The sequence below is a fragment of the Flavobacterium sp. UMI-01 genome, from assembly GCF_019656315.1.
GTDB lineage: Bacteria > Bacteroidota > Bacteroidia > Flavobacteriales > Flavobacteriaceae > Flavobacterium.
On record NZ_BPLU01000003.1, the window covers coordinates 57672 to 243482 of the forward strand.

The following is a 185811-nucleotide window of genomic DNA, read 5'->3' on the forward strand; positions in this document are numbered from 1 at the left end:
AGCGACAATGGATGCAATTATGAACAAAACCGTTCCTAAAGGGGATGTGCTGGAAGTAGCGAGAACTGCGGGACTTTTTGCGGTGAAAAACACTTCTAATTCTATTCCTGATTGTCATCCGATGCCTATAGAATACACGGGAATTGAATATGAATTCTTAGATGATTCTATTTTGATAAAAGTAACGGTAAAAGCCATTTATAGAACAGGTGTGGAGGTTGAAGCCATGCATGGGGCTTCGATTGTGGCGCTGACCATGTACGATATGTTGAAACCTATTGACAAGCAAGTGGAAATTTCGAGTATCAAATTACTACATAAAAAAGGTGGAAAATCAGATTTTGGGAAAAATGACGTGCCTGATTTGGGCGTGTCTGTAATAGTGTGTTCGGATAGCGTGTCCAGTGGTAAAAAAGAAGATAGAGCAGGAAAGGTGATTCGGGAAAAAATTAAAAATCTGGGATTGCGAGTAGCTAATTATACAGTAATTCCTGATGAGGTTTTAGATATTCAAGCTACGATTTCAAATTTGTGCGAATTGAAAATAGATTTAATTATATTGACTGGAGGAACTGGTTTGTCTAACCGTGATGTAACGCCTGAAGCGGTTATCCCAATGTTGGATCGTCGCATTCCTGGAATTGAAGAGGCGATTCGTTCTTACGGACAAGACCGTACACCTTATGCGATGTTGTCGCGATCTGTAGTTGGGTTCAAAGGCAATACGTTGATTATGGCGTTGCCAGGCTCTACGGCAGGTGCTACAGAATCGATGGATGCTGTTTTTCCTTCTATTTTACATTTATTCAAAATACTTAACGGATTCAATCATGGGGCATAACCAATTCATGCAGGACAAACACGGTCGTACGCACAACTATTTGCGTATCTCGATTACAGAGCACTGTAATTTGAGATGTACCTATTGTATGCCTGCTGAAGGAATTGCCTTAACGCCCAAAAGTCATTTAATGACTGCCGATGAAATTGTGAGTATCGCCCAAACCTTTGTGCAATTAGGTGTTAACAAAATAAGGTTAACTGGTGGTGAGCCATTGGTGCGTAAAGATGCCAAAGATATCATTAACCGTTTAGGGAAATTAGGGGTTGAATTGACCTTGACTACAAACGGGATTTTGGTTCATGATTTTATCGATACATTTAAAGAAGCAGGTATTACCAGCCTAAATGTAAGTATTGATAGCTTGCAAAAAGAAAAGTTTAACCTCATTACCCGACGCAATTATTTTGATCAATTTTGGAATAATTTGGCATTACTTGATGAAAATGGTTTCCAGTTAAAACTAAATGTGGTGGTAATGAAAGGGTTTAATGATAACGAAATTGTTGATTTTATCAATCTGACCAAAGACCGCAATCTGATGATTCGGTTTATTGAATTTATGCCTTTTGATGGGAATAAATGGAATAAAGACAAACTGGTTTCGTATGCTGATATCATGAATCAGGTGCACGACCACTACGGAATTACCGCGACCGAAAGATTAGTGGACAAACCTAATGATACGGCTAAAAACCATAAAATTAAAGGTTATCAAGGGAGTTTTTCGGTAATTAGTTCTGTGACAAATCCGTTTTGTAGTACCTGCAACCGCATTCGTTTGACTGCTGATGGGAAGTTGAAAAACTGTTTGTTTTCGGACTCGGAAACCTCCTTGCTGGACACTTTGAGATCGGGAGAATCGATTGAATCCCTTATTTTTCAAAACATTCAATCCAAACATGCCATGCGTGGCGGAATGGATGATGATGCTAAATTTCAGAATCCGGTATTATTTTCTAAAAACCGAAGCATGATTAAGATTGGGGGGTAGAATGTAAAATTCTTTTAGTAATAAATTTACAGACAGACTTTTTTTTCAATTTGAAAGAAGAGTCTTTTTTGTTTTAATCTTGGATAATTCTAGAATATGAATTAGACTTTGTAACTTTGGGTGGTAAATAATAACCTATCAATTCTGATTGTATGAGTCATGAAATAAGAAACCTTGAACCACAAGCCTTGTGGAATAAATTTGCTGATTTGAATGCGGTGCCACGTCCTTCCAAAAAAGAAGACCGAGTGATTGCCTTTATGAAAGATTTTGGGAACCAACTCGGTTTAGAAACTTTTGAAGATGAGATTCGAAATGTAATTATTCGTAAACCAGCAACTCCTGGAATGGAAAATCGCAAGACAGTTGTTTTACAAGGGCATTTGGATATGGTACACCAAAAAAACAACGATACGGTTTTTGATTTTGACAATCAAGGAATCGATATGTATGTTGATGGCGATTGGGTACGCGCTCGCGGCACCACACTAGGGGCTGATAATGGATTAGGAGTTGCTGCGATTATGGCTGTTCTTGAAAGTAAGGACATTGCACATCCTGCTATTGAAGCTTTGTTTACCATTGATGAAGAAACAGGAATGACAGGTGCATTTCATTTGAAAGAGGGGGTTTTAAAAGGAGAGATTTTGTTGAATCTGGATACCGAAGAAGATGACGAAATAGGCATAGGTTGTGCGGGTGGATTGGATGTAACAGCGGTTGCAGAGTACGATGAAGAGGAAACACCTGAAGGATCTGTAGGATACACTATTACGGTAAAAGGACTAAAAGGCGGACATTCTGGTATGGATATACATCGCGGTTTAGGGAATGCTAACAAAATCATGAACCGTATCTTATTTGATACTTTTGATGATTTTGGTTTACAGATTGCCTCCATCAAAGGAGGTAGTTTACGTAATGCCATTCCAAGAGAAAGCGTCGCTGAGGTGATTATCGCTGCGGTTTATGACGAAGCTTTTGTGTTTGATATGCAGCAGGTGGTAAACGAAATCAAAAACGAATACAAAACTACAGAACCCAATTTAGAAGTGGTTTTTGAAAAATTAAAAACCGCTCCCAAAAAAGTAATGCCTTCGATGGCACAGCATTATTTTGTGCGTTCGATGCATGCAGCTCCAAACGGGGTACATCGTATGAGTGCCGATTTTGATAATTTGGTCGAAACTTCTAATAATATTGCAATTTTGGAAGTGGGAGCTGGAAAATTAGCGGTAAAATGTTTAACACGTTCTTCGGTGGAGTCGGCTAAATACGATTTGGCTACTTCGGTGCAATCGGCTTTCGAATTGATGGGATGTGAGGTAGAGTTTGGCGGTGCTTATCCAGGATGGACTCCTAATCCAAAATCAGAGATACTGAAAGTATTGTTGCCTATTTATGAAAAACAAAATGGAACTTCACCGAGAGTTGCTGCTTGTCATGCTGGTTTGGAATGTGGTATATTAGGAATTAATTACCCTGATATGGATATGATTTCTTTTGGGCCAACGATACACGGAGCACATTCTCCTGACGAAAGGGCTAGCATTTCTTCTTCTCAAAAATTTTGGAAGTTTTTGGTAGAAGTTCTGGCCAATATTCCGATGAGGAGTTAGTGAAAATAAATAATTTTGATTACCATTTATTACAATATTATTGAATCGTTAGAAGTTATAAAGAAAAACTCGCTGTAACAGGCGAGTTTTTTGTAGGAATTAATAGTGAATTCGTACTTTTGAGTTTATTCGTAAAAAGATAGTATATGAAAAAAGTAATTGTATTGAGTTTTGTGTTGTGTCTTTTGTTTTCTTGTAAAGAGGAGGCCTCTAAAAATTTAAAAATTGAAAAGGCTTTTTATTTTTGGAAAGGCAATAGTGCTTTACAGCAAGAAGGCGCCAATGGATTGAATAAACTAGGAGTCAAAAAACTTTACGTCAAACTCTTTGAAGTAGATTATAATGAAGTTCAAGGCAATTTTCCTTATGAAAAAAACAGGTTGAGTACTTACGAATTAGAAAAATTAGATTCGGTTCAAGTTGTTCCTACAGTATTTATAAGAAACGGAATTTTTTCATATAATGATAAAAAATCATTAGACAAACTAGCTGATAATATTGTCTTTTTGATTGACAAATACCACAAAGAAGATTATGGAAATAAAATCATTTATGATTATAATGAAATTCAAATAGATTGTGATTGGACAAAATCTACTAAAGAAAACTATTTCTATTTGTTAAAAAAAATAAAGGAGTTATCAGGGAAACAACTTAGTTGCACCTTGCGATTGTATCCGTACAAATATCCTGACATTATGGGAGTTCCACCTGTAGATAAAGCGATGTTGATGTGTTACAATTTGATACAGCCATTGACAAACAAAGGTCAAAATTCGATTCTTGATATTTCAGAATTGAAAAAATATTTGAACGAAAGAACCACTTATCCTGTGCATTTAGATGTAGCATTACCCGTTTTTTATTGGTCACAATGGTATCAAAATAACCGATTTGAACAATTAGTGCCTTTGACTGAAAAAGAAGTACAAGGCTTTGCCAAAAACATCAAACCATTGTGGTATCAGGTAATAAAGGATACTTCTATCAATTACAATGTGTATCTTAAAGCTGGTGACCAAATTAAATGCGAAACCATTACGATGCCTATGTTACAAGAAGCAATGGAGATTATTAGAAAAAATGTGGTTTTAGACGGCACAACCACCCTTAGTTTTTTTGATCTTAATGAAGGAACTTTTAAACAATTTAGCTATGAAGAATATACTAGTTTGTACGAGTCTTTTACTAAGTAGCATTTGGACAGCGTTAGGATGTGGTTACTCACCGTATGGGGAGGATATTCGCTATTCATTATTTTTGCCTGGGTACTTTAATTACCAAGACTTTACGGTTTTTAATTACAATGCCAATCTTTTTGGTTTTGATGTTCAGCCCAATCAACATTACGAATCAAACGTTTATGATTGGTATCATTTTACCAATAAAAAAGTATCGATTGCAGCCGTTGAGGAGTTTTTAAATCATTTGAAATTAACGGATATTCATACCGATTCAAAGAATGAATTTGTGGCTTATTTGTACCAAAACAAACTGGAATCGGTGCTACATTATATGAAGATTGCTAAAAAGAGCGAAGTGGTGAATGCTTTGGAGCATTCCGACCCTTGGGAACGAGATGAGCAAGCAATAGAGGTGAACCGAACAGTTTTTTTGAAAAAAATAGTAGCGGCTTTCAATGCGGAAAAGAACGATTATTTGAAACGAAAATATGCTTTTTTAGCGATAAGAACAGCGTATTATGCTAAGGATAAAGAAACGATAAACAAGCTGTTTGAAGAGGTTTTTAAAAATGGCAAAAAGGACTATCTCTACTATTGGAGTATGTATTTTGACAGTTTTAATAATCCTAAGTCGGACATGAATGTGGCTAGGATTATGAATTATTCCCCCGAAAAAAGAAATGCTTGTTATTATTATTTTCACCAAGATTTTGATTTAGATAAAGCATTAAGTCAGGTTGAAAATCAGGAAGATATTGCCAGTGCTTATGTGTATGCTTCGGTGCAAAAATTGGATAAAAGTTTGCCTTATCTACAAGAAATTTACCGTCATAACGCCAAGTCTAGAGCTTTAAGTTTTTTACTTCTTAGGGAAATCAATAAATTGGAAGATTGGGTATATACACCCTATTATACTAATTATTTGCCATCGATTGAGCCTTGGTATGATAACACGGAAGTGGTTACAACGCATACCCTCAGAGAACGTGCTGAAAAAGATAGAGCTTATGCTGGGGAATTGTTAGATTTTATCAGTACTGTATCTTTTTCATCGGTTGAAAATCCAATGTTGTGGAAAGCTTCTAAAATTCAGTTGTTGTTTATTGCTAAAAAGTTCGATGCTTGTTTAGAAAAAATTGCCGCATTTGAAAAAAACTATCCTAACGAAAAGGTTAAAGAGCAAATTGAAAAAATAAAAGCCCTTTGTTTGGTTTCTAATCGGGCTATTTTGTCCCATGAAGTACGAGAAATTGTGTTGAAAAACAGGGCAGATAGTCATTTTTTATTTGCTTTGGGAAGGGAATTAGAATACCGAGGAAATCTCGCAGACGGGATTGCTTTATTGTCGCTCGCAGATCATAATAATGACTATTACTATGATGAAAATAATGTGGAATGGCAAGGCAATCGACTAAGAACATCGGGAAATTTGGCGGTTTTTTACAATTATTTTGACTATTTGGATTTTGTTTATGATGCAAAACAGCTGCAACAAATTGTCACACGATTAAACCAACCAATGAGTGCTGATTTTGAAAAAGAAATTTATAAATTTTTACTTCGAGATAAAAAGTATTTAACGGATTTGTTAGGGACAAAATATTTCAGAGAAAATGATTTAACCAAGGCGTATCGCACGTTTCATTCAATAGGAGCTACTTATTGGCAAGACAATTACAATGCTTGGGAGCGTGATAAGTTTGGTTCCGAGTATGGTTTTTATAGTAATCCTTTTTATGATTTTGATTATACTCCTAGTTTTATCCCTCATAAAGAACATTTTTTGGTGACCAAATTATCGGTTACCCAACATTTAATTCAATATTTGAATCGGGCTAGCAATCCAAAGGAAAAGGATAGGGATTACTATTATTTTCTCGTAGCCAATTGTTATTTTAATATGACACAAGAGGGTAATTCTTGGATGATGAGAAGATTTCGAAGCATCACAGATTATTATTCCGATGCGGGTGAAGAATCGTATATAGATGAAAGAGAATACATTCAAGCAAAATTGGCGCAGTATTATTATCAAAAAGCCTATGAAGTGGCCAAAACCAATCAATTCAAAGCCTTGTGTTTGCGAATGAAAGACTACGCAAAATCCAATTATCCCAATCGTTTTGAAAGTGTAAAAATACAGTACCCCATGTATAGCGGTGCACTGTCAAATTGTGAAAATTTGGAGAATTTTTTTCAAGCAAGGAGATAGGTGTGTTTAGAGCTTTTTAATCAAAAAAAGCTACGAAATTTGTGGCTATTAAAGAAAACGTATTTTTTAAAAGTTCATTTAGTCTTACAATCATAAAAAAACTATTGTAAGACTAAATGCTATTTGGGAATTTATAACCAGTTATGATGTGGGTAAACAGATTATTTTCCATCCACATAATCTTGTAAATAACTAAAACGGGGTGTTAATTTTCCTTGTTGTGCAATTTTTGCTCTTTGCAATATGCCATCTTTGTCATGGTTAAAAAAAGCTGGAATTACATGTTCTGTAAACATTTCGCCAAAACCAATACTGGCATCTCTAGGAAGTTCGCTCGGTAAATTATCTACCGCCATTACCACTATGGCTGCAGGGTGAAAAACATCGACCTCTTTATTTTCAGAGGGTAGATAACCATATAAAGGCTCCTCTATGGTCGAAGAACGCAAAGTACAAGCAATTGGACCATCAACATCACAGGAAATATCAGCAACAATTTTAAGTTTGCAATCTTTTGATTGCAACATTTCACGGGTAAGAATAGCTGGTGAACCCACACTATAAAAATGTCCCGAAATGTAAATCTCACTTACTTTTGTAAATTTCTCAAAATCGGATTCGTATGCTGAAGGGTTTGATTTGAAATGTTCAAAATCAAATGGATGGTCGTCTTTTCTTTTGTAATAATCCGCAACGCCTAATTGCGTATAGACCGATTGTGTGTAGTTTTTGGTCAGAAAATGAGCGGCAGAGACTTCTTTTATTTTTAAGGCATTGAGAATTTCTTGTGCACCTTTGCCTACCTTTCCTTTTCCTGTAATAACAAATTTAAGTGGAGGTAAAACCAATCGTTTTAAGTATCGGATGAGATCTTCTTTTCCATTGAGGCTTGAAGCTTTTGGAAGTTTGAACAATTCAAATTTCAATCCAAATGCTCTAATGCTATTGTACACTCCCACATAACCAGCGTATTTACCAAAACCAATTAGTCTTTTATTGTTGGCATCTACAATAGTCTCATGGTCATACAACTCAATGTTTTTTTCTAAAATTGTTTGTAACAAAACACGATTGTGAACTTGCTTTTTGATAGTATGAGAAAAAAAGAAATAGGTTTTGTTTGGTATCAATTCAGAAACTGGAATTTCTTTCACACTTATCAAGACATCGCAATCACTCAAATCGTTTTTGACTTCAATTCCCGCTGATTGGTATTCTTCATCTTTAAATATTCTGTCAGGCGAATGCTCTACCACAACTGAAAATTCAGGATATGTTTTTTGTAGAGCTACCAAAGCTTCAGGTGAAAAAACGACTCTTCGATCAGGTGGATTCTTTCTTTCTTTTAAAATTCCAAATTTCATTATCAAAAACTATTGTATAAATTTAAATTACTCTTTTTTTTATTCTCTTTTATCAGGCAAGTTGCTATCGGGATATTTTTACAAATAAATATATTTCTAAAAAGGAATCCTTTTTACCAAGGAATTAAATTTAATTCCTGAACGACTGAACCTCAAAATGATAAAAAAATCAATCCATGAAACCTAAAAAAAATATGCGAATTGCTCCCAAAATAATTGTCATAAAAGAGATTGATTCTATATATTTGTTTTATAAGCACCACAATGATGATTTCAATAAAAAATACAAATATACCACAATTACTACTGCTCTTATTCCTTTTAACGTCCTGCAAAGGAAATAATAATTCTGAATCAGAAGTCCTAGAGTCCAAAAAGAACAAAACCTATGCATTAAAAGCAGGTCCTAAACCCTCTGTAAGTTTTATCAATTCCAAAAAAAATGCGATCGATCATTTTTATAAAAAAAATTGGCCCAATAACAGTTTGAATGGTGGTTTTCTGGTTGCCAAAGACGGTCATATTATTTATGAAAAATATGAGGGATATGCCAATTATAAAAATAAAACTGAGATGACAAGTGAAAGTGCACTTCATATTGCATCGGTTTCAAAAGTCATGACAGCTACAGCCGTTTTGAAGTTGATTGACCAAAAAAAAATAGATTTAGACCAAAAAATCACCACCCTAATCAAAGGATTTCCTTATCCGGATGTAACTATTAAAATGTTACTAAATCACCGAAGTGGTATCAGGAATTACTCGTATTTCACAGATAAAAAAGAAATCTGGGACCGTCATAAAATCCTCAAAAACCAGGATTTGGTACCCTTGATGATTAACAAGAAAATCAATTTAGAATTTAGAACCGACAGCCGTTTTAGTTATTGCAATACCAATTATGCCATTTTGGCCCTGATTATTGAAAAAGTGACAGGACAAAACTATAAAGAGGCCATGAAAACAATTATTTTCAAACCTTTGGGAATGACAAATACCTATGTATTTGATTATGATAAGGACAGGCAAACAGCTAATCCATCGTATAGAGGTAATTTTTCGCTTTATTATTGGGATTATTTGGACGCTATCTACGGTGATAAAAATATTTATTCAACTCCTAGAGACTTACTTAAGTTTGATATGGGACGCAATGACCCTGAGTTTTTTAAAACGGAACTACTTAAAAAATCATTTATCCCCTATAGCAATGAATACAAAGGTCAAAATAATTATGGTTTAGGTATTCGAATGATAAATTGGGAAACGGGACAAAATTTTTATTTCCACAATGGGTGGTGGCATGGTAATACTTCGGCTTATATCACCTTGCCAGAAGAGAAAGTAACTATAATTGCATTGTCTAATAAATTCAATCGCATGACCTATAAAGTGCGCAATTTAGCTGCTTTATTTGGAGATTATCCTTTTAAATTAGATGACAATGGAATCTCGGAATGATTTTTGAAGGAAATTAACCAGTTGCTAAGGATATTTTGAACAAAAAGAATATCTTTGCACACTCAATTTTAAAGTACTTATTTGGGGTCGACTGGTTTTGACAGCAAGTCGAATTGAAAAGTAAGCAGGCCGAGCATTGAGACCTTGCTCGCAAATATAAGATCTCAAACTTTTAAACGGCGAAAATAATTACGCTTTAGCTGCATAATCCGAATCATAGTACGATTACGCCACGTTCCTACAAGGTAGGAAAGCTGGATTCTCCTTGAAAGCCTTGGTTTATGGCGTTCAGTTCAGGGGAACCGTAAAAGTAAACCTAGATTTTCATCTGCTTCGAGTGGATTTCGAAATTAAAGAAGCTAAGTAGTTTGTGGCTGTTTCTGGCCTAGCAACCTATCGAAAATTCAATCAGGAAATAAGCCTGTAGAAAGCCTTTTAGTTGCTTGTTTGGACCCGAGTTCGATTCTCGGCGACTCCACAAAAACAAATTCAAATTGGTTCAAAAGCCTGTAAATCCTATGATATACAGGCTTTTTTTTGGTTCTTATAAATTTTTTTAAATTCCTAAAAGTTAAGATTCCTGTAAAAACCACATTAAGATTGATTGCTAGTAAAATTATCTCAAGATAGAGTGAAAGGTCAAGCAATACATCTCTTGCTCGCTATGGTTATCAACTGCAATTGTACTTAATTTCTGTACTTGAATTACGGCTAACTATCTGTTTAGTAGCGGATTGGTTAATCTTAACTTTATCTTAATTCAAGAATTCTAGACCTCAATTCAATAACATATACTTTTGTATTTAGCATTTGTATATGAAAAATAATTCTATAAATATTTCAAATGAAAAACTTCAAATCCTTTTAAAAAAAGGGGATGAGGATGCTTTTAATGAAATTTATAATCGCTTTTGGGATTCCTTGTACCGTTATGCTTACCGAATTTTTAATGATGAACTCATCTGTGAAGATATTGTACAGGAAGTTTTTATTAATTTATGGGAAAAAGCCACGACTGTTGAAATTCAAAATATTGAAGCTTACTTATTTCGAGCCATTAAATATCGAGTGGCCACCCATATTAGAGATTTAAAATTTACGACTACTCATTTAGAAATACTCGAAAATATTCCTCAAATAGAATCGACGGAAAGAGTTATCGAATACCAAGAATTTGAAAACAATGTTTTCTTAGAAATTGAAAAACTAAGTCCTAAATGCAAAACGGTTTTTCAATTAAGTCGATTTGACCATTTATCCAATAACGAGATTGCATTAAAACTTAATATTTCTGTTCGTACGGTAGAAAAGCATATTAGTGATGCTATCAAATCCCTAAAAAACTCCTTGAATTTTACGGTAATTTCCTTTTGGATTACCACAACATTTTTTTAATGTAAAGGAATGCTATTTGTTTTTAACAAATCGTTAATCTGTCATTTTTCACTACGTGTTCCCTATCTAAATTGCGACTTGTAATAAAACGAGAACATTTTGAAGAAAGAACAATTTATAGAATTAGCTGAAAAATATGCTAATGGCACTGCTACTGAAGAAGAAATGAATACTGTAGAATCTTTTTATACAGCAGTTCAAGAAAAACAAAAAAACCTTCCGATACAATTAGGGGAAAATAAAAAAAACAAAATATACGATTCAATCGCAGCAACGATTTTTAAGAAGAAATCATCCTATTTCAATTCGAAAAGAGTTCTTACTATGGCTGCTTCTTTTTTACTAGTAATGGGAATAGGGTATGCTTATTTGCAGACACAGAGTCCAACTATCATTACAGTTACATCAGCAAAGGGGGAAAGAAAAGAAATTCAACTTGCAGATAGTAGTAAAGTGTTTTTGAATGCCAATAGTAGCATTAGTTATGCCGATAATTTTAAAGAAAACAGGCATCTTTCATTAAACGGTGAAGCATTTTTTAGTGTCACCAAAAATCCAAATAAACCCTTTACAGTTGCGGCTAATAATTTAACTACTCGTGTATTAGGTACTTCGTTCAACATAAAATCAACGTCAAAGGAAAAGACTATCGTCAGTGTCAATACAGGTAAAGTGTTAGTGACTTCATTGTCTAATCCAAATGCTCGATTTTATTTAATCAAAAATCAGCAGGTTACTATGACCGAAAATACTCATGCTCAACTTACCTATCACAACAGTGAAGATTTAATGGCATGGACTAAAAATATTATTTTCTTAGATAATGAAACGCTTGCCAATACGGCTACAATATTAGAAAATTGGTACGATGTTAAAATTGATTTTGAAAATCAAAGTTTTACCTCGGAGACACTTTCTGGAAAATTTAAAGAAGAACAACTGCCCCATATCTTGAGTAGCATCGCCTTACTTAAAAATTTAGAAATAGAATATTTAACCCCTAAACATATCCTTATAAGAAAAAAAAAGAGTCATTAAAGTAAAAACCCATTTCTGCTGGAACAAAAATGGGTATAATCTAAAAAATACATTAAAATCAATTAACGCTAATTAATTAAAATGAAGACCAAAATACACATTTTTAAAAAAATATTATCATTTAAAATTATTTATTTGCTTTGCTTTCTTTTGCCTACAATAAATACAGTGGCAAAACCAATAAGCAATATTCAAAATATAGAAGACATTAACATCAGTTTGAACCTTGAAAATGCTCCTATTACTAAGGTGTTTTCAGTTATTGAACAGCAAACCAATTACACTTTTATATTTGATAACAACATTTTACATTCTGAACAACGATTTACTTTCAGACAAGCTAAACAAAGTTTAAAAAGTGTTTTAGCTAAACTTTCGGAGCGTAGTGGATTTGAGTTTAAAGCTATAAATAATACCATAACAGTAATAAAATCGCCTAGTCAATCCGTTTTCAAAGGGAAAGTAGTTGATAAAGAAGGTTTTCCATTACCGGGCGCGAGTGTGATGGAAAAAGGAACACAAAATAGTGCCACTACGGATTTAAACGGCAATTTTACTTTAACATTGTCCAGTACAAATGCCTCATTAGTAGTTTCTTATATGGGGTACGTTACTAAAACGATCGGTGTAGGGTCAGGAGCTTTTCAACAAATTGTTTTACAAGAAGATGTAAATGATTTGAATGAAGTGGTGGTTACGGCATTAGGAATTAAGCGTGAGGAGAAAAAATTAGGTTTCTCGCAAGCTACTATTGGAAAAGAAACCTTAGCTCAAACCATGCCTAACAATTGGTCTTCTGGATTACAAGGAAAAGTGGCTGGTTTAAATATTGTATCATCAGGTTCGGGACCACTAAATTCACAACAAATTACCTTAAGAGGAAATAATTCATTAAATGCCAATGGTAATAATGCTTTAATTGTGGTGGATGGTGTTCCTGTAAATAGTGAAATGACTACTTCTGGTTCTTCTAGCTCTTATATAGGTGAAGATTCTCCGATAGATTACGGTAACGGAATTTCTGATTTAAATTTAGAAGATATAGAAAGTGTAACGGTATTAAAAGGACCAGGTGCCACCGCTCTTTATGGAAGTAGAGCGGCCAATGGAGCTTTAATAATCACTACAAAATCAGGTTCGAAATCAAATGGATTAGGTATTACATACAACTCAAGTATGAATTTTGATGTCATACAGCGTTGGCCTGATTGGCAATACAAATACGGACAAGGAACAGGAAAAAGTTTTGACAAACAAGGAGTTCCTTATTATTCTTATGGTGCTTCGGCGGATGGAAGTAATACGGGGAGTACCAGTAGTGCTTGGGGACCTGAATTTAAAAACCAATCGTTTTTTCAATACGACCCTACAATCGAAGCACAGTCAACTGAGCGTCAATTATGGCAACCTTACTCAGATAATCGTAAAGATTTTTGGAGAACTGGAATTACCATCAACAACAATGTGACGATTCAAGGAGGTAATGATAAGGGGAATATGCGTCTTTCTTTAGGACATTCTAAAAACGAATGGATTATGCCTAATACAGGGTACGAAAGATTGACAGCCTCTGTAAATGCTAATTATGAAGTATCCAAAAATGTAAAAATAGGTTCTGTTATCAACTATAATAATAGGAATAGTGATAATTTACCAAGTACTGGGTATAATAATGGTTCGATTGCTTATTTCATGATTTTTCAAAATCCTAATGTTAATTTGGATTGGTACCGTAACATCTGGAAACAAGGACAAAACCAAATTCAGCAAATCCAACCTTTTAGCTCTTTTATTGACAATCCTTACTTAATTGCGTATGAAGCGACCAATGCTTTGGCGAGCAATCAAATAGTAGGGAATGTGTTTACAAACATAAAATTTTCTCCAAAAGTAGGCTTGATGTTGCGTACTTCCATAAATAGCTATTATCAAGAAAGAGATCAAAAAAGACCTTATAGCATCAATCGTTACAAGCAAGGTTTTTTTGAAACGCAAGACGTTTGGAAACAAGAAGTGAATACTGATTTTTTGTTGAATTATGATGATAAAATTAGTAAAACAATCTCGTTTTCGACATCGGTTGGAGGAAATGCTATGGATTATCAGTATCGTAGAACAGATGCTTATGTAACGGGTTTAGTTGTGCCAGGCGTATATAAATTGGCTAACGGTATCAACAGTCCTATTGTACAAACGTACGATAAGAATAAAAAAGTAAATAGTTTGTATGGATTATTCTCTATGTCATTTGATAATAAAGTTTTTTTAGATCTTACAGGTAGAAATGATTGGTCTAGTAGTTTACCTATCAAGAACAACTCGTTCTTTTATCCTTCAGCGAATGCGAGTTTTATCCTTTCGGAAATTTTCAAAATGCCTGAAGCATTAAGTTACATGAAATACCGTTTTTCTTATGCGCAAGTGGGGAATGACACAGATCCTTATAAAACCAACAAATATTATAATCAAAGTGCTTTTCCTAGTTCGGCTTCGGTACCTACTAATCTATACAATGCCAATTTTAAACCTGAAATTACCACCAGTTACGAAACAGGAGTTGAGGGACGTTTCTTTAAAAACCGTATAAACTTTGATGCAACGGTGTATGAAACCAATACTAAAAACCAAATTATCTCGGTTCCTTTAGATATTACAACAGGGTATAATTCAGGGGTATTAAATTCTGGAGAAGTGCGTAACCGAGGTATTGAAGTGACTTTAGGTGGAAAAATTATTAAAAACAATAATTTTAATTGGACGACTACCTTGACCTGGTCCAAAAACTGGAACAGAGTTATGAAACTCGCAGACGGTCTTAGCGGACAACAAGAAATAGGTTCCGGTGGAAATGCTACATTATTGGCCAAAGTAGGAGGGACAACTACTGCGATTTATGGATTTGGATTTGAAAGATCCCCAGAAGGTAAAATCGTATATAATAGCGCTGGATTGCCAGTTAATCCTACTGAAATTCAATACATAGGTGATGCTAATCCAGATTGGAAAGCAGGATTGAATAATAGTTTCCGTTTTGGAAATGTCACTTTTAATTTCGTTATCGACGGGCAATACGGTGGAATTATTTATTCACAAACGCATCACAAAAGTATGGAGCAAGGAAAGTTAACATCAACTTACATGGGACGTGAAGAAGGATTTATTATTGGGGATGGTGTGGTTAAAAATGCCGATGGTTCCTATTCTCCTAATACGAACAAAGCCCTAACTCCTGATTGGTATGCCAGTTACTACCGTCGTGCGAATGTAGAATCAAATTCGTTTGATGCTTCATTTGTAAAGTTAAGAGAAGTGAGTATCCAATATGAATTTCCTAAACGTTTATTGAAAAACACAGGTATCAAGGGGGTTAACGTATCGGTATTTGGACGAAACTTAGCTATAATTTCTGATTTTCCTATTTATGACCCTGAAACAGCTGCTTTGAATGGTGATACAATCTTGCCAGGTATTGAAATGGGGCAAATGCCTTCTCCAGCTACTTATGGTTTTAACTTAAAAGTAAATTTATAATATTAAAAAAATGAAAAAATTAAAATATTTTGTTTGTACGCTGCTTTGTCTAAATATGCTTCAGTCTTGTACAGGTAATTTTGAAGAAATTAATGAAGACCCTAATCGAATTGCAGAAATAAGTCCTGGCACACTCATTAATCCTATTATTTATGGAATAGCCACGCATAATGCAACGAGTAGTGCCAATATTACTTTTGATTTAATGCAAGTATCAGTGCCATTTCCAAGTGTTTCAGGTGGTTTACACCGTTATGATGTAACTCAGAATATTGGGAATTCATCATGGAATAATTATTACAAATGGTTAAATAACATTAAAGAAATGCGTTTGGCTGCGATTAAAGCAAATGATAAAAATTACGAAGCCATTGCTCTAACGTTAAATGCTTGGTTGTACGCTAATTTGACTGATATGTTCGGGCCTGTACCTATGTCTGAAGCAATCAAAGGAGATGAAGGGATTTTTTATCCGGCATTTGATTCGCAACAATTTATTTATGAAACCATCCTAGCCGACCTTGAAAAAGCAAACACTATGTATGACACCAAAAAGGCCATGCCGTATGCCAGCGATATTCTTTTTAATAATGATGTAAAAAAATGGCAAAAATTCACCAATTCGCTACACCTAAGACTCTTATTGCGTATTTCGAATAGGCCAGAAACCAATGCTTTTCAAAAGCTGACCACAATGGTCAACAATCCTACCACTTATCCTGTATTTACGACTACTGCCGAATCGGCTATATTGCAGGTGACAGGAGTTTCACCTAATGTATCGCCATGGGGAAGACCACAAGATTTCCGATTGAATGTTAAAATGGCTTCCTTTTTTATTGACAATTTAAACAATGTTCAAGACCCAAGATTGCCCTTTATTGCTACCACTGCTAAAGACCCTAACAATGTGGATTTAGGATATAAAGGAATACCAAGTGCGTATAGCGGTCCTGAATCCCAATTTGCTTATGATGCTTCTACTTTCAATATTGTGCAGGTCGAAAATCCAATGCAAATTTTCCTTTTGACTTATGCTGAAGTAGCTTTTATAAAAGCCGAATTAGCACAACGTGGCTATATTACCAACGCTGAGACGCATTATAAAAATGGAGTAAAAGCAGCCATAGAACAATTGAAAGCGGTGATGCCTACCACTTATTTTGATAATCCTAATGCCGCTTACAATGGTACTTTGGACCAAATTATGCTTCAAAAATATTATGCCCTCTATTTTGTGGATTACCAACAATGGTTTGAGTACCGACGTACTGGTTTGCCTGCTTTGCCTACCACAGATGCGATGTTGAATGATAAAAAAATGCCTGCTCGTTTCTTTTATCCAACGGATGTTCAAATAGGTAACGCAGTGAATTATAAAAAAGCAGTCGAATTGTTGGGCGGACCAGATAGCATCAACACTACAGTGTGGTGGGATAATTAAAATCAAATCAAGATGAAAAAAACATTTTTATATGTAAGTGCGCTCTTTTTTACCCTTAGTATTTCAGCGCAAAATAAAGTGTCAGGCTATGTGTATAATGACCTCAATAAAAACAATAAAAAAGATAAGAACGAACCTGGTATAATCCAAGTAGCGGTAACCAATGGGGAACAAGTTGTTTTGACTGATAAATCGGGAAAATACGAACTTCCATTGGGTAGTGATAATATCATTTCGGTTATAAAACCTTCAGGATATGGTGTAGCTACAGACGCAAACAACTTACCACAATTTTTTTATAATTATAAGCCTAATGGTTCTCCAGATTTAAAATTTAAAGGCGTGTCACCAACAGGAAAATTACCTAATTCAGTAGATTTTGGGTTAATACCCCAAAAAGAAACAGAGGAATTTACAACCCTTGTTTTTGGAGACCCACAGCCATACACCTTGGAAGAAGTAGCTTATTTTAAAAAAGGAATTGTATCAGAAGTTGAAGCCATACAAAACGTATCTTTTGGGTTGAGTTTGGGGGATTTGGTAGGAAACGATTTAAGTTTGTTTACGCCTTATATTGAAGCAGTAAAAGCGGTGGGAATTCCGTGGTATAATGTAATAGGAAATCACGATTTAAACTTTGATGTAAAAACAGATGTTTTAAGTGATGAAACCTACGAAGCTCATTTTGGGCCAGCAAATTATGCTTTCAATTATGGAAAAGTTCATTTCATCGTTTTGGATGATATTTTATACCCAGATCCTAGAGATGGAGAAGGCTACTGGGGCGGATTCCGTGAAGACCAATTAAATTTTGTTGCCAATGATTTAAAATATGTTCCTAAGGATTATTTGATTGTATTGGCTTTTCACATTCCATTGAGTGAACCAGAACAGGATACTTATAGAGATGAGGACAGAAATGCGTTATTCAAATTGCTTAAGGATTTTCCAAATACGTTATCTCTTTCAGCACATACGCACATTCAACGTCAAGATTTTTTTGGTAAAGAGGAAGGTTGGCTTCGAGAAAAACCCCATCATGAGTATAATGTAGGAACCACCTCGGGAGATTGGTATTCAGGAAAATTAAATGAAAATGGCGTTCCAGTTGCTACGATGCGTGATGGTACCCCAAAAGGATATGCTTTTATCCATTTTAAAGGAAATACTTATACTATCGATTACAAGGTGGCTACCAAGCCCAAAGAATATCAAATGGAGATATTTGCTCCAAAAGTAGTAGCAAAAGGGCGTAGAACACAAGCAGGAATTTATGCTAATTTCTTCATGGGAACTTCCAAAGATACAGTAATGTGTCGTATTGATGGAGGGAAATGGCAAGCGATGACGTATGTAAAAGAGCATGACCCATCGTATGTGAATTTGGTTAATGAATGGGATACAACAACGGAGTTGATGCCAGGACGACGTTCTTCAAATCCAATTATTAGCAATCATTTATGGCAAATAGCCATACCTACAAAGCTAGATGTAGGAACTCATACCATTGAAGTAAAAGCAACAGATATGTTCGGGAAGGAATTTATAGCCAAAAGTTCCTATCGAATAGATAATCCTAAATAAAAAACAACAATAAGCTTGTTTGACCCTTAAAAGTTAAACAAGCTTTTTTAATTCATTATACAATGAAAATTCATAAAATTTTAATAGGTACAGCCATAATTACAATGACGAGTTGTAAATCCCCAAATACAATCTCTGAACCCAGAGCACACCACATCCAAGTACAAGGTCATCGAGGCGAGCGAGGTAATTTGCCTGAGAATACTATAGAAGCTTTTTTAGGAGCAATTCATAAAGGGGTAGCTGTCATCGAACTGGATGTGGTGATTTCAAAAGATAGAAAAGTAGTCGTTTCTCATGAACCGTACATGTCCTCATTGTATATGTCAACTCCATCAGGTCAGGCTATTAGCAAGAGTCAGGAAAAGGAATTTAACTTATATCAAATGGATTACCAAAGCATTAAAGAATTTGATAGTGGTTCCCGAGGTAATGAAAATTTTCCTAATCAGAAGAAAATCAAAACGTACAAGCCGCTTTTAAGCGAAGTTTTTGATAAGGTCGAACAAGAATTAGAAGCGAAGAAACTTCCTTTGGTAAAATACAATATCGAAATCAAATCAGTTAAGGCTGAATATGGCATTTCCCAACCACAACCTGAAGATTTTATTGCGTTGGTTATGGAAGTCATTAAAATGAAAAAAATGCAGAATCGAATTAATATTCAATCTTTTGATCCTTCCATTTTAACTATTTTACACCAAAAACATCCTGAAATCGAAATCGCTTATTTGGTATCCAAAGGCAGTATTCAAGAAAATTTAAAACTATTAAATTTTAAACCTCAAATCTACAGCCCTCATTTTGCATTAATTCAAAATAAGGCTACAGTTGATAGTGTCAAAGGATTACAAATGAAATTGATTCCTTGGACAGTCAACGAACCAAAAGATATCAGCCGAATGATACAACTTCAGGTGGACGGAATTATTACAGATTATCCCGAAAGAATAGTACCGAATGCTAGTAAAAAATAAGTATGAAAATAAAATTAATTGTTAGTTTGACAATAGGTATCCTATTGCAAAGTTGTTCAGAGCATGTAGTTGAATCCAATAACATACAAGAGCAAAATTTAACCTTTTCCAATAATGAAGCAGCAAAATCAGTAGCGACCACAGCAATCACCGTAAGTGGTTTTATAGATACGAGTACTTATCTGAACAATGGCTTCGCTTTTTTGAATCCCAGCGAAATCAACAAGAACCGACAAGCCATTGGAGGTAGCTCCTACACCGAGGTATATGGTTTTAATGTTCCAGAAGAAAATAGGGCTAGAGGAATTCGATGGAATAGTGATGACGAAACTACGAATTTATGGAAACCCCAAGGGATAGCTGGATTTACCAAAAATGGCATTAGGTATTTACTAGTGACGTGGTATGCTACTAATGATGCAGATTACAAAGGTTCTCGTATCACTTTAATCGATATCAGTCCTAGCTCGACTACATACCTTATGTACCGTCATATATTGTTGGTGCAACCTACAATTCCAACTACTGTGACAGGGTACACACAATACAATACCTTTGCACCACTGAATATTCATGCGGGGGGAGTGGCTTATTTTAATGACAAATTGTATGTAGCGAGTACTAATCTTGGTATTCGAGTATTTGACCTTAACAAAATAATTGAGGTGACTACTGGTGAGGAAACAACCAGTCTTTGTGGTAAGCACAGTAATGGTACCTTATACGCCTTTAATTACAGGTATATTTTACCTCAAACAGGCTATTATGATATTAATGGAGGTGCCAATCCTTTTTCGACAATTCAAGTAAATGCTGAGGGAACAGAATTGTGGACAGCTCAATATCATGCCGGAAGTGTAGATGCCTCCATCGTACCCAAGATTTATGGTTTTCCTATTAATTCCAGTGGAACTGTATTGAATTCAGGGATTCAATATGTGATTCCAAAAAACAGTCTTTTTGCCGATAATCACGCTCATGGAATGCAAGGCGTTTTTAGAAAAGGTACAACAACATGGCTTTCTTGTACAGGTTCGCCTTCCAATTCCTATGGTTCAAATGCCAGATTAGCAAGATACAAAGATGGGGATACAGATACAGTACGATACCGCTGGCCTTACGGAGCAGAGGCACTATATTATGAAGCCCAATACGATTATTTATGGAGTCTTACCGAACATGAGCCTAACAGCGGTGCTTCTAATGGGAGTCAGGTAAATCGTTGTATTTTTGCTGTTAAGTTTGCTAATTATGAATAAGTTATAAGTATTGATGAAAGTAAAATTTTAACTATACTTGATTGAAGTAGAATACAACAACTTGTTTCAAGATGGTTAAGAAATAAAAGTCCAAGAAAAAATCTTGGACTTTTTTATGTATTAATGTTGGTATTTTTTTCTTTTTAAAATATCCGAAGCCGTTTGATAGTAGGCTATGGTTTCGTTGATTAAATCCGTTCGAGGTGTGGTTAACGGTTTTTGATCATAATAAATTTGAAATTCTGTAGCAACTCCTTCTTTGGGTTTAAGTTTCAAATTGAACTGTTTCACTTGTTGTTTTGGAGAAATGATAGTCAAAATATTGTCTTTTATTAGGCCTAAATCTTGGTAAGTGGCAATGAGCGCTCGAGGGTGGTAAGAAGAATCAAAAACGTCCTGTCCGTAAAATTTTGATTCATAATCAAAATGTAATAAACCAAATAAAGTAGGCATGAGATCAATTTGAGACATCAATTGTGGATAATGTTGAGGTTTTATAAAACCGGGACTATAAATCATGGCGGGAATGCGATATTTGTCAACAGGTAACTCGGTTTTACCAGCACTAGAAGCACAGTGGTCGGCTACAATGACAAAAACAGTATTTTGGAACCAAGGCTGTTTTTGCGCTTTTTCAAAGAATTTTTTTATTGCATAATCAGTGTATTTCACACCCCCTTCACGAGATTTAGCATCACCTGGGATGTCAATTTTACCATTGGGATAGGTAAAAGGACGGTGATTACTTACGGTCATCCAATGATTAAAAAAGGGCTTTCCTTTTTGCGCTTCCATATTCATCGTACTAATCGCTTTATTTACCATATCTTCATCGCAAACTCCCCAAACGTTAGCAAAGGTAATATTCTCAGGATTAAAGGTTTTTTTGTCAACAATATCGTAGCCGTTTCCTGTAAAGAAATCTTCCATATTGTCAAAAAAAGCATCGCCACCATAAAGGTATTTGACAAGATATCCTTTGTCTTTAAAAACACTTCCTGTGGTAAACTTATTCTTGTTATCCTTACGCTTTACAACACTTTCTCCAGCTGTAGGAGGCAAGCAAAGGGTTACAGCTTCGAGCCCTCTCACTGTTCGATTTCCTGAAGCGTAAAAATTACTAAAGACCAAACTTTGTTGTGCTAAGCTATCTAAAAAAGGGGTTATGTTTTGATCATTTCCATACATTTTCATGAAATTAGCGCTGTAACTCTCTATGGTTATCAACACAACATTTTTATGAATTTCAGTACCATCAGAATCAATACTTCTTGTGGTTGAGTACCCTCGTATATGTGGGAGTTGTTTTTCTAATAAAGCATAAGCTTCGTCTTTGGGTAAAGTTTTATAGAATTTAAAATAATCCAATTCACTATTCATAAATGCTAGATAAAAGCGATACATACCGTTAGCTTGCAATTCATTGGTAAATACATTGGTTGCATTTTCAGTTTTAGCAAGTTTTGGAATGCTCCAAAGTGCTATCCCAAACATTGATAAGTAAACTATCGAAAGTTTAATTTTTTCAGAAACAGAAGGGATTTTTTCAATATAAATTTTGGATTTTTGGATAACAAAATATGAAATGATTCCCGTTACAAGAAACAAAGTGCCAAAGATTGGAATCACGGGATATGACTCCATAATGTTTCCAATTACTTCATTGGTGTAAACCAAATAATTCACGGCTATAAAGTTATATTTTACACCAAATTCATTCCAGAAAAAATATTCACTAATAGCATTTTGAAGTATTAAAAGGACATATAGGAACATAACAAAGGCAAATAGCCAAAATCTAATGGATGCTCTTTTTTTGGGTACAAAAAGAAACAAACCAAATAATAAAGTTTTAATGCCTACGAATACTAGTCCTATTGTAGGTAATGCTCCTCCGTACTCGGTCAAAATGGATTTGCCTGATAAAATATAAAGAAACAAGGCAATGAGTAAACTAAAAAGGGTATAACCAAATGGCTTTTGGTACTTTTTATTGGAAATAAAAATGAGATACAACCACAAAAACCCACTAGCCAAACAAAAAACCAAAATATCAGAAAGGATTCCTATTGAGAATATTTTTAAGGTATCCAAAAAACTAAAGGATGATTGTGTGATGGGGTGAAATAGCAATACAAGTCTGAGTATAAGACTAGTAATTACATAAAAAAAGGTTAGGGTATAAAATGGGGCTAGTTTTTTTATAAAAGTCATAGTACTTTTTTTATTGACAAAAGTAATGCTTTTTGATAAAATTACGTATTATTAAATAAAAACCTTAAAAAACATATTTTTTGATTTTTAATAGGGTATTCTGATGATCGTATTGTAAAAATTCCTAACAATGATTAGCGTTTTCTTTTTCTGGAAGTAATATAATTTTCGATTGCTTCTTTGCTTGTGTACCAATCTCGTCCTTTTTTGTAGATGTCAATTTCACTAATTCGAGCAAAGCTCTTGAGTCAATGATTAAAAATGGAGTAAGTGCTTGAATTTGAAGAAAAATAAAGTTGAGTAGATTTCTATTACGGAATTTGGGTTTAATGTGCTGTTTTGATTTCCCCAAAAAAAACATCCCAAAAGTAGGATGTTTAATTTACTATGAGAGACGAGGATTATTCTATTGTCATGGCTTTTAATTTACTTCGATACGCTTCTAAAGCTTCTGATTTAGAGATGAATCCAAAATATTTTTCATCTTTAATCACGGGTAAATAGGTTTTTCGTGTTTTTTCGAACTTATTCATCACGGTTTCCATGTTATGAAATGGATAAATAATGTCAACTGGTGGTTTCATAATTTCTTTTACCAAAGTGTATTTAACACGGTATTTGTTAAAAATAACTTCTCTGATTTCGTTAAAATGAACAACACCTAATAAATGTTGTTCTTTGTCAACTACAGCAAATACGGTTTGAGATGAATGTGAAATTAAATCAACTAGTTTCTCCAGGTTATCTTCTGGTGAAAGTGTTAAATAATCCGTATGAATGATAGAATTTGTACTTAATGTAGAGAGTACATTGTGGTCCTTGTTACTAGTAAAAGCATGACCTTTTCGTGCGAGTTCTTTAACATCCATGGAGTGTTTTTCAAAACGCTTGGAAATGGCATAACTTATAGAGGCTACAATCATCAACGGAAGCATTAAGCTATACCCACTGGTAATTTCGGCAATAAGGAAAATTGCGGTAAGAGGTGCGTGAAATAGCCCGCTAAGAATTCCTGCCATCCCAACCATTGTAAAATTACTAATAGGTAAATGGGTTAGTCCTGTTAAATTAATGGCTTTTGAAAATACATAACCAATGTATGAGCCTACAAAAAGTGAAGGGGCAAAGTTACCTCCGTTTCCGCCGGAACCCAAAGTAATGGAAGTGGCAAAAACTTTAATCATCATGGTAGCTGCCACAAAAAACAATACCACCCAATTGTTGTTTCGAAATCGGCTAAACAAAGTATTTTCAACTAATTCCTTCGCATCATTATTGGCCAATGTTCGGATGCTTTCATAACCTTCTCCAAAAAGAGTTGGAAATAGAAAGATTAAAACCGCTAAGAGTGAAGCACCTAAAATTGCTTTTTTATAAGGATTCATTCTTAAATGCGAGAAAAAATGCTCCGTTTTTTGAAAATTACGAGTGTAATAAATAGAAATAAAACCAGTGACGATTCCGAGTAGAACATAAAAAGGAATGTTATGGTAGTTAAATTCGGGTTGATGTTTTACATTTAATAATATTTCTTCATCAAGTGTAATTACCGAAACCAAAGCCCCAGTTGCAGCTGCAATCATAATGGGGGTAAAAGCAGAAATGCTTACATCAACTAATAAAAATTCGATAGCAAATAATACTCCAGCAATCGGTGCATTAAAAGCGGCGCCTATTCCCGCTGCTACACCACAACCTATTAATAAGGTGCGGTCTTTGTAGCTTAACTTATAATTTTGGGCAAAATTAGAACCAAAAGCAGCTCCTGTAACCACAATGGGACTTTCAAGACCAGCTGAACCTCCCAAACCTACCGTCAAGGAACTCGTTACAATATGAGCGTACATTTGTTTTCGCGGAATAATACTGGCTTTTTTGGCTACAGCATAAAGTATTTGAGAGGTTCCTTTTTCAATAGTTCCACCTAGCAATCTTTTGATAACAAAAACAGTCAGTACTAAACCTGCAATAGGTAAAATACTATTGATAAAACTCAACTTTAAAATTCCATTGATATAAGTTGCAAATTTAAATACCCAGTGTGCAAATGATTTTAGCACAATTACTGCAAAAGCTGAACTGATTCCAACTAATACACTCGAAAGGAAAATAAACTGTTTTTCGCTTAATAAGGACTGCGATAAAGCAATGATACTTTCTAATTTTGAAATATATTTTTTGAACATGCTGGCTACTTTATTTGATAAGGCTAAAATACTATTAATTTAAGCAACAGGTAAATTTTTAAGGGCTTCTTTTCTGCTTAAAGGTTTTAAACTTGCGTGGGCTACAAATTTTCTCACTGCTTCGGGTTGGTGCTTGGCGTATTCTCTTAACGCCCATCCAATTGCCTTTTGGATAAAAAACTCATTACTGTTTTTATGCTTCAAACATAATTGTTGTAGCAACTCAAAATTGGTTTTGGATTGGTAACCCAATTGAAATAAAAGTGTACTTCTGTTGAGCCAAAAGTTGTTGTCGTGTGTGAAATCGGTAATGGTTTCATCGATACATTCTGGAAATTGAAGTAAATAATTACCTAAAATGTGTTTTGAAATTGTGTCAACAGTATCCCACCAAGAATGGGTCGTAAGTAGTTTTTTTATCAGTGATAAGTCTTCTTTTTGATAATTGTTTTTCAATTCAGTCATCAAGATTTCGATGGCACAATAATGGAATTCTCTTTCTTTTTTTTCAAACAAATCCAATACAATAGTTCGAGTATTTGATTGAATTTCAGTTTGGTACTTATTACGAAGTGTTTTCAAAATGATACGCCTTGGTGTGGTTTTGATACCAAAAAACACAAATTTGTTTTTCATGTATTTGGCCATTGCTAAAGCCTCTGTCGTATCACTTGAGGTATCTAATTTTTTTTGAAGGTCACTTATAAAAGACATGGTTTACAATTCATTTAATTTTTCTTGGGCATGATTTTGAAGGTCTTTGAAGAAACTAGTAAACTCTTGTTCAAATGCTTCGTAATGCAATTGCAGTTCTTCGGAGGCAAAACGCATATTGGATTTGTTTTTGGTACGTGAATCCATTTGGGTCAGGATGTTGTGAATGCCTTCAATAGATTGATAGCTTAGAAGCCAATTTTGCTTTTTCATGTAGGGCATCAAATGGAGCGTCCTTTCGGTCAATATAGCGCTGTTTTTTTCTAAAGAAAGATAAAAACGATGCGTAAAATCCTCTAGTTTTTCATCGGAATACTGCCACCAGTTTTTAGCTAAAAAGTGGTCGTAAAAAACATCTACAATTACACCCGAATAATGGTGGTAACGGCTATGAAGTCTTTTGGTGCTTTTTCTAAAAACAGGATGACTATCAGTAAAACTGTCAATGGCCCGATGCAAAATAATGCCCTTTTGTACATCAAAAGGATAATTTTCAAAATGTTTTCCTCTGATTCCATCTGCCATAAAATTACCAATTTTAACCAATTCGTTATTTCCTGAAAGATAGATGTGTGCTAAAAAATTCATACGCCTAAATTATGAATTCTAAATGATTTATTTCGTGCTTCAATTATTATATTTGCGAAAACTAAATCAAAAATAATTTTAAAAATAAAAGAATGACATTAATAAAATCAATTTCAGGCATTCGAGGAACTATAGGGGGAAAAGTAGGAGACAACCTAACGCCTGTTGACGCTGTAAAATTTGCATCGGCTTATGGAACGTGGTTGAAAAACTATAGCGGTAAAGATAAATTAACAGTAGTGGTAGGACGTGATGCACGTATTTCAGGGCCTATGATTCATAATTTGGTCGTTAATACGCTGATTGGACTTGGAATTGATGTGGTTGATTTAGGTTTGTCCACGACTCCTACTGTAGAAGTGGCTGTTCCACTTGAAAAAGCAGATGGTGGAATTATTTTGACCGCTTCCCACAATCCAAAACAATGGAATGCTTTAAAATTATTGAATGAAAGAGGAGAATTTTTAAATGGCGTTGAAGGGGAAAAAATTCTTCAAATTGCAGACGAAGAGGCCTTTGATTTTTCTGATGTGGATAATTTAGGAAAGGTGACGATTAACGACGCATATATGGATATTCATATCGACGAAGTACTTAATTTGCCATTGGTTGATGTTGAAGCAGTCAAAGCGGCAAATTTAAAAGTAGTAGTAGATGGTGTGAATTCATCAGGTGGTATTATCGTTCCTAAGTTATTGGAGCAAATGGGAGTGGAAGTGGTGAAATTGTATTGCGAACCAAATGGTCATTTTCCACACAATCCAGAACCATTAAAAGAACATCTTTCGGATATCTGTGAATTAGTGGTAAAAGAAAAAGCGCATCTAGGAATTGTAGTAGATCCAGATGTGGATCGTTTGGCTTTTATTTCAGAAGATGGAGAAATGTTTGGTGAAGAATACACCTTAGTAGCATGTGCTGATTATGTGTTGAGTAAAACTCCAGGGAATACTGTATCTAATATGTCTTCTTCACGTGCTTTACGCGATGTAACTCGTGCTCATGGTGGAAACTACGAAGCTAGTGCAGTAGGTGAGGTGAATGTAGTTGAATTGATGAAAAAGAACAAGGCAATTATTGGTGGTGAAGGTAATGGAGGAATTATTTACCCAGAATCACATTACGGACGTGATAGTATGGTAGGTATCGCTTTGTTTTTAACACATTTGGCTAATAAAAACATTTCAGTTTCTGCGTTGAGAGCTTCTTATCCAGAGTATTATATGAGCAAAAATAAAATTGAATTGACTCCCCAAATTGATGTTGATGCGATTTTAGTTGCCATGACTGAAAAATATAAAAATGAAGACATCACGACTATTGATGGTGTCAAAATTGATTTTGCTGACGAATGGGCGCATTTGAGAAAATCAAATACAGAGCCTATCATTCGTATTTATACAGAAGCACCGTCACAAGCTCAAGCAGATGCATTAGCTTTGCGGGTTATTGAGGAAATCAAAGTAATTGCAGGAATTTAACGATTCGTTATTGCACTAATAATACGAGGACATTTAAACGTGTTTAAATGTCCTCATTTTTTTTTATAATAATATTTTAATGGGATTGTGTTTCACGGTGTTTCCATCGTTTGTGTGTCCAAAAATAATATTCGGGTGCTTCTAGGATTTGTTTCTCTACTTCGTGTATGAAATCGTGCGTAATTTTAAATTCAGGTTCTGATTTTGGGTCATCTGAAATAGGAACAAATGTAGCTTCATAAAAGCCTCGTTTTACTTTTTTTACTTTTACAAATACAACACTTAAATCGTATTTTCGAGCCAGCATTTCAGCACCCGTATGTACAGGAACATTGACTCCCATAAATTCATGCCAATGAAAAATTCGGTCTAATCGTGGCGATTGGTCACTTGCTAATCCATACATGCACATTTTTTGCTCTCTTTGGTTCTTGGCTATTAGCGGAATAGTATCTCGAGTTACAACCAATTCGGTACCGTATTTTGAACGAATGTTTCGAACCAATTCGTCAAAGTATTTGTTGCTTACTCTTTTGTAGGTGGCTATACAATTGAATGTAGTTTTGGCATTCACAGTCATCAACCATTCCCAACTAGCATAATGAGAAGCTAGAATAATAATGCTTTTTCCTTTTTTTTCATATTCTTTTAGTACTTCTAGATTTTTTACTACAAATCGTTTGTCCATTTCCCTGGCAGAAATAGTCATGGTTTTGACCATTTCAAGAAACATATCGCACAAATGATGGTAGGATTTTTTTTCAATACGCAAGCGTTCAGCAGTGCTTAGGTGTGGAAGTGCAAGGGCTATATTGGCTCTTACAGTTTGTTTTCGATAGCCTATGATGTAATAAACAATGAGGTAAATACAGTCAGATAAAAAATAAAATAAAGGAAAAGGAAGTATTGAAATTAACCAAAGTAATGGGTAAGCCAATATAAAAACAAAAAACTGCATGCGGTATCTTTTAAGGCAAATATAAGTTAAAAATTGTATCACTTATAAAATTTTAAGACTTACCGTATGGGTTGGGAAGATTTACTACATTTACAATTCACAATAATAAAATAAGATGAATAGTTTTTTGATTGCTATAATACTGGCGAATGTTTTGATGAGTTATAAAGGATTTAATGATACCCATTTTTTTAGAAAATATGAGTTTTATATGGGGCGTGTTCGCTCTGGGGAATACATCCGAATTCTTTCTTCGGCTTTCTTGCACGCTGATATTGGACATCTTATTTTTAATATGCTCACCTTGTATTTTTTTGCGCCTGTAGTTATTCATTATTTAGGGAATTGGTATTTTGTGTTGATTTATTTAGGGAGTTTGATTTTTGGTGGACTATTGACTGTCTATTTTCACAAAAAAGAATACCATTATAGAGCTATTGGTGCATCTGGAGCAGTAACTGGAATTTTGTACTCGGCTATCATTTTAAGACCCGATATGATGTTAGGCTTGTTTTTTATTGTGCCTATTCCAGCCTATATTTTTGGGATTGTGTATTTGTTGTATTCTATTTACGGAATGAAAGCAAAAAATGACAACATAGGGCACACTGCGCATTTTGGCGGAGCAATAGGAGGTTATTTGCTTACTTTGTTGATTATGCCTCAATTGCTCTTTGAACATGCTTTAATGGTTGCTTTATTGACCCTTCCAATAGTAGTTCTTTTTGGAATGGCTAAAATGGGGAAACTATAATGGCATAACTTTTGGAATGAGAAATTCAAAAAAATAATAAAATTAAAAATGCTATGAAAAAATTAATACTAGCTCTAACGATTTTTATGGTAACGCTAACTTATGGACAAGAAGTAAAGCCTGTACCTCAAATTAATGTTTCAGGAGAAGGAAAAGTGAAAGTGGTGCCTGACCAAGCTGTAATAAGTGCCACTGTTGAAACCAAAGGAACCAATGCTAAAGATGTAAAAAAGCAAAATGACCAACAAGTAGAAGCGGTTTTAAAGGTGATTAAAAAAATGATTTTAAACCCTGCTGATTACAAAACAGAACGTGTTTCTTTGAATCCACAATACGATTACGAAAAAAAGAAGCATACGTATAATGCAAAACAAACTATTGAAATTGTAGTGAAAGATTTAGCTATTTATGATGAGCTTATGGAAGCGATAGTTAATAATGGAATTAATAGAATTGACAATGTTATTTTTCAATCCTCAAAAATGGAACAATACCAATCAGAAGCACGAAAATTAGCCATGAAAAATGCCAAACATAAAGCAGAGGATTATGTTTCAGTTTTAGGCCAAAAAGTTGGAAAAGCCATTACCATTACTGATAACTCTCAAACGTACCATCCGCAACCTGTATATGCTCGAATGAAGGTGATGGCGATGAGTGACGAAGCAGCACCACGTGAAACCTTAGCTGCTGGCGAAATCGAAATTATTGCGAATGTAAATGTGAATTTTAGTTTAGAGTAAAAAACAATTTTTTGACATACAACCTTCTAAATTCGTTTTAATAATTTAGAAGGTTTTTTTTATAAGTGTTGTTGTTGATTAATTAAAATACTTAAAAATCAAGGATTTTAATTCATTAGAATTAATAGGTTTTGTTATGCAATCATTGCAACCAGATTCAATAATACGTTCTTTGTCACCTATCAAGGCATAAGCCGTCTGAGCAATTATGATAGTATTTTGATTAAATTTTCTGATTTCTCTAGTTGCTTCATGTCCATTCATTTCAGGCATTTGAATGTCCATCATAATTAAATCGATATCAGGGTGTTTATACATAGCTTCAACGGCTTCTTTACCGTTTCTGGCTTTGATAATTTCTCGTGAAAATTCTTTAACTAATTTGGTTAAAAGCAATTCAGACATCTTGTCGTCTTCAGCTATTAGAATTTTTAATTTGTTTGTCAAAGTTTTGTTTGGTGTTGAAGTTAGAGTCATTTCGGCTGGTTCGTTTGTTATAACGGTATGAAAAGGAATAGTGAAGTAAAAAATACTCCCTTTTCCTAATTCTGATTCAACCCAAATATTTCCACCTAACATTTCTACATACGCTTTAGAAATTGACAATCCTAAACCAGCACCCTGAATAGCCTTTTTATTTTTAAGATCAGCTTGAATAAATCGCTTAAATATTGCATCATGTCTATCTCTTGCTATACCTATTCCAGTATCTTTTACTGAGAATTCAATGAAGTTGTTTTTTTTATAACAAGATATTTCAACTTTACCTTTTTCAGTATGTTTGATGGCATTGTTTACTAAGTTTGTTATTATGGCGAGAAGTTTTTCACGGTCAGTATGGATGTGAATTTCCTTTGTTTCTAAAGAATTTTTAAGAATTAATTCAATAGATGCATTTTGAGCAATTGGCTTAAAAAAATTATAAACAAACTCTACTTTTTGATTGATATTGGTAGGCTGTAAATGAATTTCCATTAAACCTGCTTCAATTTTGGATATATTGATAATATCATTAATGATATTAAGCATGCGTTCCCCACTTTTTTGAATAATTTCGAAGTATTTTTTTTGTAGTTCTCCTTCAAGATTAGGTTCTTGTAATAATTTAGAAAAACCTAAGATACCATTCATTGGAGTGCGTATTTCGTGACTCAAGTTGGTTAAAAAAGCTGTTTTTAAACGGTCTGATTCTTCAGCTTTTTCTTTTGATTTTTGAAGCTCAATTTCCATCAATTTTCGCTCGCTTATATCAATTTCAATTCCATCCCAACAGATAACATTATTAATGATTCTAGGTTTAGAAGTGTAATAAGACCACCTAATTGTCCCATTGGGATTGATGACCCTCACTTCGGCATTAAAAACGGTCATGTTCTTTAGCGCTTCTTTTTCTTTTTCTATAAGAACATTAATGTCCTCTGGATGAATTTTATTGTATAGTAAATTGGCATCTTTTTTGGCTTCTTCTACTGTACAATCATAAAATTTTAAAACGGTATCACTTACATAGTTGAATTTTCTATTGTTTTCATCAGTCATGGTAATTTGATAAATCATACCATTGGAAAAATTATTTGCAATAGATTTTAATTGTTCTTCTCTTTCTTCAGCTTTTTCTTTGGCTATGGATAATTCTTTTGTTTTGTTTTTTACTGATTTTCGTAATAAAAGAACAAAAAATAACGCTATGACTAGGGAAGCAATAAAGGCAACTATTAACCATTTGATGTAATTTGGAATAGAGGGTTTGATATTGCGATCTAACCAATGAAAGAGTGTTTTATAATAGACAGAATCCGAATCGTTTTTTAAATCGGAAATGTTTTTGTCAAAAAGATCAATTAATTCTTTTTTTTCATTTTTTTTAAAAGCAAAATGCAAAGTTGATGAATTAATGATGATTCCACTACGGTTAATGTTTTTATCGTACAATTTAGAAAAAGCGAAAAAGCGATCAGTAAGAATAACATCAATTTTTCCTTTTTTTAACGCACCAACGAAATCAATATACGTATTGAATGGAACTATTTGAAAATCAAATATTGAATCTTTATGTAAAATTTTGACAATATATTTTTCTTGTAATGAGCCTTTAATTACTCCAATTTTTTTGTTTTTTAAATCGGATAAGGTTTTTAATTCCAAACTTTTTCTAGAAAATATTTCAACCCATGAATTTAATATTTCAATTTTATTGAATTTGAAAATGGTATTTCTTTCTACATCATAAGTAGTGCCTGGTAAGATGTCGATTTTGCCATTCTCTAATTTGTTCAATAGATTTGCCCAACTGTCATAGTGATATTCAAATACCAAATTTTCATTAGTACCAATATCTTTTAAGATATCTATAAAAATTCCTTCCGGTTCTTTGTTATCATTTAAAAAAATTTTCGGGGGACTATCATAAACCCCTACTTTTAGTATTCTGGTATTAGTATTTTGTGAATATATTGGTGAAGGGATGAAATTTAATACAATAATTAATAATAGAAGAAGTTTGTTTATGTGCAATTTAAGAAAACTCATTTAAGGTTTGGCTTTTGTATTAACGGGATTCAGATAAAAATTGATGAATTGTGGCTAAAATAATTCTTTAAATGAGAAATAATTTAAAAGATTGTAACTTTTCGTTGAATTGCATTATTAGTAGTTGTTTTTATAAGATTATACGTTTTAAAATATAATAATATTTGAATTTGATCCCTTTTGAACTTGATTGGATAGATTATAAAAGTTCCTTTAAAATTAAAAAAGACGCCCTTGTTCTAAAGTCGGTTTGGGGTTATCGTTAAAATCAAAACGGTCAATTATTTCAAACTGTTTTTTTGTGGGGTTAAAAAGTCGTAACGCGATATTATCACAGACAAATTGTATAGCAATCGGATTAGAAAAAAGGCGGTAAGCAATGACAATATGTTCTGGTTTCAACTGGCGACCAATTGTCAAATGCGGTTCGCTGTTTTTGAATAGCGTTTTTACTTTGAAGGACTGATTGAACTGTTTGAAAATGTGTTTCAAGTTGGTTTTCGAGACTTCATCAGGTGCTAGAAAAAAAGCACCGTTGGAAAAAGTGTCAAAATGGTCTAAGGAAACCGTTTTAGGCTGGATGGCGTCGCAAATGTTGTAAAGTTGTTTTTTGATGCTTTCGATTTTATTTTCGGTAGCCATAAATTCGTTAATCGTAATGTGTGCAAGCGAATTTTTACTGTGAAACCAACCTATTTCTTTTGCCAGAGCTTCCTTCATGGATTTTACCAACGCAATAATTTCTTCCGGTGGGCTAATTACAATTGAATAACGATTTTGCATGTGTTTTTTTGAACTAAAGAATTAAGCGATTACCCAACAAAGTTACGGAAATCAGTTTCGAGTTTCTGTCGTTTGTAGTCTCAGACAGCGTTCGGTTCCTAAATACTGAGGGTTCCCGTATTTTTCCGACCAAAAACCGTCTAGTATATCTTTGGTAATGCAACGATAAACTGCCACTCCTTTGAATTTTACTCCCGCTTCACCTGTGTAGTAAAAATTGATTACCAAAATATTGTCTTTGAAAAAACCATGTCCAAATTGTTCTTGATTTTCTCCAATAATCCAATGCGCAACCACGCGATTGTTCTCATCCAATGACAAATGCAGTTTACCACGGTAAGCGATTCTATTCGTTTCGTCTTGATTACTGCCTTCGATGGCGTAACTACCTACTAATTCGTGTACGGTCATGGGGTGTTTTTGGATGTTAGGTTTGTTTAAAACGTATAACTTTATTGCTACTTCCCCGATACAATATTTGAAGTTGTTAGTATTCATAAGGGTTTGCAAATTATGGGCAACAAATAGGCATCAATTAATTATAGTATTTAGTAAAACAAACACTAAATAAAGGAAAGTTGATTCATTTAAAGATAAAAAAAAATCGCTACAATGAGCGACTTAATTTTAAGTGAATTATTAAATATTTATCCACTAGACTCATTTATATTTTTTACAAATTTATTAGGAATAGTTTTCGTAGGAATTTCTATAAACAAAGCTATAAATACTTCTTTTTTACGGAATCTTTTACTCAATTATAATGTTTTATTTCTAAATTTTAAATAACATGCTTTAATAAATTCAACTTTTATTATAGTCATTTAATAAGTCTAGCCCTTTAATGGAAACCAATCTATGTAAGAATAACGAATTTAAAAAGGTAATTGTTTGTTTATTATTTGTTATTGAATTACTTAAGAAACCGTTAAAAAAAAGCTTTTTAGAGAATTCAGTAAACGATTCTGATATTTCTACTATGTTTAAATCAGATTTATATACACCTTCTTGTTTTCCTCTACTAATGTTGTTTAAAAGAAAAGCCATTACATGTGTATTTATATTTTTAATTTCGATTATAAAAACTGCTGTATGGTACTTTTTTAATTCTTTACCAAAAGAGGCAGAGATTTTGAAAGCGAGTTGATTGATATATTCAAAAAAGTAGATTAATTCTACTAATGCATTTTCACATTCTTTATTGTTTTTGAGTAGTACATCTTGGAATTTTGCTAATTGTAAAGTAATGATTTGTTGCAGTAATTCGTCTTTATTTTCAAAATATTTATAAATTGTTTTTTTAGAGACACCTGTTTTTGTAGCAATATCATCCATTGTAATGCGCTGAATACCGTATGCAAAAAAAAGATGGGTTGCGTTTTTTAATATTCTATTTTCACTATTACTTTTCATGAATAAATTTTAATATGGCTAAACTGAACAATAACTACATCTTATTAAATTTTCTAAAACACCTCTACTTCCATAACCAATTATGTTATAAAACTAGTTTAATTGACCAATAGTTTTTTTGTAATTAGCTTCATTAATTCTATAACTTGCTTTAGCATCTATTACATTAGAATAGGCCTCTTGCCATAGTACTTGTGCCTCTAATACATCTTTTCCTGTTACAGTTCCTGCTGTAAATCGGTCTTGGTTTAACCTTAAATTTTCGTCAGCTTGTTGTAATGATTTCTCGTTAATTTGTACCCTTTGTTTTGCTTGTTGAAGTTCTAAATAGGCATTTTCGATTTGAATTAGTAGTAATTCTTTGGTTTCATCTAATTCTAATTTTTGAACTTGCGCTTTATATTCTTGTTCTTTAACTTTTTGTTTTCGGCTACCCCAATCAAATATTGGAATGTTTACATTGAGTACTCCGTAATACGATGAAAAATCATTACTACCATCAGTAAAATTTATTTGTTTGCCATTAGCATACACACCACTAACATTTAAACTAATAGTTGGTTTTCGGTCTGCAGATAAGACCTTGGTTTTAAGTTCTTCAATTTCAACTGCATTTTCAAGTATTTTTATTTCTGGTCGGGTTGCAACAGCCTCAAGATTTGCAGCATCGGCAACTAATGCAACTGTATTATCCATTGATGTTTCTATATAAAAATTTGTGTTTGGTAAACCTGTTAACTGTGCCATTTGAAGCTTTAATAATTTAAGGGCATCTGTTGCTTTGGTTAAGTCTAATTCTGCTTGATTTAATTGCACCTGTACTCTTAAAACATCATTTTTATAAATGATACCTGCATTGTATGAATTGGTTAAATCTCTTAACAACTCGGTTAGCAATGATTTATACTTATTAGCAAGGTCAATTTTACTTTTTACAGTTACTATTTGCCAATAGGTGGTTTCAACATCTAATAAAACTTCACTATTAGTTAGCTCTTTTTGTGATGTATATAAATCTACCGCAGTGGTGCTTATTTTTTTTACTGTATTTATTTTACCCCCTGCAAATACCACTTGTGAAACGCCTATAGATGCATTAGCGAAATTTTCTGGCAACAAACTATTTAAAGGATCACCTACGTGAATGCCCATACCACTTGCATCTACAAAAGGTTTGTTAGATGCATATGAAGATGCTTTCGCTGCATTAGCGGCATCAATATTTTTACTAGCTTTAATCATTTTTTTGTTATTGGTTGTTGCCATAGTTTTTGCTTCTTGTAATGTCAACAACTTATCTTGAGCAATAGTTTGGTTATACATTGCGAAAACCAACATAAAAACTACTGAAAGCTTATATTTTTTTGTACTCATAATGTTTTACTTTTTAAAAGAGCTTATAGTGGCTACTGTTTTATAAATAATTTAATTATTGCAATTAATCTTTAAACAGTAGCTCTATAGTTTATTTTTTATTTTTTTAACTGTTTTTTAAATTTATGCTTCATCACTTCTAATTTACGAAGTGCTCTATTCTTATTTTTTGGCTTATAAAGTATGGTTTCGAACTCTTGTGCATGATCATGTGGATGGATTGCATCAGGTTTTGGATTAATAAATTTGTAGTATAGAATTGGTACAATAAAAAGCGTTAGTACCATTGATACCATTAATCCAACAGCTAGTACACTTCCTAAAGGTGCCCAAAGAGGTGATTTTCCTAAAATCATAGGTAATACACCTATTGCAGCTGCTGATGAGGTTAAGAAAATTGGTCTCATCCGTCTTTTTCCTGCTGCTATTGCAGCCTTTCTTACAGAATAACCATGGTCTAGTACAAGTTCGTCTGCATAATCAACGAGAATAATACCATTTCTAACTACAATACCAATAAGACTAATTATTCCCATAAAAGCTGTAAAACCAATTGGATTTCCTGTGATTAATAACCCTAAAAAAGCACCTAATAAACTCAACGGAAACGTTGCTAACACAATAATTACTTTTGCAAAGTTTTTAAACTGAAATAAAAGTGTTAAAAATATAAGTATGATGCTTATACCTAATGAGGCCAACATATGTGGAGCTGTTTCATTAGTGCTCTCATATTCACCGCCATAGTCAATAGAGATGCCTTCTGGTAATTTTAAAGCTTCAATTTTAGGCATAATTTCATTTTGAATTGTTGCTGCTTTTATACCATATTGCGTTTCGGTCATAACTGTAAGTGTTCTTAGACCATTTCTGTGCGTAATAGCACCTGTGTGCCATTCTGGTGCAATATCTGCTACATCTTTTAACGAAACTTTGGTGCCAAATGCTGTAGCAATATTTAGGGCTCCTAAATCGTTAAAATTTGTTCTATTTTTAGCATCTAATCTCAATAAAATATCGATTGCTTTATCGCCTTCATATACCGTAGATACGGGATAGCCTTTTAAACCAGCCCCTAAAGTTTGTGTAACCATAGCGTTTGTTACACCTAAACGATTTGCTTTGTCGTCATTAAGATTCACTTTTACGCCATAGTAATCGTCTTGATAGGTTGTTCTTATCCAATTAGTTCCTTGGGTGTTTTCTAATATCTCTTTAACTTGATTTGCGACCAGTTGCTGATCTCTTAAATTATCACCAATAATTCTAACTTCTACAGGTGCTGGTGATTCTTTCATAGATAACTGCCTTACACGTATGTATCCATCAGGAATAAAACCTTCAAATTGTTTTATGTATTTTTGGGCTAATTCTTCCGTAGCTTCTTTTCCTGTTGTGGTTACAAAAATTTGAGCAAAGTTTTTTCTTGGAAATTCTGGTGCATAAGTAGAGTGAAATCTTGGTGAGCTTGTACCAATAAAACTAGCTACTTCAAGTACTTTTTCATCTTTTTTTATTAGGTTTTCAACTCTTGCTACAACGTCTTCTGTTTGTTTTAAATTACCACCGTTTGGTAGCCAAACTTCTATATTAAATTGATTTCTTTCTGCAGTAGGGAATAACTCTTGCTCTAATCCGTTTGCAACCAATAAGGCTAAACCCACTGTTGAAAAACCTATAATTAAGGTTGTATTAGGACGTTTAAAACTAAACTCTAATGCATTATTAAACCAATCTTGTATTTTATCTAAAACACTTTTTTTATTAGTATCATTTTCTTTATGTTTCAATCCTTTTTTAATGGATAAATAACACATATAGGGTGTTAATAATAATGCCACTAGTAATGACGAAAATAACGCTACCGCTACAGCAATAGGTAATGCCTGAATAAATTCTTTAGCTAACCCGTTTAAGAAAAAAGCTAAGGGTAAAAAGGCAAAAATAATAGCCATAGTAGCTGTAAAAACTGGCACCATTAATTGTGTGGCACTTTGCCACGCAGCAGTCCAAGTATCTACACCTTCATCTAGTTTTTCTATATAATTATCTACCACCACAATAGCATCATCTACCACCATACCTAAAACGATAATTAAACCTGCCAAGGTAACTTGATGGATTTCAATGCCCATTGTGTTTAAAACACCAAAAGTGATCATTATAACTATAGGACAGGCAATTGCAGATACTAAAGCTACCCTAAAAGGCAACAATAGAATTACAACCACAATAACTGCTATTATTGCAATTATAAATTCTAACATAAAGTGGCCAACACTATCTTTAACAACCGCAGGTTGATCTACAATAGTATTAATTTGTACATCTTGAGGTAATTGTTTTTTTACTTCATCAATTTTTAAAGCAACCTCCTCTCCAAACTGGACTATATTATTACCAGGTTGCATTTCAACCGTAAGCATCATTACTTTTTGGTTATCTACCTTTATGTAACTTGATGTTTCTTCGTATTTTCGTTCTATTGAAGCGACGTCTTTTAAACGAACTACTTTTCCGTCTGGACTACTATATATAATTTGGTTTCCTAAATCGGTTTCATTTTTATATTGATTTTTAGTAAAAACAGAGACTTCAGAATTTTCTAAAGTAATTCCACCAGAGTATCCGGTGTTATTCTGCATTTGAATGGTTTGTGCTATTGTTGAAAAATCGAAACCATATTGTTTCATTTTTTCATCCTTTAAAGTAACGTAGATTTGTTGTTTTTGACCTCCATAACGCTTTATTTTAGAGGTTTCATTAATGGTTTTAATGCCATCTTCTAAAGCATCTAAATACGTTTCAATTTCAGCATAACTTCTGCCAGGTGCGGATACGGTAATCATTTGCGCTACTACATCGCCAAAATCACTATTAACCATTGGCCCAATCATACCTTGTGGTAGGGTGTAATTTTGCTTAAACGTAGTATTTAAACCGTGTTGTAAGGTTGCCCAAAAAGCATCGGTATCTACCACATTTTCATTTAATTCAACCGTAACCACTACTTGACCTTCTTTGGTTTCTGAAATTGTTTTTTCTTTTCTAACCTCTTCAAAACCAAATAAAAACTGTTCTAATTGATTGGTTATTTGTTGCTCTACCTGTAATTCATCTGCACCAGGAAATGCTGCTACAACTAAACCTTTACGAACTGTAATTTGTGGATCTTCACTTCTAGCCATTGTCGCTAAAGAATAAACACCCAATATCATTAATAAAACCGTAAGTACAATGGTTACCTGACGGTACTTCATTGCAGCTTCTATAAAGTTTATTTTTACTCTTTTCATGGTATTAATTTATTCTAGTTATAGAGCTACCGTTTGCCCATCTTTTATATCTTTATTTCCAGCGGTAACCAATAAATCGCCTACTGACAACCCATCTGTAACTATGACTTCATTACCTTTAAAACTACCTACAGAAACTCTTTTTTTAATAGCCCTATTATTTTTTACTACATATACATATAGAATGTTATTTGCATCTCTAACAATACTTTCTGAAGGAATTGTAATTACATTTACAGTTTTGTTTGTATTTATTTTTATAGTACTAATCATGCCTGGTAATAATGTATCATCATTATTATCTAGACGTACTTTTACATTAAAGGTTCTTGTTAATGGATCAGCACTAGGGTTTACTATGGCAACCTTACCATAGAAAGATTTGTTTATGGATTCAATATCTACAGAAGCTTCGGTTCCAATTTTAAGTTTTGCTATTTCAGATTCAGCAATTGAAGCTTTTGCATAAACTTTATCAGTTTTCATAATAGTAAAAGCAGGTACACTTGGAGCTGCAGTTGCACCTATTTCTGTTAGTTTTGCTGTGATGATACCTGAAAATGGGGCATAAAGTTTGGTGTCTGCTAAATTTTTAGCTGCTAGATTTTTATTAGCATTTGCTTGTGCTACCGCTACCTTAACTGCTATAAAATCACGTTCTGGCAAACTGTTTTTTTCGTACAAACTTTGTAGTCTTTTAAAGTTATCGTTAGCTTGTTCTAAACCTGCATTTGCAATATCAAATGCGTTTTTGTAATTTATTTGTTCAATTGAAGCTAATAATTGTCCTTTTTTTACTTTTTGTCCTTCTTGAACATTAACTATTGAAATTCTACCAGCAACAGAAAAACCTAAGGACACAGTATTATCTGCTTCAATAGTACCGCTATAATTTAAAACCTCAGGTTCAGTATTTGTATCTATTTTTTTTACAGTAACCTTAGGAATTATGGTTTGTTCGACAGTTTCATTTTCCTTTTTTTCTGAACAACTAACCAATAGGAATACCAGCGTTGTTAAGGTGATCATTTTCTTCATATCTCTTGTTGTATTTTATAATAATTTGTTGGGTACAAAATTCAAATTATCGTTGGAATTACAACAGGTCTATAAAAGGCAGGAATTGGTCTAAATTGATTTTGTTTACTGTAAAAAATAATTTATTAGAGAAAAAAAGAGATTTTATTGGTCTGAATTTGATTTTTCAAATGCAGTTTCTCTATATTTTGAAGGTGAGAATCCGGTATGTTTTTTAAAATATTTACCAAAAAAGGATTGATCGCTAAATTGTAATTCAGTTGCAACTTCTAGAATCGAAAGCGTTTGGTTTTGTAGCAGTAATTTAGCTTCCATAATTACAGCTTCATCAATTAACTGACTTGCATTTTTTTGTGACAAAGATTTTAAAACTTTGGACAAATATCCAGGTGTTACACACAAAATATCTGCATAAAACTGTACCGATCTTTCTTGTTTTATGTTTTCATTTAATAGTTTAATGAAGCGAAGGGCTAATTTTTCTTGCCTTGTTAAATGAACTTCTAGTGTTGGATATTTCGTTTTTAATAATGATCCATAATAATATATCAATAGTTTAAACCCATGTTTAATAATTTCAATATTAAAAGGTTTGGTATTTCCTATAGTGTTGTGGGTTTCTATAATTTTTGAAATATCAATAAAAGTTTTCAAATCAAATTCAGATAACTTTATTTTGGGTATGCTTCTAGCCGTAAAAAAATCTATAGAGTCTAATTCATTTTTATTGATAGCGTTTTTTAAAATATAATCAATATTAAAAGAGATATTTAAAATTTCTAGGTTTTTGCTAATTTCCTGTATATGAATAACAGTTTGCGGATTTATTGCAATAATTTCTAATGCATTAATAGTATAATTAAGCAAATTTAATTGTACCCTTATGTGACCTTTAATCACTAATATAAAAGAAAAAGCATTGGCTCTAAAAGGATATCCTATAGGAATTTCTTTAAATCTACTTTTTGAAAAATGAATGTGTAAACCATTTTCTTCTTGAGGGTTATCTCCAATAATTTCTACCAAATCAGTTAGAGATAGGTTTTTTATCGAAGGATCTGAATTCATTTTTTATATTGTTTTTTTATAGTCAAATATACATTATTAATTAAAAATGAATATTTTGGTAGTTTTTGTTTTTTAGAAAATTAATTGGTATTTATAACTTCACATATACAAAAAAAATGCATTTAACGTGTGTCTTTAGAATCATAATTGGATAAACATACATTGTAACTTACAATTTGAACCAGTAGAATTGAGAAAGACCATTGGCAATAATTGAGTATAGCTTCTTAAATATACATTAACAATTAAACCTTATGATGTTTAATAATGTAATTAATTATAATATTAAGTAGTACTATTTCTTCGCTTTGTATTATGAGAGCTTTTGGGTAAAAAAAAAAAAAAATAAGAAATTGAAAACAATTATATAACCTACATAATAAAAAAGTTATTTGATAATAAATAAAAGAAGTGTAATTACTTTCCGATACAGAAATTAGCAAAAATATTCCCCAATAATTCATCATTAGTAACTTGACCGGTTATCATTCCAAAATGATACAACGCTTCCTTGATGTCAATCGCCATTAGGTCGCTGGAAAGTCCTGTTTCCAGTCCGTATTTTACTTTTGATATTTCGTCCAGTGCTTTAAGTAAAGAGTCGTAATGTCTTGTATTGGTTACGATTGTTTCATTATTACGCAAAGCACCAGTGTTGACAAAAGATAGTAGGGTGTTTTTTAATTCCTCTATACCTGTTTTCTGTTTGGCGGAAATGGTTTCGAGTTGTAGCTTTAAAGTTTCAAGTTGGTTGCGTATGATTTCGACATCTTCAGGAGTAAGTAAATCTACTTTATTGATGATAACGATGAGTGGTTTTTGAGGAAATTTATTCTTAATTTTTTCAATTTCAACTTGAAACTTGAAACCTGAAACCTGTAATTCTTTGGCATCAAGCAAAAGGATTATGAGTTGCGCTTGTTCAATTTTTTCAAATGTTTTTTTGATTCCAATGCTTTCCACTACATCTTTGGTTTCGCGAATTCCAGCCGTATCAATAAATCGGAAACCAATTCCGTTAATTACTAATTCGTCCTCGATAGTATCACGAGTCGTTCCTGCAATGTCTGAAACAATAGCACGTTCCTCGTTCAACAAAGCGTTTAAGAGCGTTGATTTTCCTACGTTAGGCTCACCAACAATCGCTACTGGAATTCCATTTTTGATAACGTTCCCCACGGCAAAGGAATCGATGAGTCGTTTAAGGACAAACTCAATTCGGTTCAAGAGTTCATGAAACTGCGTTCTGTCTGCAAATTCTACATCTTCCTCTGCAAAGTCCAATTCGAGTTCGATAAGCGAAGCAAAGTTTAACAGCTCCTCACGCAGTTTAGCAATTTCGTTCGAGAAACCACCACGCATTTGCTGCATAGCAATTTGGTGACTGGCTTCGTTGTCTGACGAAATCAAATCAGCTACAGCTTCGGCCTGTGAAAGGTCTAGTTTTCCGTTCAAGAAGGCGCGCAAGGTAAATTCTCCCGCATCGGCCATACGACAGCCTTTTCGTAGCAATAATTGGATAATTTGTTGTTGGATATAGGTAGAGCCATGACACGAAATTTCAATCGTATTTTCTCCTGTGTAAGAATTAGGCCCTTTGAAAATAGAGACCAAAACCTCGTCTAATACTTTGGCGCCGTCAACAATATGGCCCAGGTGTAAGGTGTGTGATTTTTGTTTTAGTAAATCTTTCTCTTTAATAGATTTAAAAACAGAATTACCAATATGAATTGCGTCCTGACCTGAAATTCGGATGACGGCAATGGCGCCCGCACCTGACGGGGTAGCTAGTGCCACTATTGAATCGTTGTTAAGCATTTTTATCTGAATTGGTTGCAAAGGTAGTAAAACTATAGTTGTGTTGTAGAATAGAAAATATTTTTCAATTAATTCATTGGTAATTAACGGGTTAAAATTTGTATCTTTATAGGGAGTAAGTGTTTAATTTGTAAAGTTTTTTAAAATGAAACGCATTCTATTTCCCACTGATTTTTCTGAAGTAGCCACGAATGCTTTTGTGCATGCATTGGAATTTGCACATGCTGTAAATGGTGAAATTATAGTATTGCATTCTTACGATTTACCGCCTATTGACGATCAATTTTTTCCTGAAAATTTTAATGAAGTTTATGATACTATGGAGTTGGCTCATTTTGATTTATTTAAAGAAGAAATTCCAAAACTCCGAACATTGATGGAAGAACACCATTATGATACGATAAAAATGACCCACAGATTAATGGAGGGAAATTTGGCAGTTAATATTAAAAAAGCGGTTCAGGATGATGCTATTGATTTGGTTATTATGGGAACTTCAAGTGCTGCGGAATGGGAAGCTGTTTTTGCAGGCTCTAATTCTGGTGCGGTTATTTTGAATTTGAATGTGCCTATGTTGTGTGTGCCGGCTGGAGTTAAATATAAAAAAATACACACTATTGGATTTGTAACTCATTATCGAACTGAAGATTGTAAGGCGTTACAGACTACTATGTCCATTGCCTCCTTGTTAGATGCGAAAGTGAAATGTTTGTATATTAAGAACCATACGACGTTAGTGACATCAGAAGTCATTAGTACTTGGGATAATGAATTCAAAGATGCTCCAGTGACTTTTTTTACTATTCAAAGTGACCAAATCAAACAAGTAACACTTGATTTTATTGCCAATCATCAAATCGATGTTTTGTCGATGTTAACGTATAAAAGTAATTTTTTTGAGGCTATGTTTGTGCCAAGTTATGCTGAAAAAACGCCTTCAGATATCCAAATTCCAGTTTTAGCTTTACATGCTTAATAAAAATACAAAGTATAACTGGGGATTATAGGTAAAAAATCTTATTTTTAAGTTCTATTAATAAATAGTTCACCTTAAAAACAACTGTAGTATGAAACGTATTTTATTTCCAACTGATTTTTCTGATGTGGCCAATAATGCTTTTGTTCACGCATTGGAATTGGCTAAAACTTTGCAAGGGGAGTTGATTGTATTGCATAGTTTTGAGTTGCCTGTTGTGGACAATCAGTTTTTTCCTGAAAATTATATGGTGATTTATGAATCGTTAGAATTGGCGCAATTTGATATGTTCAAAGATGAAATTCCTAAACTCCGTGCGATTGCTCAAGAACGTCAATTGGATAAAATTAAAATGACCCACCGATTGATGGACGGTGATTTGACTTTTAATATTAAAAAAGCCATTATAGAAGATAAAATTGATTTTGTAGTTATGGGAACTTCTGGGGCTAGTGGTTGGCAATCGTTTTTTATGGGAACTAATTCAGGTAATGTAATTACAGAAACTAGTGTGCCTATGCTATGTGTGCCTCATGATGTTCCTTTTAAAAAAGTTCAAACGATAGGCTTTACGACGCGCTTTAGGCCTAAGGATAAAAAAGCCTTAAAGAGTGTAGTGAAAATTGCTCATAAAATGAAGGCGCAAATCAAATGTTTGTATGTTAAAACCAATGAGTCAGATGTAGCTCAAGACACAGTAAAAGAATGGGAATCAGAGTTTGAAAAAGAACCTATAACTTTTTCAGTAATCCCTTCAAACGAAGTTAAGGAAACAATTCTTGATTTTATTTTACAAAAAGACATTGATATGTTAACGATGTTGACGTACAAAAGAGGTTTTTTTGAAAATTTATTTCATTCCAGTTTAACTAAAAAAATTGCAACAGAATATTCTATCCCAGTGCTCGCGATTCCTATTGAATAAGATTTTTTTAAGTGGTATGTTCTCTCTAAAAATAGTATTTATAAAAAAGTGAAATCAAATGATTTTTTTGATGACTCGGAGTTTGTGTGTGTGTCTATTGGTCTCGGGATTGTAAATTCCTAAATGGTCTAAACGGTCGATGCGTACTTTTCCGCTAGCATGAATGATATAATTGTTTTCCATGATGATTCCTACATGAATAATAGTTCCTTCTTCATTATCAAAAAACGCTAAATCACCTGGTTCGCTTTCTTCAATAAAACTTAACGGCTCTCCTTGTGTGGCTTGTTGAGAAGCATCCCTAAGGAGTGAATATCCGTTGAGTTTATACACCATTTGGGTAAAACCTGAACAGTCCACGCCAAAAGGGGTTTTACCACCCCATAAATAAGGAGCATTCAAATACAAATAAGCAGTGTTGATAAGGTTGGTTTTGGATTTGACACCATTTACTTTGGTACCTTCAAATTCATAATTTGCGGTGTTTATTTCGTTGTGATAAAGAAATGAAATAGAAGCTCCTAAGGGAATCGGAATAAGTAAGTTAGTGGGTGTGGTGATGTATTCAATCAAATCGGCGTTCAGAATGATAGTGTCGTTTGAAAGTTGGTTGTAATTGGCTTCCGAAATAAGTTGGCATTGTTTTGAGTCAATCCAGCCTTCGTATTTGTCATATTGTAATTGAATGCGGTACCATTGTTTTTGTTGTTCTAAGACTTTAAAATGTTCTCCAAATAGAACTTGGGAAACAATTTCACTTCTGTCCGACGGTTCAAACCGAAGGGGGATTATAGCCAGATTACAAATTCCGAACATGTATTGTATTTTATAAGTTGAATTCTAAATTTAAATTTGGGCTTGCCACATTAAAATTTAGAAATGATTTTTTATTTATGCTTTTTCAATAATCATTGCCGATGCACCACCGCCACCATTGCAAATGGCAGCAGCGCCTATTTTTCCTTGGTTTTGTTCTAAAACATAGATTAATGTGACCAATATGCGTGCCCCTGAACAACCTAACGGATGACCTAATGAAACCGCGCCACCATTAACATTTATCCTGTCAGGGTTTATAGAAAGGAGTTTAGCATTCGCTAAGGCTACTACTGAAAATGCTTCATTGAATTCAAAATAATCGACCTCTTTTATGGATATGCCTGCTTTGTTCAACGCTTTGGGTAAGGCTTTTGCTGGACTTGTGGTAAACCATTTGGGTTCTTGGGCAGCGTCAGCATAACCTTTGATATAGGCTAGGGGAGTTAATCCTAAATCTGTTGCTTTGGCTTCACTCATCAAAATTAAAGCAGCAGCACCGTCGTTGATGGTTGAAGCATTGGCCGCAGTTACTGTGCCATCAGTTGTAAAAACAGCTCTCAATGTGGGTATTTTATCTAAAATAACGTTTGAGAACTCTTCGTCTTTATCTACAATGATAGGATTTCCTTTCCGTTGGGGAACTGTAACAGGAACGATTTCAGTTTTAAATTTCCCGTTTTCCCATGCCTTTGCAGAGCGAGTATAGGAAGCAATAGCATAAGCATCCTGTTCTTCCCTTGTGATTTGATATTCTGTAGCGCATAAATCGGCACAAACTCCCATAGCTTGCTGATCAAAGGCATCAGTAAGACCATCTTTTTGCAAACCATCAATTAATGTAGCGGGGCCAAATTTAGTTCCGCTACGCAAATGAGTATAATGCGGAATGGCACTCATATTTTCCATACCGCCTGCTACGACAATTTCGGCGTCTCCACAAGCGATGGCTTGCGCTGCCATCATTACGGCTTTCATGCCTGAAGCACACACTTTATTGATTGTGGTACAAGGAATGGTGTTAGGTAAACCAGCAAGTAAGGCTGCTTGTCTAGCAGGGGCTTGTCCTGTTCCTGCTTGCACTACTTGTCCCATATACACTTCGTTAACTAAAGTGGCGTCTAATTGTATTTTGTCCAAAGCACCTTTGATAGCGATTGCACCAAGTTCAGGAGCTGGAATCGTAGAAAGCCCTCCCATAAAACTTCCAATTGGAGTTCTTACAGCAGAAACAATGACAATTTTTGAGTTCATGGCAGTTGATTGTATGGGTTAGCTAAGCAAATTTAATCTTTTTTAGATAATTTTTTGATTTTGATTTAACGATTGTATTATTAAGAAATTTATTTATATTGAAAAAAAGTTCTATATCTTTGATTGTTAATGTGTTTAGCGCGTTTGTAAAAAAAACTATAAAAAAAAGCATCCAAATAGTTGTGAGTATTGCTATGATGTGTTACATTTGCAACCGCAAAACAAGACACGTTCTTTGAGTTTGGAGAGGTGCCAGAGTGGTAATGGAGCAGATTGCTAATCTGTCGACGAGCAATCGTCGCCAGGGTTCGAGTCCCTGTCTCTCCGCATAATTTTAAATTTATTTTGAAATTAGTGTTTTGTTAATTGCTACGGGGTGTAGCGTAGCCCGGTTATCGCGCCTGCTTTGGGAGCAGGAGGCCGCAGGTTCGAATCCTGCCACCCCGACAAATGTGTCTCTGTTTTTAAGCAGGTGACTAAATTGAAATACTGGACGCATAGCTCAGCTGGATAGAGCACCTGCCTTCTAAGCAGGCGGTCGAAGGTTCGAATCCTTCTGCGTTCACAAAAAGCCTTGTAATCTGATGATTATGAGGTTTTTTTGTTTTTAGCTACAATTGAAAATCCATAAAATTTTAATGAGGTTTTGGGTTTTATGCCTAATAAAAAAGAGCTTGACTATAGAAAAGTCAAGCTCTTGGTGTACTTATTTAGTGCTATTTAGAAACTATTTGCTGATTGTATTGTTTTCGAGTAACCAGTTTCTAAAATCATAAAAATTTTGTGGCGCAACACCATGTCCTACGGGATATTCTTTATAAGTGGACTGAATGTTGAGGTTTTTTAAAAATGGGGCTGTTTTACGTGCCCATTCCACTGGAATTACCTGGTCAACTGTTCCGTGTGAATGAAAAATTCTTAGTTGGCTAAAATCGTTTGTTTGATAATTGGGAACTGCGATGTCTTCGTTGGCATATCCACTAAGTGCAATGACATTTTTAATTTTCTCTGGATAGGAAAGTGCAATAGCATAACTCAAAATTGCACCTTGGCTAAAGCCTAATAAACTGATATTATTTGAGTCGATTGCGTAATTCGTTACCAATTCATCAATAAACCGAACAATCACATCTCGTGATTCACGAGCTTGATCCAAGTCTGAAAATTTATTTTCATCTGCATCAAAGTTAATCGCATACCAAGCATAACTCCCGTATTGTAAATCATACGGAGCTTGGGCTGAAACAATATAATATTCTTCTGGAAGTTCTGCTGCAAACGAAAATAAATCGGCTTGATTGCTGCCGTATCCGTGTAACAACAGCAACAAAGGATTTTTATCTGATTTTATTTTGGGTTCTTTGATGAGGTATTCTAGTGATAAGTTCATGGGGATTTTTGGTGTTTTATGTTCAGAATCAATATTTAGTGAGTAGTTGGTGCAATGAATAGTGTTGGTTTGTTTACGTTTTACTTATTACAAAACCTCAATCGCTTTTAATTTTCATTCATTAAATATTTTTGAATATTTTTTGAAATTGTTCTCCAAGTATAGGAATGCATTTCGTTTCACCTTGTAACGCTCCGATAAATCCATATATCCAAAGAATAAAATAGAACAAATAAAAGGCTGATGAAATGGTCCAGCTGTCAAAATAACCAATAAAATACCCGATGAAAAAAAAGGATAAAAAGATACCTAGGGCTTGACGAATATGAAAAGCAGCAAAGGCACTTTTTTTATCGTTATTCATAAAAAGTGCAATTACAGCTCCAATAATGGTAAAGTAACTAATGATGGCTATGTTTTTGCCTTCTTTATCTGAATTTGTCATGTTTACTCATTTATAATTAATTGTCCTTGATTGAAAATTCCGTATGCTTTGCCTTTCATTTTCATTCCTAAAAAAGCAGAGTTTTTGGATTTTGATAAAATTGTTGTGGTTGTAAATGTGCTTTTTCCTTCTGGGGTAAACAAACTCAAGTTTGCTTTTGCACCTACTTCAATTGGAGTGTTTTCGATTCCAAAAGTGTTTTTTCCAGCGGTTAATTTTTCGATTACTACTTCTAGGGGCAATACTGTCAATAAAGCACCAAAGGCACTTTCCAGTCCAATAGTACCGTTTTTAGCCAAATCAAATTCCATTTTTTTATGTTCAATATCGATAGGGTTATGGTCGGAGGTAATCATGTCGATGGTACCGTCTAAAACCCCTTCTAATAATGCTTTTCGATCCATATCAGTACGCAAAGGAGGACTTACTTTAGAGCGACTATCAAATTCTTCTAGTTTTTCGTCAGTAAAGACTAAATGATGAACCGTAACGCTGGCGGTAACCTGCAATCCTTTGGCTTTAGCTTCGCGTATCATTTGTACGGATTTGGCTGTAGAAACCGTAGGAATATGCATTTTTCCACCTGTATAATCTAATAAAAATAAATTACGAGCTATTTGTAGTTCTTCGGCAAGGTTAGGAATACCTTTTAGCCCTAATCGAGTGGAAACGACTCCTTCATTGACTACACCATTCCCTTTAATTTTTTCATCTTGAGGAAAGGCTATTACCAATCCATCAAAATCTTGTACATACTGTAACGCAATTTTTAACATATTAGCATTGTCTTGGCTTTTGTTGTAATCACCAAAAGCAATTGCCCCAGCATTTTTCATATCGTATAATTCAGCTAAATCTTTTCCTTCACTTCCTTTTGTCAATGCACCAATTGGGAAAACTGCTGTTGCATGTCCTAGCGCTTTATTTTTTACAAATAAAATTTGAGATTGATTGTCAATAACGGGAAAAGTATTAGGTTGTAAGGCAATGGCTGTAAAACCACTTTTGGCTGCAACGGTAAGTCCGTTACTTATGGTTTCTCTATCTTCAAAACCAGGCTCTCCAAGAGAAACACTCGAATCAAACCAGCCTTGAGAGAGATGAAGGTTTTCTAATTTTACTTCGCTATAATTATTAGGATTAGAGAGAGCTGTTCCTATTGCCGTGATAGTACCATCTTCGATAATAAGGTCTACTGTTTGGGAATCATAACTACTTTTTGAATCAATAATTTTTGCGTTTCGAATGATTAGTTGCATAGGTGCTGTTTGTTTTATTTCAAAAATCGAATAATTGCCATTTCAGCCAACAGAAAAAGCAGTGCAAAGATAACAAACCATTTCCATATTTGATTGTCACTTCGGTCGGTTTGTAATTGGTTTATCAAAGCCGAAACGGATTCGATAGTTTGGTATTCTGTCAAAAGATTTTTGTTGGGCTGACTGTTTTTACTTTCTGTTCGGTCGTAATTAAAACTAATATTTTCAACGGCAATGGATTTGTTGTTTATTTCAAAATTCCCAGCTTTTTCAGGATAATCATTAAAAAAGAGCAATACATTGTTGTTTTGTGCTTGCTGAACTGGAATAAATTCTTCGTCTTTGTTTTTAACTTTCAAAACGGCATCTTTAGATAGCGTAGTTGCTATCGGATAGGGCTCATTGTCGCCAATAATCCGCGCATGAATCCCATTGTTTTTGTGCCAAGTGGCCATTTTGTAAAAAACAGGCACGATTAATGGAGATTGTTGGAAATTAGTATTTGTTGTGTTTAAAGCTGCCGCAAAAAAGGAAATGGAACCTGTGGGATTGTCAATTGATGTCAAAAAACTACTTCCATCTGAATAATATAAAGCTACAGAATGGTTGTCTTGGATTGTAAAATTGGATTTGGTCCTTGGGAATTGAAAATTAGTAACTTGATTTTCAAAAACCACCGAGAAAATAGGATGAGAAAAATTAATTTTGGTAATTTGTTTTTCTGCATTTTCGATTGATTCTAACTGAATTTTTCCAAGAGTTCTTAAGAAATCATTTAACTGCGGAAATGAAGCCGTTTGAGAAGGTATAATAATCAAATTACCCCCTTTTCCAACAAAAGATTTTAGAGTCGTTTGAAGAGCCGTTGGGATAGTTTCTAGTTCGTTTAAAACGATAGCATCTTGTTGTTCGAGGGTGTTGTAATTGAGTGCGGTTAATGAAAAATTATAGTAATCAAATTCTTCTTGGGTATAAATTCGACTTAAGAATTGGCTTTTCTCGGGAGTTCCAATGCTTATGACACGCAGTTTTTTGGGTTTTAGGATGCTAAAGTAGTAATCATTGTCAAAAGCTAGTCCGTTGTCTTCAACCGAAACTTTACCGTGAAAGGCTTGCTTAGGAATCGTAAAAGGGATGATTTTATGATGTTTGTCCAATTGTACTACCGTTTTAGCAATCAATTTAGCGTCGTTATAAATGGCTATAGAACTGCTTTGATTGTCGTCCCCTTCACTAGAAACGGCGACATTTATTTCGTAAAAATTTTCTAAAGTCTCCTGGATATAAACGCTGTCAACGGCAATGTTGTTTTTTTGTTCTGCTTTAGGAATAACGAAATAGGTATTGTCTTTTGTAGCAATGGATTGCAATTGTTTTTTTTGTAAACCAACAGCATCAGTGATAACAACAAGGTCTTTTTGAAAAGGGGGGTTATGTGATTGTACTTGACTTAAAAGGGCTTCTATTTGAAACGGTACCCCACTGTAACGAATATTTTGTAAGTCCGATTGGATTTCTTTTTTTGTAGTGTTCCAATAAGTTTCGGAATTGGTTAATAAGGAAAACGTAGTTGCTTCTGGTAGTTGTTCCAAAAGATCTTGCACAGCCCGCTTGAGTAGTTCTCCCTTTTGCCCTTTGGCTTGCATACTCAAAGAATTGTCAAGGATAATATATAGGGCATTGCTACTGTTTTTACTATCCTTAGCCTCAAAAAAAGGTTGTGAAAATGCTAAAATTAGAAAAGTGAATAGGAGTAAACGACAACTAAGGAGCAACCATTTTTTGAGTTTAGAACTTTTACGAGTTTGAATCGTTAGCGCTTTTAAAAACCGAACATTGGTGAAATACTCTTTTTTAAAACGTCTTAATTGAAACAAATGAACCAAAATAGGAACAATCAATAAAAACAGAAAGTATAGTAATTCAGGATGTTTAAAGTGCATTTATATCGTGCGTTTACTGTATTGAAATTGGAATGCAAACAGAAATTGATTTCCCAAAAATACAAATTTGTAAGCAGTTTTGAATAGTGAGTGTACTTTTTTGAGAGGATTTTTGATTGTAAAAATAATTTTGTGTAAAACAGCTGTATAAAGTTCAAAAGTGTTTTTTTAAACCATTTAAAATCCCTTCAATGTTGCTTAATGTATTTTTTATAGAATAGCAGTTTTAACTGAAATCGAGCAGTAAAATTCGCAAAAAAATGAAATATTTCATTAAATTAGGGTGTTTACTAAATTTTTTTTGAAGAAAGTAGAATGGGCTGATTTTTGCGTCAGTGCAAACAAAGCTCTAGAGAAATGGTTCAAACTGGAGTAAATACCTGAATTTGAATCGAAATAATGTGAAGTAGATTTTAGCTATGTAATTTGGGGTTAAGTTTAGATTCTGTATTTTTAGCTTTTCTAAAAATATTTAATGATGAAAGCTAAAGGTACAATTCTCTTATTTTTTATGTGTTTGTTTTTTGCTCAAGCACAAAACACCAAACACAACTTACTAATCGGGACTTTTACGAATAAATGCGAAAGCAACGGGGTATATGTGTATGAATTTGATTCTCAAACAGCTGAATTTAAGTTAAAAAGTGAATCCGAAAAAATTGTGAGTCCAGGGTATTTGACGGTTTCTCCTGATAATCAATATGTTTATACGGTGAATTCAGATGGTGCCAATAGTTCGGTTTCAGCTTTTGGGTATGTCGCTGATTCGGGAAAATTGAATTTATTGAACCAAGAAAAAACGACTAGCGAGAACCCTTGTTATATCATCAATGATAACAAAAACGTTATTACAGCCAATTATGGAGGCGGAAGTGTGACTGTTTTTGGCAAAAATAAAAACGGAAGTGTTGGAGCACTCAAACAATTGGTACAACATTCAGGTACAGGGCCTAATAGCAAGCGTCAGGAAAAAGCGCATTTGCACATGGTACAATTTGCTCCTGACCATAAAATGGTATTAGGAACAGATTTAGGAAGTGATAAAGTATATGTTTATGCTTATGCTCCTGATGCTGATAAGCCGTTGACCTTAAAGCAAACTATTGCTGTCAAAGCGGGTAGTGGACCAAGGCATTTTACATTTAGTAATGATGGAAAAAAACTGTATTTATTAGGTGAATTAAATGGTGTCATTAGTGTTTTTAACTATAAAAAAGGAAAGGTTAGTTTGCTTCAAGAGCAATCAGTTGTAGCACCTGATTTCAAAGCTAGCTTTACCGCTGCAGATATTCATATTTCACCAGATGAAAAGTTCTTGTACGCTACTAATAGGGCGGAAGCGAATGATATTAGTTGTTTCAAAATTTTGAAGAACGGTACATTGGAATTTGTTGAACGCGTAGCGACTAGGGGAAATGGTCCCCGTAATTTCGCAATTGACCCTACTGGAAACTTTCTGTTGATAGGGCATCAATTTTCAAATGAAGTAGTAATTTTTAAAAGAGATAAAAACACGGGAAAATTGACTTATTCAGGGCAAAGAATTCCATTGTGTTCTCCTGTTTGTTTGGTATTCACTAAAAACAAATAAAAATTTTAGCAAACAATAGCAGCACAACTAAGAACATTAAGAAAACCAGATAAGGTATGCGTAATGCTACTTCAGGTTTTCTTAATGAGTTTAAAAGTCGAATTATTTTGTGAAACAAGGGCAAACTAATAATTATTTTTTCTTCTTTTTTGCAGCTCTTTGTTTCAACATGTTTCTATTTACTGAACCATGCGTTTTTTTCTTAGTTTTAGATGGACCACCAAGATTAATTTTTTGATTCTTTTTGGCTTTATCATGAAAAGCACCATCGCCATCGGGTTTCTTTTTTTTATTAAAAAGTTTGATAACAGGACGTTCTTTTTCAGGTTCGATTAGTTTGGTTGAAATTTCAACTTCTTCTGGAAAAGCTTCAATTTCAAGTTCAGTGTTCATCAAAATTTCAATAGCTACTTTTACTTCTTCTTCTCGAGGAGCAATAAAACTGATAGCAGTTCCGGTTGCATCTGCACGACCCGTACGACCAATACGGTGCATGTATAACTCCCCAAATTCAGGCATTTCAAAGTTGATAACATGGGTAATATTTGAAATATCTAAACCTCTAGCCATAATATCAGTAGTTATCAATCCACGAAGATTTCCTTCTTGAAATTCAGCCATCGTAGTCAATCGGTAATTTTGTGATTTATTGGAGTGAATAACACCAAATTGTCCTTCAAAATCTTCTTCAATTCGGTCAAAAACCATATCTGAAATCTTCTTATTGTTCACAAAAACAAGAACACGACTCATTTCTTCATTAGTAGCTAATAAGTGCTTTAATAAGTTGATTTTGGTGTTGAAATTGGGAACATTATAAGTGATTTGTTTGATTTTTTCTAAGGGTGTTCCTGATGGTGATAGGGTTACTTCTTCTGGGAAATCAAAATAATCATTTAATACCGCATCGACTTCATCCGTCATTGTAGCTGAGAATAAAATGTTCTGACGTTTTTTAGGCATCATGGCCAAAAGAGCTGTCAATTGGGTACGGAAACCTAAGTTTAGCATTTCGTCAAATTCATCTATAACGAGTTTTTGCATTTCTTCAAAACGCACTACATTGTCTAACGCTAAATCCATGGTTCTTCCAGGAGTTCCTACTAAAATATCGGTACCTTCATACACATTTTTTCTCTGTGTATTGATGTTGACGCCTCCGTAAATTCCAATGGTTCGAACCGACATATATTTGGTCAGTTTTTCAATTTCATCAACCACTTGCACAACTAATTCTCGAGTAGGAACGAGGATTACAATTTTAGGAGTATGTGTCGTGTTGAATTTGTACAGTTTTAATAAAGGCAATAAATAAGCAAAAGTTTTACCTGTTCCTGTTTGTGCAATTCCCATCATATCACGTCCAGACATGATTACGGAAAAGGATTTTTCTTGGATAGGAGTAGGGGTTGTAAATCCTAAATCATCAATAGCTTTTTGTACTGATTTAGGAAGGTTGAATTGCTCAAAAGTGCTCATAAAACGGATATTTTGTGCAAAGATACGCTTTTTATAAGGATACTAGCATCGACAAGACAAAGTGTTTAGAAACAACTGCTGGTCAATGGTTGATTCAGAAGCCTGTGCTTTTTGAAAAGTAATTTGGGTTTAAAGGAGAATTTAATAAAATACTACTTTTAGATTAAATAAGTTTTTAGCAAAATTTTTTTATCGAACCATTAAAATTAAGGTTCATTTAGCTTAATGATTCTTAATTTTAATGGTTTAAACGAAATAGAAAAAATAGATTATTGGGTATTTATAGCTCCCAACTCCCAAAGTTTTACTTAAATCTCATGTCCCAAGACAGTGTAAAGGAATAAATCCAAAAATAGTTTCCTGGGTCAAAGCTAATTTCTTGATGAGTGAGATCAAATTGTGCTCCCCAAGCATTTTTGTTTTTATGAGTTGTAAAAAAATAGCCTAAGTTAAGTCGTTGCGATTGAAGGTTGATGATGGTGTTTTGGTTGTTTTCAACTTTAAACTGATAAATTTCAGGTGAAAATCCCATACTAAATGAAGCAGACCAATAATTATCCGCATTAGCACGGTAACGACGGTAATTGACAAGTCCCGAGGTGCTTAAACCGCCTTCTCCAGGTGTTAAATAAGGGCGGATTGCCCAATAATTATTTCCAGTGTACCAACCAAGTGAACCAGTATAAATCATTGTTGTACTGTCAAACTGTAAGGCTCTAAATCCTGCTGAAAATTCCAAGCTATACGGCAATGATTTGTACAATTCCACACCATAACGTAGGTCTGGGAATAAAAAGGAATTGGCTACACCAAAGTTGACGTAGGCATACAACCCTTTGGCTATTTTAGGATACAAATCAACCTCAAATTGGGTTCCGTTTTCTTTGAAACGTCTATTGAAATTTACTTTCGCAATAACAGTTCCGTACTTCGTTAGATGACTAAGACTAAGCGTATGCAATTGCATAGGGTCAAACACTTCAGAATATAAATCTACCGCCGAACGCAAGCCAATAGCGCTTTTACGGAGAGATTGATTGAGACTCGATTTAAATTCAATCGCTTTCGTATTATTGGGATTTTTTTCAATTATTCCTTCTACGATTTGTAAGGCTTCTAGCGGTTTTTTAGTGTTTTCTAATGCACTCGCTTTTAATAGTAAAATTTCGTCATCGTTAGGAAATAATTTCAAGGCGTCATCAGCCATTTTTATGGCCTCATAGTAAGAATTACTCCAAGACTCATTCTTGATGGCAGCTACCCAATTTTCCTTATTATTGGAGTCTTTTTCCATTACATAAGCAAATTCTTTACGTGCTTTTTTATAGTCACCGTCCCACGAATAAGTTGTGGCAAGAAAGGTACGAATGTCACTGTAATTAGGATATTTAGTTAATATATGAAGCAGCGTGTCTTGTGCTTGTTTGCGTTGGTCGTTAAAAGCAAGTTTGCGAGCCGTTTCAAATGAAGAATCAGGATTTCCATTATAGGGTTTTACCTGTCCTTGTGCTTGTAAAGTTGCCAGTAATACTAATGCGCCTGAAAATTTAGTTAGCTTTTTTAACATCATTTTACAATGTTTTTTTGATTTTAATCAATTCTTTATTGGCTGGATTCTTTTGGATGACACTATCTATGACCGCCATAGCCATAGTGGCATTGTTTTCTCTTTTATATGCTTGTGCTAACTTGATTCCCAGTTCGGGGGTGTTTACTTTGTTTTTTAATCCTTTTTTGGCAATCGAAATTCCTTTGTTGTCTTGGTTAGACCACCAATACAAATCCATCAAGGCTAGATAGCTGTCGTTGTAATAAGGTGTTCTTTTGACTACTTCAAGTAATTCAGTTTCTGCTTTCTGATATTGTTTGTCCCATGCTAATGTACGTCCTTTGAGGGTGCGTACATCAGCATAGTTAGGATATTCGTTAAGAATGTAATTGCATAACAAACGTGCTTTTTCACTTTCTTTATTAAAAGCGAAATCTCTAGCGAGAAAAAAAGTTTCATCAAAGGTCAGTCCTTTAGTTAGTTTTTTAATCGTTGCCAAATCTTCCTTGGAAAATTGAAATGCAGGTTTGGTATAGGTATTAATGGAGTTCGGAATAATTTTGTTTTTCTTGGTCAAATAGGCATTGAGTTTTTTGGCTTCATTAAGACTATCTTTCATTAATTGTCGCATTTCGCTATCATTAATAGAAGTCAATTCAAAATCCTCATCTATCTTGAACAAGTTTCCATCCGAAATCAAATAGTCTTTGTAAATCATTTCGTTAATACTTCCTTTGTTTTGCATAATCGGAATTTTGTGAATATTACGAAATTGTCGGACAGTATCCAATCCTGAACTCATCCAGGCGGTTTTTTCCATTTTATTCATTTTGTAATTATTCATTAAAAACGAAATCAAACTAGGCGTAATATCCCAATGTGAAGAGACTGATTTGAACGTTTGTGGTTTTTTTAGCAACGGACTATGTAGGTACAATGGTACATGAAAACGACACAATTTATCTTTTTGAGCTATTGGTATTAAACGATGGTCTCCCGTAATGACAAAGATGGTGTTTTTGTAATCAGGTCTTTTAGCGTATTCGGTGATGAATTTTTTTATAGAATGGTCAGTATATAACAAACAAGCAAAAATATCTTTATAAGAAGCCACTTCAGATTTAGAAACTTGTAATCGTCTATTGGTAGCTACAATACTATCCACTTTTCTCAAATATTCTTTTTTGGCAGGAAAATCAAATGGTTCGTGATTGGTCAAGGTCATAATGATGTCCAAACGAGGTCCTTTTTTGGCATCCAACTCCGAAAGTGTTTTTTTGAAAATTTCCCCGTCAGGATAGCCCCATGAAAAACCACCTTCGTTTGCTTGGGTTTTTTGATAACCTGGTCCAAATTTGTTAATGTCTATTACGTGGTCAATTCCGTTATATTCTAAAAAATTTATTTTTCGGTCAAAACTAGATTCGTCACCACAGTAAAATGAGGTGGTATATTCATTTGCTTTCAAGATACTTACCAATGAAATATTGGAGGGCAACGGATTCATTTCTAAAAAACCTTTTTCGCCATAGGGCAGTGAACCTAGAATAGAAGGCAATGCTCCAAAAGTACGGCCGGCATTACTAACGAAATTTTCCCAGTACAGTGATTTAGGAATTAAGGCATCCAAGTAAGGGGTGAAGCCACTATACTGGTTTTTACCGATAAATTCAGTTCCTAAGCCTTCCACAATAATCATTACAATATTGGGTTTTTCTTCTTTTATTTCAAAAAATGGAGCCAAAACATCTGGAGTAGCTTCAAAGGGTTGTACCAATGGATACTCTTTTTTATAAGTAAGGTCTTCAATGTTGAAAGCGTTTTTATCAGTTTGAAAACGAATGATATCTGTGGTGAAATAAGCAAGTTTGTTTTGGTAATCAGAATCTGAAAATGGTGTTACCGTTGCTTTTAATATACAAGATAGAACTAGCAAGCTCAGTAGGAATACTTTAGTAAATTGTTTGATTTCTTTTTTGGAAATCGCATTGTACAAAACCAAAAAAAGCGTAGGAAATACAATAAACGGAACGAAATACAATAAAGATAACGATTCAGAGGCGGTTACCGTCGTAAACATATCGTCTAAAGAATAGCCTAAAAAATCAGCTCCTAAATTAACGAGTGTAGTAAGATGGTATTTTGTTAACGCAAATTGCCCAATTGCAATTAGACAAAAAAGTACTTTGATTACAATCGTATTCCACGATTTAATTATTAACCCAAATATTAAATAGATAGGCAAGAAAAGGAGTGAAAGTAAAAAAACCGTCCAATAGTCATTAAGAAATTTATACGTTGTAAAAGTAAGAACGTTCGAAAGGACAATTCCGTTTGCAAGTTTCGAAAAGATTTCAAAAAGACTTATGAGCCAAAAAGTAAAGGTTAGTGCAAGGCTTAAAAAAAGATAGGTTCTTAGTTGGTCCTTAATTCTCATATTTAAAATATTATTTTTTTGCAATTTAGTCAATTGTCATTCCTTTTCGGGTCATTTCGCCCCATTTTATTTTTTTGTTAAAATAATAATCGAAGTTCCCTTTAATGGCTGCATATAATACAAAAGGATGGTTGATGAAAGGCTCTAAGAAAGCAGCTTTAAGTAATTGATATCCAGTTCCTTTTTTCTTGTATTGATGATAGGTATGTTCCTCAGTAATAATGGTTACGATTGAAAAGAAAACGGTAAATAGATAGGCTACAATTATAAAAGCCAAGGCATAATCCCATTTGACACTATTCATAGCAATGAGGTAAATCATATAAAATAAGCCTACTACCTCTACCAGTGGAGCGATTCTTTCAAAAATAAGCCAATAAGGATAACTTATGGTTCCTAATGAGTTATAATCAGCATTGAAGGCTATTTTTTTGTGTTTTTTAAGCGTTTCGATTGTGCCACGTGTCCAACGATTTCTTTGAGAAATAAACACTTTATACGTATTAGGCGCTTCTGTCCAACAAAGAGGGTCAGGTATATAAGCGACTTTGTATTTTACTTTTTGTTCTTCCATATATCGTCGCATTCGCACTATGATTTCCATATCCTCTCCAACAGTATGGGTATCATAACCTCCTACTTCAATTGCTGTTTTTTTGTCAAACATACCAAATGCCCCAGAGATAACTAATAATCCATTTAGCCTACTCCATGCCATCCTACCTAATAAAAAGGCTCTTAAATATTCTAAAATTTGCCCTTTTACAATAGCGTTTTTAGGAAGATTCACATCCAAAAGTTTTCCATCTTTAATCACACAAGAGTTGGCAATTCGGATAACACCACCTGCAGCAATTACTTTACTTTCCGTTGATTCTAAAAATGGTTTGATCATTTTTTGTAAAGCATCTTCAAGCAACAAACAATCTACATCAATACAAGCTACATACTTATTAGTGCTTATATTAAGACCTGTATTTAAAGCATCGGCTTTTCCTCCATTTTGCTTATCGACAACAATCAATCTTTCAAATGCAGGGTTAGTTGATTTAAAAACACCTTCTCTTAGAGGTTGAGTTGGAATTTGTTGGTTGATTGGATAATCTACTTTGACCAAGTCGTAAGCCTTTATCAGTTTTTCAAGACTATCATCTTTACTACCATCATTCACTATAATAACATCGTAATTTGCATAGTGGCAGGATAATAAGGAACGCACATTTTCAACTATATTTAATGTTTCGTTATAGGCAGGTGCTATGATTGATATGGAAGGCGAAATTGAGGATGACAAAATTTCTTTGTAATTAACAAAGCTGTTTTTTTTCATGTAATTGACAGTCTCAACTCCAGAAATAAAAGCAAGTATGATATAAGATAGAACCGCTAAGAAGGCAAAACTAAAGAATATGAATTCTAAAATTAAAGCGATTAATTCAGGGGTAGTGTAGTTCATGGTTAACTGGCTTTAGTTAAACGTTCATCTTCTAAATTGTCATTTTTAATAGGTTGTACGACAATCGAATTAGCGATTTGGATATCAATTAATTTGATAATGTTTTTTGCTGACATTCGAATTTCAAAATTCTCATGTTGAATAAAGGCCATCATAAAGTCAGCATCTACAGTCATTAATAAGCTTTCATCTATTTTAAAAAAGGCGATTTGTTCTTCTAGACTTCTTTCGCTGATACAATCTTTAAGTACTGCTACAGCTTCAAAAATTCCTAAATGCGAAACAATTTCGGTGGCTTGAATTCGAATCGCTACGATAGGATGATGCAATAAAGCGATAATTTCCTCTTGCGCTTCAAATTGATTGTAAATTTTAGCTAGTTTCAAAGCGAAAGAGATGACTGAATCATTTGATGATTGTAGCCAATTCGAAATATCAGGTAATTTTTGATTTCCAGATTTTTGAAGAATCTCTAATAATTGAATTTGATCCCATTCAGATAATTTTTTATCATAGTTATCCAAAAAATGAAGCCCTTCAAAATTAAATAACTTTACAAGATAAAATTGAATTTCTCTTCGTACTTCTTGTTTAGGATGATTAAGGTACAAAATGATTTCGTCATGCACTTCTTTAATACCAAATGCCCCTAATTCTCTAATAGCTCTCGCAACTACGTCCCAACGTTTGCTTTTTAATTTGGTAGAAGCCTGGGTGATAAATCCAGTTTCATAGTATAATTGCTGAATCGCATCAGCTGTTTCTCCAGATATTTCGTTACGTAGTTTGAGTAAGGTATCAATAATAATCTTTCTTTTTAATCCACTTCCTAAAGCGCTAGTCGAACATTTGTGAAGATATGTAATGATTTTTTGTTGTTCAGCAGTGATTGTACCGCTATCATCCCCAGAATACAAATATTCTATTAAATCGGCTTCATACTTTTTTTGATAAGTACGTATAATACGTTCTTTATTTCTTAGTCGAGTTCTTAAATGCTTTAAATACACGATTAAAACAGCTATTGTCACTATAAAAGCGCCACTAGTTGCCCATGATATTTGTATTATGGATGGTGCATGACTTAAGTAGTCAACAAGATGTTGATAGGTATTTACCATAAAAAAGTAGCGTTAAGGATTAACGTAATAACCTTTTTGTTCTAATGATTAATTCATTGGGACTAAATGGTTTACTCATGAAATCAGTGGCCCCCAGGTTAAAAGCATTGACAACCATTTCTTCTTGTCCTGCAGATGAAAATACTACGATAGGGGTATTCGAAGCCAGTTTATTTCTTACATGACTAATTACTTCTAAACCACTTACAAAGGGCATCATGATGTCAGTCAAAATCATATCGGGGTTGTGTTCTTCGATAAGATTGATGGCTTCTTTTCCGTTTCCTGCAATTAATAGATCATAACCCTCTTTTTCTAATTTGAATTTAAGTAATAATGAAAGAATGGAGTTATCTTCAGCTAAAACAATTTTTTTAGTTGTATTCATTAATAGGTTAAGTTATTAGTTTATAATTTGAGTGATTGGGTAGTTCAAATATAGTATAAACTTTTTAATTTTATCGATTAAATGTAAAAAAATATCGATTAAGTGCATAAAATCATTAAATTGAAGTCTTAATACTACAATTTTAAAAATGAACACCATTAAAAACTATTAAAAACTATTAAAATGCATTAAAAGAAATACGTTAAAAAAAGTTGCTTACTTCAATTTCAGGAAGTTGAATTTTTAAAATCCTTCGAAAACACCCAATCCAAAAAGTGCAAAATCATATTTTACAGGGTCTGTTGGGTCAAGTTCACGCAAGCGTTTGTCTAATTCGGCAAGGGTTTTAGCATCATTTTGTTTTCTGGTGATTAAACCTAGTTTTCGGGCTACATTGCCTGTATGCACATCCAATGGACAAGAAAGAGTACTTGGGGCGATAGTTTTCCAAATTCCTAAATCGACTCCTTTGGTGTCTTGCCGACACATCCAGCGCAAATACATATTGATGCGTTTCGCTGCAGAATTGTTTAGTGGATCCGAAATATGTTTTTGTGTCCTAGGAAGGTGTGGTATTTCAAAAAATATTTTTTTGAATTCCGAAATACTCCTTTGCATCGAATGAGATTCTTGGTTTTTAGCAAAAACTGCTTCGAGACCGCCGTAATTGGAATAGATGTTTTGTAAAGATTTTATAAAACCAATAAAATCTTGACCGTTGAAAGTGCGATGAACAAATGTTTCGAGTCGTTCTAAGTTGGTTTCTGAATGAGACATGACAAAATCATAAGGCGTATTTCCCATCAAATTCATCATCCGATGACTGTTTTTGATAATCATCGTTCGATTGCCCCAAGCTATGGTAGCGCTCAAAAAACCTGCAATTTCAATATCTTCCTTTTGTGTAAATAAATGAGGGATTTGCACAGGATCGGTTTCAATAAAATCTAAGGTGTTGTACTGAATGACTTTTTCGTCAAGGAAATCTTTGAGTTCCGATTTTGTCATTTTCAAGGTAGGAGTTAGGGTTTAGAGTTTAGAATTTAGGAGCTATAAGCTCTACGTATCTTAGAGTCTTAGCCTCTTAGTTTCTCAACTCTATTAAGAACTAATCTGTCCATCTACCATCACCAATTTTCTATCGGCCATGTTAGCTAATTCTTCGTTATGAGTTACAATTACAAAGGTTTGTCCAAATTCATCACGCAATTTGAAAAAAAGTTGGTGTAAATTTTCCGCTGAATGGGTGTCTAAATTTCCGGAAGGTTCATCAGCAAAGATGATAGCGGGTTTGTTTATCAAGGCTCTGGCAACCGCCACACGTTGTTGTTCCCCTCCTGAAAGTTCATTGGGTTTATGGTTGATTCGGTGTCCTAGTCCAAGGTATTCCAATAAACGTTTGGCTTCGGTTTCCGTTTCATTTTTAGGTTTGTTTGCGATATACGCAGGTATGCATACATTTTCTAGTGCAGAAAATTCAGGCAATAATTGATGAAATTGAAAAATAAAACCCAAATTCAAATTGCGAAATTTAGACAAGTTCTTGTCATTCATCGATAAGATGTTTTCTTGATTGATTTTAAGTTCAACACCTTGGTTAGCAGCAGGATGGTCTAAGGTACCTAGGATTTGTAAAAGTGTTGTTTTTCCTGCTCCTGAAGCTCCTACTATCGAAACAATTTCGCCTTTTTGGATGTGTAAATCAACTCCTTTTAAAACATGAAGTTGATCGTAATATTTATGTAAATTTTTTGCTTGAATCATTTAAACCAATTTTAGCAAAGAAACAAAGAATTTGCTAATTTGTCGAAAGAAATAAACAAGACTATTTATAAAGTTTCGTTAAATCCATATCGCTTGTATTCAAAGAATAGTTTAAATTTGGTAAAATGAACAAGAAATAAAAGTATCATGATTGAAAAAGAAGTAGCAATTGTAGCAGGAGGTTGTTTTTGGTGTACCGAAGCTGTTTTTTTAGAGTTAAAAGGAGTCGAAAGTGTCGTTCCGGGTTATATTGGCGGTGAGATGCCTAATCCAACTTATAAAGCCATTTGTACAGGGCAAACAGGGCATGCTGAGGCCATTCAAATTGAATTTAACGCTAATGAGATTTCTTTTGCTGAGCTTTTGGAAGTATTTTTTGCAACTCATGATCCTACGACATTGAATCGCCAAGGGAATGATATAGGCACTCAATATCGAAGTGAAATTTTCTATACCAATGAAGAGCAAAAAAATACAGCAGAAACATTTATAAAAGAACTTCAAGAGCAAAAGGTGTTCACGAGTCCTATTGTGACCCAAATTTCTAAAGCATCAACTTTTTATGAAGCGGAAGATTACCATCACAATTATTATAACGGAAATAAAGAACAGGGGTATTGCTCCTTTGTTATTACACCCAAAATTGAAAAGGTAAAAAAAGTTTTTAAGGAAAAATTAAAGTAAACAGTTTTATAGGATATAATCCATCATAAAAGTGAGGATAGCAATTAACACACAAAGAGGCGAATAGTACTTGGTGTCATTATTGCCAAATCTTGTTTGCTTGTATTTTTTGAAAAATCCAATGTAGTTAAATTCGCCTATTGCTCTTATGGTAAATAGAACTGTTAGGAATTTTAGACCGTATATATGGATTAATTCAGGTAGCTGAATAGTTAGTATTTCTGCTTTTACCAAATAAAAAAGACCAATTGTCATTAAACAGATTCCTACTATAGCTGTAGGGACAGGGCCAGGAAATTGAGGTTTCAATGTTTCAGGTTGTGTTGGGAAAACAGCTCCAGTTCCCCATTTTCCTCCTAAAGCCCAGTAAAAATGAATTCCAGATAAAAATAAAAAAACAGAAAAAAGTAGAATAGCTATTGTTGGTATCATGAGGATTTAAATAAAAAACCGAATCCCATTTTGCGTAACATTTTTTTTTCAAAAGCCCAAAAGAATTTAAATTGACCAAAAATTAATCCTATGAGTACTAGTAGAACTTGATAAATAGGAAAAATGAGTATCAATCGGATAGGAGTGTATAGTAGCCCTAAGACTTCTTCGGTTAGACCTATCCAATCACATACATAACGTGATAACCAAGCCGACGTTGAGCCTGTGATGGCAAAAACGATAAATATAATGGTCAATTGGAAATTAGATTCAATTCCCCAACGCTCTTTAAGTTTCTTCATTTTAGTTGCAATGATTACAAATATAAGAACATTATCTTAGAGGAACATTACCAAAAAGTCTTTGTTTGTAGGTATTTTGAAAATAAATCATATAATTGTAAATAAGGTAATTTACTTCATAACCGTAATTGATCATAGGGTCATAATCTATTCTCATTTCGTACAAGTTAGGATTGTAACGTCGGGGTTGTAAAACCCTGTTGTTCCATTCGTTGATATACAAACGATTTTTATTTTCTAGAAATTGTTGGCTATGAAAGCCTCGAGGCAATGCCTGAGAATTCAACCAAACATTAAAACCATTATCAATAATAATCACTTCGTATTCTAAAGAATCATTTGCTATTCGGATGGTGTCGTTTGTTGTGGTAGAAGAATGGTTTGCTTTGGTTACCGATTTTGAAGTATGACAACTGATAAGGATGCCTAATATAATAAGGAGTATGTAAACACTTTGTTTCATAAGAATGCGTTTAATGTGGGTATTATAATTAGGAGCCAAAAGTTGGCTTACTTACCAAAAAGTTTTCCAAACATGCCAGCAATTCCTCCTTTTTTGGTTAATTCGATAGCGTCATCTAAATCTACTTTACCGTCTGCATTTTGATCCAGTCCAAAATGAACACCATACGTAGAAATGGCTTCCATAATACCTGCGTGTTCAGCACTTCCATTGCCTGTCAAGGTGTTCACTATGTCAGAGATGTTGATGCTGTTGTCTTTTGGGTCATTTGCTTTTCCAATCAAGGCATTAAGAAGTTTAGGGATAATAGCGGTAACAGCGCCTGAGGCAACAGTACTGCTAAGTCCTGTTTTTTGGGTAAGCGAATGGGTTACCTGAGCAGTAATTTCTTTCACAGTAGGGTCATTTTTATCTAGTTCTTTTCCTTGTAATAAACCTGCTATTTGTGATAAATCTCCTTTGTTTGCAATGGCTTGTAAGCTGGAAAAAATAGCATTGCTAGTTTCTTTGATAACTGTTTGGTTCTGTTCGTTTGGGATATTAGCATTGTTTACAATAGTATCAGCACCCAATTGTTCGGTTAATTGTGATAGAATGTCTAGCATAGAAAAGTTTTTAGTAGATTAGCGTATCAAATTTAATAAAAAAAGGACTCATTACCAATTTTGTAATGAGTCCTTTTAGGCTTTACGCTATAAATTAAGATTAACTTAATAAGCTAATGATTTGTGAAGCTAATTCAGTTCCAATTCGGTCTTGAGCTTCTCCTGTAGCCGCTCCAATGTGCGGAGTCAAAGAGATTTTTGGGTGCATCAATAATTGTGTAGCTGGAGTAGGTTCGTTTTCGAAAACATCTAAACCTGCAAAAGCAACTTTACCTGAATCTAATGCCTTAACTAAATCTACTTCGTTGATAACCCCACCACGTGCACAGTTTACAATACCTACACCGTCTTTCATTGTAGCAAATTCTTTTTCAGTTACAATGTAACCGTTTTGAGCTGGTACGTGTAATGTGATAAAATCAGCTTCTTGGAATACAGATTCTAATGGTTGAGAAACAATAGTAGTAGTGATAGATTGACCATCAAAGAATTCTACTTTTACATCTACTTGAGGGATAAAGCTATCAGCAGCGATAACTTTCATTCCTAAACCAAGAGCCATTTTGGCAGTAGCTTGACCAATACGACCAATACCTACAATTCCTAATGTTTTACCTCTTAATTCAATTCCGTCAGCATAGGCTTTCTTCAATTCGTTAAATTTAGTATCTCCTTCCAAAGGCATGTTTCTGTTAGAATCGTGCAAGAAACGAACACCAGTGAATAAGTGACCAAAAACCAATTCGGCAACTGATTCAGATGAAGAAGCTGGCGTATTGATTACGTGAATTCCTTTGCTTTTAGCATAATCCACATCAATGTTATCCATACCTACACCACCACGACCGATGATTTTGATTCCAGGACAAGCATCAATAATGTCCTTGCGAACTTTAGTTGCACTACGAACAAGGATAACGCTGATGTTGTTTTCGTTAATGTAGTTTGCTACTTGTTCTTGAGCGACTTTTGTAGTGATTACCTCAAAACCACCTTTTTCTAAAGCCAAGATTCCACTTTTTGAAATCCCGTCATTTGCTAATACTTTCATGTCTTTTTATTACATTACGAGGTATTATCCCCAAATTAATTGAATGTTTTTTAGAAGCTATTTCCCGCTATCCATTTCAATCTTGTGTCGGCGTAGATGCCTGCCTCCACAAGGATTTCCACTTCTATCGGGGCTAGAGCCTCTGCTAGCATTTAAGGTTCTTAGATTTTAAGGAACAAAGGTTCTAAGTTTTTTATTTAAATCCTTAATTCTAAATCCTAAATCCTTAATTGGAAAATTAAACTGCTTTTTCTAAAGCTTGCATCACATCTACTAATACTTGTACGCTTTCAATTGGCATAGCATTGTAGATAGATGCTCTGTAACCACCTACAGAACGGTGTCCTGGTAGTCCAGAGATTCCAGCTTCCTTCCACATTTTGTCAAATGTTTCCGTGTACTCTGGATTAGTCAACAAGAAAGTAACATTCATGTTAGAACGGTCTTCAGTAACAGCTGCTCCTTTGAATAATGGGTTTCTGTCAATTTCGTTATATAGCAATTCAGCTTTCGCATTGTTTAGTTTTTCAACCGCTGCAATACCGCCTTGTTCCTTGATCCATCTCAATGTCAATAGAGATGCGTACACAGGGAAAACAGGAGGGGTGTTGAACATACTATCTGCTTTTACGTGTTTGGCATAATCCAACATGCTAGGAATAGCACGACCGCTTTTACCGATGATTTCTTCTTTGATAACGACTAAAGTTGTTCCTGCAGGTCCCATGTTTTTTTGAGCACCAGCATAAATAATATCAAATTGAGAAAAGTCTAATACTCTTGAAAAGATATCCGAACTCATGTCACATACCATTGGGACATTAGTTTTAGGGAACGTTTTCATTTGTGTACCAAAAATGGTGTTGTTTGAAGTACAGTGGAAATAATCTGCATCAGCAGGAATTTCATATCCTTTAGGTACATAAGTATAATTGTCTTCTTTTGATGAAGCTACAATTACTGTTTCTCCAAAGAATTTTGCTTCTTTAATAGCTGCAGTAGCCCAAGTTCCTGAATCTAAATAAGCTGCTTTACCACCTTCTTTCATCAAGTTGTATGGAACCATTAAAAATTCTAAACTAGCTCCACCAGCAAGAAAAAGAGCTTGGTATCCTTTTCCTTCTAATCCTAATAATTCAAGAGCCAAAGCTCTAGCTTCATCCATCACAGCAACAAAGTCTTTGCTACGGTGTGAAATTTCTAAAATAGATAATCCTGAATTATTAAAGTCTAAAATAGCTTGTGCTGATTTTTCAAAAACTTCTTGTGGTAAGATACAAGGTCCTGCGCTGTAGTTGTGTTTTTTCATGGTATAATTTAAGTCCAAAAAATTAAAATGCAAATTTCGGTAATACGACTCGAATAAGCATTAAATTATTCATAATAATTATTAAAATTTATTCTATGTTATTAACAAAAACGATATAGTATCAATATTATCTGCATAATCCCATAATTTTGGTAGTTGTGTTTGTCCAAAAGGGACACTGTTTTTAATGAGATTATTGCTTACAATACATTGAATGTTTTCGTCTTCAAGAACCAGTCTTTTTTCTAATTTGGCCAGATCATCGTAATATTCATAAAACACACTCGAAATAGGGGAGGCATGGCTAGTATCTTCTTTAAGTGTTAAAAAACCATTGTCAAGAAGTTGGAAATTACTCATTAAGAAAACCGCCTTGTTGTAATCGTAATTATTGGCGTATTTTTCATAATGTATTATGTCTTGGTATTCAAACATGGCTTCAAAAAAGGCGTCAAATGAATAACCTTTTGGCACAAATAATTTAGAAACATTCCGACACCCTAGTCCAAAATACCTGAAAATATCTTCTCCCAAACCAATTAATTGTTCTTTGGTTTCAGTTCCGTCTAATACTGCTACTGAGTTGCGACTTTTACGAATGATAGAGGGCTTGTCTTTGAAATAATATTCAAAATAGCGTGCGGTATTGTTACTGCCTGTAGCTATTACAGCATCAAAATTTTCTAGTTTTCCTTCTGTAAAAGTGATTTTGTCTGCCAATTCGGGTTCGATATGCATTAAATATTTTGCCAAAAAAGGAAGTAAATGTTGGTCGTTGGATGACGTTTTAACCACTGCATAATGTCCGCAAAGCAAAACAGACAAAAAATCGTGAAACCCAACTAACGGAATATTTCCTGCTAAAATCAGTGCAATTCTTTTGGGGGTTACAGCTGTAAAATCATAGGAATTCAACCATTGGTCTAGGTTTTCTTTGGTCAATGCTTTGGCCCAAGAGCCAATAGCAAAATACACTTGTTCAGGAGTGTACCAGCCATTGTGAGACTGGCTTAGTTGAATTAAATCTACAAAAGAATCAAAAAAAATGTCATTCCCTAAAACACCTTCATTTGGCTTGTTTTCAGTCTCTGAAAATTGACTCAAAAATTTCCCTAGTTCAATAAAAGCATTTTTTTTTGTTTCTAATGTCATAATGTTTGTTTATGAAATGTTTTGATTGTAATTTTGCACAAAAATAAGCATTATTAAGCCGAAAGTCAAAAGTTAATTTCAGAGTAGAAATAGTCAACTTAAAACTTTTAAACTTGAAACCTTTAAACTAAAAAAGAATGGCAATTATCATAACAGACGAATGTATCAACTGTGGTGCATGTGAACCAGAATGTCCAAATACAGCAATTTATGAAGGTGCTGATGATTGGAGATATAAAGATGGAACTAAATTAAGCGGAACCGTAGTGTTGCCTGACGGAACTGAAGTAGATGCTGAAGAGCCTCAAACTCCAATTTCTGACGATGTATATTATATTGTTCCAGGAAAATGTACAGAGTGTAAAGGGTTTCATGATGAGCCTCAATGTGCTGCTGTTTGTCCTGTGGATTGTTGTGTACCTGATGAAAATCATGTTGAAGACGAAGAGACTTTGTTGAACAGACAAGCTTTTTTACATAACGAATAAGTAGTAAGCTATCCAAATAATAAAAAAATCCTGAGTTAATCGCTCAGGATTTTTTTGGTTGTAGGGTTAAATGATTGTTTAAAATGTATGTTTAAAGGCATTTTAAATCTTATATTTGCACACTTTTAAAATAAAATATTCAAATACACCTTGTTTATAAGGTGTTATCAATACATCATAAAATCATGAAAGCAGGAATTGTAGGGTTACCAAATGTTGGAAAATCAACTCTTTTTAATTGTTTGTCTAATGCCAAAGCGCAAAGTGCCAACTTCCCTTTTTGTACCATTGAGCCTAATATAGGGGTTGTAAATGTACCCGATCCACGCATCAATCGTTTGGAAGAACTAGTGAAACCTGAGCGTGTACAAATGGCTACAGTAGATATTGTTGATATTGCAGGCTTAGTAAAAGGAGCCAGTAAAGGTGAGGGATTAGGAAATCAATTCCTAGGAAATATCCGCGAGTGTAACGCTATTATTCATGTTTTGCGTTGTTTTGATAACGATAATATTGTTCACGTAGATGGAAATGTGAATCCAATTCGCGACAAAGAAACAATTGATATCGAGTTGCAATTAAAAGATTTAGAAACCGTTGAAAAACGTTTAGAAAAAGTCAATCGCGCAGCCAAAACCGGTAACAAAGAAGCGCAGACTGAAAAAGCGCTTTTAGATCGTATTCGCGAAGTTTTGTTGCAAGGAAAATCAGCGCGTACTGTTACACCTCAAAACATTGACGAGGAGCAATTAATGGAAGAATTTCAGTTGATTACGACAAAACCTGTTTTGTACGTATGTAATGTTGATGAAGCTTCGGCGGTGAGTGGGAATGCTTATGTGGATCAAGTACGTGAATTAGTAAAAGACGAAAATGCAGAGGTAATTGTATTGTCGGTAGGAGCAGAAGCAGATATTACAGAATTAGAAAGTTACGAGGAACGTCAAGTGTTTTTGGAGGATTTAGGTCTTACCGAACCAGGTTCGTCAGTATTGATTAGAGCGGCTTATAAGTTGTTGAAATTACAAACGTATTTTACAGCTGGTGTAAAAGAAGTTCGTGCATGGACTATCAATATTGGAGATACGGCTCCAAAAGCAGCCGGTGTAATCCATACTGATTTTGAAAAAGGATTTATCCGAGCAGAAGTAATTGCTTACGAAGATTTTTCTAATTACGGTTCAGAAGCCAAAGTCAAAGAAGCTGGAAAATTAAGAGTAGAAGGAAAAGAATATATTGTTAAGGATGGTGATGTAATGCATTTCCGTTTTAACGTGTAATTTGTATTATGAATTAAGTACAAAGTATCAAGATGTTGAAACCTGCAAAAATGATTTTGCAGGTTTTTTTATGTTTTTTTAGGGTGTTGGAATGAGTAACGAGGTAGTTTGTAGCTCAACCTCCATTGCAACTAGTCTTTGTTATTTCTCAATTTTAACGCTTATCCTAAAATGATAGGTGAATTAGCGGCATTAGAAAAGCTGAATGTTCTGCTTTGGTTAGGTCATTGTGGTTCAGAAAAAAACACTATTTTTATAAAAAAAAGCCATGAAAATAATTGCCTTTGGAGCCAGTCCGAGTAAAAAATCAATCAATAAAAAATTAGCCACCTATGCGGCTTCACTTTTTGAGAATGCCCAAGTTGAAGTTTTAGATTTAAATGATTATCAAATGCCCATTTTTAGTGTGGATATCGAAGCTGAAATAGGGCAACATGAATTAGCGAAAGCTTTTTTGGCAAAACTTGCTTCAGCTGATTTCTTGGTGGTTTCTTTAGCGGAGAATAACGGAAATTATTCGGTTGCTTTCAAAAACATTTTCGATTGGTGTACCCGAATTCAAAAAGAAATATTTCAACAAAAACCAATGCTGTTAATGGCAACTTCGCCTGGAGGTAGAGGAGGAGCGACGGTGTTAGAATTAGCCAAAAATGCTTTTCCTCGTTTTGGTGCTGATATCAAAGCCACTTTTTCATTGCCTAACTTCAACGATAATTTTGATGTAGTAAATGGAATGATTTCTAATCCAGATTGGGATAAGGAGTTAAAGAATAGTATTCAAGGAATTTAAGAATTAAGTGTTGGTATAAAGTGATGAGAAAAATTTTTTACTGTTTAGTAGTTGTCAGTTTGTTGTTTCTCACTAAAGGCTATGCTCAAAAATATGATAAAGTTGATTTAATTGTAGATGGTTATCCTAAATCAATTACCAATGTAAATCAGTTGCTTGCTTTGATACGTAAAGATTTTTCTCTACCAGATGAAAAAGCTAGAGCTGTTTTTAGATGGGTTTGCACTACTATAGCTTATGACGTTGCTTTGTCCGAATCGATGAATCATTCTTATGTAAAAGCTTTTTCGTATAAAACGGAAAAAGAAAAAGAGATTAAGGAGAAAAAATTTAAGCAGGATTTGATTCAAAACACTATGACTACAAAGAAAGCCGTATGTCATGGTTATGCTGTTTTGATGGAAGATTTGTATGCAAAGTTGGGATTGGAAACTAAAATTATTTTAGGGAATTTGCGAACTGATGTATCTCAAATAGGAAAAATGCCTGATGAATTAAATCACGCTTGGAATGTAGTTAAAATTGACAACAAATGGGAATATGTGGATGCTACCTTGGCTTCAGGTTTTGTTTCGGCCAAAACGAATTTGTTTAAATTTTATTTTAATGAAGGGTATTTTTTTACCAATCCTGAAAAATTCTTTTTGAATCATTATCCCTTGGATGAAAAATGGTTGTTTGTAGCCAAAAATAAATCGGATTTTGCCAAACTACCAGTTTTTTTTGGTGACTTTTTTGAAAAAAAGTATAAAATTGTGAAGCCTGAGTCAGGTATTTGTATGTCTAAAAATAATAAAGAACTCCATTTTAGTATTGCGGGTTTAAATGATAATGACGTCATTCAATACCTTTCAAGTTTAGACAATAAAAAGAAGTATTTAAAACTAGAGAATCAATCCAATTTTAGTATTCCTATTGAAGGAAAACAAAATTCCGTTTTATACTTATTTATAAATGGTAAAGTCGTAGCGGTGTATAAAATCGTGTAATTTTTTATAATAAACGGAAAACAAAATGAATAAAGGACAACTAAGAAAATGGATTTTTTCGCTAATGTTAATCGGACAAGCAATTGTGGCTCAGGGAACATTCGAATTTAATAAAAAATTTATCAATTGTGAGGAAAAATGGGTTGTTTTACCAATGTCAAAAGATAGTTCTTATGTCTATGGATTTGTATATATTGATACACAAGCAGGTTTAACCATTGATATCAGAGGCAGTTTTAAGATGGATGCTCAAGATAAATTGGTCTCGATCAAAGAGAATACTACCTCCCGAATTGTACATCGATTGGAGCCAAATACCATGCAGGTTGCTATATTTCCAGAGGAAAAATTCGCAGCGCTTCAAATAACTAAAACACCAGAATGGTTAGCAGTTTACAAAACGGATGAAAACACTGTTCAACGATTTTTTAGGAAAGGTTTTGTGTACAATGCATGGAATGAATGTGCGTTAGGGCTTTCATTTTTAGAAAAAGCTCAAAAACTTAACCCAGCTTACAAAGGTCTAGTTACCGAATTGGCTTTTTCGTATAATTGTGCGGGAAGATACTCTGATGCAATTAAAATATTGGAACAGTCCCTACAAGAAAATCCAGCCGATGCTTATACCCACAAAGAGTTAATTTATGCTCAAACAAAATCAGGGCAAATGGATAAGGCTATCGTTTCGTGTCAGCGGTCATTAAAAGTTTGTAAAGATCAAACTTATGCAGCCGAAAACTCTTTTCAAGTTTTACATGCCTATTTTACCAATAAGGATCACTCTAATTTTGATAAATGGTTGGCAAGTAATCATGAATTATTTAATAAAGACAAAAGATTCTTACCAATCATTGAGCAAATGAAAAATCAAGTTAAGAATTGAACTTAAAATCTTTTAATTCCTAATCCTAATCTCTCCCTTCCCTTTGTCAATATCATTCTTGATAACTTTGAATCTGCGGGCTTTTATAATAGTTTGAGAAATGCTATATTAGCGGAAAATCGATAAAATTCCCAAATGTCAGAACAAAATCAATACACCGAAGATAATATTCGGTCACTCGACTGGAAAGAGCATATCCGCATGCGTCCTGGTATGTATATCGGGAAATTAGGAGATGGTTCATCGCCAGATGATGGTATTTATATTTTATTAAAGGAAGTAATTGATAACTGTATCGATGAGTTTGTCATGGGTACTGGAAAAACAATTGAGGTTTCTATCAAAGATAAAACGGTTGCAGTACGAGATTATGGTCGTGGAATCCCGCTAGGGAAAGTAGTTGATGTGGTTTCTAAGATGAACACGGGGGGGAAATATGATTCACTTGCGTTTAAGAAATCGGTGGGGTTAAATGGAGTAGGAACCAAGGCTGTAAATGCGTTGTCCACTTATTTTAGAGTAGAATCGGTACGTGATAATCAACAAAAAGCAGCCGAATTTTCCGGAGGTAATTTAACACTAGAAGAAGACATTACCGAAACCACAAAACGAAAAGGAACTAAAGTCACTTTTACTCCTGATGAGGCGATTTTTAAACATTACAAATTCAGAAATGAATATGTAATCAAAATGCTTAAAAATTATTGTTACCTCAATGCAGGTTTAACCATTATTTATAACGGAGAAAAATATTTTTCAGATCACGGACTTCGTGATTTATTAGACGAAAATATTGCCGAAGAAGACAAGGTCTATCCCATTATTCATCTTAAAGCAGATGATATTGAAATTGCGATGACCCATAGTAAAACGCAATATAGCGAAGAATACCACTCTTTTGTAAACGGACAAAATACGACTCAAGGTGGTACACACTTGGTGGCTTATCGAGAGGCAATTGTAAGAACCATTAGAGAGTTTTATAACAAAAACTTTGAACCTTCAGATATTCGAAAATCGATAGTAGGAGCAGTAAGTGTTAAGGTAATGGAACCTGTATTTGAATCTCAAACCAAAACCAAACTGGGTTCGACTGATATGGGGTCAGACCCTGGGATGCCGTCGGTGCGAACGTTTATCAATGATTTTGTTAAAACTAATCTAGATAACTACTTACACAAAAATCCAGAAACGGCCGATTTGCTTTTGCGCAAAATTTTGCAAGCCGAAAGAGAACGAAAAGAACTCTCAGGGATTCGAAAATTAGCTAAAGATAGAGCAAAAAAAGCCAGTTTACACAATAAGAAATTGCGGGATTGTCGCGTGCATTTACCTGATGTAAAAAACCCGCGCTATTTAGAAAGTACCCTATTTATTACCGAGGGGGATTCGGCTTCGGGTTCTATAACGAAATCTCGTGATGTGAATACCCAAGCGGTGTTTAGTTTGCGAGGAAAGCCTTTGAACTCGTATGGAATGACCAAGAAAATTGTGTATGAGAACGAGGAGTTCAATTTGTTGCAAGCTGCATTGGATATCGAGGACGATATGGAAAATTTGCGTTACAACAACATCGTAATCGCAACCGATGCTGATGTCGATGGGATGCACATTCGTTTGTTGTTAATTACTTTTTTCTTACAATTTTTCCCGGAATTAATCAAAGACGGTCATTTGTATATTTTGCAAACGCCTCTTTTTAGAGTTCGAAATAAGAAAGAAACGATTTATTGTTATAGCGAAGAAGAACGAGTAAATGCCATCGAAAAATTAAAACCTAAACCCGAAATTACTCGATTTAAAGGATTAGGAGAGATTTCGCCTGATGAGTTTAAACACTTTATAGGGGAGGACATTCGTCTGGAACCCATTATGTTAGATAAAGCCACTTCTATCGAAAAATTATTGGAGTTTTACATGGGTAAAAACACCCCTGACCGCCAAGAATTTATCATCAAAAACTTGAAGGTAGAATTGGACGTGATTGAAAAAGAGTAATTTTTTTGCCAAACAGAATTTTAAGTAATTTGTATAACCCATACCTCTAATTTCGAAAAGAAATAAATGAAAGACGAAGAAGAAGACGATAACATCATTCCAAATTCCGAAGAGGAGCATAATTTAGATAAGACAACTTCTGAAGAAAATTTAGAAGAAGCCGAAGAAATTATTGAAGTGAATGCCAAACAATATGAAGGGGGGCATTTTTACGACAATGATAGCGGTGATAGCGATACCATTACCAAAGTTACAGGAATGTACAAAGATTGGTTTTTGGATTACGCTTCCTATGTTATTTTGGAACGTGCTGTACCGGCTATCGAAGACGGGTTCAAACCCGTACAACGTCGTATTATGCATTCGTTAAAAGAATTAGACGATGGTCGTTACAATAAGGTAGCCAATGTTGTAGGACACACCATGCAGTATCACCCTCACGGAGATGCTAGTATTGGTGATGCAATGGTACAAATTGGTCAAAAAGACCTGTTAATTGACTGCCAAGGGAACTGGGGGAATATACTCACGGGTGACGGTGCGGCAGCTTCGCGTTATATTGAAGCGCGTTTGTCTAAATTTGCTTTAGAGGTTTTGTATTCGCCTAAGATTACCGACTGGGGATTGTCTTATGATGGACGAAAAGCAGAACCAATCAACTTACCGGTCAAATTTCCATTGTTACTCGCGCAAGGTGCTGAAGGAATCGCAGTAGGACTTTCGACTAAAATTTTGCCTCATAATTTCAATGAATTAATTGATGCTTCTATTAAAATATTAAAAGGGAAATCTTTCACTCTTTATCCTGATTTTATGACACAAGGGATTGCTGATGTGTCTAACTACAATGATGGAATGCGTGGAGGACGTGTGCGTGTAAGGGCAAAGATTTCACAATTGGATAAAAGTACTTTGGTTATTACCCAAATTCCGTTTTCAACCAATACGACCACTTTGATTGATAGTATATTGAAAGCCAATGAAAAAGGGAAAATAAAAGTAAAAAAAATAGAAGACAATACCGCTGCTGAGGTTGAAATATTAATTCATCTGTATCCAGGTGTTTCGCCTGATAAAACTATCGATGCTTTATTTGCTTTTACAGCTTGTGAAACTTCGGTAGCACCTTTGGGTTGTGTGATTGAAGATAACAAACCGTTGTTTATTGGAGTATCGGATATGTTGAAAATTTCGACTCATCGCACGGTTGATTTACTCAAAAAAGAGCTCGAAATTCAGCTCGATGAATTGGAAAACAAATGGCATTTTTCAACCTTAGAAAAAATCTTCATTCGTGAAGAAATGTACATTGATTTCAAATTGTATTCGGATAAAGAATCGTTATTTGAATACATGTACAAACGATTTGAACCTTTTCAGAAGAGTTTTGTACGCGCCATTCATGATGAGGATTTGCAAAAGTTAACGCAAATTCCAATGATTCGTATTACCCGTTTTGACTCGGATAAAGCGGATGATGTTATTGCGAAACTGGAAGCCGAAATGGAGCAGGTGAAATACGATTTAGAGCATTTGACAGATTTTGCGATAGCTTATTTTACTCGATTAAAAGAAAAATACGGAAAAGGAAGAGAGCGTAAAACAGAGCTTCGTGTTTTTGATGATATCGAAGCGACCAAAGTGGTCTTGCGTAACACCAAATTATACGTGAATCGCGAAGAAGGTTTTGTAGGGACCAGCTTAAAACGTGATGAATATGTAACCGATTGTTCGGATATTGATGATGTAATTGTGTTTTTGCGTGATGGAAACATGATGGTTACCAAGGTTGATGCTAAGACTTTTGTGGGTAAAGATATTATTCATGTGTCTATTTTTGACAAAAGTGATAAACGCACCATTTACAATATGATTTATCGCGATGGTAAATCGGGCCCGTCCTATATCAAACGCTTTAATGTTTCGGGAATTACAAGAGATAAACTATATGATTTAACCAATGGAACCAAAGGGTCACAAATTTTATATTTCACCCACAATCCAAATGGTGAAGCAGAAGTCATTACTATATTGTTGAGACAAGTAGGTAGCATTAAAAAATTGAAATGGGATTTGGATTTTGCCAAAATAGCCATTAAAGGACGTGCTTCTAAAGGGAATTTAGTTTCAAAATACCCAATTAAGAAAATCGAAATTAAAGAAAAAGGAATTTCGACTTTGTTGCCAAGAAAAGTTTGGTTTGATGATACGGTTCAGCGTTTGAATGTGGATGCAAGAGGGGAGTTACTAGGGGAATTTAGGCCAAGTGATAAAATTTTAATTATTCTTCAATCAGGGAAATTAAAGGTCATCACACCAGAATTATCTACTCATTTTGACGAAGATATGATTGTACTTGAAAAATGGATTCCTAAAAAACCAATTTCAGCCATATACTATGACGGTGAAAAGGAACGCTATTATTTGAAACGTTTTTTGGTCGAAACCGAAAATAAAGAAGAAACCTTTATTACGGAGCATCCAAATTCTAGATTAGAAATTGTTTCAACCGATTATCGCCCCGTGGCCGAGTTGGTTTTTCCAAAAATAAAAGGAGTACAAAAGGAAAGTGTCACGGTTGACGTAGAAGCTTTTATTGCAGTAAAAGGATTTAAGGCCTTAGGAAATCAATTGACCACAGATAAGTTAAAGCAAGTGAATCTCTTGGAACCATTGCCTTATGAAGCACCCGAAGAAGTTGTTGCTGAAGAGCTTGAGGTAAAAGAAGCTCATGATGGCGATGATTCAGATATTCAACTCGATGAAGATGGACAAATTATATTGTTTCAATAAAGAGTACACTTTGATGCATAAAAAACGGGGCTGTTTAGCCCCGTTTTTAGTATGTTGAATTTGGATTGTTTAGTGGTTTTCTTCTAAGAATTTACTAGGTTCATAACCAAACAAATGATCTTTTTTGATCAATTCGGCGATACCCACTGGTAACATGCGTTCCCAACCTGGTTTGCCATTTTGAATCATTTTGAGTACTTCACGAGAAAATACTTGAAGGTTCTCACGGTCATAATCTTCGATGTCAATTACTTTTCCGTTGAATTTAAAGAATTTGTATAATTCTTTCATTCGCGGATGTACTTTTAAGTTTTGTGACGTACTGATTTCTCCATTTTCTTCTAGCATTGGATATAAAAATACTTTCATATCTCGGAAGAATAATTTTCCAAAAGCTTCTAGGATTCCTCCACTTAAATGGCGGTAATATTTTTCATCAAAAATATCAATCAAGTTGTTCACTCCCATAGCAAGTCCCATTCTTGCTTTGGTGTAGTTAGAGAAATATTCCACAACTTTGTAATATTCTTGGAAATTTGAAATCATTACTGTTTGTCCCAAAGAGCAAAGTAATTCGGCTCTATCCATAAAATCACGTTCGTCGATTTCTCCATCAGAACGTAAGTTAGAAAGGGTAATTTCAAATATTACTAAAGTATTCTTTTCTTCAACTTTATTTTCTTTCAGGAACATATCAAGCGATTTTTGATACATGTCCATATTTACCTTGGTTACTGGTCTAAAACTTCCTCTGAGTGCCAAGATGTTCTTTTTGTATAAAATGGCAGCAGGAAGAATGTTTTTTCCGTTAGGATTGAACATTACCGCATCCGTCATTCCGTTTTTGACTAGCTGTAAACTCATCAATCGGTTATCAACATCTGCAAATCGGGGGCCAGAGAAATTAATGGTATCAATTTCTAGTTGGTCTTTATCCAAGTGATCATAAAGATAACGCAATAATTTTTTAGGGTCATTGTATTTATAATAAGCACCGTAAATTAAGTTTACACCAAGAATTCCTAACGTTTCTTGTTGCAATCGTACATCGGTCTCTTTAAAACGAATGTGAAGTATGATTTCGTTATAGGCTTCTTCAGGGTCAATTTGGTAACTAATTCCCACCCAACCATGGCCTTTGTATTGTTTGGCAAAATCAATTGTGGCTACGGTATTGGCATAACTAAAAAACATTTTGTTAGGATGTTTTTCTCTGCTCAAACGTTTTTCAATCAAATTTACCTCGTGCGAAAGCATTTTTTTAAGACGACTTTCAGTTACATAGCGTCCGTCACTTTCTTCACCGTACACGGCATCACTAAAGTCTTTGTCATAAGCTGACATTGCTTTTGCGATGGTTCCAGATGAGCCACCAGCTCTAAAGAAGTGTCTCACAGTCTCTTGTCCCGCTCCAATTTCGGCAAAAGTTCCGTAAATATTTTCATTTAAATTAATGCGAAGTGCCTTGTCCTTAATAGAAGGAATTTGTTCGATGACTTTGTCACCTTTCAATTTAATCTCAGTACCCATTTTTTTTGTGTAAAATTGGCTAATATGTCACAAAGTTAATGAATTTGATAACTAATGAAAGATATTTAATATTATTTTTGTAAAAAAAATAAAGAGATTTGAAAGTATATTTTTTAGGAACAGGTACCTCTCAAGGAATCCCAATTATTGGTAGTGACCATCCTGTATGTTTAAGTACGGATGAAAAAGATAAGAGGCTTCGTGTATCTATCTGGATACAATGGGGGGAACATTCCTATGTAATAGATTGCGGACCCGATTTTAGACAACAGATGTTGCGTGCCAATTGTAAAAAAGTCGATGGTATATTGTTTACCCATGAACATGCTGACCATACCGCTGGTATTGATGATATCCGTCCGTTTAATTTCAGACAGGGTGAAATGCCATTTTATGCCCATCCTCGTGTTATTGAGAACATAAAAAAACGCTTTGACTATGTTTTTTTGACCGAAAATAAATACCCAGGCGCTCCTTCAGTTAAAACCTATTCTGTGACTAATAATTATCCCTTTGTATTAGGAAACAAAACCATCATACCTATTGATGTTATGCATGGTAATTTACAGGTTTTTGGGTATAGAATTGATGATTTTGCTTATTTAACTGATGTAAAAACCATTGACGAGAAGGAAATTGCTAAACTTCAAAATCTAAAAGTTTTGGTGGTCAATGCACTACGGGAAGAACCTCATTTTTCACATTTTAATTTACAAGAAGCTCTTGATTTTATTGCACTTGTCAAGCCTGAAAAAGCTTATCTTACCCATATTAGCCACATTATGGGCTTCCATGAAGAAGTGCAAAAAAAGCTACCTGACAACGTATTCCTAGCCTACGACAATTTAGAAATTACTATATAATACCTTTTGAAATGAAAAGATCATTTTTACTTTATTCCTTTATATTATTGATATTGATAACTATTTTTACTTATGCTTATTACAGTAAAGAAGCAGCATTTGAAAAAAATAGGTATGAAAAAGTCTCTAAGCGTTTAAAAGATAGTTTGGCCTCGTTGTCATCTCAATTAAGAGAAGCAAACTATTTTTCGTTGGAAAACAATGAAAATGCTCAAAATTATTTTGATAATTTAAATCCTCAAAAAACAATTCAGTATGATAAACTGATTCCGTATGTAACGGAAAAGCTATTGGACTTTAATTCTAATCCTAAAGGGAATCCTTATACAGGTCAAGATCAAATAGGAGCTAATAAGTTTGTCATCAACAAAGTGAAAATTCTAAATCATCGTTGGATTATTGTAGATTATAGCGATGGAGATATGTGGGGTGAGGCCTTACTGAAGTATTTTGTAAACGATGATATGACCGTTTCTTTTGAAGTGATACAATCCTTATTGTATCAAAAGTAAGGTGTTTTTTGAGTTGTACTTTAAAAACTCAATCCATTACCTCAATGGAATGGTTGTAATGGGTAACCAACAGAATAATTTCGTGTATGTTAATGGGAAGACTTGTTGATACAATACGTAAAATTTTATCACAATCTTCAAGATCAAAATTGCAAGTAAGGTAGGGGTATTTTATTTTAATCTCTTGTAGAATCATCATGGCGCATGGTAGCTCTAAGACGTCTGTTTTAAAAAGTTCAAAAAAAAGAACTTCTGTTTCATGTGAAGGTAAATGACGTTCCATTTTTTTATAGTTCTCTATTTGGATTTTTTTGCTCCTAAAAGATATGAATCGATTGTTTTTAAAATTAGACTTCCTGCACTTTTAAAACGATAAATATCACAAAAACTATAGCTTTTTCTGTTAATTGAAAATGTACCATTTACGGCCGCAACTGCTCCGTGGGTAATGATGTTTTCTATGGTGATTTCATCAGCGGTGAAAGCACTCATCGATATGATTTCATCTTGAAACTGTTTTTTGCCCGTTATTGTTTTGTCCCCATGAATGGTCCATTGAATGTTTTCGTCAATGTGTGTTAAAAAGGAGGCGACATTACCAGTAGCAAAAGCAATATTGAAGTTTTTTATAAATTCCTTTTTGGGTGCATTATTGCAATTTACTTGTACATTTATTTTAATCATGATGAAAATAGAATAATTGGTTTTAGGTATTATTTGAGGAATTTTAGTTTAATTATTAAGGTTTGTTTTTGTTTTCATTTAACCTAAATCGACAAATATCAGCAATCAATTTTTCAGGGAGTTCTAGGTGTAATGGGAATTGTATGGAGCCTTTGGCGAAGGTATATTGGTGCAATTCACTTTCAAATTTTTTTATGGCCGAAGGTGTAGGATAAAAACCGATATGTTTTGAAAAAAGTGCAAAATATACGAGATTTCCATTGTATTTGTAAACTGGCATATTGTAACTAATACCTTCTGATGCTTCAGGTATAGCCTGTTGGATAATCGCTCTCAAGGCTTCCATTTTAGGAAGGTGTTTTTGGGGTAATGCCTGAAAATAAGCCTCTACTGAAGTGAATTTAGTACCGTTCATATCGTTTTAGGTAATTTGTTCTGTTTGTATTTTATGGAAATAGCAATATGAAGTCATAAGAATTCCAAGTATAATTAAGGGGAAAATAGCTTCGAATCCAAATCCATCTACAGCTGAATGGCTGATGCAAGCAAATAAAAAATTAAACGTAAATCCAGCATAGGCCCACTCTTTTAGACGTTTGGAAACTTGAGGAATAATTAAAATTAAAGCTCCTGTAATCTTAAATAACACTAAGGCAGTACCAAAATATGAAGGATATCCTAGATGTTTAATCCCTTCTTTGGCTAATTCGGTTTGTGAGGTGAGTGCGGGTATTACGCCTTCAAACAAAAAGAGGAGTATGGTAGTAGTCCAAAAAATAATCTTATGTTTTTTAGTCGTGGTCATAGGAATTTGTTAGTTTGTATATTTAAAGGAAAAAGTGATTAAGCGTCAATTAGAGTTTGGATGTCTAATTTAGACATCGTCATATACGCCTCGCTCACTCGTTTTGCTTTTTCAGGGTCTTTCATGAGTTCTCCTAAAATTTTGGGAACTACTTGCCAAGAAACACCAAATGGGTCTTTGCACCAACCGCATCTACTTTCTTGACCTCCATTGCTAGTAAGTTGATGCCAATAATAGTCAAGTTCGACTTGGTCTTGGCATTCGATAACAAAGGATACTGCTTCTGATTGTTTGAAAGCAGTTCCGCCATTTAGCCCCATTAAGGTACGGCCATTGAGTTCACAATGTACCACAAGCGGACTTTCGAAAGTGATTTTCGAATTTGGAAAAATGCTACAATAAAATTCAAATGCTTCTTTGGCTTCATCAGTAAACCAAAGACAAGGATAAATTGGATTTGCCATTGTCAAATAAATTAAGGTTAGTTTGCTGTGTTTTCAGCGTATTTTTTAAAATTATCAAGTATAGACTGCCAACCACTTTTTTGTAATTCGATAGTATTTTCAGTTTCAGCTTCAAAAGATTGAATGATATGGATGCTATTTTCCTGATGAATAAATTGAGTTGTTACTTTTCTATTATCTTCCATGGTGTAGGCTATAGCGTGATGGGGTTCAATCACATCATATTTTCCGTTAAAATCAAATCCAAAGCTTCCATCTTTGGCTTCCATTCGAAAAGAAAATGAACCACCAACTTTAAAGTCTTGGATAGCCTTAGGTGTATGCCAGTCAGGGGAAGCTGTATTCCATTGAATAATGTGTTCAGGAGTGATCCAAAAATCCCATATTTTAGTAATTGGCGCCTTAATTGTGGCTTCGATAGTAATAATGGTTTTGTTTGAATTTTGCATGCTGTTGAAGATTTAAGGGTTTGTTATACAAATATCTAACAGTTTTTACTTTTTTTAATTGTGTGGTGATGACAACTTTGGGGGGTAATTACGACAGATTTTAGTATCTTTAGCGTTCTATTTTTCTCTATAAATCATGAAAAAAATTACAGTTTTAGTTCCCGAAAATGCCGTAATTGAAGCAATCAGTCCTGCTTATAGGTTGTTCAAGACGGCTAATGAATTTTTGGAAAACAGTGGTAAAAAACCATTGTTTATTGTAGAATATGTAGGCTTACATAATCAAGTTATTACCAATGATGGTGAATATATTGTAAAAACGCATCGCTTGATTCACGAAGTAACTCAAACAGATGTGGTTATTATTCCCGCTATTTATGGAGCGATAAACGATGCAATTGTTGCGAATCAAGAAGCAATTGCATGGATAAAAAAAATGTATGCCAATGGGAGCGAAGTCGCTAGCTTGTGTATAGGGGCATTTTTACTAGCCGAGACAGGATTAGTCAACGGAAAAAAATGTTCTACCCATTGGGCTTACTATAATACGTTTCGTGAAAAATACCCTGAAGTTGAAATTGTAGATGGGGCAGTAATAACGGATGAAGGGACAATTTATTCAAGTGGTGGGGCTAATTCATTGTGGAATTTATTGTTTTATTTATTGGAAAAATATGCGGATAGGGAAACGGCTGTGCTAGCGTCTAAATTTTTTGCTATTGATATTGATCGTAGCAGTCAAGCTGCATTTGCTTTGTTTGTGGGACAAAAAGAACATGATGATATTGAAATTCAAAAAGCACAAGAACACATTGAAGCCAATTATCATGATAAAATGACGATTGATGAGTTAGCTACTATTTTTAAGATTGGACGGCGCACCTTTGAAAGACGTTTTAAGGCAGCCACTAACAATACCATCATCGAATATATTCAAAGAGTCAAAGTAGAGGCTGCGAAGCGAAGTTTTGAAAATAGCAGAAAAAATATCAGCGAAGTGATGTATGCTGTAGGGTATTCCGACACAAAGGCTTTTAGAGATTTATTTAAAAAAGTAACCGGATTAACTCCAATTGAATACCGCAATAAATACAATAAAACAGCAATTAGTTAATTAAGCTTGATTGCTCGCTTGGGATTATAGTTTTTCAAAGTTCAAATTTTTGGATTTCCATGTTTTTCCCTTGTCACTAATAATGACATACTGGTAATCTGGAAACTTCTTTAAGAGCATTAGACCTTCTTTTTTGCCTAAAACCATGATGGATGTACTCAAACCATTGGCTTGCTCAGCACTTGGTCCTACAATAGTTACGCTACACAGCCCTGTAGAAGGATAGCCCGTTGCAGGATTGATGATGTGTGAATATCTTTTACCATCCAGAATCACATATTTTTCATAACTGCCTGAAGTAGTTATCGCTCCCTCTTCAACAGAAATTACCCCTAGCAAATCTGTAGATTGAAAAGGATTTGTTACTCCTATATTCCAAGGTTTTCCATTGGGATGTTTCCCCCATACACTCATGTCTCCAGTGGCATTGATGATCCCAGCTTGTATTCCTTTTTTAAGCATCATAGTACGACATTTATCGGTGGCATACCCTTCGCCTAATGCCCCAAAACCAATTTTCATTCCTTTATTTTTAAGGAAAATGGTCGATTGAATGGTGTCAATTTCGATATTTTGATACCCTACTTTTGCAACAGATTTTTTTACGGTCATTGCTGAAGGCATTTGGGTCATGGAGCCGTCGAATTTCCAAATTTTATCCATTGCTGCGAAACTAATATCAAAAGCCCCCTTGGTAATAGAAGATAATTTTAATGCTCTCTGAGTTAACTGTATCACTTCGGAATCAACTTTTACAGCTTGAATTCCTGCATTTTGATTGACTTTCGAGATTTGAGAATCGGGTTTCCAGTCGGAGATAAGGTTTTCTATGCGAGCAATTTCGGTAATAATTTCATCAATATTTTCTTCGGCAGTTATAGAGTCTTTAGCGACTAGCGTAATCTCAAAACGTCCGCCCATAAGGACAGTTGATCTCTTACGAAGTGTTTGAGCTTGGCAAATAAAACCCAAGAAAATAATTAAAAATAAGGTATTGAAAAGCTTGAGTTTCATTAGTTAATAGCAATCTGTTAGGATTTGACCTTTTTGTTTGTGGTGTTCTAAGGTAGTTCCTGTATTGGCTAGACAAAATTTATTTAATACTTTCTCTACATCTTGTTGCATGGTCAAGGAGCCACAAATCATAATTATGCCTTCATGCATCAGTAAATTTATAAAAAAATTGGCATCTTGTTCAATTAAGTCCATGACATAACAATGATTTTGCTCCCTAGAATAAGCAATTTGAAAGGATTTTAGATGTTTTTTTTGCATCATTTCGGTTGCAAATTTTTGATAATGCTTTGTTGTTTCGGTTTCCATCCTGAAACCACTGTACAAGTATATCTCGGTTTTTGTTTTATTTTCTTCAATCATTCCTAAAAATGGAGCTATTCCAGTTCCGTTAGAAATGAAAGCAACTTGTGGTGTTTTTTTTGGCAAGTGAAAATTTTCATTAGAGATAATACGAGCTTTTAGGAGTTCGCCTGGATTTAGATGATACAATAATCCTGAACCCAATCCTTCAGGGTGTAATTTCACCGATAATTGGATGTTTCCATTATGTTTCCCAATTGAATACAATCGTTCAATGTTGTCGTTGTTCGGGTAAATTGCTAACAAATCACCCGATTGAAATTTTGTTCTTTCATTAGGGCGCATCGTCAATATAAAAGTTGGATCTGTGGAGGTAATTGTAGTTTTGTCCAATACCATCATCTTTTGTAATCCTTTTGGAGGCTGGTTGTATAATGAGGGAGTGGTAGCCAATGCTATTTGGGTTTTATCAGACCATAATCGAACCCAATTGACAAATGCTACCGCTGATTTATCATTAACAGTTTGCAATTCCAGTAATCGACTAGCCCAAGGTTGTTTTTCGAGCAAGGCATCCAATTGACGTGCAAAACCACAAAAATCAGGATAGGCATAGGAACCAAAACCAATCACCGTAAAGTTGACGTTGTTTTTTTGACCTATTTTGGACAGCATCCCACTAAATTTACTGGCATTATGAGTAGCTTCACCTAAACCGTAGGTAGCAGCAAAAACAAGTAAATGTTCCGCTTTAGGATAAACTTGATAGGCGTTTAATTCGGATATAAAAGCTTTATGGCCTTGGGCGATTAATTGTTTTTGGATGGCAATTGCAAACCGAAACGTACTTCCGTTTTCAGAACCTACAAGCAATATAAAGGTACTTTCGTCAGCGCTATATTTGTTTTTGATGCGGTTTTCTCTCCTTTTAAAAGTCATAGCGAAACCCGAATAAATAAAGTACAGCAATCCAAAACAGGTCAAAATAAGAACTAAGGCCCATAGAACATTAGTTCTTCCGGTGTGAATGTCTAAACTCAAGGTTTGGATAGCTGTGGTTATTGGAAACAGAACTTCGTTGCTAATTTTATTAGTGTATTGGTTGACTTCAATTTTTCGATCTTTCAATTCAAAAATGAAATAATCTTCTTCATCATCAGAGAAAGGAAATTCTATTTTTTTAACCTGAGCTAGAGATATTTTTTTTAAATCAAAAGTGGCAGTTGTTGGAGTATTACTTTCATTAGGTTCGAATGACTCAAAAAGAGCCGTTTTTTCTAATGTCAAATAGACACCAGTAAGCGCGATGAGTACTAACGGAACCAAGGCAATACGCCCTAGGAATACATGGTAATATTGGGCTAAATAGTCTTTTACAATTTTATTAAAAAAATAACGCCAACTTTTTTGTCTTTTTAATAAAAGTGCTAGGCCTGAAATAGAGATGATCACTAATAAAAAAGAAATAAAACCCACAAAAAAACGTCCCGCTTCATGTAAAAATAATGAACGATGTAAAGCAGTTGTCCATTGGATAAAATCACTTTTCTTTTGTGGTTTTCCTAAAATTTTTCCAGTTTGCGGATCAATGTAGGCGTTCACATCATTCCCATCATTATCGATGCCTTGCAAGGTTACAAATTGCCTGTGGTCAATACGAAGTTCTGTGATTTCAGTATAGTTTTTTTGTAAGACAGGAAGGGCTTCAGCAAGTGAAATAGTCTCTAGATTTTGAACTTGGTAAGCAGGTATTTTCTCCTGTATCGCATCTACTCCCAAAATAATTCCAGTAAGAGCTGCAAAAATTAAAAATAAAGAAGAAAACACCGCTAATGCCAAGTGTGTGTAACGCCAAAAAGAAAGTGTCATCTATAGTTTATTGAATTTTACTAAAACGAACATATCTTATATATCCTTTTCCTTCTGTTTTTTCAGCAATGCCTGCAGTGGTAAGAGGTACCTCTACGTCAATGGTATGGTATTTTTGATCTTCTACTGCCGATTCAAATCGCAATTTATAACCACTGTTGAATTTAGAATCGTCTATTTCTAAGGTAGTGGTACTACGGTCTCCACCTGTAACTGAAGCTCCTGTTATAGCACTTATGTTGGATGGTTTTTTAGCATAAAATTTATGCCATTCTTTTAATGTTTTGTACCATTTTTTATCATCACCCATCACGTAAAGGGTTTTGTCGTATTCTCCTTTTGGATTGATTAATGAGACCACTACATAGGCACCTTCACCTGAATAATTCGCCATTTGTAACATGCATTTGTATTTGCTGCTTTGAGCGTTGGATTGTAATGAAAGGCATAATAAGGCACTTACGAATGATAATTGGAATAGGGTTTTCATTGTTTTATTTTAAAAATTCAACTGAGGTATTGTTTTTTGTTAAGGTTTCATTTTCTTTAGCCAAAGCATAAGCAGTTTCACCAAATTCAGTAGTGATGTCTTTTTTAGCGCCTAAAGATAATAGATATTTTAAAAGAGAGTCATCTTTTGCAATCATAGCGGCTTTATGCAATACAGTTAAACCATCTTGATTTTTATGGTTAATGTCAAGTTGTAAAGCAGTAATTTTTTTTAGTAAAGCCAAATCATTTTTAAGGATAGCAATATGGTACAAAGTACTTCCGTCTTTTTGGGGAGTGGTGATGTCAAAGCCTTTTTCTTGTAACAATTGTGTTTTGTTTGTAAAGGAATCTTGTTTGGCATCTATTTCCCGGCCTGTTTGAGGTTGATACGATTGGATAAGATGAAACGCAAGATTATTGCCATCTTTGTCAATTACATTCGGATTTACTCCGTTAGTGAGCAGTAAGGCAACTGCTTGGGATGTTCCAGATTTAACTGCCATTGTCAAGGCCGATTCTCCTTTTGTATTTACCGCATTCTTATTGTTTACGATAGGGAGCAATTGTTCAAGTGCAGCAGTATCACGTCCTGATGCAGCCAACATAAGAGGAGTAGTTCCTTCGTTATTCGCTTGGTTGGGGTTTACTCCTTTTTTTAAGAAGTAATTGATAATTTCATTTTGGTTAGGTTTGCGTACCAAATAATGAAGTACGGTCTCTCCCTCTTTGTTGGTAGTAGTTGGTTTTAACTTAGCCTCTTCAATTAAAAATTGAAAAACTTCCAACGTATTTGATTCTCTTCTGCTACCTTGAGCCGCCATTAAAAGTGCGTTATCAGTAGGTTTTATACCTTTTTGAATTAATTTTTTCATTAATTCAATGTTACCTGTGCGTGCTACATAATTAACAACAGTATTGCCCTCGTTGTCCATGTCCTTTAGTGACAATCCTTTAGTGATAAAATATTGGGTCAATTCTAAATCTTTGTCACCTGCGATGGCTAGCATCAATAGCGTTGCACCTTCTTTATTTTTTTTCTTCGGGTCTATGCCTGCTTTAAAAAAAGTTTCATACAATGCTGTGTCTTTTACGCCAGCTGATGCTGCAAATGTTAAGGGTGTGGTGCCATGGCTATCTTCTAGGTTGATGTTAGCGCCTTTGGCGATTAAATAGTTGACGATAGGTAAATTCCCTTTGTAGGACGCCCAGTGTAAATAATTTCGGTTGTCGTGAGTAGATTTGTTGACACTATTACCAGGTTGCTCTAATAGAAATTGAATCGTTGCCACAGGAGCATCGTTATTAATTGCATACACTACAGGATCAAAAGCCCTATCATTGCTTTCAGAGGGATTGTTTCCCTTTGAGATTTCGTTTTGGACCATTGAAATTTCAGTTGTAGGTTTCCAAAACGTAGGATTTAACAAACTGTTTTTTTGCTGTGCACTAGCCAGTACACTCGTCAGCAAGCCGCAATAAATGAAGAATTTTTTGTTCATAATTTAGGAAGTAGTGTTATCGAGTATTTATTTAGAATAAATAAAAATAATGCAAATGTATGATTATTTTTGGATGCACCAAGGTTGAGCCATAAAAAAATATCAAAAAATAAAAATGAGAACCTTTATTCTTTTTCTTTTTTTATTTTTATCAAAAAAAGCATGCATAAATTTTTTCAAATAGGCTTTCTTATGACAAGTATGATTTTTTTAACGGCTTGTCATTCGAGTTTACCATTAAGTGTAAGTAGTTTAAATCCGTTTCCGCAAGTGGAGGACACAACTTTTGTAAATTTAAAAGAGTATAGTTCGGATTTTATTTATGATATGAAATATGCTACCGAGGATAATTTTTTGAAAGCAAAAGTATATGATTGTGCTTCGTGTTATTTGCGTTTAAAAACAGTTAAGGCATTAATTTTAGTCAATAAAGAATTTATGAAAAAAGGGTACCGAATCCAGCTATTTGACTGTTATAGGCCCTTGGATATTCAAAAAAAAATGTGGGCAATTGTCCCCAATCCTGAATATGTTGCCAATCCAGCTAAAGGGTCTATACACAATAGGGGTGGGGCTGTTGACATAACGCTAGTGGATAAAAATGGTAAAGAATTGGATATGGGAACCGCTTTTGATTTTTTTGGTCCAGAAGCCAGTCATGGTTATGAAAAATTATCCGATGAGGTTAAAAAAAACCGACAGCTATTAAAATCAATTATGACTGCAAAGTATTTTAATTCTTTTGATTCCGAGTGGTGGCATTACAACTTAAAAACAGCGTTGAACGATAAGGTTTCAAATGAAAAATGGGAATGTAACAGCAATTAATTCCGTATTTCGTACATTTTACAGGTTTAAAAAAACACTCGAAAGAGTTTTTTTTAGTTTGTAATTTAGTGCTATTCAATGCATTTAAGGTAATTCATAAAGTAAGTTTCGGGGAAATATACTTTTTGATTCATTTCTGAAGTAATTTCTTTTTTTACAACATAGTCATCTGTACTGGTGAGAAATTTAATTCGCAATAAGGTTACAGGCGAACTTTTGAGTTCTTCCATAGTACCTTTGATGAACATAAAAGTTCCAGTATTGATACGGTTGTCGTAGCCCTCGTTATTGCGTATCAAAGTGCCACAACTTTCTTTATTGATGTGTAAGAGTGTGATGATTTTTCCGTTTTGAAGTTGTAAATGCAGTTTCGAATTTTTATCAAAACATTTGGCCGAAATAAATTCTTTGCTTTTTTGAATCAATTGCACATTCAGTGCAGGAAAACCATTGTCAGAGGCTAAAGAACAGAAGATGTATTCGGATTTCCCAGCAAAGTTTTTTTCAGATATCAAATATTCATTCGTTAGCTTGTAAACGCCTAAAGAATCTTTAACATTGGTATTATAATTACAATCTTGTTGTGAAAAAGCAGAGAGACTAAAGGTAATTAATAAAAGAATAAATAAATTTTTCATATTTTTAATTATGGTGTTTTGGTGCAAATTAAAACTATTTTATGGTTATTGTCAATGGTTGTAAAAAAACAATAGGTATTACCGCCTTCTTTTATTTTCCATTTTTTCCGTATGTTTTCTACAGTTTCAGGAAAATTCCGAGTGGTTATATTAGCTTTTGTATTTTCTAAAGTACTTTTTAGTTCCGATTTAGTGTAAGAAATCATTTGATTGATTTGAAAGCAACGCCCAGGAAAATTAATTAATTCGTCTGAGGTATAAAGATGAGAGTGCTTGTGAAGTTTTACCAAGTTGAATTGTAGCGCTACTTCATCGAAACCACCTGATTTCATAATGGCACTATTGGGCTCGTAGATAAATTTTTTTGGTTCCCCATACGTAGGTAAAACGGGATTGGTTCCCCATATAAAAGAAAAAAATTCGGTTTTGTCTTTATGGATATGAGCTGTTTTTATGGTGATAGGCCCCTCATATTGGTGATGTATTTCCCAAAGTAATTCTTTTACTTCATTGTCCAAAGCAATAATGTGGATGTTTTTTACATTCTTCAATTCAGTTAAACCGCTACTTAGGTCTAATAATGGGGCTGTTTTGATGAGAATTTTATCTGAATACTGGAAATAAAAATCTAAATTTTCGGGTACATTGGGTAAACAATCTTCCAGCAAGAAAACCTTTCCTTTGGCGTCATTTCGTCGTGAAGGGTCAATGTATATCCAATCCCATTTTTGATTTAAAGTCTGCAAAATGGTAGCACTATCGCCTGTGTAGCAAGTAATATTGGTGGCGTTTAGTAGTGTCAGATTGTGTTGAACAAGTAACGAAAGAGCCTCATTTATTTCGCAATGTGCCACTTGTTGTATTGTTTTGGCAAAATAAAAATCATCCACACCAAAACCACCCGTTAAATCAATTAAGCTATGACCACTAACCAAATTCGATTTGTAAAAGGCTGTTTTTTCAGAGGAAGTTTGTTCTACTGAAATTTTTGAAGGATACATGATATTTTGTGTCCCAAACCAAGTGGGTAATTTGTCTTTTGCTTTCGTTTTGGCTTCAATTTGTTTCAGAATTTCTTTCCATTCCACAGAGGGAAAAGGATTTTTTTGTAAAGCTAATTTAGAAACTGCTATACCAATATTTTGGGTGATAAAATCTTGAATTTCAGAGGCTAATAATGGATGAAACACAATTTAAATATTTTCAGTTAAAACAGCAATAATTTTATTGTTTGGAAAAAACTCCTTGGCAACCACTTTTAAAATGGTGTAAATAGGCACCGCAATTACCATCCCAAATACCCCAAACAGAATACCACTTATTAAGATAACTAAAAAGATTTCAAGAGGATGTGATTTCACGCTTTTTGAAAAAATGATGGGTTGGTTGATGTTGTTATCGATGACTTGAACAATCAAAAATCCAATAATTACATAGATGGTTGTAGGCAACATTTCGGTTCTAAAATCCGTTCCTATACCTCCAATCAAGGTAAGTACTGCCGCAAGTAAAGTACCAATGATGGGACCTAAATAGGGAATAACATTCAGTAACGCACACAAAAATGCGATAATAAAAGCATTTTTAGAATTAAAAATGAGTAAAACAATTAAATACAATATAAAAACTACTGTCAATTGAATTAATAAACCAATAAAATAGCGTGTAAGCAATTGGTTCGTTTTGGCTATGGAGTTCAATATTTTTTCTTCGTTGTCATCAGGTAAAATCATTTTTGCTTTTTCCTTAAAGTACAATTGGTCTTTTAAAAAAAAGAAAGTAATAAAAAAAACAGACGCCAAACCCATACCAAATCCAGCTAGCAAATTGATAATAGAGTTTATAAAATCAGTAAAATAGTTGTAATTGATTTTAGACGAAATATCGGTTTCCTTAAGAAGTTCTTCTAGGTTAATGGGGTCGATATTGAAATAATTTTCAATATTGTTTTCCAAGGTTAAAAATTGATTTTGAAGTAAATGAGTATCTAATAGTGAAAGATTTTCTGCTTGTGCAATTATTAATGGAACAAATAATAGTATAAACCCAATGAGTAACGACATAAAAAACAAAAGGGTAATTATTGAGGCTATTGTTTGACTTAGTTTCAAACGATTATTCATGAAGCGCACAAATGGATTTGCTATCAGACAAAGTACTAACGAAATGACTAAGTACAAGATAACTGTTTGAATTTGGTATAAAAAATACAAACCAAGACAAGAAATTATCAGAAAACCAATGGCTTTCAAAATTCCGTTTGCGATTAGTCTAGAAGTAATCATAAAGAGTAGTTTTTGGTGAATTGCAAGTATTCTATAAATTCGATTTTCTTAATTATGGAAGATGTAATGAATAATATTAGCTCCCATTTTTAAAGCTTTTTCACGTATGGTTAAAGGGTCATTATTTACTTCGGTATTTTCCCATCCATCACCTAAATCACATTCGTATGTGTAAAGCAAAACCAATCTGTTTTTTACAAAAATACCAAAAGCTTGAGGACGTTTTTCGTCGTGTTCATGAATTTTGGGAAGTCCGTTAGGAAAAGCATAGGGCTGTTGGAAAAGAGGGTGGGTAGCGGGTATTTCTACCAAAGGAATAGCAGGGAAAAGTTTTTTTATTTCTTTTCGAATGTATGGGTCTAAACCATAATTATCGTCAATGTGTAAAAATCCGCCTGAGTTGAGGTAATTTTGAAGGTTTTTAACTTCGGCTTCATTGAAAACGACATTTCCATGTCCTGTTAAATGAACATAGGGATAAGAAAAAAGATTAGGACTAGCGGGAGTTACTGTAGCAGGTTTAGGATGGAGCGTGGTGTGAATGTTGTTGTTACAAAACTGTATTAAATTGGGCAAGGAGGTAGGATTAGCGTACCAATCTCCTCCGCCATTGTATTTAAGCAAAGCAATTTCTTGAGCGTAGCCCGAAAAAAAAAGTAACAAACTAAGAAAGTAAATAGGTTTCATACTTATTTAATTTTCATTAAAAAACACCACGCTATGACAGGCTACAACTGCAGCCGTTTCGGTTCTTAAACGGGTGTTTCCCAAAGATACTGCTTGGAATTTTTTTTCAAGTGCCAATTGAATTTCTTTTTCTGAAAAATCACCTTCTGGGCCTATGAGTACAGTAACATCCTCATTGGGTTTCAAAATAGATTTGAGTGTTTTTTTATTGGTCTCTTCGCAATGCGCAATCAATTGTAATCCACTAGATTTCGATTTCTGAATGAATTCTTTGAATGAAATAGCAGGATTTAATTTGGGTAAAAAGAGCTCATTGGACTGTTTTAAAGCAGATAAAATAATCTTTTCAAAGCGTTCCTGATTGATGTTTTTTCGTTCGGAGCGATCACAAATAATTGGGGTGATTTCTTGTATTCCTATTTCAGTTGCCTTTTCTAAAAACCACTCATAGCGGTCATTCATTTTGGTAGGAGCAACAGCAAGGTGCAAATGGAATTTAGGAGGACTCGCTTTACTAAACGAAAGAATCTCAACCGTACATTTAGTGTCAGAAGCGAGCACTATTTTCGTTTCAAATAATAATCCCAATCCATTCGTAACATGAAGAATAGCGCCATCTTTCTTTCGTAAAACTTTAATGATATGACGGCTTTCTTCTTTGTCAAAAGAAAAGCTTTCTGTGGTTGTAGTTAACTCAGGATTGTAAAATAATTGCATAACTTAAAATGGAATTCTTGCTTTTGACACTACAGCAGTAGTTTCAAATTGTTGTGATAAGTATTTTTGATAACCCACAATGCCAATCATCGCAGCGTTATCGGTTGTGTATTCAAATTTAGGGATGAAGGTTTTCCATCCATATTTTTGCTCGGCTTCTTTCAAAGTATTGCGAATACCAGAATTGGCCGATACTCCGCCTCCAATCGCCACTTGAGTGATTCCGGTTTCTTTGACCGCTAATTTAATTTTGTCCATCAATATTTCGATGATGGTATGTTGAATCGAAGCGCAAATATCATCTCTGTTTTCTTCGATGAAATTTTCGTTTGCCAATTTGTTTTTTTGGATAAAATATAAAATAGCTGTTTTGAGTCCTGAAAAACTGAAATCCAATCCAGGTACTTTAGGTTTGGTAAATGAGAAAGCTTTTGGATTACCCACTTGTGCGTATTTATCCACCAAAGGGCCACCGGGATAAGGAAGTCCTAGTATTTTAGCGGTTTTGTCAAAGGCTTCTCCTACGGCATCATCGGTAGTCTCACCAATAATTGTCATATCAAAATAACCATCTACACGGACAATTTGGGTATGCCCTCCACTAATTGTTAGTGCCAAAAAAGGGAATTCAGGTTTGTCATAACCTTCTTCATCTATAAAATGAGCCAATATATGAGCATGCATGTGGTTTACCGCGATCAAGGGAATACTTAAAGCTAGAGCCATAGATTTGGCAAACGAACTTCCTACTAAAAGAGAGCCCATAAGTCCAGGGCCTTGGGTAAAAGCAATGGCGTTCAACTGTTCTTTTTGAATATTGGCTTTCTTTAAGGCGGCATCGATTACTGGAACAATATTTTGTTGATGAGCTCTAGAGGCTAATTCAGGAACGACACCACCATATTGTGTATGTATTAACTGATTAGCAACAACATTTGATACTACTTTATCGTTATGTAAAATGGCGGCTGCAGTATCGTCGCAGGAACTTTCGATAGCGAGAATAAAAACCTCGGAATTTTGCATAAAAAAGGACAAATTTTGAGTTATATTTGGCGAACCGAATTTTAAATTCTTTAATTTTACGGCGCAGCCAAAATTAGCGAATTTTTGTGAAAGGACAGACGCTTTCCTGATGCAATATCCTGTTTTTAGAAAAAATTAAAAATCAAGAAGATTAAAAAGTATATCAAAATATTTTCAATTGTAATTATTGGGTTAATTCTCCTGATTCTTTTGCTAGGAATTGCTCTTTCTACTTCATTTGTTCAAACTAAAATCGCTCATTATGTCACTCAAACTTTGAATAAAGATTTTGGGGTAGATATCCATGTTGGAAAAGCCAAAATTAACATTTTTGGTGGTGTGAAATTAAGAGAAGTTTTAATCAGAGACCACCATAAAGACACCCTGATTTACAGCCAAATTGTAAATACCAATATTTTGGACGTCAAAAAAATGATTGAGGGGGATTTGTTTTTTGGTAATATTCGCCTTGAAAATTTATTATTCAATTTAAAAACATATAAAGGAGAAAATGATACCAATATTGATGTTTTTATAAATTCTTTTGATGATGGTAAACCATCTAATGGTAAACATACTTTATTTGAAGCTGATTTTGCGGATATTGTAAACAGTCGTTTTGTTTTGACGGATGAGAATCGAGTTATCCCTAAAGACGTTGATTTTACTAGATTGAATGCCAAACTGATTGACTTCAAATTGTATGGCCCTGATGTGACTACGGTTATCAAGTTAATGTCTTTTCAAGACCATCGAGGTGCTTTTGTTTCGGAATTGAATACCAATTTCAGTTATACTAAAAAACAAATTCAGCTTAAAAATTTAGATATTAAAACCAAAGAATCAAAAATTAAGGCTGATATCACGTTGAATTACAAAATTTCTGATTTTGCTAATTTTAATGACAAAGTGGTTTTTGTGGGTACCATTTACCCTTCGTTAGTAGCGTCAAATGATATCCGTCATTTTTATAAAGAGTTGGGAAAAAATTTAACGTTTACTTTGGCTACGAATGTGAAAGGGACGTTGAATAATTTGACACTCAATAATCTTCAATTGTACGATGACCAAGTCACTAGGATGTTTGGGGCAATCAATTTCAAAAATATTTTTGGAAAGGAGCACCAACGTTTTAAAATGACTGGTAATTTTAGTAAGGTGACGTCGTCTTATGATAACTTAGTTCCTATTTTGCCAAAAATATTAGGGGATAAATTACCTGCTGAATTAAAGCGAATAGGGAAGTTTAATTTAAACGGAGCCATTGAGTTAACCGCTTCAACATTGGATGCTGATTTTACGTTGCTTTCAGATATTGGTCAAGTAAATTCCGTTTTACAAATGAATCAAATCGATTTTATCGATAAAGCTTCCTATACTGGGCGTATAATTACCAAGGATTTTAATGCAGGAATATTGCTTAATGAAAAAGATTTGGGTCAGGTTACCATGGATGTTGAAGTGGAGGGAATTGGTTTTACTAGAAAATATTTGGACACAGGTGTCAAAGGTGTCGTTTCCAAAATTAATTACAAAAAATACAACTATCGCAGTGTTGCTATAAATGGAAATTTTAAATTTCCGTATTACCGAGGGAAAGTAGCCGTTGAGGATCCTAATTTGAATATGGATTTTGATGGGTTGGTAGATTTAAGTAAAAAAGACAGCCGATTCGATTTCCATATCGATGTTAGGAATGCCGATTTGTATCAATTGCATTTGGTAAAAGACACGCTTTCAAAGTTTAAAGGAGATGTGGTAGTACAATTGACAGGTAATACGATTGAAAATCTTCAAGGGAATGTTTATTTTACCAATACTTCGTATCAAAATGCAAAAGACAGCTATGTTTTTGATGATTTTTCGATTACGTCAAGTTTTGATGCGGATAAAATTAGAACTATAATTTTAGATTCTCCAGACATTGTACAAGGTGAAATTGTAGGGAAATTTCAGTTCAAAGATTTGGGTATTTTGGTGCGCAATTCTATTGGGAGTTTGTACACCAATTTCAAGCCAGAGCCAGTGAGTAAAGGACAATTTTTGAAATTTAATTTTTCAGTATATAATAAAATCATTGAAATATTTTATCCTGATATTGCTATAGGGACCAATACGGTTGTCAAAGGGAACATAAAATCCGACACACAAGAATTCAAGCTGAACTTTAAGTCTCCCAAGATTATTGCCGCAGACAATACATTTGATAATATCAGAATTGCTATTGATAATAAAAACCCACTCTATAATGCTTTTCTTGAATTGGATAGCATAAAGACAAAATATTATAAAATACGTGACTTTAGTTTGATCAATGTTACAAATAAAGATACTTTGTTTTTTAGGTCTGAATTTAAAGGTGGTTCAAAAGGTGAAGATTACTTTAATTTGAACTTGTATCATACCATTAATGAAAATAATGACAATGTGGTGGGAATAAGCAAATCCGAACTGCATTTTAAAAATAATTTGTGGTTTTTGAATGAAAAAGAAACTGCCGATAATCAAATCGTTTTTGATAAATTATTAAAAAACTTTACGATAGATAACATCGTTTTATCCCATCAGGATCAAGAAATTGCTCTAAAAGGAAAACTCGGAGGAACAAAAAATAAAGACTTAAAACTGAGTTTTAAAGATGTGGATTTGTTTAAAATCACGCCTGCCGATGACAAATTTGTTTTCAACGGAAGTTTGGATGGAGAGGTTCATTTTTTACAAAATGATGAAGTTTATAAGCCTACAGCTTCTCTAGTGGTGGACAAATTAAATATAAATGATACAGAGCTGGGTGTATTGCGATTTGGTATAGAAGGCGATCAAAACTTAGAGCGTTTTACTATTGATTCGTTTTTGGAAAACAAAAATTTAGAATCGTTTACAGCAAAAGGGAATTTTACGATTGTAGGTAAAGAAGCTGCTTTGGATTTGGACTTGAAGTTGGATAAATTCAATTTAGGAATTTTTAATCCTTTAGGAGGTGAGGTATTATCAAATATTCGAGGTTTTGCAAGTGGTAATTCTCGCATTAGCGGTACGGTAAATCAACCCAAAATTAGTGGAAGGCTTTTTGTAGATCAAGCGGGATTGACAATTCCTTATTTGAATGTAGATTATAAGCTGGCTGATAATTCTATTGTTGACTTATTAGATGAAAGTTTTTTAATCCGAAACAATTCGCTTACAGATTCTAAGTTTGGTACCAAAGGAGTGCTTCGAGGGAAGATTGAGCACACTAAATTTATGGATTGGAAGTTGGATTTGGAAATTACATCCAAACGTTTATTGGTATTAAATACAGAAGATAGCGAAGATGCTGCTTATTATGGAACTGCTTTTATTGATGGTAGTGCTTCGATAACTGGTCCTACTAATGGGTTGTTTATAAAAATGGAGGCTAGATCAGAAAAAGGATCCACATTGAAAATTCCAATTAATCAAGCAGAAAGTCTGGGTGATAACAGTTTGATGCATTTTATAACTGCCAAGGAAAAGGTAAATATTCAAAAAGGAATTGTTGAAAACACTAGAGATTATAAAGGACTTGAGTTAGAGTTTGACTTAGATATTACTCCTGATGCGGAGGTAGAAGTGATTCTGGATAGAAATTCAGGACACGGAATGAAAGGAAAGGGCTACGGGTCTTTGTTGTTTAAAATTAATACGTTAGGAAAATTCAATATGTGGGGAAATTTTCAAGCATATGAAGGGTCTTACAATTTTAAATATGGAGGACTTATTGATAAAAAGTTTGATGTACGCAAAGGAGGTTCTATTTCGTGGGAAGGGAATCCGATGCGTGCCCAATTAAATTTAGAAGCTGTATATAAAACGATTGCTAATCCTGCGGTTCTTCTAGAAAATTCCTCTTTTAATCGCAAAGTGCCAGTAAATGTTGTTATTGGGGTCAAAGGAGATTTGGCAAGTCCTGAACCTGACTTTAATATTGAGTTCCCAACCGTGAGTAATGTATTGAAATCTGAAATTCAATACAAACTTTACGACAAAGATGTGAGGCAAACTCAAGCGTTGTATTTGCTGTCTTCGGGTGGTTTTTTAAGTTCAGAAGGAGTGACACAATCGGATTTTTCAGGAAGTTTGTTTGAAACAGCATCTAGTTTATTAGGAGGAATAATCAAGACTGATGGAGATAAATTCAAGGTGGGCTTTAATTATGTTTCCGCTGACAGGCGAATTGGGAAAGAAACGGATGGTAGGGTAGTAGCTACTATTTCTTCCAAAATAAACGAACGATTTACCATTAATGGTAAAGTTGGGGTGCCTTTTGGAGGAATCAATGAGTCGGCAGTTGTGGGGGATTTAGAAGTGCAATACCGCGTGAATGATGATGGAACACTGAATCTGCGAATTTTTAACCGTGAGAATGATGTGAATTATATAGGTCAGGGTATTGGTTACACTCAAGGATTAGGGGTAACCTACGAAGTAGATTTTGATACCTTTAGAGAGTTGGTAAACAAAATATTTACAAATAAAAAATCAAATGCGGGTATTCAATATATTGATCAATTTCAAGATTCAAATTTAGCACCAGAATATATTAATTTTTCAAAACCGAAAGAACCAAAACCACAAGAAACCAAACCCAATCAAGAAGGAAGAATACCTGAGGAAGAATGACGTTTTTCAAAGTCATTTAGAATAAAACAGTTTACTCTTACTTTATTTGATTAATGATTAATTGTTAGTTTATTATCTAAAAATTAGTTTTATGTTAATTAAATTGATTTTTTTTTGATTTTTCGAAAACTTATTAACGAAAACGTTTGAATTTGTTGGTAGTGAGTAATTTAGCATTTTATGAAGAGTAAAAGTGCGATATGTTTCCTATTTTTACAATTTAAAACTAAAAACAACTAAAAAAATAATGTCAAATAAGATTCAAAAAATAGGAGTTTTAACTTCAGGTGGTGATTCACCAGGAATGAATGCTGCTATTCGATCAGTAGTTAGAACATGTGCTTATCATAATGTAGAATGTGTAGGTATCTACAGAGGATACCAAGGGATGATTGAAGGTGACTTTGTTAATATGGGACCTCGTTCTGTAAACAACATAGTTAATAAAGGAGGTACTATTTTAAAATCAGCACGTTCAGCTGAATTCAGAACTCCAGAAGGTAGAAAGAAAGCACACGAACAAATCGTAAAAGCTGGAATTGATGCTTTGGTTGTGATTGGTGGAGACGGTACTTTTACAGGAGGATTGATTTTTAATTCGGAATATAATTTTCCAGTAATTGGAATTCCAGGAACCATTGATAATGATATTTATGGTACAACTCATACTTTAGGATATGATACTGCATTGAATACTGTTGTGGATTGTATTGATAAAATTAGAGATACCGCTATTTCTCACAACCGTTTATTCTTTGTTGAGGTAATGGGACGCGATGCAGGTCATATTGCGTTGAATGCTGGTATAGGTGCTGGAGCTGAAGAAATTTTGATCCCTGAAGAAAATCTTGGACTTGATAGACTTTTAGAATCTTTACAAAAAAGTAAAGCTTCAGGAAAATCATCTAGTATTGTAGTAATCGCTGAAGGGGATAAAATTGGTAAAAATGTATTCGAATTAAAAGATTACGTTGATGCTAATTTACCTGAGTATGATGTACGTGTATCCGTTTTAGGACACATGCAAAGAGGAGGTTCTCCTTCTTGTTTTGATAGGGTATTGGCAAGTAGATTAGGTGTAAGTGCTGTTGAGTCTCTATTAGAAGGAAAATCAAACTACATGGTAGGGTTACAAAACAATAAAGTAGCGTTGACACCACTTGAACAAGCTATAAAAGGTAAATCTGAAATTGATTTAGAATTATTGAGAGTTTCAGATATTATGACAACTTAAAGATAAAAACTATCTTTGCAAAACGAAAATGAATAACAAATTAATAAACACAAAGAAATGTCAAAAGTAAAATTAGGAATAAACGGATTCGGTAGAATTGGTAGAATTGTATTTAGAGAGTCCTTTAACAGAGATAATGTTGAAGTAGTTGCAATCAACGATTTATTAGATGTTGATCACTTAGCTTACTTATTAAAATATGATTCAGTTCACGGTCGTTTTGACGGAACAGTTGAAGTAAAAGAAGGAAAATTATATGTAAACGGAAGAAACATTCGTATCACTGCTGAGAGAAACCCAGCTGATTTGAAATGGAACGAAGTTGATGTGGATGTAGTAGCCGAGTGTACTGGTATTTTTACTACTATTGATACTGCTAGCGAGCACCTAAAAGGTGGAGCTAAAAAAGTAATTATTTCTGCTCCTTCTGCTGATGCTCCAATGTTTGTAATGGGAGTAAATCACGAAACTGCAAAAGCTTCTGATTTAGTTGTTTCTAATGCTTCTTGTACTACTAACTGTTTAGCGCCTTTAGCTAAAGTTATCAATGACAACTTTGGAATTGTTGAAGGTTTAATGACTACAGTTCACGCTACAACATCAACTCAAATGACTGCTGATGGTCCTTCTAGAAAAGACTGGAGAGGTGGACGTGCTGCTGCAATCAATATCATTCCTTCTTCAACAGGTGCTGCTAAAGCTGTTGGTAAAGTAATCCCTTCTTTGAATGGAAAATTAACTGGTATGGCTTTCCGTGTTCCTACTGCTGACGTTTCTACAGTAGATTTAACTGTAAAATTAGCAAAAGAAACTTCATACGAAGAAATCATGTCTGTATTGAAAAATGCTTCTGAAACTAACATGAAAGGAATTTTAGGATATACTGAAGATGCTGTTGTTTCTCAAGATTTTATCTCTGATAAAAGAACGTCTATCGTTGATGCTACAGCTGGAATTGGTTTGAACTCAACTTTCTTCAAATTAGTTTCTTGGTATGATAATGAATATGGATATTCAAGTAAATTAATTGATTTATCTGTTCATATTGCAGGTTTAAAATAATCAATTGATTATTGTAAATTATATATTGAAAGAATCCCGTTTTACTATATTTAACGGGATTTTTTTATATTTACACCTCGCGTGCTACTTTAGAACTTAAAACAACCAAAACAAAAATTAGAGATGAAATTATTAGTAGATAGTGGTTCTACAAAAGCAGATTGGATTGCCATTGATGAGCAAGGAAAAGTTTTGTTTACCACTCAAACATTGGGGCTAAATCCAGAGGTACTTGATAAAGAAGAAATTATTGAGCGTATTAATGATCGTTTTGATCTTTTGCAGAATAAAGACAATGCGACACATTTGTTTTTTTATGGAGCAGGCTGTGGTACGGATAGAATGAAAAATAGTCTTACTGAAGTTTTTAAAGGCTATTTTACAAAGGCAGCGATTGTTGTCGAAGAAGATACCTATGCTGCAGTATATGCGACCACTCCTAAAAACGAAAAAGCAATTGTATGTATTTTAGGTACAGGGTCAAATTGTAGCTATTATGATGGTGCCGTTTTGCATCAAAAAGTGCAATCTTTGGGTTATATTGTAATGGATGATTGCAGTGGAAATGTATTTGGGAAAGAGTTAATCAGAAAGTATTATTTCAATAAAATGCCAAAAGAATTAGCTGAAGCATTTGAAAAAGAATACAATTTGGAACCAGATTATTTGAAATCAAAACTATATAAAGAGCCTAATCCCAATGCACATTTAGCAACATTTGCTAAGTTTTTAATCCAAAATAAAGAACATAAATTCTGTCAAAAAATCATCAAAAAATGGATGAAATCTTTTGTAAAGAATTATATTGAACAGTACGACAATTGTTATGATGTGCCTGTTCATTTTGTGGGTTCAATTGCATTTTACCTAAAAGAAGAATTAGAGGTGATTTTTAATAAATACGGATTGCAATTAGGGAATGTTTTAAGAAGACCTATTGATGGGTTAATTGCATATCATGGTGAAAAAGAATAAGAATATGGAAATAGCAATCATTGCACACGACGGCAAAAAAGTAGATATGGTTCAGTTTTTAAATAAAAACATTGAACTGTTACAAAATGAAAAATTAAAAATTATAGCTACTGGAACCACTGGAGGTAAAGCTGCTAATGCAGGTTTTAAGGTGAAAAAGATGCTTTCTGGACCTTTAGGAGGTGATGCTCAAATCGCCGCTAGAGTAGCGGAAGGTAAAACGAAGATGGTGTTGTTTTTTAAAGACCCATTGGCCAGTCATGCCCATGAAGTAGATATTAATATGTTGTTGCGTGTATGCGATGTGCATAATGTGCCTATCGCTACAAATGAAGCCTCGGCACAATTATTATTAGATGCAATTGCTATAACATTGCAATCATAGAGATTTCAACATTTACATTTTTTGGCAATGCTGCCACCTGAACCGTTTCACGTGCTGGAGCGGTTTTTTCATTTAAATACGAACTATAAACTGCATTAATAGTACCAAAATCTTTCATATCTGTAATGAATATTGTTGATTTCACTACATTTTCAAAAGTCATATTGGCCGCTTTTAGTATCGCTTTTAGGTTTTCCATAACTTGTATGGTTTCGATTTCGATAGTGTTGGTAGTAATGTCACCAGTTTCAGGATGAATTGCGATTTGTCCTGAAATGTACAAGGTGTCGTTGTGCAATATAGCTTGATTGTAAGGTCCTATGGGAGCGGGTGCATCTTTGGTATAAATTATCGTTTTCATGATGTTGTTTTTAGATAAATTATGAAATTCAGTTTGAAAAATAGATTTTAAAGATACAAAAAGGAGTTTGCAATTAGCGTCTAACAGAACTGTTTTTGTCCCATTTTATATCACTAAGAATTCCTGATTTAATACCGATGAAGAAATTCCAGTTGGCATTGTCACCAAAAGGTGTCCAGTTAAAACTCATTCGCCAACTTAATAAATCTCTTTCAAAACGCAATTGGGTATAGGTTACTCCTTTTTGAACAAAATCATAACCTGTAGAAACGCCCACTTTCCATTTTGGAGTCAAGTCGGTGTTAGCAGAAATCATGATAGAGTTACCTGAAATTTGCTTTTCTCGGTTGCTATTGCTGTACGTTAAAGAGTATGCAAATGTCATGTCCCATGGCAATTTGGATTGAAAAAATTCAGAGATGACATCTTCTCCTTCTTCTTCGCTACCGTCAAAAAGACTTTTTCTATTGTTACCAAAATCAGTAGCGGTTCCAAACAAGTCGTCTTCACGTCCTCCGTTTCGTTGGGTTTGTGAATCTTTTGGCTTGTCCTTTTTCTCGTTATCAGTACTGGAAATGGAATAGTTAATGGTCATGTTGGCACTTGTCATTCGGAATAAACTACCACCATTATTGATGTTGAAAGTGTTGATTCTGGTTCCTGAATTGTCAATAGCATAAGGATCTAAAGTGGTTCCAAAATTGACATTCATTTTTTCTTTAAAAAGCTGTGTTCCACCACTCACTCGTATCGGAGCTAATGCCAATTCGGTCTTGCCATCAGCATTCAAATTATAGCTGGTAGATAAATTTAAATTGTTTAGCAACATGACTTTTTTAGGTTCCGTTTTGGTACTGTCACGGTCAGTTACTTTAGCCTCAAAAGTATTGCTTAGATTAAAACCAATATTGCTAGAATTAGTCAATCCTGGAGCGCCATAGATTCCGTTTTCAAATCGAGTGTATTCTTTTATCATGGTTCCACTTGCATCTGTAGCGTAGGTGTCGTAATATTTTTTAAAACTAGGAACGTAGCTATAACTTAAGCTAGGACGCATTACGTGTCTTATCGCTTTTATTTTTTTCTCTTCGCCAAAATTAAAAGTTCCATAAATGGTTGTTCCTAAACTAGCTGAAAAATTATAAGTACGAAAAGCATCAAAACCATTTTGAATTTGGTCAACAACGGCACTTTTGTCAAAATCATAACTTTTCTTAATGGTTTTTAAGTACCAAACTTCTTCGTAGTTAGCAGAGGTAGAAGCACTAAAATATTTGAATAATTTAAAGTTGGTACTAATAGGAATACTATGTTGTGCTCCTACTTTGGCATCTCTAAACATTTCGGGTTTGAAGAACAAAGAGTCGGTTGTAGTAAAACTATTTCTACCGTTCAGATTGTATTGTAAGTTGATGTTTTTGATAAACCCTTTTTTGGTATCATTTTTACCAGCAAATGGATAAATTCTATCGACACTTAATTGTAAGGTAGGTAGTGTCATATCAATCGTTTCTGTTTGTGTATTTTGCGAATGTGTTGCTGTAAGAGACATTCTGAGTTCAGGAACGGTGTTGAACGTTTTCGAATAGGATATCGAAGAGCTTAAGGTGTTATTCAATCTGGAACCAATATTGGATTGATTAATAGATTGATTGAAATACTTACTACTACCTAAGTTAACAGAGGCTGAAAAGCTTGAACTTGGGCTTGCTTTTGAATCTCTAGAATGAGACCACTGGATGTTGTATATCTTTTGTTTAGAATAATCTGGATATCCTCGTTCACTAGAGATTAGGTTTTCGTACCTAAAGTTGACATTTCCTCTAAATCGATACCGTTTAGCATAAGAAGACTCAAATCGCATTCCGTAACTTCCATTGGTGTAGTAATCCCCAATGACGGTAAGATCATAATGGTCGCTTAAGGCAAAATAGTATCCACCATTTTGTAACGAAAAACCTCGGGTATTGGAATCGTTATAGCTAGGTAATATGACTCCTGAGACACTTGTTTCTTTGCTCATTGGGAAATAGGCAAAGGGTAATGCGATAGGAGTGGGTACATCAGCAATAACCATGTGTGTCATTCCTGTTATTACTTTTTTTCCGGGGATAAATTTTACTTTACTTGTTTGAAAATAATACTCAGGTTTGTCCACATTGGTTGAAGTTGTGAAACGAGCTCCTTTTAAAAAGTAAACTGAATCGTTTTCTTTTTTGGTGATTCGAGCTTTTACTTTAAATTCGCCTTGATCGGTTCTGGAATTCCATATTAATGCCTTTTTGGTTTTAAAATTAAACCGAATGGAATCAGGCTCGATAATATTGGTTCCTTGTTTAAAATTAGGGTATTGAATGAGTTTGCCTGTGGAGTCTTTGATTCTACCGGCATAGACTTCATTTTTATCGTAATCGAGAACAATAATACCCGATTTTAACTCTACATCTTGATAATACAACTCGGCTTGGTCGTACAGTGTGATGAGTTTCTTTTTTTGATCTATCTTGGCATATTGATTGGCTTTGTATTTAACAATACCGTCCAAAAAAGGTTTTTTGGTTAGGGTAGTATCCTTTTTTTTCAAAGAATCAGTCGGTTTTAATGCAGTAGCCTTTGGTTTGGTAGTTGTATTTATTTCTTCTTTAATAGGTATAGCTTTTGGCTTTTTAGTCAAATCCTGAGAATATAAATTATTACATCCAATCGAGAGGAGGATTGATAACAAAACGATATTAAATAAGTTTGTCTGCAAAGGTTTAAATACTATTTTTGTAAAAAATTATGGCTTGTTATTTGAGGTGACAAACTTACATATTATTTTTTGCCAAAAATAATCAATTGAACAAATTATAGCGATAGCTTTTTAATTAAATTAACTTTATAATTTATGAATGCTTTGAATAAAATTAAAGTAATTTTTACATTTCTTGTAATTATAGCATCACAATCAACTTACAGTCAATCTAATATTTTTAAAGTAACTTTAGATGCCGGTCATGGGGGACATGATTTTGGGGCAGTATATAGTGGACGTGTTGAAAAGAATATTGCCTTGGCGATAGTTTTGAAAGTAGGCGAAATGCTCGAAGCGTATCCTAAAATTAATGTCAATTACACCCGTAAATCAGATGTTTTTATTGATTTGGTAGAAAGAGCCAACATTGCCAATAGAGAAAATGCTAGTATTTTTGTTTCTATTCACTGTAATGCGAATAAGAATACCTCGGCCGATGGTACGGAAACATACGTGATGGGGATGAACAAAGTAAGTTCAAATCTTGAAGTAGCCAAGAAAGAAAACTCGGTAATTACTTTGGAAAAAGATTACAAGCGTAAATACGAAGGTTTTGATCCTAATTCACCTGAAACCATGATTGGTATGACATTGATGCAGGAAGAATATTTGGAAAATAGTATTTCATTAGCGAGTAAAGTAGAGGATGAATTTGAAAAATTAGGAAAAAAAATACGTGGTGGTGGTGTGAAACAAGCACCTTTTATGGTACTACACAAAGCGTATATGCCTAGAGTTTTAATCGAAACGGGATTTATCTCTAATCCTACCGAAGGAGCCTATTTAGACTCTGAGAATGGACAAAAAGAAATTGCTAGAGCCATTACAAATGCGATTATTAGATACAAAAATGAATATTTTGGTAATGGTGCCGAGTCGGTAGAAACAGTAAAAACACCTGCAAAACCAGTAAATAAACCAGTTGAAAAAGACACGACAAAACCGGTTTCAAAGAATGTTGATACGGTAACTTCATCTACTAATGGCGTTATTTCTCAACCAGGAGCGGTTTTCAAAGTGCAACTTTCGGCTATAGGTAAAAAAATTCCTTTGGTGGCTAAAAATTTCAAAGGTTTGAGTCCGATTACGATGAGTTACGAAGATAATTTGTATCGTTATATGTATGGTCAAACTAATGATTACAACGAAGCCAAAAAGTTGTTAGAAGAGGCAAAATCAAAGGGTTATGAATATGCATTTATAACTGCATTTGTAGGAGGAAAAAAAGTTAGTATTCAAGAAGCAATTAAATAAAGGGCAGTTCTGAATATTTTATATTAAATTTGTACAAAATTCATACATTTTGAGACTAACAAGAGAGATTAAAACGGCAATCTTAGTAATTGCATCTATTTTATTGTTCATTTGGGGGTATAGTTTCTTAAAAGGGAAAGATCTCTTTACAAGTTACAAAACGTTCTATGTAGAATATGAAAATGTAGAAGGACTCGCACCTTCAGCACCTATCACACTAAATGGTCTTGTGATTGGTAAAATTAATGGTATTACTATCAACCCCTCTACAGGGAAATTATTAGTGGAATTACAAATCAAAACAGATTTTCCTATTTCTAAAACGAGTTTGGCAATAATTTACGAGCCAGGCTTTATTGGTGGTAAACAAATTGCTATTGAACCTAATTTTGAAGATAAAAATTTAGCTGTGAGTGGTGATCATTTGAACGGGAATGTTCGTTTAGGATTAACACAAAAACTAGGAGATCAACTGGTTCCTTTACAAGAAAAAATTGAAAAATTAATTGTCAATGCCGATCAATTGATTTCAGGAATCAATAATGTATTGGATAAAAAAGGGCAAGAAGATTTAAAAAAGGGATTGGCTGAAATGAGTAAAACCATGGAAGAATTTCATAAAGCTTCTGCTAGTGTGAATGCCATCTTGAACGAGAATCAAGGCCAAATCAAAGGTATGGTGACTAATTTCAACAAAGTTTCAAATAATTTTTCAAAAATATCAGATTCCATCAATAAAGCTGATTTAGGAAAAACCATCCGAAATTTGAATGCTACCATGGTAAAAGTCAATGGTATGATGACGGACTTAGAATCTGGCAAAGGAACGATGGGTAAAATGTTTAAAGATGAAGCTTTGTACAACAATTTTGCTAAATCTTCTAAAGAGCTAGAGTTACTTTTACAAGATTTACGATTGAATCCTACGCGTTATGTAAATATTTCTCTTTTTGGTAAGAAAAACAAACCATATAAAGCACCGGTAAAAGATTCAATTTCCAAATAATAAAAAGGAATAGTATGAACTATTTAGATAACATCATTTTTGTCATTGCGCTTGCAGTAGGCTTTGGTTATTTTATTACCAATGTAAAAAAATTAAAGCGAAACATCAATTTAGGTATCGCAGTCGATAGAAATGACAATCCTTCTGTTCGGTGGAAAAACATGGCAATGATTGCTTTGGGGCAATCTAAAATGGTTAAAAGACCCATTGCAGGAATACTTCACATTATCGTTTATGTAGGTTTTATTATTATCAATATTGAATTACTTGAAATTATACTTGATGGAATCTTAGGCACTCATCGAATCTTTGCTTCGATAGGGGCACTTTATGGATTTCTAATCGGTTCTTTTGAGGTGTTAGCTTTATTGGTTTTAGTAGCAGTTACAATCTTTTGGTTAAGAAGAAATGTTATCCGATTAAAACGATTTACAAATCCTGAATTAAAAGGATTTCCTAAAAATGACGGAAATTATATTTTGTATTTTGAAATGGTTTTGATGACTTTGTTTTTGGTAATGAATGCCACCGATATTCATTTTCAAATGAATGCTTCAGGAAATACCATTTCGCAATTTGTAGCGCCTCTTTTTTCGGGACTTTCTGAAAATTCTTTACATCTTATTGAAAGAACGGCTTGGTGGTTGCATATTTTGGGAATATTGGTCTTCTTGAATTATTTGTATTTTTCAAAGCACCTTCATATTTTATTAGCTTTTCCTAATACTTACTTTGCAGATTTAAATCCTTTAGGACAATTTGATAATTTAGGAGCCGTTACTAAAGAAGTCAAATTGATGATGGATCCAAATGTAGACCCGTATGCAGCACCTGCTGAGGGTGAGGTTCACACTAAATTTGGAGCTAGTGATGTTCAAGATTTGAATTGGGTTCAATTATTAAATGCTTATACATGTACCGAGTGCGGGAGGTGTACTTCGGCTTGTCCTGCAAATCAAACTGGGAAAAAATTGTCTCCACGTAAAATCATGATGGATACAAGAGACCGTTTGGAGGAAGTAGGTAAAAATATTGACGCTAATAAAGGCGTATTTGTCCCAGACAATAAATCATTGTTGAATGATTATATTACTCCCGAAGAATTATGGGCTTGTACTTCTTGTAATGCTTGTGTTGAGGAATGTCCCGTAAGTATTAGTCCTTTATCAATTATAATGGATATGCGTCGTTACTTAGTCATGGAACAAAGTGCGGCTCCTATGTCATTGAATGCGATGATGTCAAATGTTGAGAACAATGGGGCACCTTGGCAATACAGCCAGCAAGATCGATTGAATTGGAAAAATGAAATGTAATTGAAAAGTGTAAATGTTTAATCGGTTAATCGGTTAAACTTTTTACTAAAGAACCAATTAAACAAAACACCATGTCAGAAAATATTATAGTGCCAACAATGGCCGAAATGCTAGCCCAAGGCCAACAACCCGAAGTGTTGTTTTGGGTAGGTTGCGCAGGAAGTTTTGACGATAGAGCAAAAAAAATTACCAAAGCATTTGTTCGAATTTTAAACCGTGCCAATGTTTCTTTTGCTGTTTTAGGAACCGAGGAAAGTTGTACAGGAGATCCTGCAAAAAGAGCTGGAAATGAATTTTTGTTTCAAATGCAAGCGATGATGAATATTGAAGTTTTAAACGCTTATGAAGCCAAAAAAATTGTAACAGCCTGTCCGCATTGTTTTAATACTTTAAAAAATGAATATCCTGAATTAGGGGGGCAATACGAAGTAGTACATCATACCGAATTTTTAAAATCATTACTTGATGACGGACGACTTACTATTGAAGGAGGGCAATTCAAAGGAAAACGCATCACATTTCACGACCCTTGTTATTTAGGTAGAGCTAATAAAATTTATGAAGCACCTAGAGATTTAATTCAAAAATTAGATACAGAGTTAGTTGAAATGAAACGTTCTCGTGCCAATGGATTGTGTTGTGGAGCAGGAGGAGCACAAATGTTTAAAGATGCAGAGCCTGGAAATAAGGAGGTTAATATTCTTCGAACAGAAGATGCATTGGAAACTACTCCAGAAATTATTGCCACTGGTTGTCCTTTTTGTAATACGATGATGACTGACGGTATTAAAAATAAAGAAAAAGAATCGGATGTCAAAGTACTAGACATAGCCGAATTAATTGCGAATGCTCAGGATTTGTAACATTCACTTTGAATCATAATTAAAATCCTTAATCAAAAATCTAAAATCTTCAATTATCATGTACGTACCTTTTGAAAATTTACCCGAAGAATCCAGAGTTTGGATTTACCAATCTAACAGAAAGTTTTCAGATGTAGAAATTGCTGAAATAGAAAATGATTTAAAAGCATTTTTAGAAAATTGGGCTGCTCATGGAACTAGTTTGGAGGCATCCTATCAATTAAAATATAACCGATTTATCATTATAGCGGTCAATCAAGAAGTGCAAGCTGCAACGGGATGTTCGATTGATGCATCAGTAGTTTTTATTCAAAATTTGGAAAAAAAGTACAATGTAGATTTGTTGGATAAAATGAATGTAACGTTCAAACAAGGAGAGCATATTGCTCACAAACCGTTGCTTGATTTCAAAAAAATGGTAAAAGAGAAATCGGTTACTGAGAATACAATTGTATTTAATAATCTTATTAATAACGTTCAGGAATTTAATGAGTCTTGGGAAGTACCCGCGATGGATAGTTGGCATAGCCGATTCTTTTGATATAATTTTTCAAAAGAAATTCGAACGAATTAAATAATTTATTTCATAAAACAGAAGTAGCTTAAAGTTGCTTCTGTTTTTTTTTTTGCCCCTAATTCTTTTATCCCAATATCGATATTAAGATTTTATTGATTTTTACATGGATCGGCCTGTTGGCAGATAGGTCTATGTTTAAATGCGTAATCTAAGTTTATTTAAAATTTTAAAGGCTTTTTAGAATTATTTATTTTAAAATAGACATTTTTTAATGTGTTGAAAAACAAGTAATTGTATTTTGTTTTGTTTTTTTTTACTTTTTTTAAAACCAAATAGCAAGTAATCACGTAAATCCTATTATAACCATAAAAATTCACACAATGAAAAAGACAAAAACAATTTTAGGGCTTTCGTTATTAGCGATTGGAGGATTAACCCTTGTAGCTGCGGATCATATTGACGCACCAGCGGTTAAGGACACGGCATCTGACATTACAGATTATTATGCTTTTCAAGGGCAAGACACAAACAACATGGTATTTGTTGTAAACACACAAGGATTATTAAGTCCTGCTAATACTGCAGCAGCTTCCTTCAATGAGAATGTATTGATAGAAGTAAATATTGATAATACAGGGGATAACAAGGAGGATTTAGTGATACAAGCTATTCGTAAAGGAGATAAAATGTATTTCTTTGGTCCTTATGCTCCAGCTACTACAGGAAAATCGAGTACCATTGATATGAGTAAGTCTTCAGGAAATGTTATGATTTCTAAATATGGAGCTTCAGCAATTACGGCTTCGCAAAACGGAATGAAATTTTTTGCAGGACCTAGAGATGACCCTTTCTTTTTTGACTTGGGACAATATTTAGATATTTTGGATGGTAAAGCATCAGGATTTAGAACTACTGGTATCGATACTTTTGCTGGTACAAATGTGTTGTCTGTTGTGATTGAAGTTCCAAAATCAAAATTAGGGACAGCTGCAACATTGAATACTTGGGTTGAAACAAAGAAAAAACAATAAGTAACTTTTGCAGTAAAAAATAATTTGTGATTTTAAAATAAATCATGCTAAACCTTAATAATATAATTATGAAAACAATAAATAAAATCAAAATAATGAGTGTAGCACTACTAAGTGCAGTAGGAATGGTAAGTTGTAATGATAACGATAATAATGGTTCAGCGGCACCTGATTTTTCAGGAACGTATGTACAACAAGACCAAATGGGACGACCTGCAATTAATACTGTTTTTGTAGCATCAGGAATGCCTAAAGATGAATTCAATGGAACAATCCCGTCTGAAATGGGAGCAAAATACCAATCGGTTTTCAAAGCGAGGTTATTGGCTTTAAATTCAGCATACACAACAAATGCTTTAACACTTAATGCGGATGCTTTTACGGGTGTTTTAGCAACAGATGTTTTGTCTGTAAAAACGTCTGGAAAAACTACTTTTTTTGATGGTACGAATGTTTTAACAGGTCGTGCTTTAGGGGATGACGTAATTGATACTGAATTACTTTTGATTTTTGGTGGACCTAGTGGTACATCAAATCCAGGTTTGACAAAAGATAACGTAAATAAAAACGATAAAGATTTTACCGTATCGTTCCCTTATTTAGCTACTGCTTGGTAAGTTAAATAATGAATACCCTAAAAGACAGAGTGCTCAAAATTACCTAGGTACTCTGTTTTTTTTTACAAATAATAAAACAAACAAAAACAAAAAAGTAAAATTATGAAAACAATATCAAAAATATTAATTGTATTCGTAGTAGCACTAAATCTGGTTTCATGTGACCAATCCACAAAGCAAATTACCAATCCAAAGGATTATAATGACTATTTGGGAATGAAAATAAACGAAGACCTTGATTTTACAGTGGAAGAAATTAAATTTTGGGAAGATAAGTATGCTGCTGATACCGTCCAAAAATCATATTTGGGAATCATTGCTTCTAAATATACTGCCCGATTTCAACAAACAGCGAGTATCAACTATTTGTATCAAGCTGAAGAATTATTGGTTAAAGCAAATCAAGCTCGAAATTATAAAAATGTAGGAAGTTTGCGTGCCTTGGCACGAAATTATATTGCCCAACATCGATTTAAAGAAGCGTTACTTTTGGCACAAAAAGCTTTGGCTATTGGTGAAAGCCAAATGGAATCTCGAAAATTATTGTTTGATGTACAAATGGAATTGGGAAATTACAACGAAGCTCAAACCCATTTGGAAGCGATAAAAGATATGAAAGATTATGATTATCTGATACGTTTAGCAAAATGGAATGATCATATTGGGGATTTGGACACGGCTATTAGTTTTATGGAAAAAGCCAAAACTATTGCTGAGAAAGAAAAAAATAAAGTTTTAAAAATTTGGTCTTATTCGAATATTGCCGATTTTTATGGTCATGCGGGACGTATTTCAGATTCTTATGCATATTACTTAAAGACGTTAGCAATTGACCCTAATAATGCTTATGCTCTCAAGGGAATTGCGTGGATTGTATTTTCTTATGAAAGAAATATTCCTGAGGCCAAAAGAATTATTTCGGCAATAGAAAAAAACTACGATGCTCCTGATTTTCTTTTGTTAAAATCAGAAATGGCTTCATTTGAGGGAAATAAAGAAGAAGCAGAAAAGTTTAAAAACGCTTACTTTGAAAAATTATCAAAGGACAATTATGGTGCTATGTATAATAAATACAATGCTTTACTTTATGCCGAAAATCAAGCCACAGTTGCTAAAGCACTAGAAATAGCTAAAACCGAAGTGCAACACCGACCCACACCAGAATCGTATGATTTATTGGCTTGGTCTTATTTAAAAGATGGTGATGCTAAAAAAGCTTTAGAAATTGCCAATACAAAAGTGGCCGGGCAATCCTACGAGCCTATTATTCAATACCACTTGGCCATGATTTATAAAACAAACCAACAAATAGATAAAATTCCACAATTGAAAAAGGAACTTGAAGGGAGTATCTATGAGTTAGGACCTGAATTTGAAGCAAAAATCAAACAATTGTAATCTTATGAAACATTTTTATTTGTTATTAATGACGGTTGTTTCATTTTCTGCTTTTGGACAGACTATAAAAGGTATTGTGCTAGATGCAAAGGGAAACCCGATCGAAAATGCCTATTTAAGCAATAACGCTTCCTCAACTCATGCTCATACCAATGAGTTTGGTCAATTCGTTTTGGATAAAACAATTCTGGGTGAGTTAGTAGTTGTAACAGCTTTTGGATACAAAAAGAAAGAATTTAACATCAGTGCTACTGACATTTCTGTGGTACTAGAAGATGCCATGTTTAAGTTGGACGAAATTATAATTCAACCTAAAATTTCAGCGATGAATGTTATTTCTAAAATAGATTTGCAAACCACGCCAGTCAATTCGTCACAAGAAATATTACGCAAAGTTCCAGGTTTGTTCATTGGTCAACATGCCGGAGGCGGAAAAGCAGAACAAATTTTTCTTAGGGGGTTTGATATAGATCATGGTACTGATATTGCCATTTCAGTAGATGGAATGCCTGTAAATATGGTTTCACATGCTCATGGTCAAGGTTATGCTGATTTGCATTTTGTAATTCCAGAAACAGTGGAAAAAATTGATTTTGGTAAAGGAGCCTATTTTGCTGACAAGGGAGATTTTGCTACTGCGGGCTATGTTGCTTTTAAAACCAAAGAAAAATTAGAGCAAAGTTTTATTAGTCTGGAAGCTGGACAATTTAATACGCAACGTTTGGTGGGAATGTTTTCTCTTTTGGAAAACTCCAAAAAACAATCTGCTTATATTGCCTCAGAGTATATTTTGACAGATGGCCCCTTTGATAGTCCCCAAAATTTCAATCGAGTAAATTTACTTGGTAAGTTTACAACACTTTTGGATGAGAATAGTAAAGTTAGCTTTACAGCTTCACATTTTGCCAGTCGCTGGGATGCTTCAGGACAAATCCCACAACGATTAGTTGATGAAGGTGTTATTTCACGTTTTGGAGCAGTGGATGATACTGAGGGGGGGCGTACATCACGCACCAATTTTAATGTAGCCTTAACAAAAGCGATTGATGAAAATACTTTTTTTAAAGCCAACGTTTTTTATTCTAAATACGATTTTGAATTGTTTTCAAACTTTACTTTTTTTCTTGAAGACGCTGTGAACGGAGATCAAATCAAACAAAAAGAAAACCGTTCTATTTATGGTATGAATTCAGATTGGACAAAAAAAATGAAACATAACGATTGGGATATACAATTGCAAGCAGGACTGGGATTTAGAGCCGATGCAACTAAAGATACGGAACTATCTCATACACTAGGTAGAACAACTACATTGGATCCAATTAAGCTAGGCGATATAGAACAGTTTAATGGTTTTAATTATTGGAATGCCGAATTTAAACATGGAAGATGGTTGATTAATCCGGCTGTTCGTTTTGATTTTTTCAAATATAATTACCAAGATAAATTGGAATCGTTTTACCGTACACAAGCTGAAACAGCGTTTAAAATTTCACCAAAGTTGAATTTTGTTTATTCTCAAAATAATAATGCACAGTTTTTTTTAAAAACAGGTTTAGGTTTCCATTCAAATGATACTAGAGTGGTAGTAGAAAATAACGGAAAACAAATTTTACCAAGTTCTTTGGGCTTTGATTTGGGGACTATTTTCAAACCCGTTCCCAAGTTAATAGTGAATACCGCTCTATGGGCATTATTTCTGGAGCAGGAATTTGTATATGTGGGAGATGCGGGAATTGTAGAGCCTAGTGGTAAAACAAAACGTATGGGGGCCGATTTAGGGCTTCGATATCAAATTAATGATTATTTATTTCTTGACTCAGATGCGACTTATACGTATGCCAGAAGTAGTGATGAGCCTTCAGGACAAAATTATATCTCACTTGCACCTGATTTTACATTAACAGGTGGACTGAGTTGGCAAAAATGGAATGGATTTTCAGGAGGTATTCATTACCGACACCTAAAAAATCGTCCAGCCAATGAAGATAATTCTATAGTCGCTAAAGGATATGGGATTGTTGATTGTAATCTCAATTATGTATTGAAGAAGGTGAGCTTCGGAATTTCGATTGAAAACGTATTGAATAGTGAATGGAACGAAACACAATTTGCTACTGAAAGCCGATTGCAAAATGAACCCAATAGTGTCGAAGAAATTCATTTTACACCTGGAACCCCATTTTATCTAAAAGGGAAAATTAGTTACACATTTTAGAGATTGTTTTTGTTTGTTGGTAAGGTCTGGTGCTTTTGGTAGGGCACTAGGCCTTATTTTTTATGAGGTATTTTAGTACTACTTACTGAAAGAAGGAGTATTATTATCCTTGTTTGAAAATTTCGGTTATGGCAGCATCGTAATTTTTAAAAGTTTTGGCTTTTTTGATGAGTTTGAGTACTTTGTGTGGATTTGAAAATGTAGTCGAAAAGTATTCCCATAAGTGATACATTTTTAGCAAAATATGGGTTTGTCCCGACAAAGATTCACTATATATCTCGTATAAAGTATCGTGGAATTCTTTAAAAACTTCGAGTTTGTTGTCGGGATAATTAGTGGTGTTGTTTTTAATCATCGAGGGCAAGAAAGGATCTGCAATTAAGGCTCGGCCTATCATCCAATGGTCGATAGACGGAAAACGCTCTTGCATTTCTTGAAATTTGGTTACTGATGTAATATCGCCATTATAATATAGTTTGTGTTTGGTGTGGTCTATGCAGTTTTGAAAAGCATCCAAATGTACCCCACCATTATAAAGTTGTTTGCCTAAACGGGCATGTATGGCAATATTTTTTAATGGATATTGATCTAAAATAGGTAAAACATCAATAATTTCTTGTGTGTTTTCATAACCCAAACGCATTTTCATCGAAACAAGAATATCGGTTTCTGAATGCGCTCTTTGAAGTATGTGGTTGATTCGTTCAGTATTGCTTATTAATCCAGAACCCATTCCAGATTTAGTAACCATCGGATAGGGACAACCCAAATTCCAATTCAATTCATTATATCCTAATTCTTTGATATATTTTGCCACAAATATAAATTCGTCGGCATCATTTGTTATCACTTGCGGAATCACTTCTAATTCTGTATTGTTCTCAGGAAGTAAGTCCCGTTCATAAGAAGCTTTGATGCTTAATTTACCATTTAGTCGAATGTACGGAGAATAGAAGGTGTCAATGCCCCCAAAGAGTTTATTTTGAGCATTTCTAAATCTAAAATCGGTAAAACCTTGTAAGGGCGATGACAATAATGTGAAATCCATGGTAATTTTTAGAAAGGCAAAGATAGCGTAGTTTTTCTCAATTAGGGTAGTTTTTATTTTAATACAGTGCCTATTCTTGTCAAAAAAATAATAAATAAAACTGGTAGCAAATGTGAGCTAGAAGTGTCCAACTTTGTATATTTGTTTCTTTGAAAATTATACAATGATATACCCAAAAATACCTTTAGCACAAAGCATTATTCAATTGTGCTTGGCCAAAGGAGTGACTCACATAATTATTTCCCCTGGTTCTCGTAATGCCCCTCTTACCATCGGTTTTGTTAACCATCCTGAATTTAAATGTTATAGCATAGCAGATGAGCGATGCGCTGCATTTTTTGCATTAGGAATTGCACAACAAACAAAACAAGCTGTTGCTGTGGTATGCACATCGGGTTCGGCATTGTTGAATTATTATCCCGCAGTTTCTGAAGCATTTTATAGTCAGATTCCGTTAATCGTAATTTCGGCTGATAGACCCCAATCCAAAATTGATATAGGAGATGGTCAAACCATTCGTCAGGAAAATGTTTTTGCCAATCATTCTCTATACAATGCCAATCTTACAGAAGAAGCTTCGGAAGAAAATGATGAAAAAATTAACCAAGCGATTGCTTTTTCTTTAAACCAAAAAGGGCCTGTTCATATCAACGTGCCATTTGAAGAACCTTTGTATGAAACTGTTTCAGAGTGGTCTGTGAATGCGAAAGTCACTAATTTTGTTCCTGAAAAAATACAGCGTTCCACAATTGAGGAGTTTCGATTGTATGCTACTATTTGGAACAGTGCTACTAAGAAACTAGTGCTCGTAGGAGCAAATGCGCCACATACCATTGACCAAGAAGTGATTGACTTTTTGGCTAACGATCCTTCGGTGGTTGTGATGACTGAAACCACATCTAATTTGTATCACTCACATTTTGTGCATAATATAGACACTATTATTACTCCTTTTACTTCAGAAGATTTTGAAAATTTTAGACCAGATTTGGTGCTGACTTTTGGAGGAATGATTGTTTCTAAACGCATCAAAGCATTTTTACGAAATTATGCTCCGCAACAGCATTGGCATGTTGATGCGCTTCGTGCGTATGATACTTTTGGTGTGTTAAGTCATCATTTTAAGGAAGAGCCCAATGCGTTTTTTACTCATTTTATACCGCTTACGCAAAAAAATGAAAGTAACTATTTTAAAAAAATAAGTCAAATAGTTAGTGTTAGAACTCAAAAAACAATTGCCTACTTGAATGATATTCCGTTCTCGGATTTTTTGGTTTTTGAAAAAATTATAAAACGATTACCTCATGATAGCCAATTACAAATTAGTAATAGTTCAGCAATACGGTATGCGCAATTGATTGCAATTCATCCTTCTATTGAGGTGTTTTGTAATCGCGGTACTAGTGGTATTGACGGAAGTACATCAACTGCAATAGGAGCTGCTGTGGCATCAAAAAAGCAAACAACTTTGATTACTGGTGATGTAAGTTTTTTTTATGATAGCAATGCCTTGTGGAATAATTACATTCCAAAAAATTTCAAAATTATTCTAATCAATAATGGAGGAGGAGGTATTTTTAGGATTTTGCCAGGCCATCAGGAAAGCCCAGTATTTAATACCTTTTTCGAAACTTCCCATCAATTAACAGCACTGTATTTGGCTAAGATGTTTGGATTAGAATACGCCATGGCTACAGATGAGAGAAGTTTGGAAAACAATTTAGCTGACTTTTTTGAACAAAATGAAAAACCAGCAATTTTAGAAATCATGACTCCTACCTTGGAGAATGATAAAATACTGTTGCAGTTTTTTAAATCATTGGTGTAAATTGAGGTTTGCTGTAAAAACTAGGTGTTATTTGCAAGCGATTCATTGGATATTTGTAATCAATTGGTTATATTTGAGATTATTAACCTAAATTAGAAATAAATTATGAGTGCAAGAGAAGAATTGATAGCAAAATATGCAGCTGATTTAAAAGATAAATGCGGTGTAACTCCTAATATGGATTTGCTGACAAAAGTGACTATTGGTTGTGGTCCTTCAATATACAACAAGGATTCGGCCACTGTTGCAGGTAGTCAACAATCCGAATTAGACACAGTGAAGAACAATTTTTTGATCAAGAAATTAGGTTTAAAGGATGGTCCGGAATTAGATGCTGGAATTGATGCTGTTATAGAAAAATATGGTCGTTCGAATGCTAATAAATATAGAGCTGTTGTTTACTATCTTCTCACACTTCATTTTAAAAAAGAAAGTGTTTATAATTAATATAAATCAATACAAGTTGTAAGAAGAAGCGCCTAAGGGCGCTTTTTTTGTTGCATTGGACTATTCATAGTAAAGGTTTTTGAGACCAATAAACAATATGGAATCCAATAACGTGTTAATTGTTAATAATATAACAAAAAGTTTGAAATCACAATTATACTTTTTTAGATTTACCCCTTAAATTGTGACATAATTAATTATTTTTGTGGATTAGAAAAGAAATATGCTGTTGAATTATTTAAAGGGTTTTTTAGTAAAAAAAAGGATAAAAAATAGTTTACTCACAGAAAGAACTATTCCCAGCTCAAAGGAAATAAAAACAGTAGGCTTATTAATTGATGAAAATTATTTTTCAGAAAAAAAAGAGCTGATTGATCAAATAGTGTCCAATGGAATTTTGAGAGAGGATATTCAGGTCATAGTGTTTAAAAACAGGCTAAGTAAAAGTAATTCAAGGGATTACCCTGTTTTTACCCCTAAAAGTTTGAACTGGAAAGCCACGATAGATAATACAGCTGTTACCGAATTTGTAAATCGAGAATTTGATTTATTAATAAGTTATTACGATGTTGAAAAAGCCATATTATTGTTGGTGACTCATCTTTCAAAAGCTGATTTTAAAGCAGGTTTCGCTTCTATTGATAAAAGACTGAATGATTTGATGATTAACAGTACTGCTGAAAATCATAAAGTCTTTGTTCACGAGTTGTTTCGATACTTAAAAATATTAAATAAAATATAACCTAAACATGCAATCATTAATAGGAACTGGAGCTGCATTAATTACTCCATTTAAAGAAGATTTGTCAATTGATACTGAGGCTTTAACTAAAATAGTAAATTTTTCAGTAGATGGAGGAGTGGAGTATCTAGTGGTTTTAGGGACAACAGCTGAAACAGCAACGTTATCACCTGCAGATAAAGAAGTAGTAATAAATACCATAGTTTCGGCTAACAACGGAAGGTTACCTCTAGTATTAGGAATTGGAGGAAATGATACGATGAAAGTTGTTGAGGAGTTGAAAACGAGAGATTTGTCTGCTTTCGAAGCGATTTTGTCTGTTTCTCCGTTTTATAACAAACCGACACAAGAAGGGATTTACCAGCATTATAAAGCAGTTGCTCAGGCTTCGCCACTGCCTGTTATCATTTATAATGTACCTGGTCGTACATCAAGTAATATGTTGCCTGCCACGGTTTTGCGTTTGGCTAACGATTGTAAAAACATCATTGGTTTAAAAGAAGCTTCAGGAGATATTTTTCAAGCAATGGAAATTATAAAGAACAAACCCAAAGATTTCATGATGATTTCAGGTGATGATATGTTGGCTTTGCCGATGATATTAGCTGGTGGAGTAGGTATCATATCCGTAATCGGTCAGTGTTTTCCAATTGCATTTTCAGAGATGGTTCGTTTAGGGTTAAATCGTAAAGTGGACGAGGCTTATGAGTTGCACTACCGTCTTTCGGAGTGTATCGATATGATTTTTGAGCAAGGCAATCCAGCAGGAATCAAACAAGTATTCAAATCGTTAGGCATATCCGAAAATTATTTACGCTTGCCATTGGTGCCAGTTGACCAATCTTTAGCGGAAAGAATTGATGCATTTGTTTCTAAATTTGATAAGTAATTTTAGATTTTTCTTATCGAAAGAAATATTTTGTAGTGGCTAAATTAATACCTAAATTTGCACCGAAACTTCGGTACGGTTTTTTGTAGGTTGATACTAACAATTGAATCGAAAAAAAAATAAAATGAAAAAATTTGTATCGTTATTACTTCTTTCAGCTCTCTTTACATCATGTAATGAATATCAAAAAGCATTGAAAAATGAAGATATTGCAGCCAAATACGATGTGGGGACTAGAATGTATGAAGCAGGGAAGTATTCAAAAGCTATTCGATTGTTTGAACAAGTGGCCACCACTTATAGAGGAAAACCTCAGGCTGAAAAATTGTTCTATATGTTCTCACAATCCTATTATAGAACCAATCAGTTTTATTTAGCAGGATATCAATTTGAAAGTTTCACCTCAAGTTACCCTAAAAGTGAAAAGGTAGAAGAAGCTGCTTTTTTAAGTGCTAAGAGTTATTCTAAATTATCACCCGTATATAGTTTAGATCAAACAGATACCTTTAAAGCAATTGAAAAATTACAAAATTTTATAGATAGCTATCCTAATTCAACGTATTTGGCAGAAGCGAATGAATTGGTTAAAAATCTTTCTCAAAAAATAGAGAAAAAAGTATTCGAAAATGCAAAAGGATACAATACAATTTCAGATTATAAATCGGCACTAGTAGCATTCGATAATTTTATCAACGACTATCCCGGTACACCCTACAAAGAAGATGCTCTTTTTTACAGATTAGATTCAGCTTACAAATTGGGTATTAATAGTGTTGAAGATAAAATGCAAGAGCGTTTGTTAGTAGCAAAAAAAGCGTATTCAAATTTAATTAGTTTTAAACCAGATACGAAATACAAAAATAAGGCTGATGAAATGTTAGCTAGAGTAGAAGAAGATTTACAAAAATTACAAAATAAATAAAAGTCATGGATTTAAAAAAGACGAATGCCCCAGTAAATACAATTACTTACAATAAGTCACTTATTGAACAACCTACTGGAAATGTGTATGAAGCAATAACCATTATGGCTAAAAGAGCAAACCAAATCAATTCTGAAATCAAAAAAGAATTGACTGAAAAATTAGAAGAGTTTGCTACTTACAATGACAGTCTTGAAGAAGTTTTTGAAAACAAAGAGCAAATTGAAGTTTCTAAATTTTACGAAAAATTGCCTAAACCACACGCTTTAGCGGTTCAAGAATGGTTAGACGGTAAAATTTATCATAGAGATACAAATAAATAATACAACTAGATGTCAGTTTTAAACGGTAAGAAAATTTTACTAGGAGTTTCTGGTGGGATTGCTGCCTATAAAACAGCTTCTTTAGTACGACTTTTTATAAAAGCAGGTGCACATGTCCAAGTGATAATGACACCTGCTTCTAAGGATTTTGTCACCCCATTAACATTAGCGACCCTCTCTAAGAATCCTGTTTACTCTAGTTTTTATAATGATGATGAACAAGAGGCTGAGTGGAACAACCATGTAGAATTAGGGCTTTGGGCAGATATCATGCTGATTGCACCAGCTACAGCAAATACAATGTCCAAAATGACTAATGGCAATTGTGATAATTTACTAATTGCAACCTATCTATCCGCAAAATGTCCTGTATATGTTGCACCTGCGATGGATTTGGATATGTATAAACACCCTTCGACACTCGCAAGTTTTGAAGCCTTGCAACAGTTTGGAAATACAATCATTCCTGCAGAGTCAGGTGAATTAGCAAGCGGACTTTCTGGCGAAGGACGTATGGCGGAACCCGAAAATATTATTGCTTTTTTAGAAGCTGATTTGGAAAGTAAATTGCCTTTAAAAGGGAAAAAAATCTTAATCACTGCTGGACCTACCTATGAAGCTATTGATCCTGTCCGTTTCATTGGTAATCATTCCTCGGGAAAAATGGGCTTTGATATAGCGGAATGTGCAGCTAATTTAGGCGCCTATGTTATATTGGTCTCTGGACCTACACATTGTAAAACAACGCATTCCAACATACAACGTATAGCAGTCACTTCTGCTCAAGAAATGTATGATGTCTGCCATGAACATTACTCTACTGCAGATGTTGCTATAGCAGCAGCAGCAGTTGCAGATTACAAACCCAAACAGGTTGCATCGCAAAAAATTAAAAAAGCCGCTTCCAATTTTGTAATAGAATTAGAAAAAACCAAAGACATCTTATTGTCATTGGGTGAAATCAAGAAAAACCAATTCTTGATAGGTTTTGCATTGGAGACAGAGAATGAAATTGAAAATGCAAAGTTGAAAATCCAGAAAAAAAACTTAGATTTGATTGTTCTTAATTCTTTACAAGATGAAGGAGCAGGATTTCAAAAAGCAACAAACAAGGTTACTTTTATTGATAAAAATTTCAATATTGAACCAATGGAATTAAAATCCAAGGAAGCAGTTGCTGAAGATATTTTAAATAAGATAAAAGCCTACTTTCATGAATAAATGGATTCTGTTTTTTGCGTTAGTTTTTGTTTCAACAATTCAAGCCCAACAATTAAATTGTACCATCACTGTCAATTCTGAACGTGTGGCTAATACCAATCAGTCAGTATATAAAACGTTACAAACTACTTTAACTGAATTTGTGAATAAAACGGATTGGACAGGAAAATCATTAAAGCAAAACGAAAGAATCAATTGTTCGATGTATATTACGATATCGTCTAACAACTCCGATCAATTTGTAGCAACTTTACAAGTACAATCATCACGTCCTATTTATAACTCTTCGTATTCATCACCTATTTTTAATTTCAACGATAAAGATTTTAATTTTAGATATACAGAATTTGAAAATTTAATCTTCAATCCGAACGGTTTTGAGTCTAATTTAGTTTCCGTAGTATCATTTTACGCTTATGTCATTCTGGGATTAGATGCAGAATCTTTTGTATCCAAATCAGGTGATGTGCATTTTGCGATGGCACAAAATATTGCCAACAATGCCCAACAAGGAGGTTATAAAGGATGGAATCAAGCCGATGGATTTCAAAGCCGTTACTTTTTGATTAATGACTTATTATCTCCCACATTTTTTGAAATTAGAAATACCATTACAGATTACCACACTGGATTGGATACTATGACGAAGGATACTAAAAGTGCGAAAGAAAAAATCAAAGGCGCTTTGGTGAATATCAGTAAATTGAATTCCTCTAAACCCAATGCGTTTTTAACCCGTGTTTTTTTTGATGCTAAGTCAGATGAAATTGTTTCCATTTTTTCAGGAGGGCCTAGTGTTTCAATTACCGATTTGGTTGAAAGTTTGAATAAAACTTCTCCAATGAATACCACTAAATGGGAGAACATCAAGTATTAAACTCTTCTTTAGCGTTGCTTTTATTTTTACAAAAACGAACGAAATGATTACCACACTATCGATAAAAAACTATGCCTTAATTGAAAAATTAGCAATTGATTTTTCTCAGGGTTTTTCTATTATAACAGGAGAAACTGGAGCTGGAAAATCAATTATTTTAGGAGCTTTAGGATTGGTTTTAGGTAAAAGAGCCGATTTAACTTCGTTGAAAAACAAAGAGGAAAAATGTGTAATTGAAGCTCATTTTGATATTTCAAAGTATCATTTAAAACCGTTTTTTGAAACTAATGATTTGGATTATGAAGATGATACCATTATTAGACGTGAAATATTGCCATCGGGTAAATCCAGAGCTTTTATCAATGATAGTCCTGTAAACCTTCAAGAATTACAAGAATTGAGCTTGTATTTGATAGATATTCATTCGCAGCAACAAACACAAGAGTTGTCGGATGAAAAAGTACAGTTCCAAATTATTGATGCGATTGCTACTAATGCTGAGATTTTAGAAAGGTACCAAAACCTACTGAAAGACTACAAATCAGACAAGTCAAAATTAAATTCGCTTATTAAAAAACAAGCAGAATCTTATAAAGAACAAGAATACAATCAATTTTTGTTGAATGAGTTGTTAGAAGCTAAACTTAAAGCGGGGGAGCAAGAAGGTTTAGAGTCCGACTTTGAAAAATTGAATAATGTCGAAATTATCAAAGAAGCGTTAGATAAATCATTGGCTATTGCCAATGCCGAAACAATTGGTGTTTTATCTAATTTGAACGAAATGAAATCGGCTTTACAAAAAATAGCTTCTTTTTCACCAGAATACCAAACTCTACAAGAAAGGGTGGTAAGTGTTTTGATTGAAATGGATGATATCTCTAATGAACTCAACGATTGTACAGAGAATTTATTCAGTGACCCTGCTCAATTGGAATTGATAAATCAAAAATTACAATTGATTTATAATTTACAAAAGAAGCATCAAGTTAGCACAGTCGAAGAACTTTTAGAGATTCAAAATCAATTAGACGCTACCGTTTTAGAAATTGGAACTATTGGCGAAGCTATCGAAAAATTAACAATCACGGTTCAAGAAAAAGCTACTGAACTAGACGTTTTAGCAGCGACAATCGCTAAAAACCGTCAAAAGGCAATTCCCGTTTTGTCTGAGAAATTAATCTCCATTTTGGCAACTTTAGGAATGCCAAATGTACGTTTTGATATTCAGGTTACACCTACAGCAACTTATTTTGAAAATGGAAAAGACGAATTGCAATTTTTGTTTTCTGCTAATAAAGGAACTGATTTTGGTTTACTAAAAAAAGTAGCTTCAGGAGGTGAAATGTCGAGAATAATGCTTGCTGTTAAGGCAATTTTGGCGCAGTATTCAAAATTGCCCACTTTGATTTTTGACGAAATTGACACAGGGGTTTCAGGCGAAATAGCGATTAGAATGGGCGAAATTATGAAAGAAATGAGTCAAAAAATGCAAATTTTTGCCATTACTCATTTGCCTCAAATAGCTGCTAAAGGAAATGCACATTTTAAAGTATTTAAATCTACAGTGGGTGAAGTAACTCAATCTGAATTGATTTTGTTAAACGAAGAGGAACGAGTGGTGGAAATTGCCCAAATGCTATCGGGAACTGTTGTTTCTGATTCTGCCTTAAATCATGCTAAAGCCTTGCTTAACTAATGAAATGCTTTATATTTGTCAACTGAAAAATTCCATAAAACAAATAGTTTGGTGACTTAGTAAGCTATTGACTAAGGTACCAAATAACGAATAAATAAAAAATTATGATTATAGAACCTAGAATGAGAGGATTCATTTGTTTGACATCACAACCTAAAGGATGCGAACAAAACGTAAAAAATCAAATTGAGTATGTAAAATCAAAAGGAGCTATCGACGGTGCCAAAAAAGTATTGGTAATAGGAGCTTCAACAGGTTTTGGTTTGGCATCTCGTATCACAAGTGCTTTTGGTTCTAATGCGGCTACCATTGGTGTATTTTTCGAAAAAGGACCTGCTCCGGGAAAAACAGCTTCTCCAGGTTGGTACAATTCGGCAGCTTTTGAAAAAGAAGCCCACAAAGCAGGATTGTATGCTAAAAGTATCAATGGAGATGCTTTTTCAAATGAAATAAAGCAACAAACCATTGAATTAATCAAAGAAGATTTAGGTCAAGTAGATTTGGTAATTTACAGTTTGGCTTCGCCAGTGCGCACCAATCCTAAAACAGGAATTACACATCGTTCTGTTTTAAAACCTATTGGTAGTACTTTTTCAAATAAAACAGTTGATTTTCATACAGGTAAAGTTTCGGAAGTTTCTATCGAACCATGTGGTGGTGATGACATCGAAAATACGATTGCTGTAATGGGAGGTGAAGACTGGGCTATGTGGATTGATGCTTTAAAAGAAGCTAATTTATTGGCTCCTGGAGCGACTACTGTAGCTTACTCTTATATAGGACCAAAAGTTACTGAAGCGGTTTACCGCAAAGGAACTATTGGTCGTGCTAAAGACCATTTAGAAGCGACAGCTTTTGAAATTACTAAAAGCTTAGAGGAAATTAACGGTAAAGCTTTTGTTTCTGTAAATAAAGCATTGGTAACACAAGCAAGTTCTGCTATTCCTGTTATTCCGTTGTACATTTCATTATTGTATAAAATCATGAAGGAAGAAGGAATCCATGAAGGTTGTATCGAACAAATACAACGTTTGTATGCCGACAGGCTATTTAATGGAACTGAGGTTCCTACTGACGAAAAAGGTAGAATTCGCATCGATGACTGGGAATTAAGAGACGATGTTCAAGCAAAAGTTGCTGCATTATGGGAAGAAGCAGTAACCGAAAACTTAGAAGAAATTGGAGATTTAGAAGGCTATCGCAAAGATTTCTACAACTTATTTGGATTTGAAGTTGCAGGAGTAGATTACCAAGCTGATACAAATGAAATGGTAACCATTCCTAGTATCAGCGAATAAGAGATATATAATTCAAAAAACACACACCTTATACAAACATGAATCGTATAAGGTGTTTTTTTTTTGTTTTTATTTAAATGAACTACTGTTTACAATTGAAATTTTAAAATATATTTTAATAATTCTATAATAGTTGCGATTTTTTATAAGCTTATCTTCACGCAAAAATATTTGACTAACTTCGTAAAATACAGTCAAATTGTTAAAAGAATCGTTTGTCGGTCTATTGTTAATGCTAAATTAGGTCAGAATTGAATAAAGCTTTTAGAATTATTTTAAAATCAGGGTTGGTGATTGTTGCACTTTTTTTGGTATTGGTATTGGCTATCCAACTGCCATTTGTTCAAAATAAAGTAAAAGATCAAGCGGTTCAATATTTGCAGAAAAAGATAAAAACCAAAGTAGTTATTGGTACTGTTGCTATTGGATTGCCTAAAAAAATTGTGCTCTCTGATTTTTATTTTGAAGATCAATCAAAAGATACTTTGTTAGCCGGTAAATCGATAAAAGTAGATATTGATTTGTTTCAACTCCTGAATAATACGGTGCAAATCAATAGTGTGGATATGGACCAAATAGTAGCCAAAATTAAAGTAAACAAAGACACGGTTTATAATTTTGACTATATTATCAAGGCATTTGCTTCTGCTGAAAAATCGGATAAGGAAAGTGAACCCACTGCTTTTTCGATAAAAAAAATTAACCTTGATAAGGTAAAATTCAGTTATCAAGATGCTGTTTCACAAAATGATTTAGCGCTGTTTATTCACCATTTTGATACAAAAATTAAAAAGATAGATTTAGAACATTTAGCATTCGATATTCCCGATATTCGGTTAAACGGATTTGAGTTATTTTTAAATCAAGATGTTGTAGAAGTCGCCACGAATGTTGCTCAAGAAGTTAGTGACAATGCCAGTAGTAAAAAGGTAAAATTAAATTTAAAAACAATCCAACTTGATGCAATCAAGGTTCGTTATAAAAATGCAATTACGCAGCTTGGAACCCAAATCCAGTTAGGCAAACTACATACAGAAGTTGAATCTATTGATTTAGAAAAACAACAAATTAAGTTCAATTCAATTGAGTTAAATAACACTTCAGGAGAGTTGACTTTATTTAAAAATAAACCCAAACAAACAACTACTGATGAAAAAACGGAAATTCAGCCTTGGTATCTACACGCAAAAACTATTTCTATTGGTGCTCTAAATTTTAAGTTTGATAATGAAAATGCGAAGACCTCTAATGGAATAGATTATCAACATTTAAAAATAAATGATTTATTTTTTGAAGGCCGTGATATAGCAATTCAAGATGACGCATATAAAGGAAAAATTGAGCAATTGCAATTTAAAGAAAAAAGTGGTTTTCATTTGAAGGAGTTGTCAACCCAATTTGAATATTCGAATAGGGGTATCATATTGAAAAATTTAAAACTTAAAACACCACAAACGGATTTACAAAATGCGATAGCTGTTCGTTATCCTTCACTGAACACTCTTTCGGATCACCTAGAAGATATTTCCTTGGACGTTCGACTGACCAATAGTTCCTTGGGTTTAAAGGACGTATTGTTATTTGCTCCTAAATTGCAGAGTAATGATTTTGTAAAAAATAATTCAAAAGCTATTTTGAACTTTAATGCTGTTGCCAAAGGAAGACTAGATAACTTGACTGTTACAGCTTTCAATGCGTATGGAGTAGGGGCTACCAAAATCAATTTTAAAGGAGTTGTTACGGGGTTACCCAAAATTGAAAATAGCAATTTTAAAATTCCTTTTTTGGATATCCAAAGTACTGCTAATGATATTCTCGCTTTAGCCCCTAAAAACACGATACCGCATACCATTCAAATTCCAGAGCAATTTCATTTGAAAGGAGACTTTTTTGGAAGTATTGCCAGTTTTAAGACAAATTTGAATTTGAATAGCAGTATCGGTAAGGCGACTGTCAGAGCTACTTTTGACAACAGAAGAAAAAACAATGAAAAGTACATAGCCGATGTCAAAGTGGATAATTTTGATGTAGGGCAATTGATTAAAAACAAGGAATTAGGAAGAATTACGGCAACGGCTAACATAAAAGGAGTGCGTTTAGACCCCGCATTGGCTTCAGCAACTTTTACTTCTAAAGTTATAAAAGCTACTTATAACAAATACAATTATCAGAACATTAATTTAAGCGCTTCGGTTGATAAAGGAACGTACCAAGCCAAGGCTAATGCTGTGGATCCTAATTTGACATTTTCTTTGAATGCCAAAGGAGCTTCGCTACCGGAAAAACCGACTTTGAATCTTAAGCTTAATGCAGATATTATTGATTTGAACAAATTGAATTTGCATGCAGGTCCTTTAAAGATGCGAGGAACATTACATGCAAATTTTGAGGATTTACGATTAGATAATTTAAACGGAGTAGTCCAAACATCTGATTTTTTAGTTGCCTTAGAGAAAGAACAATTCCCAGTAGATTCGATACATCTGAAGGCTATTTCCACAGCAACTAGTGATTCCATTATACTACGTTCACCATTTATTAATGGATGGATTCGTGGAAATTATAAACTTTCTACCATTGGGAATCAATTGCTGCATTCTGTTTCTAAATACTATCAATTGGGTGAAAAATATGAAAAATCTAAAGAGTCACAACAATTTGATTTCCAATTTAAAGTACAGGATAGTCCCATTATGAAGAAAATCATTCCTGAACTTAAGGAGTTATCGATTAGTACTTTGACCGGAGGATATAACAGTGTAACCGATAGTATTGCGGTTAAAGCATTGATGCCAAGAATCAATTATGGTGCAAATGAAGTCTCAAACGGAATTTTAGTTATGAACACTCAAAAGGATAGCTTGCAGTACGAGTTGTCTTTTGATGCTCTTAAAAACGAACAATTTGCGATTCAAAAAACGGCTATTTCAGGAACAGTGGCTAACAATGTTGTGACTTATGAGCTTTCTATCAAAGATGTAAAAGAAAAAGACAAGTATAAAATAGCAGGTGCAGTAAAAGACAGTTTGGGAGCTACGGTATTGCGTTTTGATCCAGAAAAATTACTATTGAATTATGAAAACTGGACCGTGTCTTCAAATAATACTATAAAATTAGCACCCAAGGGTATTTTGTTTACTGATTTTACTATTCAAAATGGAAATCAATCTTTTGCTGTTCAATCTGAGCGCAATGTAGAAACAGCACCTGTTGTGGCAACTTTTAATAATTTTAAATTAGAAACCTTGTCGAGTATTGTACAATCTAATTTTGAAATTGGAGGAATTATCAATGGGGAAACTACTATAAAAAATCTGAAAACGAATCCTTTGTTTGAATCCGATTTAGATGTTCAAAATCTACGAGTTAAACAAGATTCTATTGGAGATTTACAAATCAAAGTGACCAATAAAAAGGCTGGTTTTTATACTGCAAATGTACAATTGACTGGTGCAGGAAATCAGTTGAGTGTAGCTGGAAATTACAACATTGACAATCAAAATTTAGATTTTAAAATGGCAATAGAAAAGCTTCAAATGAAATCTTTACAAGCATTTACTGTAGGGAATTTGAAGGAAAGCGAAGGCTATTTGAGCGGACAACTCAACATAACAGGGAAGTCATCAAGTCCTTTGGTTGAAGGAAAAATGAAGTTTAATAAGGTTGGTTTCGTTGTAAGTTCATTAAACTCTAAATTCCTAGAACTTAATGATGAAATAATCTTTCAAAAAAACAAGATAGCTTTTGATAATTTCAAATTATATGATGAAAATAAAAATCCGCTCTTGATAAATGGGTTTGTTGATACGCAAGAATATACCAATGTAGGTTTTAATCTTCAACTAACGGCAAAAAATTTCAGGATGGTCAATTCAAAAATAAAAGACAATAAGTTGTTTTATGGTGAATTGTATTTGGATAATAATTTGGGGATAAAAGGGACATTAAATAGTCCTGTTATAGACGGAACGCTTAAAGTGAATGAGGATACTAAATTTACGGTTGTCATCCCTCAAAGCGATCCTTCTATTGCTGATCGTGAAGGTATTGTTGAATTTATTGACCAGGACCAGCCCGTTTTAATTGATTTACAACCAGAGTTGGATGCAATTACCCAAACGGAAGTCAAAGGAATTACAGCATCAGTAAATATTGTGGTAGATAAAAAAGCCGAAATATCAATTGTTATTGATGAAGCTAATGGAGATTATTTAAAATTGCAAGGAGATGCTCAACTTACAGGTGGTATAGATCCTTCTGGAAAAACGACCTTGACTGGTAAATATGAATTTACTGGAGGTACGTACGAAATGAATTTTAATTTAATCAAAAGAAAATTTGAAATTCAACCACAAAGTTACATTCTCTGGACAGGTGAACCTACCTTGGCTAATATCAATATCACAGCTGTTTATAAGGTCGAAGCTTCTCCTTTGGATTTGGTTGATGACCAATTGGCAGGTATCACGGCCGAAACTAGAAATACCTACAAACAGCGTATTCCATTTGAAACCAATCTAATGATGAAAGGGTCGTTATTACAACCCGAAATTTCTTTTGATATCGTTTTACCAGATGGAAATAATGATGTTTCTGCTGAAGTAATTAATACGACCCAAGCCAAATTGGAACAATTAAAGCGAGATGAAGATGCTATGAATAAGCAAGTATTTGCGCTATTGTTATTGAATAGGTTCATTGGAGATAATCCTTTTGAAAGCGAAGCTGGCGGCACTAGTGGTTCTTATTTAGCCAAGCAGAGTGTGAGTAAAATTTTATCCCAACAATTGAATAATCTTGCAGGTGATTTAATCAAGGGCTTTGAAGTAGATTTAGACTTACAAGCTTCGGAAGATTATACTTCTGGGCAAAAAAAGGAAAGAACGGATTTGAATGTGGGCTTGTCCAAACAATTGTTTAATGACCGATTAAAAGTGACATTGGGAAGTAGTTTTGGTGTCGAAGGCGCTCAAAATGAAAATGAACAAGCTACTAATATTGCGGGTGATGTACGCGCTGATTACTTGATTACCAAAGATGGTCGATACAAATTAAGAGCATACAGAAAAAACAATTATCAAGTGGCCTTACAAGGACAGGTTATTGAAACAGGTGTAGCATTTATTATTACGATGAATTACAACAAGTTTAGAGAATTATTTCATTCTAAACGTAAGCCCCGTGAAAAAAAAGGAAATAAGAATAATGAAAATGAAAGAAATTAAAACCTACATAAGTGTACTTTTTATGGTGTCATTTTTAATGGGCTGTAGCGGAACAAGTAAAGTTCCTGAAGGCGATTTGTTGTACACCGGGCATACGATTGAAATAAAAAAAGGCCAAGAATCCAAAAAAGTTCGAAAACAAATGAAATCAGCCTTGAAGGATATGATTCGGCCTATTCCTAACAAATCCTTTTTAGGAATGCGTCCTGGTATTTTCTTTTACAATCTGGCAGGTGAGGTTAAAAAAGAAAAAGGGTTTAGATATTGGCTTAAGTATAAAATAGGGGAAAAACCAGTACTGTTTAGTGAAGCCAATTTAAGTTATAATAACGATGTTATTCAAAATTACGTAGAAAATAATGGTTTTTTTAATGCTAAAACTATTTCGGATTCCACTACTAGAGGTAAAACAGCTAAAGCAAATTATGAAGTTACCTTGCACAATCAATACAAGATTAAATCCATAGCCTACCCCAATGATTCGACTATTTTAAGCAAGGAAATTAATTTGATTAAGGAAAAATCATTATTAAATATTGGGAAACCGTACCGTCTTGAAGCTATAAAACAAGAACGTTCACGAATCGATGTACGATTAAAAGAACGGGGCTTTTATTATTTTAATGAAGACTATCTTTTGGTGCAAGTGGATAGTACAGTGGCAAAAAACGAAGTTGCTTTAATTGTTAAAATAAAAAAAGAAACACCTGAAAAAGCAAAAACACAGTATCGTATTAATAACATCTATGTGTATCCGAGTTACAACTTAAAGCGAGATACGGTTGCCAAAAGAGTTATGGATACTACAGCGTATAAGGATTTGACAATAATTGACAATAAAACCGTTTTTAAACCGATTATTTTTGATAAAACCTTACTGTTTAATAAAGGGGAGTTGTACAATAGAACTACTCATAATTTATCATTGAATCGGTTGATAACTTTCGGAACTTTTAAATTCGTAAATAACGAATTTAAAATTAATGAATTTTCAAAAAATCAATTAGATGCTTATTATTATTTAACTCCTTTGCCCAAAAAATCCATTCAAGTTGAGGCATTAGCCAAAACCAATTCAGCCAATTATTCAGGAACCGAATTAAACGTGAATTGGAGTAATCGAAATACTTTTAAAGGAGCTGAACTTTTGAGTATTTCAGCATTTGCAGGATTGGAGGTACAGGTTTCAGGACAAAATAATGGTTTTAATGTGTATCGTGCAGGAAGTGAAGCCAGTTTGGTATGGCCTCGGTTCATTTCTCCAATTTCTATGAATTCAGGAAGTGGTTATGTCCCTAATACAAAAGCGTCTATAGGGTATGAATATCAGTTACGTACACAGCTTTATTCTTTAAAAACTTTTAATAGTTCCTTTGGGTATTTATGGAAGGAAAACGAAAGAAAAGAGCATACGTTAAATGTATTGAATATAGCCTATACGTCCTCTAATAATGTTTCTGATTTGTATCGTTCGCAAATAGCTGCCAATCCTTCGCTACAAAGTGTCATTGATAAACAACTGATTTTTGGAACCAATTATTCGTATGTTTACACCAATACAATGGTGAAAAATAAAAAAAATAATTTTTACTTCCGAGGCGGTTTAGACTTTTCAGGAAATGCTTTAGGATTGATTTTGGGAGCCAATGATAGTGAAAATCCTAAGAGTATTTTTGGTGTTCCTTTTAGTCAATATTCTAAATTGGAAACGGAATTCCGTCATTATTACCATTTTGATAGAGAAACCACGCTTGCAAGTCGGATTATAGTAGGAGCTGGATTGCCTTATGGCAATGCAAAAGATTTACCATTTATAAAACAGTTTTTTATAGGAGGAACAAGCAGTATAAGAGCTTTTAGAGCTCGGTCAGTGGGGCCGGGAACCTTTGATGGTTCAGTTGTTACCAATTCGTTTTTACCCGATCAATCTGGAGATTTAAAATTAGAATTCAGTACTGAATTGCGTGCTAAAATTTACAGTTTTATCAAAGGAGCGGTTTTTGTCGATGCGGGTAATATTTGGTTATTGAATAAAAATGAAGAAAAACCTGGAGCTGAATTCACTAAAGACTTTATGAACCAATTGGCGGTAGGAACGGGTGTAGGATTACGATTTGATTTTGATTTCTTGGTGCTTCGAACTGATTTGGCTTTTCCGCTGCGTAAACCTTATTTACCTGAAGGTAACCGATGGGTAATCAATGCTATTGATTTTTCAGATAAATCCTGGCGAAAAGAAAATTTGATTTTTAACCTAGCCATAGGTTATCCGTTTTAAACAGATTAAGCAAAGTGTAAGGATTGTTATTTTGTAAGTTAATCTTGAAATCTTATAAAACAAAAGATTAGCTTACATCGTAAATTTAGCATAAGATTAAAAAAATATTTTATGCCAAAAAAAATACGCGATACTGAAATTACAGCTTTAGACACCCCTTCGTTTTCTTATTATATAAAAGAAAAGGCTAAACATTTTTTTATAAGTGTCGCTAATGTTGTGGATTATCTTGTGCTGATTCTGCGAAATCTTTTTCGAAAAAAATTTGAACTTCAAGAATTTTTAAAACAATGTTATCAAATAGGGAATAAATCTTTGGGATTAATTTCTTTGACAGGTATTATTGTAGGGTTGGTGCTTACGATTCAATCCAGACCGCCGTTAGTTGAATTTGGAGCCGTAGCCATGTTGCCAGGAATGGTGGCGATATCAATCATCAGGGAAATGGGACCTGTGATAACAGCGTTGATTTGTGCGGGTAAAATAGGGTCAAGTATGGGAGCCGAATTAGGGTCTATGCGTGTCACCGAACAAATAGATGCTATGGAAGTTTCCAATACCAATCCTATCAATTTTTTAATTATTCCTCGAGTGCTGGCAGCTACTGTAATGATTCCTTTACTGACCTTATATGCTGATGCTATTGGTATTTTTGGTAGTTGGTTAGGAGTAAACATTAAAGACAGTTTGAGCCTAGAATTGTTTTTTAATCAAGCCTTTAAAGAAGTAGAATTCTTAGACTTGATTCCAGCGGTTATAAAATCTTTTTTCTTTGGTGCTGTTATAGGGTTGGTAGGATGTTATAAAGGATTCCACGCTGGTAGAGGAACTGAAAGTGTAGGCATTGCGGCTAATTCGGCTGTAGTGATGTCTTCGCTCTTAGTCATTATTGTTGACTTAATTGCCGTTCAAATTACTGATTTATTATGAATACGAAAACCAAAAATGAAGTGGTGGTGAGTATTAAAGACCTTAAAAAAAGTTTTGGTACTCAAAAAGTTCTCGATGGTATTACAATGCAATTGTACCAACAAGAAAACCTTGTGGTATTGGGTAAATCAGGAACCGGAAAATCAGTATTGATTAAATGTTTGGTCCGGCTTTTAGAACATGATGAAGGAAGTATTGTGGTAGATAAACAGGAGTTGACAAACATAAGTGAAGATGAATTAATCCAAGTTCGCAAGAAAATTGGGTTTCTTTTTCAAAGTGCAGCGTTGTATGATTCGATGACAGTAAGAGAAAATTTGACTTTTGCGCTAACCAGATCTTCTGAAAAACTCTCGAAAACTCAAATTGAGGAATTGATAGTGGAAGCTTTAGAAAATGTGGGGCTACCAGATGCTATAGATAAGATGCCATCGGAATTGTCAGGCGGAATGAAAAAGAGAATAGGTTTAGCTCGTACCTTGGTGGTTAAGCCTAGAATTATTTTATATGATGAGCCTACAACAGGGCTAGACCCCATAACCTCGGATGAAATCAGTCATTTGATAAATGATACCAAAAATAAGTTTAAAAACTCGGCCATTATCATTACGCATGATATCAATTGTGTCAAAACAGTAGCTGACCGAATCGTCATGCTAAAAGAGGGTAAGGTGTATAAAGAAGGGACTTTGGAGGAGTTTATGACTTCTGATGATTCTTATATTCAATCATTTTTTAAATAGGTATTATGAAAACAACAAGTAATAAATACAAAATCAAACTAGGAGTTTTTATCACGTTAGGTATAGCTATTTTGTTTGTGCTAATTTTCTTTATAGGTACGAATCAAAATTTATTTAGTTCTAAATTCCGTATCAATACTACCTTTCATAATGTAAGTGGTTTGCAAATAGGAGGGCAGGTTCGTTTTTTAGGTATTGCAGTCGGAACTATCGAAAATATTGTGATTGTCAACGATTCTACTGTAAAGGTAGTTGCTGTTTTGGATGAAGAAGTGAAAAAATTCATCAAGAACGATAGTAAAGCCTCCATTACTTCAGAAGGGGTTATAGGAGACAAAATTCTGATGATTTCACAAGGAACAACAAAAGAGGTAAAAGATGGAGCGCGCATAGCATCAGTAGAACCTATAGAATTCAGCTCAATTTTATCCTCAGTAGAAGTAACAGCCAAAAATGCCGAAGTAATAACAGATGAATTGGCGATACTCTTAATGAGTATCAATGACAGTCAAGGGATTTTAGGGAAACTATTAAAAGATGATGAAATGGCTAAGGATATGGAAAAAACGATGGAAAATTTGCGAAAAGGTTCCAAAGGTTTAGAGCAAAATATGGAAGCAGCTAAACACAATTTTTTATTAAGAGGTTATTTTAAAAAGAAAGAGCGAGAGGCGGAAAAAGCAAAGAAAGAAGCCGCAAAGAAAACCGAAGTTCAAAATAAAGAAAGCGAAAAGTAATTTCCATTTTATTGGTTCCAAAAATACTTAAAACTAGATGCTTTAGTGCATTTACGCTTTAGCTTCTGAGAATTTCAACAACAAATCTTATTGCCGACAGGCAGGTTAAAAAGTTTAGCAAAAATTTCCAGAATGTGACTTTTGAAGACGACAGAGGTGCTAACTTAGTTAAGAATAGAATATCAGATATAGAAAAGCCGCAAATTCACGAATTACCGAAATTTAATTTGTGAATTTGCGGCTTTAATTTATTCTACTTAATAAGAGAACTGAGATACAATTAGTCTTTGGAATTTATATAGTCTTCCAGTCGCAAAAAAGATTTGGAGTTAATCATGGGGTTTTCACATGTAATCTTTTAGTCAGACAACCAAATCATGAATTTTTAGTTCCTAGTGATTTATTTTGATAAACTGATACCTAATTTTGATGTAAAAAAGAGAATGAATCATTCAAACTGAACTGTTGATTGTTTATTTTTGGGGACTAAAAACAAGAACAATCATGTACAATTTATTGAAAGGAAAAAGAGGAATCATTTTTGGTGCTTTGGATGAGCATTCTATAGCTTGGAAAACAGCAGAACGCGTACACGAAGAAGGAGGTGTTTTTGTATTAACAAATGCTCCAGCGTCTATTCGATTGGGAAATATTGAAGCTTTGGCACAAAAAACGAATGCAAAAATTATTCCTGCTGATGCAACCTCTGTTGCTGATTTGGAGAATTTAGTAGAGCAAGCCATGGAGATTTTGGGAGGTAAGATTGATTTTGTGTTGCATTCCATTGGAATGTCAGTCAATGTACGTAAGGGCAATCATTATACCAATCAAAATTATGATTACACAGAAAAAGGGTGGAATGTATCGGCAGTTTCGTTTCATAAAGTAATGCAAGTTTTGTATAAAAAAGACGCTATGAACGAATGGGGAAGTATTGTAGCCTTATCATATATGGCGGCACAAAGAGTGTTTCCAGACTATAATGACATGGCTGACAATAAAGCATTTTTGGAATCTATAGCGCGTAGTTTTGGTTATTTTTTCGGGCGGGATAAAAAAGTAAGAGTCAATACCATTTCACAATCACCTACTGAAACTAGAGCAGGCACAGGAGTCAAAGGATTCAAAGGTTTTATTGCTTTTGCAGATAAAATGGCTCCATTAGGAAACGCAACAGCTGATGATTGTGCCAATTATGCCCTAACACTTTTTTCAGATTTAACTAAAAAAGTCACTTTACAAAATCTTTTTCATGATGGAGGATTCTCACACATGGGAGTGAGTGAGGAGATTATGGAAATGTTTGAATAAATTGGATTTTTTTCCCATTTTAAAAACCTGAAGTTATTTCGTTTAGCTGTATGGATATCATTTATATTTGCAATCCATTTCTAGTTTGAATTTAAATCCCTATTCGAGTATGTTTTTCTCTTTAATTATACCTGTTTACAATCGTCCAGATGAGGTAGATGAACTTTTACAAAGTTTGACTCACACCACTTATACTAATAAGTTTGAGGTGGTTTTAGTCGAAGATGGTTCTACTATAAAATGTGATGGAGTGGCTAGTAAATACCAACAAGCTTTAGATATTTCGCATTATTTTAAAGAAAATTCAGGTCCAGGTGATTCTAGAAATTTTGGAATGCAAAAAGCAAAAGGGGATTATTTTATCATTTTTGATTCGGATTGTATTATTCCTGCGAATTATTTGAACGAAGTAGAAAAAGCATTGTCTGTTCAATACGTAGATTGTTTTGGTGGTCCAGATGCTGCATTAAAAAGTTTTTCAGACATTCAAAAAGCCATTAATTTTACAATGACTTCTTTTTTAACTACCGGGGGAATCCGTGGTGGTTCTGAAAAAATCGGAAAATTTCAACCACGTAGTTTCAATATGGGCTTGTCTCGTAAAGCCTTTGAAACTTCTAAAGGATTTGGTAACATTCATCCTGGTGAAGACCCTGATTTGTCAATACGTTTATGGGAATTAGGCTTTGAAACCCGATTGTTTTCAAATGCTTTTGTGTACCATAAACGCCGCATTGACTGGGATAAATTCTCTATTCAAGTAAGTAAATTTGGTAAAGCAAGACCAATATTAAACAGTTGGTATCCTAAGTATAACAAACTAACTTTCTTTTTTCCGTCGTTGTTTGTTTTAGGCTTTTTTTTAGCAGTGGTGATGTTGGTTTTTGCCAATGATTTTTTAATGAAATTATACTTTTTGTATTTCTTGGTGTTGTTTTTGGTATCTACTTTCCAGCATAAGAATCCTAAGATCGGATATTTATCAGTAGTAGCGGCTTGGAAACAATTTTTTGGGTATGGATTAGGTTTCATGGAATCCTATATCAAAGTTATTTTGCTCAAACAGCAACCTGAAAAAGCGTTTCCCGAGCTGTTTTTTAAAAAATAAAATATGACAAAAATAATTGGATTGACAGGAGGTATTGGTAGTGGCAAAACAACTATTGCTGATTATTTTCGGTCAAAAGGAATTCCTGTGTATATAGCTGATGATGAAGCACGAAAGCTGATGCAATCTCAAGTGATTATTGAAGCTATAAAAAACAGTTTTGGAGAAACTATATTTGAAGAAGGAATTCTAAATCGAGAGCGATTAGCTGGCATTGTGTTTAACGATGCCGACGAATTAAATCGTCTTAATGCCATTATTCATCCTGCCGTTAAAGCACATTTTAATGAATGGTTAACGCATCACAAAGAATTTCCTATAATTATATATGAAGCTGCGGTGTTATTTGAAAATGGGAGTTATAAAAATTTTGATGCAATAATAAGTGTAGTTGCACCGTTAAAAACTAGAATTCAGCGTGTTATACAACGCGACAATACTACTGAAGAACATGTTTTGAAAAGAATAGCGGCTCAATGGACAGATGAGCAGCGTATAGCAAAAAGTGATTTTGTAATTGAAAATACCGATTTAGAGCAAACCAAAATAAAAACAGACGAAATTCTTAAAATTTTGCAGATTAAACAAAAAGATTCTTAAATGTTAATCTTTGGTTAATGCATTATTGTCTAAATTGTTAAAATGCTAATTTTGCTTTGATGAATAAATTATTTTTTAGGTTACTGGTTTTATTGATGAGTTTGTCTTTGATAGGCATAATTCTTGTTCAGGTGTATTGGTTTAATACCTCTTTTAAAAACAATGATGAACAATTTAAGTTTCATGTCAAACAAGTAATTGGGAATGTTGCTGATAAAATAGAAAAACAGGAAGCGTATAGTTTTTATGATAAGTACAACCATTATAAAGACAGTACTGGGAAAGTTCCTCAAAAAAATGATCTTTTGGAATTTTACTATGTCCAAAAAAATCCAAAAACTAATGAAACCATAGTGTACTCTAACAGTGTCATTGCTGAAGATTACAACATTTCATCCTCGTTCTTTGATAAACGATTCAGTAGTGAACGGTTTAAAAATTTTAGTTCTAAGCGGGTTACTGAAATATATAACAACAAAAGTATTGATAAAGCAGGATTGCAAAATAGCATTACACCTGATATTAAAATTGAAAAATCAGGGAGTTTAGATATATTAGACAATGCACAATTTGAGATTTTTTTCAAAGATATTGCATCTGTAATGCCTATTGAAGAGCGAATTACAAAGGAACGTTTACACAAACTAATCAAAAAGGAATTAGAGCAGTATGGTGTAAAAACAAAATTTGAATTCGCAATTTATAATAATGGTGCTGAAACTAAAATTCGTTCGAACGAATTTTGTAATAAAGAAGAAGGATATTCAATTCCCATTTTTACCGATAACGAAGGTAATGAACGATACAAACTCTTTGTAATGTTTCCTCACAAGAAAAAGTTCTTATTATCTGAATTGTTAAGTATCACCATTTTATCAATCGTTTTTACGTTAATTATTTTAATTGCCTATACTAGTGCGTTAAATCAATTGATTAGACAAAGGCAAATTTCAGAGATAAAAACAGATTTTATCAACAATATGACACATGAGTTTAAAACGCCAATTGCTACGATAAATTTAGCTTTAGACGCCATAAAAAACCCTAAGATTATTGAAGATAAAGAAAAAGTTTATAAATACTTGCAAATGATACGGGATGAAAACAAGCGAATGCATGCCCAAGTCGAAAATGTGTTGCGTATTTCTAAACTAGAGAAAAAAGAATTAGATATTGAAAAAGAATCTACTAATATTGAAGATGTTATCAATGATGCAATTGAGCATGTGAGTTTGATTCTGGAAGATAGAGGAGGTAAAATTACAAGTCATTTTGATGCAGTACGTAATTGTGTGTTGATTAATGAGGTGCATTTTACCAATGTAATTGTCAATATTCTGGAGAATGCGATTAAATATACGGCCGGTATTCCTGAAATTAATATTTATACTGAAAATATCAAAGATATGATATTAATAAAAGTTCAGGACAATGGGTTAGGCATGAGTAAGGTAGCTCAAAAAAGAGTCTTTGAGAAGTTTTACCGTGAGCATACTGGTGATATTCATAATGTCAAAGGGCATGGGCTTGGCTTGGCTTATGTGAAAAGAATCGTGGAAGATCATAATGGTCAAGTTTATGTAGAAAGTGAAAAGGGAAAAGGAAGTACCTTTATAATAAAATTACCCCTAATAAATTAAGATATGGAAAATACAAATAAAAGAATACTGTTAGTAGAAGACGATTTGAATTTTGGAGCCGTTCTAAAGGATTATTTAATGCTTAACGACTTTGATGTTACGCTAGCAAAAAATGGTATGGAAGGTTTTGAAAAATTCAAAAAAGACACCTATGATTTATGTATCTTAGATGTGATGATGCCATACAAAGACGGATATACCTTAGCTAAAGAAATTAGAGAAAAAAATAGCGAAGTGCCTATTATTTTCTTAACAGCTAAATCCATGAAAGAAGATGTGCTAAAAGGATATAAAGCAGGAGCTGATGATTACTTGAATAAACCTTTTGATTCAGAAGTATTGTTGATGAAAATCAAGGCAATTATCCAACGAAAATCATCGGACGTAAAAGCAGAGCAAGTTCAATTTGAATTTAATGTTGGTAAATTCCACTTAAATTCTAAATTACGTTTCTTAACTTTTGAAGGACAAGAACCAATCAAATTATCTCCAAAAGAAAATGAGTTGCTTAAGATGTTAATTTTGCATGAGAATGATTTAATGCCAAGAGAGTTAGCCTTAACAAAAATTTGGAGAGACGATAATTATTTCACCTCACGTAGTATGGATGTATATATTGCTAAACTTCGTAAATATTTGAAACAAGACGAAAATGTCGAAATTCTAAATATTCATGGTGAAGGATTTAGATTAGTAGTGAAAAAATAAGATTGAAATTTAATAAGTAACACAAAAGCCTCGAGAAATCGAGGCTTTTTTTTTATGGTATCACTAGTAATAACTGTGATTTATTCAATTTGCATTCCACCTCGCCCTAAGAGGTTTTTAGAATCGCCTATTTCTTTCCATGTTTGAGTAGTAGAAAGGGATGTTTTAGCAGTAATGCCAGTGATTTTACTGATGGCGGTTTTAAGCAAAGGTTCACTTGGGTCGCCTAGAACACCATAGGTACTTACGGATTCCTTTAAAGTGAAAGTGGGTTTTAGACCAGATTGATAATCGCCAAAACCATTTTTATTTACAGTATAAGCTACAATAGGTTGTATGGCATATTTGTGATTAGGATTTTTGTTTTTCGAACTAAAATCAGGAGAATCATAAAGGGTTACGGAGGCTTGATTTTTTCCAACCGTTGTGTCTCCTATTTGAACCACTTCAATATAAGGAGCAAGACCATTTATGATTAATTCACTTGCCGAAGCTGTTCCGCTTGTGGTAAGTATGTACACTTTGGTAAGGTTGAGACTACTGATAGGGGTTGTTCCTATTTTGTCTGGAAATAAATAATCCACATTGTATTTGCTACTCTTTTGATTGTAAGTAAGTTTTGAAAATACTTGTCCAGTAAATTGCCCCGTAATCATGCTTGCTAATCGAGTAGCTGAACCCACAGAACCACCAGGATTGTATCTTAAATCCAACACTAAATCGGTTACACCTTGTACTTTTAAGTATTCAAATGCCGTATTCAAAGCGGTGTCATACGAGGAATAAAATCCATTATACATAAGATATCCAATTTTTCGTGCTCCAGATGTAATGACCTTGTTTATTAAAATAGGATTTTCATTGAGTGTGGTTTTGATAAATTCTAATGATTTGCCATTAGGTACAATAGTACTATTGGTAAAATCAGCAAAATTAAGTGTGTAAACTTCATTAGAACCAAACAGTAATGAACGATAATTGTTTAATGTTAGCGTTGTACCATTAACCCCGTAAAAAATTTCACCTCTTTTGATGTTTTTGCCTGAGGCATTAGAGTTTGGAACGATGTAGTTTACAATACCCACTACTTTATTGGTATCATTAGGATCTAAACTAAGCTTGAATTCGATACCATTGCTTTTGGTAGTACCTTGAAAACTTTGTTCTAAAACAGTATAATCGTTAACCATCCAGCTAAATTTATCTCTGCTTTCATCGAGCTTTAAGGTGTTAAATAAACTTTCGGGCGTGAAATTCCTTAAGTAATCCTCGTATTGGGTATAATTAGGAAATCTATTGTCATCTAAATCAGGTACTTCTGCTTGCCATAGGTAGTAAGCGTTCATTCCTTTCCAAATAAAATCATTAATTTGCAATTCATTATTCAAGGGAGTATCATCATTGTCTTCACAACTTTGTAAGCCTAGAAAGGAAATGGCAATCAGAATTAGGTATCGTAATTTAGTTTTCATAAAATAAAGAATATAACGTAATTAACGTAAAAGTACTATCTTTAGTTTTATTTTTTTGTACTTTTTGTAGAATTAATTTTATACGCGTAGATGATGAGGAGTTTAAAAAAGATAATTTTGACTGTAATGATTGGGTTCTTCCTTATGGGGTGTCAAAAAAAGAAAAATGAGGACAGTTTAGGTACCTTGAATAGTCCTGAGAAAGCATTCCAGGAAACCCAAAAAGCTTTAGCACTTATTTCGCTTCAGCTAAATCATGGCATGAAAAGTGTAAGGTATCTACAAGAAGACGAAATGACCACGGCTCAAATATTTATTAAATACTAATACAAAACTTAAAAATGAAAAAAGTTATAGCTGTTGCTACATTGTTTATATTGTTTTCAATTCCTGTTTTTTCTCAAAATCTTCTTGATAAATTCAATGATAAAGATGAGGTTACTGCTGTAGTGGTTAATAAAAAAATGTTTGAGTTGATGAGTAAGGTCAAAGTAGATGCTAATGACAAAGAAACGCAACAATACATGAACTTAATAAAAAAATTGGATAACTTAAAAGTTTACACTACAACCAATGCTAAAGTAGCCAATGATATGAAGCAGACTGCGGATAAATACATCAAAACGGTGGGCTTGGAAGAATTGATGAAGGTCAATGAGGGTGGAAAAAACATTCGCATTGTTGTGAAATCAGGAGCACCTAATGCGCAAATTAAAGAGATGCTGATGTTTATTGATGGAAATAATCGGGATGAAGAAACGGTTTTGATGTCACTTACGGGGAGTTTTTATTTGAACGAAATTGCAGTTTTGACAGATAAAATGAAAATTCCTGGCAGAGAAGAATTCAAGAAGGCAACCAAATAGTAAGTAAATCAAGTTGTTTAAGGGTAGATTTATTTTAAAAAGAATTTAGTGTTTGCTATCACATGAATGAAAGGTAGTAAAATCGCAATTTATTTTTTATTCACCTTTGAATCCTAGGTAAATTAAAATCGATAGAGCAGAGGTGATTTCCTATTTTCAAACTTCGTACCTTTGCACCTTAGAAATTTGGAAGAAATGATTAAAATTGGAAAATACAATGCGCTAAAGATTTTGCGTGATACTAAGGTTGGTTTGTTTTTAGGAGATCCTGAAAAAGATCCAGAAGGAGTTCATGATGTGCTTTTGCCTAATAAATATGTCCCTAAAGTTTTTGAAATAGGAGAAGAGTTGGTGGTCTTTGTATATTTAGATCATGAGCAACGTCCTGTTGCGACTACTTTGGAACCTTATATCCTATTGAATGAGTTTGCACTTTTACGTGTGAATTATATCAATCAAGTAGGTGCTTTTATGGATTGGGGAATGGAAAAAGACATCTTGGTCCCATTCAAAGAACAGGCCAGACCTATGGAAAAAGGCAAACGATACTTAGTTTACCTTTATATGGATGAAAAAACCAATCGTTTGGTAGCCTCGAGTAAAACAAATCAGTTTTTGAGTAATGAGAATTTGACAGTTGAAAAAGGGGAAGAAGTCGATTTGATTGTATCGCATATTACTGAAATTGGAATCAATGTCATCATAAATGAACAGCACAAAGGGTTATTGTATAAAGATGAGGTATATGATGATGCTATCCGTACTGGTGATCGTATGAGGGGGTATATTAAAAACATACGCCCTGATAATAAAATTGATGTTTCGCTGCAAATCCAAGGGTACGAAAATGTGGAACCCAATGCTGAAAAAATATTAAATGAGTTGCGAGCAAGCCGTGGTTTTTTGCGTTTAAATGATAGTTCGCACCCAGAAGATATAAAAACGGTGTTGAAGATGAGTAAAAAAACTTTTAAAAAAGCAATCGGTGCTTTGTATAAAGAAAAGTTGATTGAAATAAAAGAGGACGGAATTTACTTGATTGAATCCTAGTCATGAGTATCTGAAAAAAAGAAAGACTAATCCAAATTGGGTTAGTCTTTCTCTTTTATAGCCCCTCTTATTTTGGAAGTGCTATAATATGTTCTACAATTGAAACACTTGGTTTCCCTTACTTGCCTTTCTTTATCTTTTTTTGACTTCTAAATTTATTCCAGTACACTTTCACGGCATGTCCGTTGGTTGGGATGTTTTCTTTGGATTGTACCTTTTCATTTTAGTGATTTTTCATCAGGTATAGTAATCCAACTGGTAACCATTGGTGTTACTTGTTGCTACATGTAATAAAAATTAGCGTCTCCCTCTTGGGCTCTTCTCCTCGGATTATTAAATTTAGTACCGTATAAAAAAGAGTGATAAAGCCTGTTGTGTTTTTCAATAATCTTTTTTTAGGTTAATAATTCAGTGAAGTAATCCATAGTAGTTTTGCATTGTAAATATTTGACCAATGCTGTAACTAACTGAGTCTAAATTAATAAAAAAATGCATTCCATTGTATAAAAAAGTTCATTTTTTAATGAATTTTAACAAAATTAAATGATTAACGGGAGAAGGATTACTTGTGGATTTTAATTTCCTGTGGTGGTTTCTTAATTTAAGTTTTGAAATTAGTAATTTGAGCTTTTGTTTTGGTTTTCTATAGAATTCTATTGTGTAGAATGGAAAAAAATGGTTTATTTTTACGCAGTAAATATTAAAACTGAATAAGAATGAATTGGATTACTGCCAAAGAATACGAAGATATCACTTATAAAAAATGCAATGGTGTAGCAAGAATAGCTTTTAACCGACCTGATGTAAGAAACGCTTTTCGTCCCAAAACGACTTCCGAACTTTTAGATGCTTTTCATGATGCACAAGAAGATACTTCGATTGGGGTAGTTTTACTTTCGGCAGAAGGGCCTAGTTCTAAGGACGGTATCTGGTCATTTTGTAGCGGTGGAGATCAAAAAGCTCGTGGGCATCAAGGGTATGTAGGGGAGGATGGCTACCATCGACTAAATATTCTAGATGTACAAAGACTCATTCGTTTTATGCCTAAAGCAGTTATTGCCGTAGTTCCCGGTTGGGCAGTAGGAGGAGGACATAGTTTGCATGTAGTATGTGATATGACTTTGGCAAGTAAGGAACACGCTATTTTTAAACAAACAGATGCAGATGTGACTAGTTTTGATGGAGGTTATGGTTCGGCTTATTTGGCTAAAATGGTAGGACAAAAGAAAGCTAGGGAAATATTCTTCTTAGGGCGAAATTACTCCGCTCAAGAAGCTTTTGAGATGGGAATGGTCAATGCGGTAGTGCCACATGACGAGCTTGAAGCTACAGCTTATGAGTGGGCGCAGGAAATCTTGGCAAAATCGCCAACTTCTATTAAGATGCTTAAATTTGCTATGAATTTAACTGATGATGGAATGGTAGGTCAACAGGTTTTTGCAGGTGAAGCGACCCGATTGGCCTATATGACAGAAGAGGCTAAAGAAGGTAGAAATGCCTTTTTAGAAAAAAGAAAACCGAACTTCGAAAAGAAGTGGTTGCCCTAAAAGGGTTTAAAAGTTTAATGTTGTTCAAATTAAACTTTTAAACTTTTTAAACTTTAAACAAAAATAGAAGAATGAAACACTGGATAGAAGCCGCAAGATTGCGCACTTTACCTTTATCAGTATCAGGAATAATAGTAGGGAGTATGTATGCCTTAGCCCATCCAACCTCTGAAATTTTGACACCTACCGAGGTGTTCAATTGGAGATTGTTTGGTTTTGCGATACTGACTACTTTAGGATTGCAAATACTTTCAAATTTTGCGAATGATTATGGTGATGGTGTTAAAGGAACGGATAATGAGGATAGAATAGGGCCTAAACGTGCCATCCAAAGTGGTGTTATCTCGGCTCCAGCAATGAAAAGAGCTATTGTGATTACGTCGATTTTGACTTTATTGTCAGCAATATTGTTGATATATTATGCCTTTGGCAAAACAAATATCGTCTATTCCTTGTTTTTCTTGGTGTTGGGTATTTTGGCAATTGTGTCTGCTATTCGCTATACTGTTGGAAATACAGCTTACGGATACAGAGGATATGGTGATGTATTTGTTTTTGTGTTCTTTGGTTTGGTAAGTACGTTGGGAGTAAATTTTTTATATTCTAAAGAGTTAGATGCTATTTTGTATTTACCAGCAATAGCTATTGGATTACTTAGTGTTGGGGTGTTAAACCTTAACAATATGCGTGATGAGGAGTCGGATAAAAAATCCAATAAAAACACCATCGTAGTCAAAATTGGCGGAGAAAAAGCGAAAAAATACCATTACTTTTTGATTGTTTCAGCTATGGTTTTGGTGTTGGTTTTTGCAATTTTAAGTCAATTCCAATTTGACCAATATCTATTTTTACTAGCATACATTCCTTTAATCAAACATTTAAGTGTGGTTGCCAATACAAAGAATCCCAAAGATTTAGATCCCGAATTAAAGCGAGTTGCCTTAAGTACTTTTGCTTTAGCTGTCCTATTGTCGCTTTGTATGATTTTCTTTTTTTCGGACATATTAGTGAATCTTTTTCTTGGGGGCAGATAATTGAAAAGTAGGACATACATTTTGAATCATTGACGAATAAATGGCATACCTCTTTAAGTTCAACTGTAAAATTTATAAATCATGAAAATAACATATTATGGACATGCCTCATTAGGCATTCAAGTAGGCGATATAAACATTATTGTTGACCCCTATATTTCTGCAAATCCTGCAGCCGAGCATATTGATATCAACACGCTTGATGCTGATTATATTTTGTTAACTCATGCGCATGGTGACCATGTTTTGGATGTAGAGGCAATTGCGGAGCTTACGAACGCAGTTATTGTTTCTAATGCAGAAATTGCGGGTTATTATGCTGCGAAAGGTTTTACATCTCATCCTATGAACCACGGAGGAAGTTGGGATTTTGAATTTGGAAAAGTAAAATACGTTAATGCCGTGCATTCCAGTTCCTTTCCTGATGGTACTTATGGGGGGAATCCGGGAGGTTTTGTTATCGAGGGAGAGCACAAAAATATTTACATTGCTGGAGATACTGCTTTGACAATGGATATGAAGCTAATTCCAATGAGAACCAAACTGGATTTGGCCATTTTGCCTATCGGAGACAACTTTACCATGGATGTGCAGGACGCTATAATTGCTTCGGACTTTGTGCAGTGTGATAAAGTTTTGGGCTATCATTACGACACCTTTGGGTATATCGAAATCAATAAGAAAGAAGCCATTCAAAAGTTTTTTGAAAAAGACAAAGATTTGATGCTATTGTCCATTGGTGAAAGTATCGAATTATAATTTTTAGGAGCTATTTCCAGCTATTCGTTGCAATCTTTTGTGAAGGCTGAAAAACGCCTTCCCAAAAGGATTTCCACTTCTATCTGGGCTAGGGCAGTTCGTAATTAATTTCATATCAGTGAAAAAAATATTTTTATTGCTACTAAGTAGCTTTTGTTTTCAAACGATTCAGGCACAAAAAGATGGATATTGGGATCGGGAACGAGCCATGACCAAAGAAATTTCGGTTGCTGCCCGTGATAGAATCGTTATCAAATCTGATGATTTTCCTGTGGGAACTACGGAGTTGATTTTTCGTATTACCTTACTTGATAACAATCAACAAATGGCAGGAAGCTTGGTTTCGGTACTAAAAGCGATTCCAGACCCTACAGGAATCAGTCAAGGTTCAGCCGGAGCAGTTTTCTTGATGTCAAAAATTTCAGGGGATGACAAGTGTAAATACGCCGTTTTTACCAGTCAAGAAGCGTCTTTAGAGTACCAAAAAACTGGAAAAACGCTAGAAGCGTGTTTGGTTCAGGATGTACCGTTGAGTAAAGATGCTAAACGACTTTCGATTGATAATTCGCCATGTTTGAAAAACAACAAAGGCAATCTTTGGTTTGGTTTTGAGAGTGCCAATTGGATTATGAAACAAAAGATAGTCCTTGAAATAGTGCCTTGGGTGGATGCTAAATTGAGCCGTGGTTGGTCAGTTGAAAATCGAAAATATATTATTAACCAATGCAAAACTTCGGCTTTAGCACAAAAAATGACTAATTCAGATGATTTTTGTGTTTGTGTGGAAGAAAAAATCCAAAAGCAATATCGTTTTGATGAATTTCAAAAATTACTTACCATCGAACAAGCTAAGGTGTACAAGGATTATGGAAATAGTTGTTATGGTGAAAGTAATGTTTCGAAGACTATTTATACTGATTTGCGCACCAAGGCATTAGCGGCAATGCAAAAACAGCAATATGGTGTTGCTATCACGGCCTTGACTACAATTGTAAATGACGGACAAGCAACCGCTATAGATGATGCTAATTTGGGGTATTGCTATATCGCTACAAAACAATATGGAAAGGCTTTAAAAATACTTGAAACGGGTGAAAAACGAGATGCGACGGAGTTGTTGGTCAAACTTCATTTGGCTCACGCTTTGTTGCTCAATGGGGATTATGCTAAAGCAAAAAAAATACATAAAGAATTCCGAACACAAAATGTGACGGACAGCTTGAGTTGGGCGCAAAAAACAAAATCCGATTTTCAAACCTTTTTAAAAGCAGGAATTCAGTCCAGCGATTTTGAAAGAATTTTGAAAATACTGGAATAGTTTTTTGAAAAAAATGCTGTTTAAAATCCTCAATCCCAAATCCTCAATCTTATAATAAAAAATGAAAGCTTCATATCACCAATACATTCTTGACTTCAAACGACCCTCTGGAACCTCTAGAGGTGTAATGACGCAAAAAGAAACCTGGTTTATTATTCTGGAACAAGAGGGGAAAAGAGGGATAGGAGAATGCGGTATTTTGCGTGGTTTGAGTGCTGATGATCGTCCCGATTATGAATCCAAATTGCAGTGGACTTGCGAGCATATTCATTTAGGAAAAGATAAACTTTGGAACGCTTTGTTAGAATACCCTTCGATACAATTTGGGATCGAAATGGCGTTTCTGTCTTTGGCTAGTGAGCATCCGTTTGAGTTGTTTCCATCGGCCTTTACAAGAGGTGGAAAATCGATACCTATTAATGGGTTGATTTGGATGGGGGACGAGCAATACATGAAGCAACAAATCGAGGAGAAATTAGCGCAGGGATTTAGTTGTGTTAAACTCAAAATAGGAGCCATTGATTTTGATAAAGAACTGCACTTATTGCGCTTTATTCGGGAACATTTTACCTCAAAACAAGTTGAAATCAGGGTAGATGCTAACGGTGCTTTTGCTTATAACGATTGTTTAGATAAGTTAAATCAATTAACTGTTTTTGAGTTGCATAGTATAGAACAGCCTATTCAAAAAAACAACCCTGACAAGATGGCAGAATTGTGTAAATCGACTCCTTTTCCTATTGCTTTGGATGAAGAATTGATTGGAGTGTATGCTATCGAAGAGAAAGAACTATTATTGCAGAAAATTAAGCCACAATACATCATTTTGAAACCAAGTTTTGTGGGTGGTTTCAAAGGAACTATGGAGTGGATTATGTTGGCTGAAAAATACCAAATTGGTTGGTGGATAACCTCGGCTTTAGAAAGCAACATCGGACTCAATGCAATTGCACAATGGACGTATTTATTGGATAATTCTATGCCTCAAGGTTTGGGCACGGGTGCTCTTTATACGAATAATTTTAATTGTCCGCTGACGGTTTCAGAAGGAAAGTTGTGGTATAAAAATAATCTGAAATGGGAATTTGATTTTAATGAATTTCTTAAAAGCTAAGGCTTTTAATTTCTGCTTTTAAAACCCAAATCCAGTAGTTCAAATTAACTCTTAAATCCTTATTTTTGCATAAATTGATTTTTTTATGCAACAATACATTTCTCAACTCAACGAAGCGCAACAATTACCTGTTTTACAAAAGGAAGGGCCAATGATTATCATCGCGGGTGCTGGTTCTGGCAAAACCCGTGTATTAACCATTCGAATTGCTTATTTGATGAGTCAAGGAATTGATGCTTTTAATATTTTATCCCTGACATTTACTAATAAAGCGGCGCGTGAAATGAAAGAGCGTATCGCTTCTATTGTGGGAGCGAGTGAGGCCAAAAACCTTTGGATGGGAACTTTTCACTCTATTTTTGCCCGAATTCTTCGTTCGGAAGCGGATAAATTAGGGTATCCTTCTAATTTTACCATTTATGATTCTCAAGATTCCTTGCGTTGTATTTCGGGGATTATCAAAGAGATGCAATTGGACAAGGATATCTATAAACCAAAACAGATTTTGAGTCGAATCTCGAGTTTTAAGAATAGTTTAATAACAGTGAAGGCTTATTACAATGATCCTGATTTACAAGAAGCCGATGCTATGGCTAAAAAACCCAGAATGGGAGAGATTTACAGGAATTATGTGGACCGTTGCTTTAAGTCAGGAGCAATGGATTTTGACGATTTGTTATTAAAGACTAATGAGTTATTGACCCGTTTTCCAGAGGTTTTGGCCAAGTATCAAAATCGTTTCCGTTACATCATGGTGGATGAGTACCAAGATACGAATCATTCCCAGTATTTGATTGTAAGAGCGTTGTCGGATAAATTCCAAAATATATGTGTAGTAGGAGATGATGCCCAGAGTATTTATGCTTTCCGAGGTGCCAACATTAACAATATCTTGAATTTCCAAAAAGATTATCAAGGGGTGCAAACGTATCGTTTGGAACAAAACTACCGTTCGACTAGAAATATCGTTGAAGCAGCCAATACCATTATTGACAAAAACAAGGTTAAATTAGATAAAGTAGTTTGGACCGCCAATGATTTTGGACCCAAAATAAAAATTCATCGCAGCATGACAGATGCGGAAGAAGGACGTTTTGTAGCTAGTACCATTTTCGAGCAAAAAATGCAAAACCAACTTCCCAATGGCGCTTTTGCCATACTATACCGAACCAATGCGCAATCTCGTGCCATGGAGGATGCTTTGCGTAAAAGAGATATTCCGTACCGCATCTATGGAGGATTGTCTTTTTATCAAAGAAAAGAAATCAAGGATGTGTTGTGTTATTTGCGATTAGTTGTGAATCCAAAAGACGAAGAAGCTTTGGTGCGTGTGATTAATTATCCAGCGAGAGGAATTGGCGATACAACCGTTGAAAAACTGACAGTAGCAGCCAATCATTACAAGCGTTCGATTTTTGAAATCATGCAAAATATTGACAAAATCGACTTGAAGTTAAATGCTGGAACCAAACAAAAATTGAAAGATTTTGTATTAATGATTCGAAGTTTTCAAGTAATTAATGAAAGCCAAGATGCCTTTTACTTGACGGATCATGTGGCTAAAAAATCGGGTTTGGTTCAGGAACTCAAAAAAGATGCAACGCCTGAAGGAATGTTGCGCATTCAAAATATAGAAGAATTACTCAATGGTATTAAAGACTTCACCGAAGGCCAAAAAGAAATTGATGGTGCCAGAGGTTCGCTAGAAGAGTTTTTAGAAGATGTAGCTTTAGCTACCGACCTCGATAATGATACCACTGACCAAGATAGGGTTGCCTTAATGACAATTCACTTAGCCAAAGGACTTGAGTTCCCTCATGTATTTGTGGTAGGGATGGAAGAGGATTTGTTTCCATCAGCCATGAGTATGAGCACTCGTAGCGAACTCGAAGAAGAGCGTCGATTGTTTTATGTTGCACTTACCCGCGCTGAACATCAAGCTTATTTAACCTATGCGCAATCTCGTTACCGCTGGGGAAAACTAACAGATTGTGAGCCTTCACGTTTTATTGAAGAGATTGACAGTCAATTTTTAGAATATCTTACTCCTCCTGAAACGAATTACCGTTACCAGTCTATGATTGACAAAGATATTTTTGATGATGTGGATAAGTCTAAATTTAGATTGTCTAAACCTAAGAACGGTACGCCTCCAGTAAGTGCTTCGTCAAACGAAACTAAAACGGATTTGAATATCAGAAAACTTAAACCGGTTTCAAACGGAAATACACCTTCTAAAGCAAATTTGTTTGATAACCAATTAACCATTGGGAATATGGTCATGCACGAACGTTTTGGCAAAGGACAGGTGTTGAATCTCGAAGGTGTAGGAGCAGATAAAAAAGCCGAAATTAAGTTTGAGGTAGGGGGGATCAAAAAACTATTGTTGCGTTTTGCTAAACTAAATATCATTGGTTAACTGTTCTTTGGGAGTTTTGAGGACAAAGTTTCAAGATAAATGAGTAACTTTAATCGTTAAACACCTTACAAAAAAGAAAACCAATAGAAATGGCTTACAACGAACTTTTGTCTTTACGTATTCAGCAACAACTTCAGGAACAACAAATGAATTTTGTTGAGAAAAAAATGTTTGGTGGAATCGCTTTTATGATTGCCGACAAAATGTGTATAGGTGTCATGAAAGAGCTCATTATGTTACGTGTTATGGACGAATACTATGATGGTTTGCTCCGCGAGAATCACGTAAGACCAATGACCTTTACTGGTAAAAGGTTAAAGAATTTTTTGTATATCGAATCCGAAGCATTTGCTACCGAAAAACAATTAGCACGATGGGTCGTGCTAGCAATTGATTTTGGTAAAAGAGGTGTAGTGAAATCCAAAAAGAAGAAATAGAAAAACACAACTAGAAATAGAACAAAAATATGGCCGAATTTATAAGAATTTACGAAGATAAACCAAGTGAAGCTGCCATAGCCAAAGTGGTTAAGGTTTTGAAAGCAGGCGGTTTGGTGATTTATCCAACCGATACGGTATATGGTTTAGGTTGTGATATCACTAATAGCAGAGCGCTAGAGAAAATCGCTCGTATCAAAGGAGTGAAATTAGAAAAAGCTAATTTTTCCTTTATTTGTCATGATTTGAGTAACCTTTCTGATTATGTGCGTCAAATTGATACGGCAACTTTTAAAATTTTAAAGCGTGCTTTACCAGGTCCATATACCTTTATTTTGCCAGGAAATAATAACCTACCTAAAGAATTCAAGAAGAAAATCACCGTAGGAATACGTGTCCCTGAAAATAATATTGTACTTGAGATTGTACGTCAATTAGGCAATCCTATCGTAACAACCTCTATTCGTGATGAAGATGATGTGGTAGAATACACCACTGATCCCGAATTGATATTTGAAAAATGGCAAAATCTGGTCGATATGGTTATCGATGGGGGATACGGAGACAATGTAGCCTCTACCATCATCGATTTATCTGGTCACGAACCCCTAGTAGTCAGAGAGGGGAAAGGAAGTTTAGATATTTTGTAGTGCTATACCCAAAAGGATTTTGTTAATAATGGGTTGAATTTTAAAACTGATTTTTTTTGTATGATGATGTCGAAATCATTTTTCCTGCTTTGATATATGCCGCTGAAAGACCACAAAACAAAAGTAAAAGCAAGCCACAATTAATGCCTACTTTAGTTAAACCTAAATTGTTGACATCCACAAATGGATAGGGATAAAAGCCTGAATAATTTCCTCTAACTAAAATGTAAACCAAATAGACAACGGGATATAGCAACCAATTGAGTATTTGTCTATACCTAACCGCTGATTTATTTTCGTGCCAATACCAATATAGGACGACGACTAAAGGGTTTACAGTGTGAAGTAATTCATCTACTACCATTTGAAGTCCTTGTGGATGCCATTGTTGCCGTAATACAAATTGATAAACAAGTCCCACGATAGTGATATACATAACAATAGCGGTTAAGGTTCCTGGCTGATTTAGCAAAGTCATGAAGCCATTTTTGGATTTAGAAAGGAAAAAAGTAAAATAACTAGCAGCAAATGAATTAGTCAAAATAGTAAAATAACTAAAGAACCGTACAGTCATTTCACCAATACCAGTAGCCCTATTTTCGAGCATTAAATAATATTGAGCTAAAACAGCAAACCAAACTAGAACAGCAAAAGTTAGTGAAGTAATTTTTTTCATTTTAATATGTGTTTTTAATTTTTAGGACTTGATGCTCTTATTCATTATTCCGTTTTCAGTCAACATTGGTATTTATTTTCTGCTTAACACAAATCAGATTAAAACGATAAATCTACTAAATTCCAGCTAGCTCTAAATGGCGGTTGGTGGATATTTTTTTAGGTTTCGTTTTCGGGAAATATTTTTTCTTTCAAATTTATAAAATATGATAAAGTTAAAATTATGACCCAAATTGCAGTTTGTCTATGTATTATTTGATATTTATAATTTATGAAATAAAATGAAGAACAATAGAGCAGGCAAATAAAAGAATCAATTTTCATTACTTGTTTCTCTGAATATCTGAAAGGAAAAGGAAAAGCCTGATTCGATTAGGAGTTGACCAAGACCACGCTTATGCATTTAGTCGCACTCGTAAAGGCGGTTGGGCAATTGCCCAGAGTCCTATTTTAGGCTCGACCATTACTTTGAAACGGCTAAGGCAAAAAGGCTATCAATCCTTGACAGATGTTTATATCGAATTGAAACCATCATTTGGAGTTTATCCCGAAATAATTTCGAGAAACCGCCGAGTCTAGCCTGTCCCGATTCGAGGGATGACCCGCTTGGCCTGTCCTGAGCGAAGCCGAAGGGATCGGTGGTGTGAGAGGCGCACTCCGTTAGTTTCTAGCGGAGCCGTCTACTCGATTAGGCGTTTGTGCTTATTTTCTGTTTTAATTCGTCCATCGTTAAAAAAAATCCGTCAAATTGTTTATGTAGCATTCTATGACAGTTTGCACATACTAAACCTAAATCGTCCAAAGTTGTTTCAGTTACACCCGATTGTGAAATTGGCGTTTTATGATGACATTCAATAAATTCAACACCGAACTTATTAATAAATGAAAACTCGCAAATTTCACATTCTAATGTTTGTCTTTGTATAGCTTGTTGTTTTTTTGCTCTAATAATATTTCTATCTCGTTCTCTTGCATAGTGTGTTACTAATCGCAATTTACCTTCTGTAACTGATATTGAATTGTCTGTGTTGTCAATTTCTGTTTCTAAATTTTCAGTAAAAGTTGGCGATGTTTTAAAGTCTGTCCTGAAATAAGGTGTGAATTTATTCCAAATGTCTTGTAGTAAAATGTCGTAATTGTCAATGTTTGAAATATTCGCAATTTCACAAGCATTTCCTTGACTTATACCTTGAAAGTTTACTTTGTCCCACAATGTTGATGAAACAGGAATTGCATTTATTACATCTGTTTTGGCTATTAATTTCACTTTTCTTCCGTACTTGAAATTCTCTCTATCTTCTTCAAGTCTAATGTTGTCAACTGGGGAAACTAAATGAGTAAAAACTTTTTGTCCATTTATATTTTGGTGGATTGCAATAATTTCTCCAATTTTTGGGCTTAAAACATTTCCTTTATGATGTGTCGGAAAGTGCAAAGTAAACTCTTCACTTGTCAAGTCCATATAGGCTTGTCCTGTGTCAGAGTTGGTTACATTTTTTGCCCAAATAATGTCAAATGGTGTATAAGGTCTATTCATTTATTTTGTCTGGATGTTTTTTTGTGTAGGGTTTCGTAGCATAACGCCTAACGTTCTCGCGCTACAAGCAGTTTGGGGTTAAATTAAGACCTATTTTCGGATTTGCCAAATCATCCAAATACAAAACCAACTTCAAATTAAGCCTATTGCCCAAATTGCTTGTAGCGTGTGTTAGGCGACGTGTTAATCATATAGCCAAATATTTATTTTATCTGACGGAATTGGATGTCCAATTTGCTTTAGAAGTATTTTAAATGTTTCTTGGATTTCTATTTCATCATCAATAGAAAGCATTAAACGTAATAATATCCAAAATTCAACTTGATTAGCGTCTAAATAAAATTCTTTTACTGTTTCTTCTCCTTTTAATAGTTTTATTTTGAATTTTCTTTCAATAGAATCAAACTCAAAATTTATTTCAAACTTATCTTTATCATCAGTTATTTTAAATTCATACCACACCGAATTAAATTTCCCTGATACCGAGCGTATAAAAAGGTCAGCGACATCCAAAGCTTCTTTGACTTCTGCTGTGCTTGGTTTTTGATAAAAATGTTCTAATTTATTTCTTAATGTTCTGAATTTTGAAATTATTAAGCTAGGTGCAAGGTTTAAAGCATTTATTATTTGGAGTTTAATAGGTATGTCAGCTTCAAATTCAAAATATTTGAGAAAATTTTTTACTATTGGATTAAAATTGTCTGAAGAATTTACTAATATTTCAAATGTTTCATCAATTTGGCAATCGATTGCTCGCTTTGAGTTTGTTAAGCTATTTATATAACCACGGTCATTATTTTCTTTTAAATCTTCTTTTGCAAATCTTAAAAAATCTTTTGGTGAAATGTCAAATTGTTGTTTTTCAAAATTAGTTCCAATTTCTCTTGAGATATATAATTCGGTCAAATCTAGTTTGGAATAAGTAAAAATTTCTAATATTAATAAACTCATAGTGTTGTCATTTTTTGGCTCATGTCGCCTAACGTTTTGCAGCTACACGATGTGGCTGACTTGATTAATAATTAATGTTTTTTGGAAATTTAATTCCATTTTATTTTCTGCCGAAGAACTGAATTCAGCCATATTGTGTAACTGCTGTTATATGATGGCTTTTTGCGCTTCTGTTATTTTTCCGCCATAATTTATAAAATTTTTTCTTACGTTTGTCAAAACTACTTTTCAATATGACAAAAGATAAAGACATTTTAGAAAACTTTTCGTTTTTATATAAAATTCTAGATTACCTTATACACAATTGTAAAGCATACTTTTGTAGCTTTGATAAACTATATGAGCATTTTTATGATAGAGATTTAGAAACTGATAATAAGTTTAACGCCTTAAACTACTATACGGCAATTTCAGAGTCTAAAAGCAATAATATTGAAGATGTGTTTTTAAACTTTTCCGTTTCTGATAATACGCAGGCACAAGGTGAAAAATTGGTTGAGGCTTGCTATTATTTAATGAAGCAAAACTACATTAGAATAGATGTACATTTCAACATTAAAATCACTTTTGAGGGTATTTTAAAATGTTCTGAAGGTTTTCTCAAGGAATACGAAAAATATTCAAACGATAAAAACCGTTTGTTAAACGTTGAGAATTTTCAACGTAAGACGACTCGTTGGATGTTGTGGATAAATGGTGCGATTGCTGTCGGCACTGTTGTTGCAATGATTTACTACATTCTTGAAATTCTTTCTGTTCACTTCTGCAAGTGCGGATAGTTACAATAGTAAAAATAATAAAACCTACCAACAGTAGTATTATAACTCCTAAAGCTATCATTCTTGCGATTTCCATTTTCATATATTTTTCTCGCTTCTACTTTAGCCCTCTTTTTTTGGATAAGCTATCATATAACTCGTTTATAGAAGCCATAAAACAGCTCCAATCCACCCAATTCAGGATGGCCTTGTGCCATAATGATAGCTTTTATGTGTTAATACAAACTTAGTGATTTTACCTACATAATACTAATCAAATAAAAAAAAACGACCAAGAATCACTTCTCAGTCGTTAATATGTTATAATTTGAATAATTGATTAGCCCAAAAAAGCTTTCAACTCTTCGTAAGTCTTAATCTTAGTGCTTACTTTTTCTTCGTGCATTACTGCTTCAATTTGAGCAGGAATAGGAAGGGTAATGTTCAAAGCAGGTTCAACCACATCTAAGAATTTGATAGGATGAGCGGTTTCTAAAAAGATTCCAAGAGCATCTTCGTGCAATGCCAATTCTTTTTTCAGTCCCAGATAGCCTACGGCGCCGTGTGGCTCTGCTATATAGCCATCGGTTTTGTAAATGGAAATCATGGCTTCGGTAGTTTCGGCATCTGTAAAGCTATAAGAAGTAAAATCTTTTTTGAATTGCGCTAAATCGTTGTTGTACATTTCCTGAATACGAATAAAATTACTCGGGTTTCCTACGTCCATTGCGTTTGAAATGGTCGCAATCGAAGCTTTAGGATTGTATTTTCCATCAACTAAAAATCTTGGAACCGTATCATTCACATTAGTAGAGGCCACAAAATGATGAATAGGCAAGCCCATTTTTTTGGCAATAATACCCGCGCAGATGTTTCCGAAATTCCCGCTAGGGCATGAGAAAATTAATTTTTTGTTTTGGTTTTTCAATGCTTTGTAAGCAAAGAAAAAGTAAAACATTTGTGGTAACCAGCGTGCAATATTAATTGAGTTGGCCGAGGTCAATCCTTTGTGTTTTAAGCTTTCGTCCAAAAAGGCTTTTTTGACCATGTCTTGACAATCGTCAAAAACACCTTCTACTTCAAGTGCTTTGATGTTTTGTCCTAAGGTCGTCAGTTGTTTTTCCTGAATATCGCTTACTTTTCCCGATGGGTATAAAATAACGACTTCAACACCATTTACGCCCAAGAAACCACTAGCTACGGCACCTCCCGTATCTCCAGAAGTCGCTACTAATACCGTGTTTTTATTGTCTTTTTTGTCGCGGTTGAAATATCCCAAACAACGTGACATAAAACGTGCACCTACATCTTTGAATGCCATCGTTGGGCCGTGAAACAATTCCAAAGAGTAAATTCCGTTTTCAACAGGAACTACTGGGAAATCGAAGCATAAGGTTTCAACGATGATTTCTTTTAATTTGGCTTCTGGAATTTCGTCCCCTACAAATTGCTGGATAGCTTGAAAAGCAATTTCTTCATTGCTTAGATTTTCGATAGTGTCAAAAAAAGCTTGTGGAAGTGGCGTAATGCTTTCAGGAAAATACAATCCTTTATCAGCCGCTAATCCTTGAATTACTGCTTCTTGAAAAGAAACGTTAGGTGCGTTATGGTTTAAACTGTAATACTTCATTTTTTTATTTAGGATTTTTTTATTTAGGATTTAGGATTTTTTATTTGGATTCGTTTAATCCAAATTCCCAAATCCAAATTCCTTAATCTTTTTAACTTTTAACTTCTAACCTTAAATCACTCTCATCCCTTCGTCATTTACTTTACACACATGGATTTCGTAAGGTAAATTGATGCTGTCGTAAACAGCACACATGCCTTGGGCAATTTTTTCAGCGGTTGCTGCTCCTCTGCTCAAAGCAAAAATAGAAGGGCCAGAACCTGAGATGCCAGAGCCTAAAGCTCCATTTTCATAAGCCGATTGTTTGATGGCGTCGAATCCTGGGATTAATACGCTACGCAAAGGCTCCACAATTTCGTCATGCAACGAACGGCCAATTAAATCGTAGTCCTGAGTGTATAAACCAGCGATTAAGCCTCCTACATTACCCCATTGTGTGATGGCACTCTTTAGGGAAACGGTTTGTTTTAGAACGGAACGAGCGTCAGATGTTTTCAATTCGATTTGGGGATGGATAACGGTGGCGTACAATTCGTTTGGACTGTCGATTTTGATGATATCCAAAGGATTCGAACTTCGTACTAAGGTAAAACCTCCCAAAAGGGCAGGAGCTACGTTATCAGCATGGGCATTCCCAGAAGCTAATTTTTCCCCTTGCATGGCAAATTTTACCAATTCCTTTCGGGTAAATGGTCTTCCGAGTAATTCATTGGCACCAAAGACAGCACCGGCTGAACTGGCAGCACTACTCCCAATACCACTTCCTGCTTTGATGTGTTTGTATATTTCGATTTCAAAACCAAACTCCGTTTCAACTTCGGCCAACATGGCTAGTAAGGCAACTCCAGCAACGTTGTTTTCGGTTTCAAGAGGGAGATTTGCTCCTTCGATTTTAGTGATGCGAACACCTTTGTCTTTTGTTTTTCGAATAACCATTTCGTCACCTACATTGTCTAAACACAAACCTAGCACGTCAAATCCGCAAGAAAGGTTGGCAATAGTGGCAGGACAAAATACTTTTACTTCATTCATTTTTATAAGTTTCAGAGTTTCTAAGTTTCAGAGTTTCTAAGTTTCAGAGTTTTTTTGTTCTCAGGGTCTTAGTAACTTAGAGTCTTAGCTACTTTTTTATACATTTCCAATTCTGATTACATCGGCAAAAATTCCCGAAGCCGTTACAGCAGCACCTGCACCTGCTCCTTTAATCAAAAGCGGTTGGTCCACATAGCGGTCTGTATAGAACAATACAATATTGTCTTTTCCTTCTAGATTGTAGAAAGGATGGTCTTTTGGGATGAATTGCAATCCTACACTTGCTTTGCCATTTTCAAACTGAGCTACATATTTCAAACGTGAGTCTTTGCTTAACGCTTCTTTGTAGATGTTATCAAAATGTGCTGTGTGTTCAATCAAAGAAGCAAAGAATGCTTCGTTAGACTTGGTTTGTAAACAAGCTGCTGGCATAAAGGATTCGTTAGCTATTTCTTCAATGTCCATTTTGTATCCACTTTCACGAATAAGGATTAGGATTTTTCGAGCCACATCAATACCACTTAGGTCGATAGTAGGGTCTGGCTCCGTAAAGCCTTGTACACCTGCTTCTTTTACTACATCATGGAACGAATTTTTATCATCAAAATTATTGAAGATAAAGTTCAAACTTCCGGATAAAACGGCTTGAATTTTATGTACTTTATCACCTGATGCAATTAAGTTTTTAACCGTGTCAATAATGGGTAATCCGGCACCTACATTGGTTTCAAATAGGAAAGGCGCATTATATTTTCTAGATAAATTTTTAAGGTTGATGTAATTGTCGTACTCAGAGGCACAAGCGATTTTGTTACAAGTAACCACCGCTACACTTTCTTTTAGGAATTTTTCATATAATTTAGAGACACCTTCGTTAGCAGTGATATCCACAAATATACTGTTGCGTAAGTTGAGTTCTTTTACTTTGGTAATAAAAATTTCTTGGTCTGTTGCTTCTCCATCTGCTAATAAATCTTGCCATTTTTTCAAATCAATACCATCTTCATCAAAATACATTTTTCTTGAATTAGAAACAGCAATCACACGAAGGTTAATTTTTAAATTTTCTTTTAAAAATTTCTTTTGTTGCGCAATTTGAGCCATGAAAATTTCACCTACATTCCCAACACCCATTACAAACAAATTCAATTGTTTAGTATTGTCTTCAAAGAAGCGTTCGTGAAGGGTATTTAGGGCTTTTTTAACGTCTCTTTCGTTAATAACTACTGAGATATTACGCTCTGAAGCTCCTTGAGCGATAGCGCGTATGTTAACGTTATTTTTTCCTAAAGTACTGAACATTTTACCGCTCAATCCTTGATGGTTTTTCATTTTTTCACCCACCAATGCAATGATGCAAAGGTTTTTTTCAACTAAACAAGGATCAACTTTGCTTTGAGCAATTTCGACTTCAAAAGCTTTGTTGATGGCTATTTCAGCTTCTTCGGCATCTTCATTTGCTATTCCAATGCAAATGGAATGTTCAGATGAGGCTTGTGTGATGAATATGACATTAATATGTGCGTGTGAAAGCACTTCGAAAAGTCTTTTGGACGAACCTGTAACCCCAATCATTCCTGGGCCTTCAAGAGTAATCAAAGTAATGTTTTCGATATGACTAATCCCTTTTACAGGATTGGTATTAGTCTGTGGATTATGCGAAATAAAAGTTCCATCAACCTCAGGAGCAAAAGTGTTCTTGATGTAAATAGGAATGTTTTTTTGCAAAACAGGTTGAATAGTAGGTGGATACAAAACTTTGGCACCAAAATGAGACAACTCCATCGCTTCTTGATACGAAATAGTAGAAATTGGCTGGGCTTGTTTCACAATTTTTGGATTGGCAGTAAACATACCATTTACATCGGTCCAAATTTCTAAGTCGGTAGCGTCAAGAGCCGCAGCAATAATTGCCGCAGTATAATCTGAACCTCCACGTCCTAGTGTAGTGCTAATTCCGTCAGTTGAAGAAGAGATAAAACCAGGCATTACAACGACTTGTTTCTCATTCGAATGGAAAAAATCTTGTATTAATAAGTTGGTAATTTCAAAATTTACATTGGCTTTCCCAAAATTATTATTGGTTTTTATTACTTCACGGCTGTCTTTGTAACCGCTATTTTTTAGATTTTGTTTTAAAGCTTCGGCAATAACATAAGACGATAGCAATTCACCAAAACTTAAAATAGTGTCTAATGTTCGAGCAGATAGTTCCCCTAATAAAAAGCAACCATCTAACAAAGTTTCGAGGTGGTTAACGATTCTTTTGATATGACTTAACAAACTACTCTGTTCGCTTACAGGGATAAGTTGTTTTAAGGTATCTAAATGTATTTTTTCAATTTCAGCGATGATTTCTTTGAAATTTTCATCATTAGCGGCTGCTTTTGCCGCGGCAAGATGCAAAGTATCAGTAATTTTGCTCAACGCAGAAACTACTACTATGATTTTGTCTTCTTTGGCTTTATTAGTGACAATGTCTAAAACTAATTTGATATTTTGGGCATTGGCAACTGAAGTTCCGCCAAATTTTAATACTTTCATTTTGTTTGTTTTATTTAAAAAAAATGTACTATTTTTTACATATCCAAGACCGTCCTTTGAATTAAGGAAAGTGCAAATATAAGATTATATGTGAAAAGTTTACCCCAAAGGGGTAGTAGTTGTTGTAAAAGTAACAGAAATTCCAACTTTGTTAAAAGTTGGTAAGGAAGGGAAATATGTGTTTCTGTTTTGTGTCATAAATGGAAGTTCAAAAGTACATTTTTTTTACAAATATGCAAAAAAGTAGTCTTTATATTTTGTTTTTAAATTGTTAGTATAAGATAATCAATGGGTTAAGTTTGGTGTGGATTTGTGGTAGGGGATAGGGATTGGTATAAAAAAAAAAATTAAATTTGCGCACAACAATAAAAAACATAAAAATGTCATTAAATAGTATTTTTCAATTTTTAGTTCCAAAGGACAAAAAGTTTTTTCCACTTTTTGAAGAAGCATCAAGTAATTTAATTGAATTGGCTTCGGATCTTCATGAAGCAGTTAATTTACCATTAAAAGAAAGGGAGGCTCTTTTTCAAAAAATAGATGTTTTGGAGCAAAAAGGAGAAGATATTACCCGTCAAACTAATTTAGAATTGAGTAAAAATTTTATTACTCCATTTGATAGAGAGGATATTCACTCTTTGATTACATCAATTGATAATGTGGCCGACAAATTACATGGAGCTTCGAGCATCATGCGTTTGTACCAAGTTGATAAAATTACAAAGTCCATTCGAAAATTGACCGAAATAAATCTTGAAGCTTGTCAAAATATTGATTCGGCAGTAAAAGAATTAAGAAATTTAAAAAATATTAGAAGAATTACAGAGGCTTGTGCTAGAATTAGCAAGCTGGAAAACAAATCGGATAATGTTTATAACAAAGCCGTTTTTGAGATTTTTGAAAACGAAACAGATGCCAAAAATATTATCAAGTACAAAGAAGTATTGTCTGTTTTGGAAACCGCTACGGATAAGTGTAAGAGTGTGGCTAGCGTACTAGAGTCGATTGCTGTAAAACATTCTTAATTTATCCTCATTTCTGAAATTACATTTATGGAATTTACACTACTTATAGTTATTATAATTTTAGCCTTGATTTTTGATTACATCAATGGTTTTCATGATGCTGCTAATGCTATCGCAACTATTGTTGCTACGAAGGTTTTGTCACCTTTTCAAGCGGTAGTTTGGGCAGCTTTTTTTAATTTTTTAGCCTATTGGGTATTTGGTTTTGGAGTTGCGGATACCGTTGCCAAAACGGCCCATACGATGGAAATTAACCTTGTCGTGATTTTGGCGGGAGTTATTGCCGCGATTTGTTGGAATCTTTTGACCTGGTGGCTCGGAATTCCTTCGAGTTCTTCTCATACTTTGATTGGTGGATTTGCTGGTGCGGCTATTGCTCACGCTGGTTTAGAAGTTGTTTCTTGGTACAAAGAAGGAAAAGACGGTGGAATGCCTTCGGGAGTTTTGATTATTATTGCATTTATCGTATTGGCGCCCCTTGTAGGAGCTTTAGTTTCTTATTTGCTTTCCTTGTGGTTGTTGCATTCTTCTAAAAAAACAATTTTACCCAAAGTTTTTACCGCTTTTTTGATGATTATTACGGTTTGGTTTGTAGAAAGTCAATTAAAATATTATGACGCAATTTCTCCAGAGGATCGCAATTTTGATTCTCATTTTTGGACAGTAGTAACCGAAGCGCATAATATCAAGTGGTTTTTAGTGGCTTTTATTGTTTTGTCAGTAAGTACTTTTTGTTTGATTTTTAGTTTTTTAAACTTGAATCAGGCAACAGCTTGGCTTAAAAAAATGCAATTGTTGTCATCTGCGGCCTTTAGTTTAGGTCATGGGGGGAATGATTCTCAGAAAGTAATGGGGATTATTGCTGCGGCTGTAGCGGTTTATATTAACACTAGTGGTGTAGCTCAAGAAAGTTTACCAGAGTGGTTGAATGTGGTATTGCCTAAGGATAATGTTGAAGGACAAATGCCTGGTTGGATTCCATTAGCGTGTTACTCTGCTATTGCAGCAGGTACATTGAGTGGCGGATGGAAGATTGTGAAAACAATGGGTTCTAAAATCACTAAAGTAACTTCTTTTGAAGGAGTTGCTGCAGAAACTGCGGGTGCTTTGACCTTGTATTTTACAGAACATCTGAAAATTCCTGTGAGTACTACACATACCATTACAGGTTCGATTATTGGAGTTGGATTGACTAACAGGGTTTCGGCAGTGCGTTGGGGAGTTACAGTAAGTTTATTATGGGCTTGGGTTTTGACAATTCCTATTTCGGCACTTTTGGCCGCTTTATTTTATTATATTTTGAGCGCTTTTCTTTAATCTTAGATAGTGTTAAAACGTATAAAGCATCCTAAATTCTATGTGATTTTAGGATGCTTTTTTGTTTAACTGTATTGGACTATTTAGACTTGATGAAGTTTTTTTCAATGGCTTTTATCATTTCTCCTGCTATGTCTTTGTTTGTAGCACCTTCAATTCCTTCAAGACCTGGAGAAGAGTTCACTTCAAGGAGTAAAGGACCTTTTGAAGAACGGATAATATCGACCCCAGCTACTTTTAAATCCATGGCTTTAGCAGCTTTGATGGCTATGCGCTTCTCCTCGGAAGTGGCTTTGATGATTGAGGCGGTTCCCCCCAAATGGATATTGGCTCTGAATTCTCCTGGCATGGCTTCTCTTTGTATAGAGGCTACCACCTTGCCATCAATCACAAAACAGCGGATGTCTTTACCATTAGCTTCTTTGATAAATTCTTGAACAAGTATGTTGGCGTTTAAACTTTTGAATGCATTAATAACACTTTCTGCTGCTTTTTTGGTTTCGGCTAATACGACTCCTTTCCCCTGAGTTCCTTCTAGTAATTTGACAATTAATGGTGGACCTCCTACCATTTTTATCAAATCATTGGTGTCAAGTGGTGAGTTGGCAAATCCTGTAGTAGGAATTCCAATACCACTATGTAATAATAATTGTAACGAATAGAGTTTGTCACGGGATTGTGTAATAGCTGTTGATGAATTGAGGCAATATACTTTTAAAGCTTCAAATTGTCGTGTTAAAGTGCATCCATAAAAGGTTGCGCTAGGACGAATTCGAGGTATAATGGCATCAAATTGATTTAAAATAATACCTCCTCTATAGTGTATTTCCGGTTTTTCAGCATCCAATTTCATATAGCATTCTTTAATGTTTAAAAAATGCATCTCGTGGCCGCGCATTTCCCCAGCTTCCATAATCCTTTTGTTGCTGTACAATTCAGGATTACTCGCTAAAAGTCCGATGCGAAGTCCTTTGGTTTGCTTTTCGGCATCTTTATAAAGACTTTTAAGGTGTTCAGCTGTAGGTTCGCCTAATAAATATTGTTGTTCTGGATCAACAAGCACACGCCCGCTCATTGCTTCTCGACCAAGTAGCATTCGAAATCCCATAGAATCTCTATTGGTCAAAGTCATTTCAATTGGCCATTGTTCACCACCAATTTCTAAAATAGTTTGAATAACATAACGCTGCTCTCTGAAACCACTTGAACTTTTTACAATTCGTTTGTCGATTAAAGGCGCTTCACAATGAATAACCGTTTTTTGGTTGTTTTGGATTGGGTTGATATCAAATTTTACCCAATGAGCTTCGTCTTTAATAAATGGCGCTATGTTTACGGCATGCAGCGCTGAAGTTTTAGCACCAGAATCCACGCGTGCTTTTATGGTGGGTATGCCCAATTGAGGAAGTGAACACCATTCTTCACTGCCGAGGATAACTTTGTTTAGAGACATATACGACGCTTTGTTAAATCTAATTTTAAGTAAAGGTAAAAGTAGTTATTGTTTTTTTGATTTGAATAAGGAATTGTTTTAAAAAACAAACCCGTTATGTTAATAAAACGTAACGGGTTTGTAAATAAGTGTAAATCGGTTATTATTGATTTGTAGCTTCCCCGGCTTTATGAATCACTACGGATAATTCTTGAGCGCCAGCTTCAATATCCATAAAGATTTCGTCACCTGAATTGATTTTTGAAGTAATAATCTCTTCTGCTAAGGCATCTTCAACGTATTTTTGAATGGCTCTTTTTAGTGGTCGTGCACCAAATTGTTTATCAAAACCTTTCTCTGCAATAAAGTTTTTAGCACTATCTGAAAGTTTCAAAATATATCCTAATTCGGCAATTCTTGCGTATAATTTTTTCAATTCGATTTCGATAATCAAATCAATGTCTTCTTTTTCTAAGGCATTAAACACAATAACATCATCAATACGGTTTAAGAATTCAGGAGCAAATGTTTTCTTTAAAGCATTTTCGATGATGCTTTTCGAATTGTCATCGGCTTGAGCAATTTTGGCAGCAGTACCAAAACCAACTCCTTGTCCAAAATCTTTTAATTGTCGTGCCCCTACATTTGAGGTCATAATGATAATGGTGTTTTTAAAGTCGATCTTACGTCCTAAACTATCTGTTAAGAAACCGTCGTCAAGTACTTGTAAAAGCATGTTGAAGACATCAGGATGAGCTTTTTCAATCTCATCCAACAAGACAACCGCATACGGTTTTCTTCTTACTTTTTCAGTTAATTGGCCACCTTCTTCATATCCAACATATCCTGGAGGCGCTCCTACTAATCTTGAAATCGCAAATTTTTCCATGTATTCACTCATATCTATTCGAACCAAAGCATCTTCGGAATCAAATAATTCTCTTGCTAAAACTTTAGCCAATTGTGTTTTACCAACACCTGTCTGTCCAAGGAAAATAAAAGAACCAATAGGACGGTTAGGGTCTTTTAAACCTGCTCTGTTTCTTTGAATAGAACGAGCAATTTTTAAAACCGCTTCTTTTTGGCCAATTACCTTGCTTTCAATAAGTTCTGGTAATTTAGCTAATTTGTTGCTTTCGGTTTGAGCAATACGATTCACTGGGATACCTGTCATCATCGATACTACGTCGGCGACATTGTCTTCGGTAACTTCAATTCGGTTGTTTTTAGCGTCTTCTTCCCACTGTTCTTGGGCAATAGCTAAATCCTTTTCTAGGCGTTTTTCATCATCACGAAGTTTTGCTGCCTCTTCGTATTTCTGTTTTTTTACCACTACATTTTTGAGTTCTCTAATTTCTTCCAATTGACGTTCTAGGTCAAGAATTTGTTTTGGAACTTCAATGTTAGTAATGTGTACACGAGATCCTGCTTCGTCTAAGGCATCAATAGCTTTGTCTGGTAAAAAACGTTCTGACATATAACGATTAGTCAATTTAACACAAGCTTCAATAGCTTCTGGAGAATAGGTAACGTTATGGTGGTCTTCGTATTTATTTTTTACATTGTTAAGGATAGTGATGGTTTCTTCAACAGATGTAGGTTCTACAATAATTTTTTGGAAACGTCTTTCTAAAGCACCATCTTTTTCAATATACTGTCTGTATTCGTCTAGGGTGGTTGCTCCAATGCATTGAATTTCCCCTCTAGCTAAAGCTGGTTTAAACATGTTGGATGCATCTAGAGAGCCAGTAGCACCTCCAGCACCTACAATAGTGTGAATTTCGTCAATGAAAAGAATGATATCGTCATTTTTTTCTAACTCATTCATAACCGCTTTCATACGTTCTTCGAATTGTCCACGATATTTTGTACCCGCTACAAGACTAGCAAGGTCTAAAGTAACCACTCGTTTGTTGAATAAGATGCGAGACACTTTCTTTTGGATAATACGCAAAGCAAGTCCTTCGGCGATAGCTGATTTACCCACTCCTGGTTCTCCTATAAGGAGCGGATTGTTCTTTTTACGACGACTCAAGATTTGGCTTACACGTTCAATTTCTTTCTCGCGTCCTACTACAGGATCTAGTTTTCCTTCCTCTGCCATTTCTGTTAAATCTCTACCAAAATTATCTAAAACAGGAGTTTTGGATTTTTTGTTGGATTTATTGGCGGGATTATTAAAATTTCCTTCTTTGAGACTGTCATCTTGTCCTAAATCGTCGTTATATGAATCAGTAGCTCTAGGTAAGTTTTCTAAAAATTCTTCTTCGTTTGGTGTCATATTTAAGTATTGTTCTTTAGCTACATCATAATCTATCTTTAGTTTATTCAATAGCTTGGTTGTTGGATCATTTTCGTTTCTTAAAATGCACAGCAATAAATGTGCGGTACTTATGGAAGTACTTTGAAAAACTTTTGCTTCTAGAAAAGTTGTTTTTAGCGCTCTTTCAGCTTGTCGAGTCAAATGCAAATTTTTCTTCTCGATATTGGTTTCAGCAGTTGGGTTTGCAGGGCTGAGTATTTCTACTTTTCTGCGCAAATGTTCTAAGTCAACAGAAAGGTTATTTAATATTCTTATCGCTTTTCCATTACCGTCCCTTAAGATACCCAGCATTAAGTGCTCTGTTCCTATAAAGTCATGACCTAGTCGTAAGGCTTCTTCCTTACTATAAGTTATAACGTCTTTTACTCTTGGTGAAAAATTATCATCCATAATATTTGTATTGGTATCAGTAAATTTAGTGATTTAGTAGTTTAAAAACAAAAATCATTCCTTTATCGGGTCTTGACAGCTAATTGACAAAAAAAATAAATAATACAGTTAAAAAATAGTGTTAATTTATTAAACATTTATACCTGATGTTTGTTAATAAATCATTGAAATTAGTACGTTAAAAAGCTTTCTAAAATTTCAAAAAGCCGTATATTGGCACGTTTTGAAACTAATATAATATTTAATATAACAACTTATGTCTGAAGGAGAAAAGTTAATTCCTATTAACATAGAAGATGAAATGAAATCAGCTTACATTGATTATTCAATGTCGGTTATTGTATCCAGAGCGCTTCCAGATGTTAGAGATGGTTTGAAACCTGTACATCGAAGAGTTCTTTATGGAATGTATGATTTAGGAGTTTTTTCTAATAAAGCCCATAAAAAGTCTGCTAGAATTGTTGGAGAAGTTTTGGGTAAGTATCACCCACACGGAGATACCTCTGTATATGATGCAATGGTTCGTATGGCTCAGGAGTGGAGTATGCGTTATTTATTAGTGGATGGTCAGGGTAACTTTGGTTCTGTAGATGGTGATAGCCCTGCAGCCATGCGTTATACTGAGGCTAGAATGCGCAAGATTTCAGAAGAAATAATGTCAGATATCGAAAAAGAGACAGTTGATTTTCAATTGAATTTTGATGATACCTTATATGAGCCAAAAGTAATGCCTACGCGTGTACCCACTTTGTTGGTTAATGGAGCAACAGGGATTGCGGTAGGTATGGCAACGAATATGCCTCCTCATAATTTAACTGAAGTCATTAATGGTACTTTAGCTTATATTGACAATAATGATATTGAGGTAGATGAGTTAATAACGCATATTAAAGCGCCAGACTTTCCTACTGGAGGGGTGATTTATGGATACGAAGGTGTACGCGAAGCTTTCAAAACGGGGCGTGGCCGAATCGTAATGCGAGCTAAAGTTGGTTTCGAAGAAATTGACGGTAGAGAATGTATTGTAGTTACTGAAATTCCGTATCAAGTAAATAAGGCCGATATGATTAAACGTACGGCTGATTTGGTTAATGAAAAGAAAATAGAAGGTATTGCTAATATACGTGACGAGTCGGATAGAACGGGTATGCGTATTGTATATATTCTAAAAAGAGATGCTACTCCTAATGTAGTGTTGAATACATTGTACAAATTTACTCCTTTGCAATCTTCTTTCAGTGTAAACAATATTGCCTTGGTAAATGGACGTCCTCAAACATTGAATCTAAAAGACATGATTCATTATTTTGTGGAGCACCGTCATGATGTAGTAATTCGTAGAACTAAATTTGAATTGCGTAAAGCAGAAGAACGTGCGCATATCTTAGAAGGGTTAATTATTGCTTCTGATAATATCGATGAAGTGATTGCGTTAATTAAAGCTTCTAAAAACACAGAAGAAGCTAGAGAGAAGTTAATCGAAAGATTTTCTCTTTCTGATATTCAAGCGAGAGCTATCGTTGAAATGCGTCTGCGTCAATTAACAGGTTTAGAACAAGATAAATTAAGAGCCGAATACGAAGAAATCATGAAGTTAATAGAGCATTTGAAAGCTTTATTGGCCGATGTGAATTTAAGAATTGCACTGATTAAAGAAGAGCTTACTGAAATTAGAGATAAATACGGTGATGAGCGCCGTTCTCAAATTGAATATTCTGGTGGTGATGTTAGTATTGAAGATTTGATTGCTGATGAGCAAGTAGTGATTACAATTTCGCATGCAGGATATATCAAGCGTACCAATTTATCTGAATACAAAACACAAAATAGGGGTGGTGTAGGTCAAAAAAGTGCAGGAACCAGAGATCAGGATTTCTTAGAACACATGTTTGTGGCTACAAACCATCAGTATATGATGTTCTTTACACAAAAAGGAAAATGTTTCTGGATGCGCGTTTATGAAATTCCTGAGGGGACTAAAACTGCCAAAGGTAGAGCCATTCAAAACTTGGTTAATATCGAAAGTGATGACAAGGTAAAAGCTTTCATTTGTACCCAAGATCTTAAAGATAAAGACTATATTTCGACTCACAATTTAGTTATGGTAACTAAAAAAGGGCAAGTGAAGAAAACTTCTTTAGAGAAGTATTCTAAACCTAGAGCCAACGGTGTTGCAGCCATCACTATTAAAGAAGGAGATGAATTGTTAGCAGCTAAGTTAACTAATGGAGAAAGCCAAATCATTATTGCGGTTAAATCAGGAAAATTAGTTCGTTTTGAAGAAACTAAAACGCGTCCGATGGGAAGAACTGCTTCGGGTGTGCGAGGAATTACTTTAAAAGATGATAGCGATGAAGTAATTGGTATGGTTACTGTAAATGATATGAACAGTGAGATTCTAGTTGTGGCTGAAAATGGTTACGGAAAACGTTCTAGTTTAGATGAATATCGAATTACAAACCGTGGAGGGAAAGGTGTGAAAACACTTAATATCACAGAAAAAACGGGTAGTTTGATTGCAATCAACTCAGTGACAGATGCTGATGACTTGATGATTATTAACAAATCTGGATTAACCATTCGTATGGCTGTTGAGGATTTGAGAGTTATGGGACGTGCCACTCAAGGAGTGAAACTAATCAATATTAAAGGTAACGATTCGATTGCAGCTGTGGCAAAAGTCATGAAAGATGATGAAGAGGAAAAAGAAATTGGCGAAGACGGAGAAGTAATTGAAAAAATTGAAAAAGTAAAGCCTGTATTGGAAGTGCTTGAGGACGATGGAGTAGAAGACGAAGATGAAGATGATGACGACATTGAAGAAGACGAATCAGATGAGGAGTTGGACGATGAAGAAGACGAATCTTAGTGTAAAAAAACTAACTAATTTTTTAAATATTTAAATATGAAAGCTAATAAAAACGTATTACTCACTTCGGCTTTATTGATGTCAGTAGTAACTTTTGCTCAAAAAGATCAAATAAAATCGGCTGAGAAAGCATTGAAAAAAGGAAATATTCAAGAAGTTGCCCAGCTTTTAAATGAAGCTGAGCCTTTGATTGCAAATGCTTCCGAAGAAGAACAAGGTAAGTATTACTACCTTAGAGAAGTGGTTTATATGGACGCTGTTGATAAAAAAATGGACGTGGCCAAAAATTTATCATTGGCAGCTAAAGCAGCTCAAAAAGTAATTGCTCTTGAGAAAAAAACAGGTAAAAAAGAGCATTCAGATGAGATGCGTAAAACAATTACTAAAGTCAAAGAAAAGTTGATTGACGGTGCCATTGAGGATTCAAAAGCGCAAAAATTTAACGAAGGAGCTTCAAAACTATATGAGGCTTATCAATTGGATAAAAAAGACACCATAAATCTGTATTATTCTTCAAGTTTTAGATTAAACGCTAAAGATTATGATAATGCACTTAAAGAATTGCAAGAACTAAGAAAATTAAAATTTACGGGGAAATCAAAATCGTTTATCGCAACAAGTGTTTTGACAGATAAAGAGGAAGCATTTGCTAATAAAGAAGATCGTGATAGAAGTGTTAAATTAAAAACACATATTAAGCCTAGAGAAGAAGTAGCTCAATCTAAACAAGGTGAGATTTATAAAAATATTGCCCTTATCTTAGTTCAACAAAAGAAAACCGAAGAAGCTAAAAAAATCATCTCAGAAGCTAAAACATTAAATCCTGATGATAGTTCGTTGGCTTTAACAGAAGCAAATTTGTATTTAGAGTCTAACGATTTTGATATGTACAAAAAATTAGTTTCAGAAATTTTAGCAAAGAATCCTAACGATCCTGATTTGTTATTTAATTTAGGAGTAGTAAGTGCTAATGCTAAAAATAAGGAAGATGCTGAAACGTACTACAAGAAGGCAATAGAAGTGAACCCAAACTACATGAATGCTTACATCAATTTAGTAGCATTAAAGTTAGAAGCTGAGACTCCTATTAATGCCGAGATGAACAAATTAGGTACTTCTGAAAAAGACAATAAACGATACGAAGTTTTAAAAGCTGAAAAGAAAAAGATTTACCAATCTGTAATTCCTTTATTGGTTAAAGCTTTAGAAGTAGATCCTAAAAATCAAGACATAGGGAATACACTTATGAGTGTATATGGTGCCTTGGAAATGTCTGCTGAGAAAAAAGCACTAAAAGAAAAATTGGGTAAATAATCCCTTTTTGATTTATAAAGAAACCCGCTTAGAAAGAACTAAGCGGGTTTTTTGTTAAAGGTTTGGATTGGAATAGATTTACGCTTTTTCCTTTTCAAATCGAGCAATAACTTCTTGATAATAATTAAAAGTAGTTTTGGCAATAGATTCCCAGCTGAAAATTTTTAATACACGTTCACGACCTGCTTTACCCATTTTAGTAGCTAGAGCCTCATCGTCCAAGAGGAGGTTTATTTTTTTAGCAAATTCTTTTTGGAATAATTCAGGATTCAAAGGATTAAAGTCAGTTCTTGATTTGCTTTCTAAGGGTATTAAAAAACCAGTCTCTCCCTCAACAATTATTTCTGGAATACCGCCTACATGACTTCCTACAACAGGTGTTTCACACGACATGGCTTCAAGATTGATGATTCCGAAAGGTTCATATAATGAAGGACAAGCGAATACTCGAGCTTGAGTATAAAGTACTTTTATTTTGTCTCGTGAAAGCATTTCGGAAATAAGAATAACCCCTTCACGCTCTGCTTTTAATTCATTTATTAATTGTTCTGTTTCTGCTGCTATTTCTGGTGTATCTGGAGCACCAGCACACAATACAATTTGACAATTTTTATTAAAATGTTTGGCTGCTGATATCAATTGAGAGATTCCTTTTTGACGAGTAATACGACCTACAAACAAAACAAAAGGAATTTTTGGATCAATTCCAAGTGATTCAAGCAAGATATTATCGGTAGTAGGTTTGTAGAATTCAGGGTCAATTCCGTTGTGAATTACAGTTACTTTTTTGGAATCTACGCCATAAGCTTCGACTACATCTTCTTTCATTTGTTCACTTACAGCGATAATGCCGTCTGCAGTATTATAAGCACTGTTTTCAATCCAGCGTGACAAAAAATATCCATTTCCTAATTGTTCTACTTTCCAAGGACGGTGCGTTTCTAAACTATGCGTAGTTAGTATTAGAGGAACTTGGAGTAATTCTCTTGTGAGTACGCCTGCGAGATGTGTGTACCATGTGTGACAATGCACAATATCAGCTTCCGGTGTTGCTTGTGACATTTCAACGTTTCGACTTAAATTATGAAACATTTTGATGTGCGTATTTTTGTCGTCTGTAGGTTGGCTAAGGCAGGAATCTATACCTCTTACTTTGATAGTTTCTTTATCCTCCTTTTGATCACCAAAACACCGCACTTCAACTTCTCCTAATTTTAAAAGTTCTTGACTAAGAAAATCAATATGTACACCTGCGCCTCCGTATATGTTTGGTGGGAATTCATTTGTAAAAAGGGCTATTTTCATTTGCAGTTAATTTGTTTAATGAGATTATGTATTTTGTTGTACTGAAAGTATTTGTAAACAGATGTTGTAAAAATAATTAAGTATTGACATGCATGAGATTACTAAAATAACAAAATAATACTATAAAATTTGTTCAAGACTAAGTTTTAATAAAATATTTTACGCCATCAATCATAGTAAGCCGTTAATAGTACTTATTGTTGTTCACTACCATCACTTAATAGGATAGAGAGTGTTTTTAAAGATTTCGTTCTGTCAGCGATTAATTTTAAAATACTGACGAATGGGATGAAAAGTATCATGCCAGCAGCTCCCCATAAAATACCTCCTAAGGTTATCATAACGATAATTACAAGTGTATTGATTTTTAGACGACTCCCCACAGCAAATGGGAATATAACGTAGGCTTCCAGTAATTGTACAAAAGTAAATAAAAGAATGACTCCTATTGGATACCAAATAGAGTTATATGTTAACCATGAAAGTGCAATAGGAACCAAAGAAGAAATTAAGATTCCGACATAAGGGATAAAAGTTAAAATTGACGCTATAAAACCAAACATTATTGGGTGGGGAATACCTAATAGAAATAGCCCAAGGCTATTTAAAATTCCTACCGATAAGTACACTAAGGCCATTCCCTTTGCAAAATTGTAATAGGAATGAATGGTTGCAATCAAAATTTCGTTAAGGGTTGTTTTTTTGTGAGAAGGAAATAAATGAAATAAAGCTTGAACAAGCAATCTTCGATGGTATAAAATTAAACCAGAAAGAATGGGGATGATGAGGATGTAAAAAAAAGCTTCAGAAAGTGAAGTGACAATACTTTGTAGGAAAGAAAAGAGTTGATTGCTAGGGTTGGAAAAAATATTTTTTAAAAATGACAATTGTTGTTCTATGCTTATTCCAAGATAATCAGTAAGGTATAAACTCAATTGGTCAAATGTTTCAAGTATTTTTAATTTAAATTGATCCCATTCCTTTGAAAATGCATCCATTTGTAAGAAGAGCAGATATATAAGTAAGAAAGTAAAAAGAAATACGCTACTCAAGACAATGCCTATTGCTATAATAGCATGAATACCTTTATTTTCCATCCATTTGCAGATAGGATAAAAAATAAAACTAATTAGTAAAGAAAAACTCAAGGGAATCAAGAGAACTCTCCCATAATACAATATAAAAGAGGCCAATACGATGCATTGCAAAATTTCAGTCAATGAAAATGAATGCTGTTTTTGATTAGGTTTTTCAGATGGAGCTATCATATATTTTGAACTTAATTGTTATTTAATAACCATAACGTTTTGAGTTCTAAAATATAAGATTATTGTAATAATAGTAACGTTTTAGTCTCTAAATGTTATGGTAAATGTAGCACCTTCATTCAATTTACTATCCACAGTAATTTGTCCGCCAAGGTTAATGATGTGGTTGTACACTAAATACAAGCCAATACCATTACTGTCTTTGTTTTTACTGAACTTTTGGTGTAATCCAAATATTTTATTTCCCACTTTTTTCATATCAAAACCGATACCTTGATCAGAAATAATCAATTGTTTTTGGTTGTTAACTATTTTGGTATAAATAGAAATAACCGGTAAAGATTCTGGTTTAGAATATTTGATGGCATTGGTAATCAAATTTAAGAAAACACTTTTTAAGTAAGTCCTATTGAAAGTGATATTTTCAAGTTCAGCAAAATCTATATTTATAGTGACCTTTGAATTGGACACTAGTGAGCTTATAGAATAAAGGACATCGTCTAAGATTTCTTTAAAATTTAAAATTTCGACAGAAGCACTACTTTGGTTACGGTCATTAAAAATGGTAATGTAATCATTTAAAGAATCTCTTAAATTATATGAAGTATCTTTAATCATCGATATATATTCAAGAGTTTCGGTATCCGTAATTTTATCAAGATCTATTAATTCAAAAATGGAAATTAAGTTATTAACTGGAGACCGTAAATCATGAGTAGCTGTATAAGTCAATTGTTTGAAATCGTTATTGATTTCAGTGAGTTTAGCCAAATGGTAGTTTCGTTCGTCTTCTAGTTGCTTTTTATAAGTAATGTTTTTGGCAATAGCATAAATTAATTTTTGTTTTTCCAAAGGATAAGAGGTCCACAATAACCAAACAATACGTCCACTTTTGGTAACGTATCGGTTTTCAAAATCGACAAGTGGATTTCTTTCTTTTAGCGCTTTTCTCGCTGATGAAGTTTCTCTTTTGTCAGCTAGATACACAAAATCATTTATGGGTCTAGATAGTAATTCTTCTTCAGAATACTCAAGTAACTTACATACAGCAGGATTTACTTTTTTAAAATAGCCATCATAACCAGCAACGCATAACAAGTCCATTGAATGATTAAAAAAATCTTCAAATAAGGTTTGTTTGTTTAATATGTTATCTGATACATGATTTACAACACGTAACATTTTTCTCATCCTCATTTTTTATAACTTTTACAATGTGAATTTTAGCACATTATAATTTGTATTTAAAATTGAGTAGGTTCTTTTTTTTGGGGCAAAAAGACTCTACTAAAATACACATAATTATCTTATAAAAAAGTACTTTCCGGATTATTATAAAATTTTTTTTGTTAGGTTTTGAGATTAGAAAAAAGTTAAATTCTGAAAATACCTCCTAGGGCTAAAATTCTTTGAAAAAAGAAAAAATCTTGAGAAGCAGTATCTGTAGCGCTAGCTGTAGTCTGAATATCATTCATATTAATGTAACCACCTTTTAGTTCACCTTGTAGGTATAAATGTTTGAAAAAAGTGATAGTAATTCCGGCTTTTAATGATGTTCCAAAACCAGAAACGTGAAAATCATCATGTCTCTCTTTTCCTAGAACTTTAGCATTTGTCTTAGGATATAAAATTCCAAATCCAACTCCTTCATTTAATTTTATTTGCACTTTGTCGGTATTTTGGATTTTAAATAATTTAGAAATATCATCGTGTCTGGAAAACTCGGTATTTACATAATTTAAACCGTCAGTGTGTTCAAATGTTAAGAATTTTTCGGTCAAAACTATTTGATTTTGATTTCCCATAATGGTTTCGTCATACGTACCCGAATTAGGGTAATATCCTTGAATATTGGCTACTTGGTTTTGCGTCATTACATATTTCATGTGATCAACACCAATCGCAATGCTGTAATGGTCACTGATAAAATAACCCATTTTGAAATTTGTTTGCGGGATAGTCATTTTGGAAGGATTAACATAATCAATATGCCATCCTTTAGGCTTGTCGTGTGCACTTACATCTGTAAGTGTAAAATTATAATCAGTTCCCTTGAACGTGATATCCGATTTGGAATATTTTTCTCTATTTCCTCCCCAAGAGATAAAGAATTTTCCTTTATCATGTGCGGTATAGGGTTCTGATTTTGTGATTATTTCTTGAGCGTTTAGGGTATGAAAACTCGCTATTCCTAAAATAGAAATAGCTAATAAGATGTTTTTCAATGGGAGGGAATTAAAAAGTATTAATCGTTTTTTTTATGGCAACTAACTTAGTCATTAAGGATTCAAAATAATCCAAATGGAGCATATTGGCACCATCACTCTTAGCATTAGCTGGGTCAAAATGGGTTTCGATAAATATTCCATCCACACCTACAGCAATACCAGCTTTAGCAATTGTTTCAATCATATCTGGACGACCCCCTGTTACTCCAGCGGTTTGGTTGGGTTGTTGTAAAGAATGGGTAACATCTAAAACGGTAGTCGCATATTGTTGCATGGTAGGGATACCTCTATAATCTACAATCATGTCTTGGTAACCAAACATGGTTCCTCTATCTGTCACCATTACATTTTGATTGTTGCAATCTAAAACTTTTTGAACCGCATGTTTCATGCTCTCAGGACTCATGAATTGTCCTTTTTTTAGGTTTACGGTTTTTCCTGTATTTGCTGCTGCAACTACTAAATCCGTTTGACGTACTAAGAAAGCGGGTATTTGTAGTACATCTACATATTGTGCAGCTTTTTCAGCATCTTCATTGGTATGAATATCGGTAACGGTTGGGATGTGAAAAGTTTCGGATACTTTTCTTAAAATTTTTAAGGCTTTTTCATCTCCAATTCCTGAAAAACTATCTATACGTGAACGATTGGCTTTTTTAAATGAACCTTTAAAAACATAGGGGATTTCAAGTTTATCCGTAATGGTTACTAATTTCTCAGCAATTCTCAGTGCCATTTCTTCACCTTCAATTGCACACGGACCTGATAATAAAAAAAAGTTACCGCTAGTAATGTGTTTTATCTGTGGAATTTGATTGATATCCATAATGTGTAAAATTGTTTTTCTATTTTTTATTGAAGTTGCAAATGTAGTTAGGTTTCTACGAATTGAGTTTAGGTTTTAACTTTTATTTTTTAATTGTTAATCCCATAGGTACTTTCAAATATCCTTTTTCATATATATTTAAATAAAGTACAAGGGGATTTTTTTGTCCTTCCCATTTTATCTCATAAACATCCAAAAAACCTGCTCCCATTGTGCTTCGCTTTGAGGGAAAAGGGCAGCAACTTTCTAGTTTGGTGTACGTTAATTTTTCGCCTTTAGGACCCGCTAATGCATTTAAGAAACGTAAAGCATTAATAGAATCATTTGAGGTACTCATAAAAAACACGTTGATAGGATAGTCTTTATGGTAACCGTATTTTTTATCCGTACTATACTCGGAAAGAATAAACGTATTTTGAGGACTTATTTTAGGTGCAGGAGCATTATCATCAATATTTTTTAGAGTTGATTTTGTACTAATGCACGAAAAAGTGGTGCATATGAGGGCTAAAAAAACGATTATTTTTTTCATTTTTGGATTAGATAATCAATTAAGGAAAAGGAAAGTTGTTCTTGTTTTTTATTTTCCATACAAATATAACTAGAACTTTATTTTTATGATTAAAAGCTTTCGTAAATTTCATAAATAGTCTATATGATTAGTGCTATGTAACATTTCTCACATTCCAATATCTAAAACAAATGTAACTTTGTTTAATAAAAAAATTTAAATTTATGAATGTCATTTTTCAAACATGGCCATGGTATGTTTCTGGCTTTTTAATTGGTGTTATAATGCTTAGTTTATTGTATTTCGGAAAATCATTCGGAATGTCATCTAACTTACGTTCCATGTGTGCTATGCTGGGTGCAGGTAAACGTGTTGCTTTCTTTGATTTTGATTGGAAGACTCAAAAGTGGAATTTATTAGTTGTACTTGGTGCGATGCTTGGTGGGTATTTTGCAGTACATTTTATGAGTCATCCTAGCAATGTTACACTTAATCCCGATACTATAGATAAGTTGGCGATGATGGGTGTCGATGCGCCTAATGGAGAATTAGTACCTCAAGCACTTTTTGGAAATTCAATTTTTGAAGACCCTAAAAGCATCGTTATTTTATTAGTTGGCGGGATATTAATTGGTTTTGGTTCTCGCTATGCAGGAGGATGTACTTCTGGGCATGCTATCTCAGGGTTGAGTAATTTACAATTGCCTTCGTTGAAAGCGGTAATTGGATTTTTTATTGGTGGATTGATTATGGTGCATATTGTATTTCCTTTAATTTTTTAAATAATGAATGTATTAAAATATATAGTTGTAGGTTTTGTTTTTGGAATAGTTTTAACTAAATCAGAAGCGGTTTCTTGGTATCGTATTTATGAAATGTTTCAATTTGATTCTTTTCACATGTATGGTATTATTTCGATTGCTATTTTAACTGGGATAGTTGGGATTCATTTTTTTAAGAAAAAAAATATTAATGATTATGATGGTTTTCCTATCGTAATTCCAAATAAAGAAAATGGTAATTATCGTTATTGGATAGGCGGAATCTTTTTTGGGTTAGGGTGGGGGCTTGTAGGAGCTTGTCCAGGTCCTATATTTATTCTGCTAGGAGCAGGGTTTTATTCCATTATCATAGTTTTGTTAGGAGCGATTATAGGTACTTATATATATGGAGTTTTAAAAGATAAGTTGCCTCACTAAAAACATAATACATGTAAAAAAACAAAAGAAGCCGTCTCAAAACACAATTTGAGTTGGCTTTTTTATTTTCAGGTTTTTTAGTTTGATTTTTCTTTCTGCTGAAAAAGTCAAAAATTG

At 34.1% G+C, this 185811-nt stretch carries 154 protein-coding genes, 3 tRNA genes, 1 other RNA gene and 1 pseudogene (1 of these 159 cut by a window edge); 88 read left to right on the forward strand and 71 right to left on the reverse strand.

Translation table 11 applies throughout. The features are described from left to right. The 5 genes from moaCB to K5R64_RS01425 form a co-directional block, all read left to right on the forward strand. Nucleotides 1-841, forward strand: the 3' portion of a protein-coding gene (moaCB, locus tag K5R64_RS01405; protein ID WP_220760097.1) for a bifunctional molybdenum cofactor biosynthesis protein MoaC/MoaB. 74 nt of this gene lie to the left of the window's left edge; 841 of the gene's 915 nt are visible here — the last part of the coding sequence; the start codon falls outside the window, past its left edge; the stop codon is at nt 839-841. Further along, nucleotides 831-1835 carry a GTP 3',8-cyclase MoaA gene (moaA, locus tag K5R64_RS01410; protein WP_220760099.1) on the forward strand — a complete coding sequence of 335 codons (1005 nt, stop codon included), beginning with the start codon at nt 831-833 and terminating at the stop codon, nt 1833-1835. The genes moaCB and moaA overlap by 11 nt, the downstream gene beginning before the upstream one ends. Nucleotides 1836-1987: 152 nt before the next feature. Beyond that, entirely contained in the window at nt 1988-3454 is a 1467-nt protein-coding gene (locus K5R64_RS01415; protein WP_220760102.1) for an aminoacyl-histidine dipeptidase, read from the forward strand. Between the two features lie 146 nt (nt 3455-3600). Then, nucleotides 3601-4650 carry a hypothetical protein gene (locus K5R64_RS01420; protein ID WP_220760105.1) on the forward strand — a complete coding sequence of 350 codons (1050 nt, stop codon included), beginning with the start codon at nt 3601-3603 and terminating at the stop codon, nt 4648-4650. Then, nucleotides 4610-6850 carry a hypothetical protein gene (locus tag K5R64_RS01425; RefSeq protein ID WP_220760107.1) on the forward strand — a complete coding sequence of 747 codons (2241 nt, stop codon included), beginning with the start codon at nt 4610-4612 and terminating at the stop codon, nt 6848-6850. Before K5R64_RS01420 ends, K5R64_RS01425 begins: the two co-directional genes overlap by 41 nt. A gap of 161 nt (nt 6851-7011) precedes the next feature. Here the strand turns inward: K5R64_RS01425 and K5R64_RS01430 are convergent, their stop codons facing one another. Beyond that, the gene (locus K5R64_RS01430) at nt 7012-8214 is read right to left on the reverse strand and encodes an NAD(P)-dependent oxidoreductase (protein WP_220760109.1); all 1203 of its coding nucleotides are present in this window, start codon (nt 8212-8214) and stop codon (nt 7012-7014) included. A 267-nt stretch (nt 8215-8481) separates the two neighbouring features. Between K5R64_RS01430 and K5R64_RS01435 the strand changes: the two genes are divergently transcribed. The 9 genes from K5R64_RS01435 (at nt 8482) to K5R64_RS01475 (ending at nt 20903) form a co-directional block, all read left to right on the forward strand. Further along, nucleotides 8482-9675, forward strand: a complete 1194-nt coding sequence (locus K5R64_RS01435) for a serine hydrolase (protein WP_220760395.1) — start codon at nt 8482-8484, stop codon at nt 9673-9675. Between the two features lie 83 nt (nt 9676-9758). Continuing rightward, nucleotides 9759-10156, forward strand: a transfer-messenger RNA (tmRNA) gene (gene ssrA, locus K5R64_RS01440). Between the two features lie 335 nt (nt 10157-10491). After that, entirely contained in the window at nt 10492-11070 is a 579-nt protein-coding gene (locus K5R64_RS01445) for an RNA polymerase sigma factor (RefSeq protein WP_220760111.1), read from the forward strand. 99 nt (nt 11071-11169) lie between these two features. Beyond that, nucleotides 11170-12108 (forward strand): FecR family protein, encoded by a 939-nt coding sequence (locus K5R64_RS01450; RefSeq protein WP_220760113.1) that lies wholly within the window; start codon nt 11170-11172, stop codon nt 12106-12108. Nucleotides 12109-12276: 168 nt separating this feature from the next. Beyond that, nucleotides 12277-15639, forward strand: a complete 3363-nt coding sequence (locus K5R64_RS01455; RefSeq protein WP_308443144.1) for a SusC/RagA family TonB-linked outer membrane protein — start codon at nt 12277-12279, stop codon at nt 15637-15639. A gap of 10 nt (nt 15640-15649) precedes the next feature. After that, nucleotides 15650-17083 carry a SusD/RagB family nutrient-binding outer membrane lipoprotein gene (locus K5R64_RS01460; protein WP_220760117.1) on the forward strand — a complete coding sequence of 478 codons (1434 nt, stop codon included), beginning with the start codon at nt 15650-15652 and terminating at the stop codon, nt 17081-17083. Nucleotides 17084-17095: 12 nt separating this feature from the next. Then, a complete protein-coding gene (locus K5R64_RS01465; protein WP_220760119.1) occupies nt 17096-18667 on the forward strand; it encodes a calcineurin-like phosphoesterase family protein in 1572 nt (523 codons plus the stop codon). Between the two features lie 62 nt (nt 18668-18729). Then, complete coding sequence (locus K5R64_RS01470) at nt 18730-19644, forward strand: glycerophosphodiester phosphodiesterase family protein (protein ID WP_220760121.1); 915 nt, start codon at nt 18730-18732, stop codon at nt 19642-19644. Nucleotides 19645-19646: 2 nt separating this feature from the next. Continuing rightward, on the forward strand, nt 19647-20903 hold the full coding sequence (locus tag K5R64_RS01475) for a hypothetical protein (protein WP_220760123.1): 1257 nt from the start codon (nt 19647-19649) through the stop codon (nt 20901-20903). A 120-nt stretch (nt 20904-21023) separates the two neighbouring features. On the opposite strand, the gene K5R64_RS01480 is transcribed toward K5R64_RS01475, so the two are convergent. From K5R64_RS01480 to K5R64_RS01495, 4 genes are all read right to left on the reverse strand, one after another. Continuing rightward, a complete protein-coding gene (locus tag K5R64_RS01480; RefSeq protein WP_220760125.1) occupies nt 21024-23117 on the reverse strand; it encodes an LTA synthase family protein in 2094 nt (697 codons plus the stop codon). A 401-nt stretch (nt 23118-23518) separates the two neighbouring features. Further along, nucleotides 23519-25303, reverse strand: a complete 1785-nt coding sequence (locus K5R64_RS01485; protein WP_220760127.1) for a chloride channel protein — start codon at nt 25301-25303, stop codon at nt 23519-23521. A gap of 39 nt (nt 25304-25342) precedes the next feature. Beyond that, entirely contained in the window at nt 25343-26017 is a 675-nt protein-coding gene (locus K5R64_RS01490) for a DNA alkylation repair protein (RefSeq protein ID WP_220760129.1), read from the reverse strand. A 3-nt stretch (nt 26018-26020) separates the two neighbouring features. Further along, the gene (locus tag K5R64_RS01495; protein ID WP_220760131.1) at nt 26021-26605 is read right to left on the reverse strand and encodes an ACP phosphodiesterase; all 585 of its coding nucleotides are present in this window, start codon (nt 26603-26605) and stop codon (nt 26021-26023) included. Nucleotides 26606-26697: 92 nt separating this feature from the next. On the opposite strand from K5R64_RS01495, the gene glmM reads away from it, so the two are divergent. Beyond that, nucleotides 26698-28086 carry a phosphoglucosamine mutase gene (gene glmM, locus K5R64_RS01500; protein WP_220760133.1) on the forward strand — a complete coding sequence of 463 codons (1389 nt, stop codon included), beginning with the start codon at nt 26698-26700 and terminating at the stop codon, nt 28084-28086. A 76-nt stretch (nt 28087-28162) separates the two neighbouring features. Here glmM and K5R64_RS01505 read toward each other — a convergent pair whose 3' ends face one another. Continuing rightward, nucleotides 28163-29044: a lysophospholipid acyltransferase family protein gene (locus K5R64_RS01505; protein WP_220760135.1), complete on the reverse strand. Its 882-nt coding sequence runs from the start codon at nt 29042-29044 to the stop codon at nt 28163-28165. A 115-nt stretch (nt 29045-29159) separates the two neighbouring features. Here K5R64_RS01505 and K5R64_RS01510 point away from each other — a divergent pair, with 115 nt between their 5' ends. Both K5R64_RS01510 and K5R64_RS01515 read left to right on the forward strand, forming a co-directional pair. Further along, nucleotides 29160-29798, forward strand: coding sequence for a rhomboid family intramembrane serine protease (locus tag K5R64_RS01510; protein ID WP_220760137.1), 639 nt, complete (start codon nt 29160-29162; stop codon nt 29796-29798). Between the two features lie 53 nt (nt 29799-29851). Next, on the forward strand, nt 29852-30541 hold the full coding sequence (locus K5R64_RS01515; RefSeq protein ID WP_220760139.1) for an SIMPL domain-containing protein: 690 nt from the start codon (nt 29852-29854) through the stop codon (nt 30539-30541). 78 nt (nt 30542-30619) lie between these two features. Here the strand turns inward: K5R64_RS01515 and K5R64_RS01520 are convergent, their stop codons facing one another. The 9 genes from K5R64_RS01520 to mnmE form a co-directional block, all read right to left on the reverse strand. Beyond that, nucleotides 30620-33070 (reverse strand): ATP-binding protein, encoded by a 2451-nt coding sequence (locus K5R64_RS01520; protein WP_220760142.1) that lies wholly within the window; start codon nt 33068-33070, stop codon nt 30620-30622. Nucleotides 33071-33289: 219 nt separating this feature from the next. Further along, nucleotides 33290-33853 carry a 2'-5' RNA ligase family protein gene (locus K5R64_RS01525; protein ID WP_220760144.1) on the reverse strand — a complete coding sequence of 188 codons (564 nt, stop codon included), beginning with the start codon at nt 33851-33853 and terminating at the stop codon, nt 33290-33292. A gap of 51 nt (nt 33854-33904) precedes the next feature. Then, entirely contained in the window at nt 33905-34264 is a 360-nt protein-coding gene (locus K5R64_RS01530) for a hypothetical protein (protein ID WP_220760397.1), read from the reverse strand. A gap of 393 nt (nt 34265-34657) precedes the next feature. Continuing rightward, nucleotides 34658-35266, reverse strand: coding sequence for a TetR/AcrR family transcriptional regulator (locus K5R64_RS01535; protein ID WP_220760146.1), 609 nt, complete (start codon nt 35264-35266; stop codon nt 34658-34660). Nucleotides 35267-35359: 93 nt separating this feature from the next. After that, on the reverse strand, nt 35360-36640 hold the full coding sequence (locus K5R64_RS01540) for a TolC family protein (protein ID WP_220760148.1): 1281 nt from the start codon (nt 36638-36640) through the stop codon (nt 35360-35362). 98 nt (nt 36641-36738) lie between these two features. After that, the gene (locus K5R64_RS01545) at nt 36739-39936 is read right to left on the reverse strand and encodes an efflux RND transporter permease subunit (RefSeq protein WP_255580267.1); all 3198 of its coding nucleotides are present in this window, start codon (nt 39934-39936) and stop codon (nt 36739-36741) included. Nucleotides 39937-39954: 18 nt separating this feature from the next. Beyond that, on the reverse strand, nt 39955-40974 hold the full coding sequence (locus K5R64_RS01550; RefSeq protein ID WP_220760150.1) for an efflux RND transporter periplasmic adaptor subunit: 1020 nt from the start codon (nt 40972-40974) through the stop codon (nt 39955-39957). A 144-nt stretch (nt 40975-41118) separates the two neighbouring features. Beyond that, nucleotides 41119-42042 (reverse strand): AraC family transcriptional regulator, encoded by a 924-nt coding sequence (locus K5R64_RS01555; RefSeq protein ID WP_220760152.1) that lies wholly within the window; start codon nt 42040-42042, stop codon nt 41119-41121. A gap of 417 nt (nt 42043-42459) precedes the next feature. Continuing rightward, a complete protein-coding gene (gene mnmE, locus K5R64_RS01560; protein ID WP_220760154.1) occupies nt 42460-43860 on the reverse strand; it encodes a tRNA uridine-5-carboxymethylaminomethyl(34) synthesis GTPase MnmE in 1401 nt (466 codons plus the stop codon). A gap of 145 nt (nt 43861-44005) precedes the next feature. On the opposite strand from mnmE, the gene K5R64_RS01565 reads away from it, so the two are divergent. Together K5R64_RS01565 and K5R64_RS01570 are read left to right on the forward strand one after the other, a co-directional pair. Beyond that, complete coding sequence (locus tag K5R64_RS01565) at nt 44006-44836, forward strand: universal stress protein (protein WP_220760156.1); 831 nt, start codon at nt 44006-44008, stop codon at nt 44834-44836. A 91-nt stretch (nt 44837-44927) separates the two neighbouring features. Beyond that, nucleotides 44928-45761 carry a universal stress protein gene (locus tag K5R64_RS01570; RefSeq protein WP_220760158.1) on the forward strand — a complete coding sequence of 278 codons (834 nt, stop codon included), beginning with the start codon at nt 44928-44930 and terminating at the stop codon, nt 45759-45761. Between the two features lie 54 nt (nt 45762-45815). On the opposite strand, the gene K5R64_RS01575 is transcribed toward K5R64_RS01570, so the two are convergent. Continuing rightward, nucleotides 45816-46577: a C40 family peptidase gene (locus K5R64_RS01575; RefSeq protein WP_220760160.1), complete on the reverse strand. Its 762-nt coding sequence runs from the start codon at nt 46575-46577 to the stop codon at nt 45816-45818. A gap of 75 nt (nt 46578-46652) precedes the next feature. Further along, the gene (locus tag K5R64_RS01580; protein WP_220760162.1) at nt 46653-47831 is read right to left on the reverse strand and encodes an acetyl-CoA C-acyltransferase; all 1179 of its coding nucleotides are present in this window, start codon (nt 47829-47831) and stop codon (nt 46653-46655) included. Between the two features lie 243 nt (nt 47832-48074). On the opposite strand from K5R64_RS01580, the gene K5R64_RS01585 reads away from it, so the two are divergent. The 3 genes from K5R64_RS01585 to K5R64_RS01595 all read left to right on the forward strand — a co-directional run bounded on the left by K5R64_RS01585 (nt 48075) and on the right by K5R64_RS01595 (nt 48396). Continuing rightward, nucleotides 48075-48158, forward strand: a tRNA-Ser gene (locus K5R64_RS01585). Between the two features lie 45 nt (nt 48159-48203). Next, nucleotides 48204-48278: transfer RNA gene (locus tag K5R64_RS01590), tRNA-Pro, on the forward strand. 44 nt (nt 48279-48322) lie between these two features. Continuing rightward, nucleotides 48323-48396: transfer RNA gene (locus K5R64_RS01595), tRNA-Arg, on the forward strand. A gap of 162 nt (nt 48397-48558) precedes the next feature. Here K5R64_RS01595 and K5R64_RS01600 read toward each other — a convergent pair. The 4 genes from K5R64_RS01600 to K5R64_RS01615 all read right to left on the reverse strand — a co-directional run bounded on the left by K5R64_RS01600 (nt 48559) and on the right by K5R64_RS01615 (nt 52868). Continuing rightward, entirely contained in the window at nt 48559-49221 is a 663-nt protein-coding gene (locus K5R64_RS01600) for an alpha/beta hydrolase (RefSeq protein WP_220760164.1), read from the reverse strand. A gap of 121 nt (nt 49222-49342) precedes the next feature. Then, entirely contained in the window at nt 49343-49666 is a 324-nt protein-coding gene (locus K5R64_RS01605; RefSeq protein ID WP_220760166.1) for a DUF4870 domain-containing protein, read from the reverse strand. A gap of 2 nt (nt 49667-49668) precedes the next feature. Further along, nucleotides 49669-50925, reverse strand: coding sequence for a dihydroorotase family protein (locus K5R64_RS01610; RefSeq protein ID WP_220760168.1), 1257 nt, complete (start codon nt 50923-50925; stop codon nt 49669-49671). A gap of 14 nt (nt 50926-50939) precedes the next feature. Further along, a complete protein-coding gene (locus tag K5R64_RS01615; protein ID WP_220760170.1) occupies nt 50940-52868 on the reverse strand; it encodes a BatA domain-containing protein in 1929 nt (642 codons plus the stop codon). Between the two features lie 475 nt (nt 52869-53343). On the opposite strand from K5R64_RS01615, the gene K5R64_RS01620 reads away from it, so the two are divergent. After that, nucleotides 53344-54459: a lactonase family protein gene (locus K5R64_RS01620; RefSeq protein WP_308443145.1), complete on the forward strand. Its 1116-nt coding sequence runs from the start codon at nt 53344-53346 to the stop codon at nt 54457-54459. Nucleotides 54460-54591: 132 nt separating this feature from the next. Here K5R64_RS01620 and K5R64_RS01625 read toward each other — a convergent pair whose 3' ends face one another. From K5R64_RS01625 to K5R64_RS01660, 8 genes are all read right to left on the reverse strand, one after another. Continuing rightward, on the reverse strand, nt 54592-55938 hold the full coding sequence (locus K5R64_RS01625) for a DEAD/DEAH box helicase (protein ID WP_220760172.1): 1347 nt from the start codon (nt 55936-55938) through the stop codon (nt 54592-54594). A 304-nt stretch (nt 55939-56242) separates the two neighbouring features. Further along, nucleotides 56243-57508 (reverse strand): YaiO family outer membrane beta-barrel protein, encoded by a 1266-nt coding sequence (locus K5R64_RS01630; protein WP_255580268.1) that lies wholly within the window; start codon nt 57506-57508, stop codon nt 56243-56245. 1 nt (nt 57509) lies between these two features. After that, complete coding sequence (locus K5R64_RS01635; RefSeq protein WP_220760174.1) at nt 57510-59924, reverse strand: LTA synthase family protein; 2415 nt, start codon at nt 59922-59924, stop codon at nt 57510-57512. A gap of 25 nt (nt 59925-59949) precedes the next feature. Then, complete coding sequence (locus K5R64_RS01640) at nt 59950-61380, reverse strand: glycosyltransferase family 2 protein (RefSeq protein WP_220760176.1); 1431 nt, start codon at nt 61378-61380, stop codon at nt 59950-59952. Nucleotides 61381-61382: 2 nt separating this feature from the next. Next, complete coding sequence (locus K5R64_RS01645) at nt 61383-62501, reverse strand: HEAT repeat domain-containing protein (protein WP_220760178.1); 1119 nt, start codon at nt 62499-62501, stop codon at nt 61383-61385. A gap of 19 nt (nt 62502-62520) precedes the next feature. Next, entirely contained in the window at nt 62521-62889 is a 369-nt protein-coding gene (locus K5R64_RS01650; protein ID WP_220760181.1) for a response regulator transcription factor, read from the reverse strand. A 243-nt stretch (nt 62890-63132) separates the two neighbouring features. Beyond that, a complete protein-coding gene (locus K5R64_RS01655) occupies nt 63133-63897 on the reverse strand; it encodes a TIGR02757 family protein (protein ID WP_220760183.1) in 765 nt (254 codons plus the stop codon). 93 nt (nt 63898-63990) lie between these two features. Then, the gene (locus K5R64_RS01660) at nt 63991-64653 is read right to left on the reverse strand and encodes an ABC transporter ATP-binding protein (RefSeq protein WP_220760185.1); all 663 of its coding nucleotides are present in this window, start codon (nt 64651-64653) and stop codon (nt 63991-63993) included. Between the two features lie 147 nt (nt 64654-64800). Here K5R64_RS01660 and msrA point away from each other — a divergent pair, with 147 nt between their 5' ends. Then, nucleotides 64801-65337 (forward strand): peptide-methionine (S)-S-oxide reductase MsrA, encoded by a 537-nt coding sequence (msrA, locus tag K5R64_RS01665; protein WP_220760187.1) that lies wholly within the window; start codon nt 64801-64803, stop codon nt 65335-65337. A gap of 6 nt (nt 65338-65343) precedes the next feature. Here msrA and K5R64_RS01670 read toward each other — a convergent pair whose 3' ends face one another. The 7 genes from K5R64_RS01670 to K5R64_RS01700 all read right to left on the reverse strand — a co-directional run bounded on the left by K5R64_RS01670 (nt 65344) and on the right by K5R64_RS01700 (nt 70651). After that, a complete protein-coding gene (locus K5R64_RS01670) occupies nt 65344-65769 on the reverse strand; it encodes a DUF3995 domain-containing protein (RefSeq protein WP_220760189.1) in 426 nt (141 codons plus the stop codon). After that, entirely contained in the window at nt 65766-66071 is a 306-nt protein-coding gene (locus tag K5R64_RS01675; RefSeq protein ID WP_220760191.1) for a DUF6787 family protein, read from the reverse strand. Before K5R64_RS01675 ends, K5R64_RS01670 begins: the two co-directional genes overlap by 4 nt. A 31-nt stretch (nt 66072-66102) precedes the next feature. After that, complete coding sequence (locus K5R64_RS01680) at nt 66103-66534, reverse strand: DUF6146 family protein (RefSeq protein ID WP_220760193.1); 432 nt, start codon at nt 66532-66534, stop codon at nt 66103-66105. A 47-nt stretch (nt 66535-66581) separates the two neighbouring features. Next, nucleotides 66582-67139 (reverse strand): DUF937 domain-containing protein, encoded by a 558-nt coding sequence (locus K5R64_RS01685; protein ID WP_220760195.1) that lies wholly within the window; start codon nt 67137-67139, stop codon nt 66582-66584. 100 nt (nt 67140-67239) lie between these two features. Continuing rightward, nucleotides 67240-68190 (reverse strand): D-2-hydroxyacid dehydrogenase, encoded by a 951-nt coding sequence (locus K5R64_RS01690; RefSeq protein ID WP_220760197.1) that lies wholly within the window; start codon nt 68188-68190, stop codon nt 67240-67242. Nucleotides 68191-68428: 238 nt separating this feature from the next. Then, nucleotides 68429-69499 carry a 3-phosphoserine/phosphohydroxythreonine transaminase gene (gene serC / locus K5R64_RS01695; protein ID WP_220760199.1) on the reverse strand — a complete coding sequence of 357 codons (1071 nt, stop codon included), beginning with the start codon at nt 69497-69499 and terminating at the stop codon, nt 68429-68431. A gap of 93 nt (nt 69500-69592) precedes the next feature. Then, on the reverse strand, nt 69593-70651 hold the full coding sequence (locus K5R64_RS01700; RefSeq protein ID WP_220760201.1) for an acyl-CoA reductase: 1059 nt from the start codon (nt 70649-70651) through the stop codon (nt 69593-69595). Between the two features lie 137 nt (nt 70652-70788). Here K5R64_RS01700 and K5R64_RS01705 point away from each other — a divergent pair, with 137 nt between their 5' ends. From K5R64_RS01705 to K5R64_RS01735, 7 genes are all read left to right on the forward strand, one after another. Beyond that, a complete protein-coding gene (locus K5R64_RS01705) occupies nt 70789-71139 on the forward strand; it encodes a 4Fe-4S dicluster domain-containing protein (protein ID WP_220760203.1) in 351 nt (116 codons plus the stop codon). A gap of 185 nt (nt 71140-71324) precedes the next feature. Continuing rightward, nucleotides 71325-72419 carry a redox-regulated ATPase YchF gene (ychF, locus tag K5R64_RS01710; protein WP_220760205.1) on the forward strand — a complete coding sequence of 365 codons (1095 nt, stop codon included), beginning with the start codon at nt 71325-71327 and terminating at the stop codon, nt 72417-72419. Between the two features lie 268 nt (nt 72420-72687). Continuing rightward, the gene (locus K5R64_RS01715; RefSeq protein ID WP_220760207.1) at nt 72688-73209 is read left to right on the forward strand and encodes an NADPH-dependent FMN reductase; all 522 of its coding nucleotides are present in this window, start codon (nt 72688-72690) and stop codon (nt 73207-73209) included. Nucleotides 73210-73232: 23 nt separating this feature from the next. Next, on the forward strand, nt 73233-74198 hold the full coding sequence (locus K5R64_RS01720; RefSeq protein WP_220760209.1) for a transglutaminase domain-containing protein: 966 nt from the start codon (nt 73233-73235) through the stop codon (nt 74196-74198). A gap of 25 nt (nt 74199-74223) precedes the next feature. Beyond that, nucleotides 74224-75081, forward strand: a complete 858-nt coding sequence (locus tag K5R64_RS01725) for a tetratricopeptide repeat protein (RefSeq protein ID WP_220760211.1) — start codon at nt 74224-74226, stop codon at nt 75079-75081. A gap of 135 nt (nt 75082-75216) precedes the next feature. Continuing rightward, nucleotides 75217-77079, forward strand: coding sequence for a DNA topoisomerase IV subunit B (locus tag K5R64_RS01730; protein WP_220760213.1), 1863 nt, complete (start codon nt 75217-75219; stop codon nt 77077-77079). A 66-nt stretch (nt 77080-77145) separates the two neighbouring features. Continuing rightward, nucleotides 77146-79872 (forward strand): DNA gyrase/topoisomerase IV subunit A, encoded by a 2727-nt coding sequence (locus tag K5R64_RS01735; protein ID WP_220760215.1) that lies wholly within the window; start codon nt 77146-77148, stop codon nt 79870-79872. A gap of 69 nt (nt 79873-79941) precedes the next feature. On the opposite strand, the gene K5R64_RS01740 is transcribed toward K5R64_RS01735, so the two are convergent. Beyond that, nucleotides 79942-81402, reverse strand: a complete 1461-nt coding sequence (locus tag K5R64_RS01740; RefSeq protein ID WP_220760216.1) for a TonB-dependent receptor — start codon at nt 81400-81402, stop codon at nt 79942-79944. Between the two features lie 98 nt (nt 81403-81500). Between K5R64_RS01740 and K5R64_RS01745 the strand changes: the two genes are divergently transcribed. Beyond that, a complete protein-coding gene (locus tag K5R64_RS01745) occupies nt 81501-82265 on the forward strand; it encodes an MBL fold metallo-hydrolase (RefSeq protein ID WP_220760217.1) in 765 nt (254 codons plus the stop codon). 11 nt (nt 82266-82276) lie between these two features. Next, nucleotides 82277-82777 carry a hypothetical protein gene (locus tag K5R64_RS01750; RefSeq protein WP_220760219.1) on the forward strand — a complete coding sequence of 167 codons (501 nt, stop codon included), beginning with the start codon at nt 82277-82279 and terminating at the stop codon, nt 82775-82777. Nucleotides 82778-82805: 28 nt separating this feature from the next. Here the strand turns inward: K5R64_RS01750 and K5R64_RS01755 are convergent, their stop codons facing one another. Genes K5R64_RS01755 through K5R64_RS01780 form a run of 6 tightly spaced genes read right to left on the reverse strand, consistent with a single transcriptional unit; the run spans nt 82806 to nt 85179 of the window. Beyond that, nucleotides 82806-83060, reverse strand: coding sequence for a hypothetical protein (locus tag K5R64_RS01755; protein ID WP_220760221.1), 255 nt, complete (start codon nt 83058-83060; stop codon nt 82806-82808). 14 nt (nt 83061-83074) lie between these two features. After that, entirely contained in the window at nt 83075-83461 is a 387-nt protein-coding gene (locus K5R64_RS01760) for a nuclear transport factor 2 family protein (RefSeq protein ID WP_220760223.1), read from the reverse strand. A gap of 55 nt (nt 83462-83516) precedes the next feature. Beyond that, on the reverse strand, nt 83517-83876 hold the full coding sequence (locus K5R64_RS01765) for an iron chaperone (RefSeq protein WP_220760225.1): 360 nt from the start codon (nt 83874-83876) through the stop codon (nt 83517-83519). A 6-nt stretch (nt 83877-83882) separates the two neighbouring features. Next, on the reverse strand, nt 83883-84266 hold the full coding sequence (locus K5R64_RS01770) for a DoxX family protein (protein ID WP_220760227.1): 384 nt from the start codon (nt 84264-84266) through the stop codon (nt 83883-83885). Between the two features lie 38 nt (nt 84267-84304). Continuing rightward, nucleotides 84305-84730 carry a VOC family protein gene (locus K5R64_RS01775; protein ID WP_220760229.1) on the reverse strand — a complete coding sequence of 142 codons (426 nt, stop codon included), beginning with the start codon at nt 84728-84730 and terminating at the stop codon, nt 84305-84307. Between the two features lie 17 nt (nt 84731-84747). After that, on the reverse strand, nt 84748-85179 hold the full coding sequence (locus K5R64_RS01780; RefSeq protein WP_220760232.1) for an SRPBCC family protein: 432 nt from the start codon (nt 85177-85179) through the stop codon (nt 84748-84750). A 136-nt stretch (nt 85180-85315) separates the two neighbouring features. Between K5R64_RS01780 and K5R64_RS01785 the strand changes: the two genes are divergently transcribed. Next, nucleotides 85316-86293, forward strand: a complete 978-nt coding sequence (locus tag K5R64_RS01785) for a GlxA family transcriptional regulator (protein ID WP_220760234.1) — start codon at nt 85316-85318, stop codon at nt 86291-86293. Between the two features lie 24 nt (nt 86294-86317). On the opposite strand, the gene K5R64_RS01790 is transcribed toward K5R64_RS01785, so the two are convergent. Genes K5R64_RS01790 through K5R64_RS01805 form a run of 4 tightly spaced genes read right to left on the reverse strand, consistent with a single transcriptional unit; the run spans nt 86318 to nt 91470 of the window. After that, entirely contained in the window at nt 86318-87307 is a 990-nt protein-coding gene (locus tag K5R64_RS01790) for an FAD:protein FMN transferase (protein WP_220760235.1), read from the reverse strand. A 3-nt stretch (nt 87308-87310) separates the two neighbouring features. Continuing rightward, a complete protein-coding gene (locus K5R64_RS01795) occupies nt 87311-89479 on the reverse strand; it encodes a PepSY domain-containing protein (protein ID WP_220760237.1) in 2169 nt (722 codons plus the stop codon). Nucleotides 89480-89486: 7 nt separating this feature from the next. Beyond that, the gene (locus K5R64_RS01800) at nt 89487-89969 is read right to left on the reverse strand and encodes a DUF2271 domain-containing protein (RefSeq protein WP_220760239.1); all 483 of its coding nucleotides are present in this window, start codon (nt 89967-89969) and stop codon (nt 89487-89489) included. A 4-nt stretch (nt 89970-89973) separates the two neighbouring features. After that, entirely contained in the window at nt 89974-91470 is a 1497-nt protein-coding gene (locus tag K5R64_RS01805) for an ankyrin repeat domain-containing protein (RefSeq protein WP_220760241.1), read from the reverse strand. Nucleotides 91471-91671: 201 nt separating this feature from the next. On the opposite strand from K5R64_RS01805, the gene K5R64_RS01810 reads away from it, so the two are divergent. Continuing rightward, nucleotides 91672-92298, forward strand: a complete 627-nt coding sequence (locus tag K5R64_RS01810; protein WP_374758125.1) for a M15 family metallopeptidase — start codon at nt 91672-91674, stop codon at nt 92296-92298. A gap of 71 nt (nt 92299-92369) precedes the next feature. On the opposite strand, the gene K5R64_RS01815 is transcribed toward K5R64_RS01810, so the two are convergent. The 6 genes from K5R64_RS01815 to tsaD are packed head-to-tail and all read right to left on the reverse strand — an operon-like array spanning nt 92370 to nt 97651. Beyond that, nucleotides 92370-92936 (reverse strand): hypothetical protein, encoded by a 567-nt coding sequence (locus K5R64_RS01815; RefSeq protein ID WP_220760245.1) that lies wholly within the window; start codon nt 92934-92936, stop codon nt 92370-92372. An 8-nt stretch (nt 92937-92944) separates the two neighbouring features. After that, entirely contained in the window at nt 92945-94126 is a 1182-nt protein-coding gene (locus tag K5R64_RS01820; RefSeq protein ID WP_220760247.1) for a class I SAM-dependent methyltransferase, read from the reverse strand. 3 nt (nt 94127-94129) lie between these two features. Continuing rightward, entirely contained in the window at nt 94130-95221 is a 1092-nt protein-coding gene (locus K5R64_RS01825; RefSeq protein ID WP_220760249.1) for an AI-2E family transporter, read from the reverse strand. 48 nt (nt 95222-95269) lie between these two features. Next, nucleotides 95270-95908, reverse strand: a complete 639-nt coding sequence (locus K5R64_RS01830) for a DUF4159 domain-containing protein (RefSeq protein WP_220760251.1) — start codon at nt 95906-95908, stop codon at nt 95270-95272. Nucleotides 95909-95914: 6 nt separating this feature from the next. After that, nucleotides 95915-96625, reverse strand: a complete 711-nt coding sequence (locus K5R64_RS01835; protein ID WP_220760253.1) for a 16S rRNA (uracil(1498)-N(3))-methyltransferase — start codon at nt 96623-96625, stop codon at nt 95915-95917. A gap of 3 nt (nt 96626-96628) precedes the next feature. After that, on the reverse strand, nt 96629-97651 hold the full coding sequence (gene tsaD, locus K5R64_RS01840; RefSeq protein WP_220760255.1) for a tRNA (adenosine(37)-N6)-threonylcarbamoyltransferase complex transferase subunit TsaD: 1023 nt from the start codon (nt 97649-97651) through the stop codon (nt 96629-96631). 210 nt (nt 97652-97861) lie between these two features. Between tsaD and K5R64_RS01845 the strand changes: the two genes are divergently transcribed. From K5R64_RS01845 to K5R64_RS01865, 5 genes are all read left to right on the forward strand, one after another. Then, on the forward strand, nt 97862-102292 hold the full coding sequence (locus tag K5R64_RS01845; RefSeq protein ID WP_308443146.1) for a translocation/assembly module TamB domain-containing protein: 4431 nt from the start codon (nt 97862-97864) through the stop codon (nt 102290-102292). Nucleotides 102293-102539: 247 nt separating this feature from the next. Beyond that, nucleotides 102540-103526: a 6-phosphofructokinase gene (pfkA, locus tag K5R64_RS01850; protein WP_220760257.1), complete on the forward strand. Its 987-nt coding sequence runs from the start codon at nt 102540-102542 to the stop codon at nt 103524-103526. Nucleotides 103527-103583: 57 nt separating this feature from the next. Beyond that, nucleotides 103584-104588 (forward strand): type I glyceraldehyde-3-phosphate dehydrogenase, encoded by a 1005-nt coding sequence (gene gap, locus K5R64_RS01855; protein WP_220760259.1) that lies wholly within the window; start codon nt 103584-103586, stop codon nt 104586-104588. A 123-nt stretch (nt 104589-104711) separates the two neighbouring features. After that, a complete protein-coding gene (locus tag K5R64_RS01860; RefSeq protein WP_220760261.1) occupies nt 104712-105563 on the forward strand; it encodes an N-acetylglucosamine kinase in 852 nt (283 codons plus the stop codon). A gap of 4 nt (nt 105564-105567) precedes the next feature. Then, entirely contained in the window at nt 105568-105948 is a 381-nt protein-coding gene (locus K5R64_RS01865) for a methylglyoxal synthase (RefSeq protein ID WP_220760263.1), read from the forward strand. On the opposite strand, the gene K5R64_RS01870 is transcribed toward K5R64_RS01865, so the two are convergent. Both K5R64_RS01870 and K5R64_RS01875 read right to left on the reverse strand, forming a co-directional pair. Then, nucleotides 105929-106309 (reverse strand): RidA family protein, encoded by a 381-nt coding sequence (locus K5R64_RS01870; protein WP_220760265.1) that lies wholly within the window; start codon nt 106307-106309, stop codon nt 105929-105931. The genes K5R64_RS01865 and K5R64_RS01870 overlap by 20 nt on opposite strands. A gap of 73 nt (nt 106310-106382) precedes the next feature. Beyond that, nucleotides 106383-109061 (reverse strand): putative LPS assembly protein LptD, encoded by a 2679-nt coding sequence (locus K5R64_RS01875; RefSeq protein ID WP_255580270.1) that lies wholly within the window; start codon nt 109059-109061, stop codon nt 106383-106385. 135 nt (nt 109062-109196) lie between these two features. Here K5R64_RS01875 and K5R64_RS01880 point away from each other — a divergent pair, with 135 nt between their 5' ends. From K5R64_RS01880 to K5R64_RS01920, 9 genes are all read left to right on the forward strand, one after another. Continuing rightward, complete coding sequence (locus tag K5R64_RS01880) at nt 109197-110357, forward strand: N-acetylmuramoyl-L-alanine amidase (protein WP_220760267.1); 1161 nt, start codon at nt 109197-109199, stop codon at nt 110355-110357. 49 nt (nt 110358-110406) lie between these two features. Then, nucleotides 110407-111363 (forward strand): MlaD family protein, encoded by a 957-nt coding sequence (locus K5R64_RS01885; protein ID WP_220760269.1) that lies wholly within the window; start codon nt 110407-110409, stop codon nt 111361-111363. A 14-nt stretch (nt 111364-111377) separates the two neighbouring features. Further along, a complete protein-coding gene (locus tag K5R64_RS01890; protein WP_220760271.1) occupies nt 111378-112679 on the forward strand; it encodes a (Fe-S)-binding protein in 1302 nt (433 codons plus the stop codon). 71 nt (nt 112680-112750) lie between these two features. Continuing rightward, the gene (locus tag K5R64_RS01895; protein WP_220760273.1) at nt 112751-113542 is read left to right on the forward strand and encodes a (Fe-S)-binding protein; all 792 of its coding nucleotides are present in this window, start codon (nt 112751-112753) and stop codon (nt 113540-113542) included. Nucleotides 113543-113600: 58 nt separating this feature from the next. Continuing rightward, nucleotides 113601-114083, forward strand: coding sequence for an ABC transporter ATPase (locus K5R64_RS01900; protein ID WP_220760275.1), 483 nt, complete (start codon nt 113601-113603; stop codon nt 114081-114083). Between the two features lie 356 nt (nt 114084-114439). Further along, nucleotides 114440-115090: a DUF4331 family protein gene (locus K5R64_RS01905; RefSeq protein WP_220760277.1), complete on the forward strand. Its 651-nt coding sequence runs from the start codon at nt 114440-114442 to the stop codon at nt 115088-115090. A gap of 68 nt (nt 115091-115158) precedes the next feature. Then, entirely contained in the window at nt 115159-115707 is a 549-nt protein-coding gene (locus tag K5R64_RS01910) for a DUF4331 family protein (protein ID WP_220760279.1), read from the forward strand. Nucleotides 115708-115809: 102 nt separating this feature from the next. After that, nucleotides 115810-117105, forward strand: a complete 1296-nt coding sequence (locus tag K5R64_RS01915) for a tetratricopeptide repeat protein (protein ID WP_220760281.1) — start codon at nt 115810-115812, stop codon at nt 117103-117105. A gap of 4 nt (nt 117106-117109) precedes the next feature. Beyond that, nucleotides 117110-119323: a TonB-dependent receptor domain-containing protein gene (locus K5R64_RS01920; protein WP_220760283.1), complete on the forward strand. Its 2214-nt coding sequence runs from the start codon at nt 117110-117112 to the stop codon at nt 119321-119323. A 103-nt stretch (nt 119324-119426) separates the two neighbouring features. Here K5R64_RS01920 and K5R64_RS01925 read toward each other — a convergent pair whose 3' ends face one another. Then, complete coding sequence (locus K5R64_RS01925) at nt 119427-120371, reverse strand: tRNA-dihydrouridine synthase (RefSeq protein WP_220760285.1); 945 nt, start codon at nt 120369-120371, stop codon at nt 119427-119429. Between the two features lie 163 nt (nt 120372-120534). Between K5R64_RS01925 and menD the strand changes: the two genes are divergently transcribed. The 20 genes from menD (at nt 120535) to K5R64_RS02025 (ending at nt 145894) form a co-directional block, all read left to right on the forward strand. Next, nucleotides 120535-122199 carry a 2-succinyl-5-enolpyruvyl-6-hydroxy-3-cyclohexene-1-carboxylic-acid synthase gene (menD, locus tag K5R64_RS01930; protein ID WP_220760287.1) on the forward strand — a complete coding sequence of 555 codons (1665 nt, stop codon included), beginning with the start codon at nt 120535-120537 and terminating at the stop codon, nt 122197-122199. Between the two features lie 105 nt (nt 122200-122304). After that, nucleotides 122305-122646 (forward strand): DUF2853 family protein, encoded by a 342-nt coding sequence (locus tag K5R64_RS01935; protein ID WP_220760289.1) that lies wholly within the window; start codon nt 122305-122307, stop codon nt 122644-122646. Nucleotides 122647-122869: 223 nt separating this feature from the next. Then, the gene (locus K5R64_RS01940) at nt 122870-123388 is read left to right on the forward strand and encodes a DUF6913 domain-containing protein (RefSeq protein WP_220760291.1); all 519 of its coding nucleotides are present in this window, start codon (nt 122870-122872) and stop codon (nt 123386-123388) included. 7 nt (nt 123389-123395) lie between these two features. After that, nucleotides 123396-124277, forward strand: coding sequence for a 4-hydroxy-tetrahydrodipicolinate synthase (gene dapA, locus K5R64_RS01945; RefSeq protein WP_220760293.1), 882 nt, complete (start codon nt 123396-123398; stop codon nt 124275-124277). A gap of 124 nt (nt 124278-124401) precedes the next feature. After that, nucleotides 124402-125199, forward strand: coding sequence for an outer membrane protein assembly factor BamD (locus tag K5R64_RS01950; protein ID WP_220760295.1), 798 nt, complete (start codon nt 124402-124404; stop codon nt 125197-125199). 5 nt (nt 125200-125204) lie between these two features. Beyond that, a complete protein-coding gene (locus K5R64_RS01955; RefSeq protein WP_220760297.1) occupies nt 125205-125522 on the forward strand; it encodes a DNA-directed RNA polymerase subunit omega in 318 nt (105 codons plus the stop codon). 9 nt (nt 125523-125531) lie between these two features. Next, entirely contained in the window at nt 125532-126743 is a 1212-nt protein-coding gene (gene coaBC / locus K5R64_RS01960; RefSeq protein WP_220760299.1) for a bifunctional phosphopantothenoylcysteine decarboxylase/phosphopantothenate--cysteine ligase CoaBC, read from the forward strand. Next, nucleotides 126736-127620 (forward strand): DUF4835 family protein, encoded by an 885-nt coding sequence (locus K5R64_RS01965; RefSeq protein WP_220760301.1) that lies wholly within the window; start codon nt 126736-126738, stop codon nt 127618-127620. Before coaBC ends, K5R64_RS01965 begins: the two co-directional genes overlap by 8 nt. 43 nt (nt 127621-127663) lie before the next feature. After that, on the forward strand, nt 127664-129316 hold the full coding sequence (gene recN / locus K5R64_RS01970; RefSeq protein ID WP_220760303.1) for a DNA repair protein RecN: 1653 nt from the start codon (nt 127664-127666) through the stop codon (nt 129314-129316). 104 nt (nt 129317-129420) lie between these two features. Further along, a complete protein-coding gene (gene fabV / locus K5R64_RS01975; protein ID WP_220760305.1) occupies nt 129421-130614 on the forward strand; it encodes an enoyl-ACP reductase FabV in 1194 nt (397 codons plus the stop codon). Nucleotides 130615-130865: 251 nt separating this feature from the next. Continuing rightward, the gene (locus K5R64_RS01980; RefSeq protein WP_220760307.1) at nt 130866-135839 is read left to right on the forward strand and encodes a translocation/assembly module TamB; all 4974 of its coding nucleotides are present in this window, start codon (nt 130866-130868) and stop codon (nt 135837-135839) included. Beyond that, complete coding sequence (locus tag K5R64_RS01985; protein WP_308443147.1) at nt 135826-138117, forward strand: BamA/TamA family outer membrane protein; 2292 nt, start codon at nt 135826-135828, stop codon at nt 138115-138117. Before K5R64_RS01980 ends, K5R64_RS01985 begins: the two co-directional genes overlap by 14 nt. Before the next feature lie 111 nt (nt 138118-138228). Further along, on the forward strand, nt 138229-139047 hold the full coding sequence (locus K5R64_RS01990; RefSeq protein WP_220760311.1) for an ABC transporter permease: 819 nt from the start codon (nt 138229-138231) through the stop codon (nt 139045-139047). After that, nucleotides 139044-139790 carry an ABC transporter ATP-binding protein gene (locus tag K5R64_RS01995; protein ID WP_220760313.1) on the forward strand — a complete coding sequence of 249 codons (747 nt, stop codon included), beginning with the start codon at nt 139044-139046 and terminating at the stop codon, nt 139788-139790. The genes K5R64_RS01990 and K5R64_RS01995 overlap by 4 nt, the downstream gene beginning before the upstream one ends. Before the next feature lie 5 nt (nt 139791-139795). Further along, entirely contained in the window at nt 139796-140527 is a 732-nt protein-coding gene (locus tag K5R64_RS02000) for an MlaD family protein (RefSeq protein ID WP_220760315.1), read from the forward strand. Nucleotides 140528-141028: 501 nt separating this feature from the next. Further along, nucleotides 141029-141838: an enoyl-ACP reductase gene (locus K5R64_RS02005; RefSeq protein ID WP_220760409.1), complete on the forward strand. Its 810-nt coding sequence runs from the start codon at nt 141029-141031 to the stop codon at nt 141836-141838. A gap of 109 nt (nt 141839-141947) precedes the next feature. After that, nucleotides 141948-142946, forward strand: coding sequence for a glycosyltransferase family 2 protein (locus K5R64_RS02010; protein ID WP_220760317.1), 999 nt, complete (start codon nt 141948-141950; stop codon nt 142944-142946). 3 nt (nt 142947-142949) lie between these two features. Then, nucleotides 142950-143546 carry a dephospho-CoA kinase gene (gene coaE / locus K5R64_RS02015; RefSeq protein WP_220760319.1) on the forward strand — a complete coding sequence of 199 codons (597 nt, stop codon included), beginning with the start codon at nt 142950-142952 and terminating at the stop codon, nt 143544-143546. A 59-nt stretch (nt 143547-143605) separates the two neighbouring features. Further along, nucleotides 143606-145186, forward strand: coding sequence for a sensor histidine kinase KdpD (locus K5R64_RS02020; RefSeq protein WP_220760321.1), 1581 nt, complete (start codon nt 143606-143608; stop codon nt 145184-145186). A 3-nt stretch (nt 145187-145189) separates the two neighbouring features. After that, entirely contained in the window at nt 145190-145894 is a 705-nt protein-coding gene (locus tag K5R64_RS02025) for a response regulator transcription factor (RefSeq protein WP_220760323.1), read from the forward strand. Nucleotides 145895-145974: 80 nt separating this feature from the next. On the opposite strand, the gene K5R64_RS02030 is transcribed toward K5R64_RS02025, so the two are convergent. Beyond that, nucleotides 145975-147366: a S41 family peptidase gene (locus K5R64_RS02030; RefSeq protein WP_220760325.1), complete on the reverse strand. Its 1392-nt coding sequence runs from the start codon at nt 147364-147366 to the stop codon at nt 145975-145977. 117 nt (nt 147367-147483) lie between these two features. On the opposite strand from K5R64_RS02030, the gene K5R64_RS02035 reads away from it, so the two are divergent. The 11 genes from K5R64_RS02035 to K5R64_RS02085 all read left to right on the forward strand — a co-directional run bounded on the left by K5R64_RS02035 (nt 147484) and on the right by K5R64_RS02085 (nt 158560). Beyond that, the gene (locus K5R64_RS02035; protein WP_220760327.1) at nt 147484-147693 is read left to right on the forward strand and encodes a hypothetical protein; all 210 of its coding nucleotides are present in this window, start codon (nt 147484-147486) and stop codon (nt 147691-147693) included. Between the two features lie 14 nt (nt 147694-147707). Continuing rightward, on the forward strand, nt 147708-148232 hold the full coding sequence (locus K5R64_RS02040) for a DUF4252 domain-containing protein (RefSeq protein WP_220760329.1): 525 nt from the start codon (nt 147708-147710) through the stop codon (nt 148230-148232). Between the two features lie 195 nt (nt 148233-148427). Then, nucleotides 148428-149282 (forward strand): S1 RNA-binding domain-containing protein, encoded by an 855-nt coding sequence (locus tag K5R64_RS02045; protein WP_220760331.1) that lies wholly within the window; start codon nt 148428-148430, stop codon nt 149280-149282. 716 nt (nt 149283-149998) lie between these two features. Further along, a complete protein-coding gene (locus tag K5R64_RS02050) occupies nt 149999-150829 on the forward strand; it encodes a 1,4-dihydroxy-2-naphthoyl-CoA synthase (protein ID WP_220760333.1) in 831 nt (276 codons plus the stop codon). A 71-nt stretch (nt 150830-150900) separates the two neighbouring features. After that, nucleotides 150901-151863 carry a 1,4-dihydroxy-2-naphthoate octaprenyltransferase gene (gene menA / locus K5R64_RS02055; RefSeq protein ID WP_220760335.1) on the forward strand — a complete coding sequence of 321 codons (963 nt, stop codon included), beginning with the start codon at nt 150901-150903 and terminating at the stop codon, nt 151861-151863. 81 nt (nt 151864-151944) lie between these two features. Then, nucleotides 151945-152622 carry a metal-dependent hydrolase gene (locus K5R64_RS02060; RefSeq protein ID WP_220760337.1) on the forward strand — a complete coding sequence of 226 codons (678 nt, stop codon included), beginning with the start codon at nt 151945-151947 and terminating at the stop codon, nt 152620-152622. Between the two features lie 118 nt (nt 152623-152740). Continuing rightward, nucleotides 152741-153940 carry a hypothetical protein gene (locus K5R64_RS02065; protein ID WP_308443148.1) on the forward strand — a complete coding sequence of 400 codons (1200 nt, stop codon included), beginning with the start codon at nt 152741-152743 and terminating at the stop codon, nt 153938-153940. 61 nt (nt 153941-154001) lie between these two features. Continuing rightward, nucleotides 154002-155054 (forward strand): o-succinylbenzoate synthase, encoded by a 1053-nt coding sequence (locus K5R64_RS02070; protein ID WP_220760339.1) that lies wholly within the window; start codon nt 154002-154004, stop codon nt 155052-155054. Between the two features lie 85 nt (nt 155055-155139). Next, a complete protein-coding gene (locus tag K5R64_RS02075) occupies nt 155140-157473 on the forward strand; it encodes an ATP-dependent helicase (protein WP_220760341.1) in 2334 nt (777 codons plus the stop codon). Nucleotides 157474-157562: 89 nt separating this feature from the next. Continuing rightward, nucleotides 157563-157910 (forward strand): TfoX/Sxy family protein, encoded by a 348-nt coding sequence (locus K5R64_RS02080; protein WP_220760343.1) that lies wholly within the window; start codon nt 157563-157565, stop codon nt 157908-157910. A gap of 29 nt (nt 157911-157939) precedes the next feature. After that, nucleotides 157940-158560, forward strand: a complete 621-nt coding sequence (locus tag K5R64_RS02085) for an L-threonylcarbamoyladenylate synthase (protein ID WP_220760345.1) — start codon at nt 157940-157942, stop codon at nt 158558-158560. 40 nt (nt 158561-158600) lie between these two features. On the opposite strand, the gene K5R64_RS02090 is transcribed toward K5R64_RS02085, so the two are convergent. Continuing rightward, nucleotides 158601-159236: a Pr6Pr family membrane protein gene (locus K5R64_RS02090; protein ID WP_220760347.1), complete on the reverse strand. Its 636-nt coding sequence runs from the start codon at nt 159234-159236 to the stop codon at nt 158601-158603. Between the two features lie 344 nt (nt 159237-159580). Between K5R64_RS02090 and K5R64_RS17110 the strand changes: the two are divergent. Continuing rightward, nucleotides 159581-159814 (forward strand): annotated as a pseudogene (locus tag K5R64_RS17110) (hypothetical protein); the annotation flags it as partial. 109 nt (nt 159815-159923) lie between these two features. Here K5R64_RS17110 and K5R64_RS02095 read toward each other — a convergent pair. Beyond that, nucleotides 159924-160772, reverse strand: a complete 849-nt coding sequence (locus tag K5R64_RS02095; RefSeq protein WP_220760350.1) for an HNH endonuclease — start codon at nt 160770-160772, stop codon at nt 159924-159926. Nucleotides 160773-160955: 183 nt separating this feature from the next. Beyond that, nucleotides 160956-161723, reverse strand: a complete 768-nt coding sequence (locus K5R64_RS02100; protein ID WP_220760352.1) for a hypothetical protein — start codon at nt 161721-161723, stop codon at nt 160956-160958. Nucleotides 161724-161956: 233 nt separating this feature from the next. On the opposite strand from K5R64_RS02100, the gene K5R64_RS02105 reads away from it, so the two are divergent. Beyond that, nucleotides 161957-162502: a hypothetical protein gene (locus K5R64_RS02105; RefSeq protein WP_220760354.1), complete on the forward strand. Its 546-nt coding sequence runs from the start codon at nt 161957-161959 to the stop codon at nt 162500-162502. A 319-nt stretch (nt 162503-162821) separates the two neighbouring features. On the opposite strand, the gene thrC is transcribed toward K5R64_RS02105, so the two are convergent. The 3 genes from thrC to thrA all read right to left on the reverse strand — a co-directional run bounded on the left by thrC (nt 162822) and on the right by thrA (nt 167687). Next, entirely contained in the window at nt 162822-164111 is a 1290-nt protein-coding gene (gene thrC / locus K5R64_RS02110) for a threonine synthase (RefSeq protein ID WP_220760356.1), read from the reverse strand. 111 nt (nt 164112-164222) lie between these two features. Next, nucleotides 164223-165143 (reverse strand): homoserine kinase, encoded by a 921-nt coding sequence (locus tag K5R64_RS02115; protein WP_220760359.1) that lies wholly within the window; start codon nt 165141-165143, stop codon nt 164223-164225. Between the two features lie 96 nt (nt 165144-165239). Then, nucleotides 165240-167687, reverse strand: coding sequence for a bifunctional aspartate kinase/homoserine dehydrogenase I (thrA, locus tag K5R64_RS02120; protein ID WP_220760361.1), 2448 nt, complete (start codon nt 167685-167687; stop codon nt 165240-165242). A gap of 380 nt (nt 167688-168067) precedes the next feature. On the opposite strand from thrA, the gene K5R64_RS02125 reads away from it, so the two are divergent. Together K5R64_RS02125 and K5R64_RS02130 are read left to right on the forward strand one after the other, a co-directional pair. After that, a complete protein-coding gene (locus K5R64_RS02125) occupies nt 168068-168712 on the forward strand; it encodes a DUF47 domain-containing protein (protein ID WP_220760363.1) in 645 nt (214 codons plus the stop codon). A gap of 27 nt (nt 168713-168739) precedes the next feature. Next, nucleotides 168740-170029, forward strand: a complete 1290-nt coding sequence (locus K5R64_RS02130; RefSeq protein ID WP_220760365.1) for an inorganic phosphate transporter — start codon at nt 168740-168742, stop codon at nt 170027-170029. 79 nt (nt 170030-170108) lie between these two features. On the opposite strand, the gene rimK is transcribed toward K5R64_RS02130, so the two are convergent. Together rimK and K5R64_RS02140 are read right to left on the reverse strand one after the other, a co-directional pair. Then, nucleotides 170109-171482 (reverse strand): 30S ribosomal protein S6--L-glutamate ligase, encoded by a 1374-nt coding sequence (gene rimK, locus K5R64_RS02135; RefSeq protein ID WP_220760367.1) that lies wholly within the window; start codon nt 171480-171482, stop codon nt 170109-170111. A 142-nt stretch (nt 171483-171624) separates the two neighbouring features. Beyond that, the gene (locus K5R64_RS02140) at nt 171625-174174 is read right to left on the reverse strand and encodes an ATP-dependent Clp protease ATP-binding subunit (protein WP_220760369.1); all 2550 of its coding nucleotides are present in this window, start codon (nt 174172-174174) and stop codon (nt 171625-171627) included. Nucleotides 174175-174430: 256 nt separating this feature from the next. On the opposite strand from K5R64_RS02140, the gene gyrA reads away from it, so the two are divergent. Together gyrA and K5R64_RS02150 are read left to right on the forward strand one after the other, a co-directional pair. Continuing rightward, complete coding sequence (gene gyrA / locus K5R64_RS02145) at nt 174431-177043, forward strand: DNA gyrase subunit A (protein ID WP_220760371.1); 2613 nt, start codon at nt 174431-174433, stop codon at nt 177041-177043. 36 nt (nt 177044-177079) lie between these two features. Continuing rightward, nucleotides 177080-178357 carry a tetratricopeptide repeat protein gene (locus K5R64_RS02150; protein ID WP_220760374.1) on the forward strand — a complete coding sequence of 426 codons (1278 nt, stop codon included), beginning with the start codon at nt 177080-177082 and terminating at the stop codon, nt 178355-178357. Between the two features lie 78 nt (nt 178358-178435). On the opposite strand, the gene glgA is transcribed toward K5R64_RS02150, so the two are convergent. From glgA to K5R64_RS02180, 6 genes are all read right to left on the reverse strand, one after another. Continuing rightward, nucleotides 178436-179662: a glycogen synthase gene (glgA, locus tag K5R64_RS02155; protein WP_220760376.1), complete on the reverse strand. Its 1227-nt coding sequence runs from the start codon at nt 179660-179662 to the stop codon at nt 178436-178438. A 194-nt stretch (nt 179663-179856) separates the two neighbouring features. Further along, nucleotides 179857-180930 carry an AI-2E family transporter gene (locus K5R64_RS02160; RefSeq protein WP_220760378.1) on the reverse strand — a complete coding sequence of 358 codons (1074 nt, stop codon included), beginning with the start codon at nt 180928-180930 and terminating at the stop codon, nt 179857-179859. Nucleotides 180931-181011: 81 nt separating this feature from the next. Next, nucleotides 181012-182121, reverse strand: coding sequence for a PAS domain-containing sensor histidine kinase (locus tag K5R64_RS02165; protein WP_220760380.1), 1110 nt, complete (start codon nt 182119-182121; stop codon nt 181012-181014). Between the two features lie 182 nt (nt 182122-182303). Next, entirely contained in the window at nt 182304-183155 is an 852-nt protein-coding gene (locus tag K5R64_RS02170; RefSeq protein ID WP_220760382.1) for a hypothetical protein, read from the reverse strand. A 10-nt stretch (nt 183156-183165) separates the two neighbouring features. Continuing rightward, a complete protein-coding gene (kdsA, locus tag K5R64_RS02175; RefSeq protein ID WP_220760384.1) occupies nt 183166-183984 on the reverse strand; it encodes a 3-deoxy-8-phosphooctulonate synthase in 819 nt (272 codons plus the stop codon). Between the two features lie 82 nt (nt 183985-184066). Continuing rightward, on the reverse strand, nt 184067-184516 hold the full coding sequence (locus K5R64_RS02180) for a 2-dehydro-3-deoxyphosphooctonate aldolase (RefSeq protein ID WP_220760386.1): 450 nt from the start codon (nt 184514-184516) through the stop codon (nt 184067-184069). A 203-nt stretch (nt 184517-184719) separates the two neighbouring features. On the opposite strand from K5R64_RS02180, the gene K5R64_RS02185 reads away from it, so the two are divergent. Both K5R64_RS02185 and K5R64_RS02190 read left to right on the forward strand, forming a co-directional pair. Continuing rightward, a complete protein-coding gene (locus tag K5R64_RS02185) occupies nt 184720-185277 on the forward strand; it encodes a YeeE/YedE family protein (protein WP_220760388.1) in 558 nt (185 codons plus the stop codon). Nucleotides 185278-185280: 3 nt separating this feature from the next. Beyond that, nucleotides 185281-185694: a DUF6691 family protein gene (locus K5R64_RS02190; protein WP_220760390.1), complete on the forward strand. Its 414-nt coding sequence runs from the start codon at nt 185281-185283 to the stop codon at nt 185692-185694. The last annotated feature ends 117 nt before the right edge of the window (nt 185695-185811 follow it).

What these genes read in the sequence shown, in the direction of transcription:
- moaA (WP_220760099.1), top strand. Translation starts at nt 831, where the DNA reads ATGGGGCATAACCAATTCATGCAGGACAAACACGGTCGTACGCACAAC.
- K5R64_RS01415 (WP_220760102.1), top strand. Translation starts at nt 1,988, where the DNA reads ATGAGTCATGAAATAAGAAACCTTGAACCACAAGCCTTGTGGAATAAA.
- K5R64_RS01420 (WP_220760105.1), top strand. Translation starts at nt 3,601, where the DNA reads ATGAAAAAAGTAATTGTATTGAGTTTTGTGTTGTGTCTTTTGTTTTCT.
- K5R64_RS01425 (WP_220760107.1), top strand. Translation starts at nt 4,610, where the DNA reads ATGAAGAATATACTAGTTTGTACGAGTCTTTTACTAAGTAGCATTTGG.
- K5R64_RS01430 (WP_220760109.1), bottom strand. Translation starts at nt 8,214, where the DNA reads ATGAAATTTGGAATTTTAAAAGAAAGAAAGAATCCACCTGATCGAAGA.
- K5R64_RS01435 (WP_220760395.1), top strand. Translation starts at nt 8,482, where the DNA reads ATGATTTCAATAAAAAATACAAATATACCACAATTACTACTGCTCTTA.
- K5R64_RS01445 (WP_220760111.1), top strand. Translation starts at nt 10,492, where the DNA reads ATGAAAAATAATTCTATAAATATTTCAAATGAAAAACTTCAAATCCTT.
- K5R64_RS01460 (WP_220760117.1), top strand. Translation starts at nt 15,650, where the DNA reads ATGAAAAAATTAAAATATTTTGTTTGTACGCTGCTTTGTCTAAATATG.
- K5R64_RS01465 (WP_220760119.1), top strand. Translation starts at nt 17,096, where the DNA reads ATGAAAAAAACATTTTTATATGTAAGTGCGCTCTTTTTTACCCTTAGT.
- K5R64_RS01470 (WP_220760121.1), top strand. Translation starts at nt 18,730, where the DNA reads ATGAAAATTCATAAAATTTTAATAGGTACAGCCATAATTACAATGACG.
- K5R64_RS01475 (WP_220760123.1), top strand. Translation starts at nt 19,647, where the DNA reads ATGAAAATAAAATTAATTGTTAGTTTGACAATAGGTATCCTATTGCAA.
- K5R64_RS01480 (WP_220760125.1), bottom strand. Translation starts at nt 23,117, where the DNA reads ATGACTTTTATAAAAAAACTAGCCCCATTTTATACCCTAACCTTTTTT.
- K5R64_RS01485 (WP_220760127.1), bottom strand. Translation starts at nt 25,303, where the DNA reads ATGTTCAAAAAATATATTTCAAAATTAGAAAGTATCATTGCTTTATCG.
- K5R64_RS01490 (WP_220760129.1), bottom strand. Translation starts at nt 26,017, where the DNA reads ATGTCTTTTATAAGTGACCTTCAAAAAAAATTAGATACCTCAAGTGAT.
- K5R64_RS01495 (WP_220760131.1), bottom strand. Translation starts at nt 26,605, where the DNA reads ATGAATTTTTTAGCACACATCTATCTTTCAGGAAATAACGAATTGGTT.
- glmM (WP_220760133.1), top strand. Translation starts at nt 26,698, where the DNA reads ATGACATTAATAAAATCAATTTCAGGCATTCGAGGAACTATAGGGGGA.
- K5R64_RS01505 (WP_220760135.1), bottom strand. Translation starts at nt 29,044, where the DNA reads ATGCAGTTTTTTGTTTTTATATTGGCTTACCCATTACTTTGGTTAATT.
- K5R64_RS01510 (WP_220760137.1), top strand. Translation starts at nt 29,160, where the DNA reads ATGAATAGTTTTTTGATTGCTATAATACTGGCGAATGTTTTGATGAGT.
- K5R64_RS01515 (WP_220760139.1), top strand. Translation starts at nt 29,852, where the DNA reads ATGAAAAAATTAATACTAGCTCTAACGATTTTTATGGTAACGCTAACT.
- K5R64_RS01520 (WP_220760142.1), bottom strand. Translation starts at nt 33,070, where the DNA reads ATGAGTTTTCTTAAATTGCACATAAACAAACTTCTTCTATTATTAATT.
- K5R64_RS01525 (WP_220760144.1), bottom strand. Translation starts at nt 33,853, where the DNA reads ATGCAAAATCGTTATTCAATTGTAATTAGCCCACCGGAAGAAATTATT.
- K5R64_RS01530 (WP_220760397.1), bottom strand. Translation starts at nt 34,264, where the DNA reads ATGACCGTACACGAATTAGTAGGTAGTTACGCCATCGAAGGCAGTAAT.
- K5R64_RS01535 (WP_220760146.1), bottom strand. Translation starts at nt 35,266, where the DNA reads ATGAAAAGTAATAGTGAAAATAGAATATTAAAAAACGCAACCCATCTT.
- K5R64_RS01540 (WP_220760148.1), bottom strand. Translation starts at nt 36,640, where the DNA reads ATGAGTACAAAAAAATATAAGCTTTCAGTAGTTTTTATGTTGGTTTTC.
- K5R64_RS01545 (WP_255580267.1), bottom strand. Translation starts at nt 39,936, where the DNA reads ATGAAAAGAGTAAAAATAAACTTTATAGAAGCTGCAATGAAGTACCGT.
- K5R64_RS01550 (WP_220760150.1), bottom strand. Translation starts at nt 40,974, where the DNA reads ATGAAGAAAATGATCACCTTAACAACGCTGGTATTCCTATTGGTTAGT.
- K5R64_RS01555 (WP_220760152.1), bottom strand. Translation starts at nt 42,042, where the DNA reads ATGAATTCAGATCCTTCGATAAAAAACCTATCTCTAACTGATTTGGTA.
- mnmE (WP_220760154.1), bottom strand. Translation starts at nt 43,860, where the DNA reads ATGCTTAACAACGATTCAATAGTGGCACTAGCTACCCCGTCAGGTGCG.
- K5R64_RS01565 (WP_220760156.1), top strand. Translation starts at nt 44,006, where the DNA reads ATGAAACGCATTCTATTTCCCACTGATTTTTCTGAAGTAGCCACGAAT.
- K5R64_RS01570 (WP_220760158.1), top strand. Translation starts at nt 44,928, where the DNA reads ATGAAACGTATTTTATTTCCAACTGATTTTTCTGATGTGGCCAATAAT.
- K5R64_RS01575 (WP_220760160.1), bottom strand. Translation starts at nt 46,577, where the DNA reads ATGTTCGGAATTTGTAATCTGGCTATAATCCCCCTTCGGTTTGAACCG.
- K5R64_RS01580 (WP_220760162.1), bottom strand. Translation starts at nt 47,831, where the DNA reads ATGAACTCAAAAATTGTCATTGTTTCTGCTGTAAGAACTCCAATTGGA.
- K5R64_RS01600 (WP_220760164.1), bottom strand. Translation starts at nt 49,221, where the DNA reads ATGAACTTATCACTAGAATACCTCATCAAAGAACCCAAAATAAAATCA.
- K5R64_RS01605 (WP_220760166.1), bottom strand. Translation starts at nt 49,666, where the DNA reads ATGACAAATTCAGATAAAGAAGGCAAAAACATAGCCATCATTAGTTAC.
- K5R64_RS01610 (WP_220760168.1), bottom strand. Translation starts at nt 50,925, where the DNA reads ATGCAACTAATCATTCGAAACGCAAAAATTATTGATTCAAAAAGTAGT.
- K5R64_RS01615 (WP_220760170.1), bottom strand. Translation starts at nt 52,868, where the DNA reads ATGCACTTTAAACATCCTGAATTACTATACTTTCTGTTTTTATTGATT.
- K5R64_RS01620 (WP_308443145.1), top strand. Translation starts at nt 53,344, where the DNA reads ATGATGAAAGCTAAAGGTACAATTCTCTTATTTTTTATGTGTTTGTTT.
- K5R64_RS01625 (WP_220760172.1), bottom strand. Translation starts at nt 55,938, where the DNA reads ATGAGCACTTTTGAGCAATTCAACCTTCCTAAATCAGTACAAAAAGCT.
- K5R64_RS01630 (WP_255580268.1), bottom strand. Translation starts at nt 57,508, where the DNA reads ATGATGTTAAAAAAGCTAACTAAATTTTCAGGCGCATTAGTATTACTG.
- K5R64_RS01635 (WP_220760174.1), bottom strand. Translation starts at nt 59,924, where the DNA reads ATGAGAATTAAGGACCAACTAAGAACCTATCTTTTTTTAAGCCTTGCA.
- K5R64_RS01640 (WP_220760176.1), bottom strand. Translation starts at nt 61,380, where the DNA reads ATGAACTACACTACCCCTGAATTAATCGCTTTAATTTTAGAATTCATA.
- K5R64_RS01645 (WP_220760178.1), bottom strand. Translation starts at nt 62,501, where the DNA reads ATGGTAAATACCTATCAACATCTTGTTGACTACTTAAGTCATGCACCA.
- K5R64_RS01650 (WP_220760181.1), bottom strand. Translation starts at nt 62,889, where the DNA reads ATGAATACAACTAAAAAAATTGTTTTAGCTGAAGATAACTCCATTCTT.
- K5R64_RS01655 (WP_220760183.1), bottom strand. Translation starts at nt 63,897, where the DNA reads ATGACAAAATCGGAACTCAAAGATTTCCTTGACGAAAAAGTCATTCAG.
- K5R64_RS01660 (WP_220760185.1), bottom strand. Translation starts at nt 64,653, where the DNA reads ATGATTCAAGCAAAAAATTTACATAAATATTACGATCAACTTCATGTT.
- msrA (WP_220760187.1), top strand. Translation starts at nt 64,801, where the DNA reads ATGATTGAAAAAGAAGTAGCAATTGTAGCAGGAGGTTGTTTTTGGTGT.
- K5R64_RS01670 (WP_220760189.1), bottom strand. Translation starts at nt 65,769, where the DNA reads ATGATACCAACAATAGCTATTCTACTTTTTTCTGTTTTTTTATTTTTA.
- K5R64_RS01675 (WP_220760191.1), bottom strand. Translation starts at nt 66,071, where the DNA reads ATGAAGAAACTTAAAGAGCGTTGGGGAATTGAATCTAATTTCCAATTG.
- K5R64_RS01680 (WP_220760193.1), bottom strand. Translation starts at nt 66,534, where the DNA reads ATGAAACAAAGTGTTTACATACTCCTTATTATATTAGGCATCCTTATC.
- K5R64_RS01685 (WP_220760195.1), bottom strand. Translation starts at nt 67,139, where the DNA reads ATGCTAGACATTCTATCACAATTAACCGAACAATTGGGTGCTGATACT.
- K5R64_RS01690 (WP_220760197.1), bottom strand. Translation starts at nt 68,190, where the DNA reads ATGAAAGTATTAGCAAATGACGGGATTTCAAAAAGTGGAATCTTGGCT.
- serC (WP_220760199.1), bottom strand. Translation starts at nt 69,499, where the DNA reads ATGAAAAAACACAACTACAGCGCAGGACCTTGTATCTTACCACAAGAA.
- K5R64_RS01700 (WP_220760201.1), bottom strand. Translation starts at nt 70,651, where the DNA reads ATGACATTAGAAACAAAAAAAAATGCTTTTATTGAACTAGGGAAATTT.
- K5R64_RS01705 (WP_220760203.1), top strand. Translation starts at nt 70,789, where the DNA reads ATGGCAATTATCATAACAGACGAATGTATCAACTGTGGTGCATGTGAA.
- ychF (WP_220760205.1), top strand. Translation starts at nt 71,325, where the DNA reads ATGAAAGCAGGAATTGTAGGGTTACCAAATGTTGGAAAATCAACTCTT.
- K5R64_RS01715 (WP_220760207.1), top strand. Translation starts at nt 72,688, where the DNA reads ATGAAAATAATTGCCTTTGGAGCCAGTCCGAGTAAAAAATCAATCAAT.
- K5R64_RS01720 (WP_220760209.1), top strand. Translation starts at nt 73,233, where the DNA reads ATGAGAAAAATTTTTTACTGTTTAGTAGTTGTCAGTTTGTTGTTTCTC.
- K5R64_RS01725 (WP_220760211.1), top strand. Translation starts at nt 74,224, where the DNA reads ATGAATAAAGGACAACTAAGAAAATGGATTTTTTCGCTAATGTTAATC.
- K5R64_RS01730 (WP_220760213.1), top strand. Translation starts at nt 75,217, where the DNA reads ATGTCAGAACAAAATCAATACACCGAAGATAATATTCGGTCACTCGAC.
- K5R64_RS01735 (WP_220760215.1), top strand. Translation starts at nt 77,146, where the DNA reads ATGAAAGACGAAGAAGAAGACGATAACATCATTCCAAATTCCGAAGAG.
- K5R64_RS01740 (WP_220760216.1), bottom strand. Translation starts at nt 81,402, where the DNA reads ATGGGTACTGAGATTAAATTGAAAGGTGACAAAGTCATCGAACAAATT.
- K5R64_RS01750 (WP_220760219.1), top strand. Translation starts at nt 82,277, where the DNA reads ATGAAAAGATCATTTTTACTTTATTCCTTTATATTATTGATATTGATA.
- K5R64_RS01755 (WP_220760221.1), bottom strand. Translation starts at nt 83,060, where the DNA reads ATGGAACGTCATTTACCTTCACATGAAACAGAAGTTCTTTTTTTTGAA.
- K5R64_RS01760 (WP_220760223.1), bottom strand. Translation starts at nt 83,461, where the DNA reads ATGATTAAAATAAATGTACAAGTAAATTGCAATAATGCACCCAAAAAG.
- K5R64_RS01765 (WP_220760225.1), bottom strand. Translation starts at nt 83,876, where the DNA reads ATGAACGGTACTAAATTCACTTCAGTAGAGGCTTATTTTCAGGCATTA.
- K5R64_RS01770 (WP_220760227.1), bottom strand. Translation starts at nt 84,266, where the DNA reads ATGACCACGACTAAAAAACATAAGATTATTTTTTGGACTACTACCATA.
- K5R64_RS01775 (WP_220760229.1), bottom strand. Translation starts at nt 84,730, where the DNA reads ATGGCAAATCCAATTTATCCTTGTCTTTGGTTTACTGATGAAGCCAAA.
- K5R64_RS01780 (WP_220760232.1), bottom strand. Translation starts at nt 85,179, where the DNA reads ATGCAAAATTCAAACAAAACCATTATTACTATCGAAGCCACAATTAAG.
- K5R64_RS01785 (WP_220760234.1), top strand. Translation starts at nt 85,316, where the DNA reads ATGAAAAAAATTACAGTTTTAGTTCCCGAAAATGCCGTAATTGAAGCA.
- K5R64_RS01790 (WP_220760235.1), bottom strand. Translation starts at nt 87,307, where the DNA reads ATGAAACTCAAGCTTTTCAATACCTTATTTTTAATTATTTTCTTGGGT.
- K5R64_RS01795 (WP_220760237.1), bottom strand. Translation starts at nt 89,479, where the DNA reads ATGACACTTTCTTTTTGGCGTTACACACACTTGGCATTAGCGGTGTTT.
- K5R64_RS01800 (WP_220760239.1), bottom strand. Translation starts at nt 89,969, where the DNA reads ATGAAAACCCTATTCCAATTATCATTCGTAAGTGCCTTATTATGCCTT.
- K5R64_RS01805 (WP_220760241.1), bottom strand. Translation starts at nt 91,470, where the DNA reads ATGAACAAAAAATTCTTCATTTATTGCGGCTTGCTGACGAGTGTACTG.
- K5R64_RS01810 (WP_374758125.1), top strand. Translation starts at nt 91,672, where the DNA reads ATGATTTTTTTAACGGCTTGTCATTCGAGTTTACCATTAAGTGTAAGT.
- K5R64_RS01815 (WP_220760245.1), bottom strand. Translation starts at nt 92,936, where the DNA reads ATGAAAAATTTATTTATTCTTTTATTAATTACCTTTAGTCTCTCTGCT.
- K5R64_RS01825 (WP_220760249.1), bottom strand. Translation starts at nt 95,221, where the DNA reads ATGATTACTTCTAGACTAATCGCAAACGGAATTTTGAAAGCCATTGGT.
- K5R64_RS01830 (WP_220760251.1), bottom strand. Translation starts at nt 95,908, where the DNA reads ATGAAACCTATTTACTTTCTTAGTTTGTTACTTTTTTTTTCGGGCTAC.
- K5R64_RS01835 (WP_220760253.1), bottom strand. Translation starts at nt 96,625, where the DNA reads ATGCAATTATTTTACAATCCTGAGTTAACTACAACCACAGAAAGCTTT.
- tsaD (WP_220760255.1), bottom strand. Translation starts at nt 97,651, where the DNA reads ATGCAAAATTCCGAGGTTTTTATTCTCGCTATCGAAAGTTCCTGCGAC.
- pfkA (WP_220760257.1), top strand. Translation starts at nt 102,540, where the DNA reads ATGTCAAATAAGATTCAAAAAATAGGAGTTTTAACTTCAGGTGGTGAT.
- gap (WP_220760259.1), top strand. Translation starts at nt 103,584, where the DNA reads ATGTCAAAAGTAAAATTAGGAATAAACGGATTCGGTAGAATTGGTAGA.
- K5R64_RS01860 (WP_220760261.1), top strand. Translation starts at nt 104,712, where the DNA reads ATGAAATTATTAGTAGATAGTGGTTCTACAAAAGCAGATTGGATTGCC.
- K5R64_RS01865 (WP_220760263.1), top strand. Translation starts at nt 105,568, where the DNA reads ATGGAAATAGCAATCATTGCACACGACGGCAAAAAAGTAGATATGGTT.
- K5R64_RS01870 (WP_220760265.1), bottom strand. Translation starts at nt 106,309, where the DNA reads ATGAAAACGATAATTTATACCAAAGATGCACCCGCTCCCATAGGACCT.
- K5R64_RS01880 (WP_220760267.1), top strand. Translation starts at nt 109,197, where the DNA reads ATGAATGCTTTGAATAAAATTAAAGTAATTTTTACATTTCTTGTAATT.
- K5R64_RS01890 (WP_220760271.1), top strand. Translation starts at nt 111,378, where the DNA reads ATGAACTATTTAGATAACATCATTTTTGTCATTGCGCTTGCAGTAGGC.
- K5R64_RS01895 (WP_220760273.1), top strand. Translation starts at nt 112,751, where the DNA reads ATGTCAGAAAATATTATAGTGCCAACAATGGCCGAAATGCTAGCCCAA.
- K5R64_RS01900 (WP_220760275.1), top strand. Translation starts at nt 113,601, where the DNA reads ATGTACGTACCTTTTGAAAATTTACCCGAAGAATCCAGAGTTTGGATT.
- K5R64_RS01905 (WP_220760277.1), top strand. Translation starts at nt 114,440, where the DNA reads ATGAAAAAGACAAAAACAATTTTAGGGCTTTCGTTATTAGCGATTGGA.
- K5R64_RS01910 (WP_220760279.1), top strand. Translation starts at nt 115,159, where the DNA reads ATGAAAACAATAAATAAAATCAAAATAATGAGTGTAGCACTACTAAGT.
- K5R64_RS01915 (WP_220760281.1), top strand. Translation starts at nt 115,810, where the DNA reads ATGAAAACAATATCAAAAATATTAATTGTATTCGTAGTAGCACTAAAT.
- K5R64_RS01920 (WP_220760283.1), top strand. Translation starts at nt 117,110, where the DNA reads ATGAAACATTTTTATTTGTTATTAATGACGGTTGTTTCATTTTCTGCT.
- K5R64_RS01925 (WP_220760285.1), bottom strand. Translation starts at nt 120,371, where the DNA reads ATGGATTTCACATTATTGTCATCGCCCTTACAAGGTTTTACCGATTTT.
- menD (WP_220760287.1), top strand. Translation starts at nt 120,535, where the DNA reads ATGATATACCCAAAAATACCTTTAGCACAAAGCATTATTCAATTGTGC.
- K5R64_RS01935 (WP_220760289.1), top strand. Translation starts at nt 122,305, where the DNA reads ATGAGTGCAAGAGAAGAATTGATAGCAAAATATGCAGCTGATTTAAAA.
- K5R64_RS01940 (WP_220760291.1), top strand. Translation starts at nt 122,870, where the DNA reads ATGCTGTTGAATTATTTAAAGGGTTTTTTAGTAAAAAAAAGGATAAAA.
- dapA (WP_220760293.1), top strand. Translation starts at nt 123,396, where the DNA reads ATGCAATCATTAATAGGAACTGGAGCTGCATTAATTACTCCATTTAAA.
- K5R64_RS01950 (WP_220760295.1), top strand. Translation starts at nt 124,402, where the DNA reads ATGAAAAAATTTGTATCGTTATTACTTCTTTCAGCTCTCTTTACATCA.
- K5R64_RS01955 (WP_220760297.1), top strand. Translation starts at nt 125,205, where the DNA reads ATGGATTTAAAAAAGACGAATGCCCCAGTAAATACAATTACTTACAAT.
- coaBC (WP_220760299.1), top strand. Translation starts at nt 125,532, where the DNA reads ATGTCAGTTTTAAACGGTAAGAAAATTTTACTAGGAGTTTCTGGTGGG.
- K5R64_RS01965 (WP_220760301.1), top strand. Translation starts at nt 126,736, where the DNA reads ATGAATAAATGGATTCTGTTTTTTGCGTTAGTTTTTGTTTCAACAATT.
- recN (WP_220760303.1), top strand. Translation starts at nt 127,664, where the DNA reads ATGATTACCACACTATCGATAAAAAACTATGCCTTAATTGAAAAATTA.
- fabV (WP_220760305.1), top strand. Translation starts at nt 129,421, where the DNA reads ATGATTATAGAACCTAGAATGAGAGGATTCATTTGTTTGACATCACAA.
- K5R64_RS01985 (WP_308443147.1), top strand. Translation starts at nt 135,826, where the DNA reads ATGAAAGAAATTAAAACCTACATAAGTGTACTTTTTATGGTGTCATTT.
- K5R64_RS01990 (WP_220760311.1), top strand. Translation starts at nt 138,229, where the DNA reads ATGCCAAAAAAAATACGCGATACTGAAATTACAGCTTTAGACACCCCT.
- K5R64_RS01995 (WP_220760313.1), top strand. Translation starts at nt 139,044, where the DNA reads ATGAATACGAAAACCAAAAATGAAGTGGTGGTGAGTATTAAAGACCTT.
- K5R64_RS02000 (WP_220760315.1), top strand. Translation starts at nt 139,796, where the DNA reads ATGAAAACAACAAGTAATAAATACAAAATCAAACTAGGAGTTTTTATC.
- K5R64_RS02010 (WP_220760317.1), top strand. Translation starts at nt 141,948, where the DNA reads ATGTTTTTCTCTTTAATTATACCTGTTTACAATCGTCCAGATGAGGTA.
- coaE (WP_220760319.1), top strand. Translation starts at nt 142,950, where the DNA reads ATGACAAAAATAATTGGATTGACAGGAGGTATTGGTAGTGGCAAAACA.
- K5R64_RS02020 (WP_220760321.1), top strand. Translation starts at nt 143,606, where the DNA reads ATGAATAAATTATTTTTTAGGTTACTGGTTTTATTGATGAGTTTGTCT.
- K5R64_RS02025 (WP_220760323.1), top strand. Translation starts at nt 145,190, where the DNA reads ATGGAAAATACAAATAAAAGAATACTGTTAGTAGAAGACGATTTGAAT.
- K5R64_RS02030 (WP_220760325.1), bottom strand. Translation starts at nt 147,366, where the DNA reads ATGAAAACTAAATTACGATACCTAATTCTGATTGCCATTTCCTTTCTA.
- K5R64_RS02040 (WP_220760329.1), top strand. Translation starts at nt 147,708, where the DNA reads ATGAAAAAAGTTATAGCTGTTGCTACATTGTTTATATTGTTTTCAATT.
- K5R64_RS02045 (WP_220760331.1), top strand. Translation starts at nt 148,428, where the DNA reads ATGATTAAAATTGGAAAATACAATGCGCTAAAGATTTTGCGTGATACT.
- K5R64_RS02050 (WP_220760333.1), top strand. Translation starts at nt 149,999, where the DNA reads ATGAATTGGATTACTGCCAAAGAATACGAAGATATCACTTATAAAAAA.
- menA (WP_220760335.1), top strand. Translation starts at nt 150,901, where the DNA reads ATGAAACACTGGATAGAAGCCGCAAGATTGCGCACTTTACCTTTATCA.
- K5R64_RS02060 (WP_220760337.1), top strand. Translation starts at nt 151,945, where the DNA reads ATGAAAATAACATATTATGGACATGCCTCATTAGGCATTCAAGTAGGC.
- K5R64_RS02070 (WP_220760339.1), top strand. Translation starts at nt 154,002, where the DNA reads ATGAAAGCTTCATATCACCAATACATTCTTGACTTCAAACGACCCTCT.
- K5R64_RS02075 (WP_220760341.1), top strand. Translation starts at nt 155,140, where the DNA reads ATGCAACAATACATTTCTCAACTCAACGAAGCGCAACAATTACCTGTT.
- K5R64_RS02080 (WP_220760343.1), top strand. Translation starts at nt 157,563, where the DNA reads ATGGCTTACAACGAACTTTTGTCTTTACGTATTCAGCAACAACTTCAG.
- K5R64_RS02085 (WP_220760345.1), top strand. Translation starts at nt 157,940, where the DNA reads ATGGCCGAATTTATAAGAATTTACGAAGATAAACCAAGTGAAGCTGCC.
- K5R64_RS02090 (WP_220760347.1), bottom strand. Translation starts at nt 159,236, where the DNA reads ATGAAAAAAATTACTTCACTAACTTTTGCTGTTCTAGTTTGGTTTGCT.
- K5R64_RS02095 (WP_220760350.1), bottom strand. Translation starts at nt 160,772, where the DNA reads ATGAATAGACCTTATACACCATTTGACATTATTTGGGCAAAAAATGTA.
- K5R64_RS02100 (WP_220760352.1), bottom strand. Translation starts at nt 161,723, where the DNA reads ATGAGTTTATTAATATTAGAAATTTTTACTTATTCCAAACTAGATTTG.
- K5R64_RS02105 (WP_220760354.1), top strand. Translation starts at nt 161,957, where the DNA reads ATGACAAAAGATAAAGACATTTTAGAAAACTTTTCGTTTTTATATAAA.
- thrC (WP_220760356.1), bottom strand. Translation starts at nt 164,111, where the DNA reads ATGAAGTATTACAGTTTAAACCATAACGCACCTAACGTTTCTTTTCAA.
- K5R64_RS02115 (WP_220760359.1), bottom strand. Translation starts at nt 165,143, where the DNA reads ATGAATGAAGTAAAAGTATTTTGTCCTGCCACTATTGCCAACCTTTCT.
- thrA (WP_220760361.1), bottom strand. Translation starts at nt 167,687, where the DNA reads ATGAAAGTATTAAAATTTGGCGGAACTTCAGTTGCCAATGCCCAAAAT.
- K5R64_RS02125 (WP_220760363.1), top strand. Translation starts at nt 168,068, where the DNA reads ATGTCATTAAATAGTATTTTTCAATTTTTAGTTCCAAAGGACAAAAAG.
- K5R64_RS02130 (WP_220760365.1), top strand. Translation starts at nt 168,740, where the DNA reads ATGGAATTTACACTACTTATAGTTATTATAATTTTAGCCTTGATTTTT.
- rimK (WP_220760367.1), bottom strand. Translation starts at nt 171,482, where the DNA reads ATGTCTCTAAACAAAGTTATCCTCGGCAGTGAAGAATGGTGTTCACTT.
- K5R64_RS02140 (WP_220760369.1), bottom strand. Translation starts at nt 174,174, where the DNA reads ATGGATGATAATTTTTCACCAAGAGTAAAAGACGTTATAACTTATAGT.
- gyrA (WP_220760371.1), top strand. Translation starts at nt 174,431, where the DNA reads ATGTCTGAAGGAGAAAAGTTAATTCCTATTAACATAGAAGATGAAATG.
- K5R64_RS02150 (WP_220760374.1), top strand. Translation starts at nt 177,080, where the DNA reads ATGAAAGCTAATAAAAACGTATTACTCACTTCGGCTTTATTGATGTCA.
- glgA (WP_220760376.1), bottom strand. Translation starts at nt 179,662, where the DNA reads ATGAAAATAGCCCTTTTTACAAATGAATTCCCACCAAACATATACGGA.
- K5R64_RS02160 (WP_220760378.1), bottom strand. Translation starts at nt 180,930, where the DNA reads ATGATAGCTCCATCTGAAAAACCTAATCAAAAACAGCATTCATTTTCA.
- K5R64_RS02165 (WP_220760380.1), bottom strand. Translation starts at nt 182,121, where the DNA reads ATGAGAAAAATGTTACGTGTTGTAAATCATGTATCAGATAACATATTA.
- kdsA (WP_220760384.1), bottom strand. Translation starts at nt 183,984, where the DNA reads ATGGATATCAATCAAATTCCACAGATAAAACACATTACTAGCGGTAAC.
- K5R64_RS02180 (WP_220760386.1), bottom strand. Translation starts at nt 184,516, where the DNA reads ATGAAAAAAATAATCGTTTTTTTAGCCCTCATATGCACCACTTTTTCG.
- K5R64_RS02185 (WP_220760388.1), top strand. Translation starts at nt 184,720, where the DNA reads ATGAATGTCATTTTTCAAACATGGCCATGGTATGTTTCTGGCTTTTTA.
- K5R64_RS02190 (WP_220760390.1), top strand. Translation starts at nt 185,281, where the DNA reads ATGAATGTATTAAAATATATAGTTGTAGGTTTTGTTTTTGGAATAGTT.